The sequence below is a fragment of the Rahnella sp. RFA10(1/100) genome, from assembly GCF_004195115.1.
Lineage (GTDB): Bacteria > Pseudomonadota > Gammaproteobacteria > Enterobacterales > Enterobacteriaceae > Rahnella > Rahnella perminowiae.
Map to the genome: position 1 here is coordinate 1268031 of NZ_SEWR01000001.1, position 192274 is coordinate 1460304.

A 192274-nucleotide genomic window follows, 5' to 3' on the forward strand; every position below is an offset into this window, starting at 1 on the left:
GCCACGAATTCACCGGCATGGAGATCAAAATTGATGTCATTCAGGACACGCTGACCTGATTTGTAGGATTTCACGAGACCCTTGACGTCCAGAACCTTGTTCAGATGCTGTGGCCCGGTCTGAGGATATTCAGCCTGTGCCAGCTTAAGTTGAGCTTGAGCCATGATGCTGTCTCTCGGTTGCTTTCGTTATCTGGCGTTCATTAAGCGCGAGTTTTATGACACATCAATGACGATTTAATGGACAGCGCATGACAAAAATGCAACAGATTAAGTGAAATTACCTAACCCATATCCCGAATGACATTTAACTTAATAAGTATCATTTAAGCCTATGATTAGATGGCATCACATTAAAAAAGGAAGATGAAATGGATAATCTGTCACTCATCGCCACGCTGAAAGAGATTGCAGGCAGCCGCCACGTGTTGACCGGCGATAGCAATACCGAACGCTATCGTAAAGGGTTCCGCTCCGGTGGCGGCAAAGCGCTGGCGGTGGTTTTTCCGCAAACGCTGCTGCAACAGTGGCAACTGCTCAAGGCCTGTATCGCCGCCGATAAGATTGTCATTATGCAGGCCGCCAATACCGGCCTGACCGAAGGCTCGACGCCCAGCGGCGACGACTATGACCGCGACATTGTTATTTTCAGCACACTGAAACTGGACCAGATCCAGTTACTCGACGGTGGCCATCAGGTGATCGGTTTTCCCGGCAGCACGCTCTACAAACTGGAAAAGATCCTCAAACCCTACAACCGCGAACCGCACTCGGTGATTGGCTCGTCCTGCATTGGCGCGTCGGTGGTCGGCGGGATTTGTAATAATTCCGGCGGATCGCTGGTGAAACGCGGACCGGCATATACCGAAATGGCGTTGTATGCGCAGATCGATGTGCAGGGTGAATTGCAACTGATTAACCATCTGGGAATTAACCTTGGCGAAACGCCGGAAGAAATCCTCACACGTCTCGAAAGAGGCGATTACCGTGAAACCGATATCACGCATGATCAGCGCCTGGCCTCGGATCATGATTATGCTTCTCGTGTCCGCGAAGTGGATGCGGATACGCCATCGCGTTTCAACGCGGATGAACGACGTTTATTTGAAGCATCCGGTTGTGCGGGTAAACTGGCCGTTTTCGCCGTACGGCTGGATACCTTTCCGGCAGAAACACAACAGCAGGTTTTTTACATCGGCACCAATGACACTGCGGTGTTGACAGAATTACGTCGTCAGATCCTGCGTGATTTCGTTAATCTTCCGGTGGCCGGGGAATATATGCATCGGGATATTTTCGATATCACCGAAGTCTACGGTAAAGATACATTTATGATGATCGACAAGCTTGGCACCGACAAAATGCCGGACATGTTTACTGCCAAAGGGAAGTTCGATGCGCACGCCAGTAAGGTTCCATTCCTGCCCAAAAATTTCAGTGACCGTGTGATGCAATGCCTGAGCAAAGCTTTACCTAATCACCTTCCCCCCCGCATGAAACAGTACCGTGACCGGTTTGAACATCACTTACTGCTGAAAATGTCCGGCCCCGGCATTGACGAGGCCCGAACCTTTCTGACACGTTTCTTTACTGAGGGTCAGGGGGATTTCTTTATCTGTTCTGCCGACGAAGGCAAAAAAGCTTTCCTGCACCGCTTCGCCGCCGCTGGTGCCGCCGTGCGCTATCACGCAGTACATGAAAAAGAAGTGGAAGATATTCTGGCGCTGGACATCGCGCTGCGTCGTAACGACCGCGACTGGTTTGAAACACTGCCGGAAGATATCAACAGTCAGCTGGTGGCAAAATTGTATTACGGCCATTTCATGTGCCATGTGTTCCATCAGGATTACATCGTCAAAAAAGGCGCAAACAGCAAGGCGCTGAAACACAAAATGTTAGCGCTGCTCGACGCTAAAGGTGCGGAATATCCCGCTGAACATAACGTCGGCCATTTGTATATTGCGAAACCCCATCTGAAAGAATTCTACCGACAGGCCGACCCGACCAACAGTTTTAACCCGGGGATCGGGAAAACCAGTAAGCTAAAAAACTGGCAGGATTGATACTTTCATCTCTTCCCCTGCGAAGGGGTTAATACCTCCCTCCCCTTCGCAGGGGAGGGAGCAATGCAACCTCATCTCATCAATACTCAGAATAGTTGCGTTCCATAGCCCCACATGATCACCGTCAGAGCCAAAAGTAGTTCTAAAACCAGAACACCCATTGCCAGCGTTGAACTGGAGAACAGAAAACCTTCGCGCCGGTCGATATTGAGAAAGTTAGGGATGCCGAGATATAACAGATATCCGCTGTAACACAGGCCAATGAGTCCGACAAACAGACATAACCAGACCATCGGGTAAAGGGCTACGATCCCGCTGAGGAACATCGGGGTAGCAACATAGCCGGCGAAGACGATACAGCTGTTGAGTGTCGGCCGGCTATCATAACGACGCGCCATTCCATAGATAATCCGTCCCATAAGGGCAACGGCAGCAAGCATCAGAACATAGAAAACGACTGCGATATAAGACGCCGTGAACAGGGAAACCCGCAGCGTCTCGCCGTCACCGAAGTTCCAGCCCAGTTGTGTTGTTCCGATGAAAGAGCAGACTACCGGGATCAGCGCCATTAACAGAACATGGTGTGAATACACATGTGAAACGGTTTCCCGCTCACGCTGGATTTGTTGCAGTTCGGGACCTGGATTGGATATCAGCCCCCAGACATGATTAGCCATGAAACACCCCCTTGTACGCCGAAAGCCGCCAGCAGCGTGCTGTGATAAACCTTCGGCAATGCCGTTCAGACAAGGGCATAAGGAAGGTGGCGGCCTGTCTATATTATAGTCGTTATTGCCAGTTTTGCTGGCACGGCCAATACAGTGTAATGGGTGATTAACCGCATCAGATCGCCTTTAGTGGATATAGCGTGCCGCCGTAAACGTCACGCCAACCAGTACAAGCATCATGCCAATAATCCATCGGGTCTGTGTGATCATGAGTTCATAAAACATTGTCTGCATTGTACTCATTGAAGCTTCAATCTTCACAAAACGTTGATCTATTTTGTCAAAGCGCTCATCCACTCGTTCAAACTGTTTATCCACTCGCTCAAACTGTTTATCCACCTGTTCAAACTGTTTATCTATCCGCACCAGATGGTCGTCAATTCTCAGGAGGTGCCCGTCGATACGGGCGATGCTCTGTTCGGTTTTTCCGACACGCTCACCGATATCGGTCACGACATCGGTGAGCGTGACCATCTGGTATTCCAGTTTTCCGACACGGAGATTCGTTTCTGTAACCACTACGGTCAGCTGGCTGACCTGCTGTTCCACCTTCCCCACACGCAGATTCAGCCCGGCGATTTCCTCACCATTTTTGATTCCCTGTTTTTCAATATTGTTGATCTGGTTTTGCATGAGCTTTTCCATGAATGATTTTCCTTTGTATTCTTCCGGCCACACAGGGGCGCCAGGAAAATAGAGCGTCGGATTGACGGGCGATAGCGTCCGTGTGCTGAGCTGATACATCGTTGTTGTCCCTTACATGAGCGTTCCCTGTTTAGAAATCCTTAATCTGCGTGAAGTGTGCACTGGATAAATAACCACCTCAAATCAATTTCCTTCTCGATAAATACGTCATTACTTATGTATCTATATATGGCTGAGTTGCATTGCCTGGCTGAATAAATACCAATGAAAATAGCCAGTTATGCTTTCCGTTAACAGGCCAAACTTAAAGGGACAACAAGCGGGTGCGGATGACGAAAATCATCACCCGTCCAGAGGGAACCCGGCATTTCCTGCCCGCATTAACGGATGAATATTTACTGGCAAAAACATCTGCGGCGCGGCTAAAAAATCATTAACGTAGAGGCAGACACTCATCAGGAGAAGGGTATGCGCATTACCTGCTTACACACAGCGGACAGCAATATTGCGGTATTTGAAAATACAGCGCGGGCGCTGGGGTTGGATCAGCATCAGTTCCGGCATGTTTCGCGGCCCGATTTACTGGCCGCAGCCGAAAAGGCGGGCGGGCTGACGGCGGAAATTCTTCAGCAGACGGCGGATGTACTGCTGGCATTGAGTGAAAATACCGATCGCGTTTTACTGACCTGTTCAACGCTGGGGCCTGCTGCGACACTTGCCAGTAAAAGCACCATAGTGCCGGTTTTACGTGTCGATCAGGCGCTGGCGGAACAGGCCATGAAAACGGCAGGCAATGTGGTCGCACTGTGCGCGGTCGAAACGACCCTGGAGCCAACGCGGCAGTTATTCGCGCAGGTAGAAAGACATCCGCAGGCACGGCTTAAAACCCGTCTGGTGGCAGGCGCATGGGAAAAGTTTAAACAGGGCGATCTGGCCGGATATTTACAGGCCATCGCGGTGGCGGCAGATGCAGAATATAGGCAAGGCGCGGCCTGCGTGGTGCTGGCTCAGGCTTCAATGACCGGTGCAGCGCAACTGACCCAAACCGGCAAACCACTCACCAGCCCGGAATGTGGTTTACGCGCGGCGCTGATCTGAAAACGGCAGTCAGAAAGCAAAAATACCGCCAGACGCTATACTGATAAGGAATATCATTGGCTTAGCAGGATAGCCGATGACGACTGAAGATTATGTTAAGGAAAAAATATGAAAATTATTCTTTGGATCATCGCCATCATCTTTATCGTCGGCTTACTGACCCTGACAGGGGTGTTTAAACTGATTTTCTGATCATCACATTCCGTTCCTGCAAACCAAAAGTCCGGCACATGACCGGACTTTTTCAGTTTAATTAATAGCCTAAATAATTCGAGTCGCAGAAAGGCGGCAAGTCAGGGAGTCCCGATGAGCTGACATCAAGTCAGTAATTCGGGCGCCTGAGCGCAGCCAACGCATCTGCGGCTTGAAGTATGACGGGTATTTCAATCATCTGCCTCTTCGACCGAAGGCTGGGTTTTTTGCTGCTCTTTCTGCTTACGGTAGTTCCTGGCAATCTGCGGAACAGGCACTGCTTTGCCGGTTTCCATCCAGGTGCGCAGACGGTTAGCATCCGCAAAAGCCGTAAATTTACCGAAGGCATCCATCACGACCAGCGTCACGGGCTTGCCGTTAATGGTGGTACGCATCGCCAGACAATGCCCCGCTTCATCGGTATAACCGGTTTTGGTCAGCTGGATATTCCATGACGGATTCATGATCAGATGGTTAGTATTACGAAACGGCAATGCATACGCCGGATGGCTGAAAACAGCCGTTTTTTCAGCAGTGGTACTCAGCTGACCGATCAGCGGATAGCGCTGGGAAGCCAGCAGCAGTCGCGTTAAATCACGCGCCGTGGAAACATTGCGTGGTGACAAACCTGTCGGTTCAACGTAATGCGTATGGGTCATGCCCAGCGATTTCGCTTTCGCATTCATGGCATTAATGAATGCAGAATAACCCCCGGGATAATGCGCTGCGAGGCTGGCTGCAGCACGGTTTTCCGAGGACATCAGCGCCAGCTGAATCATCTGACGACGGGTAATTTCACTGTTCAGTTTCACGCGGGAGAACACACCGCGCATTTCCGGCGTATTGCTGATATCGATATTGATCACTTCATCAAGTGGCAGATTCGCATCCAGCGTAACCATCGCGGTCATCAGTTTGGTCAGGGAGGCAATCGGCCTCACCTCATCCGGATTTCGGGAATAAATCACTTCGTGGCTTTTCAGATCCACCACCATGGCACTGCCGGAAGCGATTTGAACAATCGGGGCGACGGCCGGTTCATGCTTTGCAGCAATGGCGGCCGGGGCAGACAACATGCCTGTATTTAAGGCTAATAAGCTCAGAACCAAAAGACGGATTTTCACATGCATTGCTCTGTATTTAGAAAGTTGTCATTAAGATATGTCGTAACAGCGGGCGGAATTATAAGTGAGGCGAATAGTCTTAGCACCCGCAATTTTCAATTCTATTTGTCACAAAGTCTGTCACCAGCACCCGCAGACTCTGTAATGGCGAGTAAGTGAACACTTGCGTAAGGTGGCACTGAAAAAAATAAAGGGACACTCAGAAAGCGTCCCTTCGGGATACACAGGGGGATATTATTGATTGTCGATCAGATAACTTATTTCCTGCCCGTATGAAAGTTCAAGCGTATTGCCATCCGGATCATCCAGAAAAGCCCAGTATCCCACCGGCGCGCCGGAATCTGTGGGCTCCTTACGTAAAACGCCTGCGGCACGGGCTTCTGCAAGTTTGGCGTCCATGGCTTCTTTCGTCGCGCAGGCGACGCCGAGATGGCCGAAAGGGCCAAGTCTGGTGTCGGTATTGTCCGGGTCTTCAGCCAGTACGATAGCAAAATGGCGGGTCATGTCGCTCAGCCATGCGACGGGTCTGGCGTTGCTGCCCTTTTCCCCGCGCCGGTGGATCACTTTCATGTCAGCAAACTGCTGGTAGAACGCGATGCTGGCATCCAGGTCTTTGACGGCAAAAGCGATGTGGGTCAGGCCAATGTCTTTATTTTCCATGATACTTCTCCCTTTATAAGCGTTGCCGCGTGGAGAAGTCATGGCAGGGATCACCGGTTAATGCGTCCGGCAATTTCCTTTGACGTCTTCAGCACGCGCACTTCAGTAAATAACTCTGTCGCCTCTTCGTACTCTTTACGTAAATAACTCAGCCACTGTTTGATGCGCGCAACGTGATACAAACCGGTATCGCCCTGCTTTTCCAGACGGGTGTATTTCTGTAACAGCGTCATGACGTCCGGCCACGGCATGCGCGGTTCGTTGTACTTCACCACACGACTGAGGTTAGGAATATTCAGCGCACCGCGTCCGAGCATCACCGCATCACACCCGGTGGTTTGCAGGCAGGCCTGAGCGCTTTCGTAATCCCAGATTTCACCGTTAGCGATCACAGGAATACTCAGACGCTGACGGATTTCGCCAATCGCAGCCCAGTTAATACGCTCCGGTTTGTAGCCGTCTTCCTTGGTACGTCCGTGCACCGTCAGTTCCGTTGCACCGGCCTGCTGCACGGCATCCGCAATTTCAATGCTGCGCTCCAGCGAATCCCAGCCGAGACGCACTTTCACAGTGACCGGCAGATGTGCGGGAACGGCTGCACGCATGGCTTTGGCACCCTGGTAAATCAGCTCAGGATCTTTGAGTAATGTCGCACCGCCGCCGCTGCCGTTAACCAGTTTGGACGGGCAACCGCAGTTGAGATCGACACCATAAGAGCCCAGTTCCACCGCACGGGCAGCGTTTTCGGCCAGCCATTGCGGATATTGGCCCAGTAACTGTACGCGCACTAATGTGCCCGAAGGCGTGCGGCTGGCGTGATGTAGTTCAGGGCACAGGCGATAGAAGGATTTGGCGGGAAGCAGCTGATCTACCACGCGCAAAAACTCGGTGATGCACAAATCGTAGTCGTTCACTTCAGTAAGAAGTTCACGGACCAGAGGATCAAGCACACCTTCCATCGGAGCCAGTAATACGCGCATCGCAGTTCACCCCTTAAAAATGACGCGCAAGATTACCGCAAGGCCCGCCGCCGGGCAATTACCCCTGAGATAAATCGCTGCTTAATGACGGTTTTGCCCCGCCCTGCAAGCGTCTGACCCTGACGGAGCGCCAGGCAATCCACACCGCCACAAGCGCAGGCACCGCAAACAGCAGGAACATCCAGAATGCCGCGCTGGCTGCACCATTATCCCCCTTATCAACACCTGCAAAGTTAGCCACCGTTCCGGCTAACGCCGCACCGAGCGCCGCCGCGAAAGATTGCACGACGGTTATCGACGCCCCGGCTTTTTCGCGATCATCTTCCGGTGCCTGTTGCAGTACGCGGGTCAGCAGATGCGGCCAGCCGAGGCCAATCCCAAAACCGGCCAGCGTCAGCCCGAGCACCACGCCACTGATATTCAACCACGGCAGCCCAAACGCGACCGGCACGGTGAACAGCAGTAAAAGCAGACCGGTAGCCAGAATCAATGGCCCGCAGATAATCGCGCCGTCCGCACGTCGTCCGGTCCAGCCGGAACTCGCCACTTCACTTAATGTCCAGCCTGCGGCTGCGGCGGCAGTAATGTATCCGGCTGCCAGCGGGGTCTGACCGTGTAAATGTTGCAACAGATACGGCACAAACAGTTCGCAGCCGAGGCCGATAATCAGCAATGTCATCACCAGATACAGACCATAGAGCGGTGAGGAACGACGTAAAGCGTTACGCGGCAGCAGCCTGACATCCGCCGTAAATTCGCGGTGGCGTAAGACGAGAATCATCACCACGGCAACCACAAAACCGAGCAGGTTAATCAGGCCGGAGGACGACAAACTGCCCGCCGACACCACTAACACGGCACCGGTCAGTAATGCCAGTTGCATCAATGGCAACGGCTCTTCCGGCTGCCTGTCGCGCTGGGATTTCGGTAAAATCCGCCATACCCACAGCCCGAACAGTGACGTGACCGGCAACAGCAAACCAAATGCCCAGCGCCAGGCGTGCAGTTCAGCAAAAATACCGCCTACTGCCGGGCCGACCAGCGTCGCAATGCCCCACATCGCCGAAATCAGTGCCATCGCACGCGGCCAGAGAGATTCTTTAAACAAAAGATTGATCATCGCGTAGGACAGTGCGAATAAGAATCCGCCACCGAGGCCCTGCAATGCCCGTCCAAGCAGTAATACCGGCATATTCGGCGCGGCCGTGCAAATAGCAGCACCGGCAATAAAAATACCTGTCGCCATCAGATAACTGCCCCGGGGTCCGGCGGTCCGCATCAGCCGCGCTGACAGCGCCGAACCCAGAATGGAACACACAACATACAATGTGGTATTCCATGCATACCACGCCAGCCCGCCGATATCCTGCACGACTGAAGGGAGGATCGTGATAACGATGTAACTGTTAGTCGCATAAAGGGCGACGCCTGCGCTCAGGGTGATGGCGCTGCCCCGGTTTTCTGCACTAAATAAATCCGCCCATCCGTTCTGACTTCCCGACATTTTCTCTGCATCCCTTTAGTTTGTGCTTTCCACGCATTGAAGCATGTGGTGGTTATGATATGATTAAACCAAGAAAATACTTGGAATATGTTTTACGTAATCTAGAACCCGTCGAGGCTATATGTCAAGCAATGGCTTGGAAAATAAAAATGACGTCCGGCAAAGCGTCGCAGAGCGATTACTGACGCTGCTGAAAACCCGCGGAGAACTTCAGGCCAGCGATGCCGGATATCTGCTCGGCACTACCGGCGAAGCCATGCGCCAACAGTTTGTGAAGCTGGCAAAGGAAGGACTGGTGGAAGCCAGAGCCGTTTCGCAAGGTGTCGGCCGCCCGGCACAGTTCTGGCAACTGACCGCCGCCGGCCATGCGCGATTCCCCGATGCCCACGCGGATCTTACCGTACAACTTTTGCAACTGATCCGCACTTCACTGGGCGATTCAGCATTGGATCAGCTGATCACGTCGCGCGAAAACCAGACGCTGGAAAATTACCGGCAGGCAATGAATGGCGCGAATTCTCTGGAAGAAAAGCTACAACGGCTGACGGCTATCCGCACGCGGGAAGGTTACATGGCGGACTGGAAAATGCAGGAGGACGGCAGTTATCTGTTTGTCGAAAATCACTGCCCGATTTGTGCTGCCGCAACCACCTGTCAGGGATTTTGCCGGGCGGAACGTGATGTCTTCAGCGATGTGCTGAACGCCAGCGTCGAGCGTACCGAACATATTTTGCAAGGTGCGCGGCGTTGTGCTTATGTCATCAGGTAGATTACAGACGAAAAAAAACCGCCGGTGAAGGCGGTTTGATTGCAGGGCAGCCGGAAACTTATTTGTTGCCGCTGCCTGCATTGCCGGTGCGACGCTGGCCTGCATGCGCAGGACGCGAACGTGCCGGACGGTTTTCAGCAGAACCACGGTTTTCTGAACCACGATTTTCAGAGGTGCCGCTGCGCTGGCCGTTGCCGCCCTGACGCGGAGCGCCTGAACGCGGTGCACCGGAACGTGGTGCGCCCGGACGCTGCCCCTGACGAGGCGCGCCACGACCGCCGCCACCGTTGCCCTGACGACCATTGATGATCGGCTCAGCTTTAATGCTCGGATCTGGCTCGTAGCCTTCCAGCGCAATGCGCGGAATTTCACGTTTCAGCAGGCGTTCGATATCACGCAGCAATTTGTGTTCGTCTACGCATACCAGAGAAATCGCCTCACCGGTGGCTTCCGCACGGCCGGTACGGCCAATACGGTGAACGTAATCTTCCGGTACGTTTGGCAGTTCATAGTTGACCACGTGCGGCAGCATATCAATATCCAGACCCCGCGCAGCGATGTCTGTTGCCACCAGAACACGAATAGAACCGGCTTTAAAATCAGCCAGTGCACGGGTACGTGCGCCCTGACTTTTATTACCATGAATAGCCGCAGCCGTGATGCCATCTTTATTGAGTTGCTCAGCCAAATGGTTTGCACCATGTTTGGTACGGTTGAATACCAGCACCTGTTTCCAGTCGCCTTCACCGATCATCTGAGACAGCAATTCTCTTTTACGTTTCTTATCAACAAAATGAACGCTTTGTTCAATTTGCGCAGAAGCGGTGTTGCGACGTGCAACTTCGACAGAAGCCGGGTTGGTCAGCAACTTGCTCGCCAGACCTTTAATCTCATCAGAGAAGGTAGCCGAGAACAGCAGGTTCTGGCGCCTGGCAGGCAGTTTCGCCAGCACGCGACGGATGTCGTGAATAAAGCCCATGTCCAGCATGCGGTCGGCTTCGTCCAGCACCAGAATTTCAACCTGAGATAAATCAACAGCACGCTGATGTTCCAGATCCAGCAAACGACCCGGCGTTGCAATCAGCACATCTACACCACCGCGCAGTTTCATCATCTGCGGGTTGATGCTCACCCCACCAAATACCACCAGCGAACGCAGGGTCAGGTATTTGCTGTAAGCCTGAACGTTTTCACCAATCTGCGCCGCAAGCTCACGGGTTGGGGTCAGGATCAGCGCACGAACCGGGCGACGTCCTTTGAATTGCGCGTTGGTATGGCTGAGCATATTGAGTAGCGGCAAAGTAAAACCAGCGGTTTTACCGGTACCGGTCTGCGCACTCGCCATCAGGTCACGACCTTCCAGCACGACAGGAATAGCCTGACGCTGGATAGGTGTAGGTTCGCGATAGCCCTGTTCTTCAACAGCACGCAAAATTTCGGCACTTAAGCCGAGGGAATCAAATGACATATAAGGAAAAGCTCCAGTCCACTCTAACCCGAACGGGGTTCGGTGCAGTTTCAAGAGTGGATGATCAGACGAGGCAAATGAGGCATTACCACGAGGATTCGGCACAAACTGCAGTGCGCCAGTTGCGTCGATACTAGCACAAAACGCCGCGCTGCGTGAAGTTATCTCCGTTGCGGCTGTAACTGACGGTTACAGCCGCAGACTCTGGTAACAAATTCAGGCCATATAATCTGCCGCGATAATCCGAAACTTTGATACAGGATAATCAATTATAAAGCTGATGAATGGGTTCCCACTTTTTGCGCTCCACTTCACAGATTTGATTGCTATGCTTCTTTTCTCTCACTCCTCTGTCCATAAGGCCACATCGCTGCAACATGGAAACCTGGAAAGTAAATTTAATCTCCGTCTGGCTGGGCTGTTTTTTCACCGGCATGGCGATGAGTCAGATCCTGCCTTTTTTACCGCTTTACATCGAACAGCTTGGCGTCACGTCTCATGAGTCCCTGAGCCTGTGGTCAGGGCTGGTATTCAGTGGCACGTTCCTGGTTTCCGCCGTCGTTGCGCCCTTGTGGGGCAGCCTGGCAGACCGCAAAGGTCGTAAACTGATGTTGCTGCGTGCCGCGCTGGGTATGGCAATTGTCATGATGTTGCAGGGGTTCGCCACCAACGTCTGGCAGCTTTTCATTTTGCGCACACTGATGGGGCTGACATCCGGGTATATTCCGAACGCAATGGCGCTGGTCGCCTCACAGGTGCCGCGTGATAAAAGTGGCTGGGCGCTGGGTACGCTGTCTACAGGCCAGGTATCCGGCGTGATTATCGGCCCGCTGCTCGGCGGTTTTATGGCCGACCATCTCGGCCTGCGCACGGTGTTTTTCGTCACCAGCGGCATGCTGTTTATCAGCTTCCTCATCACATTATTTTTAATTAAAGAACGCGTGGTGCCGGTTACCAAAGCCAACCGCCTGAGCGGTAAAGCAGTCTTCACCACGCTGCCTTATCCATGGCTGATTATCAGCCTGTTCGTCACTACCATGATGATCCAACTGGCGAACGGCTCCATCAGCCCGATTCTGACGCTGTTTATCCGCGAACTGTCATCGGATACCAGCAATATCGCCTTTATCAGTGGTGTGATCGCCGCTGTACCGGGCGTTTCCGCGCTGATGGCCGCACCGAAACTCGGCAAACTCGGCGACCGCATTGGCGCGCACCGCATTTTGATTGCTGCGCTGGTTTTTTGCTTCATTCTGTTCTGCCTGATGTCACTGATTAATACGCCTACTCAACTGGGGATCCTGCGTTTCATGCTCGGTTTCGGCGACGGTGCACTGATGCCCGCAGTGCAGGCATTGCTGGTGAAATACAGCAGTGATCAGGTTACCGGCCGGATATTCGGTTACAACCAGTCGTTTATGTATCTCGGGAATGTGGTGGGCCCCTTGATTGGCTCAAGTGCTTCTGCCCTGCTCGGCTTCCGGTGGGTGTTTATCGTGACGGCGATTCTGGTGTTGTTCAACACAGTGCAGGTGTGGTGGAGTTTCCGGCAGGTGCCGACGGGAAGGATCAGGGTTTGATTTGCCCCTCCCCTTCGCAGGGGAGGGAGTAAAAAGCCTCACCAGCAGGCATAAAAAAAGGGACACTTCTCAGTGTCCCTCTCAATCGTTTGAAATCAAAAACCTTAACGACGGTTGCCGAAAATCCGCAACAACATCAGGAACAGGTTGATGAAATCAAGGTACAGCGTCAGCGCGCCAACAATCGAGTATTTACGGAAGTTATCACGGTCATCCTCTGACAACTGCGCACCCATGTTTTTCAGCTTCTGCGTGTCATACGCGGTCAGGCCGACGAAAATCAGCACACCGGCGTACGAAATGATATTCGCAAGGCCGGAGCTTTTCAGCCACATGTTTACCAGTGAGGCCAGCACCAGACCAATCAGCGCCATGAATAACATGCTGCCGATACCGGTCAGGTCACGTTTGGTCACATAACCGTAGACACTCATCGCGCCAAACATACCGGCGGCCACGATAAACGTTCCGAAAATTGAATCACCGGTGTAGACCAGAAAAATGCTGGAAAGCGTCAGACCGGTCAGTGCGGAATATAGCATGAACAAACCGGTGGCCACGGTGCCGCTCAGACGGTTCACCATACCGGAAATCACAAAGACCAGCGCCAGCTGCGCGATAATTAAACCGAAGAAAGTAATCTGGCTTGAGAAAACAAAGCTCATGATTTTTTCAGAGCCGGAAGCATACCAGGCCACAAATGCCGTCAGCAGCAAACCACAGAACATCCAGCCATACACTTGCGCCATGTACGCCTGAATGCCGGTGTTCGCGCGTTCAACAATTGAACCGTTACTGCGTGGATATCGATCCATGATGATTACCCTTTTGCATGGAGGATGAAAAATGAGGCCAAAACAGCCTCCCGATTTTTAAAGCGTATCACAGATAGGAAGAAAAGCATGGAAGGTCTGCGTGCGGTTGAGATGCTATTTACCAGCGGGCCGCCGCCTGTTTATCGCTGTCACGGGCATCGACCCAGCGGTCCCCCTCTTGCGTGGCTTCTCGCTTCCAGAATGGCGCGCGGGTTTTCAGGTGATCCATAATGAATTCATTGGCTTCGAATGCCATGCCGCGATGTGCACTGGTCACACCGACAAACACAATTTCATCGCCCGGATACATCGGCCCGATGCGGTGATAAACCGACACGCGTTGCAGCGGCCAGCGGTTACGGGCTTCGGCAATAATCTCGGCCAGCGCTTTTTCGGTCATGCCCGGGTAATGCTCCAGCGTTAAGGCACTGACATGACTGCCCAGATTGTGGTTACGCACTTTGCCGGTAAACGTGACAACAGCACCGTCGGCGTCGGATTGCGCCAGCCAGTTGTATTCATCACCCACGCTGAACGGCGCAGCATCAACAACAATTTTCGTCTGATCCATCTCAGCCTCCGGTCACCGGCGGGAAGAACGCCACTTCATCACCCGCGCGCAACGGATGCGCCATCGTGGTTAGCGTCTGGTTAACCGCCACCAGTAATTTTCCTGATTCCAGCGCCAGTGCCCAGCGTTCTCCCCGTCCGGTAAGCGCAGCCCGTAACGCTTCCACCGTGGCAAAATCTGCAGGAAGTTGCAGGCTGGAGGTGCCGGTCAGTTCGCGCACCTGTGCGAAGAATAAAATATCAATCATAGTACCGCCTTAAAGTCGCCTGATTTACCGCCACTTTTTTCCAGCAGACGGATCGGGCCGATCACCATATCTTTCTGAACCGCTTTACACATGTCATAGATAGTCAGCGCCGCGACGGAAGCCGCCGTCAGCGCTTCCATTTCCACCCCGGTTTTCCCGCTCAGACGGCAGCGTGACTCGATACGCACGCGGTTATGCTCCGGTTGTGCTTCCAGAGTCACTTCTACTTTGGTCAGCAACAGCGGATGACACAACGGGATCAGATCCCAGGTCTTTTTCGCGGCCTGAATACCTGCGATACGCGCCGTGGCAAATACATCACCTTTGTGATGATTGCCGTTAATGATCATCGCCAGCGTGTCGGCAGCCATTTCAACAAAGGCTTCCGCACGGGCTTCACGAACAGTTTCCGCCTTGCCGGAGACATCCACCATGTGAGCATCGCCGGATGCATTAATATGAGTCAGTTCAGACATACTTATTTCTTCAAATGTGGAGTGAAATTACACGGCCCCTGACGGGCATCAAGCTGCGCTTCAATGATGTTATCCCAGGCGGTCTGGCAGGCGCGGGTTGAACCGGGCATGGCGAAAATCACCGTCTGGTTGGCAATGCCACCTATGGCGCGCGACTGAATGGTCGAGGTACCGATATCTTCAAACGACACCATGCGGAACAGCTCACCGAAGCCTTCGATTTCACGGTCAAACAAGGGCTTCAGTGCTTCCGGCGTATTGTTGCCTGCACTAAAACCCGTGCCTCCGTTGATCAGAATCGCCTGGATTTTTTCATCTGCAATCCATGCGGAAACCACGGCACGGATACTGTAAATGTTTTCTTTGACGATTTGCTGTGCGACGACATGGTGGCCGCCTTCGGTGACGGCTTCTTTCAGGTAATGCCCGGACGTGTCTTCCGCGTCAGTACGACGGTCAGACACCGTCATAATCGCCACAGATAACGGCAAAAACGCTTTACTGGCTTTGCTCATCAGTTTGCTCCTTAAACGATTACTACCGGATTCAGCCGCCGATAAACGACAGATTCTGGGTGATCCCGGTATTGCCTTCATGCAGGAAGTGGGTCTGTTTTTTACGACTGAGGCCCCCCTGAATGCGATCCATCAGATCGTCCTGCTGCATGTCGTCGGCTAATAAATCACGCAGCGGAATACCCTGCTCGCCGAAAAGACATAAATGCAGATTGCCGATGGCCGATACCCGCAGCCGGTTGCAACTGACGCAGAAATCTTTTTCGTACGGCATGATCAGACCAATTTCACCCAGATAATCCGGATGGCTAAATACCTGCGCGGGGCCGTCGCTGCGTGAGCGAAGCTGCAACTGCCAGCCCTGATGCACCAGCTGTTCGCGCAGCACTTCACCGGAGATATGGTGTTTGCGGAACAGGTCACCCCCGTCGCCGGTTTCCATCAGTTCGATAAAACGTAACTGGATCGGGCGGGTTTTAATCCACGCGAGGAAGGTATTCAGACTGGCATGATTCACATCGCGCATCAGCACGGTATTGACTTTTACTTTGCTAAAACCGGCGTCAAAAGCAGCATCAATGCCAGCCATAACCTCGCGGAATTTATCCTGCCCGGTGATGGCATGAAACTGGCGGGCATCGAGACTGTCAACGCTGACGTTGATATTGGTGAGACCCGCGTCGCGCCATTTCGCAATATCACGCGCCATACGGTAACCATTGGTGGTCACTGCCAGAGTTTTAATGGAGGGGTTTTCGCGCACTGCGGCAATGATTTCGCAGAAATCGCGGCGCAGCGAAGGTTCTCCACCGGTCAGACGCACTTTTTCTGTTCCCAGATTGGCGAACGCACGGCTGACCCGACGGATTTCATCGAGCGAGAGAAAACTTTTATTGCTGTGTCCGTGCGGCTTATAGCCATCCGGCAGACAATAGGTGCAACGGAAATTGCACACATCAGTGATCGACAGCCGCAAGTAATAAAACTTGCGGGCAAAAGCATCAGTAAGTTGAAGCACCTTAACACCTTTCCAAATACGGGAGATGCGGGCATTTCTGCCGTGCACCCTGGTGACATAGTGTCACGGCCAGGGCTCCATATTGTTTCTGCGGGAACGACGTCAGAAAAACAACTTAGGAACCAGGGCTAGGAGTTGATTCATCCGGTCCGTAGCGGAGCGATAATGAATACGGGGTAACGGAGCATATTCTAACGCCGCAAAGTCCCGTTCGCCAAGGTGGTTTTTCGTTATGTATTTTGATATATAACGATATTTCACAACAAAAGGCAGCATTTTCAATGCCAAAAGCATCGGGTTTTTAATGTTCTCAGAGTGGCGAGAAGGGGTAACATCTTGTTGCAATATTAGGTAAAATCCGCCGCTGGAAAACGAGGTAAACCCGCCGCTCCCCATTTGAAAGGAAAACCATGCGCAATCGAACATTAGCTGACCTCGACCGGGTGGTGGCGTTAGGCGGAGGGCACGGGCTGGGCCGGGTGATGTCTTCACTTTCGCTGCTAGGCCCGCGTCTGACTGGCATTGTCACCACCACCGATAACGGCGGTTCAACCGGCCGTATCCGCCGTTCCGTTGGCGGCATCGCCTGGGGCGATATGCGCAATTGCCTGAATCAGTTGATCACCGAACCGAGCCTGGCATCGGCGATGTTCGAATACCGTTTCAGCGGCCAGGGCGAACTGGATGGCCATAATCTTGGCAATCTGATGCTGCGTGCGCTGGATCACCTCACCGTACGCCCGCTTGAGGCGATCAATCTGGTGCGCAGCCTGCTGAAAGTTGACGCAGAATTGATCCCGATGTCCGAACAACCCGCCGATCTGGCCGCGATTGATGCCAATGGTGAACATGTCCACGGCGAAGTGAACGTCGATAAACTGGCACAAATACCGCGTGAATTGCTGCTGGAACCCCAGGTGCCCGCTACCCGGGAAGCGTTACAGGCAATCGCCGAAGCCAATCTGATCCTGATCGGGCCGGGCAGTTTCTTTACCAGCCTGATGCCATTATTACTGATGAATGATATGACAGCCGCGCTGCGCCGCAGCCGGGCGCATATCGTGTATATCGGAAATCTGGGGAAAGAACTGAGTGTCGCCGCCGCCTCGCTGACGCTGGATGACAAACTGGATATGATCGAGAAGCGTATCGGCCGCCGCGCCGATGCCGCCATTGTCGGGCCTAAAGTCAACATCGGCAGCAGCGCCGCTGAACATCTGATTATTCAAAGCCCGCTCGAAGCCAGTGATGTGCCCTATCGTCATGACCGCGACATGTTGCGGATGGCGATTGAAGAGACGCTGCAAAAAATGATCTGATTCCGGAAATCACAAACACGAAAGGCCGCTTTAGCGGCCTTTTTTGGGTTCAGAAAACGGAGTTTATGACCAGTCGGCCAGAATTTCCGCCGTCGTTTTTACCGTTACCGGATTGCCCGGCACGGATAATTCACGCCAGACTTCATTATGTTGCCCGATCAGTTGCTGCGCTGAAACATATGTACGATCGCCAGTGGTATGCGCATCCGACGCGACCGTCACGGCATAACCTTTGCTGGCAGCAACCTTGATGGTGGTATCTACACAATAGTCCGTCGCACAACCGCAGATAGTAAAACCGGTTACGTTCAGTTCTTCCTGCAGAACATGATCGAGGGAGGTGCGGTAGAAAGAATCGCAGGCGGTTTTAGTCACGGAAAGTGCGTCTTCCGGCAGATGTAGCTCCGGCAATACCTGCCAGTATTCACTCCCTTCCGTCATTTCGCCTTCAGCGTGTTGAATGAAGATGACGCGCCCTGCCCGGGCTATCAGTTGATTAATCTGTTCGACCCGTCCGCTGCGGTCATAACGCGGCGAAGCAAATACCCCGTTTTGCATATCTACCACAATAAGAACACGTTGCTCTGACACGAGTTTTCTCCTCACAAGAACACGTTGAATTACTTTTTCACCAGCGGATGATTATTCCAGGGGCTGTCGGCTGCAGGTGCGGCGGTACTGACTTTGGTTTTTTGCGGCACCTGTGCAGACGAGGGGGTGCGGCGCTTGCTGCGGGTCAAATCCGGGCGCAGATGGCCTTCGATAAAATCCAGATATAAGGTTTCCACTTCCTTACGCGCCCAGGGTGTGCGGCGCAGGAACTTCAGGCTGGATTTCACACTCGGGTCACTTTTGAAGCAATTGATATTGACCTGTGAGGCCAGCGCAGGCCAGCCAAAGTTATCCACCAGTGTTGTCAGCAGTTTTTCCAGCGTGACGCCGTGCAGCGGATCTTTCGCTGCGCCAGGGTTTTGTGGTGTATCCGTCATTGGCTCGCTCGTCATTTTAAGATGTCAGGGTGATGATTTACAGGCCGCGCAGTCTATCACTTTTATCCCCGACATACTTCACATTGCCTGTGGGTTGGCTGCGTTCAATCACCCGACTTATTTGGGGACCGCTTTACGAAATCGCAATAAACTGCTCGCGCAACGCATGCAGCTCGTCACGGGTGTTAGCCGCTTCTTCGAACTCCAGATTTTGCGCGTGCGCATACATTTTGCTTTCCAGCTCTTTAATGCGCTGCTCCAGCGCTTTTGGCGTAAGCGATTTGAAGGTCTGCGCCGCTTCGGCATCGCGTTTGTCTTTGTTCTTTTTGGTCTTCGGTTGACCGAGTTGCAGGATGTCGGAGATCTTCTTATTCAGCCCCATCGGCGTGATGCCGTTTTCGAGGTTATACGCTTCCTGTTTGGCGCGACGACGTTCGGTTTCTTCAATGGCACGGGCCATCGAGTGGGTAATTTTATCACCGTAGAGAATCGCTTTACCGTTGAGGTTACGCGCTGCACGGCCGATGGTCTGGATGAGTGAACGTTCAGAACGCAGGAAGCCTTCTTTATCCGCATCCAGAATGGCCACCAGCGACACTTCCGGCATATCCAGCCCTTCGCGCAGCAAGTTGATCCCCACCAGCACGTCAAATTCCCCCAGACGCAAATCGCGGATAATTTCCACACGCTCAACGGTATCGATGTCAGAGTGCAGGTAACGCACCTTCTCGCCGTGTTCTTCCAGATACTCCGTCAAATCCTCGGCCATACGTTTGGTCAGCGTGGTGACCAGCACACGCTCGTTAATCGCGACACGTTTACGGATCTCCGATAACAGGTCATCCACCTGTGTGGTCACCGGCCGTACTTCAATGATCGGATCCAGCAGACCGGTCGGACGCACCACCTGATCGACCACATCGTCACCGGACTTCTCCAGCTCGTATTTCCCCGGCGTGGCTGAGACATAAATACTTTGGGGTGCCAGCGCTTCGAATTCCTCAAAACGCATCGGGCGGTTATCCAGCGCGGAAGGCAGACGGAAACCATATTCCACCAGCGTTTCTTTACGAGAGCGGTCGCCTTTGTACATACCGCCGATTTGCGGAATGGTGACGTGCGATTCATCGACAATCAGCAGGCCGTCAGCCGGAAGATAATCAAACAACGTCGGTGGCGGCTCGCCCGGCCCGCGGCCGGACAGATAACGTGAGTAGTTTTCAATACCGGAGCAATAACCCAACTCATTCATCATTTCGAGATCAAACTGCGTACGCTGGCTGATACGTTGCTCTTCCAGCAGTTTGTTATTGGCAAGCAGCACCTTGCGGCGATCCGCCAGTTCGACCTTGATTTCTTCCATCGCCTGTACAATACGTTCGCGCGGCGTTACGTAGTGCGTTTTAGGGTAAATGGTAAAACGCGGCACTTCATGTTGCACCTGGCCGGTCAGCGGATCAAACAGCGAAAGACGTTCAACTTCCTGATCAAACAGCTCAATGCGCAACGCCAGATCATCCGATTCAGCCGGGAACACATCAATCACTTCGCCACGCACGCGGAAAGTACTGCGCTGGAAAGCCTGATCGTTGCGTGCATATTGCAGCTCTGCCAGACGACGCAGGATCGAACGCTGATCGATAATCATCCCTTTGGTCAGATGAAGCATCATTTTCAGGTACAAATCCGGATCGCCCAGACCGTATATCGCTGAAACAGAAGCCACCACAATGACATCACGTCGTTCGAGCAGAGCTTTGGTGGCAGAAAGGCGCATCTGCTCGATGTGTTCGTTCACCGAGGCGTCTTTTTCGATAAAAGTATCTGAACTTGGGACATACGCCTCTGGCTGATAATAGTCATAGTAAGAGACGAAATATTCGACGGCGTTTTCCGGGAAGAATTCTTTCATCTCACCGTATAACTGCGCGGCCAGCGTTTTGTTGGGGGCCAGTACCATCGTCGGACGGTTCAGATCCGCAATCACATTCGCCACGGTAAAGGTTTTGCCCGAACCGGTGACCCCGAGCAATGTCTGGTGCGCCAGCCCGTTCTCCAGCCCTTCTTCCAGACGGCGTATCGCCTCTGGCTGATCGCCGGACGGTTTAAATTCGGAATGCAGTTTGAACACTTTACTCATGACGGGCTACCTGACTGAAATGGGAACGCATAGGGCCGTGCGCGCTGTACGGGTGAACAGTTTGCGGAAAAATAGTATGAAAGACTTCGCGATTTTTGCCAGCCCTGATTTTACCTTCGCTATAATACTGTATATAAAACCAGCTTCCAACCGATAAAGGATGTTTGCGTTTAACCTGCTGGCGCTGCTGCACTTTTTTAGGATATGAAGGATGAGATCTCTCACCATCAGGTGACATTTTTTCCCAAAATTCTTTCCCCTTCCGCTTCCTGACCACAGGCTGACGAAGATTGACACAACTATGACGAACGAATTACGACTGTATTGCTTTTAGGTAACTCATTGATTAAAAAGATTATCACTAAAAAGCTGCGAATACGGGCAAACTGAGCGGAACCCGCATGCTGACTCGTCTGTAGCAACTTTTCTTACTCTCATACACAAGGTTATCCACAGGAATAGTGGATAAGTCTCAGCACGCCCCGCGCTGCGGGAGTTGGTAAAAAACAGGATTTTGCCTCCTGCCGGTCTGAGAGGTCTTTTTTAGTTATTTTTTATCTTTTTTATCTCCTTATTTATGCCTATTTTGCCTAGAGAGTCAGGCTGATGTTTCTTGCAAAAACCAAAAGTGCATCCCGACAGGATTTTTTGCTCATGTTTGTCCATGAGGTTGCACCAAAAGCAGTAAGGGCAGCACTGGCAAAGTGCAGTTCCCTTGATGCCGCACCCTGCGGGGGAAAACTCAAAACCTCAGAAACGCTAATGAATAATCCTAAATTGTAAGGGGCCTGGCTGGTAACACCCATGCAACGCCCCTTTTCCCTGCCGTTTTTACAAACTTGGCCTGAGAGTTGCAACGTCTGTGCATGAAAAGGTTAAGGCAGCCAGAACTGCTTTTTTCACCCCGGCGTAAAAAATGAAGATCTCCCTGTTTTCTGGGGTACAGAATCATTTTTAACGTAGGGAAACCTCTCTTAGCCCCATTTATGACTGGTTAAGGGATATTTATCTGTCATTGATGCTGTCAGATTGTCCGTCAACAAACGGGATTAAATTCTGTCAGGGGCATCAATAGCGGAACATAAATGTCAGAAATATGACAGTGGCCGTCAAAGTGAAGTTCAGCGGAAGGCTCCGTGCGGGAGGGAGATCTGATGTTAAGTGTAAAATCAGTTAATCAGTATTATGGGCAAAAACATATTCTGTGGGATATCAATCTCGAACTGTACCGCGGTCAATGTACCTGCCTGATCGGGCGAAATGGCGTAGGAAAAACCACGCTGGTGAACTGCATCATGGGGCATCTTCCGGTGAAAAGCGGTGCAATTTCCTGGCAATCACGTGATGAAGAACCGCAAAGTCTGCTGAATTTGCCGGTCGAAAGCCGTGCGCAAATGGGTATCGGTTACGTGCCACAAGGACGGCAGATTTTCTCCCAGATGAGCGTCGATGAAAACCTGCAAATTGCTATGATGGCCAGCCGGAATAAGACCCGTCGTGTGCCGGAAGAAGTGTATGACCTTTTTCCGACACTAAAGGAAATGGGAGCGCGCAAAGCCGGTGAACTTGATGAAAGCCAGCAGCAGCAACTGGCAATCAGCCGTGCACTGGTTCAGGAGCCTGAATTACTGATTCTGGATGAACCCACCGAGCATACCAGCGCATCAATGGCGGCGAATATGGGTAATATTATTCACCGCCTGAACCGTGATCTTGGTCTGACATTGTTGCTGGTCGGCCATAAATTGCCGTTCATCCGCAGCGTCGCGGACCGTTTCTGTCTGGTCGATGACGGACGAAACATCGCGCAAGGCACGCTGGCGCAGCTTGACGATACGTTAGTCAAAAATTATCTGACCGTCTGATGTCTCAGCGGGTGAGGCGGTCCAGATCCAGATATTGGCCTAAATTCACGTCCAAACCCTGAGTCAGGTACGGGATCTCGCCCAACAGGGGCGCAGGCAGCATACGCGTGAGTGTCTCTCTGTAAGCCTGATGATGCTTCCCCGTTTCCTGAATGTCATTGGCTATCCAGCCTGCCAGAGGCAAGCCGCTTTGTACAATGGCCTGCGCCGTCAGCACGGCATGGTTAATACAACCGAGCCGCATGCCTACCACTAACACTACCGGCAATTGTTCGGCCACCGCCCAGTCGGCAAACGTGTAATCTGCCGTCAGCGGCGTGTACCAGCCGCCCGCGCCTTCCACCACCACCCAGTCCGCCAGCGGTTCGAGATGACGCAACCCGTCTGATAACACCTGTGGATCAATCGGCCGGTTTTCCAGTTCGCTGACGATATGAGGTGACGTCGGTTCGATAAACGTGCACGGGTTCACTTCGTCATAACGCAGCCCGACAGTGCTGTAAGCCTGCAAGGCCAGCGCATCACTGTTGCGAGGCCCTTCCCCGGTCATTTCACTGCCTGATGCCACCGGTTTATAACCGGCGGTTGTGTGTCCGGCGCATGCAGCAGCCTGTAAAAAAGCAGTGGTCGCCACGGTTTTACCGACTTCAGTGTCGGTGCCGGTAATAAAGTATTTTTTCATCATTTATTTTAATAAAAGTCTGGTGTTGGTTGGCTCCCTCCCCAGCGAAGGGGAGGAGCCGATCAGCGAGGGATCAGTTCTTCGACCTGCAAAATGCCGTAGACCAGCCGGTAGTTGAGCGGCAGGATGCCGTCGCGGCGGGCATAGTGTTTGTCCAGTAATTGCAGACGTTCCCTGCCACCCAGGCCGCCGAGCCGGCCGTTCTTGATGTGCGTCGCGCCGATGCCTTTCAGCGAACGAAGCAGTGACATGACATCAGGAAATCGGGCAACGTGATCGCTGAACGTCACTTCATGACGATACGGCGCACAGGCTTCAGCGATTTTGTCCGGTGTCAGGAACTGGTTCACGTGACGCCGGCCATCGACCTTCATCCACGCCGCAGCCAGTTCATTGAGCGAACCTTCTGCCAGGGTAGAAAACAGTACCAGCCCGCCGTTGCGGGTGACCCGGTGCATTTCTTCCAGCGCGCGCGGCAGTGCGTTGCACCACTGCACGGCCAGATTGCTAAAGCAGATGTCGACAGAATTGTCGGCAAACGGCAGACGTTCGATGTCCCCAGGGATATATTCATCGGCTGAATCCAGTTCACGCGCACGGTTCAGCATGCCTTCGGAGAGATCCAGCGCAATGACATTTTTGCCCTGCGCGCGCCAGTACCGGCTGAAGTGGCCGGTGCCGCAACCGGCATCGACGACAATCTTGCCGGAATCTTTCAGATACGGCGCTGCCAGCGCCAGCAATTCCTCACCCACATCACGCTGCAACTGCGCGGCGTTTTCATAGCTGATGGCGGCGCGACTGAACGCATCGGCCACCGCTTGTTTGTTCACTAATTCAGTGACTGCACCCATAAAGGGACTCCAGCAAAAAATCGATATCTTCCGGCTCATGCGCCGCCGTCAGGGTAATGCGCAGCCGCGCACTGCCCGGTGGCACCGTCGGTGGACGGATGGCACTGACCCATAAACCGCGCCCGCGAAGCGCCGAAGCCAGATCCAGCGCGGGCTGATTTTCACCCACAATCACCGGCTGGATCGCCGTTTGCGAACCGGTGAGCTGATAGGGCAAACCGGCGGCACCCGCGCGAAAACGCGCAATATTGGCCGCCAGTTTATCACGCAAGCCGTCATCCTGCCGGACTCGTGCCAGTGACGCCTGTAACGCACACACCTGCGCTGCCGGCATCGATGTGCTGTAAATCAGATGGCGGGCGAACTGCAACAAATAATCGGCAGTAGCATCATCACACAGCACCGCCGCGCCGCTGCAGCCGAAAGCTTTTCCGAAGGTAACCACCAGCAGTTCCGGCCTGATGCCCTGCTGCCAGCAACTGCCCCGCCCTTGTTCACCGGTAACACCCACGCCGTGTGCGTCATCGACCATCAGCCAGCTGCCGTGTGCCTGGCATAAATGCTGCAGATCAGCCAGCGGTGCCATGTCGCCGTCCATGCTGAATACGCCTTCGGTCACCACCAGCGTTTCACCGGTTACCGGTTTTTCTAACAGGCGTTGCAGGGAATCCGGCTGATTGTGATGAAAACGGCGCAACAGCGAAGGCGCATGCGCTGCGGCTTCCAGCAAAGACGCATGGCTGAGTTTGTCAGCCAGCACGCGATCATCGCTTTGCATCAGCGCCGCGAGAACCGCCTGATTTGCCGCAAAACCGGAGATAAACAGCAACGCACGCGGATATCCCTGCCAGCCGGCCAGCTGTTGCTCAAACTCTGCATGCGCATCGCTGTAACCGGTGACGTGGCCGGAACCGCCGCTGCCGACACCATATCTCTGCGCGCCCTGCTGCCACGCGGCAATCACGTCTGCGTCCTGACTCAGGCCCAGGTAATCGTTACCTGAAAAGTTCAGATAACGCCGTTCGCCCTGCGTCAGGAAGCGTGCGCTGCCGCCCCGGTTTGGCTGCCGTACGCGAAATGCCGCTGCCTGTTTACGCGCGGCTACCGCTTCGTTAATCCGCGTTTGCCAGCTCATCGGTTATACGGCGGCGTTGTAAAACTGGTCGGTATCCGCATGAACCAGCTGTTCAGCCAGCACGGCCTGCTGCTGGTTATCGCCCATTTCTGTTTCGAATGCCTGCGGGTTAAGCCCCAGTTTGCCGAACAGAATTAAGTCTTTGTCTTCCGCCGGGTTGGGCGTGGTCAGCAGTTTACAGCCGTAGAAGATGGAGTTGGCACCGGCCATAAAGCACATTGCCTGGGTCTGCTCGCTCATCTGCTCACGACCGGCGGACAAACGCACATAAGACTGCGGCATCATGATGCGCGCCACCGCGATGGTGCGGATGAAATCAAACGGATCCACATCGTCGTTATCAGCCAGCGGCGTGCCTTTCACTTTCACCAGCATATTGATCGGCACGCTTTCCGGTGGCACCGGCAGGTTCGCCAGCTGCATCAGTAAACCGGCGCGATCTTTCACGGTTTCGCCCAAACCGACAATCCCGCCGGAGCACACTTTAATGCCCGCGCCGCGCACTTCCGCCAGTGTGTCCAGACGTTCCTGATAGCTGCGGGTGGTAATGATGCTGCCGTAAAATTCCGGCGAGGTATCAAGGTTATGGTTGTAGAAATCCAGCCCGGCGTGCGCCAGACGCTGTGCCTGCGTGGTGTTCAGCGTGCCGAGGGTCATGCAGGTTTCCATGCCCATCTCTTTCACACCCTGCACCATTTGTTCAAGGTAGGGCATGTCGCGGTCATGCGGGTTTTTCCACGCCGCGCCCATGCAGAACCGGGTCGAACCGGCGGCTTTCGCCTGACGGGCAGATTCGAGCACCTGCTCGACTTGCATCAGACGTTCAGACTCCAGCCCGGTTTTGTAACGGGAACTCTGCGGGCAATATTTACAGTCTTCCGGACAGGCACCGGTTTTGATCGACAGCAAGGTACTGACCTGAACCTGACGCGGATCGAAATGCTGACGGTGGATTTGCTGCGCCTCGAACATCAGCTCAAGGAATGGCTTATCGAACAGGGCCTGGGTTTTTTCCAGCGTCCAGTGGGTGCGGGTAGTCATTGATGACTTCTCCAAATAATAATCTGTTACCCCTTCATCCTTCAGGCTGCCTAGATGCAATCAGAATGATTTTGGGCTTGATGTTTTCATAATCCGTAAACCATTTTTAATTTGTTTTGGTTTACCGTCAACGTTAAAATTATTTTTTGGTTTACAACTTACCCTCAGCAGGACTCGTTTATGACACCCGCCGATATTGAATTCGACCAGCGCCACATCTGGCACCCGTATACGTCTATGACCAAACCGCTGCCCGCGTATCCGGTCGAATCCGCATCCGGCGTGATGTTACAACTGGCTGATGGCCGCCAGCTGGTGGACGGTATGTCGTCATGGTGGGCAGCGATCCACGGCTACAACCATCCGCAGCTCAATCAGGCGGCCATCGCACAAATCGGAAAAATGTCACATGTCATGTTTGGCGGGATGACTCACCCGCCGGCGATTGCGTTATCCCGTCGTCTGGTAGAGATGACGCCTGCGGGTCTTGAATGTGTATTTCTGGCAGATTCCGGTTCGGTGGCCGTTGAAGTGGCGCTGAAAATGGCGATGCAATACTGGCAGGCGCGCGGCGAAAAACGGCAGACCTTGCTGACCCTGCGCAATGGTTATCACGGCGACACCTTTGGCGCGATGTCGGTCTGTGATCCGCAAAATTCGATGCACAGTTTGTATCAGGGTTATCTGCCACAGCATCTTTTTGCCGATGCGCCGCAGAGCCGTTTTGACGGTGAATGGAATGAGGCGGATATCGCGCCGTTTGCCAACATGCTGGACGAGAATCACCACAAAATTGCGGCAGTCATTTTAGAACCGGTGGTTCAGGGCGCGGGCGGAATGCGGATTTATCACCCGCGGTATCTCAACCGCGTACGTAAGTTATGCGATGAATACGGCGTGTTGCTGATTGCTGATGAAATTGCCACCGGTTTTGGCCGCACCGGTAAGCTGTTTGCCTGCGATCACGCCGGGATTTCACCGGATATTCTCTGCCTCGGTAAAGCGCTGACCGGCGGCTATATGACACTCTCCGCCACGCTTACCACCCGCCATGTGGCGCAGGTGATCAGCGACGGCGAGGCCGGATGTTTCATGCATGGCCCGACCTTTATGGGCAATCCGCTGGCCTGCGCGGTCGCCAACGCCAGTCTGCATTTACTGGCGGAAAACCGCTGGCAGGCACAGGTACTGAACATTGAAAAGCAGCTGAATGCCGGGTTGCGGCCACTGGCAGAGCATCCGGCCGTTGCTGACGTACGGGTGCTCGGAGCAATAGGTGTGGTGGAAATGCGCCAGCCGGTAGACATGGCGCGGTTGCAGAAGCATTTCGTCGGGCAGGGAGTGTGGATACGTCCGTTCGGTAAACTGATTTATCTGATGCCACCGTACATCATTTCACCTGAAGAACTGAGCAAACTGACCGGTGCCATCGCCAGCGCCCTGACCACACTGTACTGATTAACCTGTACTGACTAACCGGTGCGAGGTGGACAACAGCGCGCTCAGTTTTTCCCGGCTGAGCCGCGCTTCTTCATTAAGAAAATCAATGGCAACTTTCAGCGCGGGTGTCGGGTTTTCCGGATACAACAGCGTATACGATGCCCCGCTTGCCACACACAGCGGGAACGGCGCAATCACCCTTCCCGCCTGCAAATCATCTTCAATTAATGTCAGATCACCTATCGCAACACCATAGCCCTGTAATGCCGAGTTGATCGCCAGATCCAGCGTATCAAAATGCTGCGATTTCGCCGAAGGCAGCCCCTGCACGCCTTCCTCACGCAGCCACAACAACCAGTCGCGACGATCCCGCGTCGGGTGAAGCAACGTTTTATCGGCCAGATCCGCCACTTCCGTTTTCCCTTCATGACGCGACAGGAAATCCGGGGTACACACCGGCGTCAGTACTTCGTCAAACAGATGATGCGCGCGGCGCTGTGATTCCGGCTGACGCCCGAACACCACGGCGGCATCAAAATGCTCGTTGCTGAAATCCACGCCGTGGGCAATGGAAGCCGTCAGCTCAATCTGCATATCGGGCCTGTCGTTTTGCAACTGAATCACCCGCGGCAGCAACCAGCGCATGGAACAGGTCGGGCATTTAATGCGTAACGTATCCGGGTGCGAACCGACACGTTTCAGGGCTTCGCCCATCAGCGCCAGCGCCTGTTGTACCGGCGGCAACAGCTGTGCCCCGCGCGGGGTCAGCGTCAGCCCGCGGGCCTGACGTAAAAACAACGGATAACCCAGCGTGGCCTCAAGCCCGGTAATCTGGCGGCTGACCGCGCCTTGTGTAATATGCAACAACGATGCCGCATGCGTCAGATTGAGCGTCTGCGCCACCACAGCAAAGGTTTTCAACACATTGAGCGAAGGTAAATTCAGATACGGCAATTCAGGAGAAAAACTCACAGTTACCTCGTTAGGCACATCGCATAGCCATGACTTCAGATCATGACGAGTATGACAAACTTTCCATTGTCGGCACAGGGGAACTGTTGCTTAATCATTCAACACCTTTTTTTACCTTGTCATGGCCACACGGCCTGTTTTTTGGGGAAATGCTATGAAAAGCGCCATGTCGCCCCGGTCAAAATTACCTGACGTCGGCACCACTATTTTTACCGTTATCGGCCAGCTCAGCGCCGAACATAACGCACTGAACCTGTCGCAGGGTGCACCGAATTTCTCATGCCAGCCCGCATTAATCGACAGCGTCGCTAAAGCCATGCGCGAAGGTCATAACCAGTACGCGCCTATGAGCGGCGTGGCGGCATTACGCCATGCGCTGTCCGCCAAAGCCGAAGCGCTTTACGGCTGCAAATATGATGCCGACAGCGAAGTGACGGTCATTGCCAGCGCCAGCGAAGGACTGTATTCCGCCATCAGCGCTCTGGTACATCCGGGCGATGAAGTGATTTATTTCGAACCGTCGTTTGACAGCTACGCACCGATCGTCCGTTTACAGGGGGCAAAGCCGGTGGCTATCGGCCTGTCGATGGACGATTTCAGCATCGACTGGGATCAGGTCGCAAACGCGATCAACAGCCGCACCCGGATGATCATCATTAACAGCCCGCACAACCCGACCGGTGCTATTTTTACGGATGTCGATATCGAACGCCTGACAGCGCTGACTAAAAATACCGATATCGTGATTTTGTCCGATGAAGTGTATGAGCATGTCGTGTTTGACGGCGAGCGCCACGAAAGCATGGCCTGTCATCCGCAACTGGCTGAACGCAGCGTGATTGTGTCGTCTTTTGGCAAAACCTATCACGTCACGGGCTGGCGGGTGGGGTATTGTCTGGCACCGGCAGAGCTGATGGATGAAATCCGCAAAGTCCATCAGTTTATGGTGTTCTCCGCCGACACACCGATGCAGGTGGCCTTTGCCGACGCGCTGGCTAACCCGCAAAGTTATCTGGAACTGGCCGGTTTTTATCAGCAAAAGCGCGACCTGCTGGCCGAAGCCCTCAGCGAATCCCGCTTTGAATTACTGCCAAGCCGTGGCAGTTTCTTTATGCTGGCGCGCTTTAGTCATTTCAGTCCGCTGACGGACGACGAATTTGTGCTGAGCCTGATACGTGATCATCAGATTGCGACCATTCCGCTGTCAGCGTTTTACAGCAATAACAAACCTACCGGGCTTATCCGCCTGAGTTTCGCCAAAGATAACGACACGTTGTACGAAGGCGCACGCCGCCTGTGTCGCGTCTGAGACCGGGTATTTATCTGAATAACGCAGGGGAATTGTGAATAATGAAAAAATTGAAAATCGCATTGCTGTTAGGTTGCGCCGTGGCGTCTTTCTCCGCACTGGCTGACGGTTCCACACTGAAGTTCGGCCTGGAAGCACAATATCCACCGTTTGAATCGAAAAGCGCAACCGGTGAATTACAGGGTTTTGATATTGATCTGGGCAACGCCGTTTGCGCAGCGGCCCGCGTAAAGTGCGACTGGTACGACACCTCGTTCGACGGCCTGATTGCAGCATTGCAGGCCCGTAAATTTGATGCGATTAACTCGGCGATGAACGTCACGGAAAAACGTCGTCAGGCGATTGATTTCACACAAGTCATTTACCGCGTACCGACAAAACTGATCGCCAAAAAAGATTCCGGCCTGCTGCCGACAACTGAGTCACTGAAAGGCAAGCATATCGGCGTATTGCAGGGTTCGATTCAGGAAAGTTATGCGCAGGCGCACTGGGCACCGAAAGGCGTGGATATCGTTTCTTATCAGGATCAGAACCAGGTGTATCTGGATCTGTCATCCGGCCGCCTTGATGGCACGTTAGTACTGGCGCCGGCCGGTCAGAGCGGTTTCCTGTCGCGTCCGGACGGTAAAGATTATGGCTTTGTCGGCGACGCCGTACGTGATGACAAGATCCTCGGCAGCGGCATCGCGTTCGGCCTGCGTAAAGGCGATACCGCGCTGAAAGATAAACTTGATGCAGCCATCGCTAAGGTGCAGGCAGACGGCGTGGTTAAAGCGCTTTCGAAGAAATACTTTGGTGATATTGATGTGAGCGTAAAATAAAGAAGCTTGTGCTAATGAGCTTTGCTCCTCCCCCTGCGAAAGGGGAAATCGGGTGGAGGTTTTAAGGGCTGACACCCGGCCAAAGCATACTTCAACATTTTGATTTTGATAGTAATACCCCACCCCAACCCTCCCCTTCGCAGGGGAGAATACTCAGAATTCCCAATGACTTCTTCGCCAAACGCACCGGCTTGTGGCAATGATTTCTGGTCTTGAGTTGGAAACACGCAGAAAGCTTTCTAAGCAGCCTGTACGGCAGTGAACTGTTGCGTTTTCAGGTTTACTCTTATTTCAGGGAAAAACCCCACGATTTATTCCAACATGGCATAAACCGCTTCGTCCGATGACTGTTTAGCGTCCTATACTTATTCCCAATTACGTTGACTTTGAATCCCCTTATAAGAAAAAAGGAAGGAACTGATATGCCTCAGTCACAATCTGAAAACCGCCGCATCGTGCTGGCTTCACGTCCTCACGGTAAACCTGTCGATGATAACTTTCGTCTGGAAAAAGCCCCGTTACCGCAAGCCAAAGACGGCCAGTTATTGCTGCGCACCGTCTGGTTGTCACTTGATCCGTACATGCGCGGACGCATGAGCGACGCGCCTTCCTACGCCGCACAGGTGCAAATCGGTGAGGTGATGACCGGTGGTGCAGTTTCCCGCGTGGTGGAATCGAAAAACCCGGATTTCAGACCCGGCGATTTAGTGGTCGGCAGAACCGGCTGGCAGGATTATTCCGTTGCCGATGGCCAGGACGTCAAGAAACTGGAAGGGGCAGCACTCAAACAACCGTCCCTCGCACTGGGTGTATTGGGCATGCCGGGTTTTACCGCTTTTATGGGCCTGCTGGATATCGGTGAACCCAAACCGGGCGAAACGCTGGTCGTGGCTGCCGCGACGGGGCCTGTCGGTTCGCTGGTCGGACAGATTGGTAAGATCAAAGGCTGCCGTGTAATCGGGATTGCCGGTGGCGAAGAAAAATGCCGCTATGCGGTTGAGCATTTCGGTTTCGATGAATGCCTGGATCACCGCGCGCCGGATCTGGATAAACGTCTGAAAGCGGCCTGCCCGGAAGGCATTGATGTGTATTTTGAAAATGTCGGTGGCGCGGTGTTTGATGCCGTGTTGCCGCTGCTCAATACCAAAGCACGTATCCCGCTGTGCGGGCTGGTTTCTCAATATAATGCAACCGGTCTGAAAGATGGTCAGGACCGCCTTTCCTTGCTGACCGGCACCATCCTGAAGAAACGCATGCGTATGCAAGGCTTTATTATTTTTGATGATTACGGCCATCGCTATCCGGAATTTGCAAAACAGATGAGTGAATGGTTTGAACAGGGGAAAGTCAAATTCCGTGAAGATATCGTGGAAGGATTAGAGAATGCTCCGCAGGCGTTCTTTGGTCTGCTTGAGGGTAAAAACTTTGGCAAACTGGTCGTCCGTGTCGGTCAGGACTGATTTATTCTTAACGTCAGCCGGCAACGTCCACAGGAGGTTACATGAAATTACTGATGGTATTGACATCACACGATAAACTCGGTGAAACCGGTAAGAAAACCGGTTTCTGGCTGGAAGAATTTACTGCGCCTTATTACGAATTTCTGGATGCCGGTGCCGAACTGACGCTGGCTTCGCCGAAAGGCGGACAGCCACCGCTCGATCCGAAAAGCGATGAGCCGGATGCGCAGACCGAAACCACCGAACGTTTCCGTAATGATAAAGATGCACAGAAGGTGCTGGCAAACACGCACAAACTTGCTGATGTTAACGCTGATGACTTCGATGCCATTTTTTATCCGGGCGGTCACGGCCCGTTGTGGGATCTGGCTGAAGACCCGCACTCCATCGCGCTGATCCAGGCATTCTGGGCTGCGGGCAAACCGGTCTCTGCGGTCTGCCACGCACCGGGGGTTTTGCGCAATGTACTGGTGGAGGACGGCACGCCGCTGCTGAAAGACAAGCGCGTGACGGGCTTTAGTAACAGCGAAGAAGACGCGGTCGGGCTGACCGATATCGTGCCTTTTTTGGTCGAGGACGAGCTGAAAAAACATGGCGGTGACTACAGTAAGGCGGCAGACTGGCGGCCTTATTCCATTACCGACGGAAACCTGATCACCGGGCAGAATCCGGCCTCTTCCAGAGCGGTCGCACAGGCATTGCTGAAATTGCTGGGCGGCGGCGGGGCCGGCAAGTAATCTGACCGTGACTATTTCATCATCTGAAGAGGGTTTTATGGCATTTACACTGACCAGTAATGATCTGCGCGATGGCGAAAAAATGCCGGAAACGCAGGTTTTTAACGGCATGGGCTACAACGGTGACAACCTGTCGCCGCATCTGACCTGGTCCGGCGCGCCTGAGGGCACCAAAAGTTTTGTTATCACCTGCTATGATCCGGATGCCCCGACGGGTTCCGGCTGGTGGCATTGGGGCGTCGCCAATATTCCGGCTGACGTGACCGAATTGCCACAAGGTGCAGGCTCCGGCAAAGGCGGTTTACCCGCAGGTGCGGTACAAACCCGCACTGACTTTGGTAAGGCCGGTTATGGCGGCGCAGCCCCTCCGCAGGGCGAACACCATCACTATCATTTCACCGTCTACGCCATCGATACAGAAACGCTGGAAGTCGATGAGAATGCCAGCGGCGCATATCTCGGCTTCAACGTGCACTTCCATACTCTCGGCAAAGCATCACTGACAGTGATATACAGCTGATTCCTGTGGTATAAAAGACGCAGAAAAGGTGGTCAGTTTTTACTGGCCACCGTTTTTTTATTGCGGCGTTTGCTGCAACATTGAAAAAAAGAATAATCTTCTTCATCAAGGAGTCAGTCACAGTGAAAATTTCCACCCTGTCGCGCGCGTGCGCTGTATTGTCTGCCAGTCTTATCCTGGCGGCATGTAGCAGCAGCCATCAAGGCTTATCCAGCCAGGTTGCTCCGGGCACCGCGTCACTGCCCGTGTTATCAGCGGACGAAGCGGCCAATTTTACCACGAAAAATTATCTCGCCTTTGGCGGCCCTTCTTTGCAGGTTCAGCAACAGGGCTGGTTCCCTAAACTGGCAAGCACTGACGGTGTGAAAACCAGTTTCGTGGTGGGCCCGCAGTTAGGCACAGATGGCGCGCAATACTCCAACGTTCAGATGGCGGTAAACGCGGCACTGGCTGTGCGTAACCACGGCGAACGTATCTTCATTAAAATTCTGCCAGGCACGTATAACGGTGCGGTTTACATCCCGGCTGGTGCACCGCCAGTGACCTTATTCGGTGCGGGCAATAGCGCTTCTGATGTTACCCTCGCACAGGGTCTCGAAGCGTCCGCCGCTCCGGCAACATACCGTTCAACCGTCAGCCCTAACGGCCAGTTCCTGCCGGGCGATCGCGCGTACTATATGTTCCGGAACTGTGCCACCCTGACCACTGAAACCATCGGCACTGGCTGTACCGCGACCGTCTGGTCACAAAGCAACGGTGTTCAGATACAGAACCTGACTATTGGTAACGCCCTGCTCGATACCGTGGATGCCGGTGATCATTCTGCCGTTGCGCTGCGTACCGATGGTGACAATGTGATTCTGGATAACGTGCGTCTGATTGGCCGCCAGAATACCTTTATGGTCAATACCGCCAACATCCACAACCAGACTGACAACAGCCGTTACAGCCGTGCTTATGTGCATAACAGCCTGATCGTCGGTGATGTGGATTACGTATTTGGCCGCGCTAATGCAGTATTCGATCACGTTGAGTTCCACACTGTCAGCAGCCGTGGCGTGAAACAGGCGTCCATCTTCGCGCCAAACACGCCAGCCGCCGCGCCTTACGGCTTCCTGGTGATCGATAGCAACCTGACCGGTGACCGTGGCTTCGAGCAGGCAGCGAAAGCCAAAATGGGCCGTGCATGGGATGCTGAGGGCGCAAGCAGCCAGCTGGTGATCCGTGACAGCAGCTTCGACAACAGCTATGACCAGATGAATCCGTGGGGCGCTTCCGTCTTCTCCGGGCATCCGTTTGTTGGCAATGTGCCGAAAGATGAAAAACAGCAGCGCAACGTGAATGACACTAACTTCAACCGCCTGTGGCAGTACAACAATGTACTGACTCAGCCTGCGAAGTAATTCAGTCTGATGCCATGAAAAAACCGCCGGGGTGGGCCTCCGGCGGTTTTTTTTCGTTCAGCCTTCTTCTGCCCGTCTTTTAGCGGGTTTCATTACCGAGGCGGAATACTGACACGGTGCGTTCCAGATTCACCGCCTGCTCATCGAGCGAAGCCGCTGCACTGGCTGACTGCTGAACCAGTGCCGAGTTTTGCTGAGTCACGGTATCCATCTCTGCCACGGCCAGCGCAATCTGACTGATGCCGCGACTTTGCTCGTCAGACGCCGACGCAATCTCATGAATGATTTGCGTCACATGACGCACCGAGCCGACGATTTCTTCCATGGTGTCACCGGCTTTCGCCACCAGCTGCGAACCGTTATTGACATTAATCACCGATTTATCGATCAGCCCTTCAATCTCTTTCGCCGCCTGCCCGCTGCGCTGCGCCAGACTGCGCACTTCGCTGGCGACCACCGCAAAACCACGGCCCTGTTCCCCTGCCCGCGCCGCTTCAACCGCAGCGTTAAGCGCCAGAATATTAGTCTGGAAAGCGATGCTGTTGATAACAGTGGTAATTTCCGAAATCTGCTTCGAACTGACAGTGATCTCTTTCATCACACCCACAACATCCGCCACCAGTTTACCGCCCCGCGCCGCCGTGCTGGCAGCATCGGAAGCCAGCTGACTGGCCTGCGCGGCATTGTCGGCGTTCTGTTTCACCGTTGAGGTCAGTTGTTCCATGCTGGCCGCTGTTTGCCCAAGCGCCGCAGCCTGCTCTTCGGTACGGGCTGACAGGTCGATGTTGCCTGCGGCAATTTCACCCGAGGCACGGGTCACCTGCGTTACGCCCTCACGGATATCACCGATGATGCCGTGCAGATTCTGGTTCATGGTTTCAATTGCGCGGCTCAGTTGCCCCACTTCGTCAAAGCTGTGGCTGGTGGTGTGCGTCGAAAGATCACCGGCAGCGATACGTTGTGCAATTTGCAGCGTGTGACGCAACGGGAGCGTCAGCTGCCGGGTCATGCGCCATGAAATCAGCACACCAGTGACTATGGCTGCCACAATGATCACCAGCATTTCGGAAATGGTGCGCGATACTTCCTGGTGAAGACTGTTCATCTCATGATCGAGCAGCGTGTTAGACGCGGAGGTCAGTGCCAGCCCGGCTTCAGCCAACCGGGCGGTGATGTGTTTTGGATCACTGCCTGCCGGAGGATTCAGCGTCTGCTGCCAGCTTTCACGGTAGCGTTGAATATTTGCCGGCATAGTCTCTACCAGGCGCTGATCTTCCGGCTCCCAGGCATACGCCGCCACTTCTCCCAGGCGGGTTTCCAGTTTATCCAGCGCCTGGCGGTTTTCTTCAACAAATTTAGGGTCTTTGCTGGCCATATAGGAAAGCCGGGTAAATTTGGCATCGCTCAGCAGATCGTTAACGGTTTTGAGCAAAGTCGCTTTTTCAGCGCGTTGATTGATGCTGGTCAGATGGTAGATACCGGACACGGCAATAAAGGAGCCCAGAAGCAATACCAGCGCAAATCCTGCACCGAGCTTGTTAGCGATTGTGGCATGGCGAACCCGGCCAGTGATCCCTGAAAGTACATTCATTTACTTCTCCCTGATAACCAAAAAGGACTGATTCTTAAGTGGCAGCGCCACCGCAGAATGAGTGAATAACGGGAGAGTTATCGACCAGCGCTGTTCAACATTTATAGAGACATTAAAATATTTCTAATCAATAGCACGTCTGGCACAGGCAATAAAAAAGCCCCTTATTACAGGAGCTTGATCATTATTTCACGGCGGTATTATTGGTCAGTTAAAAATATAACATTAACAAAACTAATAAGTAACCTATTGTGATTAATTAATTTCCAGAATGCTTACCCACATCGGGCCTTTGCCCACAGGGTAAGTTTTCAGGGTGGTCAGCTGACCGTTTTGTGGATCGATTTTCGCCACTTCAATCGCGTCCGATTTCTGTCCTGCGGTAATCACATACCGGCCAGTGTGATCGATATTGAAACCGCGAGGCTGTGTCTGGGTGGTGTGATGCCCGACCAGCTCAAGCACGCTGCCATCTTCTGACACCGTCAGCACAGAAATCAGGCTGGCAGTCCGGTCTGAGGCGTAGAGGAATTTTCCATCCGGCGTGATGTGCAAATCAGCAGCCCAGCAGGTGCCGGTGAAATCAGCGGGCATAATCCCCAGCGTCTGCACCTGACGGTATTCGCCGCTGGTGACGTCTTTCTGGTACACGTCCACGCTGCTGTTCAGTTCATTTACACAGTAGGCAAAATGATGATTCGGGTGGAATGCCATATGACGCGGGCCCGCACCCGCTGCAGTTTTCAGCTCCGGCGCGGCGTGCGGCGTCGCTTCGCCGTTGGCACTGAAGTCGAACTGGCGGATGCGATCTTCTTTCAGCGCAGGGATCATCAGTACCTGATTGGTCGGGTCGATATTGGCGGAGTGCGGAGCCTGGATATTTTCCAGCACCTGTACAGGCGCAAGCGCGAGCCCTTTTTCATCCAGCGGATGAATGCTGACATTATTAAAACTGTAGGACGCGGAGAACACAAAACGTCCCTGAAGGTCGATCCCCAGATGCGTCGGACTGCCCGGCAATGGGGCCATCGCAGCTTCTTCCAGTTTACCTTCATGGTCAATGCGGTAGGTCAGCACACCAAACTCAGGGCGCACGCCAACATACAGACGATGGCCGTCAGGATGAATCACCATCGGCTGAACCTGTCCCGGAACTTCCACCGTTTGTAGCAGGCTCAGTTCACCCTTGTCTGCCAGACGAAAAGCGTGGATTTGCTGGCTCTCAGGGCTGGCAACGTAGACGACTTGCTTCATCACATCTCCTTATTAAGAATCAAATAGTTGTAATACCCAAAATAGTTCGAGTTGCAGGAAGACAAGCGCAGCCAACGTATCTGCAACTTGAAATATGCCGGGTATTAAAGCGTAGCTCAGGTTACCACGATACGGCGACCCCTTTGGTGCCGGATACGCAGTTTAATTAGCAGGCTAAAAAAGGTAACATGGCGATAATTTCCCCGATTCCCCCTCACTTACGATGGACTGCTCATGACTTATCGCATTATTGCGCTCGACCTCGACGGGACGCTGCTGGACCGCCAAAAACGTATCCTTCCTGAATCCCTTGCCGCGCTGGCAGATGCCCGTGCACAAGGGGTCAAAGTCGTCGTCGTGACCGGACGCCATCATGTGGCCATCCATCCCTTTTATCAGGCATTGCAGCTCGATACACCTGCTATCTGCTGTAACGGCACGTATTTATATGATTATCAGGCACGTAAGGTTTTAACCTCCGATCCGCTGGATCCGGTCAAAGCCAAAAAAGTGATCGACTTGCTGGAATATCACGGCATCCACGGTCTGTTATATGTTGATGACGCCATGCTGTATCAGCAGCCGAGCGGCCACGTCAGCCGTTCCATTGCCTGGGGGCAAACCCTGCCGGAACATCAGCGTCCGAACATTATTCAGGTTAACAGCCTGCGCGAAGCCGCTGACAACGCACAGTCAGTCTGGAAATTTGCCACATCGCATCAGGATCTCGATACCCTGCACACCTTTGCCGCACAGGTAGAAAATGAGCTGGGTCTGGCCTGTGAATGGTCATGGCATGATCAGGTTGATGTTGCAAAAGGAGGCAACAGCAAAGGCCGCCGCTTGCAGGAATGGGTCGAATCTCAGGGCATGACCATGCAGGATGTGGTGGCGTTCGGTGATAACTACAACGACCTGAGCATGCTGGAAAATGTCGGTCTTGGCGTGGCGATGGGCAATGCAGATGATGCTATCAAAGAACGTGCGGCGCTGGTGATTGGTGACCACGAAACACCGGGAATCGCTGAGGTTATCCGCAACAAAGTGCTGAATTAACCGTTACCGGTGCACCTTCCTCTGCCACAGAGGAAGGTGTTTTTTGCAGGCTTATCCGTCAGTTTCCAACGTCTTATTCCTGACCGGCCGGACGGTACGGGGGATTAATCGTCTGTTTTCGTCATAATACCGGCTGGGCCAGATCACCGAAGGAGGTATATCCAGAGCCTGAGCGATGATCATTTCCCCTTTCGGCCACGGACGCGCCAGTGCATTGGCCAGTGTCGACGAGCCTAAACCGGCTTGCCTTGAGAGCGCCGCCAGTGAGGTTCTTTTCTTACGTAATGCGGCAATAATATCCGCCGGATGCCAGTCATTTTCCATTTTTCATCCTTCTTCCTTTGTTGTTAGTTCAGCTAACTGAATTGTGAATTACACTGACACATAACAATGTCCAGTAACTCTAAACAACAATAATGTTAAGTGATGCTAAACATAACGTCAATACGGTTTCTATGGTTATTGATAATGATCCCACATCGACTGAAATCCGCGCGGGCAAAAGCCAGGCTTACGCAGGAAAAATTGGGTGTTTTGGCCGGAATAGATGAGAGCACGGCGCGTTCGCGTGTATCGCAATATGAAAACGGCACGTACAGCCCGAACTTTGACACCATGTGTCATTTTGCCCGCGTGCTTAACGTGCCGGAATGTTACTTTTATATTCTCGATGACGCGTTTGCCGAAGAGGTTCTGGTGCTTTATGCCGCTTTTAATCCGTCAGAAAAGTAAGGCGCAGTACGCTTAACGATTAACTGACACGCTCTTGATCTGCGCATACAGCCATTGTCCTGCGCGGATCATCAGTTCGTCGCGCGCCCACGGCGTGATCCGCGCCCAGATGATATGATCGGCCATCGCCAGTTTGACCTCCACCTGATTTCCCAGATCCAGACATTCCAGCACTTTTGCCGGCAGAATGTTGCGGATACTGCTGTTGTTCGCCGTCGGTTGCAATACCAGAGAAACGTCCGTGGCATTCACGCGTATACGCAGCGCCGTGCCGGGTACTTCTTCGACTTTACTGATCCATAAACGCTGATCGCCAACCGCCAGCGCCGTCATTTCATAGCGCGGATGATGTTCAAGCACGCTGACATTCAGCACACTGCTTTGCTCTTCTTTGGGCAACCACGGACGCATCACATTGCTTGCCCACACCTCTTCCAACGTTCCCATGGCCAGCACCTTACCGCTGTCGAGTACCAGCACTTTTTCTGCCAGACGTAAAATCTCATCCAGACTGTGCGTCACATACAAAATCGGAATGCTGATTTCCTGCGCCAGACGCTCCAGGTAAGGCATCAGTTCGCGTTTACGCGGAATATCGAGCGCGGCCAGCGGCTCATCCATCAGCAAAATTTCCGGTGCTGTCAGCAGTGCCCGGCCGATTGCCACGCGCTGTTTCTCACCGCCGGACAGCGTAAGCGGGAAGCGATCCAGCAAAGGCGCGATGCCGAGCAAACGCACGATATTATCGAATTGTCCGCGCATCGACGGCGCCATGCCATATTGCAGATTACCTTTCACGCGGTAATGCGGAAACAGGCGCGCATCCTGAAAAACATAGCCGATGCGACGTTTTTCGGGCGGCAGGAAAATGTTGTTTTGCCGGTCGGATAAAACGCGACCGTTCAACGTTATGCGGCCACTGTCAGGCCGGGTGAGGCCACCGATGGCATTAATGAGCGAGGTTTTCCCCGCACCTGACAAGCCGAAAATGGCCGTTATTCCCTGCGCCGGTAAGGTCTGCGTCACCTGTAATTTCAGGCTACCCAGCGTCTGGCTGAAATCGAGTTCAAGCATGTCAGCCTCCCAGCCGGATACGGCTGCGTTTTGCCAGCCAGTCAGAAATCAGCAGTGCAGCCAGAGACAGCAGGATCGCCAACACACACAGCCGCGCGGCAGCCCCTTCCGCACCCGGTGTTTCAATCAGGGTATACATTGCCAGAGGAATGGTACGGGTCTCACCCGGAATATTCGAAACGAAGGTGATGGTTGCGCCAAATTCGCCCAGCGAACGTGCAAACGCCAGCACTATGCCGACAATGACACCTGGTGTGGAAAGCGGCAGTGTGAGGGTGAAAAACACCCGCCACGGTGACGCGCCGAGCGTGCGGGCAGCAAGTTCAAGTTTAGGGTCAACGGCCTCCAGCGACTGGCGGATCGCACGCACCATCAACGGAAATGCTACCACCGCTGAGGCCAGCACCGCACCGTGCCAGCTAAAACTGAAGCTGAAACCAAACCATTCGTACAGTCGCTGGCCAATAAAACCACGACGCCCCATCACCACCAGCAACAGATAACCAATCACCACCGGCGGTAATACCAGGGGCAAATGAATAATGCTGTCGAGCAGGGATTTACCGGGGAAACGGCCACGGGCCAGAATCCACGCCATCAGAATACCAAGCGGCAGACTGCAAACAACGGCCAGGCTCGATACTTTCAGACTGAGAAGTACCGCCTGCCACTCATATTCACTCAACATCATGTCGGTTTCTTAATCCTGAATTTATGTGTCGCAGAGATGAAATATCGGCAAAAATGTCGAAGGCTTTAATACCCATCAAAGTATAGAGAATCGCACACGGGGAAAGAAACAGAGAGGAAAAGATAAAGCCTGCGCAGTGCGGGAAGGCCTTATCTGTTTTCAGCAACAGCGATGAACTCAGGCGCGAGGCGTGAAACCGTATTTTTTGAAGATTTCAGCCGCTGCCGGCGTTTTCAGATAATCATAAAAACCGCTGACTGTCGCATTTTCGTGCCCCTTAACAATGGCCATCGGATACTCAACTGGCTTATGGCTCGATGCCGGGAAAACACCGACCACTTTGACTTTCTTACTGGCCACTGCGTCAGAACCATACACAATGCCCACCGGTGCCTCTTCACGTTCTACCAGCGCCATGGCCGCACGGACGTCGCTGGCGCGCGCCAGTTTAGGTTCCAGCGTGGTCCAGGCTCCCAGTTTTTGCAGCGCTTCTTTGGCATAAATCCCGGCCGGGACATGATCCGGGTCCCCCACCGCCAGGCGGCTGTCGCCCAACAGTTCGGTCCATTCAGTTTTCTCTGAGATGTCGACTTTGTTGATTTTGCTGCCGGCCGCCGAAATCAGCACCAGCTCGTTACCCAGCAACGTATAACGGGTGTTATCCACCATTTGCTGTTTGCTGATGGCATAATCCATCCACTGCTGATCGGCAGAAATAAACATATCTGCCGGAGCGCCTTGCTCTATCTGACGGGCCAGTGTGGAAGATGAGGCGAAAGATGAGACAACCTGCACGCCTTTTTCTTTCTGATACTGCGTTGCAATATCCTGCAATGCGTTGGTCAGTGATGCGGCGGCAAACACAGTGATTTTCTCTGCTGCCTGAGCCTGAACACCAAGTCCTGCTACCAGAACGGTCGCGGTGAATACTTTGCCCCATTGATATGTCATCGTTTTCCTTCGCCTTTGTGAAAAAATGTTTCGTTATGTAATCCTTAATATAACGCAGCAGGAAACGATGTCATGCATTTTTAGGAGCAAGGGGCGGATAACCTATGGTTTTTTGATCTGAACGATAAAAAGAAAACCCGGCGCGATGGCCGGGTTCCGGAAAAAAGCTCATTAATCAGTAATGAGGCTTCTCACGGGATTCTTTAGAGTGACCCACGTGGGAGATGATATTGAATACTTCGCCAAGCCCCCAGATCAGGCCCAGGATCACAGCGATGAAAACCGGTACCATGACGGCAGCGAAAATCAAACTTTCTAATAATTCTAACATGATAGCCTCACTTAACTGGCTGAATCGCCCTGAGGCGATGTTGGACTTCGTACATGAAGCCAAAAACGAAAAATCAAACTGTTGCGGATAATAACAGCACGGGACGGTAATTACTTTAGCATTTCGCCAACTTGCCTGCCTGCTGGTTTAGCGGCGACAATAAGCCCTCATTCTCACAAGGAAGCTGCGATGCAAGCCGAAATTCTCTTAACCCTTAAACTTCAGCAACGTTTGTTTGCCGATCCGCGCCGCATTGAATTACTGCGGCAGGTGCGCCAGACCGGTTCAATCAGTCAGGGGGCCAGGCTCGCGAACATCAGTTACAAAAGTGCCTGGGATGCCATCAATGAAATGAATCAGCTTGCCGATCAGACGCTGGTCGATCGCAGCACCGGCGGCAAAGGTGGGGGTGGCGCGGTGCTGACGGCATACGGCGAGCGTCTGATCCAGCTTTATGAATTACTGGCACAAATTCAGCAAAAAGCCTTCGACGTGCTGAAAGAAGATTCGCTCCCTCTCGACAGTTTGCTGGCGGCTATTTCACGTTTCTCCCTGCAAACCAGTGCGCGCAACCAGTTCTTCGGCAATGTCATTGAGCGCGGGTACAGCATCGTTCAGCAGCATATTGATGTCCTGCTGGCTGATGGCAAAACAAGGATCCGCGCAGCGGTCACTGAACAAAGCGCCGACCGTCTGGCGTTAACGCCCGGTAAAGAAGTCCTGGTGCTGATCAAAGCGCCGTGGATCACGCTGAGCATGCAGGCTGATCACCCGCATAACGCCTTGCAGGGCGATATCACCCACATCCAGCGCGGTGAAAACAGCAGCGAAGTGCTGATGAAGCTCCCGGGCAGTGAAATATTATGTGCGACAGTGCCAAATGCCGAAGCCGACAAACTGACCCTGAAAACCGGCCAGAGCGTTTTCGCACAATTTGATGACGACAAAGTAATCCTTGCCACCTTGTGCTAAAAAAATAAGTTAATCAGGATCTTGCAAAATCAGCGTTTTCATTTTGCAGATTTGTCAATTGACTTGCGAAGATGCAGCGCTTATCCCTTGTTTTATAATCATTTGAAAATGAGAGATTAAATATGTCGTCGTTGCATATCTCGCAAGGCGTTTTCCGCCTCAGCGATACCCGGACCCTCACACTTTCTGATCTCACTGTTCGTCAGTCAGACAGTTGGGCGTTTGTCGGCTCCAATGGCAGCGGAAAATCCGCACTGGCACGTGCGCTGGCAGGCGATTTAACCCTGCTGAAAGGCACCCGGAAAAACAGTTTCCCGCATATCGTTCGCCTTTCATTCGAGCAATTACAAAAGCTGGTCGCCGATGAATGGCAGCGTAACAACACTGATTTACTGAGTGAAGGTGAAGACGATACCGGCCGCACTACTGCTGAAATTATTCAGGATGAAGTGCGTGATCCGGCCCGCTGTGCGGCCCTTGCCGCACAGTTTGGTATTGAGAAATTGCTTGACCGTCGTTTCAAATATTTATCGACCGGCGAAACGCGCAAAACCCTGCTGTGTCAGGTGCTGATGCAAAAACCCGATTTGCTGGTGCTGGATGAGCCGTTCGACGGCCTCGACGTCAACGCCCGCGCCCAGCTGGCACAGTTGCTGGAAACCTTATCCGGCGAAGGCCAGACGATGGTGCTGGTGCTTAACCGCTTTGACGACATTCCTGCGTTTGTGAAAAATGTCGGCGTGCTGGCTGACTGCACGCTGGCCTCTGTAGGGCCGCGAGAACAGGTGATGGCTGATGCGCTGGTTGCCCAACTGGCACACAGTGAAAGCCTGAACGGTATGGCCGTGCCTGAAGCAGAAGATCCCACCGCACGTATCAGCCCGCCTGCCGGCAGTCCGTTAATCGTGCTGCGTGACGGCGTAGTGCAGTACAACGACCAGCCGATTTTGCACCATCTGAGCTGGCAGGTTGATCACGGCCAGCACTGGCAGATCACCGGCCAGAACGGTGCAGGAAAATCCACCTTACTGAGCCTTATCACCGGCGATCACGCACAGGGCTACAGCAATGACCTGACGCTGTTCGGCCGCCGTCGCGGCAGCGGTGAAACCATCTGGGACATCAAGCGTCATATTGGCTATGTCAGCAGCAGCCTGCATCTGGATTACCGCGTCAGCACCAGCGTGCGCAATGTTATTACTTCCGGCTTCTTCGATTCGATCGGTATTTATCAGGCGGTATCCGACCGGCAGAAATTACTCACCTCCCAATGGCTGGAATTGCTCGGGCTGGAAGGTGGTGCCGGTGATACCCCGTTCCACAGTTTATCCTGGGGACAACAGCGTCTGGCGCTGATTGCCCGCGCACTGGTCAAGCATCCGGCGCTGTTAATTCTTGATGAACCGTTACAGGGGCTGGATCCGATCAACCGCCAGCTGGTGCGCCGCTTTGTCGATATCCTGATCGGCGAAGGTGAAACTCAGTTGCTGTTTGTTTCGCATCATGCGGAAGATGCGCCGCAATGCATTACCCATCGTCTGAGCTTTATTCCTGACGGTGAAATCTACCGTTATCAGATTGACATACTGTAACGTTATCTCGCTTCCTCTTTGCGGGGATCATCAGTGCAGTCACTACGCCCGCCAGCGCCAGTGCCGCCAGCAATGAATACCCGTTTTCAATGCCCTGCCGGCCGGGATTATTTTTCAGCAACAGTGTGAGCAGTGCCAGCATCACCAGGGCGCTGCTTACCCGAACCCAACCTCCCAGACGGGATGCATAATGATATTCATCACCGGTGAGCTGATCCCTTTCTGTTGCGGCGGCCTGACGGGCCATGCCCGCGCCGAATCCGGTCAATAACATACCCGGCAGCAGCACCAGCCCGAAAGCAGGCATTATTGCCATCACCCCCAGCCCGCACGCCGCAATCATAAAACCCCACAGCAAGAGGCTGGCAGAGGTGACATTCCGCCCGAGTTTTTCGCCGAACGCTTTGCCCGACACCATCATCAGCAATAAGGTAGCAAAGCAGAGAATAATGCCCGGCCCGCCGAATCCGTAAATCTGATACATCGTCACCGCCAGCAGGAACCACGCAGCACAGGTGACTGCCGTAACGAAAATACCGGTCCAAAAACTTATTTGCAGGGGCAACGAGGCCCGCAAATGACGCGGCATCAGGGGTTGAGGGTGGTAACGCTCGCTGATGATAAACAACACAAAAAACAGTGCGGCGGCTCCCGCCAGCGCGTGGGACAGCGGTGTATCCAGCCCGTTAAAGCCGACATTCAGCAGCGTCAGCACCAGGTGCAGCACAAACAATATGCCCGATGCTGGTGACAACCACCGCGCAGGTGATTTTTTGGCGTTCATAACAGTTCCTTTATCAGCATTCCGCAGTACAAAAGATGAATCTTATTCATCTATATCATGTTGATAAAAGAGCTTACACCGCCTAATTTAGATGATTCAACGTCATAGATTTCAGCCATGGATGAAAATAACTCATCATGAAGAAGATCCGTTTACCGCCTCTCGGTTCGCTCAAAGCATTTGATGCGGTGGCGCAGCAGAAGAGTTTCAAACGCGCGGCAGAAGATATCGGCGTGACAGCCACTGCTATCAGCCATCAGATCCGTGTGCTTGAAGAGTCATTGGGCACGGCAGTGTTTGAGCGCAGCGCCCGTGAGGTCAGGCTTACCGCCGCGGGGCAAATCCTGCGCCACGCCACGCAGCAGGCATTTGCCGGATTACAGGCAGCCGTCGAAGAAATTCATCACGCCGCGTTGCCTGCGGCGCTGACACTGACCACGACATCCAATTTCCTGACACACTGGCTGGTACCGCGGCTGGCGGATTTAAAAGCCGCTGCACCCGAGATGGATTTACGCTTACATACCGGCATTGAGCTGGTGGATTTAACCCGTAATACCGTGGATGTGGCGATCCGTTACAGCGAATCCGCCGGTGAGAATCTTGATTCGAGGCTGCTTTATCACGACACTTTTGTGCTGGTTGCCAGTCCTGCGCTGGCGTTGAAAACGATGGAGGATCTGACGACAGTAACGTTGTTTCATGTGGAAAATCGTCATATTCCTCACCCCTCTCCCGACTGGGAGAACTGGCAAAAACACTTCGGTCCGGCGCAATTAAACACCGACAGTGGCCTGCGTTTTACGGATGAAACCCATGCTATTCAGGCGGCGATTGCCGGTCAGGGTGTGGCGATTGTCAGCAGTTTGCTGGCGCATGACTTCATTGAAAAAGGCATCCTGACCACCCCGTTCCCTCAATACCTGCCCGGCGCAAACTATTATCTGGTGACCACCAAAGAGAAAGCACTGCGCGAAGATATCGTGACACTCCGCCGCTGGTTAGTGGACAAAATGTCGGCATTTCCCCCGGCTGGAGTCTGAAAATGAGTCCGAAAAGCTGATTCACCCCCCGGATAAATTTTAGTGTAATCGATTACACAACCCATCCTTTCTGGCTTATCACCGGTTGCCGAAGGCTTTGCGTACCGCACGCCGCACCTGTTGAGTCACGTTGAAAGGTGGTAAACTGTTTGTGTAAGCGATTCCATTTTATTGGGGATGGATCACCTTTTTCAGCCTTGCAGCGTGATATCGTTGCATCCAGATAATCATCGGGGAGCTATTATGTACGTCTTAGTCACAGGTGGTAGCGGTTACATCGGCAGTCATACTTGCGTGCAATTGATTGATGCAGGCTATACACCCATCATTCTTGATAATCTTCACAACAGCAAAGTGAGTGTACTGGAACGTATCCATACCCTGACCGGCAAAACGCCGCTGTTCTACGAAGGTGATATTCGCGACCGCGCCCTTCTCGATAAAATTTTCAGTGAAAATCCTGTTCATTCCGTTATTCATTTCGCCGGCTGGAAAGCCGTGGGCGAATCCGTGGCAAAACCGCTGGCGTATTACGACAACAACGTCACCGGTACGTTGGTGCTGGTTGAAGCCATGCGTGCCGCCGGCGTAAAAAACCTGATATTCAGTTCTTCCGCCACCGTGTATGGCGATCAGCCAAAAACGCCGTATGTCGAAGATTTTCCGACCGGTAATCCTTCCAGTCCGTACGGCCGCAGCAAACTGATGGTCGAGCAAATTCTGGAAGATGTGCAGCGTGCTGAGCCTGAATGGAGCATCACGCTGCTGCGTTACTTCAACCCGGTCGGTGCTCATCCGTCTGGCCTGATGGGGGAAGATCCACAAGGTGTACCGAATAATCTGATGCCATTTATCGCGCAGGTGGCAGTAGGTCGTCGTGAGTCCGTCGCCATTTTCGGCAACGATTATCCGACACCGGACGGCACCGGCGTACGTGATTACATTCATGTTGTCGACCTGGCAGACGGACATCTGGCCGCGATGAAAACGCTGCACAACAAAGCGGGCGTACATGTTTATAACCTGGGCGCCGGCTTCGGTCACAGTGTGCTGGATGTGGTTAACGCCTTCAGCAAAGCCTGCGGCAAACCGGTGAATTACAAGTTTGCACCACGTCGTGATGGCGACTTACCGGCGTATTGGGCAGATCCGACCAAAGCAGCGAAAGAGCTGAACTGGAAAGTCACCCGCACGCTCGAAGACATGGCCAACGATACCTGGCTATGGCAGTCGAAAAACCCGCAAGGCTATCCGGATTAAGGAGGACTGAGGAAAGTTTATGACCACGTTTAACCCGATTGATCACCCGCATCGTCGCTACAATCCACTGACCGATCAGTGGATTTTAGTCAGCCCGCATCGTGCCAAGCGTCCGTGGCAGGGTCAGCAGGAAGCCGTTTCTCAGGAAACACTGCCTGCGCATGACCCGGACTGCTTTCTCTGTCCGGGCAATACCCGCGTGACAGGCGATGTGAATCCGAAATACACCGGCACGTTTGTGTTCACCAATGATTATGCCGCGCTGATGCCGGATACGCCTTTTGCGCCGGAAAGCGACGATCCGCTGATGCGCGTTCAGAGCGCACGCGGTACCAGCCGGGTGATCTGTTTCTCGCCGGATCACAGTAAAACTCTGCCGCAACTCTCAGTTGAAGCGTTGACGGAGATCGTCAGAACCTGGCAGGAACAAAGTGCGGATCTGGCAAAAACGTATCCGTGGGTGCAGGTTTTCGAAAACAAAGGCGCGGCAATGGGGTGCTCTAACCCGCATCCGCACGGCCAGATCTGGGCCAACAGCTTCCTGCCTAACGAAGCCGAACGTGAAGACCGCCTGCAACGTGCCTATCTGGAACAACAAGGTTCGCCGATGCTGGTCGATTACGTGCAGCGCGAACTGGCCGACGGCAGCCGTACGGTGGTTGAAACCGAACACTGGCTGGCAGTAGTGCCTTATTGGGCCGCATGGCCGTTCGAAACCTTGTTGCTGCCGAAAGTCCACGTCAAACGCATTACTGAGCTTAATGATGCACAACGCAGCGATCTGGCTCTGGCGCTGAAAAAGCTGACCAGCCGCTACGACAATTTGTTCCGGTGCTCTTTCCCGTATTCGATGGGCTGGCACGGTGCGCCATTTACCGAAGGCGACAACGAACACTGGCAACTGCACGCGCATTTCTATCCGCCGTTGCTGCGTTCAGCCACGGTGCGCAAATTTATGGTCGGCTACGAAATGCTGGCTGAAACCCAACGCGACCTGACAGCGGAACAAGCCGCAGAGCGTCTGCGGGCGGTGAGTGATGTTCATTATCGTGAGGCGGAGAAAAAGAATGAAACTGAAGACCAAAACCCTGGAAATCTTTGCCGATAAATTTGGCTACCCTGCGACCATTACCATCAAAGCGCCGGGGCGCGTGAATCTGATTGGCGAACATACCGATTACAACGATGGCTTCGTGCTGCCGTGCGCGATCGATTATGAAACAGTGATCGCCTGCGCGCAGCGCAATGACCGTACGATCCGTGTGATCGCTGCCGATTACGATAACGACGAAGACAGCTTCTCACTCGACGAACCGATTGTGCACACCGATACACACCCCTGGGCCAATTACGTGCGTGGCGTGATCAAGCATCTGATGTTGCGTAACAAAGATTTCTCCGGTGCGGATATGGTGATCAGCGGCAACGTGCCACAGGGCGCGGGCCTGAGCTCTTCAGCTTCGCTGGAAGTCGCGGTCGGCCAGGCACTGAAGTCATTATATGACTTGCCGCTGGACGGCGTAGCACTGGCACTGAACGGTCAGGAAGCGGAGAACCAGTTTGTCGGCTGTAACTGCGGCATTATGGATCAGCTGATTTCTGCACTCGGCAAGGAAAATCATTCCCTGCTGATTGACTGCCGTTCACTGGATACCCGTGCGGTGTCTATGCCGGAAAACGCGGCGGTGGTGATTATTAACTCCAACGTGAAACGCGGCCTGGTTGACAGTGAATACAACGCCCGTCGCGAGCAATGCGAAGTGGCGGCACGTTTCTTCGGTGTGAAAGCGCTGCGTGATGTTGACCCTGCCCTGTTCTTCTCCATTCAGGATGAGCTGGATCCGGTCGTGGCCCGCCGTGCGCGTCATGTGATTACCGAAAACGACCGTACACTGGCAGCGGCTGATGCACTGGCCAGCGGCGACCTGAAACGTATGGGCGAACTGATGGCGGAATCTCACGCCTCAATGCGCGATGACTTTGAAATCACCGTGCCGCAAATCGATAAGCTGGTGGAAATCGTCAAAGAAGTGATTGGCGATAAAGGTGGTGTGCGTATGACCGGCGGCGGTTTCGGCGGTTGTATTGTGGCGCTGGTTCCTGAGGACATGGTGGAAAAAGTCCGTCATGCCGTTGAACAGCAATATCATGCGCACAGCGGTCTGAAAGAGACCTTCTATGTTTGCACCGCTTCACAAGGAGCAGGCATATGCTAAAACCTGAAAACACACAGCTGGCGCCCGATGGCCAGCCGTTTGAACAGGTTACGCTACAGAATGCAGCGGGTGCCACCGCAACGTTCATGGACTGGGGCGCGACCTGGTTATCCTTCACCCTGCCGCTGACGGATGGCTCCACGCGTGAACTGCTGCTCGGTTGCCAGTCGCCGCAGGAATACATGAACCAGAGCGCGTATCTGGGCGCGACCGTCGGACGTTACGCTAACCGTATCGCCCGCTCGCAGTTTGAAATTGACGGCAAAGCGCATCTGGTAGTCGCCAATCAGGGTGTTCACCAGTTGCACGGCGGGCCGGAAGGCTTCCATGCGCGTCGCTGGATCATTCTGGAACAGACCGCGCAGAAGCTGACGTTTCAACTGTTTTCTGTCGACGGCGATCAGGGTTATCCGGGCAACATGACAGCGAAAGTGTATTACCAGCTGACCGACGATAACCGGCTGGAAATCCGTTACGAAGCGACGGTTGACAAACTGTGTCCGGTCAATCTGACCAATCATGCCTATTTCAACCTCGACGGTGAAGGGACTGATGCGCGTCAGCACAAGCTGCAGCTGTTTGCTGATCGCTTCCTGCCGGTCGACAGCGATGGCATTCCTTGTGCGGATCCGGTCCCGGTTGAAAACACCGGCATGAATTTTAATGCCGCCAAAACGCTGGCGAAAGATTTCCTCGCCGACCGTGACCAGCAACGCGTGAAAGGGTATGACCACGCTTATCTGCTTAACCGCACCTGCAATACCGGCAGCAATCCGGCGGCGCATTTGTGGTCTGCTGATGGCAAAGTCAAAATGACGATGTTTACGTCTGCGCCAGCAGTGCAGCTTTACAGCGGCAATTTCCTGGGCGGAACCCCTAACCGTAGCGGCGGCGAATACGCCAGCTACAGCGGTGTCGCGCTGGAAAGTGAGTTCCTGCCGGACAGCCCGAATCATGCCACCTGGCCGCAGCCGAGCTGTTGGGTTAAACCAGGTCAGATCTACAAATCTTCGACGACGTATCAGTTCTTTGCACTGTAATGTCTCACGACAGGGTCGCCCGGCCCTGTCTTCATTCCTTCCTGCTTCTGCGAATTTGTGACTCACGGCGCATCTGTATCAGCACATTTTAAGCTAAAGGCTCTTCCCCCATCTACGCTTAGAGAGTGTCCTGCCGAAAGGACGATTAATAAGGAGTTCGATATGCGTTTACCTGTTGTGTTATCCCTGCTGGCAACGCTGTGCGCGGCGGGTTCCGCTATTGCGGCTGATCCTGTTAAAGTTCCTTCCCCTGCTCAGACTGAGCAACGCCAAAAGATGACCGACTGTAATCAGCAGGCCACTACCCAGTCACTCAAAGGCGATGACCGCAAAAAATTCATGAGTCAGTGCCTCAAAGCGGAAACCAAACCGGCTATGGCAAAAATGACGCCTCAGCAGGAGAAAATGAAAACCTGTAACGCAGACGCCGCCAAAAAAGAACTTAAAGGCGATGCACGTAAGACTTTCATGAGTACCTGCCTGAAAAAAGCCAGCTGATCGCTGACTTTTTACACAAAACGCGCTGTCCGGGAGACCGTACGCGCGTTTTGTTTTACATCGCCGCAGCAAATTCGTTATGTTTAATACAAACGGCGTCCCGCAGAGACTTCCTGAGGAAGTTTCAGATTGCTGTCGGGGAGGCCAAGCCTCTATAATGATAACCGTTATCATTGAAAATTCAGTTAACTGAGGAGTTTAGCTATGGCTGTAACCAAGCTGGTGCTGGTAAGACACGGTGAAAGTGAGTGGAACAAAGAAAACCGTTTTACCGGTTGGCATGATGTTGAACTGTCCGATAAGGGTCGCACTGAAGCAAAAGCTGCAGGTCAGTTGCTTAAAGACGAAGGCTTCCAATTCGATTTTGCGTACACCTCTGTGCTGAAACGTGCCATCCACACGCTGTGGAGCGTTTTGGACGAACTGAACCAGCCATGGCTGCCGGTTGAGAAATCCTGGAAACTGAACGAACGCCATTACGGCGCATTGCAAGGTCTGGATAAAGCAGAAACTGCACAGAAATACGGTGACGAGCAAGTTAAACAATGGCGTCGTGGTTTTGCTGTCACGCCACCAGAACTGGATCGCGCTGATGAACGTTTCCCGGGCCACGATCCGCGTTACGCTAAACTGACTGAGGCGGAACTGCCAACCACAGAGAGCCTGGCGCTGACCATCGAACGCGTCATCCCTTACTGGACTGAGGTCATCAAACCACGTATCGCCAGCGGAGAGCGCGTCATCATCGCCGCACACGGTAACTCCCTGCGTGCACTGGTTAAATATCTCGATAACCTGAGCGAAGACGAAATTCTGGAACTGAACATCCCTACCGGTGTTCCGCTGGTTTACGAATTCGACGAAAACTACAAACCAATCAAACGTTACTATCTGGGTAATGCCGACGAGATCGCAGCGAAAGCCGCGGCCGTAGCAAACCAGGGTAAAGCGAAGTAATTTCGCGTTTTCTGCGTGAAGCACGATGATTGATAAGGCATGCGAAAGCGTGCCTTTTTTGTATCCCCGACCCGCAAGGAAAAATATTTATGCCAGTCAGACGTGCAACACCCGATGAAGCAGAAGCGCTGTGGAACATACGTAATCAGGCAATCCGTCACGGGTGTAAAAACGCTTATGATGCACAGATTGTGATGGCATGGACACCCGATGAGATGCCTGCCGGATACCGCAAAGCCATTATTGATAATCCTTTTTTTGTCGCACAGACACAGGGGCTGAGCACACCGGCGGCAACAGGATTCCTTGATCTGAAAAATGGCAGTGTTGAAGCAATTTTTACATTGCCAGAATTTGAAGGGAAAGGCCTCGCTACGCAAATTCTTGCTGCCATAAAAGCAGAAGCGAAATCACGCGGTTTCACAGCACTTACGCTGGCTTCTACGCCGAATGCGTTTGAATTTTATAAGAGGAACGGATTCAGTCTGGTAAAAGAGAGCCTCTACCGCTCTGAGATGGCGGATGCTGATTTGCGTTGTATGGAGATGCGCTGCGAATTGTAGGGGATATTCAGGCAATAAAAAGCCCCGCTAAAAGCAGGGCTCAGACAAGTATTCCAGCAGGTGACATTAACCGCGGCGAGCTTTGACCGCGCCCGCCAGGCTGCGCAGCAGCACTTCGGTGTCTTCCCAGCCTATACAGGCATCGGTCACGCTCTGACCATAAACCAGAGGCTCGCCGCTGTCGAGGCTCTGATTCCCTTCCACCAGATGGCTTTCTACCATCACGCCCATCACCGACTGCTCACCGCCGGCAATCTGACCACAGACGTCTTCACACACTTCCATTTGTTTTTTGAATTGCTTACTGCTGTTAGCGTGGCTGAAGTCGATCATGATATGCGCTGGCAGGCCGCCTTTTTTCAGGCCTTCTTTCACTTCCTGCACATCCTGGGCGCTGTAGTTTGGTTTTTTGCCGCCGCGCAGAATGATATGGCAGTCATTATTCCCGCTGGTATTAACAATAGCCGAATGACCCCATTTGGTGACAGACAGGAAACAGTGCGGTGCGCCAGCCGCATTGATGGCGTCGATCGCCACTTTAATGGTGCCATCTGTGCCGTTTTTGAAACCGACCGGGCAGGATAAACCGGAAGATAACTCGCGGTGAACCTGAGATTCAGTGGTACGTGCGCCGATAGCCCCCCAGCTCATCAAATCCGCCAGATATTGTGGCGTGATCATATCCAGGAATTCGCCAGCGGCCGGTAAACCCGTGTCGTTAATATCCAGTAACAGTTTGCGGGCAATGCGCAAACCCTCGTTAATCTGATAGCTGTTATTCATATGCGGGTCGTTAATCAGCCCTTTCCAGCCCACTGTAGTACGTGGTTTTTCGAAATAAACACGCATCACCACTTCCAGTTCGCCTTGCAATTCTTCACGCATTGTCAGCAGGCGGGTGGCGTATTCTTTCGCGGCTTTCGGATCATTGATCGAGCAAGGGCCAATGACGACCAGCAAACGGTCATCGTTTCCTTTCAGTATCTTATGGATCGCATTACGGGCCTGAGAAACTGTTTTGGCCGCTTTGTCAGTGGCAGGAAATTTTTCGAGCAGGGCAACCGGAGGTAAAAGTTCTTTGATTTCTTTAATGCGTAAATCGTCGTTTTGATAATTCATAACTGTTCCATTCGGGTGTTCATAAGAGACAAAGCGAAACGCTGACCGCGTTCAATCTAGCCGTATTGAATCCCGGTGTAAACCTGCTTTTACACTTACGATTAGTCTCATTTTGATTTAGGACATAATTTCTTTAGCTAGGCTTTTACCAGACACATGAAAAACGACTACGGACCTTTCTCGAAAAAATGGAGATGACATTATGAAAAAGCTCGCAATCATGTTACTGACCACAACCATGGCACTGACCACCGGTGCTGCTTACGCTGCCGGCGAGTCCTCGGCAAGCGACAACAATGGTCAGGCTAATCAGTCCGGCTCGCCGGGTTCGGTACAGAAAATTGCGCCAAAAAGCGTGAACAATGATCAGATTAACACGACCAATAAACCCGTGAATGAAACGACTACTCAAACGGATGGCACCACCCATCACATGAGTAAAGATAAAGAGCATAAGAAAACGATGTGCAAAGATGGACGTTGTCCGAATCAGACCCCGGATACACCTTCTTCAAAAGCAACCGGTAACTAATTCCGTCACGTTTGCTCACCTGCTCATACAGGAGGGACTTTGCTTCCTCCTGCTTCCCTGAATTCCCCTTCTTGCAACACCTTAGGTTTACGCTATTGTGATTGTCTCGGTTCATCATTTTTGTGAATATAACTATGCCTTCTTCCCTGTTGCCACAGGATAAAAATAGCCGCCGTTTGTTGCTGGCTTTCCTTGTTACTGTAATTTTTATGGTAGCCGAAGTGATTGGCGGGCTGGTCTCTGGCTCTCTGGCGCTTCTGGCCGATGCCGGGCACATGCTGACTGACGCAGCCGCGTTACTTGTTGCCTTGCTTGCCGTACGTTTTGCGAAACGCAAGCCTAACAGCCGTCATACTTTTGGCTATTTGCGCCTGACCACCATGGCGGCCTTCGTGAATGCCGCTGCGCTGCTGGTGATTGTCGTTCTGATTGTCTGGGAAGCCATCGCCCGGTTCTTTAATCCGCAGCCCGTAATGGGCACCACTATGCTGGTGATCGCCATTGCTGGTCTGTTCGCCAATATTCTGGCCTTCTGGCTGCTGCATCAGGGGCAGGAAAAGGCCAACATCAATGTGCGTGCCGCCGCGCTGCACGTTTTGGGTGACTTGCTGGGATCGATTGGAGCGGTCGCTGCGGCGCTCATCATCATGTATACCGGCTGGACGCCTGTGGATCCGCTTTTATCAGTGCTGGTTTCCTGCCTGGTGTTAAATAATGCCTGGCGGTTGCTGCGGGAAAGTTTTCATGAATTACTGGAAGGCACACCGGAAGAGATCGATATCGATAAACTGCGACGGGATTTGTCACTGAGTATCCCGGAAGTGCGCAACGTGCATCACGTTCACGTCTGGCAAATTGGTGAACAGCGGCTGATGACCGTGCATGTACACGTGGTTCCACCGCACGATCACGACGCACTGCTTTACCGCATTCAGCATCATTTGCTGGAGAAATGCCGCATCGGCCATGCCACGATACAAATGGAATATGGCCAGTGTGAAACTCCGGATTGTGAGATGAATGAAATGCCGTTAACCCGTGCCGGGCACGATCATCATGGCCATAGCCATGCACATCATCATCACTGATCCTCAGAGAAGAACCCGAGAATAAAACGCCTCTGTGATAGAGGCGTTTTTCCAGGAAGATGAAATCAGGCCGGTTGCAAAGGCCGTGAACCGTTTTGCTTTGCACTTTTGATCCACAGCCACGAACCGTTCAGCGCAATCAAGGTCAGAAGCACATATTCGAGTGCCATCGCATAAACGCCCTGATAAGCAAAAATCGCGACGCTGATGACATCAATGATGACCCACAGCAGCCAGTTTTCAACATACTTTCGGGTCATCAGCAACATTGCCACAATCGACAGCACCATCATTGATGAATCCCAGAACGGGAAGGCATCAGGTTGCAGTTCAGGCACCTGCACATTGAGCCCCAGCGCCTGCATCAGGTTTACCGCCAACAGCGTCAGGGCGGCAAAAACGCGGTCGATGTTAAAGGTCATCAGCAGAATGCCTGCGACACATACAACGCCCCATATCAGCGCTTTGCCACGTGGCAACCAGCGGATCTGCAATTGTGCTTCCTGGTCCGCTGTCTGGCGGCTCCAGGCATACCAGCCGTAGATATTGGCGGCAAAGAAGAAGATTTGCAGCAACAGGCTGGCGTAAAGCTGGATCTGGAAGAAGATGATCGCAAACAACGTGACGTTGATCAGACCGAAAGGATAGTTGATCAGCTTTTCTTTACTGGCGTACCAGATGCAGAGCAACCCAAAAATGGTGCCTACAGCTTCAATCCACGACAGGTCATATCCCCCCTTTCCAAGCGGAATATGAACCAGAATGTTACTGGTACTGAAAAAATCCATCATCTCATCCTTTCCTTTTATTGATGCTCATAAATCATTATCAGCCATGAAAATGCTTACAACGCTTTAGCCTGTGTTCTTAATCTCAGTTGGGCGGCAAAATCCAGCATGCGGTTGAGCGGGATCAGAGATTTTACACGCAGCGCCTCGTCTACCTCGATAGCATGTTCCGTGCCACCGTGTTCCAGCCCTTGGGCAATCGCTTTCAGACCGTTCATCGCCATCCACGGGCAATGCGCGCAGGTACGACAACTTGCACCCTCACCTGCCGTCGGCGCCTCAAACAATTCTTTGTCCGGGCACGCCTGTTGCATTTTGTAAAAAATACCGCGGTCCGTGGCGACGATAAGTTGCTGCTGGGGCAATGTTTTTGCCGCCAGAATGAGCTGACTGGTAGAACCGACCGCATCAGCCATATCAACGATCGCCTGAGGAGACTCAGGGTGCACCAGAACAGCGGCGTTCGGGTATAGACCTTTCATTCGGGTCAGGGCCTGCGTTTTAAACTCGTCATGGACGATACAGGCGCCCTGCCAGCACAATACATCTGCCCCCGTCTGCTTACGGACGTAATTTCCGAGGTGACGGTCCGGTGCCCAGATTATTTTTTCGCCCAGACTGTCAAGATGTTCAATCAGCTCAACCGCAATGCTTGAGGTAACAACCCAGTCTGCTCTGGCTTTTACTGCTGCTGAGGTATTAGCGTAGACCACTACTGTGCGGTCGGGGTGCTGGTCGCAGAAATCTGAGAAAGCCTGTTCAGGACAGCCCAGATCCAAAGAACATTCAGCATTGAGTGTTGGCATCAGCACAGTTTTTTCCGGGCTGAGGATTTTAGCCGTTTCTCCCATGAAGCGTACACCGGCGACGAGCAACGTAGAAGCTGGATGCTGGCTGCCAAAGCGCGCCATTTCCAGAGAGTCGGCGACAATGCCGCCGGTTTCTTCGGCAAGCGCCTGAATTTCAGGATCAGTGTAATAATGCGCCACCATCACCGCATCACGTTCCCTGAGCAGTTTTCTGATCTTCTCTTTGTAGAAGGTCTTTTCATCTGCGGTCAGCACGGCGGGTTTCGGTGGGAAAGGATAAACCGCCGCATTCAGATCCAATGTTTCGCTCATACTCGTCATCTCATTCAGTCAGACAATTTGCCCGGATAGCCAAAAGCCACCATGATCCCATCCCGGAATCATTAGTTTTGTATGCTAAACAAAATACCGCAAAAAATAGGGAAAGTCGTCCATATAATAGACGCAGGGCTTAAAATGTTTACTGCACTTAAAATCAGAGAGATTTTAAGTAAAGTCAGCAGAAAAAATTTATCTGCCAGGAGGAAGTTTTGAGGGTCAGATGCGAAAAAAGCGCCAAAAGGCGCTTTTCTCTGAATTCTGCAATGTAGATGACTTCACAAAAAGTGGTGGGCCGTGCTGGATTGACTCGGTTTCACCTCGCCCTGCGGGCAACGCTTACGCGTTGTCGTCTCGCTTCGCTCGGCTCGAACCAGTGGTTCTCATCCTGCACTGCTTTATTGCATTTTTCACTTTAACAGTGGTGGGCCGTGCTGGATTAACTCGGTTTCACCTCGCCCTGCGGGCAACGCTTACGCGTTGTCGTCTCGCTTCGCTCGGCTCGAACCAGTGGTTCTCATCCTGCACTGCTTTATTGCATTTTTCACTTTAGAAGTGGTGGGCCGTGCTGGATTCGAACCAGCGACCAATTGATTAAAAGTCAACTGCTCTACCAACTGAGCTAACGGCCCATCTAAATGCTTTTTACTACTTACTTCTGGCTTTCAAAATATTCAGTAGGTTCCACCTAAAAGTGGTGGGCCGTGCTGGATTCGAACCAGCGACCAATTGATTAAAAGTCAACTGCTCTACCAACTGAGCTAACGGCCCTTCCTGAATACTTCTTACAGCCAGTGTGTCTTGCAGTTGGTGTGCAAGGCACTACAGTTTGTTTAGATAACCTGGCCGTGCTGGATTGACTCGGTTTCACCTCGCCATACGGGCAACGCCTGCGCGTTGTCGTCCTGCACTGCTTTATTGCATTTTCCACTGAAAAGTGGTGGGCCGTGCTGGATTGACTCGGTTTCACCTCGCCCTGCGGGCAACGCTTACGCGTTGTCGTCTCGCTTCGCTCGGCTCGAACCAGTGGTTCTCATCCTGCACTGCTTTATTGCATTTTCCACTTTAACAGTGGTGGGCCGTGCTGGATTCGAACCAGCGACCAATTGATTAAAAGTCAACTGCTCTACCAACTGAGCTAACGGCCCATCTAAACCTGCTGCAAATTGCCTAAATCTCTGACAGCGTTAGCCGTTTGGAGTTGTCTGGGCAACGGCGGCATATATTACTTATTTAACTTTTCAGTGCAACTTTAATTTTCAGAAAGAGTGCTAACTGATGGTGTTTCACACACTCAAGCCCAGAAAATGCACGATATGTACATTTTCCGGGCCTGAACGAGTCACTACTTTGCAGATAAGCGTTTTTGAGCTTGTTTTGCCGCATCGGTATTTGGGTACTGTTTCACGACCTGTGCGAAGACGGCTTTGGCTTTATCAGCCTGACCTTTCTCCTGCATGATGACCCCAACCTTGAACATTGCGTCAGAACTTTTTGGAGACTTAGGATAGTTTTTGACCACAACTGCAAAATAATAAGCAGCATCGTCTTTTTTACCCTTGTTGTAATACAACTGACCGAGCCAGTAATTGGCGTTTGGCTGATAAGTTGAATCAGGATATTTTTTTACGAAACTCTGAAAAGCCGCAATGGCTTCATCATATTGTTTCTTTTCCAGCGCCAGTGAAACCGCAGCATTGTAATCGCTGTTCACGTCACCGGTACTTGCAGGAGCTTGTGCAGCACCCGCGTCAGGTGTTGTGGCAGAAGACCCTGCAGCGTCACCTGTGGCTGCAGCAGCACCCGTGCTGGCGGCCCCGGCAGAACCCTGGCTTAAGCTGTCGAGTTGATTAAAAATCTGCTTCTGGCGATCACCAAGCTGACTCAGCTGATATTGATTCTCCTGGATTTGACCACGAAGAGTATCCATATCACGTTGGGTATCAGAAAGTTGTTGCTGGAGTTGAGTTAATAGCTGGCTGTGAGCGTTAGAAATACGCTCCAGAGAGGTGACCCGATCTTCAATCGAGCCTGAGCCGACATTACTGATTGGCGCTTGGGCAGTAGCGGCCCATGGGACCGCTACGCCAACCAGTAACGACAGACTCAACAGGTGAGTTCTGAAGTTACTGCTCATACTATTCTCTTAGTATACCAGTACGGCACGACGGTTTTTAGCGTATGCCGCTTCGTCATGGCCCAGTACAGCTGGTTTTTCTTTACCGTAAGAAACGATAGAGATTTGGTCAGCAGAAACGCCTTTGCCTTGCAGGTACATTTTAACAGCAGTAGCACGACGTTCGCCCAGGGCGATGTTGTACTCTGGCGTACCACGTTCGTCAGCATGACCTTCTACAGTCACTTTGTAAGACGGGTTGCTACGCAGGAAAGCTGCGTGCGCGTCCAACATCTGAGCGAATTCAGAAGACACATCGTATTTGTCCAGGCCAAAGTAAACGATGTTGTTTTTCTGCAGTTCTTGCATCTGCAGACGAGCTTGCTCTTCTGAAGACATGTTAGCGTTTTCAGTGCCTGCGCCAGAGTTCAGACCCATACCATTAGATTGGTCGTTGTCTGCGTTCTTGTGAGAACTACAAGCAGCTACTGCCAGTACAGGCAACGCCAGCATCAGCCCTTTCAGCACTTTGTTCAGTTGCATCTATTCGATCCTTTTATAATTTTTTGCCATACATAGTATTCTATGCATTACAGATACGGCGACCAGGCAGGAAATTTGACCTGTCCATCAGTTGCCGGAAGACGCGCTTTGAAGCGCCCATCAGTCGATACCAACTGCAATACGGAACCCAGTCCCTGAGAGGAGCTGTAAATTACCATGGTGCCATTTGGTGCGAGGCTAGGCGTTTCATCCAGGAACGTGTCCGTCAATGTTTGAACGGCTCCCGTTGCCAGATCCAGTTTAGCGATGTGCTGTGTACCGCTGGCGCTGCTCACCATAACCAGGAACTTGCCATCTGTACTGACGTCAGAGTCCTGATTCTGCGAGCCTTCCCAGGTCAGACGCTGAGGCGCACCGCCATTAATGTTCACTTTATAAACCTGCGGACGACCGCCCTGATCCGACGTGAACGCCAGATTCTGGCTGTCCGGGAACCAGGTTGGTTCAGTATTGTTGCTACGTCCGTTTGTCACCTGGCTAATCTGACCAGAAGACAGATTCATTACATACAGATTCAGGCTGCCGTCTTTAGACAGCGCAAAGGCCAGTTTACTGCCATCAGGCGAGAAAGCAGGTGCGCCGTTGTGACGAGGGAAAGAAGCAATCTGTTTGATTGCACCGTTTGCCAGCGTCTGTACCACCAATGCTGAACGACCGCTTTCAAATGTCACGTAAGCCAGTTTGCTGCCGTCAGGAGACCAGGCAGGAGACATCAGTGGCTCTGGTGAACGGTGAACCACGAACTGGTTATAACCGTCGTAATCGGCTACACGCAGCTCATACGGGAATTTACCGCCGTTGGTCTGCACGATGTAAGCAATACGGGTACGGAATGCACCTTTAATGCCGGTCAGCTTTTCAAATACTTCGTCGCTGGCGGTATGCGCGGAATAACGCAGCCATTGTTTGGTCACTTTGTACTGGTTTTGTGCCAGCACGGTACCCGGTGCGCCAGAGGTATCCACCAGTTGGTAAGACACCACATAGCTGCCATCGGCGGCAGGCTGAACCTGACCGATAACAACAGCATCAATACCCAGCGCGGTCCAGGCAGCAGGTGTAACTTCTGCGGCGGAGGTTGGCTGCTGAGGCATACGTGATGCATCAATAGGATTAAATTTGCCGCTGTTACGTAAGTCAGCAGCAACAATACCACCCACATCTTCAGGTGGTGTACCCGGGCCAGCCCATTTGAATGGCACAACGCCAATCGGACGAGCTGTATCTACCCCTTGGGTAATTTCAATGCGAACTTCTGCATGAACCACAGATGCCCACATCATCAAAAGGCCGAACGCTACTCGAAATGCCTGCTTCATTGTATCTCCCTTATCTGGACGTATCTGCCCGCGATAATTTAGCAGAATTTTAACAAACCAACGCACACAAAACTAGAATTACACCCTGCAATCTATCGTAAAAATCTGAAAAGGAATTATTTTCTTCTTTCTACGGTTTAAAATCTATCGGAGCATTTTTAAACACTTCATAGACTGCTTCAGAAGGCGGTTTCGGGAACTTCGCCTGTCGTGCTGCGGCAAGCGCAGCCTGACACAGTGCAGGATCCCCACCTTCAGCCGACACACTGATCAGCGAGCCATCCGGATTCATTTTAACGCGCAACGAACAGGTTTTGCCTGCATAAGATGATGCGTCATAGAATCTGCTCTCGATGGCAGCTTTAATCTGGCTACCATAGTTCGCAATATCCGCCCCGGATGCGCCCGCCTTTTTCTGAGTTCCCTTCCCTGCAGGAGCAGAAGCACCGCCCCCGGTTGCCCCTTTCGGCGCATTTTTAGAGTCGGCCAGGCCATCAAATAAGTTATTCGCATCAGCGGCTTCTTTGGCAGCGGCGGCAGCGGCAGCTTTTTTATCGGCTGCAGCTTTCTTGGCAGCCGCGGCAGCTTCCGCTTTTTTCTCTGCGGCAGCAGCAGCTTTTGCATCGGCGGCGGCTTTGGCATCAGCCTCAGCTTGTGCTTTAGCATCGGCAGCGGCCTGAGCCTTCGCTTCAGCAGCAGCCTGTTTTTTGGCTTCTGCTGCCGCTTCTTTCTTAGCATCCGCTTCGGCTTGTTTCTTCGCAGCGGCAGCCGCGGCGGCGGCTTCAGCCTCTGCTTGTTTTTTAGCATCTGCAGCCGCTTTTTTCTGCGCGTCAGCTTGTGCTTTAGCCGCTTCTTTCGCGGCATCTGCTTTCGCCTGAGCGGCCGCTTTTGCCGCTTCAGCCTTCGCCTGTGCTGCGGCAGCTTCAGCCTGTTTTTGCTGTTCTTTCGCCTGCTCGGCAGCTTGTTCAGCCTGCTTTTGCTGCTGGGCCTGTTCCTGAGCCTGCTGCTTCGCACTTTCCTGCGCTTGCAGACGCTCTTTCTCAAGTTCTTTCAGGCGTTGCTGTTCTGCGGCCTGTTTCTGTTGCAGCTCTTCAGCCTGTTGTTCTGATTTTTTCTGACGCGCGGCGGCAGCGCGTTGGGAATCAGCCTGTTGCTGTTGCTGACGATTGTACTGATCGACCACGGCACTGGGATCAACCATTACGGCAGAGATATCGCTCCCCCCACCGCCGCCACTCATGCTGGTATCTTCGTCCAGCGATCCCCAAATCAACAGGGCTATAATGATGATATGCAGAACGACCGAAACAATAACGGCGCGTTTGAGCTTATCGTTTTGTTCAGTTGCAGTTGCCTTTACCAAAATAGATTTCCCAAGACAGGATTACTAAAAACCCGGGTTCCTGTATTGCCTGTCATACTTTTAACAAGCCAGAGAATGCCGGGTTTCAAATAAGTGTTACAAATTACCTATCCTCAGATAGGTTGTGTCATCAATCCGACAGATTTCACGCCAGCCTGATGCAGCATATTCAGCGCCTTGATGATTTCATCATAAGGCACGTCTTTTGCACCGCCGATCAGGAATACCGTCTTCGGATTGGCCTGAATACGGCTGGTCGCTTCTGCGATAACCTGTTGTTCAGGCAATTGTTCCATACGCTGATGATCCACCACAATGGTGTACTGACCCACGCCGGAGACTTCAACAATCACGGGCGGATTATCATCGCTGGACACCGTTTTAGAATCCGTTGCGTCAGGCAAATCGACTTCCACACTCTGGGTAATGATGGGTGCTGTTGCCATAAAAATCAGCAACAGAACCAGCAATACGTCCAGCAACGGAACGATGTTGATCTCCGACTTACCTTCGCGGCGGTTACGACGACCTCGTGAACGAGCCATACTCTCCCCCTTTAGTTACTGCTGGTTTCGCGAGAGAAAGCCTGACGGTGCAGGATAGCCGTGAATTCTTCCATGAAGTTATCGTAGTTTTGCTCAAGCTTGTTCACACGCTGGTTCAGGCGGTTGTACGCCATAACAGCAGGGATAGCGGCAAACAGACCAATCGCAGTGGCGATCAGTGCTTCTGCGATACCCGGGGCGACCATTTGCAAGGTTGCCTGTTTCACAGAACCTAAACCGATAAAGGCGTGCATGATCCCCCAGACGGTACCGAACAGACCGATATACGGGCTGATAGAACCCACGGTGCCCAGGAACGGAATATGTGTTTCCAGTGATTCGAGTTCACGGTTAAAAGAAATACGCATCGCACGTGAAGAACCTTCAATCACGGCTTCCGGCGCATGGCTGTTGGCACGATGAAGACGCGCGAACTCTTTAAAACCGGAATGGAAGATTTGCTCTGCCCCGCTCAGGGTTTCGCGGCGGCCCTGGCTTTCCTGATACAGACGGGAAAGCTCAATACCGGACCAGAATTTATCTTCGAACGCTTCTGCTTCGCGGGTGGCGGCATTCAGCACCTTGGTGCGTTGAATGATGATCGCCCAGGACGCGATAGAGAAGCACACCAGGACAAGCATAATCAGCTTAACCAGGATGCTGGCCTTCAAAAATAAATCAAGAATGTTCATGTCAGTCACTGCTTAAACTCCGCGACAATAGACTTAGGAAGCGCTCGGGGCTTCATTTGGTGTGGATCAATGCATGCGATCAACACTTCTGCAGAACTCAGAAGGTTTCCATGCGAATCAAGAATTCGTTGTGCAAAAGTAAGAGAAGCTCCGCGAATGGACGTAATCTCACTCTGGACATCCAGCAGGTCATCTAGGCGAGCTGGTGCAAAGTATTCGACCGTCATGCGGCGGACAGCAAAAGCGACGTGTTCACCCAGCAACTGCTGCTGGTGAAAATTGCGTTGGCGCAACATCTCTGTGCGAGCCCTTTCATAAAAGGCGACGTATCGGGCATGGTAGACCACACCTCCCGCGTCTGTGTCCTCAAAGTAGACACGAACCGGCCATCGGAACAACGAATTACTCACTGTACATCCCGTAATGCAATTTGACGGCACTACTATACGCAAGAGAATTGGGGTTGGGAATGGGTAGGATTGATGGAATGAAAATAATTATGGGCCAGAGCGGCCCATAAGAAAATTACTGTAAATTTGTCTTTTTTTTACGCAAAAAATCAGCTGAAAAAGTAATAAAGTCCTGCAGCTAACGCAATCATCGCCAGCAATGGCGAGAAGAAAGCTTTCCAGATTGATTTATGCGGGCGAAAACCCAGGCCATGGATAACACCACTGCAAACGGCCCATATCAAAATGACCCCGTGCCAGACTTCCAGCTGACTGGTTGACGAGGCAAACATACCGGGTTTCCAAAAAACGCAGCCGGCCAGCACCAGTGACATCACAAGCGAAAGGGCCCTTAACGGGCCCTTATCTGTGACAGCGTAAAGTTTATCCGCGATCACACTCATTATTACTTCTCTTCTTTAGCCGCTTTATTGGCTTCGCTGTGTTCAAACGCCAGCGCGGTAATGATACCGAATGAGCAAGCCAGTAAGGTGCCGAGGATCCAGGCAAAATACCACATGGTGTTCTCCTTAATACAACGAATGCTTGTTGTTCTCGATGTAATGTTTATCGAGGCGCCCGAACATCTTGTAATACGCCCATGAGGTGTAAATCAGGATGATTGGCACAAAGATGCACGCGACAACGGTCATCACTCTGAGCGTCAACAGTGTGGATGTGGCATCCCACATGGTCAGGCTGGCATTCGGCTCAGTAATTGACGGCATCACGAACGGGAACATAGTGATACCCGCAGTCAGGATTACACAGGCGATAGTCAGTGAGTTACTGATGAATGCCAGCGCCGCTTTATTCATGCGTGAGAACAAAATGGTCAGCAACGGCAAAATCACACCCAATGCAGGAATCGCCCACAAACCGGGTGTCTTGTTGAAGTTAGCCAGCCATGCACCCGCTTCATGAGACACGGTTTTGCGCAGCGGGTTAGACGGACCTGCGTGATCCATAACGGATGTCACGGTGAAACCATCAATCCCTTTCACTAACCAGATGCCTGCCAGCAGGAAGCACACCATCATCACCAGCGCAGAAATCTGCGACGCGGCACGGGTACGCAGGTGCAGTTCACCCACAGTACGCATTTGCAGATAGGTGGCCCCCTGAGTGATCAGCATGGTCAGGCTGACCAGACCGGCCAGAATGCCGTACGGGTTCAGCAAGCCCAGCAGATTACCGGTGTAGAACAGACGCAGGTCGCCGTCGATATGGAATGGTACGCCTAACAGAAGGTTACCGAAGGCTACACCAAAGACCAGAGCCGGCACGAAGCTGCCGATGAAAATGCCCCAGTCCCACATGCCACGCCAGCGTGCGCTTTCCAGTTTTGAACGATAGTCAAAGCCCAGCGGACGGAAGAACAAGGCGCACAGCACAAGTACCATCGCCGCATAAAAGCCGGAGAATGCGGCTGCATACACCATAGGCCAGGCCGCGAACAGTGCGCCACCGGCGGTGATCAGCCAGACCTGATTACCGTCCCAGTGCGGGGCAATGGCATTGATCATCACACGGCGGTCCGTATCGGTTTTACCGATAATGCGCACCAGGATACCAACGCCCATGTCAAATCCATCGGTCACTGCGAAGCCGATAAACAGCACGCCAATCAGCACCCACCAGATGAACCGTAAAACTTCATAATCAAACATAAGTGGACTCCCTATTACCGAGCTTGCTCAAGTGGCGCTGAAGGTTGTTCATAATGATAACGGCCGGTTTTCAGGCTGCTTGGCCCGAGGCGCGCATATTTGAACATCAGGAACATTTCAGCGACCAGGAACAGGGTGTAGAGACCACAGATGAGGATCATCGAGGTCAGTACATCACCCACAGTCAGTGAAGAGTGTGCGATCGCAGTGGGTAACACTTCACCAATCGCCCAAGGCTGGCGGCCATATTCAGCCACGAACCAGCCCGCCTCGACAGCAATCCACGGCAACGGCAGGCCGATGAATACCGCGCGGTGTAACCAGCGTTTCTGGCCAATTTTGCCACGTAAGACGGTGTAGAAGGACAGCGCAATCAGTACGAACATCAGGATGCCGCAGGCAACCATGATACGGAATGCAAAATACAGTGGCAGAACGCGCGGGATAGAATCTTTGGTCGCTTTCTGAATCTGTGCGTCAGTCGCCGCCGCCGGGTTGTCGGTATAGCGTTTGAGCAACATACCGTAGCCCAGATCCTGCTTGGTGCTTTCGAAATCGCTGCGCACTTTCGGGTCAGTGTTGCCCGAACGCAGTTCTTCCAGCAGGGTGTAGGCTTTCATACCGTTACGGATACGCACTTCGTGTTGCGCCATCAGGTCTTTCAGACCGGTGACCGGCGTATCAACAGAACGTGTGGCAATCAGGCCGAGCAGGTAAGGGATCTGAACAGAATATTCATTTTCCATTTTGTCCTGATTCGGCATGCCGAACAGCGTGAAACTTGCCGGTGCAGGTTGGGTATCCCACTCTGCTTCGATAGCAGCCAGTTTCGTTTTTTGTACGTCACCCATTTCATAACCGGATTCATCACCCAGTACGATAACGGAAAGCACGGCAGCCAGACCGAAGCTTGCTGCGATAGCAAATGAACGCTTCGCGAAACCGACATCGCGACCTTTCAACAGGTAGTAAGAGCTGATAGCCAGAATGAACATCGCGCCAGTCACATAACCAGACGCTACGGTGTGAACAAATTTAACCTGCGCAACCGGGTTCAGCACCAGTTCGGAGAAGCTGACCATTTCCATACGCATGGTTTCGTAGTTGAAAGTCGATGCAATCGGGTTTTGCATCCAGCCATTCGCCACCAGGATCCACAAAGCTGACAAGTTTGAGCCAAGGGCAACAAACCAGGTCACAGTCATATGCTGAACTTTAGTAAGACGGTCCCATCCGAAGAAGAACAGGCCCACTAAAGTGGATTCCAGGAAAAATGCCATTAAACCTTCAATCGCCAGCGGCGCACCGAAGATATCACCCACGTAATGTGAGAAATATGACCAGTTAGTCCCGAACTGGAATTCCATGGTTAAACCGGTGGCAACGCCCAGTGCAAAGTTAATTGCAAAGAGTTTGCCCCAGAATTTGGTCATATCTTTATAGATTTGTTTGCCGGAAAGGACATAAACCGTTTCCATAATTGCCAACAAAAACGCCATACCTAGCGTTAATGGGACAAATAGGAAATGATACATGGCTGTTAAAGCAAACTGTAAACGCGACAGTTCAACGATATCAAACATCTTGACCCCTTGCTCCTCGGAGGAAGACCACAAATTGTGATCTTTGACGAACCGTGTGCCGGAACGCCTCATGACTACCAATATTTAAATGTGTGTAGAAAAAATGTCAGTACCCGGTTGAGTAAAGCCATCGACCAGACATTCTGAGTCCGGAAAAAGCACGAGCAGCGGGCCTGGAACAGGCTGATGAACGGGCAAAATCACGGGGAAAAATAATCATACAAAAAACGGATGTTACAGGACCATTATGTTACGCCAGTAATCCCACACATTAAATAGGTTTTTTAGTGACCTTAAGCGGATTTCCGTGTACAGGTCAATTTAAGAACAAAACAGTGGAAAACCCTGTAATTGATCTGCCGCAATTTAAGCCTATCTCCTTGTTTATTTCTATAAGCTGTCCATCAATTTCTAAAAAAATATTTCAAAATGTTAACTTTTGGTTTCAATGAGATTTAATGATGGCCTCAATGTTAATTAATTGTGCTTTTATGGTTGTTGAAAATATCTAATTTGCTACCTTCTAAAATCCAATTATTAACCTTTTATTACCCATGAACGTATCGTGCTGTGTTAATGAATATAGCTTAATTCGGCGAATGTTAATTATTTAGCTTAAAATAAAAAAGGCCACCCGAAGGCGGCCAACATGTCGAATCTTTTTTTATAAAAATTGACTTAACCCGTACCGGCGGTTTACCAATACGGGTGGGTAATACTTATTGCGGAAGCAGTGATTTCACGGCTTCGCCGATATCGGCCAGGCTGCGAACGGTTTTAACACCTGCGGCTTCCAGCGCTGCAAATTTCTCATCAGCAGTGCCTTTACCACCGGCAATGATGGCGCCAGCATGGCCCATACGTTTGCCCTTAGGCGCAGTAACCCCTGCGATGTAACCCACAACCGGTTTAGTCACGTGCGCTTTGATGTACGCTGCGGCTTCTTCTTCGGCGTTACCGCCGATTTCGCCGATCATGACGATCACTTCAGTCTGCGGATCTTCCTGGAACAACTTCAGGATATCGATGAAGTTAGAGCCAGGGATCGGGTCACCGCCGATACCGACACAGGTAGACTGGCCGTAACCGTAATCCGTGGTCTGTTTAACGGCTTCATACGTCAGCGTGCCTGAGCGGGAAACAATACCCACTTTACCTGGCAGATGAATGTGGCCCGGCATGATGCCGATTTTGCATTCACCCGGCGTGATCACCCCCGGACAGTTTGGCCCGATCATCACCGCATCGCTCTGATCCAGTTTCACTTTAACCACCAACATATCCAGGGTCGGAATGCCTTCAGTGATACAGATAATCAGTTTAATGCCAGCATCCAGCGCTTCCAGAATGGAGTCTTTGCAGAACGGCGCCGGAACATAAATCACAGATGCCGTTGCGCCGGTGGTTTCTACCGCTTCACGCACGGTGTTGAACACAGGCAGACCCAGATGTTCGGTGCCACCTTTGCCCGGTGTTACACCGCCAACCATTTTTGTACCGTATGCGATGGCTTGTTCGGAGTGGAAAGTCCCCTGGCTACCGGTGAAACCCTGGCAGATAACTTTGGTGTTCTTGTTGATTAAAATCGACATTATTTCCCCTCCACTGCCGCGACAACTTGTTGAGCCGCATTCGTCAGGCTGGTCGCTGCAATGATGTTCAAACCGCTGTCTGCCAGTTTTTTGGCACCCAGCTCGGCATTGTTACCTTCAAGACGCACCACAACCGGCACGCTGACGCCCACTTCTTCCACCGCACCGATGATACCGTCGGCGATCAGGTCGCAACGTACGATACCGCCGAAGATGTTTACGAAGACGGCTTTGACTTTTTCATCGGACAGGATGATTTTGAAGGCTTCGGTCACGCGTTCTTTGGTTGCGCCACCGCCGACATCGAGGAAGTTAGCCGGTTCGCCGCCGTGCAGTTTCACGATATCCATGGTGCCCATTGCCAGACCGGCCCCGTTCACCATACAACCGATATTGCCGTCGAGCGCAACGTAGTTCAGTTCCCACTGCGCAGCCTGAGACTCACGGGCATCTTCCTGACTGTAATCGCGCATTTCACGCAATTCCGGCTGACGGAACAAGGCGTTGCCGTCGGCACCCAGTTTGCCATCGAGGCAGATCAGGTCACCTGCGGTAGTCACCACCAGCGGGTTGATTTCGATCAGCGCCAGATCGCGCTCAAGGAAAATGTTCGCCAGCCCCATGAAGATCTTGGTGAACTGCTGAACCTGCTTACCGCTCAGACCCAGTTTGAAAGCCAGCTCGCGGCCCTGATACGGCTGCGGACCTGCCAGCGGATCAAGCGCCACTTTGTGGATCAGGTGCGGGGTTTCTTCCGCCACTTTCTCGATTTCCACGCCGCCTTCGGTAGACGCCATGAACACCACGCGACGGGAGCTGCGATCCACTACCGCGCCAAGATACAGTTCTTTATCAATATCAGTGGCGGATTCAACCAGGATCTGGTTAACCGGCTGACCGCTGGCGTCTGTCTGGTAAGTCACCAGACGTTTGCCCAGCCAGTGCTCAGCAAAAGCACGGATTTCTTCTTTGCTTTTAACGACTTTCACGCCGCCCGCTTTACCGCGGCCGCCGGCATGAACCTGACATTTCACCACCCACGGACCGGCACCGATTTTCGATGCAGCCTCTTCCGCTTCACGCGGGGTGGAACAGGCGAAGCCCGTTGGTGCTGGCAGGCCGTAGCGCAGGAACAGCTGTTTCGCCTGATACTCGTGTAAATTCATGATGTTCTATCCATTCTTATTCGGTAAGTAGGAAGGCTTATCAGGGCACAGCGAACTGTGCCGCAGATTTTTCGATCTCTCATCTTTCGCTGTGCCGGGACTAGACGTCCAGCAGCAGACGAGCCGGATCTTCCAGCATCTCTTTAATGGTCACCAGGAAACCGACAGACTCGCGGCCATCCACCAGACGGTGATCATATGACAGTGCCAGATACATCATTGGCAAAATCACCACCTGACCATTCACTGCCATCGGGCGATCTTTAATGGCATGCATGCCCAGAATGGCGCTCTGCGGCGGGTTGATGATCGGCGTGGACATCAGAGAACCAAAGACACCGCCGTTGGTCACGGTAAAGTTACCGCCGGTCAGTTCTTCCACTTTCAGCTTGCCGTCACGGCCTTTGATGGCCAGTTCTTTGATTTGCTTCTCGATATCTGCCATGCCCAGCGTATCGACATCACGCAGAACCGGTGTGACCAGACCACGTGGCGTGGATACCGCAATGCTGACATCAAAATAGTTGTGGTAAACCACATCATCGCCATCAATAGAAGCATTCACTTCCGGATAGCGTTTCAGCGCTTCAACCACAGCTTTCAGATAGAAAGACATGAAGCCCAGACGTACACCGTGACGTTTTTCAAAACCATCACCGTACTGCTTACGCAGATCCATGATGGGCTTCATATTGATTTCGTTGAAGGTGGTCAGCATCGCCGTGCTGTTTTTGGCTTCAAGCAGACGCTCAGCAACACGTTTACGCAGACGGGTCATCGGTACCCGTTTTTCGCTACGTGAACCCAGAGCCGGTGCGGCGCTGGCGGCGGCCGGTGCCGCTGCAGGTGCTGCGGCTGGCTTCGCATCCTTGGCCTTCGCCAGGTGCTGTTCAATATCTTCACGGGTCAGACGACCACCGACACCGCTGCCTTTGATGGCGCTGGCATCCAGAGAATGTTCAGCAATCAGACGACGGATAGCCGGGCTGAGTGCGTCGTTGTTCTCTTCTTCCAGTGCTGCTGTGTGGCGTGCCGCAGGAGTCGCTTCTTTATCGGAGCTTTTCTCAGTGCTTGGCTTGCCGCTGCTGTTACCCGGACGAATACGCGCCAGGATCTGACGGGAAATGACCGTCGCACCTTCGTCTTCGATAATGCTGTCCAGAATACCGGCTTCACTTGCCGGCACTTCCAGAACCACTTTATCGGTTTCAATTTCTACCAGTACATCGTCACGCTCAACACTGTCGCCCGGCTTTTTGTGCCAGGTGGCAACCGTCGCATCCGCAACGGATTCAGGAAGGTCAGGGACCAGAATATCTACGCTACTCATTATCAATCCTTCTTATGTTCCATATAGTTAACTGACGCCAACGCGGTTATTTAACGTTCAGCGCATCGTTAACCAGATCTTGCTGTTGCTTCTGGTGAACGGACATGTAGCCCACTGCCGGAGAGGCAGAGGCCGGGCGTCCTGCGTAACGTAAAGAAGCCCCGAAAGGAATCACTTCACGGAAATTGTGCTGGCTGCAATACCACGCGCCCTGGTTCAATGGCTCTTCCTGGCACCAGACGAAATCATGAACGTGTGAGAATTTCTCAAGCACTTCCTGAATTGCCTTGTGCGGGAACGGGTAAAGCTGCTCGATGCGGACGATCGCCACATCGGTTTGCTCGTTTTTGCGACGTTGTTCCAGCAGGTCGTAATAAACCTTACCGGAGCACATCACCACGCGCTTGACCTGTTTTGGATCCAGTTCGTCGACTTCGCCAATCGCAGGCAGGAAGCTGCCGTTAGCCAACTCATCAAGCGTAGAAACCGCAAGAGGATGGCGCAACAGTGACTTCGGTGACATCACGATCAGCGGACGGCGCATACCGCGCAGTGCCTGACGACGGATCATGTGGTAAACCTGCGCCGGGGTAGACGGGATACAGACCTGCATATTTTGCTCAGCGCAAAGTTGCAGATAACGTTCCAGGCGCGCGGAGGAGTGCTCCGGTCCCTGCCCTTCGTAGCCGTGTGGCAACAACATCACCAGACCACACATGCGGCCCCATTTCTGCTCGCCGGAACTGATGAACTGGTCAATAACCACCTGCGCACCGTTGGCGAAATCACCGAACTGCGCTTCCCAGATAGTCAGGGTGCGCGGTTCAGCCGTGGCATAACCGTATTCAAATGCCAGCACCGCTTCTTCGGAAAGCACGGAATCCCAGACGTTGAACTCGCCCTGGCTGTTATGAATATTAGCCAGCGGCACGTACACGGAACCGTTTTTCTGGTTATGGACCACAGCATGGCGGTGGAAGAAGGTGCCGCGACCGGTATCTTCACCGGAAAGACGAATCGGAATACCTTCATCGACCAGCGTCGCGTAGGCCAGGTTTTCTGCACCACCCCAGTCGAATTTCTTATTGCCCTCTGCCATCTCGTTACGGTCAGCATAAATCTTGGCCACGCGTGACTGCATTTCAATCGCATCCGGCACATGACTGACACGACGCGCCAGTTCCTGCAGACGTTTCAGCTCAACCTTGTTCGGGTAAGCTTCATCCCACTCATGGTTCAGATACGGTGACCAGGTGAAAGTGTGCATGTCATTCTGACGCCACTCTTCCACTACGCATTCACCAGCATCCAGCGCATCACGATACAGGTTGACCATTTCCGTGGCATCTTCGAGGCTGGCCACGTTTTGCTCAGTCAGGACATCAGCGTAGATTTTGCGTGGCGTCGGGTGTTTCTTAATCTTGTTGTACATCAGCGGCTGGGTTGCGCTAGGTTCGTCGGCCTCGTTATGGCCGTGGCGACGGTAGCAAACCAGGTCGATCATGACGTCACGTTTAAAGGTGTTACGGAAATCCAATGCCAGGCGGGTTACGAAAGCCACCGCTTCAGGGTCATCGGCATTGACGTGGAAAATCGGTGCCTGCACCATTTTCGCAATATCGGTACAGTAATCGGTAGAACGCGCATCTTTCGGATTCGAGGTGGTGAAACCCACCTGGTTATTGATGACGATACGTACGGTGCCGCCCACTTCATAACCACGTGCCAGCGACATGTTCAGGGTTTCCTGAACCACACCCTGACCGGTAATCGCCGCATCACCGTGAATGGTGATTGGCAGAACCATGTTGCTGCGCGCTTCGTCCAGACGATCACGACGGGCACGAACAGAACCGATAACCACCGGGCTGACGATTTCGAGGTGCGACGGGTTAAACGCCAGCGCCAGATGCACCATACCGCCTTCGGTTTCCACATCAGACGAATAGCCCATGTGGTATTTCACATCACCGGTACCCAGATGTTCTTTATGCTTGCCGGAGAATTCGTCGAACAAATCCTGCGGCTTTTTGCCCAGCACGTTGATCAGTACGTTCAGACGGCCACGGTGCGCCATACCCAGCACCACTTCACGGGTTCCGTTTTTGCCAGCATGACGGATCATGTCTTTAAGCATCGGCACCAGTGCATCGCCACCTTCGAGTGAAAAGCGTTTTGCACCCGGGAATTTCGCGCCCAGATAACGCTCCAGACCTTCTGCTGCGGTCAGCTCTTTCAGGAACGTTTTCTTTTCATCATTGGTGAAGCTCGCACGACCGGCCACGGATTCGATACGCTGTTGGATCCAGCGTTTCTCTTCGGTGTTGGTGATGTGCATATATTCTGCACCAATGGAACCGCAATAGGTTTGCTTCAGGGCTTTATACAGCTCGCCGAGCTGCATGGTTTCCTTGCCAATGGCAAAAGAACCGACGTTGAAGGTTTCCTGGAAATCAGCTTCAGTCAGATGGTGGAACGCCGGATCCAGATCGGGCACGTCGTCCAGTTTCCACAGACCAAGGGGATCAAGGTTCGCGTTCTGATGACCACGGAAGCGGAAGGCGTTGATTAACTGCAGCACCTTGACTTGCTTGGCATCCGTTTGCGGATCGCTGATGGAGGAGTTGTAACGTGACGCGTCTTTCGCCAGGCGGCGGAAGTAGTCCCGTGTTTGAGAATGGAGTTGCTCTGGTTTCACACCCACTGTTGGTAGCTGTTTAAAAATCGAACGCCAGCTATCGTCAACGGAACCAGGATCGGTTAAGTAGTCTTCATAGAGTTGTTCTATGTAAGACTGGTTCGCACCCGCCAGATAGGAGGAATCCAGCCAGGCCTTCATTGCGCCGTTCTGCATCGTGATCCCTTAAGCTTTGAAGCTTTAGTTTTCGCCGTGGTTAATAATATTGACCGTGATACACCGCGGTAAAACGGTTTTCCTTACTAAAACAGTTCGTTGGTTGAGCATTTGGCTCTTCAAGGAACCTTCAGAAATCCGCCATGCGCGTGACTGATTTTTGAAGTTGCCCTGCTTCTTAGTGCTGCCTTTTCAGATGTTTTCTAACACCCAGATTTTGACCCGGCTATCTTACTCCTGTAAGGCGCAACTTTGTTGCACTTGTTGCTATTTTGTTATTAAAAATTTACTTATTTGCTATCAACGCCTCAGTTGCAACATTTGTAACTAAAGAAAGCGCAACGCACCTGGGGATAAATAACAGCGGGAACCTGAGTTCCCGCTGTGGCGTGGCATATCTTCTCAGGCACCGCGTTGTAGCAGCATCGATTTGATATGACCGATAGCCTTGGTCGGATTCAGCCCCTTCGGACATACACTCACACAGTTCATGATGCTGTGGCAGCGGAATACGCTGAAAGCATCGTTCAGATCGTCGAGGCGCGATTGTGTCTCGGTATCGCGGCTGTCGATCAGGAAACGGTAAGCGGCCAGAAGGCCCGCCGGGCCGACAAACTTGTCCGGATTCCACCAGAAAGACGGACAGGACGTCGAACAGCAGGCGCAGAGAATACACTCGTATAATCCGTCCAGCTTTTCACGATCATCCGGCATCTGTAAATGTTCACGCGCCGGAGGATTTTTCCCATCATTCAACAAGTAAGGCTTAATCTTCTCATACTGCTTATAGAATTGCCCCATGTCTACTACAAGGTCACGGACAACCGGTAACCCTGGTAACGGACGGATAACAATTTTCTTGTTGCCGTTACGCAGCGTCGAGACGGGTGTGATACACGCCAGACCGTTTTTACCGTTCATGTTGACGCCATCTGACCCGCAAACCCCTTCACGGCATGAGCGGCGGAAAGCCAGCGTCGGATCCTGCTCTTTCAGCAAAATCAGCGCGTCGAGCAACATCATGTCGCGCCCTTCTTTGGCTTCCAGCACATAATCTTTCATGTACGGCACGTCATCGACGTCCGGGTTATAGCGATAAATCGAAAATTCAATTTTCATAATCTGTCTCCGCTCTGCCCTAGTATGTACGCGCTTTCGGCGGGAACGCTGCGCGAAGCTTAGGCTGCATGTTCACCTCACGGCGGGTCATGCTTTCTGTTTCCGGCTGATACAGCGTGTGGCACAACCAGTTCGCATCATCACGCTCAGGGAAGTCGAAACGGCTGTGTGCACCACGGCTTTCGGTGCGGTAGTTTGCAGAGACGGCAGTGGAGAACGCGGTTTCCATCAGATTATCCAGTTCCAGGCACTCAACGCGCTGGGTATTGAATTCTGAGGACGTATCATCCAGACGGGCAGATTTCAGACGCTCGCGGATCACTTTCAGTTCTTCCAGCCCTTTCGCCATCGCATCACCTTCACGGAAGACCGAGAAGTTGTTCTGCATGCACGCTTGCAGATCTTTACGGATAGCCACCGGATCTTCACCTGAACGGGTGTTATTCCAGCGGTTCAGACGTTCCAAAGAGACATCAATGTCATCCTGAGAGGCATCACGGCTGTCACCCTGCTCTGCAATAGATTCCTGCAAATGCATGCCCGCTGCACGGCCAAACACCACCAGGTCCAGCAGCGAGTTGCCGCCAAGGCGGTTAGCGCCATGTACCGATACGCAGGCAATCTCGCCCACGGCGAACAGACCCGGGATCACTTCGTCCTGACCCTGTGCGTTAACACGCAATGCCTGACCGGTCACCTTGGTCGGAATACCGCCCATCATGTAATGGCAGGTCGGGATAACCGGGATCGGTTCTTTCACCGGATCGACGTGTGCGAAGGTACGCGACAGTTCGAGGATGCCAGGCAGGCGGGATTCCAGAACGTCTTTACCCAGATGGTCGAGTTTCAGTTTGGCGTGCGGGCCCCACGGACCTTCACAGCCGCGGCCTTCGCGGATTTCGATCATGATGGAACGCGCCACCACGTCACGACCCGCCAGGTCTTTGGCATTCGGCGCATAACGTTCCATGAAACGCTCGCCGTCTTTATTAAGCAGATAACCGCCTTCACCACGACAGCCTTCTGTTACCAGAACGCCTGCGCCGGCGATACCGGTCGGGTGGAACTGCCACATTTCCATATCCTGCACCGGAACACCTGCACGCAGCGCCATGCCGACACCGTCGCCGGTATTAATGTGGGCGTTGGTGGTGGACTGGTAAATACGGCCTGCACCACCGGTCGCCAGCACGGTCGCTTTGGCTTTGAAGTACACCACTTCACCGGTTTCAATACAGATTGCGGTACAGCCGACGATCGCGCCGTCCTGGTTTTTCACTAAATCCAGCGAATACCATTCTGAGAAAATTGTGGTGCCATTTTTCAGGTTTTGCTGATACAGCGTATGCAACAAGGCGTGACCGGTACGGTCGGCTGCGGCGGCGGTACGTGCCGCCTGTTCGCCGCCGAAGTTCTTCGACTGCCCGCCAAACGGACGCTGATAAATACGGCCATCGTCCAGACGGGAGAAAGGCAGCCCCATGTGTTCGAGTTCCAGAATCGCTTCCGGCCCGGTTTTACACATATATTCAATGGCGTCCTGGTCACCGATATAGTCGGAACCTTTTACGGTGTCATACATATGCCATTCCCAGTCATCCTCATGGGTGTTACCCAGCGCAACGGTAATACCGCCCTGCGCTGACACCGTATGGGAGCGGGTCGGGAAGACTTTTGAAATCAGGGCACAAGACAGCCCCATTTGCGAAATTTGTAACGCGGCACGCATACCGGCGCCACCCGCACCGATAACGACAGCATCAAACTCTCTGACTGGCAGATTCATTTACTACGCTCCCCAAACAACAATTGTTCCGTAAAGTAGGTAAACCACTAACACCACGACAATAGCCAGTTGCAGCACCAGTCGGACAGCCAGCGATTTCACATAGTCCGTTAACACCTGCCACATGCCGATCCACGCGTGTATCAGAATTGAGAGCAGCGCCAGCAGTGTGAATACTTTGGTGATGGAGGAAGAGAAGAAGCCATGCCAGACATCAAATGTCAGTTCCTGAGCCAGAACCACAAAGCCCAGAATATAGAGGATGTACAAGGTGAGGATAATTGCGGAAGCACGCAGTAACAGCCAGTCGTGCACACCATTACGCCCTAACGCAGAAACGTTGCTTACCATACGAGGACTCCAGCCAGAATTGACAGCACGACGGTCAGACCGATTGCCACCTGGGCAGAACGGGTACCGGCAGCCAAACTCTCTTCGATATAGCCAAAATCCATCAGCAAATGGCGGACGCCACCGCAAACGTGATAGGCCAGCGCAGTGAGTATTCCCCAAAAGATGAATTTTACGAACAAGCTATTCATGATGGCGGCAGCATGTGCAAACCCTTCAGGAGAAGAGAGAGACAGGCCTAACAGCCAGAGGAGGATACCGACGGCGACGAAGGTAATTACGCCAGAGACTCGGTGTAAGATGGACGCTATCGCAGTAACAGGAAATCGGATCGTTTGCAGATCCAGATTGACAGGTCTTTGTTTTTTCACGGTTTTGCCCACACAGCTCTTATTATTTTCCCTCCGGTCCGGAGCAGTATGTCAGACAGCACCCTTTCCTTTGTTCTTGTCGCTGTGGGTGCGTTGGCTGCGCGCTCACCCTAATCACTAACCTGTGTCAGCTCATAAGGATTCGCTTGCTTGCCGCCTTCCCACAACACCAATAACTTTGGAAAGCTGAGCTAAAAGCTCATCATTTTTCGCGCTCAAAGGACGACATCCAGTGTGCTTAAAAGGCGCGATAAAAGTATTTTCGTAGCCGTAACGTGAAGGGCGAAGAAAATGATGCTGGGTGCTCCTACTTCGGATTGTCCGGAGACCTTGTAGGAGTATAGGTTGATCACATTCTTATTACAATTGCCCTACAAATGCTTTATTCACATTTCTGCGAAACAGTGAGTTATCTCTCACTTTTCATAAAAGACACAAAATAAATTATCTGGTTTGACATTTGATCAACATTTCTATTACAAAAGAACTATTCCAATAGGACTGTGATTCTGAGCACATACCGGCTTCGCCTTCACGCACCAAAATAGTGAAAGTTTCTGAAGAATCAGCGGATCACACAATCGCAAGTCGGGGTCTTCCCTGATGGCTCAAGTTATGCAAAAGTGGTGATTGTGTAAATCCTCATACTCTTCACCGGTACTGAGTGACAGAACAGTAATGATTTACCGAATCGTTAACAACGATGAAACGCCGCTTGTTTGTCACAGAGCAGTCTGAGACTGCACTTCGACTCAGCTCTACGTTCCCTTCCCATTCGATCGCAGAGCTAAGGCTGACAATAATAATGACCTTACAAGGCGTCGCTTCCAGGCATTTCTGTTGTTACTGATTTTTAAAAATAAGGCGCTAAGGAGACTGTAAATGGCTGATAAGAAAGCGACACTTACCCTACAAGGTCACGACCCGATTGAACTTAATGTGCTGTCCGGCACACTGGGCCAGGATGAAGTGGATATCCGCACCCTCGGTTCCAAAGGTCTTTTCACTTATGACCCCGGCTTCACCTCTACTGCATCCTGCGAGTCCAAAATCACCTATATCGATGGTGACGAAGGCGTTCTGCTGCACCGTGGTTTCCCGATTGACCAGCTGGCACAAGAGTCCACTTTCCTTGAAGTGAGCTACCTGCTGCTGAACGGCGAAGTGCCGACTCAGAAACAGTATGATGAATTCAAAACCAATGTTACCCGTCACACGATGGTGCATGAGCAAATCACCCGTCTGTTCCACGGCTTCCGTCGTGACTCTCACCCGATGGCTGTTCTGTGTGGTGTCACCGGCGCACTGGCAGCGTTTTATCACGACTCGATCGATGTAGAAAACGAACGTCACCGTGAAATCGCTGCTTACCGTCTGCTGTCCAAAATGCCGACCGTTGCCGCCATGTGTTACAAATATTCTATCGGCCAGCCGTTTGTGTATCCGCGCAACGACCTGTCTTATGCCGGTAACTTCCTGCACATGATGTTCTCCACCCCGTGTGAAGAATACAAAGTGAACCCGATTCTGGAACGCGCCATGGATCGTATCCTGATCCTGCACGCTGACCACGAGCAAAATGCTTCGACCTCCACCGTGCGTACCGCCGGTTCTTCTGGCGCTAACCCGTTTGCCTGTATTGCTGCGGGTATCGCATCCCTGTGGGGACCGGCCCACGGCGGCGCGAATGAAGCTGCACTGAAAATGCTGGAAGAAATCAGCAGCGTTGATCACATTCCTGAATTCGTGAAACGCGCGAAAGATAAAAATGATTCCTTCCGCCTGATGGGCTTTGGTCACCGTGTTTATAAAAACTATGACCCGCGCGCGACCGTGATGCGTGAAACCTGTCATGAAGTTCTGAAAGAGCTGGATCTGAAAGACAACCTGCTGGAAGTGGCGATGGAGCTTGAGCATATCGCGCTGAACGACCCTTACTTCATCGAGAAGAAACTGTACCCGAACGTCGATTTCTACTCCGGCATCATCCTGAAAGCGATGGGGATTCCGTCTTCCATGTTCACCGTGATCTTCGCGATGGCACGTACTGTCGGCTGGATTGCTCACTGGAGCGAAATGCATCAGGAAGGCGTCAAAATCGCCCGTCCGCGCCAGCTTTATACCGGCTATGACAAACGCGATTTCCATTCTCAGCTGAAAAAGTAATCTTCCTCAATATATAATAATCCCCCCTCAATATATAAAGCCGATGAATAACTCATCGGCTTTTTTACGTCATCCTTAATCACTCTCTCCTTTGGAGGGGGATCGTACCTGGGGAGCTTTGCCCATACAGTTCCCATGCTAAATACTGCCCCGGTTTGTCACCAGCAAATCAAAGGGCATAAATTGTAAAAGAAGAAGCAGAGCAACAGTTTCAGCGGGGCTGGAAGGTTAAAGCTTTGGCCTTCTTTTAGAGGGCGGTGTCAAAGCCACCGGTTAATCAGGTGACTTATTTATTTACTTATTTACTTATTTACCCCCAGATAACTTAATTATATATTAAGCCTAAATAAATATTTCTAATTATTAACACTAATATTTGACGCTCCTGAGTTGTTGCTATACCATTCGGAAAAATCTATCGGGCAATAATAACCATAATCCACACCCTCAATATGTATTGCCATTCGATATTTAACTCGTTGAATTAATAAAACATGTTAGACAAGCGCGCTATTTCTAAATAAAGGATATTTTCACATGGACGAATATATGAACGGATCGCGTTCTTTTAAAAGAACATTATTATCGAGTGCCATTTTCAGCCTTTTATTACCGTCATCTGTTGCATTTGCAACAACAACATATTCCACTGGCATAACGCCTGCTGACGCCTTGAGTTTCGCTACAACGGGCGCGGAAGATCATGCTTACACCATCACCGGAGCCGGTACAGAAGTCATTGTTGATGGGGAAATCACGGCTCCTGGGATACCGACACCCATTCCCGTTCAATCCGTAGTCTCCACTACTGGCAGCGAAGCTTATGCATTTAATATTATTGATGAAAGTAAGTTAATACTTAATTACGCTGACGTCAGCACAACAGATTCCAGTAAAACATTTAACATCACAACCGGCGCCTCTGCCGAAATTAATAATGCCGACATCAGTTCCGGTAAAGATGACAGCAGTGTTATTTATGCCTCCGATAAAGGTTCAATATTAACAGGTGATAATATACGTCTCACCAGCGATGCTGCTCAGGCACGGGGGATTAATATCCAGTCGGGCGCATCGGCGAGCCTGAGTAATATAAACATAAAATTAACTAACGCGAAACATGCGCTCACCGTGTCTGACTCCTCACTCGTCATTGAAAACCTCACGGTTGAGCAAACCTCTGCTGGTTCCCAAAATGTGATTTATGCATCAGGCTCCAGCGATGACATAAGAGCTACTGTTGACATCATAAACGGTAACGTTCGAATGACCGGTAATGATGACATCATGGTGAATACCAACACATATAGCGATGTGACGTTGACCGGCGGGACCTACGCGACGACTGGCAGTAATAACACTGGTTTTTTTGCCGCAAGTCAGAGCGCAAAGCTAACGGCCAATGATCTTTCACTCACGACCAATGGCATGCATTCCTATGCGGTCGATGCTCGCGGCGAAGCAGAATTAAATAATGTCAGCATCACTACGCTCGGAGATAAGTCGTATGCCCTGTATGTCGCCGCCAATGAAGCGACAAATGCAGGATTATCCCCGGCCACACTGACCGCCAAAAATGTGGTGATTAACACAGAAGGTAGCAGTTCAGCCGCTGCCGTCGCTGACCACGCGGGGATAATGAATCTTGATACCGCTGAGATAACAACTACCGGGGCACAGAGTAATCAGCTGGTTGCCATGAAAGACTCTACCCTGGATGCAAATAAGGTTAAGGGAATTTCGACCGGCAACAGTGCTTCCGCTGTCCGTTCCTATGCCAACAGCCAGATTACCATCAGTAACAGCGTGTTATCGGCTACGGGTGCATTAGCAAATGGCATTTATACACAGGGTTTTGATGCAGATCATCAGGCCATTGTGACACTGGATAACAGCCTTGTCAGCAGCGCTACCCGCGAGGGCATACTTGCAGAAGGGGCCAATACTCAGATTAATGTGAATAACAACTCAACCGTGCAAAGCGGAAACGGTGTTTTGTTGAGAGCACGAAGTTTCATAGATACTAATACGGGCGTTACCGCGCAAAGCCAGGTGAATCTATCTGCCAGTAACTCTCACCTGGAAGGCGAAATCATTGCCGATACCGGCAGTGTTGTGGATGTAAATCTTAACAGCGGCTCTAACTGGCAAGGCACAACCGCCAGCGCCAACAATGTCAATATTGATGCAAGCAGCATATGGACCGTGACCGGTGACTCCGAAATTTCGCAAATGAATTCCCACGGTACTACGTCCTTCACTCACAACGGTGATGATTATTCTGAACTTACAGTGAACGGCGATATGACCGGTGACGGAGTTTATCGCATTAATACTTACCTTGATGACAGCAATTCACTAACCGACCAGATCCACGTCACAGGCGATATTACAGGAAAAAATATCCTTTATGTCACGAACACCGGCGGTGGCGGGAATAACACACCAGACAATGGGATTGAAGTAATTACCGTGCACGGAACTAACACACAAGGAACAGATGCCTTTGCACTGGGGAATTCTGTGTCAGCCGGTGCGTTCAACTATGGCCTGCGTAAAGGTGATATCAACACCGGAGAAGGGGAAAATTGGTACCTGAGTAACTGCGCTAGTTATGATTGTTCAACGCCAATCCCAGACCCTGATCCTATTCCAGATCCGACGCCAGATGATAACCCTAATGATAATCCGGATGTGGCCCCAACCCCGACACCATCCGATGACATCCTGCCATGGCGCGAGGAAGTCCCCGGGTATATTGCGGCACCAGTACTGAATATGCAGTACGGTTTTGATGTCATTGGGACTTATCACCAGCGTACCGGCGGTGATGTACTGCATAAAGACGGCGCATGGGGCCGGATTGTCGGTACTCATACCGAGAATGACGCAGGCCGCTATAGCTATGACACCGATACCTCGTACGCGCAGTTGGGTATGGATCTGATGTGGGACAAAGACCAAGAAAACACCGAACGCAGCGCCGGTATTCTCGTGACACTCGGACGCCAAAATACTGATGCAGAAGACAGCCTGCGCAGCAACAACTCAATGCTTTCCGTGCAAACCGGCAGTCTTGACAGCGACATCTACAGCCTGGGCGGTTACTACACACTGAAAGCGCAGGATGGCGGATACATTGATACAGTAGGCATGGGCAGTTGGTATAAAAACAGTTACGACAGCACGCATGATGCCGATCAGGACGGTTATGGCATCGCATTATCAATAGAAGCTGGCAAGCCCTTTGTCTTGCATGAAAATCTGAAAATTGAACCACAGGCGCAGGTTATTTATCAGTATCTGAACCTTGAAGATTTCAGTGATGGCGTCAGCAACGTCTCTGGCGTATCAACCAGCAATGCACAAGCACGAGGCGGTGTGCGGTTGTTGCTGGATAATCCGACCTGGACGCCTTATCTGACGCTGGATGTCGTCACCACTATCGGCGATGAACCGGATGTACAAATCGCGGATAAGCGACTTAAAGCGGAATTCAGTGACAGCTGGTGGCAGACAGGTGCAGGTGTTGCGGGCAAACTCAATGAAAACACCACGATTTACACCGATGTTCGCTACCAGAAAGGTTTTGATTCTGACCTGAAAGGCTACAGCGGCAATCTGGGTATTAAAGTGAATTTCTGACCCTGATACCCATCCTAAGGGCACTCCGGTGCCCTTTTCTTTTTTATCTGTCAGACCTGACACACCGGACACCAGAAGAACGGTCGCGATGACACGCTGGTTTTCATAATCGGATCGCCGCAACGTTCGCAGGGTAAGCCTGTCCGGCCAAACACCTTGAAACGAAACAGCGCACCGTGATGCACATTTTCATCCATCGTGCCGCGCGTGGCATACGATAAACGCGCAACAGATAAACAGGCATCGGCCAGCGCCTGCAGTTCCGTTTCGTTCAGCTCTTTGGGTTTATGATCCGGCAGCAGTTTCGCCAGCCAGAGAATTTCCGCCCGCAGATAATTGCCCAATCCCGCCAGAAAGGCCTGATCCAGCAACATTCCGCCTAACTGACGGTTGCAAAATTTAGGGGACAATAACCGCTCACGTACCTGCTCGACAGTCAGACGCTCATCCAGCACATCCGGGCCGATACGTTGCAGGAACGGATGATTTTCGATCTCCGCCGTATCGTAAATACTGATTTCGGATGCACTGTACAGCAGGATCGCCGCCTCCGTGGTTTCCAGCATGACCCGCAGCGAGCGTTTGGTTTCCCTGGCGACTTCGCCGGCCTTCACTACCCGCCAGACCCCGTAAAGCTGATTGTGACTATAAAGAGTCAGACCGTTGGAAAAGTGCGTCAGCAGTGCTTTTCCGCGTGTTTCAATTGACGTGATTTTCGTGCCCCTGAGCGCTGACTGGTAGGGTTTGAGTGCCGGAAACGCAAACCAGACATCGGTCAGGGGCTTATTCACTACCGCAGCAGCCAGCACATCAGCTGCGCGGCGGATTTCAGGACCTTCAGGCATCAGTGAGTTGCACCCCCGGCAATTTTCAAATCCTGCTCCGTATGCAGCGCAATGGCGATAGTCAGCTCAAGGGCGTTCAGAACAGTATGTACTGACATACTTGGCGTACCCGGATGATGTGCGGCCTGTTCCGGCAGATAAGGAATATGGATAAAACCGCCCTTCACCACTTTGCAGGCAGGCTGCGCCAGACGATGTAACAGGCCGTACATCACATGATTGCAGACGTAAGTACCGGCGGTTTGCGACACCGATGCCGGGATCCCTGACTCGCGCAATCCGTTGACAATCGTCTTGATCGGCAGGGTAGAAAAATACGCTGCCGGGCCCGCGCTGACGATGGTTTCATCCACCGGCTGGTTACCCTCGTTATCGGCAATACGCGCATCATCGACATTGATCGCTACGCGTTCGATACTGAAATCACTCCGGCCACCGGCCTGCCCGACGCAGATCACCATTTCAGGCAGCACTTCATCAATGGCCGCATTGAGTGCATCAATGGCTTTGCCGAACACGCACGGCAACTGACGCACCACAATCTGCGCACCCGACAATTCCAGGTCGCCCAGTTGCCTGACCACTTCCCATGACGGATTAACGCGCTCGCCGCCAAAGGGCTCGAAACCGGTGACTAAAACTTTACGCATAGATGCTCCTCAGATTCTGCCAAAATCAGCCTGCGCTGATCTGAATATCCTGTTCAACAAACGCATTCCTCAGCCGCCGGGCAAACGTCAGTGCATGTTCACCATCACCATGCAGACAAACAGTGTCAGCTTTAACCGGCACCCAGACGCCTTCACGGCTGAGCACTTTCTGTTGCTGTACCATCGACAGCGTCTGGTCCAGCGCCAGTTCATCGCTTTCGATCATTGCATCCGGCTGACTGCGTGGCACCAGCGTACCGTTGCTCTGATAACGCCGGTCAGCGAATACTTCCTGACGGGTTTGCAATCCCAGGCGTTCACCGGCATGAATTAATTCGCTACCCGCCAGCCCGACCAGACGCAATGCCGGATCTACCGCATGCACCGCCCGGGCGATAACATCCGCGAGTACGGGGTCGGTTGCTGCCTGGTTGTACAACATGCCGTGCGGCTTCACATGCACCATATGTCCGCCTTCGGCACGGGTGATGGCAGCCAGTGCACCCAACTGATACACCACCTGGGCATACAGGGTTTCGGCAGGCACGTTCATGGCAGTGCGGCCAAAATTTTCGCGATCCGCAAAACCCGGGTGCGCACCAATTGCCACACCGTATTTCAGCGCATGGCGTACGGATTGCCGCATGGTCTGCGCATCTCCGGCATGAAATCCGCAGGCAATATTGGCCGAACTGACGAGTTGTAACAGTGCCTCATCATGTGCACAGCCTTCGCCTAGATCGGCATTAAGATCAACGATCATGCAGCCCCCGTTTAATCTGTTCGATAAAGAGCGATTGCTCACGCAAGGCTTTCTGCGCCTCTTCCGGTGTGCATTTGACGAAATGCACCGGTTCGCCCAGCCGGATTTGCGCCAGATTATACAAATCCGCCTCAATGACACAGGCAATACGCGGATAGCCGCCGGTGGTCTGCGCATCAGCCATTAGCACAATCGGCTGCCCCCCGTGCGGCACCTGAACTACACCCGGCAATAAGCCGTGCGACAGAATTTCACGGTCAGTTTCGCGTTTCAGTGTGTGACCGTGCAGCCGGTATCCCATACGGTTACTTTGCGGGCTCAGCTGCCAGGCGGCGCGCCAGAACTCCCCGCGCGACGTCTCGCTGAACTCCTGATACTCCGGCCCCGGCAATGCACGAATACGGTTACCAAACAGTAGCTGTTTAATGCCACAGGATTTTTTCGGCTGCCCAAACGAATCGCCGGTGGGCAACCTGTCACCGTCTTGCAATGCCCGCCCGTGAAAGCCACCAAATTTGGCTTTCAGATCGGTACTGCGCGATCCCATGACTTCAGGCACATCAATGCCGCCGGAAATCGCCAGATAGCTGCGCATACCACGGGTGGGCATTTTCAGGGTCAGTATCTGGCCCGGCTTCACTTTGTAACACCAGCCGGTCCATACCTCTTTCCCATCAAGCTGTGCATGACAACCGGCCCCGGTCAGCGCTATCCAGCCTTCACGGTAAAATTCAGCACTGAACTGGCCGAGTGTGATTTCCAGCGCCGCCGCATTTTCGTCATTGCCGGCCAGCAGATTGGCAGACCGCAGTGCCGGGGCATCCAGCGCACCTGACTGACTCACGCCCTGCTGGCGGTAACCGTTGCGACCCAAGTCCTGCACCGTGGTCAACATCCCGGCGCGTAAAACCTTCAGCATACGCCCTCCTTCTGTGGCACGAAGCGTACGCTGTCACCCGGCAGCAGTAATGTCGGTGATGCACGCAGGGGATCAAACATCGCGACTGGCGTCTGACCGATCAGTTGCCAGCCGCCCGGCGTCGAGAGAGGATAAATGCCGGTCTGACTGCCACCAATGCCAACCGAGCCCGCAGGCACCGACAGACGCGGTTCGCCGTGACGTGGCGTGGCAAGTTTCGATGGCATGCCGCCCAGATAAGGAAAACCGGGCTGGAAGCCGAGAAAATAAACGGTGTAGTCAACACCCGCATGGCATTCAACCACCTGACCCGGCGTCATACCGGTATGGCGTGCCACGTTGTCTAAATCCGGCCCCTGCAGACCGCCGTAAATCACAGGAATTTCAACCAGCCGCGATTCCGGCTCGATGGCTTCGCTTTCTTCCCACCAGTTTTGCAGTCGCTCAATTGCATCCAGCGCCGAACTTTGCGCCTCGGTGAGTAATACCGTCAGATTATTCATACCGGGAATGACTTCACGCACGCCCGGATACACGGCGCGATCCTGTAAACGTTGCGTCAGTCCCCAGATCCGCTGCTGGCTTGCCAGCGACACCGGGGGGTCAAGTTCCAGCACTACCGCGCGTTCGCCCAGCAGGTAACATCGTGCTCGTTGCACTCAGATACTCCTTAAAGAAGGGTTGTGGATCATCGGGTTATTCATCGAATCAATAGCGTGAGATTTGTTATCAGTTATGCGTGAAACAGAGTACTGATGTCAACTCATCTCCCCGTTGTGCGGGACACTGAGGTTTCGCCCGCCGCCTTCACCTGCTACTCTCAGAAACGTTGCTGTTTTTTAGCGTTTGGATAACGCCTTCGTTACACAATAGGGATGGCCTGTGAGAAAACCATTAGCACTCTTTTTTCCGCTTTATACCACGACATTACTGATGTTATTGGGCTCCGGCCTGCTGACGACTTACATTTCCCTGCGTCTTTCCGCCATTCATGTCAGTGGTGCGATGATCGGGGCGATCATCGCGGCTAACTACATCGGACTGGTGATCGGCGGCAAGGTTGGCCATATCCTGATCGCCCGCGTAGGTCATATTCGTGCCTACGTTTCCTGCTCCGGTATCATCACCGCCGCCGTGCTGGGGCATGGCCTGACTGACATCATCCCGGTCTGGGTAGTACTGCGTCTGATCATCGGCTTATGCATGATGGTGCAATATATGGTGCTGGAAAGCTGGCTCAACGATCAGGCTGAAGCCAACCAGCGCGGTGTGGTATTCGGCTTTTATATGGTGGCGTCTTATCTCGGGATGGCGCTCGGTCAGGTCGTACTGATGCTCAACAGCGATTTAGGCGTGAGTACGCTTATCGTTATTGCCCTGTGTTTCGCCCTGTGCCTTGTGCCGATTGCGCTGACCACGCGCACTAACGTCGGCCATATGTCTCCGGCACCGATGGAGCTTAAATTCTTTATCGGCACGATCCCCAAGGTGCTGGCGATTACACTGGTTATCGGCATGGTCGTCGGCTCGTTTTACGGGATGGCACCGATTTACACCAGTCAGCAAGCGCTGACCACTCAACAAACCGGTCTGTTTATGGCGCTGGCGATTTTCGCCGGTCTGCTGGCACAGTTCCCGCTCAGCTGGCTTTCCGACCGCTATAACCGCAACATGCTGATGCGCATAAATGCCATCCTGCTGGCCATTACCGCCGTGCCGCTGGCGTTGTTCAGCCACATTTCATTCCCGCTGTTGCTCGCCATTGGTTTTGTCGTCAGCCTGATGCAGTTCACGCTGTACCCGCTGATTGTCGCACTTGCCAATGACATGATCGAACCGGAGCGTCGTGTCTCGCTTTCAGCCTGTCTGCTGATGGCTTTTGGCGTCGGTGCCTGTATCGGCCCGCTGGCGGTCGGTGCGCTGATCCAGCCATTGGGCGGCAACATTCTTTACGCCTTTTTCGCGCTGTGTGGTGTAGGTATTGTGGCGCTGAGCCGCACTTCCAGAAAAGAAGAGGCCATGCAAATGGCCACCGATGCGCCGGTTCCGCACATCGCCATACCTGACAGTCTGAGCAGTTCCCCGCTCTCGCCTGCCCTGAACCCGGCGTTTGACGAACAGATGATTCAGGAAACCATGCCCGCGCCGGAAAATGTGGTGGAACCCGTGGTTGACGAAAGCGAAGCCACAGAGGAAGAAGAGGAAAGCAAGTACCCACCCCAGGGCGCAGACCCTGAAGTGGATACCGGATTACAGCGGGCATTTACCCTGCTGGAAGACAGCGTTTCTGAAGAGACTAGCGAAAAGAAAAATTAGGCAGGGTTATCGATGTCGATAAACATGACATCAAGATTATGCTCAGCAGCTAACCATTCGCCCAGGGCTTTCACGCCATAACGTTCGGTGGCGTGATGGCCTGCGGCGTAGAAATGCAGCCCCATTTCACGGGCAATGTGAATGGTCTGCTCGGACACTTCGCCGCTGATAAAGGCATCGACGCCATATTCTGCCGCTTTCTGAATGTAACCCTGACCACCACCGGAGCACCATGCGACACGGCGGATTTCGGCCGGTGCATTCTGTGAACTGTGCAACACGTTGCGATCCAGCGTGACTTCAATGCGCTGGCGGAACTCTTCACCGGTCAGCGGTTTTTCCAGTTCTCCCCAGGGCAACAGCACCGCAATTTCGCCCTGTACGTTAATACCGAACAATTTCGCCAGCTGCGCGTTATTCCCCAGTTCCGGATGACCATCCAGCGGCAGATGGTAGGCGTACATATTGGTATCCGTTGCCAGCAATGTTTTAAGACGGTTACGTTTCATGCCACGGATTTCAGCCGGTTCGTCTTTCCAGAAATAACCGTGATGCACCAGAACCGCATCGGCTTCGACAGCAATCGCAGCATCCAGCAGATCCTGCGACGCCGTTACGCCGGTCACCACACGCTGCACTTCACGCCGTCCTTCGACCTGCAATCCGTTCGGTGCGTAATCTTTGTAGTTGCTGATATCCAGTTTCTGATTAATCAGCTTTTCAAGCTGGAGGTTGTTCATGACGTTTCTCGTTATTAATGGATGGTCTATTTGATCTCTAATTTATCACCCTGCGCCATCCGCACAAACTTCACGCCCAGATTATTCCCTTTTTCCAGCTGCGCCATGATCTCTTTTTCAGGATCAGCACCGGCTTTCAGGCTCGGTTTAACGTGACTGATAATCACCGTGATGCCGTTCAGCGCCCCTTCGCCTCCGGCATATTCCTGCCACCGCCCAAGCTCTTTGAGCAACCAGTCCGGCGTCAGATGTCCGAACAGTTTGCTGTCAGGCACACCATCCGGATAAGACGTTTCGATGATGATGCCTTTCAGCCGTTTAGCTTTCACCTCATCGCCCAGCACGCGCCACACGGTATCGAGATTTTTTGATTTTTCGACTTCATCCGGGCCGGTATCGCCGAAGAAGGCAAACGACGCTTTATTACGGCTCACCAGAATCATGGCCGAGGGTGTGCCGCCGTGGCTGAGCGGGTAAATATTGCCGTCCAGGCCGGTCAGGCCAAGGGAGAACCGTTGCGCCGGGCGCTGCTGGTTCAGGCGATAGGTGCCGATGCGTAAACCACTGCCGGAGTCGGTGAAGTTAGGCCAGACGCGGCCGTTGAAGTAATGCTGACGCAGCGTGCCAATGGTATCCGCTGTGCCGTAAATCGGTTTTTTGCTGTCTTCCGGGGAACTGATGATCAACCCCGCCAGGTGGTCGAGATGGCCGTGACTGATAAAGTATCCGCCAATCAGGTTGCGGAAAACCGCGCCCTGCGGGGTCAGCGGTGCAGCATTTTCAGCCGTCACCTGTGGAAAACTGCCTTTCTCCAGCGCCTTGCGAATGCCGGGCAAAACAGAGCCGGCATCCAGACCGAGATAGAGTTTTTGATCATCACTGCGGATCAGGTACGAGGTGAGATTGCCTTCTTCGACGCCGCCATTCACACCCAGCGCCACGACATCAAACCCCGCACTCGCCTGACCCGTCCAGCATGCCAGCATCAGCGCCAGCAGGTATTTTTTCATCACATCGCTCCTTGTCGTGGTGAGAGAGTAAAGTCAGTCTGACCGGTTTTTTGCCGCCTCAAAGGCTGCAAGCGTGTCTTTTCTCGCCCGCGCGTGATCAATAACCGGCAGTGGATAGTCTAACACGCGCCGGTATTTTTCCGCCCAGCGATGCGGTTGATGAATGTCTCTTTCCGGCACATCCGACAGTTCCGGCACCCAGGCTTTGATAAAGCGTCCGGCTTTGTCAAAACGTTCGCCCTGAGTTGTCGGATTGAAAATACGGAAATACGGCGCAGCATCTGTGCCGGTAGAAGCGCCCCATTGCCAGCCGCCGTTGTTAGCCGCCAGATCGCCATCCAGCAGTTGCGACATGAAATAGCGCTCGCCTTCGCGCCAGTTGATCAGTAAATCCTTCACCAGAAAACTGGCGACAATCATGCGCAGACGGTTATGCATCCAGCCCGTCGTATTCAGTTGCCGCATGGCCGCATCCACAATGGGATAACCGGTTTTTCCTTCTTTCCACGCCTGTAAATCATCCGGGGCGTGACGCCACCGCACGTTATCCGTCCATTCAAGGAAGGGCTGATGTTTGCAAAGTTTCGGCCAGGCGACGATCAGATGACGATAAAACTCGCGCCACACCAGTTCATTCAGCCAGCCAAATGCGCCGCTGTCGGTTTTCTCCAGCACCTGCGGACATTCCGTTCGCAGACGGTTCAGGCACTGGCGCGGCGACAGCACACCAATCGCCAGATACGGCGACAACGAACTGGTGCCACCGGCGGCCGGCAGATCGCGCTGACTGAGATAATCCTGCACCTGCTCCCGGCAAAAACGGCGCAACTGGTTGCGCGCTGCTTCTTCGCCGACAGCAAAATCATCGCCGATATCTTCCAGCGGATAATCGAACGGCATCAGCGGATGGATGACCACTTTTCCGGTATGCTCACGGATTTGCGGCGCAGGCAGCGAACGGCTGTCAGATTCAGTGAGACGGGATAAAAACGCCCGACGAAACGGCGTGTAAACCTTATACATCTCCCCGTTTCCGGTGGTCACGGAGCCGGGTGGCAACAGCAGGCTGTCATCGAAGGCCTGGCACACTACCGACCCGCAGACCGCCTTCTCCAGCGCGACATCCCGCTGGCGCTCATTGATTTCATACTGTTTATTATAAAACAGCGATTCCACCTTTTCGGCTTTGCAGAAATCTTTCAGCCACGCCACGCTGTCGGCAAAATCGTCACACTGGTGGTAATGCAGGGGAATACCACGTTCAGCCAGCGCATGTTGTAACACCTGAAGGTGCTGATAAATAAACATTGCCTGTCGCGGCGCCATTTCATGTCGTTTCCACTGCTCCGGTGTGGCTATAAATACGGCAATAATACGCGCCTGCGGATCTTCACAGGCGGCATGCAACGCGCGATTGTCGGTTACCCGCAAATCATTACGAAACCAGACTAAATGCGTGGTCATAATTTTCCTTTTAATGTCCGTATCGAAGCTTTAAGGCTTCCGGATAAGGCTCGAAATAACGCTGGTCAGCCAGGTAGGCATCCGGGTATTCAGACATATAATGTTTCAGCAAGGTAATCGGCGCCAGCAACGGCTGCATTCCCTGACGGTAACGATCAATAAGCCCGGCAAGTTCTTGTCGTTGTGCCGGACTCAGCTGTTTACGGAAATATCCCTGTACGTGCATCAGCACATTGGTGTGATTACGGCGCGTAGCTTTGTGGCTCATCAGATTCATCAGCCGTAACCGGTATTCGGTGAAATAGTTCTCAAGGGAATCCCATTCAGCCATCGCAGCCACAAAGCGCCCCAGCTCACGATATTCGGGCTGAGAATGGGCCAGTAAAATGAGTTTATAACGACAGTGGAAGGCCATCAGTTTGCCGCGTGTCAGGCCACCTTCGCGAAGCTGATTCAGTTCAAACAGCGCAAAAACGCGCTCAACAAAATTCTCCCGCAGTACGGGATCGTTTAACCGGCCGTCTTCTTCCACCGGCAGCCACGGATGCTGTTTCATCAGCTCGGCGGTATACAGCCCGACGCCGCATTTTTTGGCATCTTTACCGTTGGCGCTGTATACCCGGACCCGCTCCATCCCGCAGCTCGGGGATTTCGCGCAGACGATATAACCGCACAAGCCGGTCAGCGGTGCCACACGTTTTTCGGCGTAATGCTGCATTTTTTCGGTGACGTCAACGGTCTCGTCGTTACTGAAACGCATCACGATACTGTCGTCCATTTTAACCAGACGCAACGCCGGGCGGGGCGTTGGCAGGCCGATCGCCATTTCCGGGCAGATAGGTTCGAAGCGCACATAAGGCGCCAGTTGCTCTACGGCAAACGCCAGACGTTTATGCCCGCCATCAAAGCGGACATTTTCACCCAGCAGGCATGCACTGATACCAATCGGAATTGTTTTCGTCATTGTCGGCACCTTGCATTGAAAGAAGAAAAGAGAGGCGGCGTTGATTCATCACCCTTACGTATAATCTTAGCACAACTTATACATAAAAATAATCTTGTACAGGTTTATCGGCGGGCAATAAAAAAACCCCGCTGGAGGAACGGGGTTTCTTTTGGCACCTCCCCTTCGCAGGGGAGGGAGCTAAATTAATAAAAGTCTTGTGTCGCCATCTCGGCATGACTCAGCCACACCGGCTTATCGCTGGTTTTCATCCAGACGCGGTGTAAATAGCTGTAAAAACGGGCGCGGTCAGCGCGGAACAGCATGACCGGCAGGGCCAGAACTCCGGCGGCAATAACAAAAGCGCGGCGGGCCAGTATGCGGGTCATCGTGTATGGCGTGTAATCATTCATCGCGTTGCTCCTGTGAAATGTGGAAAGTTTTTGAACACTGTAAGTTGCGAAAAATATACCGCAATTGATGAAATTTTACTACTCATCTGACCACTTTTATGTGTAAATTTTCGCCAATTTTACTCTGTCTCCGTAATTTAGTTACAGAATGGTTAAATAAATACGCAACTCAAGTTTCTTTTAGGTTTCATTTTTGCGCATTTTTATACTTTTTTTACACTGTTCAACTCTTTCTTTTCAGGATCTTTTCCCGCCTTTCCTTATTCTCGCCACAACATAAAAACACACCTGTGGAGGTGGATTGTGACTGTTGGCGTAATCTGCGGCGCATTACTGGTTCTTCTGCTGCTCGGCTATCTGGTTTATGCCCTGCTGAATGCGGAGGATTTTTAAATGGCCGCAACCGGATTCTTACTGATTGCCAGTTTTATGCTGGTGCTTTTGCTGCTGGCAAAACCACTGGGTAACTTTATTGCTCAACTGATTGAAGGACAGCCCGGCGCATTTATTCAGCGCATAGAAAACGGTGTTTTACGCACGTCTGGCAGCAGTAATGCTGAAATGAACTGGTGGCAGTACGCACTGGCGATCATGGTATTTAACATCCTGGGCATTGTTGTGCTGATGACGATGCTGATGGCACAGGGTGTATTGCCGATGAACCCACAGCATTTTGGCGGGCTGTCATGGGATCTGGCCTTTAACACCGCAGTGAGTTTCGTGACCAACACCAACTGGCAGGCTTACAGCGGCGAAAGCACACTGAGCTATCTCAGCCAGATGGTCGGGCTGACGGTGCAAAACTTCCTCTCCGCAGCGACCGGTATCGCCGTGGCATTTGCGCTGATCCGTGCTTTTGCACGCCCTTCAGCACAGACCATTGGTAATGCGTGGACGGATTTATGGCGCATCACGCTGTATCTGTTGCTGCCGGTGGCTTTCCTGCTGGCACTGTTTTTCGTCAGTCAGGGGGTACTGCAAAACTTCGAAGCGTATCAGCACATCACCACGCTGGAAGGCCTGCAACAGACCTTACCGATGGGCCCGGTGGCTTCTCAGGAAGCGATCAAAATGCTCGGCACCAACGGCGGCGGCTTCTTCGGTGCCAACTCAGCCCATCCGTTTGAGAACCCGACCGCACTGACCAATATGGTGCAGATGCTGGCGATTTTCATTATCCCTTGTGCATTGTGCTTCGCTTTTGGCCGCGTGGTTGGCGACAACCGTCAGGGCCACGCACTGGTCTGGGCGATGTCGGTGATCTTTGTGGTGTCGGTAGTGGTGGTGATGTACGCCGAACTCAAAGGCAATCCGCATTTCACTGCGCTGGGTGCAGGCAGCAATTTTAATATGGAAGGAAAGGAAAGCCGCTTCGGCATTCTGGCCTCCGCGCTGTACGCCGTCGTCACCACGGCGGCCTCGTGCGGTGCGGTTAACGCCATGCACGATTCCTTTACCGCACTCGGTGGCATGGTACCGATGTGGCTGATGCAGATTGGTGAAGTGGTATTCGGCGGCGTGGGTTCCGGTCTGTACGGCATGCTGCTGTTTGTGCTGCTGACGGTGTTTATTGCGGGACTGATGATTGGCCGTACACCGGAATATCTCGGTAAGAAGATCGACGTTTACGACATGAAGATGACCGCACTGGCGATCCTGGTGACACCCACGCTGGTGCTGCTCGGCACCGCACTGGCGCTGGTCACCGACGCCGGCCGCGCCGGGATTTTAAACCCCGGCGCGCATGGTTTCAGCGAAGTGCTGTATGCGGTGTCTTCCGCCGCCAATAACAACGGTAGTGCGTTTGCCGGGCTGAGCGTCAATACACCGTTCTACAACCTGTTGCTGGCTTTCTGCATGTTCTTTGGCCGCTTCGGCGTCATCATTCCGGTGCTGGCGATTGCCGGTTCGCTGGTGATGAAAAAACGCCAGCAGGCCGGCAATGGCACCCTGCCAACGTCTGGCCCGCTGTTTATCGGTCTGCTGGTCGGCACCGTGTTGTTAGTCGGTGCACTGACCTTTATTCCGGCGCTGGCGCTGGGACCGGTGGCAGAACATTTGCAAGTCTGGTCAGCACAGTAATGCTGCGTAACTCGTTGAACTGATGAATATAGAGACTAAAAAGATGAGTCGTAAACAACGTGCGTTATTTGAACCCCGTCTGATCCGTACTGCCCTGCTGGATTCGGTGAAAAAGCTCGATCCCCGCGTTCAGTGGCGTAATCCGGTGATGTTCGTGGTGTATCTGGGCAGCATTCTGACCACGCTTATCTGGCTGGCGATTCTGATGCACCGCACCGACGGCAGTGCGGCTTTTACCGGCAGCGTATCCCTGTGGTTGTGGTTCACCGTGCTGTTTGCCAACTTCGCCGAAGCATTGGCTGAAGGCCGCAGCAAGGCACAGGCGCAGAGTCTGAAAGGCGTGCAGAAAACCAGCTGGGCGAAAAAAATCTACGAACCGCGCCCTGAATCACCGGTAATTAAGGTTGCCGCCGATACCCTGCGCAAAGGCGATTATGTGTTGATCGAAGCAGGCGATACCGTGCCGTGCGACGGGGAAGTGCTGATCGGCGGTGCGTCAGTGGATGAGAGTGCCATTACCGGCGAATCTGCGCCGGTGATCCGCGAATCCGGCGGGGACTTCTCCTCAGTGACCGGCGGGACGCGCGTTTTGTCAGACTGGCTGGTGGTCGAATGTTCGGCTAACCCCGGCGATACTTTCCTTGACCGGATGATTGCAATGGTCGAAGGGGCGAAACGCCGCAAGACGCCAAACGAAGTGGCGCTGACCATTTTGCTGGTGGCACTGACGCTGGTGTTCGTGCTGGCTACCGCGACACTCTATCCGTTCTCGCTGTTTAGCGTCAGCGCAAGCCATGCAGGTATCCCGGTCACCGTGACCGTGCTGGTCGCGCTGCTGGTGTGTCTGATCCCGACCACTATCGGGGGATTGCTGTCGGCTATCGGCGTGGCGGGCATGAGCCGCATGCTGGAAGCTAACGTTATCGCGACCAGCGGCCGTGCGGTGGAAGCCGCCGGTGACGTAGATGTGTTGCTGCTGGATAAAACCGGCACCATCACGCTCGGTAACCGTCAGGCATCGCAGTTTCTGCCCGCGCCGCAGGTAACGGAACAGGAACTGGCCGATGCCGCGCAGTTATCCTCTCTGGCCGATGAAACGCCGGAAGGTCGCAGTATCGTGGTGCTGGCGAAGCAACGCTTTAACCTGCGCGAACGCGATATTCATTCACTGAATGCGACCTTCGTGCCCTTCTCCGCGCAAACCCGCATGAGCGGCGTCAACGTGGGTGAACGCAGCATCCGTAAAGGCGCGGTGGATGCGATCCGTCGTCATGTGCAATCTAACGGCGGTACCTTCCCGAAAGCCGTCGATGGTCTGGTGGAGAATGTGGCGCGTAAAGGCGGCACGCCGCTGGTGGTCGTCGAAGGCGCAAAAGTGCTGGGCGTGGTTGAGCTGAAAGATATCGTTAAAGGCGGCATCAAGGAGCGCTTTGCCGAGCTGCGCAAAATGGGCATCAAAACGGTGATGATCACCGGGGATAACCGCCTGACTGCTGCGGCCATCGCCGCCGAAGCGGGTGTGGATGATTTTCTGGCAGAAGCGACGCCGGAAGCCAAACTCGCATTGATCCGTCAGTATCAGTCAGAAGGCCGTTTGGTGGCGATGACCGGCGACGGCACCAACGATGCGCCCGCGCTGGCGCAGGCCGATGTCGCAGTGGCGATGAACTCAGGGACGCAGGCAGCGAAAGAAGCCGGGAACATGGTCGATCTCGATTCCAACCCGACCAAGCTGATTGAAGTGGTGCATATCGGTAAACAGATGCTGATGACGCGCGGCTCACTGACTACCTTTAGTATCGCCAACGACGTGGCGAAATATTTCGCCATTATCCCGGCAGCGTTTGCAGCCACTTATCCGCAACTGAACGCGCTGAACGTCATGCACCTGACATCGCCGTCTTCAGCCATTATGTCGGCGGTTATTTTCAACGCGCTGGTGATTGTGTTCCTGATACCGCTGGCGCTGAAAGGTGTGAGCTATAAAGCCATGAGTGCCGCCGCGCTGCTGCGCCGTAACCTGTGGATTTATGGTGCAGGGGGTCTGCTGGTGCCGTTCGCCGGTATCAAGCTGATCGACGTGATCCTGACCGTTTTACATCTGAGCTGATTTTTGAGGAAGACCATTATGTCCGTAAGAAGAATGAACTATGTACGCCCGGCTCTGGTGATGACGGTTCTGCTGACGCTGATAACCGGCGTGGCGTATCCGCTGCTGACCACCGGCGTTTCAGAGCTGGTATTCCGCCAGCAGGCAACGGGTTCGCTGATAAAAGACGGCGGCAATAAAGTGATTGGCTCAGAACTCATCGGGCAAAATTTTACCCGCAATGATTACTTTTGGGGCCGCCCGTCAGTTACCTCTGATTCACCGTATAACCCGATGGCGTCGGGAGGGAGCAATCTGGCTGCCAGTAACCCGGCGCTGGATCAGGCAGTGAAAGACCGCGTGGCGATGCTGCGAAAAGCCAATCCGCAAAGTCCGGCGGCCGTGCCGGTGGATCTGGTCACTGCCAGCGCCAGCGGGCTGGATCCGCAGATTTCGGTGGAAGCGGCACAGTGGCAGGCTCCGCGCATTGCCACCGCGCGCGGGCTGCCACTGGCGCAAGTGAATAAATTGATTGATGATAATACCTCCTCACCACTGATTGGTTACCTCGGCCCGGACGTCGTGAACGTGCTCGGACTGAACTTAGCGCTGGATGAACTGAAAGCAAACTAACTTATCAACCAACCTGACAGGATGATATGACAGACGAAAGACCCGATCCCGACAGCCTGCTGGCGCTCGCCAATGAGAAGCCACGCGGACAACTGAAAGTCTTTTTCGGCGCCTGTGCAGGCGTCGGGAAAACTTTTGCCATGTTGCAGGAAGCGCAGCGCCTGCGCGCCACCGGCCTCGACGTGCTGGTTGGCGTAGTGGAAACTCACGGACGGCAGGAAACGCAGGCGCTGCTGCCGGGGCTTTCTCTGTTACCGCCGAAACGTATTCATCATCGCGGACGTCAGGTTCAGGAGTTTGACCTTGATGCCGCCCTGGCCCGCCGCCCTGCCCTGATCCTGATGGACGAACTGGCGCACAGTAACGCCGCCGGATCGCGCCATCCGAAACGCTGGCAGGATGTCGAAGAGTTGCTTGATGCCGGTATCGATGTGTTTACCACCGTGAACGTTCAGCATCTGGAAAGCCTGAACGATGTGGTCAGCGGCGTCACCGGTATCATTATTCGTGAAACGGTTCCCGACCGTTTGTTTGATGATGCCAGCGAAGTGGTGCTGGTAGATTTACCGCCTGACTCCCTGCGTCAGCGTCTCAAAGAAGGTAAAGTTTATATCCCCGGTCAGGCCGAACGCGCCATCGAACACTTTTTCCGTAAAGGCAATCTGATTGCCCTGCGGGAGCTTTCCCTGCGTCGTACTGCTGACCGGGTTGACGACCAGATGCGCGAATACCGCGATGATCAGGGTGTCAGTCGTGTCTGGCATACCCGTGATGCACTGTTGCTGTGTATCGGTCACAGCGGGGGTAATGAGAAATTAATCCGCGTCGCCTCGCGCCTCGCAGCGCGCCTCGGCTGTGTCTGGCACGCCGTATATGTTGAAACCCCGCGCCTGCACCGTTTACCTGAAGGCCAGCGCCGCGCCATTCTGCATTCCCTGAAACTGGCGCAGGAACTGGGGGCAGAAACTGCCACGCTCTCCGATCCGCAGGAAGAACAGGCGATTTTGCGTTACGCCCGTGAACATCGTCTGGGCAAAATTATGACCGGCCGGCGGCGGGAAAAGCGCTGGAAATTTAGCGCCAGCTTTGCTGACAAGCTGGCGGAAATCGCCCCCGATCTTGATTTAATCGTCGTCGGCCTGGAAGACGCGCCGGTAACACCTCTGCGTAAAGAGCAGGACTTACGCACTTTCGCCGATCGCTTCAGCCGCCAGTTATGGGGCTGCGCTCTTGCCGTGGCGCTGTGCGCGGTGATCACCATGATGTCGCAATGGCTGGTGCCGACTTTCGATCAGGCCAATCTGGTGATGGTGTATCTGCTCGGCGTGGTGATTGTTGCCCTGTTTTATGGCCGCTGGCCGTCGGTGCTGGCGGCGGTAATCAATGTCGTCAGCTTTGATCTGTTTTTCGTACAACCGCGCGGCTCGCTGGCGGTGACTGACGCGCAATACCTGGTGACCTTCGGCGTAATGCTGATTGTCGGCATTCTGATCGGGAATCTGACCGCAGGCGTCCGTTATCAGGCACGTATCGCGCGTCACCGTGAAAAACGTGCGCAGCATTTGTATGAAATGTCCAAAGGACTCAGTCAGTCGCTGACGCCGGAAGCCATCGCGCAGACCAGCCGCCACTTTATTTCTTCCAGTCTGAACGCCAAAACCGCCATTTTGCTGCCACAGGAGAACGGCGAACTGACGCAGCCGGCCGGCGAAATGACTTCGATTGTGGTAGATGATGCTATCGCCCGCTGGAGTTTCGACAAGAAACTGCCAGCCGGTGCGGGCACGGATACCCTGCCCGGCGTGCCCTACCAGCTTCTGCCGCTGGTTGCATCCGGTGAATCGCGTGGCCTGCTGGCGGTCGAACCGCCGAATATCCGTCAACTGTTAGTACCGGAACAACAGCGTCTGTTACAGACCTTTACCGTGCTGATCGCCAATGCACTGGAACGTCTGCATCTGGCCGCCAGCGCAGAAACGGCGCGGCTGGAAACCGAACGCGAACAACTGCGTAACTCATTGCTTTCTGCGCTTTCACACGATTTACGTACACCGCTGACGGTGCTTTTCGGCCAGGCGGAAATCCTCACGCTGGATCTTGCCGCAGAAGGCTCAAAGCATGCACCGCAGGCCAGCCAGATCCGTCAGCAGGTGCTAAGCACTACCCGGCTGGTCAACAACCTGCTGGATATGGCGCGTATTCAGTCCGGTGGATTTAATCTGCGTAAAGAATGGCAGTCGGTGGAAGAAATCACCGGCAGCGCATTGCGGATGCTCGAACCGGTGCTGGCGCACGACAATATTAAAATCGATTTACCCCAGGAAATGGTCCTGGTTAACTGCGACGCCAGCCTGATCGAACGGGTGCTGATCAATCTGCTCGAAAACGCCCATAAATATGCCGGAACCGGTGCGACAATTGGCATTAAAGCCACGCCGCTGGAGGAGTGGCTGGAGATGGAAGTCTGGGATAACGGTCCCGGTATTCCGGCTGGCGCTGAGCACACTATTTTTGAAAAATTCGCCCGCGGTAATAAAGAATCCGCTATTCCGGGCGTGGGGTTGGGATTAGCGATTTGTCGTGCCATTATTGAGGTGCACGACGGACGGATCTGGGCGGAAAATGGCCCGAACGGCGGTGCGCGTTTTCGTTTCAGGCTGCCGCTCGAGGCGTTGCCGGAGATGGAAGGTGACATGGAAAAAGACATCGACGAGGTATCGTGAGCGCATCCCCGGTAAATATTTTAATTGTTGAAGACGAAAAAGAGATCCGCCGCTTTGTGCGTACAGCACTGGAGGCGGAAGGCTTGCGGGTGTTTGAGAGTGAAACGCTGCAACGCGGGCTGATTGAAGCCGGAACCCGTAAACCGGATCTGATTATTCTCGATCTCGGTTTACCGGACGGTGACGGCCTGACGTATATTCGCGATTTGCGTCACTGGAGCGCTATCCCGATTATCGTCTTGTCGGCGCGCACCCGCGAGGAAGACAAGATAGCGGCGCTGGATGCCGGTGCCGATGATTTTCTTACCAAGCCGTTTGGCGTAGGTGAACTGCTGGCGCGGGTTCGTGTGGCCCTGCGCCGCCATACCGGCAGCGCACAGGAAAGTCCGCTGGTGACATTTGCAGATGTGACGGTGGATTTGATCAACCGGCGCGTACAGCGTAACGGTGAAGATTGTCATCTGACGCCGATTGAGTTTCGCCTGCTGGCCGAACTGTTGGCCAACAGCGGTAAAGTCATCACTCAGCGTCAGTTACTGAGCCACGTCTGGGGCCCGAATTATGTTGAACACAGCCATTATCTGCGCATCTACATGGGACATTTGCGGCAGAAACTGGAGGCCGATGCCACCCGGCCACGTCATTTACTGACCGAAACCGGCGTGGGCTATCGCTTTATGCCTTAGGCCGGTCGGTCTCCGGTTTGGCCTCACCAAATTCGGCTTCCAGACTTTCAGCGGCTTGCTGCAAAATCGCACTCACACGCACCACCTGTTCCGACGTTAAATCCGCCCGCATCATGTTAGAACGCAGCGCGTGACGCAGGCGGTGCATCGATTCCTGAATGCCTTCTGCCAGGTTGTTTTCACGCGGACGCTGCGCCCCCGCCAGACGGGCAAAAATCATATCAACCGTCGCCTGATGCTGTGCCAGTTCCGCTCTACCGGCTTCCGTTATCTGGTAGCTTTTCCGGCCGTTGCCCGTGGCGACAGGCTCAAGGAAGTCCTGCTCTTCCAGCAGTGTCAGCGTCGGGTAAATCACGCCCGGGCTTGGCACGTAAAGACCGGAAGAGGCTTCTTCAATCGCTTTGATCAGTTCGTAACCGTGGCTCGGTTTCTTCGCCACCAGCGCCAGCAGTACGCGGCGTAAATCGCCATGTTCAAACAGACGGTGTGCACCGCGTTCACCACGGCGGCCTTCACCACGCCCGCGATGTTCACGCCCTTCTTCACCACGATGGCGACCGTCACGACGTAACATGTGACGCTCGCTGTGATCGCTGTATTCTGATTCATGACGGCAATGGCCGCGATGCCCTTCTTCACGACTACCGTGGCCGCGATGGCGACCCTCAAACATTTTACTAAACATAGTGCATGTCCTATTTAGATATATCGAATCATTTCGATATATCTAAACTAGATCGGTTTTCAGAAACTGGCAAGACCGGGAAGCGAATTTAGATATATCTTTTTATGTCTGAACTTCCGGCAAAAAACGGGCAAAAAAAAAGCGCTGAATAATCAGCGCCTTTGATGAGATAAAGAAAACGGCTTATTTCGCGTCGGCAAGCACTTTACTGACGATTTCTACCGCTTCTTTCTCGATTTGCTCACGATGTTCAGCACCGAGGAAGCTTTCACAATAGATCTTGTAAGCTTCTTCCGTACCGGACGGACGCGCCGCAAACCAGCCATTTTTGGTCATCACTTTCAGACCACCGATAGACGCGCCGTTACCCGGTGCGTTGGTCAGACGGGCAGTGATCGGGTCACCGGCCAGTGTGTCAGCTTTCACCTGTTCAGGAGAGAGTTTAGACAGTGCGGCTTTCTGCGCGTGCGTCGCAGGTGCCTGAATACGGTTGTAGCTTGGTGCACCAAAGCGCGCAGCCAGTTCGTTGTAATGTTCCTGCGGGTTCTTGCCGGTAACAGCAGTAATTTCTGCGGCCAGCAGGCACATGATGATCCCATCTTTGTCGGTCGACCAGGGTGTGCCGTCGAAACGCAGGAAAGAAGCCCCGGCACTTTCTTCGCCACCAAATCCGAAGCTGCCGTCAAACAGACCATCAACAAACCATTTGAACCCAACCGGCACTTCCACCAGTTTACGGCCCAAATCTTCTACCACGCGGTCGATCATCGCACTCGATACCAGCGTTTTACCGACGGCAACCTCTTTGCCCCATTGCGGACGATGCTGGAACAGATACTGAATCGCCACCGCCAGATAATGGTTCGGGTTCATCAGACCGGCAGGCGTCACAATACCGTGGCGGTCATAATCCGGATCATTGGCAAAGGCCAGATCGAATTTATCACGCAGCGCCAGCAGACCGGCCATTGCAGATTCAGACGAGCAGTCCATACGGATCACGCCGTCATGGTCGAGATGCATAAAACGGAAAGTCTGATCGACTTCATCGTTAACCAGCGTCAGATCCAGTTGGTAATGTTCCGCGATACGCTTCCAGTATTCGATACCGGAACCGCCAAGCGGATCGACACCCAGTTTCAGACCCGCTTTCTGAATCGCAGCCATATCAACGATATCGGTCAGCCCTTCGATAAACGACTGAACCAGATCTTTCGCTTGCAGATGGCCACTTTTCCACGCCAGATCCAGAGACTGACGTTTCACGCCTGCCAGTTTTGAGGCCAGCAATGCGTTAGCACGTTTCTCAATCACGGAAGTCAGATTAGTATCTGCCGGCCCCCCGTTGGTCGGGTTATATTTGATGCCGCCATCTTCCGGTGGGTTGTGTGAAGGCGTGATGACGATGCCATCCGCCAGCGCGCTGCCGTGACGGTTATGCGTCAGAATGGCGTGCGACACCGCAGGGGTCGGCGTGAACCCGTTATCTTCCTGAACAATGACATCCACGCCATTGGCGGTCAGCACTTCCAGCACAGAGATAAACGCCGGTTCGGACAACGCATGGGTGTCTTTACCCACGTAGCACGGGCCGGTGGTACCCTGCTCTTTACGCACTTCGGCAATCGCCTGAGCAATTGCCAGGATGTGCGCTTCATTAAAGCTGTGACGCAACGCACTACCGCGATGGCCGGACGTACCAAATTTCACAGCATGTGCTGTGTTTGCCGGATCCGGTTGCAGAACGTAATACTGTGACGTTAACTGCGCCACATTGATCAAATCGCTTTGCTGAGCAGGTTGCCCTGCACGGGGGTGATTAGCCACTGGCGCTTCTCCCTTACGCTGAAATTAGAGGGTGCCGCATACTTTATCAGTCAGTTCCGCCGGGAACTGCATGAGCTGCATGATGTGTTCGATCATGCTGCGTTTGCGACCTGTGTTGGTATTCGTAATAACCCAATACGGCGTTCCGGGAACGTGTTTAGGTTTGGTATGTATGCCGTTTTGCAGCAAGGTTTGCTGGTCACCGGCAAAATAAGTCCGCGTGCGCCCGGTCAGAGAGTCGGTCGCTGTCGCAAATTCTTTAGGGTTCAGGGTATACAAGGTCGAGAGGATCAGCATAAAACGATTAACCGCTTTAGTCTGTTCTGCGTATTCGTCGGACAACAGCAGTTCACGGACGGCGCGGACTTTATCACGCGACGTCGGTGCCGCTGCGACAGCAGGTTTTTCCTGCGCAACAGTTCCGGCAATAACAGAAGTCGTCGCTGGCGCGTCAGGAGCGGTCTGACCGGCAGTAAACTTCAACATACGGCGTAAAATATCAGACGCACTTTCACCGATTGCCTGCGTGTGGCTGGCAATGTAGCGGTAGAGTTCTTCGTCAACCTCAATAGTTTTCATCTTTATCCAGTACTGTTCTTCTACTTAATTCATTCAAAAGGATTATACAAATTTCTACGCAGTAACAAACAGGGGAATTGCGCTGCAAAGTAAAATCCAGACAACTTCCCGATTTTGCTGCATGCAGGCTCCGGCCCGTTCTGTTCCTGGTAGTCAAATCCCGCTCAGGCATCTGGCAGACACTTTCTGTTTTAAAAAATTATCCGCAAGTCATGATAACCTAATGAGATTGTTTATCTGTATGAACTTCTCTATGAAATTACATTATCGCCTGCAGGGATCTGAAGTGACTGGCAGCACTGCACTGCCGGTTTTGCTTATCCACGGATTGTTCGGCACCCTGGATAATCTGGGTATTCTGGCCCGTGACCTGAGACAACAGCATAACGTGTTACAGGTGGATTTGCGTAATCATGGCCAGTCCGGACGTTCTGATGAAATGTCTTACGCCGCCATGGCACAAGATTTAGAAGAAACGCTGGATGCTGTTGGTTTCCAAAAAATCATCGTTATCGGCCATTCGATGGGCGGCAAAGCCGCGATGGCGCTGACGGCACGGATCCCCGATCGTATCGAAAAGTTGATCGCCATTGATGTCGCCCCCGTGGATTATCACGTCCGTCGTCATGATGAGATTTTCGCGGCCATTAACGCTGTGACCGACGCAAGACTCCGTGACCGCACGTCTGCCAGCGACTGTATGCGCCAGTATATAAAGGAAGACGGCGTGATCCAGTTTTTGCTTAAGTCCTTCCGCCAGGGCGAATGGTGCTTCAACGTGCCCGTGCTGCTCAGTGAATACGAAACCATTACCGGCTGGGAAGATGTGCCAGCATGGGATCATCCGGCGCTGTTTATCCGCGGGAGCTTATCGCCGTATGTGCAGGATGAATACCGCGACGCGATTGCCCGCCAGTTTCCACAGGCCAAAGCACATGTGGTGGCGGGAGCCGGTCACTGGGTGCATGCGGAAAGACCCGATGCGGTACTGCGCGCTGTGCACCGTTTCATCGATGTGGCCTGAGGTTTAACATCCTGGGGATAAATTGTGCAAAAAGTCTGCACAACTTAAGAAGTTATCATGAAATCAGGGCAATCAGGCGTTGTGAACCCCTGGGGCGCCAGTGTATGATTGCGCGCTATAATTTTGCCGCCCCGTTTTACTCACAGTGAGTCGCGGGGGGTGAATTGGGTCAGGGTTTCTTAGCCCGAAATGTGTGAAACGCTCGTCAGGAACGGCTTGCCGTTTCCCGATGTAAAAACTTCCCTGGTTGTACCTCTACCTATGGCAAAAGAACAACTGGATCGCACGACGATTGATCTGTTCGCAGATGACCGTCGTCCGGGGCGTCCAAAAACAAATCCGCTATCCCGTGATGAACAGCTCAGGATCAATAAGCGCAACCAGTTACGCCGCGATAAAGCGAGCGGCCTGCGTCGTGTGGAGCTGAAAATGAATGCCGATGCTGTTGACATGCTCAATAAGCTGGCAGAAGAACGCAATATCAGTCGTAGCGAATTGATTGAAGAGATGCTGCTGTCGCATCTTAACGGTCATGAAGGTTGATTGAAAAGCGGGTAACCCGATAAGGCTACCCGTTTGTTTTTCTTAATTATTCCACGCTAATTTACGTCTTCCCACTCAGAACGTTTCCCAGTTTTCAGCACTTTTCGCCGAAAGCCTGCCGGTATCAGGACGCAACAAGGGTGCTGAAATCGACTTCGCCGGACGTGAACCCACATTCGTGACGCTGTCTTTCAGTTTGAACGTTGCGACGGCGTTGTTGAGCAACGAAGCCTGTTCTTCCAGCGATACTGCGGCCTGTGACGCCTGTTCTACCAGTGCGGCGTTCTGTTGTGTAACGCTGTCCATTTCTGTGACCGCTACCGCTACCTGACTGATTCCTTTACTTTGTTCGTCAGACGCAGACGCAATTTCCGCCATGATGTCGGTGACATGCGTAATTGAGCGCACCACTTCATTCATTGTCTGACCGGCGTTTTCAACCAGTTTCGAGCCGCTGTCGACGCGGGAAACCGATTCGCTGATGAGCTGTTCGATTTCTTTTGCAGCCTGCGCACTGCGTTGTGCCAGGCTGCGCACCTCGCTGGCAACCACTGCAAAACCACGCCCCTGCTCGCCTGCACGTGCTGCTTCTACTGCGGCATTCAGCGCCAGAATGTTGGTCTGGAAAGCGATGCTGTTAATCACGGAAGTGATTTCAGCAATTTTCTTCGAACTGCCGGAGATATCTTTCATGGTGCTGACCACATCCGCCACGATGTTGCCACCTTTCTGCGCAGTGGTAGAAGCTTCCATAACCAGCTGGCTGGCATGATGAGCGTTATCAGCATTGTGCTTAACCGTCGCAGTCAGTTCTTCCATGCTGGCAGCGGTTTCTTCCAGTGCAGATGCCTGCTCTTCCGTACGGGAAGATAAATCATTGTTTCCGGCTGAAATTTCTGACGCGCCCTGATAGATGTGATTGGTGCAGTTGCGGATGGTCTGAACGGTATTCACCAGGCTAGACTGCATCAGGTTCAGTAACGGAATCAGCTTACCGGCGCAGTTTTTACCGAACTCATCCAGATAAAGCGTCAGATCGCCGCTGGCGATCACCGCGAAGTGATCACGGATTTTATCCAAGGGTTTCACCAGCGCCATGACCAGATAACGGTCAGTCAGTAATAAGATCACCAGCCCGATACCAAAGGCCGTCAGCAGAATCACTTTGCTGAATGAGGTCAGATGGGCAGACTGCCGTTGCGATGCATCAAAATCTACCGCGATCTGACCGCCGACTTTGTCCATCGAGACACCAAAACTGCGGCTCAGTGCAGGTACGGTAGTGTTGGCTAACTGGTTATATAACTCCGTGTTCTTACTGAAGGCTGCGTCGAACATTGGCGTGACGCCCTGGGTAATCAGATTTTCCCAATTGGTGATCAGTTCCTGCACGGCAACATCTTCCAGCCCCGGATGCGGCGCCGTTTTAAAATTAGCCAGTGCCTGGGTCAGCCCGGTGAGGGATTGTTTGGCGGTATCAAAAATTTCCGGACCTTTTGACGGATCGGCCTGAAGCTGTGCGACGGCACGCGTAAGGCGAGTTACGGTACGGAAATACTGATCATTTCCTTTATTGATCAGCGCCATATTATTGACCAGCTCGGTACTGTTTTTGGTATTTTGGGTCAGTGTGTCAAGGGAGGTAACGGTGTATAGGGAAACACCCGCCCACATGACACAAAAAATGCCAAGAATTGTTAACAAAGCGGCCCTGATGGTAATATTTTTTAAAAACTGCACGATATGCCTCTCTCGAAACATGACTGTTTCTGGCCTGAGGATTGAGGGGGATGCGGAGAATCAAGACAGGTAACCAGCAGGCAAGTGCCCCAGGACATGTTTGAACACCTCTCCGGGCATCGATTTCTTTATTATGTTGAGATTGCTCTCGCATCATCTATCGGCGGAATATTCTCGAAATTTAGTATTGTGACGACTTATTTCTTCAATTTGCGTTTGACCTTATTCAGCCTGAGGTTAACGCACCCTGCGTGAAAGCACACAAAGGCGATAACACTTAAAAATATTGCCCGATAAACTTATTTCCCAGCTAAGAAGGCGAGCAGAAGCATATTCTCCGCCGCACGAGTTTGCTATCATCTGCATTATTATTGCCTGCGTTGCAGAGCACTTCATTGAGAACAAGAGGTTAGGTAATCTTATGGCCGTTGTAGGTATCTTCTTTGGATCCGATACAGGTAACACCGAAAACATCGCAAAAATGATCCAGAAACAGTTGGGTAAAGATGTTGCAGAGGTGCATGACATTGCGAAGAGCAGCAAAGAGGATCTGGAAAAATTCGATATTTTGCTTATCGGTATTCCAACCTGGTATTACGGTGAAGCGCAGTGTGACTGGGACGACTTTTTCCCAACGCTGGAAGAGATAGATTTCGAAGGTAAGCTGGTTGCACTGTTTGGCTGTGGTGACCAGGAAGACTATGCCGAATATTTTTGCGATGCACTGGGCACCGTGCGCGATATCATTGAGCCACGCGGCGCAGTGATTGTCGGACACTGGCCTACCGAAGGGTATCACTTTGAAGCCTCTAAAGGCCTGGCTGATGATAAGCATTTCATAGGACTGGCAATTGACGAAGATCGCCAGCCGGAACTGACCAGTGAACGTGTTGATGCCTGGGTGAAACAGATCACAGAAGAACTCAGCCTTTCTGAAATTATTGGCTAAAAACCCTGTTGGCCCTGAGGATTTATTCTACAATTGAAGGGCCAAACTATTACTGAAATTAACAATTTAACTGCTACAAAATTGTAACTTTCGGTCGTATCAAGGTACACTGAGTTCCTCTGTTTTTTCTATCGATCAAGTCGTTGCATTACCAATGTGACCGGCAAATTGTGATCTTTATTAACAGGCTATCGTTGACGACAATTGGCACACTTGCGTAAACGAAGAGACTAAACGAATAATTTGTGCCGCCGATGCCACAGGCTGCATGCCTCAACTTGATTAGCACATAGTAACAGGACTGAATCCGCATGACTGACAACAACACCGCACTGAAGAAAGCTGGCTTAAAAGTCACGCTTCCGCGCCTCAAAATCCTGGAAGTGCTGCAAGCGCCGGAAGGTCATCACGTTAGTGCGGAAGATCTTTACAAGCAATTAATTGATATGGGTGAAGAAATTGGCCTGGCAACGGTTTACCGCGTTCTGAACCAGTTCGACGACGCCGGTATCGTTACCCGTCATAATTTCGAAGGCGGCAAGTCCGTATTCGAACTGACTCAGCAGCATCACCACGATCACCTCATCTGCCTGGATTGCGGACGTGTAATCGAATTTCGTGATGAGTATATTGAAGGCCGTCAGCGTGAGATTGCTAAGAAACACGGCATCAAACTGACCAACCATAGTCTGTATCTCTATGGTCATTGTGAAGCAGGTGATTGCCGCGAAGATGAGTCTTTGCACAACGATAAACCTGCGCACTAATATGGCATGTGGCAACCCCGTTGCCGACAGGCTGTGAATTCATTAACCGCTGAAAAGCGGTTTTTTTATGTCTGGATTTCAGCAACCCTAAAAAAACCCCGGCACGCCGGGGTTTGATTTCTGCGATTCGTTTTACGGTTTCGGAGCGTTATTGGCCCGGATTTCCTGCCATATCTTTCCGCAATCTGCGGCATACGCCTGACCATTACCGGTTTTGCGTGCCGTAAGACACTGCTGGTAATCCACCACGCGAACCGTTTCCTGTTCCGCAAATTTTTGGTGGGCTTTTTCCTGTTTCAGTACATTCAGCACCGCCTGACAGGATGCCAGTTTATCCGGATTGCCTTCCGCCGTATTAATACAGGCGCTGTAAGCCTCACGCGTTTTGGATATTTCAGCCTGATCGGCTGTCGGCGCACAACCCGCCAGCAGAACAGCGGATACCACGGTCATCAATAATTTATTCATCGACATAGCGACCTCAGAAAATAGTGAATGGAGCGATAACAATGAATTTCACGTCTTTTTCATCCTGGAAAATATTGCCGTATCCGCCGCCCCAGCTTGGAATATCCGAATGATTGTCATACTGGGTGTAATGCAGTTTGAACAATGTCCCTTTCGCACGGCCTTCCTGAATGGTGTACAGCGCATCCAGACTCCAGGCGCTTTCTTTCAGGCGCTGACTCTGGTCGTAAGCCGCGTTAGTGCTCGGCCTGGCATCCCATGCATAAACATAGGAGCCACCGACGGCTAAGCCCGGTAAATCCCATTTTGCCAGGTCATACAACACGCCTGCATATACTGCTTTTTCACCGTTAGCGTTGAAGTCCGAACGGTTGTCCCACCACACATCAAGACGGCCGTTTGAAGAGGAATACGTCGGCGTCATACGTTGCAGGAAGTAACCCTGGTTCCCTTCCGCTTTCACCATCGTCCCTTCCAGACGCCAGTTGAACTGACCCGTGGTATAGCCGAAAGTTAACGCCTGCAACCAGGCCAGACCATCATACAAACTGTTTGGATCATTTTTGTCGCTGATACGATCTTCTGCCCCATAGAACTGATAGCTGGTAGTCAGCGGATTGCCCAGCAAATCTATTTTGTACGAGGCTTTGCCAAAGTACTGATCGACATAACTTTCAGCCTGACCAAACGCGCCTTCCAGCACGAAGTCATTTTTAAAGTCATATTTCGCACCGAGTGAGTGAATATAAGAAACGCCGGTTTTCTTATCATTCTGGCGGAAATCATCCATTTCCAGATGCCAGGGCGATTTATATTCGTCGGCCCACATATAGGAGAAACTCAGTTCACCCGGATCACCGAAATCATGTTTATACCCGGCTTCCGCACCGCGATAAGTCCCCGGCATGAAGCTCCAGTGCGGTGCGATCAACGTCTGCCCTGTGGGCTGAATATAGCCCGCATGTCCCCAGAATCCGCCATATTTAAATTTACCGGCCGCTTTGTAGAGACTGACCCCGCCTTTATCACCTGAGTAATCCTCGTCATAAGCGTGGTTTTTAGAAGAGAATGCAATTTCGTTTGGATGAGTGCTGTCACTGGCTTCGGCTAATTCAATGGCGGTGAAGGCCGCAACGTCGATACCGAACATGTCCCAGGCATAACCAGAGGAAAAATCGAGATTCAGGTTAGCAGTGGAGTGTGAAAGGTTAGTCGCGTATTTGTTGTAGTCGGAATTATTGACGGTGACTTTTGAGCCATCCGGACGGGTTTCTTCTTTGGTTTTGTTCAAATCTTTGCGGTCACGTTCACGCTGCCAGTAATACACGCCACCGGTCAGTGTGGAATCATCGATAAAACCGGCCGCGCTGGCCTCGTGTGAAAACATCATTCCGCCACTCAGTAAAGTGCCGGCGAGAGAATACATGGCAGGTTTCAGGTAAGCCGATCCCCTGCCCCTGTTAAGGTGCTTGTGCATAGAGATTCCTCATTTTGACTAAAAATTTCGTGCAAAACCCAAACGGGTATCAAAATCGGCCGTCAGAGACGTAACCGGTTAAATCAACATTAAGAGTATTTTTCGCGACGCGAATTATCAATGGGTAATTAATCATTGATCATCGAAGTATGACAAAGTGCACATAAAGATGAAAAAATGTAACTACATGTCTTAAGGCAGGATCAGACCGACAGATTATTTAAATAGAGAGAATAAACAAGTCACTAAGTTTTACTGAGGAAAAGTTAAAACGTTTCAGCCACAGAAAGTACTGAAAATGAGCGTTTAAAAATCATACATCGGGAACACATTAATTCGCGACGAAAACCAATTTTTTGCAGCAGCAAAATAAAACCCGGACATAAAAAAACGCAGCCTGAGCTGCGTTTTTAAACCCTTATCGCGATGACTTTTATGCGACCGGTTTACTTTCCCATGTATCACGCAGGCCCACGGTACGGTTAAATACCAGATGTTCCGCGCCGGAGTAGCGACTGTCAGCGCAGAAATAACCTTCACGCTCGAACTGCAGGCTGATTTCAGCCTGAGCAGACACCAGCGACGGTTCAACAAAACCGTGCGCAATCACCAGAGACTCCGGGTTGATTGTGGTCAGGAAATCTTCTGCCTGCCCCGGGTTGGCAACATTGAACAGACGGTCATACAAGCGGAACTCAGCCGGTTTACCTTCTGAAGCCGAAACCCAGTGGATCACACCTTTCACCTTGCGGCCATCGGCAGGATCTTTACTGAGGGTGTCGATATCGTAAGAGCATAAAATCGTGGTGATATTCCCTTCTGCGTCTTTCTCGATACGTTCTGCTTTGATCACATAGGCATTACGCAGACGCACTTCTTTGCCCAACACCAGACGCTTGTACTGTTTATTGGCTTCTTCACGGAAATCGGCCTGATCGATGTAAATCTCACGGGTAAACGGTACTTCGCGGCTGCCCATTTCCGGTTTGTTCGGATGGTTCGGCATCTTCACCCACTGCACAGCATCACCCGTAAAGTTTTCAATGATCACTTTAACCGGATTGATCACTGCCATAGCGCGCGGTGCATTCTCGTTCAGATCGTCACGGATACAGGATTCCAGCGCCATCATTTCAACGTTGTTATCCTGCTTGGTCACACCGATACGACGGCAGAATTCACGGATTGAAGCAGCGGTGTAACCCCGGCGACGCAGGCCCGACACCGTCGGCATACGCGGATCGTCCCAGCCTTCAACAATCTTCTCCGTTACCAACAGGTTCAGCTTACGCTTGGACATGATGGAATATTCTAGATTCAGACGGGAGAATTCGTACTGACGCGGGTGGCAGGGAATAGAAATATTATCCAGAACCCAGTCGTAGAGACGACGGTTATCCTGGAATTCCAGCGTACACAGCGAATGGGTGATCCCTTCCAGCGCATCGGAAATGCAGTGGGTAAAATCGTACATCGGATAGATGCACCATTTTTTACCGGTCTGGTGGTGTTCTGCGAACTTAATACGGTACAGAACCGGATCACGCATGACAAAGAATGGCGAGGCCATGTCGATTTTAGCACGCAGACAGGCAGCGCCTTCAGCGAACTCACCGTTACGCATTTTTTCAAACAGCGCAATATTCTCTTCTACGCTACGATCGCGATACGGGCTGTTTTTACCCGGCGACGTCAGTGAACCGCGGTATTCACGGATCTGCTCAGGAGACAGTTCATCCACATACGCCAGACCTTTGTTGATCAGTTCCAGCGCGTAAGCATGCAGTTGATCAAAATAGTCCGAGGAGTAATGAATATCGCCGCTCCAGTCGAAACCTAACCACTGAACGTCGTGTTTGATCGACTCAACGAATTCGATATCTTCTTTTGCCGGATTGGTATCGTCAAAACGCAGATTGCACTGCCCCTGATAGTCTTGTGCAATGCCGAAATTCAGGCAGATAGATTTCGCATGACCGATATGCAGATAACCATTAGGCTCAGGCGGGAAACGGGTGCGAACGGTATTATGTTTCCCGGTCGCCAGATCTTCATCAATAATCTGACGGATAAAATTTGTTGGGCGGGCTTCAGCCTCACTCATTGTGCAATTCCTCTACGCAACATTGACTCTACGGATAACCGCTTATGTTCCAACAAGCCACGTCGGGAAACAACCGTTAGTTGCATAAAATCGTGGTTATCTCTGCTGCGTCTGTTCTCAGGCAATAAAAAAGCGGGAAGAGATCGCTCTCTTCCCGCTGTCACTCCGTCAACCTGTTACGCCATCTGGCGAATTATTTGCTCTGGATGTCGAACAGCTTGGTCTGTCCCGCGACCACGAAACCACTGGCCAGTGAGACCACACCGGTATAATCATCAATATTACTGACGACGACCGGGCTTATCATTGAACGGGCATTGGCGTTCAGATAATCCAGATCCAGTTCGAGCACAGGCTGACCGGCGGTGACTGTTGCGCCTTCCTCGACCAGTCGGGTAAAGCCCTGTCCGTTCAGCGCCACAGTATCAATCCCCATATGCACCACGATCTCAGCACCGGAAGTGGTTTCCAGGCAGAAAGCATGATTGGTATTGAAGATTTTCACCACGGTGCCCGCGGCTGGCGATACCACAATTTTATCGGTAGGACGAATAGCGACACCATCACCTACGGCTTTGCTGGCAAAGGCTTCATCAGGCACCTGATCCAGCGCGACGATATCACCCGTTACCGGAGATACTAAAGTTTCCACTACCGTTTTCACGCTGTTTGGCACGGCCTGAGGTGCAGTTTTGACAGCAGCAACCGGCTCAGCCGTTGCAACACCTGCGGCGACTGGCCCGCGAGCCATCACTTTTTTCATTGCATCAGCCAGAGATTCAGCTTTTGCACCCACAATAACCTGAATGCTTTGTTTATTCAGACGAACAATTCCTGACGCACCCAGACGTTTACAGGCAGCATCATCAACGGTGCCCGCATCTTTTACATTCAGACGCAGACGGGTAATACAGGCGTCAATACCTTTGAAGTTGTCAGAACCGCCCAGCGCACCGATGTAACTCAGCGCCAGCTGGTTCAGACCTTCTTCTGTATTGCTGTTCGCTTCCGGCTCACCGATATGCTCAACGTCGTCTTCACGACCCGGCGTTTTCAGGTTGAACATGCGGATAATTACGCTAAACAGAACAAAGTAGATGACGAAGAACACGACGCCCATCACCAGCAACATCCAGACGTTCTTGCTGGCTGCTGGCAGGTTGTACATCAACGCATAGTCGATGGCACCTGCGGAGAAGGAGAAGCCGGCGTGGATACCCAACGCTGTCGCAATGTACAGGCTGACCCCGGTAAGGATAGCGTGGACTAAATACAGTAGCGGAGCCAGGAACATGAACAGGAATTCTAATGGCTCGGTCACACCGGTCAGGAATGCGGTCACCGCGACTGAAACCAGCATACCGCCAACCAACGAACGACGCTCTTTCGGTGCAGCGAAGTACATGGCACATGCTGCGCCTGGCAGACCGAACATCATGATTGGGAAGAAGCCGGACATGAACATCCCTGCAGTGCCGTCACCCGCGTAGAAGCGGTTGATGTCACCGTGGAATACAGTACCCGCAGCGTTAGTGAAGTCACCAATCTGGAACCATGCGATGGTGTTCAGAACCTGATGCAGACCGGTTGGGATCAGCAAACGGTTTACGAAACCAAAGATACCTGCACCGAATGCACCAGCACCTACGATCCACTCCCCACCCGCACGGATTGCATCCTGCACCGGAGGCCAGACGTAACCGAAGATAGCGGCCAGAATCAGACAGAAGAAGCCGGTTGCGATAGGAACGAAGCGTTTCCCACCGAAGAAACTCAGGAAGTCAGGCAGTTTGATATCAGACCAGCGGTTGTAAACCATACCGCCCACCAGACCGGTGATAATACCGGCCAGCACGCCCATGTTTACCGCAGGGTTGATGGTGATCATCGCTTTAGTCAGGATGAAGTAACCAATACCACCTGCTAATGCTGCTGCCCCGGCATTGTCTTTAGACCAGCTGGATGCCACACCAATAGCAAAAATTAATGCGAGGTTATCGAAAATCCCGCCACCGGCTTGCGCGATGAAAGGCATATTAAGAAGATCAGGCTGACCGAAACGCAGCAATAAAGCAGCGACTGGCAGTACGGCTATCGGCAGCTGTAGCGCTCTGCCTAAACGCTGAAAGAATCCAAGAATATTCACATTTCCCCCTATCCGCCGTCAGGCGAATCACCTAAGTAGTTTAATTAGTATGGTTACTACCTTTACATTTACCGTTCCGATTTAACCAACTGCACTTATAACTAACAGCAATGCGAGTGTAAAAAGATTATTTCGTATCGCAAATTAAAACCTCTCTTTTTGTGAGAATCGTCACCAAAAAGAGGTGATAACATGCCATTTTACTGGTCAAGACACCAAACTTATTTTATCATTAAAAAAATCCAGACGGCATTGTGCCACTCATAAACCGTTGCGGTGGTTTACGCTTAACAAAACCGCCTTTGAACCGACGAACTTAGTTTTTGCTTTGACTACCTATATCCGAGTCATTGACGTTGCAGACAGAGAGCAGTCAATACCCCCTGCTACGCCAAGGACAAAGGATATCAACAGTATATTCAATATTCTGAAACTCGAGGTATCTGATGAGACTTATTCCGTTAAACACCCCCACTGAAGTTGGCAAATGGGCTGCACGTCATATCGTTGAACGCATCAACGCGTTTAAACCCACCGCAGACCGTCCTTTTGTATTAGGCTTACCAACCGGGGGTACCCCGCTCGAAGCTTACAAGCATTTAATCGCTATGCATAAAGCAGGCCAGGTTAGCTTTAAGCATGTAGTGACTTTCAACATGGACGAATATGTCGGTCTGCCGCAGGAACACCCTGAGAGCTACCATACGTTTATGTACAAAAACTTCTTTGACCACGTTGATATTCCACGCGAAAACATCAATCTTCTGAATGGTAACGCACCCGACGTCAACGAAGAATGCCGCCAGTACGAAGCGAAAATTAAGTCTTACGGCAAAATTAACCTGTTTATGGGTGGCGTGGGCAACGACGGGCATATCGCATTCAACGAACCGGCTTCTTCTCTGGCTTCCCGTACCCGTATCAAAACCCTGACGCATGAAACCCGTATCGCGAACTCACGTTTCTTCGACAATGATGTCTCTCAGGTGCCAAAATACGCCCTGACCGTGGGTGTTGGCACACTGCTGGATGCGGAAGAAGTGATGATTCTGGTCACTGGTCATGCGAAAGCGCAGGCACTGGAAGCAGCTGTTGAAGGTAATATCAACCACATGTGGACCATCAGTTGCCTGCAATTGCACGCAAAAGCCGTTATGGTGTGTGATGAACCTTCCACCATGGAACTGAAAGTCAAAACTGTTAAATATTTCCGCGAGTTAGAAGCGGAAAATATGAAAAACCTTTAATTAATTGAGTCCCCGAAAGCATTGGAGTTGCAGCAAGACGGCAACTGAACGAATCTCCGGGAGCTTACTCACGTAAGTGACCGGAGTGAGTGAAGGCAGCCAACGCCGCTGCGGCTCAAAGGATTTAGGGGAATGGGGGCATGATGTACGCATTGATTGAGGGCCGGGTCTATACCGGTCATGACGTTCTGGATAACCACGCGGTAGTGATTGCCGATGGCAAAATCGAACGTGTCTGCCCGGTGAGTGAATTACCGGCGAATGTGGAAACCCGCAGTCTGGATGGTGCCATTCTTGCCCCCGGATTTATCGATCTGCAACTTAATGGTTGTGGCGGTGTGCAGTTCAACGATTCACTGGAAGCGATTTCAGTAGAAACGTTAGAAATCATGCAGAAAGCCAATGAAAAATCCGGATGTACCAGTTTCTTGCCGACGCTCATTACCTGTAGCGATGACTACATGAAACACGGCATTAGCGTCATGCGCACCTATCTGGAAAAGTATCCAAATCAGGCATTGGGCCTGCATCTGGAAGGACCGTACCTCAGCCCGCTGAAAAAAGGCACGCATAATCCGGCCTTTATCCGGCTGCCAGACAGCGCAATGATTGATTTCCTGTGCGCCAATGCGGATGTAATTACCCAACTGACGCTCGCACCTGAACAGGTTGATGCAAAATATATCCGCCAGCTGCATGAAGCAGGAATCGTCATTTCCGCAGGTCATTCAAATTCAACCTATGCTGAAGCACGTGCCGGTTTTGCCGCAGGTATCAGCTTTGCTACGCACCTTTATAATGCAATGCCTGCTATCACAGGTCGTCAGCCTGGTCTTATTGGTGCAATTTTTGATACGCCGGAAGTGTATACCGGCGTGATCGCTGACGGTCTGCATGTCGACTGGGCGAATATCCGCAACGCGAAAAAACTCAAAGGTGAGAAGCTGGTGCTGGTCACCGACGCAACTGCCCCTGCTGGCGCGAATATTGATGAGTTCATTTTTGCCGGTAAAACAATATACTACCGTGACGGACTCTGTGTGGACGAAAACGGAACACTGAGCGGCTCGGCCCTGACAATGATTGAAGCGGTGCAAAACAGCGTCGAACATGTCGGGATTGCTCTGGATGAAACGCTGCGTATGGCAACGCTTTATCCGGCACGCGCTATTGGTGTTGCCGATCAACTGGGCAGCATCGAAGCAGGTAAAGTCGCTAATCTCACCGCGTTCACTCATGATTTTAAAATCACAAAAACTATCGTTAATGGTGACGAAGTTTAATTGAGCGGATAAAAGCATTGATGACAACTGGCGGACAGCAGGCACAAATCGGCAACGTTGATCTGGTGAAGCAGTTAAACGGCGCGGCGGTTTACCGCCTGATTGACCAACAAGGTCCCATTTCGCGCATTCAGATTGCTGACATGAGTCAGTTAGCGCCCGCCAGTGTCACCAAAATCACCCGACAATTACTTGAGCGCGGGCTGATTAAAGAAGTTGACCAGCAGGCTTCCACCGGGGGCCGGCGCGCGATTTCTATCATCACCGAAACCCGCCCTTTCCATACCGTCGCAGTGCGTCTTGGTCGTCATGATGCGACGATTACACTCTATGATCTCAGCGCCAAATCTCTGGCCGAACAACATTACGCCCTGCCCGAACGGACTCAGGAAACCCTCGAAAATGCCCTGTTCGAGGCGATTGCGCAATTCATCGAATTTAATCAGCGCAAAATTCGCGAACTGATTGCCATTTCCGTCATCCTTCCGGGGCTGGTCGATCCGAATAAAGGCATCGTGCGCTACATGCCACATATCAGCGTGGGCGCGTGGAAATTAGTCGATGCGCTGGAGGCCCGGTTTAAAGTTACCAGCTTTGTTGGCCACGATATCCGCAGTCTGGCACTTGCCGAGCATTACTTTGGTGCTACCCGCGACTGCCAGGACTCTATTTTGGTTCGTTTACATCGCGGTACCGGTGCCGGAATCATCGTTAACGGCCAGATTTTTCTCGGCAGTAACGGCAACGTCGGTGAAATTGGCCATATACAGATCGACCCGCTGGGCGAACGTTGTCATTGCGGTAATTTCGGCTGTCTGGAAACCGTTGCGGCTAACGCGGCCATCGAAAATCGGGTACGTCATTTACTGACACAAGGTTATGCCAGCAAACTCAGCCTGAACGATTGCTCAATTTCGGCGATCTGCAAAGCCGCCAACCGCCACGATCCGCTGGCAACCGAAGTCATCGAACACGTTGGCCGCCAGTTGGGTAAAGGTGTCTCGATCGCGATAAACCTGTTTAATCCGCAAAAAGTGGTGATAGCCGGCGAAATTACCGAAGCCGATAAAGTGCTGCTTCCGGCGATTCAGAACTGTATAAATGCGCAGGTTCTGAAAGATTTCCGGCGTAATTTACCTGTTGTGACGTCCGCCCTGAATCATCAGTCAGCGATTGGTGCGTTTGCCCTGGTTAAACGGGCAATGTTAAATGGCGTTCTGTTACAGCGCCTGATGGAAAATTAAGACGTGCTATAGTATCTGGCTGCCAGAAATGGGACTGAAAATGTGGGTTTGGAAATCATGACGATAAAGAACGTAATTTGTGACATTGATGGCGTGCTGTTGCACGACAATACCGCAGTACCCGGTGCCGACCGTTTTCTGGCGCGGATTCAGGAACAGGGGATGCCTTTGGTCATTCTCACTAACTACCCTTCCCAGACAGCACAAGATCTGGCAAACCGTTTCAGCGCTGCCGGTCTTGACGTGCCTGAAAGTGCTTTTTTCACTTCCGCCATGGCCACCGCTGATTTTCTCAAACGTCAGGAAGGCAAAAAAGCCTATGTCGTCGGCGAAGGTGCCCTGATTCATGAATTATATAAAGCCGGTTTTACCATTACCGATATCAATCCTGATTTCGTGATTGTCGGTGAGACCCGTTCTTATAACTGGGACATGATCCATAAAGCCGCCTATTTTGTGGCAAACGGCGCGCGCTTTATCGCAACAAATCCTGATAATCACGGGCACGGTTTTGTACCGGCCTGCGGTGCGTTGTGTGCACCTATCGAAAAAATCACCGGACGCCAGCCGTTTTATGTCGGCAAACCGAGTCCGTGGATTATCCGTTCGGCACTCAATAAAATGCAGGCGCATTCCGAAGATACCGTCATCGTGGGTGATAATCTGCGGACTGACATTCTGGCGGGCTTCCAGGCAGGTCTGGAAACCGTTCTGGTGCTGACCGGCGTTTCCACACTCAATGATATAGAGGGCATGCCTTTCCGCCCGACCTGGATTTACCCTTCCGTGGCCGACATTGACGTGATTTAAGCCTTTCCGTTAACTGCCTGAAAACGAGTCTGAATTTTTATTCAGGCTCTTTTTTTTGACCTTTTCGCCTGATTTTTATCCACTTTTCTCTTTTTTTGAATCCTCCTCAATTTTTGACGATTAAATTAATAATCCGCTAATTAAACACCCTAAAAATTGATAATCCATCAAAGATAACCCGTCATCAACCAACTATTTATCAGAAGAGCGTTAAACCGCTTGCACAACATGGGGGTTTTGACGCATTTTCATAGTCAGCAACACAACAACGCCGGGTTAAAACTGAAAGAACGGCAACGTTGATCCTCATTCGTAATCATAAAAATGACAGCCAGAGAAACGTCGTTAGGGAGAAAGTAATATGTGTTCAATTTTCGGTGTGCTCGATATCAAAACTGACTCTGTCGAGCTGCGCAAAAAAGCGCTGGAACTGTCGCGCCTGATGCGTCACCGCGGACCCGACTGGTCCGGTGTGTTTGCCAGCGATAAAGCCATTCTGTCGCATGAGCGTCTGTCTATTGTCGACGTCAACAACGGCGCACAACCTTTGTACAACGCGGCACACACGCATGTTCTGGCTGTTAATGGCGAAATCTACAACCACCAGGCTTTGCGCGCTGAACTGGGCGATAAGTATGAATTCCAGACTGCGTCTGACTGTGAAGTTATTCTGGCGTTGTATCAGGAAAAAGGCCCTGCCTTCCTCGATGAATTGCAAGGCATGTTCGCCTTCATCCTTTATGACACCGAAAAAGACGCGTATCTGATTGGCCGTGACCACTTAGGCATCATCCCGCTGTATATGGGTTATGACGAACACGGCAACATGTATGTGGCTTCAGAGATGAAAGCGCTGGTGCCGGTATGCCGCACCATCAAAGAATTCCCGGCAGGCAGTTATTTGTGGAGCCAGGACGGTGAAATTCGCGAATACTACCAGCGCGACTGGTTTGACTTCGACAATGTCAAAGACAACGTGACCGACGCCACAGCGCTGAAAGATGCGCTGGAAGAATCGGTGAAAAGTCATCTGATGTCTGATGTGCCTTACGGCGTCCTGCTATCCGGTGGCCTGGATTCCTCCGTAATTTCTGCCATTACCAAGAAATTTGCCGGCCGCCGTATCGAAGATAAAGATCAGAGCGAAGCCTGGTGGCCGCAGTTGCACTCCTTTGCCGTCGGCCTGCAAGGTTCCCCGGACCTGCGTGCAGCTCAGGAAGTGGCAAACCATTTGGGTACCGTGCACCACGAAATTCATTTCACCGTGCAGGAAGGTCTGGATGCGATCCGCGACGTGATTTATCACATCGAAACTTACGATGTCACGACGATCCGCGCGTCAACACCAATGTATCTGATGTCGCGTAAAATCAAAGCGATGGGTATCAAGATGGTGTTGTCCGGCGAAGGGGCGGACGAAGTCCTCGGTGGTTATCTGTATTTCCACAAAGCGCCGAATGCCAAAGAATTCCACGAAGAAACTGTACGTAAATTACTGGCTCTGCACATGTATGACTGTGCGCGTGCCAACAAAGCGATGTCAGCCTGGGGTGTGGAAGCCCGCGTACCGTTCCTGGATAAAAAATTCCTCGACGTCGCAATGCGTATCAACCCAAAAGACAAAATGTGCGGTAATGGCAAGATGGAAAAGCATATCCTGCGTGAATGTTTCGAGTCTTATCTGCCACACAGCGTTGCATGGCGTCAGAAAGAACAATTCTCTGATGGTGTAGGTTACAGCTGGATCGATACTTTAAAAGAAGTGGCCTCTCAGCAGATCACCGATCAACAGCTCGAAACTGCACATTTCCGTTTCCCGTACAACACACCAACATCAAAAGAAGGCTACCTGTATCGTACGATTTTTGAAGAACTGTTCCCGGTACCAAGTGCGGCAGAATGTGTGCCTGGCGGTCCGTCAGTAGCCTGTTCTTCAGCGAAAGCGATCGAGTGGGATGAAGCATTCAAAAACATGGACGATCCGTCAGGCCGTGCTGTTGGCGTGCATCAGTCCGCCTACAAATAACCGATTTACCGGTAAATCTCCTTATAGCAAACGGGCCTCTCAGGGCCCGTTTTTTTATGAGGAAAGCCAGTAAAAATAATGTCTTTTGCCCAATTAATCACCAGAGTGGTTATAAGCCAGACAAATGGACGCCCTCCGGCCTTTTTCTCCAAAAAAGGTGTTGACGCAAAACGGTCATATACGCATAATGCGCCCCGCAACGCCGATGAAGGTAGCGCGAAAAAAGATGGCTACGTAGCTCAGTTGGTTAGAGCACATCACTCATAATGATGGGGTCACAGGTTCGAATCCCGTCGTAGCCACCATCTTTTTGCGGGAGTGGCGAAATTGGTAGACGCACTAGATTTAGGTTCTAGCGCCGCAAGGTGTGCGAGTTCAAGTCTCGCCTCCCGCACCATTTCCAGACATCGGTAGCACAGTTGGGGTATCGCCAAGCGGTAAGGCACTGGTTTTTGATACCAGCATTCCCAGGTTCGAATCCTGGTACCCCAGCCATTTTCTTACCTTTCACATTGTTATATTGATGTGGTTGTGAGGAAAATCCAGTTTGAAGAAGTTGTACTGTTGGGGTATCGCCAAGCGGTAAGGCACTGGTTTTTGATACCAGCATACCCTGGTTCGAATCCAGGTACCCCAGCCATACTTCTTTCTGTATAATTGGTAAGCACTTGAAATTTATTATTAAGTTAGTTAAATTAGTGCTTGAAGTTTTGAAGTAAGTCAGTAAAATTTGGCTACGTAGCTCAGCTGGTTAGAGCACATCACTCATAATGATGGGGTCACAGGTTCAAATCCCGTCGTAGCCACCATTTTACTTGCAGTACACTGCTTAAAAGGTAGTGAGAAACAAAATTGGGGTGTCGCCAAGCGGTAAGGCTCTGGTTTCTGATACCAGCATACCCAGGTTCGAATCCTGGCACCCCAGCCACATTAGAAAGGCCTGCTTTTTAGCAGGCCTTTTGCTTTTCTACACTTCTACTATCCTGCAAAAAAGGCCGGCAAAGATGCTCATCGCCAGCCTTTAGGTTGTTAAATCCCTAAAGCATATTTCAGCGCTTTGATTTTCAGCACACCTGCACGTTGAGCAGTCATCAGCGCCAGATTACGCAATGCTTTCACCGGCGGCAGATCATTGCTGAAGGCGGTGTAGAATAAATCCATCCCGCTTTGCATCAGCAGATTATCCAGACGACGCTGGCGCTGATAGCGCCGCAACACTTTTTCGCTGCTCCAGGCTTCATTATGGTCACGTGCCTTCTCCAGCACCGATAATAACGCTTCCACGTCGCGGTACCCCAGGTTCACGCCCTGCCCGGCCAGCGGATTAATGGTATGTGCCGCGTCACCCACCAGCGCCAGCCCCGGTAAGACATAACGCTGAGCGTGGCGTCGAACCAGCGGAAACGCACCTGCAGATATTGCTTTCACCGTGCCCAGACGTGCCGGGAAGGCCTGCATCACTTCTGTCGTGAGCTGCTGCATATTCAGCGTTTTCAGGTAACGGATACGCTGCGGGCTGTCATACCAGACCAGCGAGGCCTGATTGCCGGACAATGGCAGAAACGCCCGCGGGCCGGAAGGGAAAAATTGCTGCCACGTCACGTCCTGATCCGGCGTGGCAGTTTCGACATTAATCAGCATGCAGTGCTGACGGTATTCCCACCCGTCCACCCCAATTCCCGCCAGCTGGCGCACCAGGGAGTTCGCACCGTCGGCGGCAATAACCAGTTTCGTGCGCAGCAAATCCCCGGTAGTCAGTTGCAGTGACCAGGTTTTATCACCGTGCTGCAAAAGATGGCGTAACTTTGCCGGACAAAAACAGGTCAGATTGTTATGGGCATCGAACTGTTGCCACAGCGCGAGCTGAAGTACCCGATTTTCGACCATGAAGCCCAGTTCCGGTAATCCGAGGGATTGCGCATCGAATTTCACTTCAGAGCCGTCCGCTTCCCAGGTTTCCAGACGGCGGTACGGTACTGAGCGCATTTTTTCAACCGCATCCCACGCTCCCAGTTTCTGTAAAAAGCGTACTGATGCGCAACCAATCGCGGAGATGCGCAAATCAGCGCGCGCTGACGGGTCAAATCCGGCAGGCGCTTCGTTCTCTATCAGTGCGACCTGCAATCCCTGCTGCGCCATCCCCAGTGCGGCTGCAGCACCAACCATGCCGCCACCGACAATCACTGCATCAAATGTCTTATCAGAATTATTCATTGTGTTCCGGCTTTCTGTTCGGTTCATTATGCGAAGTGTACCGGATTTTTGTGTCAGCATCAGGGCCTAAGCTGTTTTCCTGCACTGGTCAGCACCGGAGTGAGGGTTTACAATAGCCCCCCTGAATAGGCTATGCACTGCGGCACTGCCGATCTAACGTTCCCCCGTATTGAGTACTGACACGCTGATGACTAAAAAACTGCACATAAAAACCTGGGGCTGCCAGATGAATGAATATGATTCATCCAAAATGGCTGACCTTCTCGACAGCACCCATGGTTACCAGCTGACGGATAACGCTGATGAAGCAGATATCCTGCTGCTGAACACCTGCTCAATAAGGGAAAAAGCGCAGGAGAAAGTGTTCAGCCTGCTCGGACACTGGAAATTACTGAAAAAGAAAAACCCGGATATCATCATCGGCGTCGGGGGTTGCGTTGCGTCGCAGGAAGGAGAAATGCTGCGTAAACGTGCGCCTTGCGTCGACATCGTCTTCGGCCCGCAAACTCTGCACCGTTTGCCGGAAATGGTGAACCATGTACGCGGCACCAAAAGCCCGGTCGTGGATATCAGCTTTCCTGAAATTGAAAAATTTGACCGCCTGCCGGAACCCCGCGCAGACGGCCCGACAGCCTTTGTTTCCATCATGGAAGGCTGTAATAAATATTGCAGCTTCTGTGTGGTGCCTTACACCCGTGGCGAAGAAGTTAGCCGCCCGTGCGATGATGTCCTGTTTGAAGTCGCGCAACTGGCCGCGCAAGGCGTGCGTGAGGTTAATCTGCTGGGTCAGAACGTTAACGCCTATCGTGGTGAGGCCTTTGATGGCGGCGTCTGTACCTTCGCGGAATTGCTGCGTCTGGTGGCGGCCATTGACGGCATTGACCGTATCCGTTTCACGACCAGCCATCCGGTCGAATTTACTGATGATATCATCGAGGTATATAAAGACACGCCAGAAGTCGTGAGCTTCCTGCACCTGCCGATCCAGAGCGGTTCCGATCGTATACTGACGATGATGAAACGCCCTCATACGGTGCTGGAATACAAATCGACGATCCGTAAATTACGCGCCGCACGCCCCGATATTCATTTCAGTTCAGATTTCATCATCGGTTTTCCTGGCGAAACGAACGAAGATTTTGAACGTACGATGGATCTGATTGCGCAGGTCAATTACGACGTCAGTTTCAGCTTTATCTATTCTCCGCGTCCTGGTACACCGGCAGCCGACATGATTGATGATGTGAGCATGGACGAGAAGAAACAACGTCTGGCGCTGTTACAGGACCGAATTACCCAGCAGGTTATGCGTTTCAGCCGCGCCACGCTGGGCACCGTTCAGCGCATTCTGGTGGAAGGGACATCCCGCAAGAACATTATGGAACTGACGGGCCGGACCGAATGTAACCGCGTGGTCAATTTCGAAGGTACGCCGGATATGATTGGTAAGTTCGTTGATGTCGAAATTGTCGATGTTTATGCCAATTCGCTGCGCGGTGTGGTTGTCCGCACGGAAGAACAGATGGCGCTTCGCCTGCATGAATCTCCGCAATCTGTTATCGAACGCACCCGTAAAGAAAATGAATTGGGCGTTGGAGTGTATCAACCCTAAACCATCAGAAAGAGGCATTACCTTAAAACAACAGGGCGCTCCGGCGTCCTGTTTCTTTTGAGATTTTCGGTAATAACTTCATCACAAGGGTTTAATTTTCCAGCAAAGGCCGCATATCCGGATGAAGGTACCTGCAACGGCTGCCACCGTGCAGCATATTTTGCCAAGGGCATGTATTATTAACTCAGGTATGGTTGACGGCTGAAAGTAGTTATCAGCCGGGTGTTTAATAAAACGTACCCGAAATAATTCGAGTTGCAGTAAGGCGGCAAATTCGGGTGAGTGAATACAGCCAACGCATCTGCGGCTTGAAATATGAAGGGTAAACTGGTCCGAAGCGACCCAAAGGATTCGTTTGAACGTTGTAACACAAGAGATTTTACTGGAGCCCGAAGACAACCAGCGTTTGCTGAGCCTGTGCGGGCCGTTTGATGACAATATCAAACAACTGGAACGCCGGTTGGGCGTTGAAATCAACCGTCGTGATAACACGTTTAAATTGGTCGGAAAGAGCCTGCCTGTTGCGGCAGCCGCCGACATCCTGCGTGATTTATACGTAGACACTGCGCCGCTGCGCGGTGAAATCCAGGATATTGATCCTGAAAAAATTCATCTGGCGATCAAAGAAAGCCGTGTGCTGGAACAAACGGCAGAAAGCGTACCTGATTTCGGCAAGGCCGTGATCATCAAGACCAAGCGTGGCATGGTAAAGCCGCGCACGCCTAATCAGGCGCAATATATTGCCAACATTCTCGACCACGATATTACCTTCGGGATTGGCCCTGCGGGGACCGGTAAAACCTATCTGGCCGTGGCTGCTGCAGTGGATGCACTGGAGCGTCAGGAAGTACGTCGTATCCTGCTGACCCGTCCTGCCGTTGAAGCGGGTGAAAAACTGGGCTTTCTGCCCGGCGATCTCAGTCAGAAAGTCGATCCCTATCTGCGCCCGCTGTATGACGCATTATTTGAAATGCTCGGCTTTGAGAAAGTTGAAAAACTGATTGAGCGCAACGTTATTGAAGTCGCCCCGCTGGCTTACATGCGTGGCCGTACATTGAACGACGCCTTTATTATCCTTGATGAAAGCCAGAACACTTCGATTGAACAGATGAAGATGTTCCTGACCCGTATTGGTTTTAACTCCAAAGCGGTAATCACCGGTGACGTTACGCAAATCGACTTACCGCGTCATCAGAAGTCAGGCCTTCGTCATGCGATTGAAGTCCTCTCGTCAGTCGGGGAACTCAGTTTTAACTTCTTCCACAGTGAAGACGTGGTACGTCATCCGGTAGTTGCGCGCATTGTTGTCGCCTACGAAGCCTGGGAAGAAGAAGATCAAAAACGCCGCGATGCGATTGCCGCAGACCGTAAACAAGAACATCAGCACAATGCAACACAACAGGTCAGTCAATGAATACGGTAATTCTCGATTTACAAATTGCCTGTGAAGATGCAGCAGGTTTACCGTCAGAAAATGACTTCCAGACCTGGCTTGAGGCGGTGCTTCCGCAATTTCAGGAAGAATCGGAAGTGACAATTCGGCTGGTCGATATCCCTGAAAGTCATGAACTTAATATGACTTATCGGGGGATGGATAAACCGACCAACGTGCTATCCTTTCCGTTCGAAGCACCTCCGGGTATGGAGATGCCACTCCTTGGCGACCTGATTATTTGTCGTCAGGTGGTTGAGAAAGAAGCCAAAGAGCAGGACAAAGAACTTCTGGCCCATTGGGCGCATATGGTCATTCACGGTAGTTTGCATTTGCTGGGTTATGACCATATCGTTGACGAAGAAGCCGAAGAAATGGAATCGATTGAAACTGAGATCATGCAGGGTCTGGGTTATCCTGACCCCTACATTTCAGAGAAAGAAGATAATTAAGATCCACCGTAAACTCGCCTGACGTCTGCCTGATAACGTTTTATCCGCAGGCGCCTGGCCTAATTTTCACTAACTACGAGTAAAAAAAACCAAACGCCATGAGCGATGACCATTCACAAAATAGTGACAGCCCCAGTCCCAAGAAGGGCTTCTTTTCCCTTATCCTTAGCCAGCTGTTTCACGGTGAACCTAAAAACCGTGGTGACCTGGTTGAGCTGATCCGTGATTCAGAACAAAATGATCTGATCGACCCCGATACCCGTGACATGCTGGAAGGCGTGATGGATATCGCCGAGCAGCGCGTCCGGGACATCATGATCCCACGTTCACAAATGATCACGCTAAAACGCAATCAGCCGCTGGAAGAGTGCCTCGATGTCATTATCGAATCTGCACACTCTCGCTTCCCGGTGATCAGCGAAGATAAGGATCACATTGAAGGCATCCTGATGGCCAAAGACCTGCTGCCGTTTATGCGCACAGAGTCTGAGCCATTCAGCATCGATAAAGTGCTGAGAACCGCAGTCGTTGTTCCTGAAAGCAAACGCGTAGATCGCATGCTGAAAGAATTTCGCTCACAGCGTTACCATATGGCAATTGTCGTTGATGAATTCGGCGGTGTTTCCGGTCTGGTGACCATCGAAGATATTCTCGAACTGATCGTCGGTGAAATCGATGATGAATACGACGAAGCAGAAGATCTGGATATCCGCCAGCTCAGCCGTCATACCTATACCGTCCGCGCTCTGGCACCAATTGAAGATTTTAATGAAGTGTTCCAGACCCATTACAGTGACGACGAAGTCGATACGATTGGGGGGCTGGTCATGCAGTCATTCGGCCATTTACCGGCGCGTGGTGAAAGCATTGAAATCGACGGTTACCTGTTCAAGGTTGCGATGGCCGATAGCCGTCGTATCATTCAGGTTCACGTAAAAATACCGGACGACGCGCCGCAACCGATACTGGAAGAATAATCACTCCATGGCAATTGCCTCTTTATATCAACGCCAGCGGGTTCGCGCCCTGCTGGCGCTCTTTTTCGGTGCCTGTGGCACGGTGTCATTTTCCCCTTATGACTTCTGGCCTGCGGCAATTATTTCACTCTGTGGACTGCTGGCCTTAACGCTGGATCGCCGCCCGGCGCAGGCAGCGCTGCTCGGCTTCTTCTGGGGAATGGGGCTGTTTGGCAGCGGCGTCAACTGGGTGTATGTCAGCATTGCCACCTTTGGCGGCATGCCTGAAACCATTAACCTTTTCCTGGTCGTTTTGCTGGCGGCCTATTTGTCGCTGTACACAATGCTGTTTGCGGGCTTGTTCAGCAAACTGTGGCCAAAAACCACCTGGTGGAAACTGGCACTTGGTGCACCGGCATTGTGGCAAATAACCGAATTTCTGCGCGGCTGGGTGCTGACAGGCTTCCCATGGCTACAGTTCGGCTACAGCCAGATCGACGGGCCTCTGAAAGGTCTCGCGCCGATCACCGGTGTCGACGGTATCACCCTTTTACTGACCTCCCTGAGCGGATTGCTTGTCTACGCTGTTTATCAGCGTCGTGTCACGCCGGCGATTATTGCTGCCGCGATGCTGCTCCTGCCGTGGCCGCTGCGCTATATCCATTGGTATCAGGAACAGCCGGATAAAACAGTTGATGTTGCCCTGGTCCAGGGCAATATTCCACAATCCATGAAATGGGATCCGAAAGCGCTGGAAAGTGCGTTACAGACCTATCTGGATCTCAGCCGTCCGTACGTAGGCAAATCCAGCATGATCATCTGGCCGGAATCGGCAATTTCTGACATTGAATCCGATCAGCAGGGTTTCCTGAGCATGGTGGATAATCTCTATCGCGCGCAAAACACCCAGCTCATTACCGGCATTATTGATGCCCGTCGCAACGAAGAGGGTATGAAGGTGTATAACAGCGCCATTGTGCTCGGTGGCGAACAGCAATATCACTATCCTGACGAAAACCGCTTCAACAAACATCATCTGGTGCCTTTTGGTGAGTTTGTGCCGCTGGAGGCTATTCTTCGTCCCCTGGCCCCGTTCTTCGATTTACCGATGTCCGGGCTGACCAGCGGTGATTACGTGCAGAAACCGTTGTTTGTCAGCGGCCTCAATCTGACGACTGCAATTTGTTACGAAGTGGTCTTTGGCGAGCAGGTGCGCGACAACCTGCGGCCGGACACCAACTTCCTGCTGACGATTTCAAACGATGCCTGGTTCGGTCATTCGATTGGCCCGTGGCAACACTTCCAGATGGCGCGTATGCGTTCACTGGAACTGGGCCGCCCGTTGCTGCGCAGCACCAATAACGGCATTACCGCCGTCGTGAATGCACAGGGGGATGTGACCCACGAAATTCCTCAGTTTACCCGCCAGGTGCTGAACGTGAAGGTCACGCCGACCACGGGCATGACGCCTTATGCCTGTGCTGGCTGGTGGCCGGTGTGGTTTGCTACGACAGTCATGGCGGCGGTTGCGCTGTGGCTCTGTCGCCGTAAATCCTAAGTAAAAGCACTGCGTTTTAAAACAGGCACCCGGGGTGCCTGTTCTTTTTTGTAGCACCGCTTTCTTCCCCCTGATTCTCCCCCCTTTTACCTGCTGCCGATTGTTTCGACTGCGGTATTAAGCGCTGCCTTTTTGTCCACTTGTGAAGTTAAATCAGGTCATCTGGCATGACTCTTGCTACATCTGATTGAAAGATATCTGATTAGTTACTTTTTATGACGGAATGCATCATTTCGGTACAAACACGCTCTTCCTCATGCACTTTCTCAGTGCATAGCCGTTTGATTGCTTTGATTTGGTGCGTGTCTCGTCTCAAAAAAGAAACAATGTGGTTTCATAATATTCACATTCAGCTATTTTCTAGCTTCATATGACGAGGCATTAGTACTTTCTGATCCCTGAGTTTGGATCCCTAATGACAGCAAGGAGTTGGACATGCAATTGCGCAAATTGGCGTTATCAGTACTGTTGGCAAGCGTTACCGTAAGCAGCTTTGCTCACGCAGAAGAACTGACCGGCACCCTGAAAAAAATTAAAGACAATGGCGTTATCGTGGTGGGTCACCGTGAATCCTCAGTGCCATTCTCTTACTACAACAACGAACAAAAAGTTGTGGGTTATTCACAGGACTATTCTGACGCTATCGTTGACGCGGTGAAGAAAAAACTGAACCTGCCAAATCTGCAAGTCAAAATGATGCCAATCACTTCACAGAACCGTATCCCGCTGCTGCAAAACGGCACCTACGATTTTGAGTGTGGTTCAACAACCAATAACCTGGAACGTCAGCAACAAGCGGCCTTCTCTGACACCATCTTTGTGATTGGTACGCGTCTGCTGGTGAAAAAAGGTTCAGAGATTAAAGATTTCACTGACCTGAAAGGCAAAACTGTTGTTGTCACTTCCGGTACGACTTCTGAAGTTCTGCTCAACAAACTCAACGAAGAGAAGAAACTGGATCTGCGCATCATCAGTGCAAAAGACCACGGTGATTCCTTCCGTACGCTGGAAACGGGCCGTGCAGTAGCGTTCATGATGGATGATGCCCTGCTGGCGGGTGAACGTGCGAAAGCCAAGAAACCCGATAACTGGGAAATCGTCGGTACGCCGCAATCTAAAGAAGCTTATGGTTGCATGATGCGTAAAGATGATGCTGAGTTTAAAAAATTAGTTGATGACACCATCGTGCAGGCGCAAACCTCCGGTGAGGCAGTCAAGTGGTTTGAAACCTGGTTCAAAAAACCTATTCCTCCGAAAAACCTGAACATGAACTTTGAGCTGTCCGATGACATGAAAGCTCTGTTCAAAGCGCCAAACGATAAGGCGCTGTAAGTCATACCAAATGGACGGGTATAACCAAGAGAAGAGTGAAAAGTGACTAAAATACAAGGTTGGACCACCAACCTGTGATGATACAGATGCGGGGTGGTCGTTCCCCACCCCGCATTCTTTCCCATTCACTTTAGGCGAATTGCGTCATCACTCAGATGGGTAAGCCTTTACCCGCTTTACGGAGTTTTTATGTCAATAGATTGGAACTGGGGCATTTTTCTGCAGCAAGCCCCCTTCGGTAACACCACTTATCTGGGCTGGATTTGGAATGGATTTCAGGTCACTGTCGCACTGTCAATTTGCGCATGGATAATCGCTTTCTTCGTCGGATCTCTGTTCGGTATTTTGCGTACCGTTCCAAACCGCATCCTCTCAGGTATAGGGACTTGTTACGTCGAATTATTCCGTAACGTGCCATTAATCGTGCAATTCTTTATCTGGTATCTGGTGGTCCCTGAACTGCTGCCTGAAAATATCGGCATGTGGTTTAAATCTGAACTGGCACCTGACGTGCAGTTCTTTACCTCCTCAGTCATTTGCCTTGGGCTGTTTACCGCCGCCCGCGTATGCGAACAGGTGCGTGCAGCGATTCAATCTCTGCCAAGCGGACAACGCAATGCCGGACTGGCGATGGGCCTTACGCTGCCGCAAACTTACCGCTATGTGCTGTTACCCAATGCTTACCGCGTGATCGTCCCGCCAATGACCTCAGAGATGGTCAACCTGGTGAAAAACTCCGCTATTGCCTCGACCATTGGCCTGGTTGATATGGCCGCGCAAGCCGGTAAGCTGCTGGATTACTCCGCACATGCATATGAATCATTCACAGCAATCACTGTTGCTTATGTCCTTATCAATGCCGTCATCATGCTGCTGATGCATTTCGTAGAACGTAAAGTCCGCCTGCCGGGCAACATGGGAGGGAAATAAGCATGCATGAATTCGACTGGAGTTCTATTGGTCCCGGCCTGCCCTATTTATGGCAAGGCATGATCATCACGCTGAAGATCACCTCACTGGCCATTGTGGTGGGTATTTTGTGGGGCACCCTGTTGGCGGTCATGCGTCTGTCGACGTTCAAACCTATCAGCTGGTTTGCCTCGGCATACGTCAATCTGTTCCGTGCCGTTCCGCTGGTCATGGTCTTGCTTTGGTTTTACCTGATCGTGCCGGGTTTCTTGCAAAAGGTGCTCGGTCTCTCGCCTAAAACCGATATCCGCCTGATTTCTGCGATGGTGGCATTTGCGCTATTTGAAGCGGCCTATTATTCAGAAATTATCCGTGCCGGGATTATCAGTATCGCCCGTGGTCAGTCCTCCGCCGCACTGGCGCTGGGCATGACACAATGGCAATCCATGAAGCTGGTTATCCTGCCGCAGGCTTTCCGCGCGATGGTGCCATTACTGCTGACGCAGGCTATCGTTTTATTCCAGGATACCTCTTTGGTTTATGTTCTGGGCCTCGCAGACTTCTTCCGCAGTGCCTCTAACATTGGCGATCGTGACGGTACGCTGGTCGAGATGGTGCTGTTTGCAGGATTTATTTATTTTGTTATCAGCCTTTGTGCTTCCTTGCTGGTGCGTTATTTGAAGAAAAGGACCGTTTCATGATTTCACTGAAGAATGTTTCTAAATGGTACGGGCACTTTCAGGTGCTTACCGATTGCAGCACCGAAGTTAAAAAAGGTGAAGTTGTGGTGGTTTGCGGGCCTTCCGGCTCAGGAAAATCAACGCTGATAAAAACCGTGAACGGCCTCGAGCCCGTTCAGAAAGGCGAGATCCTGGTCAACGGTACGCCGGTCAATGACAAGAAGACCAATCTGGCACAACTGCGTGCAAAAGTAGGGATGGTTTTCCAGCATTTCGAACTGTTTCCGCACCTTTCTATCATTGATAATCTGACCCTGGCGCAAGTTAAAGTGTTAAAACGTGACAAAGCGGCAGCGAAAGATAAAGGGCTGAAATTGCTGGACCGTGTCGGTTTATCGGCGCACGCCAATAAATTTCCCGGCCAGCTTTCCGGGGGCCAGCAGCAGCGTGTAGCGATTGCCCGTGCGTTATGTATGGATCCGATCGCGATGTTGTTTGACGAACCGACGTCCGCCCTTGATCCGGAAATGATCAATGAAGTCCTCGACGTCATGGTGGAGCTGGCAAACGAAGGCATGACAATGATGGTGGTAACGCACGAAATGGGCTTCGCCCGTAAAGTGGCCAACCGCGTGATTTTCATGGATGAAGGCAAGATTGTAGAAGATCGCAACAAAGACGATTTCTTTAATAATCCTGAATCAGACCGCGCACGGGATTTCCTGGCGAAGATCCTGCACTGACCCGCACTGAGTCAAAAATAACACCTGCCCGCATTATCAGGGGCAGGTGTTTGTCCGTTAAGGCTCAAACGGGCGACGCGTAAACTCCGTGTTACCACATTTCGGGCATTTACTCAGAATTTCCGGCGTATACACCGCTAAGTGGAAATGACAATTTTCACAGACCAGGTTGCCCAGTCCGACGACTTCTCCGCTGTGATAGATCCCATGGTGGCTGACATCTTTAAAAACCTCTTTCCATTCCAGCTGGGTCTTATCAGTCATATCTGCCAGCTCTTTCCACAAGCTTTCTTTAATGACCCGCATGAACACGCTGTCCGTGCCATCATCTTCTTCAGCCACGGCTTGCTGGTTTTCTTCATAGCTGCGGGCAAATTCATGCAAATCGCGACGCACCGCTGATGTCAGTTGTTCAATCTGGATTTCCGTCAGCTTGCCCTCTTCCTGCAGCCTGACGCGGGCATCCTGCACCAGCGCGCTGATATCGCGTTCTCCCTGTTTTAACCGTTCGGTCAGTGATGCCACCAACTGACGGTAAGATTGCGTAATATTGCTCATATTTCCTCTCCTTGAACTGTCATAACCATTTTCACGGCGGGAGCGCACTGCCTTTATTTTAGTCGTAAATGCCTGATCCGTGGTGCAGATTATCCCGCGCTGACTCGCAGATTATGAATAATGCGCCAGAAGCGGACAGAAATTCCCTTTAGCCTTCGCTGGGTGTTGTTGCTCCAACCGCTTATCAGCTATGCTATGCGGATCTTTTGATTAAAACTTTTTGAGCTACAGGCGTAGCTGTTTTCACTCACAGGACCACCGGCCGCCATGCAAGAGCAATACCGTCCAGAAGACATCGAGTCACACGTTCAGCTTCACTGGCAAGAGAAGCAAACCTTTAAAGTTACCGAACAGCCTGGTAAGGAGAAATATTACTGCCTCTCCATGTTGCCTTATCCGTCAGGCCGTCTCCACATGGGGCATGTGCGCAACTACACCATCGGTGACGTGATTTCCCGTTATCAGCGCATGCTCGGTAAAAACGTCCTGCAGCCTATCGGCTGGGATGCGTTTGGCCTGCCAGCGGAAGGGGCAGCGGTTAAGAACAACACCGCACCTGCTCCGTGGACGTATGAAAACATCGAATACATGAAGAACCAGCTTAAATTGCTGGGCTTCGGCTATGACTGGGATCGTGAAGTTGCGACCTGTAAACCTGATTATTATCGCTGGGAACAATGGTTCTTCACCAAGCTTTACGAAAAGGGCCTGGTTTATAAGAAGACCTCCGCAGTGAACTGGTGCCCGCATGATCTGACCGTTCTGGCGAACGAGCAGGTTATCGACGGCTGCTGCTGGCGTTGCGATACCAAAGTAGAACGTAAAGAAATTCCTCAGTGGTTCATCAAAATCACGGCTTACGCCGATCAGTTGCTCAATGATCTGGACACGCTGGAAAGCTGGCCGGAGCAGGTGAAAACCATGCAACGCAACTGGATTGGCCGTTCGGAAGGCGTGGAAATCACGTTTGACGTGGCTGACAGCGATGAAAAAGTAACGGTTTACACCACCCGCCCTGATACGTTTATGGGCGCGACCTATGTTGCCGTCGCTGCCGGTCATCCGCTGGCCCAGTTGGGTGCACAGAAAAACCCTGCCCTGAACGATTTTATCGACGAATGCCGTAACACCAAAGTTGCCGAAGCAGAAATGGCGACGATGGAAAAGAAAGGCATGGCAACCGGTCTGTTTGCCATTCACCCGCTGTCCGGTGAAAAGCTGCCAATCTGGGTCGCTAACTTCGTTCTCATGGAATATGGCACTGGCGCGGTGATGGCCGTTCCTGGCCATGACCAGCGTGACTGGGAATTCGCCACCAAATATAACCTGCAGATTAAACCGGTTATTCTGAACGTTGATGGCAGCCACCCTGATATCACCGCAGAAGCGATGACAGAGAAAGGGACGCTGTTCAATTCAGGCGAATTTGATGGTCTGAATCACGAAGACGGTTTCAACGCCATTGCCGACAAACTGGTTGCTCAGGGCGTGGGTCAGCGCAAAGTAAACTACCGTCTGCGCGACTGGGGAGTTTCCCGTCAGCGCTACTGGGGCGCGCCAATCCCGATGATCACGCTGGAAGACGGTACTGTTATTCCTACACCAGAAGATCAACTGCCGGTTGTGTTGCCGGAAGATGTCGTCATGGACGGTATCACCAGCCCGATTAAAGCGGATCCTGAGTGGGCAAAAACGACGGTGAACGGCATGCCGGGCCTGCGAGAAACAGATACCTTTGACACCTTTATGGAGTCTTCCTGGTATTACGCGCGTTACACCTGCCCGCAATACGACGAAGGGATGCTGGATCCTGCGGCCGCCAACTACTGGCTGCCAGTGGATCAGTATGTCGGTGGCATCGAACACGCCATTATGCACCTGATGTATTTCCGCTTCTTCCATAAACTGATGCGTGACGCAGGTTTGGTGGATTCTGATGAACCGGCCAAACGTCTGTTATGTCAGGGTATGGTTCTGGCTGATGCCTTCTACCACACCGGCAGTAACGGCGAACGTATCTGGGTCTCTCCTGCCGATACTACAGTTGAACGTGACGAAAAAGGTCGCATCACCAAAGCGACCGATTCACAAGGCCGTGAGCTGGTTTACGCCGGCATGAGCAAGATGTCCAAGTCTAAAAACAACGGCATCGACCCGCAGGTGATGGTTGATAAATACGGTGCAGATACCGTGCGTCTGTTTATGATGTTCGCCTCTCCGGCAGAAATGACGCTGGAATGGCAGGAATCCGGTGTCGAAGGGGCAAACCGCTTCCTGAAACGTGTCTGGAAACTGGCCTTCGAACATACAGAAAAAGGCCCGGTTGCCGCCCTGGATATTGCTTCCCTGAATGAAGCACAGAAAGATCTGCGTCGTGATTTGCATAAAACCATCGCTAAAGTGACCGATGATATTGGCCGGCGTCAGACCTTTAACACCGCTATTGCGGCGGTGATGGAACTGATGAACAAGCTGGGTCGTGCACCGCAGGATACCGAACAAGATCGGGCACTGCTGCAGGAGTCCTTGCTGGCGGTTGTCCGTATGCTTTATCCCTTCACCCCGCATGTCTGCTTCAGCCTCTGGCAGTCGCTGAAAGGCGAAGGTGACGTGGATACCGCACCATGGCCACAAGCTGATGAGCAGGCAATGGTTGAAGACTCCAGGCTGGTCGTGGTGCAGGTGAACGGTAAAGTGCGTGCTAAAATCACCGTAGCCGCTGATGCTACCGAGCAACAAGTGCGCGATCGTGCGGCAGAAGAACATTTGGTCGCAAAATATCTGGATGGGGTTACCGTTCGCAAAGTAATCTACGTCCCGGGCAAACTGCTTAACCTGGTTGTAGGTTGAGTCAAGGAGGATCTGTGCGACATCCCATAATGACACTGCTGCTCACCGCAGCAGTGCTGGTTACAGCAGGTTGTGGATTCCATTTGCGTGGAAAAACCAATGTGCCTGACGAACTGAAAACAATCGTTTTGGACAGCGGAGATCCGTATGGGCCGTTGGCCCGTAATATCAGGACTCAGTTGCGTCTGAGCAATGTGACCATTGTTGATGATCCGACCAAAGAACAGCGTAAGAATATCCCGTCGCTGCGCATTGGTGCTGAGTCAGTGGGTCAGACTACCGCATCGATCTTCCAGGACGGTAAAACCGCTGAATATCAGATGGAAATGACGATTAATGCAACGGTACTGATGCCTGGTAAGGATTTGTATCCTCTCCATGTCAAAGTGTTCCGCTCCTTCTTTGACAACCCGTTAACGGCGCTGGCGAAAGATAACGAGCAGGACATCATTACAGAGGAAATGCGCCAGCAGGCCGCACAGCAACTGATCCGTAAGTTGCTGACCGTCCATGCTTCAGAATTGCACAAAGCAGACGATGTCGGCGGACGTCAGGTAGAAGTCATTTCTACCGGTTCATCAGCGGCCACGTCGTCTGATGCTTCTGCGGCATCTTCTACGGCACCGGCCACACCTTCCGCACAATGATCCGAGTTTATCCGGAACAACTTGCTGCGCAGCTCCGTGAGGGGCTGCGTGCTTGTTATGTGTTATGTGGAAATGACCCTTTGCTTTTGCAGGAAAGCCAGGACAGCATCCGTCAGGCGGCCCAGCAGGCGGGTTTTGAAGAACACTACACTTACCTTCTTGATGCCCATACCGAATGGGAGTCCATTTTTAGCATCTGTCAGGCACTGAGCCTGTTTGCCAGCCGCCAGACCCTGATGCTTATTCTGCCCGAAAATGGCCCGACGGCGCCGATAGCAGAACAATTACTCAAACTGACTACCCTGCTCCACGACGATATCCTTCTGCTGTTTCGCGGTACAAAACTGACCAAGGCACAGGAAAACGGCGCCTGGTTTAAAGCGTTAAGTGACAAAGGTGTTTTCGTCAGTTGTCAGACGCCTGAGCAGGCACAACTTCCCCGCTGGGTAACCCGTCGCGCCAAAGAACTTTCGCTTGAACTTGATGAACCGGCTAATCAGCTTTTGTGCTATTGCTACGAAGGAAATTTGCTGGCACTTGCGCAGTCGCTGGAGCGCCTTTCCCTGCTCTATCCGGATGGCAAACTCACGTTACCACGCGTCGAAGAGGCCGTTAACGATGCAGCACATTTCACGCCCTATCATTGGCTGGATGCATTGCTGGCCGGGAAAAGTAAGCGTGCCTGGCATATCTTGCGCCAGTTGCAACACGAAGACAGCGAGCCGGTTATTTTACTGCGAACCGTGCAGCGCGAACTGCTGATGTTACTCAATCTGAAACGTAAAATGGACACCATCCCGATCAGGACCCTGTTTGATCAGCAAAAAGTCTGGCAAAACCGTCGGCCGCTGGTCACCCAGGCACTGCAGCGTCTGTCTCTTGCCCAGCTGGCTCAGGCTGTGCGCTTACTGACCCAGATAGAAATCACGCTGAAACAGGATTATGGTCAGTCAGTCTGGGCCGAGCTTGAAAGCCTGTCTATGCTACTCTGTGGGAAACCCTTACCTACCGGCTTTAATGAGTTGGGTTCGTATTGAAGCAGGACATCAGTATGCCGCACCGCACTGCACATTCTTTTACAACCACTGAAAAGCTTCTGGCTTTTTTCGGCGGCACATTTGACCCGATCCATTATGGACATCTGAAACCCGTTTCGGCACTGGCAGCGCAGGCCGGGTTTGATCAGGTGATCCTGCTGCCCAATAACGTCCCCCCGCACCGGCCGCAACCCGAGGCAACCCCGCAGCAACGCCTGCAAATGGCGAAGCTGGCGGTGGCGGATAATGCGCTGTTTTCAGTCGATCCCCGTGAGCTGGCTGTGGATACGCCCTCGTACACGATTGAGACACTTGCAACGTTACGTAAAGAACATGGCGATAAATGCCCGCTGGCGTTTATCATTGGTCAGGATTCGTTACTGATGCTTCATAAGTGGCACCGGTGGGAATCGTTACTGGATTTCTGTCATATCGTGGTCATGGCACGCCCGGGTTATCAGGAACAACTTGATACACCAGAACTGCAGAAATGGTATGACACCCATCGGGTGAATAATGCCGATGCACTTAAGCAAAAACCGGCCGGATTCATTTATCAGGCCAATACTCCATTGCTGGATATTTCAGCGACTGAAATCCGTGAGCGCCGCCATGCGGGTCTTGAGTGCTCAGATTTATTGCCTTCCGCCGTTGAGCGCTACATAGAATCACAGGGCTTATACCGCGAGTAGCTAACGCGTGCTATACTGCGCCGCTTAATTTCGGCTCTCGATAACGCTGCGTGATCAACCAGTACAATGTATTGATTGTTAAACGTTTTAAGCTGTTTTCCAGATAACCGCTATGTTTATCCTTCATGAGATTTTTCATTGCTTCGGTGTTACACCGGCGAACATCTCGTGAGGTCAATTGTTTCAAACATCCCCAGGGGGAACCTTTGCAAGGTAAAGCGCTCCAAGATTTTGTTGTCGATAAAGTCGATGACCTGAAAGCACAAGACATCATCGCCATTGATGTTAAAGGTAAATCCAGTATTACTGACTGCATGATTATCTGCACCGGCACGTCAAGCCGCCATGTCATGTCCATCGCAGGGCATCTGGTTGAAGAAATTAAAGCCGCCGGTCTTGATGCCATGGGTGTGAAAGGTATCAATGAAGCTGACTGGGTAGTTGTCGATCTGGGTGAAGTGATTGTGCATGTTATGCAGGAAGAAAGCCGTCAGCTGTATGAGCTTGAGAAACTCTGGGGCTGATGCGTGAAGCTGCAACTTGTCGCCGTCGGCACTAAAATGCCTGACTGGGTGCAAACCGGTTTTAACGATTATCTGCACCGTTTTCCTAAAGACATGCCGTTTGAACTGACTGAGGTTCCGGCCGGGAAGCGTGGGAAGAACGCAGACATCAAGCGCATTCTTGAAAAAGAAGGTGAACAGATGCTGGCCGCCGTCGGTAAAGGGAATCGTATCGTGACGCTGGATATTCCAGGCACACCATGGGAAACCCCGCAACTGGCGCAACAACTGGAACGCTGGAAGCAGGACGGACGCAATGTCAGCCTGTTAATCGGCGGCCCGGAAGGGCTGGCGCCTGCCTGTAAAGCTGCAGCGGAACAGAGCTGGTCGCTCTCTCCGTTGACCCTCCCTCACCCGCTGGTTCGGGTTCTGGTTGCGGAAAGCCTTTACCGGGCCTGGAGTATTACCACTAATCATCCATACCACCGCGAATAACGGGTGGTGAATGTCAGCAACATGAATTAAGTAGTGGGATGAAAATAGATCGTAACCCTTTTCGCGACTATACGGCTGAATCAGCCCTCTTTGTGCGCCGTGCACTGGTGGCGTTTATCGGCATTCTGCTACTTAGCGGCGTTTTAGCTTTTAATCTTTATAATCTGCAAATTGTCCGTTTCCAGGATTACCAAACCCGCTCTAACGATAACCGTATCAAACTGGTGCCCATCGCGCCCAGCCGCGGGATTATCTATGACCGCAACGGCACGCCACTGGCGCTGAACCGCACAATTTATCAGCTCGAACTGGTGCCGGAAAAAGTGGACGATTTGCAGGCCACGCTTGAAGGCCTCAAACCGATAGTTGACCTCACGCAGGAAGATATCGATAACTTCAAAAAAGAGCGTCAGCGTTCGCGACGCTTTACGTCTATTGCGGTGAAAACGGCACTGACTGAAGTCCAGGTTGCACGTTTCTCGGTAAACCAGTTCCACTTCCCTGGCGTTGAGGTCAAGGGCTATCAGCGGCGCTATTATCCTTACGGCTCCGCGCTGACGCACGTTATCGGCTATGTATCGAAAATCAATGACCGTGACGTTGAGCGCCTCGATAAAGACGGCATTCTGGCCAACTATGCTGCCACGCACGACATCGGTAAGCTCGGTATTGAGCGCTATTATGAAGATACACTTCACGGTAAAACCGGCTATGAAGAAGTTGAAGTGAACAACCGTGGCCGTGTTATCCGCCAGCTTCACGAAGAACCGCCGCAGGCGGGCAAAGATATTTACCTGACAATCGACTTACCGTTACAGCAATACATTGAAGTGCTTCTGACCGGCAGCCGCGCCGCAGTCGTGGTGACTGATCCCCGTGATGGCGCTATCCGCGCACTGGTCTCTAACCCGAGTTATGACCCGAACCTGTTTGTGGATGGCATCTCCAGCAAAGATTACAACACACTGCTTAACGACCCGAATAAGCCTTTGATCAACCGGACGACTCAGGGCGTTTATCCGCCAGCGTCTACTGTGAAACCGTATATTTCAGTTTCTGCGCTGACAACCGGCGTTATCAATAAAAATACGTCCCTGTTTGATCCGGGCTGGTGGCAATTGCCGGGCTCAGACAAGCGTTACCGCGACTGGAAACACTGGGGACATGGTCGCCTGAATGTGACTAAAGCCCTTGAAGAATCGGCTGACACCTTCTTCTATCAGGTTGCTTATGATATGGGGATTGACCGCCTTTCCGAGTGGATGGGGAAATTTGGTTACGGCCAGTACAGCGGTATCGATTTATCAGAAGAACGTAGCGGGAATATGCCAAACCGCGACTGGAAGTTTAAACGCTTCAAAAAACCCTGGTATCAGGGCGATACCATACCGGTCGGCATTGGTCAGGGCTACTGGACTGCCACGCCTGTCCAAATCATGAAAGCCATGACCACACTGATTAATGACGGCAATGTCAAAACGCCGCATTTGCTGCTGAGTACTAAAGTTGACGGCCAGCAGGTGCCATACAAACAGCAGGAAACCACTCAGATTGGCGATATCCATTCCGGCTATTGGGAAATCGCTAAAGACGGTATGTATGGCGTTGCAAACCGGCCGAACGGGACTGCCCGCAAGTATTTTGCTGACGCGCCTTATAAAGCCGCTGCAAAATCCGGGACAGCACAAGTTTACGGTTTGAAAGCCAATGAAATCTATAATGCGCATAAAATCGCTGAGCATCTGCGTGACCACAAGCTGATGACCTCTTTTGCACCGTATGACAAACCGACCGTGGCGGTTGCCGTGGTTCTGGAGAACGGGGGCGCGGGGCCGGCTGTAGGAACAATTTCACGCCAGATACTCGACCATATTTTACTGGGCGACAACACGACACAATTACCGGCCGACGCGCCAGCGCCGCCGGGAACCGAAGGTGATTAACCGTCAATGACTGAGAACCAACAAAAAAGATCATTGTGGTCGAAAATGCATATCGACCTGACGATGCTGTTGATCGTGCTCGCGCTGCTGACCTACAGTGCGTTCGTGATGTGGAGCGCCAGCGGTCAGGATATGGGCATGATGGAGCGTAAAATTGGCCAGATCCTCATGGGTCTGGTGATTATGCTGGTCATGGCGCAAATCCCGCCGCGCGTTTATGAAAGCTGGGCACCTTATCTTTACATCTTCTGCGTCTTTTTGTTGGTGCTGGTTGATGCTTTCGGCAGTATCAGTAAAGGTGCGCAGCGCTGGCTGGATCTGGGGATCATAAAATTCCAGCCATCAGAACTGGCGAAAATTGCCGTGCCTTTGATGGTGGCGCGCTTTATCAACCGCGACGTATGCCCGCCTTCACTCAAAAATACCGCAATTGCTCTGGCATTAATCTTTATCCCTACCCTGCTGGTCGCAGCACAGCCCGATCTGGGCACCTCAATTTTGATTGCCGCATCCGGATTATTCGTACTGTTCCTTTCGGGCATGAGCTGGAAACTGATTGCCGTCGCCGCCCTTCTGGTTGCCGCGTTTATCCCGATTCTGTGGTTCTTCCTGATGCACGACTATCAGCGCGACCGCGTCATGATGCTGCTTGATCCTGAAAGCGATCCGCTGGGCGCGGGCTATCATATTATTCAGTCTAAAATTGCCATCGGCTCTGGCGGTCTTTCCGGCAAAGGTTGGTTACACGGTACGCAGTCTCAGCTTGAATTCCTGCCCGAGCGACATACCGACTTTATCTTTGCTGTACTCGCCGAAGAACTTGGGCTGATTGGCGTTCTGGTGCTGCTCGGGCTGTATTTATGTCTCATTATGCGTGGTCTGGTGATTGCCGCCCATGCACAGACCACTTTTGGCCGTGTAATGTCCGGCGGACTGATGCTGATTCTGTTCGTTTATGTGTTTGTTAACATTGGTATGGTCAGTGGTATTGTCCCGGTAGTTGGGGTACCTTTGCCTCTGGTCAGCTATGGCGGGTCGGCACTCATCGTGCTAATGGCAGGGTTTGGTATCGTTATGTCGATACATACTCATCGAAAAATGTTGTCGAAAAATTTATAGAGGTGAGCAATGCGTAAGCAGTGGCTTGGAGCTGTCATTATCGGTTTGCTGTTAAGTGGTTGCGCCACTGACGAAACACAGCAACAACAACCGGCACCGCAGCAAGCCTACAATGGCCCGGTGGTAGAAATCGGCGGGGCAGATCCGCGTTACGAACCTTATAATCCGGGCACCCTGCAGGATTATACCGTTAACGGTAAAACCTATAAGATCATTAAAGACCCGTCTAACTTCTCGCAGGTCGGGCAAGCCGCCTGGTACGGGCAGGAGAACGGGGGCAATACCACGGCGATCGGGGAAGAATTCGACCCGACAGCCATGACCGCAGCGCACCCGACACTGCCGATCCCAAGCTATGTGCGCGTCACCAACATGGCGACCGGCCGAATGCTGGTGGTGCGTGTTAACGACCGCGGCCCTTACGTTCCCGGCAAAATCATTGACTTATCTCAGGCTGCGGCAGACCGTTTGAATCTGACCAACAGCACGAAAGTCCGTATTGATTTCATCAACGTTGCACCAGATGGCACACTCTCCGGCCCGGGTACGATTGGGACGACCGTCGCCAAACAATCTTATGCCCTGCCATCACGTCCGAATTTAGGGGCCAGCAGTATGGGCACGCCTACGCTGAGCGCTCAGCCGGTCGATACGTCAGATGTGCGTCCAATCAGTAACAGCACGCTCAGCAACCCAAATGCCGCACCGCTGACCAATGACGAAGACAACGCAGGCAATACCGTTGCTGCCACCGGCACCACCACCACGTCCGGCAACAGCGGCGGCGGTTTTCTGAGTGCACCGACACCATTACGTCAGGGTGTTTTAGAAGGCAGCGCACCGGTTGCCGCACCGGTGGCTGTCGCTACTGCCGCGCCGGTGGTTGCTGCTTCTGCGGCACCCGCGCATACCACGGCAATTCCTGCCTCAGGCTTTATGGTGCAGGTTGGCGCACTGAGTAACCCGCAAAATGCGCAGTTATGGCAAAAAAGCCTCAGTCAGCGTTTCTCGGTACCAGGCAAGGTGCAGGCTAATGGCAGCACCTATCGTGTGCAACTCGGGCCTTTCAGTACCCGCCAGCAGGCCGAAAAATTGAAACAGCGCCTGGCCAGCGAAGCTCAGCAGCAATCTTTTGTCACCGCCGGTATGTAATTCTCCAGTGCGGGGCTTCGGCCCCGTTCTTATACGTCCCCTTTCGTATAAGTAAAAGTCAGTAAGCGTCGGTAATCGAAGATGTCTGACTTATGACTCTTCTGCTATAGTGGCGCACGTTTATCACTTACTCCCACGGATGTTGTTGTCCCGATCATGAAACTTGTAAATACTTCACGTTTAGTCAAAAGCCTCGCATTGGGCACCGTAATCACTTTGAGTGCAGCGTCCGCCTATGCCGACGATGTCAATTTAAAAACAATGATCCCTGGCGTTCCGCAGATTGATGCTGAAGCCTATATCCTGATCGACTACAACTCCGGCAAAGTTCTGGCAGAAATGAATGCCGATGCGCGCCGCGATCCTGCCAGCCTGACAAAAATGATGACCAGTTATGTTATCGGTCAGTCCATCAAAGCCGGCAAAATCTCTCCGACCGACATCGTTACCGTCGGTCCGGACGCCTGGGCCACTGGCAATCCGGTCTTCAAAGGCTCTTCCCTGATGTTCCTCAAACCGGGTGATCGGGTACCGGTTTCTGAGCTCAACCGCGGGATCATTCTGCAGTCAGGTAATGATGCGTGTGTCGCCATGGCCGACCATGTCGCCGGGAGTCAGGATGCTTTCGTTGCCATCATGAACAACTATGTGAGCTCACTGGGACTGAAAAATACCCACTTCGGTACTGTTCATGGTCTTGATGCCGCGGGTCAGTACAGCTCAGCCCGCGATATGGCGCTGATTGGTCAGGCGCTGATCCGTGATGTGCCGGAAGAGTACGCCACGTACAAAGAGAAAGAATTCACCTTCAACAATATCCGCCAGATGAACCGTAACGGTTTGTTGTGGGATAACAGCCTGAATGTTGACGGCATTAAAACCGGTCATACCGATTCAGCAGGTTATAACCTGGTGGCTTCTGCGACAGAAGGCCAGATGCGTCTGATCTCCGCCGTGATGGGGGGGCACACGTATAAAGGCCGTGAAGTAGAAAGTAAAAAGCTCCTGACCTGGGGCTTCCGTTTCTTCGAAACCGTTTCTCCGCTGAAAGCCGGTAAAGAGTTTGCGTCAGAACCTGTCTGGTTTGGCGATACTGATCGCGTCGCGCTGGGTGTTGAAAAAGATGCTTACCTGACGATCCCGCGCGGTCGCATGAAAGATCTGAAAGCCAGCTATGTGCTGAACACCCCGGAACTGCATGCACCCTTGCAGAAAAATCAGGTGGTTGGGTCAATCAACTTCCAGCTTGATGGAAAAACCATTGATGAACGCCCTCTTGTCGTCATGAATGAAGTAAAAGAAGGCGGCTTCTTCGGCCGCATCGTGGATTACATCAAACTGATGTTCCACCACTGGTTTGGCTAAGTTGTCCGCTTGAAAAAATTTGCAACAACCCCCATATAACCGGTATAGATTATAACTCCCGCTACGGCGGGAGTTATACTTTGAGAGATAAAACTTAATACGCTGTACAACACGCTGGAGTGCACATGAAAACCAAACTGAACGAACTGCTCGAATTCCCTTGTCCCTTTACCTACAAAGTAATGGGCCTGGCACAACCCGAGCTGGTAGACCAGGTTGTGGAAGTCGTGCAACGCCATGCGCCTGGCGATTACAATCCTCAGGTAAAACCGAGCAGTAAAGGGAATTACCACTCCGTTTCAATTACGATAACTGCGACTCACATCGATCAGGTCGAAACCCTGTACGATGAGCTGGGCAATATCGAAATTGTCCGCATGGTGCTGTAAGCCCTTTCTGACCGATCCGCGCGGGAGCCACACTGTCGCGCGTTTTTCCCCCTCTTGATTGACGATAACTGCCGTGCAACCACAAAATCCGCAAGAACGTATCGTACTGCGCCAGCTTGGCCTTCAGCCCTATGAGCCGGTTTCTCTGGCCATGCACCATTTTACGGAACACCGCAACGCCGACTCGCTTGATGAGATCTGGCTGGTTCAGCATCCCCGTGTATTTACGCAGGGGCAGGCTGGCAAAGCCGAACATGTCCTGATGCCCGGTGATATTCCGGTTATCCAGAGCGACCGTGGCGGCCAGGTGACGTATCACGGTCCCGGTCAGCAGGTGATGTACGTGATGGTGGATTTGAAACGCAAAAAACTGGGTGTTCGTCAGCTGGTGACGGCGATTGAACAAACGGTAGTCGATACGCTGGCGCATTTCTCCATTGAAGCTTACCCGCGCGCGGATGCACCGGGTGTATATGTCGGGGGTAAAAAGATTTGTTCGCTGGGATTACGGATCCGCAAAGGATGTTCGTTACACGGTCTGGCATTAAATATTGATATGGATCTCGAGCCTTTCCGTCGCATCAACCCCTGTGGTTACGCCGGCCTTGAAATGACGCAGGCGAGCCTCGAGAAGCCGGGGCTGACGGTCGATCAGGTGATGCCTGTTCTGGTGAAATGTTTTAACCATCGTCTTGATTACCTGCAGGTTGATTACCTGCCCTGGCAGGTTGAACATTATGCCTCTTCAGCGCAGTGATTATTGGCCGTTGCTCCCCCGGCATTAATCTTTTCCCGCATACCTCGCGTTTCCGGGATTTATCAGGCGCGCGGGAAAATATTTACACACTATTAACACCGTCTCAGCCCTCGTAATGAATCGTTAAAATAATCAGTCTTTTCAAAAGACTAAATGCGATAAAAAGTGATTTCATCGAGGCCACTTCTTCTTTAAAGTTAAAAAATTGCACTATTTAGCACTTCCGGCCATGACGAAGGGCTGAACGAAGAGATGCTTCAATGATATAATTTCCGCATTATTTCTACTTTTTTTGATGAATCAGCCAGTTCATTGAATGTCCTGAAAAAACTCGGGTAACGAGTGACAAACCTGGAAGCTGCAAGATTATGAGTAAACCGATTCAGATGGAACGCGGTGTCAAATACCGCGATGCAGATAAGATGGCGTTAATTCCGGTGAAAACCGTGGTCAGTGACCGGCAGGAAATGTTACGTAAGCCGGCATGGATGAAAATCAAACTGCCAGCCGACTCAACGAAAATTCAGGGCATTAAATCAGCACTGCGCAAAAATGGCCTGCATTCTGTTTGTGAAGAAGCGGCCTGCCCTAACCTTTCCGAGTGCTTCAACCACGGTACCGCAACATTCATGATCCTCGGTGCCATTTGTACCCGTCGCTGCCCGTTCTGTGATGTGGCACATGGTCGCCCGACAGCTCCGGATACTAACGAACCGGAAAAACTGGCGCAGACCATTTCTGATATGGGTCTGCGTTATGTAGTCATCACCTCCGTTGACCGTGATGATCTGCGCGACGGCGGGGCTCAGCACTTTGCAGATTGTATTACGGCTATCCGCGCGAAAAACCCAACCATCAAAATCGAAACTCTGGTGCCGGATTTCCGTGGCCGTATGGATCGTGCGCTGGAAATCCTTAATGCAAGCCCGCCTGATGTGTTTAACCACAATCTGGAAAATGTGCCGCGTGTTTACCGTCAGGTTCGTCCGGGCGCAAACTACGAGTGGTCACTGACGCTGCTGCAACGTTTTAAAGAAGCACATCCTGAAATACCCACTAAATCAGGACTGATGGTCGGCCTGGGCGAAACGAACGAAGAAATCATCGAAGTGATGCGCGACCTGCGTCGTCATGGCGTGACGATGCTGACACTCGGCCAGTATTTACAGCCAAGCCGTCATCATCTGCCGGTGCAGCGTTATGTCAGCCCTGAAGAGTTTGATCAGATGAAAGAAGCGGCGATGGAAATGGGCTTCACCCATGCGGCATGCGGTCCGTTCGTGCGTTCTTCTTACCACGCCGATCTGCAAGCGAAAGGATTAGAAGTTAAGTAACATCTCGTAACTTCTTTGTCTGACAAAAACAAAAAGGTTGTTCGCAAGAACAACCTTTTTCGTTTGGCTAAAGGGCCGGGAACTGTCGCTCTGAAGACTCAGTCTTTATGCTCAACACGTTCAGCAGGCTTCTCTTCTGCGGTTTTTTCAGCAGAAGCGGGAGCAGGATCATCATTCATGGCTTTCTTGAAGCCACGCAGTGCCGCGCCCAGGTCGCCGCCCAGAGAACGGAGTTTGCTGGTACCGAACAACAAAACGATCAGCACGCCGACCACCAACAATTTAGTAATACTTAGACCTTCCATACATACCTTCTTAACACTGAGTGCTGGAAAACAGCAATAGCTATATGCCGTTATTAACGGCCATTCGCGACGTTAATACAACCCGAAAATGTAACAGAACGGATCCAGAACTGTGCGCATAGTGACCAGAGTGAGCTATTATGAGCGTGAACAGTACGCTCATAAAGTATTTCTGTTTTTATTTACCGGGCAACCCTCTCCCCCGGCATGTTTGTTTTCGACCCGATGATCCCTCCGGCTTACCACCTGCAATGAAAATCCATGCGGAAAACGCTTCATACCATCCGGCTTAGCGGTATTCATCATTGCGGACTGCATTGCGTAAAACGGACGAAACCGGGTGGAAATTGCAGAATAACGGTCTGCACTCCCGGCTTCAGCCCGTCTTACCGGTCAGATAAAGCGGCTCAGGAACGCCTGTGTCCGCTGATGTTTCGGACTGACCAGGACATCTTCCGCGGCCCCCTGCTCAACGACAACCCCGCGATCCATAAACACTACGCGGTCTGCTGCCTCTTTCGCAAAGCCAATCTCATGCGTCACCACTATCATCGTCAGCCCCTGCATGGCCAGATCCCGCATAGTGGCCAGAACTTCGCCGACCAGTTCAGGGTCGAGCGCTGACGTCGGTTCATCGAACAGCATCAGTTTAGGTTTCACCGCCAGCGCACGGGCTATAGCCACACGCTGTTGCTGACCGCCGGAAAGATGGCGCGGATAAGCATTGGCTTTATCGCTCAGGCCGACTTTTTGCAGCAACTCATGCGCATATTTCTCCGCTTCATGGCGGCTTTCTTTATGCACACCCACCGGTGCTTCAATGATATTTTGCAACACAGTCATGTGCGGATAAAGATTGAATTGCTGGAATACCATGCCGATATCCCGGCGCTGCCGCGCAATTGCCCGTTCAGGCAATTTATGCAGACGGTCCCCGCGCAGTTCATAACCTATTTGCTCACCGCCTACCATAATGGAACCGCGATCGATATCTTCCAGATGATTTATACAGCGCAGAAAGGTGGATTTACCCGAGCCCGACGGCCCGAGGATCACCACCACTTCGCCGGGTTTCACATCAAGATCGATTCCCTTCAGCACTTCGTTATCACCATAACTTTTATGCACGTTACGGGCGATCACCAGTGATGCTTGTCCGGACGACTGTGTGTCAGCGTGTAATTGACTCATAAATCCTCCTTCCGGACCATGTCCGGTGTACTGATGATCGGCGCGGTTTTTTCTTCCGCATTGCTTTGACGACGTTTGACGTTAGGCAATGTCCGGCGTGTGCCGCGGGAATAATAGCGTTCAATTGCAGACTGCCCAAGATTGAGCAATGACGTGATAAACAGATACCAAATCACTGCCACCATCAGCATAGGTACCACTTCAAAGGTACGGTTGTAGACAGTTTGCACGGAATACAGCAAATCCCCCATGGCAATAACGCTGACCAGCGATGTCGCTTTAATCATACTGATGAGCTGGTTACCGGTCGGCGGAATAATCGACCGCATGGCCTGAGGAATAATGATCCGGCGCAGCGCACGGCCACGACTCATGCCAAATGCCTGTGCGGTTTCCGCCTGACCGTTATCGACTGACAGCAAACCTGCCCGAATGATTTCTGCCATATAAGCCGCCTCATTCAGCGCCAGACCGGCAATGGCAGCTGTCAGCGGGGTGATCAGATCATTCGTATTCCAGCTCAGATATTGCGGACCAAACGGGATCCCCAACACCACACGCGGGAACAATGTCGACATGTTGTACCAGAACAATAACTGCACCAGCAGCGGCGTACCGCGGAAGAACCAGATATACAGCCCCGCTAATTTCCTGAGCAATATGCTGTCAGACAGACGGGCAATGGCCAGCATCAGGCCGATGAACACTCCGAGCAGCATCGACACCACAGTAAGGCCGAGCGTGACGCCCAGGCCTTTGATCACCGAACCTTCCGTGAACCATTGCGCCACCACGTGCCATTCGAAGTTCTGGTTGTGCGAAACCGCCCAGATCACGTCAGCGGCAATCAGCAGCACCACTATCCAGGCCACCCAGCGGCCGTAATGACGCGGGGCGTGGGAAAACTCAACGTTGCGTCGCGGATCCTGCGTATAGTCGTCCCTGACTGCCGGTGTTGAACTATACGTTTTATCAGTCATTTAGGCTGCGCCTTTGCCAGGTTAATACCCGGTGCCGGGATCATATTGCCTTCCAGGCCCCATTTTTTTATGATGATGGCATACGTGCCGTTGTCGAACAGTTTCTGATAACCGGCGAGGATCGCGTCACGAACCGGTGAATCTTTGGCAACGACCGTCCCCTGGAAGATATCGCCAAAGCCATTTGATTTGCCGGTACCGGTCAGTTCAAGCTGGCCGTTGGCTTTTTCAACAAAATAGGTCAGCGGTGCCTGAGAAGAGAAGAATGCGTCGGAACGGTTAGAACGAACCGCCAGAATCGACGTTGGTTGATCGGCAAATGACTGTACTGTCACCGCCGGTTTACCGTCTTTAACGCACGCGTCAGACTGCTTACGGATCACCTGTTCAGCAGAACCGCCCGCCATCACGGCAATGCGTTTACCGCAGGTATCATCGAGGGAACTGATGTTTTCCGGGTTACCTTTGCGCACACCGAAAACAACGTATTCTTTGACGAAATCAATGAAATCATTTTTTGCCTGACGATCAGGATAATCGCCAATCGGGCCGATACCCATCTGGTAGCGCCCTGCGGCCATGCCACTGAGGATGCCGGATAAACCGCTCACGGAAGCATGCTCTATTTTTACACCCATCACTTGTGCCAGCGCGTGCGCCAGATCCGCACTTGCACCATCCAGGCCATTGGCACCGGTCACAATCTCATACGGAGGGAATGAGCCATTGTTCACAGAGGTCATCACGCCTGACTTCTGAATATCCGCAGGTAATTTTGCATGGATCGCCGGATCCATCGTCTGAGCCGGGATTGTCACATTTTCAGCAGCAAAGGCATTTATCGAAGATACGGAAAGTAATGCAGCAGTCAGTACAGCAGCCTGACGGAGTTGTTTTGCCATCATTCTTTTATTTCCTCTGTGTTAAAAGTCGGTCTGTGAGTTTATGAATGTTGTGTATTTTAGAGTGGTTACCTTCCGTGGCAGCTTTCCGGGTGTTTCTATTTATGGTGACTGATATAAGAAATAAACGCGTTCCCTGGTGAAGGCGCGGTACTGCATGAAATCTGAGGCAGCCGTTGAGGACCGGCCACACAGCGTTAGTCGTTACGCAGTTGCGGTAAACCAAAACGGCGGTTTGCCAGCACTGGTAATACTTTTCGGGCATGAGCCAGACGATCTTTATCCAGTTCAGCAAATACCAGTGCCGGGGCTTCGGCGGCGCGGGCAATCGCCACACCCAGCGGATCGACGACCATGCTGTTGCCAACATTGCGCTCGCCGCATTCACCCACCGCCACCATATAGGTGGTATTTTCCAGTGCGCGTGCCGTGACCAGTATTTCCCAATGCATTTCTTTCAGCGGGCCTTTCACCCATGCGGCGGGCAGCACCAGTACGTCGGCTCCATCAAGCACCAGGCGACGTGCCAGCTCCGGAAAACGCACGTCATAGCAGGTCATCAGGCCGACCGTAAACCCGGCGACATTCACCAGCGGCGGCACTTCGTCGCCTGCGGTGACGTTTTTAGATTCCTGAGAAGAGAACGCATCATAAAGATGCAGCTTTCTGTATTCAGAAATAATTTCGCCATTCCGGAGGGAAATCAGCACATTATAAGCACGGCCATCCGGTGCGGGCGTATGGACACTCATCATGGTGGTCATCTGATTACCCCTGCTGGCCGCCAGCATCTGGCTGACAAACGGACCATCAAGAGGTTGTGCCGCTTTTAAAACCAAATCCGGATCGGTAATATCACGCGCCAGAATACCCTCCGGCAGCACCAGCAAATCCACCCCCGCTTCCACAGATTTCGCCATCAGCGAAAGGCAGGTTTCGACATTCGCTTCCCATTCACGGGAAACGGCAAACTGACCTAATGCAACTTTCATTTTTGACTCCCCTGTCGCTCATGGGTCAAAGCGATCGGTTAAGTGTTACTGAGCAAAGTTCGGGAACAAATCTCGCGGCGTCAGGCGTTTAGCACTCAGCCCCTGTGCATATAATTCCTGCGCAAAATCATCAATCATCTTTTCATTGGCAGCGTAACCGTTTGCATTCCAGTCCGCAGGTAAATCGGCCACGGTGCGGCGTAAATCATCCAGCAGCCATGGCGTGGTATCGGCGTATTTTGCGCGCTTATCCATCCAGATTTCATAAGAACGGTCAATGATGTCGCTCAGTGCCTGCGGCAACCACGGATGCTCTTCGGCCAGCGCAGGTTTGACCGCCAGCAGGTGGATACCGGGGATATACCCGACGCGGTTGAAATAGGCCAGTTCAGCGGCACGGAAATCCGGCTGGAACTGACGGAAACCGGAATCAGGCTTGAAAAAGCCCTCAGGCATAAACGGTGTAAATACCGCATCCAGCCAGCCTTCCTGTAATAACGCCATCAGAGGACGCTCTTGCGGAACGGCTTCAATGCGTCCTTCGCGGCCAAAACCGGCCAGACGGTCGACAATCGGGTGCGCTTCGGTCAGACGGCCGACATACCAGTTCGCATCTTCAATGCCCACACCTTCCCGTGCCAGCAATGTACGGGTCCAGGTATTGCCGGAATCCTGCCAGCCGGTCAGGCCAATACGTTTACCGGCCAGTTGCGAAAGTTCGGTCAACGGGCTGTCTTCGCGGGTGATGATGCAGCGCTGGCGGAATCCACGCATCAGGAAATGCGGTATCGCCAGCAAATCAGATTCGCCCCGCGCACGCCCTTGTGCATAACGACTGAAAGACACTTCACCCGCATCGTATTTGTCGCTGCTGCCCAGGTTATCAACCAGCGTCCCCACGCGGTCTATCTCAAGATTAAACCCTTCCGGTTTAAGATCGCCTAATGCCAGCGGCGTAAAATAATCCCAGTCACGAACTGCCAGCCTGATGGTAATCGTCACATCTTTCCCCTTAAGTGTCAGCATGGTTGATATGCAGAAAAACAACGGTGCGTTTACAAACCTTCCCGGAAACACACCAAATTTTTTACGAAGGCCCTTATCTTTGCGGCAATGTGATTATTTTATCGCCTCCGTTGGCTAAGTTTGATACTAATGGCATAAATTAATATGTACAATAGAATCTTTGTTACTGAACAAAAGGCATAAAAATGGCAGAAAACGCTCTCGAAAAAACGCTGGATGCAGAATGGTTAGCGACACAATTACAGGATCGTTCCATGCGGGGTATTGCGCTTGAAACCGCGGCGATGATCCGTTCCGGTGTGATCGAGATTGGTTCGCATCTTCCCGCCGTGCGTGAACTCGCGCAGGCGCTGGGAGTCAGTCCGGCCACGGTTTCTGCCGCCTGGGGTCAGTTACGACGTCAGAAAGTGATCGCCGGACGCGGACGCAACGGCGTCTGGGTGTGTGGCGATATGCTGTCACCCAGACCGGCACGCTTTGAAAAAATCGGTAATTTCGGTGAGCATATTATTGCGGATCTGGCCCTGTCGTCGCCGGATCCGGCACTGTTACCTGACCTGCACGAAGCCATGCAGCACGGTGTGGGTGCCGGCAATCTGAACAGCTATCAGCGTGAGGCTATTGCGCCGTCGCTGCTTAAAGCCGCGCGGCAGGACTGGCCCTATGACGCCCCCGCTTTTATGGCGGCGGATGGCGGATTTGATGGGATGAATCTGACGCTGCAAACCCTGCTGATGCAGGGGTCGGTTGTCGCGATTGAAGATCCGACCGCCACACGACTGCTGGATATGCTGGATAATCTGGGCGCACAGGTAATTGCGGTGAAGTGCGACGAATTCGGGCCCAAACCGGAGTCACTCAGCCAGGCACTGCTGAAAAATCCTTCCGCTTTTATTTTTCAGCCACGCACCCATTCACATTGCGGCCACGCAATTAACGCAGAACGTTATGCTGCGCTGGCCGATATCCTCAGCCAAAGTAACACGCTGATTATTGAAGATGACGGTATCGGCCAGTTGTCGCGTTATGCGCCGCTGAGTATGGGCAGCAAGCTACCGGACCGCACGGTGCATGTCCGTTCTTATTCCAAAGCCTACGGGCCGGATTTACGGCTGGCGGTTATCTCGGGCTCACATGATTTAATCAGGCAAATCAAATCATTCCGCAATTTTGGTGCCGGCTGGTCGAGCCGTATTTTGCAGGAAGCGCTGGCATGGCTGATTAACGATCCGAAAACGCAGCAAGGAATTACGCATGCTAAAACAGTGTATGCGGAACGTCGCAAAGCCATGTCCGATGCATTGCGCATGCGCGGCGTGAATATCCCCGACCGAGACGGGCTGGCGCTGTGGATCCCGGTGCCATCAGAACAGTTTGCGCTGGTGACCCTTGCCGCGCGCGGTATTGCAGTTCTGCCCGGTGAGCGCAGCCGCATCGGGCCGGGGCAATTTATCCGTATCAGCACCAGTCAGGTGAAACCTGAGCAGGTTGATTTGATCGCCGACGCTATCGTGCTGGCGCTGGATGCCTGATTGCTCAGAGTTTTTTGAGCAAATACTTCGGTGATTCCTCGTACTGTGCCCGCGCATAAAAAGTGTGGGCCCGTACGCGGCGGGTATGGCTGTGAACCTCCATCCGGTCACAGCCCCGCTCTGTTGCCAGACGTTCGGCTTCATCCAGCAATTTCTGGCCGATACCGCCGCCACGTGCATGATCGCTGACACACAAATAGCTGATACGGCAAAATTCTCCGGCCAGCGCAATTTGCGGGATGAAATGTAACGAAATAAAGCCGACCGCTTTGCCTTCTTTCTCGACCACTAACAGACGACTGTCCGGGTTGACGGCCATTTTTGCTACACGCTCTGCTATCGCTTCAGACGTATTGGGATAATCCAAATCCCCCAGTAATTGCGCCAGAACCGGCGCATCCTGCACGGTACCTTCTCTGATCAACATGGTATTTTCTCTTTAAAAAACTGTTACGGAAACACGGCTACACAAGCGTCATAACACGATGTAAACTGAGCGCCTTCACGACTCTGTACCAGGGAGATGACATTCCTCCCAAACCGCCTTTACCGGCTGATGATGTCTGCGCAATCTCGCGAGAGGTTCGTAGCGCTGTGCCCGGACCTTTCTGAATTTCATTTATTTTTTAAGGTATTACTATGTTTAGCACCTTACTTGCAGTCTTTATTGGCGGTGGTACAGGCAGCGTTGTGCGTTGGTATGTCAGTCTCAAAATGAACGGCATGAGTCCGGTACTGCCCGCCGGCACCCTGACCGTGAATCTGGTCGGTGCCTTTATCATTGGCCTGGGCATCGCAATTTTCACCCGCCTGACCCATATCGACCCTGTCTGGAAGCTGCTGATCACCACCGGTTTCTGTGGCGGCCTGACAACCTTCTCCACCTTCTCGCTGGAAGTGGTCTACATGCTTCAGGAGGGCCGCTTCGGTGCCGCGCTGCTGAACATGGCGCTGAACATGGCCGGTTCACTGGCCATGACATTACTGGCGTTTATGCTGGTCAGCTGGTTCAGCGCGCACTAATCCTATCTTCCGGCGATGCCTTTTTTATGACAAGAGGCATCGCTGTGATAAATCTGTGATGGCGGTCCATCTCCTCACGCGCGTATCTTAATGTTTCCTTCATCTTATCTGCAGATAATAGTGTCAGTTCAACCTGGTTTACCTTTGAGGCATGACATGTTTTCTGTTCCAAAAACATCTTCTGAATTCCTGACTGTAGCCCTCTGTGTGCTGACTGTGGTGGCATTTTTGCAGGCATACTTTGCTTAACAGCCCCGCGTAGCCCGCAGCTTTATCTCTTTCCGTAAACGGCGCTTTCTTCCTGATGGCGCCGTTTTCATGTCTATATTGTGCTTAATAGCGCAGAAATAAAAACCGCTTTTTACCCCATTCATAATACAAATATTTACCTGCCTCTCTCTATTCCCTATACTTGAGAATGATCGTTCACAATCCACATCAGCCAAATGACCGGATATCTCATGCATCCCCCACCACAATGCACTAAAGATGCGCGCATCAGCGCACGACGCGACCAGATCATTGCCGCTGCACGTCTGTGCTTTCGCAAGCATGGTTTCCACGCCGCAGGTATGGCTGAAATAGCGAAAACGTCGCAGCTCAGTGTGGGACAGATTTACCGCTATTTCGCCAATAAAGACGCGATAATAGAAGAAATCGTCCGGCGAATTGTGATGAAGAAAATCCGGCTGATGACCGGCAACGCGCACAATCTGCAACAGGTGGCCCACAACCTGGCGCACCGGCGGATCGGCAATTTAAGCGCGCCGTATAAAGAAGATCAGTGCGCCGGACAAAAAGAGCAGGCCGAAATTGACCATGCCCTGATGCTGGAAGTCGCTGCAGAAGCGACCCGCAATCCGATTGTGGAAAAAATCTGGCGTGATTCCGAAAAGCAGCTGTTTAAGGAAGCAAAATCTTTTCTCACTGCCACTTTCCCTCAATTTTCTGATGCTGAAATGACAGCAAAAGTCGAATCCTTAGCCGTGATTTGTGAAGGCACTGCTTTTCGTCGTATGACGACTGTTCACGCCGACGCTGAGCTTCTGGAAGCCTTATACCATCGCTACTTCCAGAGCCTCTTCGAAACGGATTTTACCACCAGCAAACGGGAATAAACTTTTACCATGAGCGCTCACCTGCACGAAAAACGCCTCGGTTATGCCCTTGTTCTCGGCTCGCTCGCCGCACTCGGGCCGTTATGTACAGATTTATATTTACCGGCATTGCCGGAAATGGCGGGCGATCTGAATACGTCCACCGCCAGCGCACAGTTAAGCCTGACCGCAGGTTTACTTGGCCTCGGTTTCGGTCAGTTACTGTTCGGCCCGCTGAGTGACCGTTATGGTCGTATGCGCCCGCTGTTGTGGTCCCTGGCTTTATTGCTGGCTGCATCGGTCTGGTGTGCGGTGGCGCAGGATATCAATCAGCTGATTGTCGCCCGTCTGTTACAGGGGATCGCCGGAGCCGGTGGCGCGGTATTATCACGCGCAGTGGCAAGGGATTTGTATAACGGGCATGAACTGACACGGTTTTTTGCATTGCTGATGCTGGTGAACGGACTGGCACCGATCATCGCCCCGGTACTGGGCGGCGCATTGCTGAGCTGGGTTAACTGGCGGGGAATATTCGGTGTACTGGCGTTTATTGCCATCTTACTGTTCAGCTTCTCATCACTAAAACTGCATGAAACCTTATTGCCCGAACGCCGTGCCCGGGGCGGTATTTTCAGCCTGTTAGGCTCGGTATTCGGCCTGCTGAAACATCGTCCGTTTATGGGTTTATGCCTGACGCAGGGCTTTATTATGGCCGGAATGTTCGCGTATATCGGCGCATCACCTTTTGTCTTGCAACAGATTTACCATCTCAGCCCGCAGATGTTCAGCCTGTGCTTTGCGATTAACGGCATCGGTCTGGTGATTTCCGCTCAGGTCTCTACCCGCCTGAGCCGTCGCTTCGGCGAAATGGCGCTGGTCAAAGCCGGTTTGTGCATCGCCGCAGTGGCTTCTGTGGCGCTGGTGATTTCCGCCAGCCTGAATGCACCACTCGTGTTGTTGCTGGTGCCCCTTTTCTTCTCTGTGATGGTGATCGGGATTATCAGCCCGAATGCCGGATCGCTGGCGATGCAAAGTCAGGGGAAAAATGCAGGCAGCGCGTCTGCCCTGCTGGGGGTGTGTATGTTTGCACTCGGGGCGATTGCCGTACCGGTAACAGGTTTTGGCAGCCAGCCCGCATTATCGATGGGGCTGACCATTCTCGGCTGCTACGCGATTGCCATCGTGATGTTCGTCATGCTGGTGCGGAAACCGGCGTAAGGTATTGACGCATGACGGACAAAAAAAAACCCGCTTCGGCGGGTTTTTTTAATAAATCGGCTAAAGTCAGATAGCGATAACGTTAGCAGCCGACGGGCCTTTGGCACCATTGGTGATTTCGAACTCTACGCGTTGGCCTTCAGCAAGGGTTTTGAAACCGTTGCTGGAAATAGCAGAGAAATGAACGAAAACATCTTTGCTGCCATCTTCAGGGGTAATGAAACCAAAACCTTTAGATTCATTGAACCACTTAACGCTACCTTTAATCTTAGACATCAAACTTACCTTTACGTGAATGTTGGACACAAAACGTGTGTCAAATACAGTACAGCAACAGATTTCACTTTTGTCCAGAATTCTGATGGCAATAAGCGATAAACCTCTCACTCTTCGCTTTCTGTTACTTTTTTCTGCTGCCAAAAGGGCCGTTAATAGCCGTCTGACATCAAGCGGTTAGAAAAATGAGTCATCATCATTGTTGAAATCGTCAGTGTCGAAATCATCATTTCCGAAACCGGGATCCGCATTATCATTACGCAACGACGCATCTTCCCATGAAAGCTGATTGCTGTCGAAACTCTGACTGTTATCGAGGAAGCTGCTGTCAGCCGGATTGAGATCCTGAACCGGCGGTTCTTCGATGATATTGACGATTTCCTGCGGCTGGCTGTGATGGAACATGCCGGTCAGCATATCTGCCAGCACCACCCCGCCCGCGACGCCCGCCGCCGTGCGCAATGCACTGCCCAGAAAACCCGGTTGCTGCGGTGCGGCCGGTGCCTGCTGTTGCGGCTGTGAGGCATATTGCGGTTGCTGAGGCGGGTTTCCCCACGCCTGCGTACCAGGAATGGGCTGACTGCCCTGCGACGTCTGGCGTTGCGGTTCAGGCTGAGACGAGCCACCGCCAAACAAGCCGGCCAGAAAACCGGTGCTTTGCGGTTTAGCGGTCTGTGCCTGTTGTTGCAACTGCTGTACCTGCTGTTGCAGTTCCTGTACCTGCGCATTCAGTTTAGTCAGCGCCGCTTCCTGAATAATCATCGCCTGCGCCATGTAATACGGGGCAGACGGCTGCTGCCGGATATGAGCCTGAATCACACGTTCAGCCTCCGCATCACGCGGTGCCGTACTGGACTCAGCCTGTTGTAAGCGACTAAAAAGCCCGTCAATTAAACGCTGTTCTTCAGATTGCATAAATTCACCTTGTTGATGTGTCGCACTGCGTCAGAAACGACGCCAGTCGGCGTTATACAGATACAGTAATACAGTTATATTTTTGTATGAATTAACGGAGTGTCAACAAATGTGACGGAGCTAAAGTTAGTGAGGAAAACGCGCTGAGGGGTTGCAAATCCGCCTGTGAGGCCACAGGCGGGGAAAATATCTGTACTTACTTTTTCGGGGTCCAGCCGAAGATGAAATCCTGATCCGGCAGATTAGTATAGTTACGCACGATGTCGTGGTAAGTCTTCGCCGGGTCCAGATCTTTAAACTGTTGCGGATAAATAAACTTCGCCAGGTATTCCATGCCGACAATATTATACGGATGGTTGTAGAACTGGTGATAAACACCATAAACACGGCCCGCATTCACTGCAGGGATTTGCGCCACGCCGGTGCGTGAAAGCAGCACTTTAGCCTCTTTCTCCACATCCGCTTCATCTGCGCCGTAGCCGAACGGCAGAATGTGCGTCACGGAACCGCTTTTCGGACGCGCCGAACCGGTCATGATGTAAACGTCCGGCTTCATGCTGATCACCTGTTCCAGAGAAACAGTGCCTGATGCGCCGGGCAGCAGTTTGGAGCCGATGTTACTGGCACCTACCGCCTGGATAAGTTTTCCCCATCCTGCATTACCGTGGGTGAAACAGCAGGAGTCGTCACGACCGGCAATCGGCTCGATAAAGACATGCGGCCTGGTTTGAATCGCCGAGACGGCTTTCTGAATAGCCTGGAAATGTTGATTATAGAATGTGGTATAAGCGCGGGCATTGTCTTCCTGATTCATCACTTTGCCAAGCAGCTCAATACTTGGCGCGGTATTTTTTGCCGGATCCAATTCATAATCGACAAACAGCACAGGGATATGCAGCGCGGCAAGTTTATCCAGTACGCCCGCCTGAGCCAGTGAATCTTTCGCCCGCAATTGCGCAATCATCAGATCCGGTTTTTTAGCGATTACTGTTTCCAGATCCACCTGCCCTTTATCATTGAATCCCATATCGAGAATTTTCGCCGATTCAGGCCATTTGCTTTTCAGCATATCCCAGGTGCCACTGTCGCTTTTCTTCAGCAGATTATTCCAGGCTACTACATGCTGAAAAGGATTGGCTTTATCTAACACGGCCAGGGCCAGAAGATCGCGTCCGTCCTGCAAAATAATCCGCTGAGGTGCTTTATCAATGATGACTTTCTGGCCGGCCATATCCGTGACCGTCAGCGGATAGGTGGTAGCAAAACTGGCGAAGGAAGTCGCCATCAGACCGGTAACAGCCAGCACACGTGCAGTGTTCTTTAACATACGATCACCTGAAAATGAGAATGAATAAAAAATGATTTTGATAATTGTTATCAATTCAGGCCGAAATAATAAACAAGGAAAGGTGGAAGGAGCAACGTTTTTAAAGCCGATATGAAGGGATAAAACATGTCGAAATATTAACGGGATACCGCAAGGCATCCCGTTTTACATCAGACTCTCACAGGTTATATCAACCGGCGGCTTTGTCACGGCCGATAAAGTGCAGCAGGAATTCGCTCACCATCGCCCGTTTAAACGCGGATTGTTTTTTGTCAGCCGCCGCACTGTGGCCGCCGTCCGTATTCTCGTAAAAATAGACATCCGGAATACCCAGCGCCTGCATTTTCGCTGCCATTTTACGTGCATGGTCAGGCCCGACACGGTCATCACTGGTCGCTGTTGAGAACAATACCGGCGGATATTTTTTTGTCGGATCGATATTATGATACGGCGAAAATTCGCGGATAAATGCCCACTCTTCTGGTTTCTGCGGGTCGCCGTATTCAGCAATCCACGACGCGCCTGCCGAGATTTGCGTGTACCGGTACATATCCAGCAGCGCCACTTCACACACGATGGCCCCGAATAATTCCGGGTAGCGCGTCAGCATATTGCCAACCAGCAAGCCGCCGTTGCTGCCGCCTTGCGCCGCCAGGTGGGCCGGTGAGGTGATTTTGCTGGCAATCAGTGCCTTCGCCACAGACGCGAAATCTTCATAAGCGCGCAGACGTTTTTCTTTCAGCGCCGCTTTATGCCATTCCGGTCCGTACTCACCACCGCCACGTATATTCGCCACCACAAACACGCCGCCGCGATCGAGCCACGCCACGCCACTGACGCCAAGATAATACGGCTCAAGTGAGACCTCGAAACCGCCGTAGCCATACAGCAGCGTCGGATTTCTGCCGTCATACGCCACGTCTTTGGACGAGATGACAAAATACGGCACACGGGTACCGTCGTCGGACACCGCGAAATGCTGGCTGACCTGATAACGGGTGGCATCGAAATGCGAAGGATCTTGTTTCAGCAGTTCGGCTGCAACGTCCGTACCGTTATCGAGATTTCCGAGTGACAAACTCGCCGGTTGCAGGAAACCACTGACACTCATGAAATATTCATTGGTCTCATCATCCACGCCCCACGCATTGATTTTGCTCAGTTCCGGCACTTTACCGAACGGTTCACGCTGCCACCTGCCATCTTTCGGCGTCAGCACTTCAAGCCGGTTGACGACATCCCGCGTGATGCTGAGAATAATATGATCACGGGTGTAGGAATAGCCGTTGAGCTGGTCACGGGTTGACGTAACACCACTGAGAGCAACATGCGGACCCGGTACAAACAGCGGTTTCAGCGTACGTTCGCCCGCCATAAAGGCGTCAAAATTCATGGTCAGCAGCGAACCGGATGGCCAGCTTTCACCGTTCACCTGCCATTCACTGGAAGGCTGGATCAGGATCCACTCCCGCCAGGTACTGAATTTGGCATCCGCCGGTACGTCGATTTTGACTAAGTTTTTAAGGTCATCCAGCAGGAAGACTTCGCGGTGATAGAAGTCAGTGACACGCACCACATAATTGCGCTCAAATCCTTTCAGGGCATCGCGATACCCCACCGCCATCATGTCTGTCTTTTCGGCACTGAATACGGTGACCGCTTCACTAAGCGGTGTTCCGCGCTGCCAGATTTTAACGATACGCGGATATCCGGAACCGGTCATGGAACCTTCACCAAAATCGGTGGCAACAAATAAATGATCGCGGTCAATCCAGCTGATGCGGCTTTTAGCGACCGGTAAATAAAAACCGTCCGTCACAAAATCCTGAGTGAGTAAATCAAACTCACGCACTTCAGAGGCGTCCCCCCCGTCCGGAGACAGCACTAAAAGTGCACGGTCAAAATCCGGTTTCAAATTCCAGAAACCGTGAAACACCCACTCTTTCCCTTCAGTTTTACCCAGTGCATCAATATCCAGCACGGTTTCCCATTGCGGTTCGGCTTTACGGAATTCATCCAACGTGGTCTTGCGTAAGATGCCCTTCGGGTTCTTCGCATCCTGCCAGAAGTTGTACCAGTCGTTGCCACATTTCCAGACACCGGGGATTTGGTCCGGTGAGTTCAGGCCTGCCAGCACTTTCTCCCGCAGCGGGTCGAAATCTTTGCCCTGCGTAAAGGCGGCCAGTGTGATGGTATTTTGCTCACGCGCCCATTCCAGCGCTTTCTCGTTGCGTAAACCTTCGAGCCAGATGAAATCATCTTGTGGGGGAAAGATTGAACCGGTTGTCATAATATTCAGCCCTGAAAATTATAAAGAGTTCAGAAATACCTGTTTTCTGATAGTGATTTCAAGTCTTTTACGTTTCTGTCAGGTTCGGAATAACCTTCCGAAAATCGCGTTTATTTTCTTAAATAATCCATTCTGCGATCTGCAGGAGTTTCTGCAATCCTTTTTTGTGAGTCACTTCAAGCATTGAAATAACAGGAACGCCTATAAAGAAATCATTACCTTGTGATGACAAAAAATGACAGGGAACTGATGTAGAAAAGGGAAACGAAAAATCAGGCAGTAACAGAAAAGGAGTGCGCGTATGGAATGGAAAATCATAGAAATCCTGAATATCCCACAGAGCGGGTTGAAATATATCTGCATTCAGGCTTTTAAAAACCTGAAGCTGATTTTGTCCGTTGATAATGACTTTAAGCTGCAAACCGGCGACACGTTAGAAATTACGCCGGAGGGCTATTCACTGAACCGTCATCAGGCACAGAGCCTGAAAATTCACCGAATGATGCCGTATTGTCAGCAGCGCTGGCAATCGCTCTCCATTCAGTAAATGGGCTTAAAAGCACGTCTTCACGAGAAAAGCCGGTATTCAACTGACCGGTTTTTTCTTTTGCTCACGATGCAAATCCGACAGGCCGTCATGATCACCAAATTGCTGCTCCGGTACGTCCCGCCAGCGGTCTTTGCGCGTCGCTTCATATTCCTGATTCAGCGGATAATAAATGCGATTTTCCGGCTTGTTGGCCTCGCCGACGACCAGCAGGCGCACTTCCTCATCGCTGTTGTTAATGAAGGTGTGGCAGATACCGGTACCGTGCGGAAATGCCACAGCATCGCCCGGTTTCAGCGGGTGCAGATAACCATTAATCCACGCATCAGGATGCCCTTCCAGCACATACACAAATTCATCTTCAGCACTTTCCGCGTGGGCGTAACAGGTACGACGTCCCGGTAACAAACGTTCGTGATGAATGCCAATTTTCGTCAGGCCAAGCGCTCTGCCAAGGGGGGCACCCAGCGACATCAGTTCATCATCACCGGGATAATTGCCGTCGTCAGGACCTTCAAGTTCGGTCCAGTGTCGGATAAAATCAGGTCTTTCCTTGTGCATAAAATCTCCGGATAAAGTTGCCGATAGTCATTTTTAGTACAACGAAGGTGACGTCTGCTGCATGGAGTACGAGTTTTGCGTCTGTACAGTCTGTTTCGGCAAGCAGGTAAATCTTATATGAACCTTCTCACCGTCATTACTCTCCCCCATTGTCTGGAATTTGCCGGTACAGAAATCGAAAATCTTTTTATAAGTGTCCGCACGGCGCTGACGTTCAAGGATTGAAAAGACGGACGTTGTGTAACTTGCCTCACCCTGGGTGAAGGAAGGGTCAAAATTGGCCGGGCGATAGGGAGCATCGCCAACCGGTTTATCGATAGATGAACAGCCTGCCAGTAAACCCGCAGCGACTGCCGCGGCAACCCACATCATGGTGATCTTTTTCATTACTCATCCCGGAAAACGTTAACGTTATAAGTGTAGCTGAGCAGAGACATCCGTCCGGCTCACGCTGCCAATACTGTTTTTGCCATTGTGTTTCACATTCACCAATGCCCGTTCGGCAGCCTCCAGCCACTGGTTATAATCATCATAATTTCGGGATGTCGCCACGCCGATACTCAGCGAGCACTGGAAACCTGAATCCTGCGATAAGCGTATTTCTGAGGTTTTGAGTAATAACCGGTAACCCACGGCATACGCTTCTTCTTCGGAAATACCCGGCAGGATTACTACAAATTCGTCACCCCCCAGAATAGCCGGGAAATCATTTTGCCCGGTTTCCTGACGTAAAATCGCTGATACCGAGCGCAAAACATAATCCCCCGCTTCACGCCCGAACAAATCATTCACCATTTTCAAATCATCGACGCCCAGCACCATCAGGCAGGATAAATCATGTTTTGCGCGTTCAAACTCCAGCATCAGCCGCCGGTCGAGTAGCCTCCGGTTAGGCAAACCGAGAAAAGGATCCATCAGGGCGGCTTTTTCCAGCTCGTGTTGTTTATCCCGCAGCTTTCTGGAAATAGAATAATTGGCGGCACTGAAAGCAATAATATAAATCGTGGAAAGCGGCAACGTCAGCCACAACGTCCGGTTGGTAACGGTGGAGTAAAACGTCATTCCCGATAATGGCCAGCAGATAATAAAACCAGCACAATAAAACAACGCGGCGCGGCGCAGCAATTGCCAGCCACCGGCGGAAAAGCGGTCAGCGATGAGAATAGCCGTAATAATGGCCGACGGCAGCGGGCAAACCCCCATCAGCGCCACCCAGGCGCCTCCCGCGATGGCATCGAATGCCAGGTTTCGGAATTCCGCCTGATTAGGATGATTTGAACGCTGTGCAATCAGCATGGCAATATGCGGCCAGACAAAGGCATTCAGCGCCAGCAGGCTGATGGGTATCCAGGATGCATTGCGTTCAAGAAGCACCGAAAATACAGGAAAAAAGCAAAGAAAAGTGCCAAGTATCCGCATTAAGTACATTCGCCGCAAGAAGCGCTCTGAGCGCTCGCGAACGAGACTTTCACCTGGAGAATAATATGGCATACGGGAAACGGCTCTTGAGTTGATTTTTATTTATATTAGTCGAGTTACTGATCTCAGAGCTACTGAAAGCGGTGTTTTTAATGGGCCGAACAGCGTGGGTTTTTAGCGTTAAATAAGACAGGACAATGGTTAACCGAAAAGTTTAGGTTAAAAAGCCGGAAAAACAGAAATAGCTGTCGTGATTTTAAGCATTTACCTTATGCTGCAAAAAAGCGGCTTTTACCCTCCCCTTTGAGCAAAGTGATATAAATTTCACAACAGCAGAAAATTACTTACTGTACTGAGCTTCCGTCACTTTCTCCATCCACTCAACCGGACTGCCATTGAGGGATTCAGCAATCGCGATGTGAGTCATCGCATTCTCCGGAGTAGCTCCGTGCCAGTGCTTCACCCCTTCCGGGATCCATACAATATCACCCACATTCATTTCGCGGATTTCGCCGCCGTCTTCCTGCACCCAGCCGCGGCCGTGTGTGATGATCAACGTCTGACCCAACGGATGCGTATGCCATGCGGTACGTGCGCCCGGTTCAAAGGTCACGGTTGCGCCACCGACACGGGCGGATTCGGTGCCGCTGAACGGCGCGTCGATACGTACTGTGCCGGTAAAATAATTTTCCGGCCCTGTTTGTGAAGGTACAGAACCGCTTTTGGTAATTTTCATTTTATCTGTCATCTCATTCTCCGCTTCGGTAACCACTGCTGGAAAGTTCGTCATGGGATAAACCATAACGCCGTTCGTTTCTTGCGACCAGAGGGCAAGTTTGCCTTGCTGCTTGATGCGCTGCGATATAAAAATTAGTCGCACCGATCACTATTTAATCAAAACACACGCAAAGAGTGTTGATACTTATTTCATGAAGATAATTAATTGATTTTATTTAAGTTGTGTCTCATTCTGTCCGCACTTTAAGAAATATTGTACTTTTTGCATTTGCAGCCCGCCTGGAGCGGGCTTTTTTATGGCTGAAAGACTGTCAGATATAAATTACGTCAGGTTGCGTACCACCCGGCAGGGATTTCCACAGGCGACAACCCCCGCAGGCACCGGTCGAGTGATGACACTTCCGGCGCCAATTGTGCAGCCATCGCCGAGGGTCACACCGGGTAATATCACGCATCCGCCGCCAACCCAGACATCGTTACCCAGGCTCACCGGCCGGGCGCTGCCAATATGTTCACGACGTAAATCGATATCCAGCGGATGCTGTGCGGTATAAATTTGCACATCAGGGCCGATAAAAACGTTATTCCCTATTGTGACCGGCGCGCAATCGAGTAATACAAAATTAAAATTGATGAATACATTATTCCCGATTCGGGTATTTATGCCGTAGTCAATGCGCATGCCTTTTTCAAAATGGACATTGCTGCCTACTTCCCCAAAAATTTCCCTGATCAGGGCATCTTTCTCCGCCGTCTGACGGGCGCCCAGCGCATTAAATGCGTCCACTTTATCTCGGGTCTGATAACGAATTTCGCGTAATTCGTCGTCATTAATATGGTAATCCAGCCCACCCGTCATTTTATGTAAATCGCGCATCAACTGCTCCTTGATAAAGTTCACATCCACTATGAAGGATCGGGGTCTTTACTGCCCGATATCGCGCAGTTTTTTCCCGGCCATAAGATTTCTTTCAATTTGCTCCAGCGTGACGTTTTTCGTTTCCGGTATCAGGATGAAAGTGATCACCACAAACACCACGTTCAGCGCGGTGTATAGCCAGAATGTCCCTGCCGCACCGATATTATCCATAAATGTCAGGAAAGTAGCGCCGATAATCATGTTCGAAATCCAGTTGGTGGTCGTCGAACAAGTGATACCAAAATCACGGCTTTTCAGCGGCTGAATTTCAGAACACAGGATCCACACCACCGGCGCAGCACTCATGGCGTAACCGGCAATGCACATCATGGTCATACCGACCGACAGCCAGGAAAGTGCTGTACCGGCCGTACCCAGATTGAACTGCTGAAGGCAATATCCCAGCACCAGCGTGCCGAGCGCAATCACGCTAAACCCAATTTTCAGTGCCGGTTTGCGTCCGGCCTTATCGACCATGCCGATGGCAATAAACGTCGCAAGCACGAACGTCAGCCCGACAATAATGGTGGCGATCATCTGCTGGCGTGTACTGGTAAATCCCGCCAGGTTAAAAATCTTCGGCGCGTAATACATGATGATATTCATGCCGGTAAACTGCTGCATTGCCTGCAACAACATGCCTAAACCGACGGCGCGGCGCACGTTGCCGTTGGCTTTAAACAATTCCCATCCGCCCTGTTTCAGTTTAAGGCTTTCACGGATTTCATTCAGTTCCTGACGGGCTTTTTCCGAGGTGTCGCGCAGCATTCTCAGCACACGCTCGGCTTCAATATGCTGCCCTTTGGCAGCCAGCCAGCGCGGACTGTTCGGTAAAAAACACACGGCGATCATCAGAACAAATGCCGGGATAGCCAGCACGCCCAGCATCGCGCGCCAGTCACCGCTGCTGCTGAAGGCGGTGTCAGAAAGGAAGGCCAGCAAAATGCCAAGTGTCACCATCAGCTGATACATGGCAATCATCTTACCGCGAATAGTTTCTGACGCCATTTCAGACAGATACAACGGTGCGGTGTAGGAGGCAATGCCGACAGCAAAGCCGAGGATCAGGCGCGACACCATCAGGATTTCGACGCTCGAAGCGAAAGCCGAGCCCAGAGAACCGAGGATAAACAGCAGTGCCGCCGCCATCAGGCTGTATTTACGTCCCAGCCGGAAAGAAAGCCAGCCATTGGCCAGTGCACCGAACGCCGCACCAAGCATCATGATGCTGACAACCCATTCCTGCTGACGACTGCTCAGCACAAAATGATCAGTAATAAAGGGAAGCGCACCAGAAATCACGCCAATATCGAGACCGAATAACAGCCCCGCCATCGCCGCCGCAAAAGACACAAACAGGTTCATTACTTTGGTATTTTTGAGCGGACTTTCAGTCAGTTTTGCTACATCAGATGACGACATTTTTTTCTCCGGAAAGAGGGAATACAGCAACGGACATCAGAAAAAAATCATTCAGTCATTACGATAAGCACAAGTGCCCTGTGGGGTGAGAGCAGGAAAGGCACATATATACACAATCGTGCTGCGCCGGACTTTTTGTGATCGGGATCACCGGAGAGAAGATGACGGGGAAATATTACGGCAGAATAAAAGACAGGCAGAGCAGAACCTTACGAGATGTCTTCCAAATCTGAATACAACTCCCTGTAAATGCATCCAGCCTGTTTATTTGTTCCGGCAGCAGGAATAAAGTTTCCCCGCTGCGGCACGATCCGCAGCCGGAATTAGCGTTCCGATACTTACACGACGAAATTATGTGATAATTTCGTATGCTTTGATTCACCCCAAATAATGGTGGCTCAGGCAGGGGCTTCGCAAGAAGCATCGGATTCGTGTAAGCCGGTACGCTAACCCTGTCTGAGCTGCCACCCGAGTCTAGCGTCTCAGGTGGTCGTCTTTATGGTATCAGCGCGCTGGCATCCGACTCTGCCGAAGGGTTGTGTCACGGCTTATTGTGCCTGAGTGAAGGGCTGGAGAATGGCGAGATAGTACCGCCGGAAGGCATCCCGCAGGTCAGCGCCTATCTGAAGGCGACCGCACATTTATTACCCGTATTGTTTGAGCTGAGTGAACGGGCGAATGGCGGGTTAGGGAAAGCGGGAAAAGTAACTGCCGCGATTAACTGACCGGTCTCAGACATGAAAAGGCCCGCCGAACTCCACTGGCGGGCTTGAGAGCACACTGCTCCCCACATCGTTTAATCATGAAAATTTTTTACTTTTCAGTTTGCACTGAATGGGTTCAGGCGTCAGGATCTTCCCTGATTCTTCCATCAGCAGTAAGAAAGGTTCAATGATAATGACGACTCAGACACCTAAAACGCCGGTTGCGGCTGGGACAATCTTTAGCGCCGCCGGCCTGCAATTTCTGAATAAGCTCGCGCAAAACAATACCCGCGACTGGTTTAAAGCCAATCAGGATGAATACGAGAACACGCTCAGAACCCCCGCGCTGCGCTTTATCGAGCAAATGCAGCCTGAGATTATTGCCATTTCTCCGAGACTGACTGCCGTCGCGAAAAAAGTGGGCGGCAGCCTGATGCGCCCGCAGCGCGACAGCCGGTTCAGCAAAGATAAAACGCCATACAAAACCAATGTTGGCATTCAGTTTCGTCACTTTCAGGGCAAAGATGTTCACGCTCCGGGACTCTATCTGCACATCGCCGAAGACGGTTGTTTTATTGCAGCGGGGATCTGGCATCCGGAATCAAAAGCGTTAAACGCGATTCGCGCGTGCATTGATGAAAACCCCAATGCTTATCAAAAAGCGCTCAAAACATTGCATGATAACGGGTTTGTAATGGATGGCGACAGTCTCAGTCGTCCGCCAAGAGGCTTCGATAAAAATCACCCATTGTTAGCTGAATTAAAACGCAAAGATTTTATCGCAATTAAAAACATCGCTTTTGAGGATCTGTGTAAGCCTGATGTTATCGATTTTTGCGCTGAACAGTTCAGACATTGCGCGCCGTTGATGTCCTACCTGTGTTTTGCTCTTGAACTGGATTTTTAGTCCCCGCCCTTTTACAGGGACTGAAGTTCAGGCATATAAAAGATGTTGACTGAAATACCTGTATTAAAAGGAAAGTCAAAGATCTTATCTCTCCTCCGTGTTAAATCGGAGGACACACTTTACCGGTGCGCTGATAGTTAGCGAATCCCCTTGCGTAAGACAGTTGCCACCCAGTAAAAGTCGTGATCACATGAAGCCAGATATGACTCCTGATACCCAAACAGCCAAAATTTCATTTTAAGCCGTCATAACAGCAATCAGCCAGAGGTCTCGTAGTGGAATGCGCAGGCGTTAAGGACCTCGATTTCGGATCACTCAGGCCACTCATTGTTCCCATGCTTGAGTGACCGGTAGCAAAGAAATTTATATCAATGCCCCTTCTAAGAGTTTTCTCAAAGAAATCTCTAATACCCTTGATAGCTATTGTGTTAAGTTACAGTATATTTCAATGACAATTTGAGTTTATTTTCATAAATAAGGCTTAACAATGAAAAAATTGGCTAAATATTTATTATCACCTTTCCTTAAAAGATTTGATAACATTCATTATGGTATTAATGAAAATAAATCAGGCATTGATAATTTATTAATGTCAGTCAAAAACATGCAAGACATTTTTGTTACTGAGAAAGAAAAAGAGCAATTAGCACTTTCTCATATTACAGATGAATTAGTAATACTAAAAGAACAAATAGAAACTTTAAAATTAACGAATAAATCTTTAGATACTATTTCCTCTGGAGTTTTAGAACTGCTAGAATCGCCGGTTAAAGGAGAGGATGCAGAGCGAATCTTTAGCTTACTGAATATTATATCAAAGAAAAATTCATATAATAAAATCAAACCACATGTTTTATTTTTAATTCATAATATGAATACATGGTATTCTGTCGCTAATTTATTTCTTGAATTATCTCAAGATCCCGATTTAAAAGTAACCATTGCAAGCATACCGAGATCCTTCCCTGGTGTAGAGGGTTATTCTGGCGAAGAGATTACCAGTGCTGCCTTATCAAAAATCGGCATTAATCATATGAGAATTACTAGTTATTCTGACAAGGAAATTTCTACAATCCTCACAACACTATCTCCTGATGTTATATTTAGACAATCGCCATGGGATCATGATATTCCACCAGGATTCAGTGCTAACAGAATAAATTTCGCAAAATTATGTTATGTTCCTTATTATGCAGTAAATATAGTAAAAAATATTTCATCAGGAACAGATTTTGACTTCCAGTCAAATCAGGATCTGCACAATAATAGTTGGCGGATTTACTGCGACACACAATATGCCTATGAAAAACTGTGCAAAAACTCTCTTTTACGCGGCGTGAACGCAAGATACTTCGGACACCCGAAGCTTGATTACATACATACTAAAATGAAAGAAACTGGCGATTCTGAAAAAAAATCCGGAATTACAAATATATTATGGGCACCGCATCATAGTGTAGATCAAGGGTGGCTATCATTTGGTACGTTCGATAAAAATTATCTGGATTTTTTGCGTTACGCTGAAGAAAATAACGATGTTCACATCAAATTAAGACCGCATCCGGCCCTTTTTGATTTTATGCGGGCAAAATCTGACGAAATAAAGAGCAATGTTGATTATTTTCTTTCTAAATGGACATCGCTGAATAATACCAGCATGGACTACGATTATGATTATGTTGCTTCCTTTGATTGGTCCGATATCCTTGTGACCGATGGTATATCCTTTATTGTAGAATATCCTTTATTCCATAAACCATCCATTTTTATTGAAAATGATAACCACGCTGAGTTCAACGAATTAGGAATTCTTGCTGCAAAATGCAATCACATAGCGAATGATTTCGCTAGTGTTCTATTTTTCCTCGACAAATTTAATGATGGAAGTCTTGAAGATAAAAATAATGAAATCGCTGAATTGGAAAGCATTGTACTACCCAACAAAGGCATGGTTCATCAGATAATAGCAAACGATATTAAATCAAACATTTAAAGATACAGGCGCCCTTATTGGGCGCTTATGTTAATAACGAAATATAGGATAAGCCGGTTTTTTTGTTATATCGTATGTTTCATTATTGAATTCTGTAGCCACATATAAAATTTTTGCAGCACAGGCAGGGATTATACCCTTTGCAGTTACGATAGTATCAATAGTGGTTGCTAAGGCATTTGCATCATTGGCCGCGACAGGCAATTCTTCATGGATGGCATTATGGTTTACTAATGATTGCATTACCCTACCCTGCAAAATGATTGTTTATTGCCAGTAAGCATTATCTTAACACTTCCCAATTCAACATCAACTACTGACTGAATTTTATGACAGAGCAACAGGCTACCGCTGTAGATTTTTCCGGCATCGGCTTTCAACCCGGTTTGCCTGTCCCCGACCATGATACTTACTGCGGCACGGGAGTTGTAGTACTCAACAATTATGTATGCGGAGAATACCAAGGCGGAGGGTATTACTGATTTCATGGCCTTCGCAATACGCAGGCAAGCTGCCGGGCTCAGGCCGGCGTGTCACTTTCGGCATTGCAGAAAATGGAAGATGGCTCATCTATCGTAATAGTACGCAGGCACGTATACCTAAATCAACAGGCCAAACGCGCATGCAAAAATTGACGACGTTATGGCAATTCATGTGACTACTCTGGCACTTTTGGATGGTGATGGTGATGAGGCCCCTTTGAAGATTCTGAATGAATAAATGGTTGTAACATTCAGCACTTTTGATCAAGGCGTACCAGTCAACAGATGGGTAAAGCTTTAAGAAAAGATGGAGTGTTAGCCGGGTAGCCGGCGCGATAATTCACTAATCTTAAATACCTTATACCGCAATCTGCTGATACGAACTAAGACTGTATCCTTCCAGCTGCCGGGCTTTTCTATGCTTGCCGCAAGTAATTTTCAGTAATTATTGCGATCGTTTGAGATAAGACTTATCCTAAAGAACCATAAAGACTTATTAATCATTTAAAAGATGCCATTAAGCAATGGAATTTACATATGCCTATAAATCTTAACAATATAAAATTTATATTATTATCCTATTTCATAGTAATAATTTCTTTTTACTCAAGTGTCTTAACATCCACTTATGCTTTTTTGGATGATTTTGGCACTATTGAAAACGCATTAGCAGGTTTAGATGCACCCTATGTATTTGATATATCCTCAGGCAGGCCTCTTTTTGCCCTTTTCAGAATAATAGATGGAGTGATAACTAGTGGCATTGAAGACCTTTGGATGCAGAGATCGTTTTCAGTGATATCTCTTTTTGCTCTTGCTGTATTTATAAACAGATTTATAACTAAAATACATCTTTTTAACAGGGACGAATATAATTTCACATTTCCCTTGATGATTGCCTTGCTTCCTTCTTTTCAGGTGTATTCGTCTTGGGCAACATGTTATCCTTTTACTCTTGCTGTATTGTTTAGTGGTTTATCTTACTCTTGTTTGACTTCTTCTTTTTTTAACAAAAAACTGGTCAGATGGTTAATATCATGGATGTTTATATGTTGCTCATTTGCAATATATCAACCTGCCGGCATGGCATTTATGGCTTTTGCTTTGTTAGATCAGTGCCTCTCACCAAAATCCGTTAATTACCGCGTTCTTTTTAATTCTTTTGTGATGATGTGCTCTGGCATGCTTTCAAGCCTCATCATGATTAAAGTTGTCCCTCTGCTAGCTTTTGGACAAACATTATCTCGCTCTACGATGACAGATAACCCAACGGGTAAAATCCGATGGTTTTTTGGTGAAGCTATACCAAACTCCTTGGCTAACTACAGTATATCTGCCAGCGAACCCATGCTTATAATTGGTCTTGTCTTCTTTTGTATGGGCCTGGCCTATATCTACAGTAATAAAGATGGAATTAAAAAAGTTCTCTTCACGCTTGTTTTTATTGCTGGGTCGTACTTCCCTAACTTATACGTATCTGAAAGTTGGGCTGCACAAAGATCCATTGTTGCAATGTCTATCTGTATAGTTGCGGTCTCATTATTTGGTTTAATGAAATTTTCTGACTTTTTATTCACACACTTCAGAATCAAAGGAGCTGGAGTATTATCAGTTCTGTTGATTGCATCTGCCGGAGTGACCGCGACAGGAAATATAAATAACTATATGATATCTAACCAGATATCAGAGATAGAATCCGTAGCTTCTGAAATTAGTAACAAAGTAGATAAATCTTTTAGCGGAGCCGTTATGGTAGATATCTCTAAGCGTAACTGGGGTGCCTTTTCCCGTATTGTGAGATATGACGAGTTCGGAGAGAACTCTGTCTATGCACCATGGGCTGCAAGAGGCATACTTTTAACTATTAAGAAAAGCAAGGGATTCTCATACTCTGTACCCAAAAACCCTGTGATTTCCAATAGCAACAATTGTTCTGAAAACTGTATTACCATTCAACCAAATGAAGCAATGCTGAAATCAACTTTAAATTACTAGATATATGACGGATATTTTAGCTTCTGTTATTCTTAGCCTGGTTCAACAGACCAGGCTGTATGTCTTTTTCAGTAGCTTTATTTATTCCTTCAACAGTATCAATGTAATCAAGCCATAGATTCAGGATTTTTTGATCATTTCATTTCCTACCTATGAGTATTTTATTTACCAAACCATATTCTTGTGCTTAGCTGAATCTATCAGACATTTCTTAGTGCTGATGCAAGCTGGCTGATTCAGGCCGGTGTCCCGCGATCAGTTCTTCAGGAAATGGGCGGCTGGGAGTCGCTCGAGATGGTACGGCGATCGCGCTTCTGGCGACAAATCATTTAACGGAGCACGCGAAGCAGATAGACGTTATTTTTGGGGTTCCAGTCCCAAATCTGTCCCACTCGCAAATTTGGGAGGGAACGGCTGACAGTTAACTGCTTGATTTGAATGGGACGCCTTACAGGGCTCGAACCTGTGACCTAAGGCTTAGAAGAACGTCGGCGTATCAATAAGTCACTGTTTTAACTGGCTTATCCTGCATTCACAAGTGACACACAGGAAAGTAATGACATATCAGTGACACTCTTGCGGCACTATAGGTGCGTCACTAATTTGTCACTCACTCGTCAGCATAAAATTATCCAGGCTGTCATCGAATTTCATAATCCCCTCTTCATTGCTCTTTATTGATATCAGATACTGCATGCCACGATGTAGCGAAACCGGTTCTTCCACAACAAAGCTGAACCAGTCGGCGTAAACTTGTCCAAGCCAATACCCACCACCATACTCCTCGCGTCGCTGAAAGAAGATATATCTGCCAGGCGGTATCCAGTCTCTCACCTCTTCCCTATACACGATGTCGAAATTAGAATCCTTACCCATAACCCACCTCACAAATACTGTTCATGCATACAGCATTATCACGATAATTTTAAATTATGAAGCGGGAAAAGCCGGAGAAATCTCAGGTGCCTGATCAGCAACGAAAGAATGATTGATGAAGGTTTCTTGTAAGGGGCCTTATTGCTACAATCTTGAGACAAAATTCAAAGGTATAATTTCATGCAAAGACTTAAAAGATCCGGTGGCGTTCGAGGTTTGCTAGCTATTTTTGTTGCATTAGCTTGTGTCTGGCGAGCAGGTTGTATCAAAATGTATAATAAGGAGAAGTGATAAATAATGGGAAAGCTACATAACCTTCACTATTTGAGAGGGGTCGCTGCTCTACTCGTTGTATTTCTTCACTATAACTTTGTACTTCCAGAATACGCACAAAAATATGTAACAACCGATGGCATTGGTGTAGACACGTTTTTTATAATAAGTGGTTTTATTATAACTTATGCGACACAGAAAAAAGAGAGTGTAACAGAATTTGCAGTTAAGCGACTATTCAGGATATACCCACTTTTTATAGTGGTGTGGTTTATTGCTTCTCTGACAATATATAGTAACGCCTCATGGAAGGATTTAATAAAATCACTTCTGTTGTTTCACAATGATTATAATTACAGAAATGCACCAGCATACGGTTTCAATTTAATGGGTACCCCATGGACATTAACTTATGAAATTTATTTTTATACTATTTTTTGTGTCTCCATGGCAATCTCGCAAAAGTACCGCGTTGCTGTATGCTCTGCAATTATCTTAATTATTGTCGCTGGGATGCAATTAATATTCAATCATGAATTTTCATTTTCATCTCAAATGTCTGCAAAATTGTACATAAGCGAGTGGTGGATGGTTCCAACAAAAATATTGAGTACTACAGTCCTTTTTGAGTTTATAGCTGGGATGCTGATCGCTAAGGCTTTCATGCAATTCAATCATAAACCTGGCAAGTCTACTACCTGCTATATATTACTAACTTGTCTATTTGTAATCATTTCGGTTGTTATTATTTTCGGATTTGGACCCGTTGGTTTATTTGGAAGTTTCTGGGTTGCACTTCCATTGCTCATCGCTACTGTATGCATTGATAAGTATGGGCCTACATTTAAATCATCTTTCTTAAACAATGCGGGTAATATCTCATATTCACTTTACATCATTCACTTCCTTTTGATGACGTTTTTCAGGCAATATTTTTTTGAAAAACACCAACTAACCGACACGCAGAGATTTATATGCTTTAGCTTAATGATAGCACTTTGTTATATAGCTGCAAACATTGCACATACTTTAATTGAAAAACCTGCAATTAAATTATCACGTAAAATTTGCATGCGATTCAAAGCACCACCTCTTAATTTCAGTTAATTACATTTCAACCTATTAGAGTTACTCCAATGTGACTCTAATAGAGGTGGTAAAGCCTTCGCCATAATAAAATAACCCATCTAATTCATTATAATACATGCCGGTTTGGCAAAATATTCCATCTAATATTTCTATCAAATAATAACCTTCAATTTGAAATGTTTCATCGGCAACAATAGTGTTTACGACTAATATTGTTTCATTTGCTATGAGAGCATAACTCTTAATCATTATGCGTACTCCTCAAGTGTGATGCAGCCGTTAGCCCCTTTATCCGCACCGTATGAAGACTGGCCAGACGAACTACCGGCTCCACCGCCACCCGGGAAACCGCCAACATCACCGTTAGATGAGTACAAAGAGAAGCTGATTTCAGCGGCCACGCGCAGCCAATACCTTTCATTCATTCGCGGATTATTTCGGATCGCCGCTGATGAATGGAAGTGGCTAAGCAAAGCACCTGTCATCAAGACGAGAAAGCCAATCTCCCGCCGCATAAAATGGCTGACACGCGAAGAGGCATTAACGCTCATCGAATGCATGCCGGACGGCTTCAAACCGATTGTGATCTTCGCGCTGGCCACAGGAGTGCGCAGGTCTAAGATCTTGGATTTGGAATGGTCGCAGATTAGTATGCAGCGACGGGTAGCGTGGATACATCCGGAGAACGCCAAAGCGGGCAAGGCTATTGGCGTCGCACTGAATGATACCGCATGCAAAGTTCTGAAAGAGCAGATTGGTCGTCACCACAAGTTCGTATTTGTTCATAACTCAGCTAGCACCGCGCTGATGGAACAAAGACTGCTGAGGTGAGAAAGATGCGCGTTGATGATAACACGGCCTGGAGGACTGGTTTAAAGCGGGCTGGTATTACAGATTTCCGTTTCCACGACCTGAGACACATTTAGGCAAGTTGGTTGGTCCAGGCTAGGTTGCCACTTTCTGCACTGCAGGAAATGGGAGGTTGAGAATCTATCGAGATGGTACGCAGGTATGCACACCTGTCGCCAAATCACCTGACCGAGCACGCATGCAAAAATCGATGACGTTATGGCAATTCATGTGACTACTCTGGCGCTTTTGGATGGTGATGGTGAAGTGAAGAAGGCGTAACTAATTGATTTGAAATGGTCCCCTACAGGATTCGAATATAGCCATTACAACCCTTGTTATTACAGTATTTTTGCCTGTTCGAAAAACGCCGGAGCCCCCAATTAGGCCCCCAATCATATTTCGCTGAAAAAATAAGCAACTTCGAGGCTAGTGATTGTAACTGTGAATCACCACGCTGCCAACCTCTCTGAATATCGTCTTATTATTCAACAAATGTAGATGTGCTTTGATTTGCTTCTTGGCCTGGTCAGTTCAGACGTAGGAAAGTCTATTCATTCGCGGCACCGACTTTGTTGGTGCGATTCCATGTCTATGTAGTCCAGTCAGCATTAAGGGATATTTCAGCTAGCCCTTCATCCTTCAGTTCCTCCCGCCCCCTCCGTGATACAGGCGACGCCTGTGGTAAAACAATGGGATAATCGCTTAAGTTTTACGCCTGAGTGCCGATATTATTCTTAATAGCTTTCGACAGAATAATTAATGTCAGAGTTTTTTCATACGTGACACAACCTGTCAACTAGCGCATGTAAGCTTACCAACAGATGAACAACACGGAAGTGAAAAATGAGCAAAAAAAATCTCTTATTGGCTACGCGTCTTGCGGATATTTTATTACGTTTTAACCGTGGTGAAACTTTAACGCTTAGCGGTCTGGCTGAAGAATACGGGGTGCATCAACGCACCATTCGTCGTGATATAGAAGAGCGACTCTCCATCACAGGGATAGAGAAAAACGCTGCCCTCAATGGCTATAGTCTGCGTCCTGAGTATCTGGGAAAGTTTGATGCCTCAAGCATTGATACTTTTGCCTGCGTAGCGGGAGTAAAAGGATTATTTCCAGTATTGGACAGGAAAATGCTTCAGTCCATGTTTTACCCGACTTCGACGCAGAATATCCTTGTGATGGGCCATCACTACATCAAAAGTGAGCAGCAAACTGACAATTTCACACGTTTACAGCAGGCAATTGATGAACGTCGTCGTGTGTCATTTAGCTATTACAAACGCGCCGAACAGCGAAGTTACAGCGTAGAGCCCTATCAGTTGATTAACCACAACGGGGTCTGGTATCTCGCCGCGCAGCATGAAGAAAAAATTAAGAAGTTCACGCTCGGTAAAATATCTGCCTTAAATTGTACTTTCGATCTCTTTGAGCGCTCTCAGGCGCTAACGGAAACGTTGAAAAATGAAGAGAGTGTATGGAGTACTGAACAAAAATTTGAAGTGGTAATAAAAGTATCCCCTGAAGTGGCTGAATACTTTCAGCGCCGGGATTTGGTAGTTGGACAGATCATAGAAAAAGAACTGACTGATGGTGGGTTAATTATATCTACAAATGTATCGCATAAAAATGAAGTGTTGCCTGTGGTGCAATACTGGTTACCCCACTTGAGAATTATTTCACCTGAAAATTTACAGCAGGAAATGGAAAAAGTAATCAGAAATTATCTGGGAATATAAGGTAAGGGCATGGCAGAAAACAAACCAAGCAAAAAAAAGTCCGCCAGGAAACTATTTACCAGGCCGGAACATTGTAATGTAATTATTGCGGCTACAATGAGTGCAGGGAAAACTTCGCTTATTAACGCGCTACTTGGCAATGAAATTCTTTTTTCGGCTAATGAAGCAGCAACGGCGACGCTAACACGTATTACTCATAACCGCAGTTTACGTCAGCGCATCGAAGGAGTGAGCTACAACCAACAGGGCGAATGCCATGAACGTAGTAACAATGTGCAAAGTGCGACGCTCAGGCAGTGGAACAGTCATCAGGCAGTGAAATATATCGAGCTGGATTGCCGTATTGACAGCTTGCGCAAAACAGTGAAGCCGCTGGTTATTTACGACACCCCAGGGCCGAACAACAGCCAGGATGCCAGTCATAAACACCTATTGGACGCAGCGCTGACATTACCGGGGAAAAAACTGCTGGTATATGTGCTCAATGCAACCCAACTGGCAACTCTTGACGATAAGCAACTGCTGCTAGACATAAAAAATAGCCCGGCGTTAGCATCAGGCAACCAGATTATTTTTATCCTCAATAAAGTGGATCAGCTTGATGACGAGCGCGGCGAGACCATAGAGCTTTTTCTTGAAAAAGCTCGAGAATATCTGGAGCAAACAGGGTACCGGCAACCGGTCATTATACCGGCGATGATGCAAACATCCTTAATTGCCAAAAAAGTACTCAATCGCAAAAGTATTACGCGTAATCAAAAGCATCGTTTGCAGGCCGAACTCGAGCGTTTTCGAGAAAACAAATTTAGTCTGAATGAAGCATCGCATATTTCTGTGGCGATTAAGCGCAAAGTTCGCGCCGAATTGAAAAGGACACTGCCTGAAAATAAGCAGTCAGACATGTTTGATAAAACTGAGTTGATTCAATTTATTGCCTACAGCGGTATTCGCACCCTGGAAATTTTTCTTTCACAGCATAATTAATCCTTTGGAAATCTATGAACAGCATATATCTGGAACATAACCCCTTTACCGTGGAATCTACGTTTTTGGTCAACGGAACCGAGCCTGCGCCAGGATGTAAACTCTCCAGTTATAAAGAAGCGCGGTTACAGCTTTGGGTGGAATCATTGTTTAGCGAGATACAGGCGTTGCTTAACGGAGAAACACAGCTTGAGGTTGAGTTTAAAGGCGTTGAATCGGACTTTATGGATGTACAGGATGCCGCCACAAAAGCACGTGAGAGCGGCATGGAAATTAGCCTGCGCTGGCAACCAGTGCGTGCGACGGAAGACCGTCTGGACGAGATTAATGCGCTGATGGAAGAGGCGAAGCTCAACCCGCAGTTCAATGACTACATCGTCAACAACGAACAGGTGCGTAACGATTTTCGCGAAGCCTTCAACAATGACTTTAACGTATATGTTGTCGCAACCATGTCTTCGGGCAAATCAACGTTAATCAATGCCATGCTTGGCCAGGATCTGCTGCCCGCGGCAAACGAAGCTACCACCGCAACCATCGCGCAAATCATTGATGATAAAACCACTGGGGCAAATTTTACGGCGCGCCGCTTCTCAAGCGCAGGTGAGGAAGAGTCGCTGCCAGAAATCAACGTTGATACGCTCAAAGAGTGGAACCAGTTACCGGATACGCAGGAAATTGAACTGCGTGGCAATATCGTGGCGATGCAACCGCGCGATCATGTTCGTCTTGTACTGACCGACACGCCAGGACCAAATAACAGCCAGGATGCAGATCATGAGCTTAAAACCATGGGTTTCATTAAGGATTCAAGACGTAACCCATTGATTCTTTATGTGCTCAACGGTACGCAACTGGGCACTAACGACGATAAAAACCTGCTGGGTCTGGTCGCTGAAACCATGCAAAAAGGCGGTAAACAAAGTAAAGATCGTTTCATTTTCGTCGTGAATAAGATGGATGCTTTTGACCCTGAAAATGGCGAAAATGTTGGTGCAGCGCTGCAGCGGGTGAAGACCTATCTTGAAAGTAACGGTATCCGGAACCCGCAGGTGTACCCGGTATCAGCACACTTAACTCGTCTGTTACGCAAACACCCGGATTCCTTAACCCGCAAAGAACGCGGAGATGTGAATACCCTGACGGATCTGTTCCTCGAAGAGCCGACGATGAACTTCCCGGAATACATGCCGCTTACCTCACGCGTGCGCCGGAGTCTTGAAGAGCGTGGCTTTACCAATGTGCTAAAGCGCAGCGGTTTGCCCGCCGTAGAAGTGATGATTGATGAATACATCGATAAATATAACGTGCCAACTCGTCTGAATCGCGCTTATGCCGCGCTGCATCGTGCCATTGGTCTGGGGATGAAAGAAACCCAGCTTGCCGAGCAGCTCAAGAAAGATGAAAAAGAGCTGGTGCTGATTAATGATGAAATTACTTTGCTGCAGGAAAGGCATAAAAAGGGGCTGAATACCGAAGCTTATAAAGAGCAGCTTCGCCGTGAAGGGAAAGGGCTGCCGGCGTTCATTGCTGAAAGATTCACTCAGGAAGATATGAAATTCCGCCGCCTGTTAAAGGAACTGTCCAATGAAATTAGCGCTCAGGGAGAGGTGGATGTAAACCGTGCAAAAATTGAATTAGAAAATGCCGAGCGGAAACTGACGTTTGCCAGTAACGATCTGATCGGTAATTTTGAAATTGCCTTCTCGGACGGTCAACAGCATATTAAAGATGAATTACAAAAAGAGTATCTGAAATTTATCGCCGAGATATTTGGTGAAGCCCGCACCCTGGCTTTGCCTTTGCTGCAGGGCCTCAAAGAGAGCATGCAGGATATGTCGCTTAACCTTAGCCTCAACGATCGCGATGTTAAAACCAAAGAGGAACGCTATAACGGCCGCGAGGTCAGCGACTCCAACTGGTATAACCCATTCTCCTGGGGGCGTAAGCGTACCGAATACGATTACCGCACCGTCGAATATGTCGATATGAATGAAACCTGGAAAGAGAAACGAACCATCATCGAAAGCGAGTTTAATGACTTCCGGGCCAGCGCGCTGAAAAAATTTGAGTCGGATAAAGATAAGCTGGTGAAAAACTATCTGGCCTTTATTGAACGCGAATTTAACGAGAAGTTCGAAGCTTTAATCGGCGCGATGCAAGAGCAGCTAAATAATAAAGAGGTTCGCGAGCAGACTATCGCTGAGGCGAGAGAGCAGCAGCGCTGGATTATCGATTTTAAAGCGAAGCTTGATAATACGCTGGCCATTTAATAAGGAAGTCATGATGGACGATAAATCTAAAACACGGCAAAGCCTGCGCCAGAATTTACTTGAGCAGTTAACCCGTAACGAACTGGAAGGCGATGAAATACGCCAGATTGTTGCCTCCAGCGCCGCTATTGCTGATTTCTTTGATGACTACCTGGTCAACGAGATCTTCGCGGCCATTGAGCCGGATGAGCTTGACTGGAACGCCGGGTATTTCGACCGCCAACGCAAGCTGGCGCAGAACAACTTCGCCGAGAAGCGCATCAGTCATCTTATTGATGTTCGTGAGTATCTGATTCGTAATGATATTGCTGGATTTGCAAAAGCGCCGGTAACCGGGCGCACAGAGGGAACGAACACAATGAATATGCAAGGCTATTTACCCGGCGCTAATCTGGCAAGAATGGTTGAACAAGGCGTTACCAGCATGGTGCGTTCGGCCTTAATCAATGAGCTTGAAAACAACCGCCTTGAAGATAATGAAATCAACAAGGCCGTCGCCTGGACACAGGAGCGGGTCGCCGATTTATTTGTCGACTATGAAGAAAACTCTCTGGCAGGGAAAATGAATAACAACCCCAGCCAGTGGGATGCCGATTACTACGACCTGCAAACTTCTTATCTGAATAGCAACTTTGCCAAAGTCCGTTTCGAACACTTGATTACGGTACGAAACTCGCTGCGCCTGCACGGAGTTAAGGGTTTTGAGCACATCATTATCAAGCCAAAAACCCAGCCACAGCCTAAGTCACAGACAGCTCCACGCCCGCACTCTGATGCTTCCTCCCACCCACAGCCTGGCTTTCTGCGTATCGCGTTGATGGCTGGCGGGGCACTGGCAGTACTGGCGGCGCTGGTGATTTCTCTACTCTAAGGATGGATTTATGACGCAATTAACGATGACGCCAGCGCGCCTGAAAGAACTAGAGCAGCGCACGGATGTAACTTTGCAATCAGCAAGAACGCTCATCAATCGCAGCTATCTGGCGGAGATGAAAAATTACCCGTTGCAGTCTATATCCACTCAGACAGGGCTACCAACCAATCGTGCCGGGGATGTTCGTATTTTCCGCATCGAACGCATCGTGCAGGAAAACAAACAGTCGGTGCTTGAAAGCACCACGGCTGCTTACACCGCATTGGGTGCAGCCGGTTACGCCGTCTTTCTGTTCCTGAAATCCGATGGACGTGAAACCAATTTGTACATTGGCACACGCGGTACGCCGGGAAAAATGCTGGGGCATAACTCAGGTGAACTGCTGAAAGAAACCTTCAAAGGGCACTTTTCCGGCAGCAGCCTGGTACCGCTTGCAGCGGGTGAAACCGACGAACTGCTTGATGGGGCGCTGGCGCAACAGGATGAACCTTCGGCGACAATCACCGCTGTCACGGGCGTGCCATCCTTGTCTACCGATAATCATGAGCATTTCATGCAAGGGCTGGAGCATTTTATCGATGCAGCGGAAAGCCGTGTTTATCAGGCACTCATCCTTGCAGAACCTGTCTCGCCACAAAATCTGGAAGTGATCCGCACCGGTTATGAGCAAGTAGCGACACAGCTCTCTTGCCTGGCAAAAAGGCAGTATTCGTTTGGGGTACAGGATAGCGAAAGCGTTGGTCTGAGCATCAGTGAAGGGTTGAGCCAGTCGTTGGGTGAAAGCCTGGGAATGACTGAAACCAAAGGAACTTCCGATACCACCAGTAAATCGACCACGGAAAGCTGGGGAGAGTCGCAAACCGTAAGCACGTCCGACGCTTTCACGCGCACCTATGATGAATATCAACAGGCACGCGCTCAGGGCGATAGAATGGGGGTAGTCGGCGGTATCGGCACCCTGCTGAAAAATACAGTGTTACCAAGAAATATTTCTGCCAGCCAGAATAGTGGCGGGTCAGAGAGTCTTTCCGATAGTCATACTACTAACCTGTCACAAGCCAACAGTTCAACGACGAGCAAAACCGATACGACCAGCCATACCGACAGCCAATCGCTGAATAAAACCCAGGGTAACAGTCAACAAATTTCCTTTGAAATCAGCGATAAAACTATTGAAAAGATGCTGGAAAAAGTTGACCACCACCTGGAGCGCGTCAATGAAGCACGAACCTACGGCGGCTGGCAAACCGCTGCCTACTTTATCGGTGACAGTGCGGCCTCTTCGGAATCATTAGCCAGTATTTTCCTGGGCCTGATGCGCGGCAGTCGTTCCAGTACTGAAGATTTTGCACTCACGACCTGGCAGTCACAAAACAAAAAAATGGTGCTCGACTGGCTGGCAACGCTTACACACCCGCGCCTGACTCCAGTTTTTTCTGAAGGCATCAATATTGATTACCTGACGCCTGCAACGCTTGTTTCAGGCAAAGAAATGGCGATTCAGCTTAGCCTGCCGCGCCGCTCTACCTCCACCGTGGCGGTACTTCAGACGCAGGCTTTCGGGCGTAAAGTTCAACGCCTTGATAGCAACGGCATTAGAACGCATGCTGAACGCGAAATTTGCCTGGGCTCTATACGCCATCTTTGGAACGATCTACCACAAACTATCAACTTAGATGTCAACCAGTTAGCGAGCCACCTATTTGTGACGGGTTCAACCGGCGCGGGGAAAAGTAACGCTATTTACGAGGTGCTTTCCCAACTGGGCCATCATAAGGTTCCGTTTATGGTGATTGAACCGGCGAAAGGCGAATACAAGCATATGTTTGGTCACCGCAGCGATGTGCGGGTTCTGGGCAGCAATGCGAAGTACAGCGAATTGTTGTGCATAAACCCATTCCGCTTCCCGGATGAAACCCATGTCCTTGAGCATATTGACCGGCTGGTGGAAATATTCACCATGTGCTGGCCAATGTATGCCGCTATGCCAGCAATTCTGAAAGAAGCAATTCTGCAAAGCTATAGTGAATGCGGCTGGAATATGGTGAGTTCCGTCAACCGTTTCACCCCAGCGCTGTTCCCGACATTCAACGATCTGCTAACGCAACTGAAAGCGGTGATTGATGATTCCGCCTACTCTCAGGAACTAAAAAGCAATTACACCGGTTCGTTGGTGACACGCGTAAAATCGCTGACTAACGGATTGAATGGACTGATTTTCTGTGGTGAAGAAATTGATAACGCGGAGTTGTTCGACAGCAATGTGATTATCGATCTTAGCCGCATTGGCTCTCAAGAGACGAAATCCCTGATTATGGGGATTCTGGTTATCCGCCTGAGTGAACACCGCGCTGCATTTTCAGGTATGAACCAGCCGTTGAAACATGTCACGGTGCTGGAAGAAGCTCACAACATTCTTAGACGCAACGCCTCTGGCGGTGGCGGCGAAGGGAATGACATTACGGGAAAATCGGTGGAGATGCTCTCTAATGCTATTGCCGAAATGCGTACCTGGGGTGAAGGGTTTATTATTGCTGATCAATCCCCTTATGCCGTTGATATTTCTGCGATTCGTAATACCAACACTAAAATTATCATGCGCCTGCCAGAGGAGGCTGACCGGCGTATCGCGGGAAAATCCGCAGGTCTGAACGACGAGCAGCTTGATGAGCTGGCGCGGCTACCGCAAGGGGTGGCGCTAGTTTACCAAAACGACTGGCTGGAGCCGGTGCTATGCCGGATTAATAAATTTGCCGGTAAAGAAGAGATATTCCATTACGAAGCCACAGCCGTTGTTACCGACAATCACCAGCTCTTTAACCAGCAACTGATTGCCTGGCTGATGGCTCCGCGCCTGTGCCAGCCTCAGGAGATCCCCCTGGAGTCGCTGGAAGCTGGGCTGGAAGGTAGTTTGCTGGCAACCGGGCAAAAAATTGCGCTGAAAACACTATTTGATGAGTTCCGCGCAACCGGAGGAATCAGTCTGCAAAAAGAACAGCATTTTACTCGCATGGCAAAACTGGTAGTTAACCTTCTCAACTGCACCACCTCCATTGAACGATGCGTCCGCGCCGCTCCGGACTTCAATCAGTTGGAACAGTCGTTCCGCCAGCTTATTGCTAAGCAAACCGGTGAACTGCCCGCAGGACTTGAGCGGGCGGTGCAGCAGTGTTTTATGCGCGAACTGGCTGGCAGAAATGATGAATACCTGAAGGTCTATGCCGCATGGCGTAAACACGTCACCGCGGAGGCTGTAGCATGATTGAAATGGCTGTATTAAAAGAGCTGGCGATGGAAGCGCTGGGTGATCTGATGGAAAGTGTGAAAGACCTGAAGATCGAGGACATTAATGTTGAAGATCTCGACAGGCCCGTTGATCTGGATTTACCGCGCAACGAACTGACGCCGCTTTCTGACGAAACTAAAGAGGTTCTCAGCGAGGAAGGTTACAGCGACGAAGTTATCGATAGTATTGCCAGCGAAGAAGAGGCGGCGATTTATCAGGATGCAGGGCTGGAATGTCAGACCGTTAACGGCAATGATGCGTTAATTAATACTGAAATCGATTTGGACCAAACAGATTCCCTGGGTGACACCAATCTTGAACGTATGGAAAAGGGCAAAGCGCCGCTGGATGCCAATGGTAAACCTATAGAATTACATCATGTCGGGCAGAAGGCAGATTCCCCGCTGGCAGAATTAACGCACGCGCAGCATATGGAAGGTGGAAATAATACTATCTTGCATGACACTACAAAAGAATCTGAAATCGACCGTGGGGCATTCGGCAAAGAGCGCGAAGCGCACTGGAAAGCACGAGCGGAAGAGATTAAGCTACTTCAGGAAAAGGAGGCAGCATGAAAAAGTTAGAGCAGCAGGTTGCAACGCACGACGCCGATATTCGCCCTGCAACAGAAAATGAAATTAACGCTGCGGAACAGGCGCTGCGTATGCATTTTTCAGAGGAATATAAAACCTACTTGTCTGAGTTTGGTTTGGTCGCCTCTGGTGCTACGGAAATTTACGGTCTTGGCGTCCCTGCCACTTCACATCTGAATATTCTAAGCGCGATAGAACCGCTACGTGAAGGCAAGGATTATCCACAGCAGGCCGTACCACTTTATGATATCGGCGATGGTTACTATTCTCTCTACGACAATCGTCAGTGCAAAATCCTCACCTGGTCGATGATAACCGGGGTGGTGGAAATAAGTGATGAGACGCTTGAAGCCTTCCTGCTACGTGTCATTTTTGATATTAAATAATAAATGCTTAGTATTCCGCTTAATTAGTCCATAAAATAAACCCGTCAGCTAGGAATAGCTAGCGGGTAATGCTGTAAATAAAAAGAGACAAATTTCGGGAGCGTATATCATAGTGCCCCTAACTGGAACCCTATAACTGAATCGTCACAGTGACAGCATTAAGCACAGAAAAATAATTTGGGTTTGTCGTGATTCGCGCTGGATGGTATCCGGCAACATTCCTTATCCTTTCAGGCTGGCAAAAGCCACAAAGATATTCTCTGGACCATCCATCTCGCAACCAGCAACGGGCGCTTTTATCTGTCGGATTGCAAGGATTACACCTATAAGGTGAATGCGCATTCCATCACCCACCGGCGCGATTATTATGATGTCAGGGCACAAAGCTACATTGAAGTCATTGCGGAGATTATCCGGCTTGCCAGGCTGGAGGAAAACAAAGACATCAGCCTGTTTTTGTTCCGGCATGCTTTGGTCGAAGCTCGGCATTTTTTGGGACTTTACCGGAAAAGGGTTCAGAATACCTCTGGCATGAAAGCTAATTTCATATCTCAGATATCGCTGCACTGTTTATTCAAAGGAATAAGTAACATTAGTGATGCATTGTTTTTTATCAAGTTGATGAGAAAAATCTGGCTTTAGTGAAGGCGCGATCATTCAATTAATTAGCAAGCATCTAATCATTCAGACTTTTCGCTAAAGAAAAATCCGAGTGATTTGCGAGAATAGTCCTAATAAATCTCCACACCCTCCCTCATTAATAATTTCGTTACATTTTTCCGTGACCTAGTTTGCTTTAGTGCATCACTGACTTATGCTACTTTCTCATTTCGGGAACGGAAGATTTAAGACAATGGTGTGCTGTAAGTATTCTGTTGATGCAGAAAACTTAAACTCATTGATATATTCACACCATCAATGCTTTATTATTGAATTATGACCATCAATTATCATCGCCTTCCACTGCTGCACTATGGATTGATAAGCAGGAAGAGCTTTAAGTAGTCATTGCTGTTTACATAACGTGATTGCCCGTTATTTGGTTTCAGTTTTGGTATTCACGCCCATGAGCGTTAAAAGGACTTAAACGATGAGCATTCAGGAATACATTCTTGCTGGCAGTAAATTACCGGTCCACAACCATTACCAGTTAAGACTTAAACGGCTGGAATCCCGGCAGCCCGGCGTTGATATTTCGGTGCTCAGGTTCAGCGGCAGCGAGGCCATCAGCGATATCCTGCGCTATGAAATTGCGTTCACCAGTGCGGTGAAAGACATTCCCGC

General features: G+C 51.3%; 180 protein-coding genes, 9 tRNA genes, 3 other RNA genes, 2 pseudogenes and 2 riboswitches (1 of these 196 running past the window's edge). Of the genes and pseudogenes, 93 read left to right on the forward strand and 101 right to left on the reverse strand.

Annotated features, from left to right (window positions below):
* Positions 1 to 164, reverse strand: partial view of a phosphonate ABC transporter ATP-binding protein gene (gene phnC / locus ETV65_RS05775; protein WP_129951939.1) — the start only. Its footprint begins 673 nt before the window's first position; 164 of the gene's 837 nt are visible here — the first part of the coding sequence; the start codon lies at positions 162 to 164; its stop codon lies off the left edge, out of view.
* A gap of 206 nt (positions 165 to 370) precedes the next feature.
* On the opposite strand from phnC, the gene dld reads away from it, so the two are divergent.
* Complete coding sequence (gene dld, locus ETV65_RS05780) at positions 371 to 2062, forward strand: D-lactate dehydrogenase (RefSeq protein WP_129951940.1); 1692 nt, start codon at positions 371 to 373, stop codon at positions 2060 to 2062.
* An 86-nt stretch (positions 2063 to 2148) separates the two neighbouring features.
* Here the strand turns inward: dld and ETV65_RS05785 are convergent, their stop codons facing one another.
* On the reverse strand, positions 2149 to 2739 hold the full coding sequence (locus ETV65_RS05785; RefSeq protein WP_129951942.1) for a Yip1 family protein: 591 nt from the start codon (positions 2737 to 2739) through the stop codon (positions 2149 to 2151).
* Positions 2740 to 2916: 177 nt separating this feature from the next.
* The gene (locus tag ETV65_RS05790; RefSeq protein ID WP_129951944.1) at positions 2917 to 3534 is read right to left on the reverse strand and encodes a hypothetical protein; all 618 of its coding nucleotides are present in this window, start codon (positions 3532 to 3534) and stop codon (positions 2917 to 2919) included.
* A 369-nt stretch (positions 3535 to 3903) separates the two neighbouring features.
* Here ETV65_RS05790 and ETV65_RS05795 point away from each other — a divergent pair, with 369 nt between their 5' ends.
* Positions 3904 to 4533: an aspartate/glutamate racemase family protein gene (locus tag ETV65_RS05795; RefSeq protein ID WP_129951946.1), complete on the forward strand. Its 630-nt coding sequence runs from the start codon at positions 3904 to 3906 to the stop codon at positions 4531 to 4533.
* A 383-nt stretch (positions 4534 to 4916) separates the two neighbouring features.
* On the opposite strand, the gene pbpG is transcribed toward ETV65_RS05795, so the two are convergent.
* The 4 genes from pbpG to ETV65_RS05815 all read right to left on the reverse strand — a co-directional run bounded on the left by pbpG (position 4917) and on the right by ETV65_RS05815 (position 8993).
* Entirely contained in the window at positions 4917 to 5855 is a 939-nt protein-coding gene (gene pbpG, locus ETV65_RS05800; RefSeq protein WP_165383699.1) for a D-alanyl-D-alanine endopeptidase, read from the reverse strand.
* Positions 5856 to 6083: 228 nt separating this feature from the next.
* Positions 6084 to 6509, reverse strand: a complete 426-nt coding sequence (locus ETV65_RS05805) for a VOC family protein (protein WP_129951949.1) — start codon at positions 6507 to 6509, stop codon at positions 6084 to 6086.
* A 50-nt stretch (positions 6510 to 6559) separates the two neighbouring features.
* A complete protein-coding gene (gene dusC / locus ETV65_RS05810; RefSeq protein ID WP_129951951.1) occupies positions 6560 to 7489 on the reverse strand; it encodes a tRNA dihydrouridine(16) synthase DusC in 930 nt (309 codons plus the stop codon).
* 58 nt (positions 7490 to 7547) lie between these two features.
* The gene (locus ETV65_RS05815; RefSeq protein ID WP_129951953.1) at positions 7548 to 8993 is read right to left on the reverse strand and encodes an MFS transporter; all 1446 of its coding nucleotides are present in this window, start codon (positions 8991 to 8993) and stop codon (positions 7548 to 7550) included.
* Between the two features lie 121 nt (positions 8994 to 9114).
* Here ETV65_RS05815 and ETV65_RS05820 point away from each other — a divergent pair, with 121 nt between their 5' ends.
* Complete coding sequence (locus ETV65_RS05820; RefSeq protein WP_129951955.1) at positions 9115 to 9762, forward strand: metalloregulator ArsR/SmtB family transcription factor; 648 nt, start codon at positions 9115 to 9117, stop codon at positions 9760 to 9762.
* A gap of 58 nt (positions 9763 to 9820) precedes the next feature.
* On the opposite strand, the gene rhlE is transcribed toward ETV65_RS05820, so the two are convergent.
* Positions 9821 to 11230 carry an ATP-dependent RNA helicase RhlE gene (gene rhlE / locus ETV65_RS05825; RefSeq protein ID WP_129951957.1) on the reverse strand — a complete coding sequence of 470 codons (1410 nt, stop codon included), beginning with the start codon at positions 11228 to 11230 and terminating at the stop codon, positions 9821 to 9823.
* A 377-nt stretch (positions 11231 to 11607) separates the two neighbouring features.
* Here rhlE and mdtG point away from each other — a divergent pair, with 377 nt between their 5' ends.
* Positions 11608 to 12810 carry a multidrug efflux MFS transporter MdtG gene (gene mdtG, locus ETV65_RS05830; protein WP_129951958.1) on the forward strand — a complete coding sequence of 401 codons (1203 nt, stop codon included), beginning with the start codon at positions 11608 to 11610 and terminating at the stop codon, positions 12808 to 12810.
* A gap of 104 nt (positions 12811 to 12914) precedes the next feature.
* On the opposite strand, the gene ETV65_RS05835 is transcribed toward mdtG, so the two are convergent.
* From ETV65_RS05835 to ETV65_RS24900, 7 genes are all read right to left on the reverse strand, one after another.
* Positions 12915 to 13625 carry a Bax inhibitor-1/YccA family protein gene (locus tag ETV65_RS05835; RefSeq protein ID WP_129951959.1) on the reverse strand — a complete coding sequence of 237 codons (711 nt, stop codon included), beginning with the start codon at positions 13623 to 13625 and terminating at the stop codon, positions 12915 to 12917.
* A 118-nt stretch (positions 13626 to 13743) separates the two neighbouring features.
* Positions 13744 to 14196 (reverse strand): molybdopterin synthase catalytic subunit MoaE, encoded by a 453-nt coding sequence (moaE, locus tag ETV65_RS05840; protein WP_129951960.1) that lies wholly within the window; start codon positions 14194 to 14196, stop codon positions 13744 to 13746.
* Between the two features lies 1 nt (position 14197).
* Complete coding sequence (gene moaD, locus ETV65_RS05845) at positions 14198 to 14443, reverse strand: molybdopterin synthase sulfur carrier subunit (RefSeq protein WP_129951961.1); 246 nt, start codon at positions 14441 to 14443, stop codon at positions 14198 to 14200.
* The gene (gene moaC, locus ETV65_RS05850) at positions 14440 to 14919 is read right to left on the reverse strand and encodes a cyclic pyranopterin monophosphate synthase MoaC (RefSeq protein WP_129951962.1); all 480 of its coding nucleotides are present in this window, start codon (positions 14917 to 14919) and stop codon (positions 14440 to 14442) included. Before moaC ends, moaD begins: the two co-directional genes overlap by 4 nt.
* Positions 14920 to 14921: 2 nt before the next feature.
* A complete protein-coding gene (moaB, locus tag ETV65_RS05855; protein ID WP_129951963.1) occupies positions 14922 to 15434 on the reverse strand; it encodes a molybdenum cofactor biosynthesis protein B in 513 nt (170 codons plus the stop codon).
* Between the two features lie 31 nt (positions 15435 to 15465).
* Positions 15466 to 16452, reverse strand: a complete 987-nt coding sequence (gene moaA, locus ETV65_RS05860; protein ID WP_129951964.1) for a GTP 3',8-cyclase MoaA — start codon at positions 16450 to 16452, stop codon at positions 15466 to 15468.
* Positions 16442 to 16599: riboswitch (molybdenum cofactor riboswitch) on the reverse strand. Its footprint overlaps the gene before it by 11 nt.
* A complete protein-coding gene (locus ETV65_RS24900) occupies positions 16555 to 16878 on the reverse strand; it encodes a hypothetical protein (protein ID WP_165383700.1) in 324 nt (107 codons plus the stop codon). Its footprint overlaps the riboswitch before it by 45 nt.
* On the opposite strand from ETV65_RS24900, the gene yvcK reads away from it, so the two are divergent.
* Positions 16863 to 17771 (forward strand): uridine diphosphate-N-acetylglucosamine-binding protein YvcK, encoded by a 909-nt coding sequence (gene yvcK, locus ETV65_RS05865; RefSeq protein ID WP_129951965.1) that lies wholly within the window; start codon positions 16863 to 16865, stop codon positions 17769 to 17771. The two genes, ETV65_RS24900 and yvcK, sit on opposite strands and share 16 nt — an antisense overlap.
* 63 nt (positions 17772 to 17834) lie before the next feature.
* Here yvcK and ETV65_RS05870 read toward each other — a convergent pair whose 3' ends face one another.
* From ETV65_RS05870 to ETV65_RS05885, 4 genes are all read right to left on the reverse strand, one after another.
* Positions 17835 to 18362 (reverse strand): isochorismatase family protein, encoded by a 528-nt coding sequence (locus tag ETV65_RS05870; RefSeq protein WP_129951966.1) that lies wholly within the window; start codon positions 18360 to 18362, stop codon positions 17835 to 17837.
* 29 nt (positions 18363 to 18391) lie between these two features.
* Positions 18392 to 18760 carry a VF530 family protein gene (locus tag ETV65_RS05875; RefSeq protein WP_129952147.1) on the reverse strand — a complete coding sequence of 123 codons (369 nt, stop codon included), beginning with the start codon at positions 18758 to 18760 and terminating at the stop codon, positions 18392 to 18394.
* Between the two features lie 133 nt (positions 18761 to 18893).
* Complete coding sequence (gene uvrB, locus ETV65_RS05880; protein WP_129951967.1) at positions 18894 to 20900, reverse strand: excinuclease ABC subunit UvrB; 2007 nt, start codon at positions 20898 to 20900, stop codon at positions 18894 to 18896.
* A gap of 590 nt (positions 20901 to 21490) precedes the next feature.
* Positions 21491 to 21706, reverse strand: a complete 216-nt coding sequence (locus ETV65_RS05885) for a hypothetical protein (RefSeq protein WP_129951968.1) — start codon at positions 21704 to 21706, stop codon at positions 21491 to 21493.
* A gap of 348 nt (positions 21707 to 22054) precedes the next feature.
* On the opposite strand from ETV65_RS05885, the gene ETV65_RS05890 reads away from it, so the two are divergent.
* Positions 22055 to 22765, forward strand: a complete 711-nt coding sequence (locus ETV65_RS05890; RefSeq protein ID WP_129951969.1) for an ATP-binding cassette domain-containing protein — start codon at positions 22055 to 22057, stop codon at positions 22763 to 22765.
* Positions 22766 to 22769: 4 nt separating this feature from the next.
* On the opposite strand, the gene bioD is transcribed toward ETV65_RS05890, so the two are convergent.
* Genes bioD through bioB form a run of 4 tightly spaced genes read right to left on the reverse strand, consistent with a single transcriptional unit; the run spans position 22770 to position 26477 of the window.
* Positions 22770 to 23450, reverse strand: coding sequence for a dethiobiotin synthase (gene bioD, locus ETV65_RS05895; protein ID WP_129951970.1), 681 nt, complete (start codon positions 23448 to 23450; stop codon positions 22770 to 22772).
* 59 nt (positions 23451 to 23509) lie between these two features.
* Entirely contained in the window at positions 23510 to 24301 is a 792-nt protein-coding gene (bioC, locus tag ETV65_RS05900) for a malonyl-ACP O-methyltransferase BioC (RefSeq protein ID WP_129951971.1), read from the reverse strand.
* On the reverse strand, positions 24285 to 25436 hold the full coding sequence (gene bioF / locus ETV65_RS05905) for an 8-amino-7-oxononanoate synthase (RefSeq protein ID WP_129951972.1): 1152 nt from the start codon (positions 25434 to 25436) through the stop codon (positions 24285 to 24287). The genes bioC and bioF overlap by 17 nt, the downstream gene beginning before the upstream one ends.
* A 3-nt stretch (positions 25437 to 25439) precedes the next feature.
* Positions 25440 to 26477, reverse strand: a complete 1038-nt coding sequence (bioB, locus tag ETV65_RS05910) for a biotin synthase BioB (protein WP_129951973.1) — start codon at positions 26475 to 26477, stop codon at positions 25440 to 25442.
* A gap of 180 nt (positions 26478 to 26657) precedes the next feature.
* Between bioB and bioA the strand changes: the two genes are divergently transcribed.
* Complete coding sequence (gene bioA, locus ETV65_RS05915) at positions 26658 to 27935, forward strand: adenosylmethionine--8-amino-7-oxononanoate transaminase (protein WP_129951974.1); 1278 nt, start codon at positions 26658 to 26660, stop codon at positions 27933 to 27935.
* Here the strand turns inward: bioA and ETV65_RS05920 are convergent, their stop codons facing one another.
* Entirely contained in the window at positions 27936 to 28889 is a 954-nt protein-coding gene (locus ETV65_RS05920; RefSeq protein ID WP_129951975.1) for a LysR substrate-binding domain-containing protein, read from the reverse strand.
* A gap of 154 nt (positions 28890 to 29043) precedes the next feature.
* Here ETV65_RS05920 and ETV65_RS05925 point away from each other — a divergent pair, with 154 nt between their 5' ends.
* The 6 genes from ETV65_RS05925 (at position 29044) to ETV65_RS05950 (ending at position 35139) form a co-directional block, all read left to right on the forward strand.
* Positions 29044 to 30198, forward strand: a complete 1155-nt coding sequence (locus tag ETV65_RS05925) for a methionine aminotransferase (protein WP_129951976.1) — start codon at positions 29044 to 29046, stop codon at positions 30196 to 30198.
* A 41-nt stretch (positions 30199 to 30239) separates the two neighbouring features.
* A complete protein-coding gene (locus tag ETV65_RS05930) occupies positions 30240 to 31019 on the forward strand; it encodes an ABC transporter substrate-binding protein (RefSeq protein WP_129951977.1) in 780 nt (259 codons plus the stop codon).
* 422 nt (positions 31020 to 31441) lie between these two features.
* Positions 31442 to 32479, forward strand: a complete 1038-nt coding sequence (locus ETV65_RS05935; protein ID WP_129951978.1) for an NADP-dependent oxidoreductase — start codon at positions 31442 to 31444, stop codon at positions 32477 to 32479.
* Positions 32480 to 32520: 41 nt separating this feature from the next.
* Complete coding sequence (locus ETV65_RS05940) at positions 32521 to 33216, forward strand: type 1 glutamine amidotransferase domain-containing protein (RefSeq protein WP_129951979.1); 696 nt, start codon at positions 32521 to 32523, stop codon at positions 33214 to 33216.
* A 37-nt stretch (positions 33217 to 33253) separates the two neighbouring features.
* Entirely contained in the window at positions 33254 to 33736 is a 483-nt protein-coding gene (locus ETV65_RS05945; RefSeq protein WP_129951980.1) for a kinase inhibitor, read from the forward strand.
* 122 nt (positions 33737 to 33858) lie between these two features.
* Positions 33859 to 35139, forward strand: a complete 1281-nt coding sequence (locus ETV65_RS05950; protein ID WP_129951981.1) for a putative acyl-CoA thioester hydrolase — start codon at positions 33859 to 33861, stop codon at positions 35137 to 35139.
* Positions 35140 to 35218: 79 nt separating this feature from the next.
* Here the strand turns inward: ETV65_RS05950 and ETV65_RS05955 are convergent, their stop codons facing one another.
* Together ETV65_RS05955 and pgl are read right to left on the reverse strand one after the other, a co-directional pair.
* The gene (locus tag ETV65_RS05955; RefSeq protein ID WP_129951982.1) at positions 35219 to 36730 is read right to left on the reverse strand and encodes a methyl-accepting chemotaxis protein; all 1512 of its coding nucleotides are present in this window, start codon (positions 36728 to 36730) and stop codon (positions 35219 to 35221) included.
* 255 nt (positions 36731 to 36985) lie between these two features.
* Positions 36986 to 37984 (reverse strand): 6-phosphogluconolactonase, encoded by a 999-nt coding sequence (gene pgl / locus ETV65_RS05960; RefSeq protein ID WP_129951983.1) that lies wholly within the window; start codon positions 37982 to 37984, stop codon positions 36986 to 36988.
* A gap of 234 nt (positions 37985 to 38218) precedes the next feature.
* Between pgl and ETV65_RS05965 the strand changes: the two genes are divergently transcribed.
* On the forward strand, positions 38219 to 39040 hold the full coding sequence (locus ETV65_RS05965) for a pyridoxal phosphatase (protein WP_129951984.1): 822 nt from the start codon (positions 38219 to 38221) through the stop codon (positions 39038 to 39040).
* 51 nt (positions 39041 to 39091) lie between these two features.
* Here ETV65_RS05965 and ETV65_RS05970 read toward each other — a convergent pair whose 3' ends face one another.
* Positions 39092 to 39364, reverse strand: coding sequence for a helix-turn-helix transcriptional regulator (locus tag ETV65_RS05970; protein ID WP_129951985.1), 273 nt, complete (start codon positions 39362 to 39364; stop codon positions 39092 to 39094).
* 144 nt (positions 39365 to 39508) lie between these two features.
* Between ETV65_RS05970 and ETV65_RS05975 the strand changes: the two genes are divergently transcribed.
* The gene (locus ETV65_RS05975; protein ID WP_129951986.1) at positions 39509 to 39772 is read left to right on the forward strand and encodes a helix-turn-helix transcriptional regulator; all 264 of its coding nucleotides are present in this window, start codon (positions 39509 to 39511) and stop codon (positions 39770 to 39772) included.
* Between the two features lie 12 nt (positions 39773 to 39784).
* On the opposite strand, the gene modC is transcribed toward ETV65_RS05975, so the two are convergent.
* The 4 genes from modC to ETV65_RS05995 form a co-directional block, all read right to left on the reverse strand.
* Positions 39785 to 40846 carry a molybdenum ABC transporter ATP-binding protein ModC gene (gene modC, locus ETV65_RS05980; protein WP_129951987.1) on the reverse strand — a complete coding sequence of 354 codons (1062 nt, stop codon included), beginning with the start codon at positions 40844 to 40846 and terminating at the stop codon, positions 39785 to 39787.
* A 1-nt stretch (position 40847) separates the two neighbouring features.
* Positions 40848 to 41537 (reverse strand): molybdate ABC transporter permease subunit, encoded by a 690-nt coding sequence (modB, locus tag ETV65_RS05985; RefSeq protein WP_129951988.1) that lies wholly within the window; start codon positions 41535 to 41537, stop codon positions 40848 to 40850.
* Positions 41538 to 41714: 177 nt separating this feature from the next.
* A complete protein-coding gene (gene modA / locus ETV65_RS05990; RefSeq protein ID WP_129951989.1) occupies positions 41715 to 42488 on the reverse strand; it encodes a molybdate ABC transporter substrate-binding protein in 774 nt (257 codons plus the stop codon).
* A 175-nt stretch (positions 42489 to 42663) separates the two neighbouring features.
* A complete protein-coding gene (locus ETV65_RS05995) occupies positions 42664 to 42819 on the reverse strand; it encodes an AcrZ family multidrug efflux pump-associated protein (RefSeq protein ID WP_129951990.1) in 156 nt (51 codons plus the stop codon).
* A gap of 189 nt (positions 42820 to 43008) precedes the next feature.
* Here ETV65_RS05995 and modE point away from each other — a divergent pair, with 189 nt between their 5' ends.
* Both modE and modF read left to right on the forward strand, forming a co-directional pair.
* Complete coding sequence (gene modE, locus ETV65_RS06000) at positions 43009 to 43791, forward strand: molybdenum-dependent transcriptional regulator (RefSeq protein WP_129951991.1); 783 nt, start codon at positions 43009 to 43011, stop codon at positions 43789 to 43791.
* 122 nt (positions 43792 to 43913) lie between these two features.
* Positions 43914 to 45383 (forward strand): molybdate ABC transporter ATP-binding protein ModF, encoded by a 1470-nt coding sequence (gene modF, locus ETV65_RS06005; protein ID WP_129951992.1) that lies wholly within the window; start codon positions 43914 to 43916, stop codon positions 45381 to 45383.
* On the opposite strand, the gene ETV65_RS06010 is transcribed toward modF, so the two are convergent.
* Positions 45337 to 46167, reverse strand: coding sequence for a hypothetical protein (locus tag ETV65_RS06010; RefSeq protein ID WP_129951993.1), 831 nt, complete (start codon positions 46165 to 46167; stop codon positions 45337 to 45339). The genes modF and ETV65_RS06010 overlap by 47 nt on opposite strands.
* 137 nt (positions 46168 to 46304) lie before the next feature.
* On the opposite strand from ETV65_RS06010, the gene ETV65_RS06015 reads away from it, so the two are divergent.
* The 8 genes from ETV65_RS06015 to ETV65_RS06050 all read left to right on the forward strand — a co-directional run bounded on the left by ETV65_RS06015 (position 46305) and on the right by ETV65_RS06050 (position 53744).
* Complete coding sequence (locus ETV65_RS06015) at positions 46305 to 47210, forward strand: LysR substrate-binding domain-containing protein (RefSeq protein WP_129951994.1); 906 nt, start codon at positions 46305 to 46307, stop codon at positions 47208 to 47210.
* A 243-nt stretch (positions 47211 to 47453) separates the two neighbouring features.
* The gene (galE, locus tag ETV65_RS06020) at positions 47454 to 48470 is read left to right on the forward strand and encodes a UDP-glucose 4-epimerase GalE (protein ID WP_129951995.1); all 1017 of its coding nucleotides are present in this window, start codon (positions 47454 to 47456) and stop codon (positions 48468 to 48470) included.
* A gap of 19 nt (positions 48471 to 48489) precedes the next feature.
* The gene (galT, locus tag ETV65_RS06025) at positions 48490 to 49578 is read left to right on the forward strand and encodes a galactose-1-phosphate uridylyltransferase (RefSeq protein WP_129951996.1); all 1089 of its coding nucleotides are present in this window, start codon (positions 48490 to 48492) and stop codon (positions 49576 to 49578) included.
* A complete protein-coding gene (gene galK, locus ETV65_RS06030) occupies positions 49538 to 50686 on the forward strand; it encodes a galactokinase (protein WP_129951997.1) in 1149 nt (382 codons plus the stop codon). Before galT ends, galK begins: the two co-directional genes overlap by 41 nt.
* Positions 50680 to 51726: a galactose-1-epimerase gene (galM, locus tag ETV65_RS06035; protein WP_129951998.1), complete on the forward strand. Its 1047-nt coding sequence runs from the start codon at positions 50680 to 50682 to the stop codon at positions 51724 to 51726. The genes galK and galM overlap by 7 nt, the downstream gene beginning before the upstream one ends.
* A gap of 162 nt (positions 51727 to 51888) precedes the next feature.
* A complete protein-coding gene (locus ETV65_RS06040; protein WP_129951999.1) occupies positions 51889 to 52224 on the forward strand; it encodes a PsiF family protein in 336 nt (111 codons plus the stop codon).
* Between the two features lie 204 nt (positions 52225 to 52428).
* On the forward strand, positions 52429 to 53181 hold the full coding sequence (gpmA, locus tag ETV65_RS06045) for a 2,3-diphosphoglycerate-dependent phosphoglycerate mutase (protein ID WP_129952000.1): 753 nt from the start codon (positions 52429 to 52431) through the stop codon (positions 53179 to 53181).
* A gap of 89 nt (positions 53182 to 53270) precedes the next feature.
* Positions 53271 to 53744 (forward strand): GNAT family N-acetyltransferase, encoded by a 474-nt coding sequence (locus ETV65_RS06050; RefSeq protein ID WP_129952001.1) that lies wholly within the window; start codon positions 53271 to 53273, stop codon positions 53742 to 53744.
* A gap of 66 nt (positions 53745 to 53810) precedes the next feature.
* Here the strand turns inward: ETV65_RS06050 and aroG are convergent, their stop codons facing one another.
* On the reverse strand, positions 53811 to 54863 hold the full coding sequence (gene aroG / locus ETV65_RS06055; protein WP_129952002.1) for a 3-deoxy-7-phosphoheptulonate synthase AroG: 1053 nt from the start codon (positions 54861 to 54863) through the stop codon (positions 53811 to 53813).
* A gap of 202 nt (positions 54864 to 55065) precedes the next feature.
* On the opposite strand from aroG, the gene ETV65_RS06060 reads away from it, so the two are divergent.
* Both ETV65_RS06060 and zitB read left to right on the forward strand, forming a co-directional pair.
* Complete coding sequence (locus ETV65_RS06060) at positions 55066 to 55395, forward strand: protein YbgS (RefSeq protein ID WP_129952003.1); 330 nt, start codon at positions 55066 to 55068, stop codon at positions 55393 to 55395.
* Positions 55396 to 55529: 134 nt separating this feature from the next.
* Positions 55530 to 56483 (forward strand): CDF family zinc transporter ZitB, encoded by a 954-nt coding sequence (zitB, locus tag ETV65_RS06065; protein WP_129952004.1) that lies wholly within the window; start codon positions 55530 to 55532, stop codon positions 56481 to 56483.
* Positions 56484 to 56548: 65 nt separating this feature from the next.
* Here the strand turns inward: zitB and pnuC are convergent, their stop codons facing one another.
* The 27 genes from pnuC to sdhC form a co-directional block, all read right to left on the reverse strand.
* Positions 56549 to 57271, reverse strand: a complete 723-nt coding sequence (gene pnuC / locus ETV65_RS06070) for a nicotinamide riboside transporter PnuC (RefSeq protein WP_129952148.1) — start codon at positions 57269 to 57271, stop codon at positions 56549 to 56551.
* 56 nt (positions 57272 to 57327) lie between these two features.
* Positions 57328 to 58392 (reverse strand): quinolinate synthase NadA, encoded by a 1065-nt coding sequence (gene nadA / locus ETV65_RS06075; protein ID WP_129952005.1) that lies wholly within the window; start codon positions 58390 to 58392, stop codon positions 57328 to 57330.
* Between the two features lie 294 nt (positions 58393 to 58686).
* Positions 58687 to 58806, reverse strand: a non-coding RNA gene (locus tag ETV65_RS06080) — RtT sRNA.
* 14 nt (positions 58807 to 58820) lie between these two features.
* A non-coding RNA gene (locus ETV65_RS06085) (RtT sRNA) lies at positions 58821 to 58940 on the reverse strand.
* Positions 58941 to 58954: 14 nt separating this feature from the next.
* Positions 58955 to 59030 (reverse strand) — tRNA-Lys (locus tag ETV65_RS06090).
* Positions 59031 to 59093: 63 nt separating this feature from the next.
* Positions 59094 to 59169 (reverse strand) — tRNA-Lys (locus ETV65_RS06095).
* A gap of 167 nt (positions 59170 to 59336) precedes the next feature.
* Positions 59337 to 59456: non-coding RNA, RtT sRNA (locus tag ETV65_RS06100), on the reverse strand.
* A gap of 14 nt (positions 59457 to 59470) precedes the next feature.
* Positions 59471 to 59546, reverse strand: a tRNA-Lys gene (locus tag ETV65_RS06105).
* 197 nt (positions 59547 to 59743) lie between these two features.
* Entirely contained in the window at positions 59744 to 60535 is a 792-nt protein-coding gene (cpoB, locus tag ETV65_RS06110; protein ID WP_129952006.1) for a cell division protein CpoB, read from the reverse strand.
* 9 nt (positions 60536 to 60544) lie between these two features.
* Entirely contained in the window at positions 60545 to 61057 is a 513-nt protein-coding gene (gene pal, locus ETV65_RS06115) for a peptidoglycan-associated lipoprotein Pal (protein WP_013576426.1), read from the reverse strand.
* Between the two features lie 47 nt (positions 61058 to 61104).
* Positions 61105 to 62397: a Tol-Pal system beta propeller repeat protein TolB gene (tolB, locus tag ETV65_RS06120; protein WP_013576427.1), complete on the reverse strand. Its 1293-nt coding sequence runs from the start codon at positions 62395 to 62397 to the stop codon at positions 61105 to 61107.
* A gap of 130 nt (positions 62398 to 62527) precedes the next feature.
* A complete protein-coding gene (gene tolA, locus ETV65_RS06125) occupies positions 62528 to 63760 on the reverse strand; it encodes a cell envelope integrity protein TolA (RefSeq protein WP_129952007.1) in 1233 nt (410 codons plus the stop codon).
* A gap of 113 nt (positions 63761 to 63873) precedes the next feature.
* Complete coding sequence (gene tolR / locus ETV65_RS06130; protein WP_013576429.1) at positions 63874 to 64305, reverse strand: colicin uptake protein TolR; 432 nt, start codon at positions 64303 to 64305, stop codon at positions 63874 to 63876.
* An 11-nt stretch (positions 64306 to 64316) separates the two neighbouring features.
* Complete coding sequence (gene tolQ, locus ETV65_RS06135; RefSeq protein WP_013576430.1) at positions 64317 to 65006, reverse strand: Tol-Pal system protein TolQ; 690 nt, start codon at positions 65004 to 65006, stop codon at positions 64317 to 64319.
* On the reverse strand, positions 65003 to 65407 hold the full coding sequence (gene ybgC / locus ETV65_RS06140; RefSeq protein ID WP_015698108.1) for a tol-pal system-associated acyl-CoA thioesterase: 405 nt from the start codon (positions 65405 to 65407) through the stop codon (positions 65003 to 65005). Before ybgC ends, tolQ begins: the two co-directional genes overlap by 4 nt.
* Positions 65408 to 65556: 149 nt before the next feature.
* Positions 65557 to 65850 (reverse strand): cyd operon protein YbgE, encoded by a 294-nt coding sequence (ybgE, locus tag ETV65_RS06145; protein WP_129952008.1) that lies wholly within the window; start codon positions 65848 to 65850, stop codon positions 65557 to 65559.
* Between the two features lie 2 nt (positions 65851 to 65852).
* Complete coding sequence (gene cydX, locus ETV65_RS06150) at positions 65853 to 65966, reverse strand: cytochrome bd-I oxidase subunit CydX (protein WP_013576433.1); 114 nt, start codon at positions 65964 to 65966, stop codon at positions 65853 to 65855.
* 10 nt (positions 65967 to 65976) lie between these two features.
* Entirely contained in the window at positions 65977 to 67116 is a 1140-nt protein-coding gene (gene cydB, locus ETV65_RS06155; RefSeq protein ID WP_129952009.1) for a cytochrome d ubiquinol oxidase subunit II, read from the reverse strand.
* 14 nt (positions 67117 to 67130) lie between these two features.
* Positions 67131 to 68699, reverse strand: a complete 1569-nt coding sequence (cydA, locus tag ETV65_RS06160) for a cytochrome ubiquinol oxidase subunit I (protein ID WP_129952010.1) — start codon at positions 68697 to 68699, stop codon at positions 67131 to 67133.
* 719 nt (positions 68700 to 69418) lie between these two features.
* Entirely contained in the window at positions 69419 to 70291 is an 873-nt protein-coding gene (sucD, locus tag ETV65_RS06165) for a succinate--CoA ligase subunit alpha (protein WP_013576436.1), read from the reverse strand.
* Complete coding sequence (gene sucC, locus ETV65_RS06170) at positions 70291 to 71457, reverse strand: ADP-forming succinate--CoA ligase subunit beta (protein ID WP_129952011.1); 1167 nt, start codon at positions 71455 to 71457, stop codon at positions 70291 to 70293. Before sucC ends, sucD begins: the two co-directional genes overlap by 1 nt.
* 100 nt (positions 71458 to 71557) lie before the next feature.
* Positions 71558 to 72787, reverse strand: coding sequence for a 2-oxoglutarate dehydrogenase complex dihydrolipoyllysine-residue succinyltransferase (odhB, locus tag ETV65_RS06175; protein WP_129952012.1), 1230 nt, complete (start codon positions 72785 to 72787; stop codon positions 71558 to 71560).
* A 46-nt stretch (positions 72788 to 72833) separates the two neighbouring features.
* Positions 72834 to 75641, reverse strand: coding sequence for a 2-oxoglutarate dehydrogenase E1 component (sucA, locus tag ETV65_RS06180; RefSeq protein WP_129952013.1), 2808 nt, complete (start codon positions 75639 to 75641; stop codon positions 72834 to 72836).
* 402 nt (positions 75642 to 76043) lie between these two features.
* Positions 76044 to 76760, reverse strand: coding sequence for a succinate dehydrogenase iron-sulfur subunit (locus tag ETV65_RS06185; RefSeq protein ID WP_129952014.1), 717 nt, complete (start codon positions 76758 to 76760; stop codon positions 76044 to 76046).
* 19 nt (positions 76761 to 76779) lie between these two features.
* Positions 76780 to 78546, reverse strand: a complete 1767-nt coding sequence (gene sdhA, locus ETV65_RS06190) for a succinate dehydrogenase flavoprotein subunit (protein ID WP_129952015.1) — start codon at positions 78544 to 78546, stop codon at positions 76780 to 76782.
* A gap of 3 nt (positions 78547 to 78549) precedes the next feature.
* Positions 78550 to 78897: a succinate dehydrogenase membrane anchor subunit gene (gene sdhD, locus ETV65_RS06195; protein ID WP_129952016.1), complete on the reverse strand. Its 348-nt coding sequence runs from the start codon at positions 78895 to 78897 to the stop codon at positions 78550 to 78552.
* Positions 78891 to 79280 carry a succinate dehydrogenase cytochrome b556 subunit gene (gene sdhC, locus ETV65_RS06200; RefSeq protein WP_129952017.1) on the reverse strand — a complete coding sequence of 130 codons (390 nt, stop codon included), beginning with the start codon at positions 79278 to 79280 and terminating at the stop codon, positions 78891 to 78893. The genes sdhD and sdhC overlap by 7 nt, the downstream gene beginning before the upstream one ends.
* An 870-nt stretch (positions 79281 to 80150) precedes the next feature.
* On the opposite strand from sdhC, the gene ETV65_RS06205 reads away from it, so the two are divergent.
* Positions 80151 to 81434, forward strand: a complete 1284-nt coding sequence (locus ETV65_RS06205) for a citrate synthase (RefSeq protein WP_129952018.1) — start codon at positions 80151 to 80153, stop codon at positions 81432 to 81434.
* 537 nt (positions 81435 to 81971) lie between these two features.
* Positions 81972 to 85079: an autotransporter outer membrane beta-barrel domain-containing protein gene (locus ETV65_RS06210; protein ID WP_129952019.1), complete on the forward strand. Its 3108-nt coding sequence runs from the start codon at positions 81972 to 81974 to the stop codon at positions 85077 to 85079.
* A gap of 50 nt (positions 85080 to 85129) precedes the next feature.
* On the opposite strand, the gene nei is transcribed toward ETV65_RS06210, so the two are convergent.
* The 5 genes from nei to pxpB are packed head-to-tail and all read right to left on the reverse strand — an operon-like array spanning position 85130 to position 88915.
* The gene (nei, locus tag ETV65_RS06215; protein ID WP_129952020.1) at positions 85130 to 85924 is read right to left on the reverse strand and encodes an endonuclease VIII; all 795 of its coding nucleotides are present in this window, start codon (positions 85922 to 85924) and stop codon (positions 85130 to 85132) included.
* Positions 85924 to 86574, reverse strand: a complete 651-nt coding sequence (gene pcp / locus ETV65_RS06220) for a pyroglutamyl-peptidase I (protein ID WP_129952021.1) — start codon at positions 86572 to 86574, stop codon at positions 85924 to 85926. Before pcp ends, nei begins: the two co-directional genes overlap by 1 nt.
* A 25-nt stretch (positions 86575 to 86599) precedes the next feature.
* Entirely contained in the window at positions 86600 to 87337 is a 738-nt protein-coding gene (pxpA, locus tag ETV65_RS06225; protein WP_129952022.1) for a 5-oxoprolinase subunit PxpA, read from the reverse strand.
* The gene (pxpC, locus tag ETV65_RS06230; protein ID WP_129952023.1) at positions 87327 to 88256 is read right to left on the reverse strand and encodes a 5-oxoprolinase subunit PxpC; all 930 of its coding nucleotides are present in this window, start codon (positions 88254 to 88256) and stop codon (positions 87327 to 87329) included. Before pxpC ends, pxpA begins: the two co-directional genes overlap by 11 nt.
* The gene (gene pxpB, locus ETV65_RS06235; protein ID WP_129952024.1) at positions 88250 to 88915 is read right to left on the reverse strand and encodes a 5-oxoprolinase subunit PxpB; all 666 of its coding nucleotides are present in this window, start codon (positions 88913 to 88915) and stop codon (positions 88250 to 88252) included. Before pxpB ends, pxpC begins: the two co-directional genes overlap by 7 nt.
* Positions 88916 to 89138: 223 nt before the next feature.
* Between pxpB and ETV65_RS06240 the strand changes: the two genes are divergently transcribed.
* Positions 89139 to 90572, forward strand: coding sequence for an MFS transporter (locus ETV65_RS06240; protein ID WP_129952025.1), 1434 nt, complete (start codon positions 89139 to 89141; stop codon positions 90570 to 90572).
* Here ETV65_RS06240 and ETV65_RS06245 read toward each other — a convergent pair.
* From ETV65_RS06245 to ETV65_RS06265, 5 genes are all read right to left on the reverse strand, one after another.
* Positions 90569 to 91312: a type 2 GTP cyclohydrolase I gene (locus tag ETV65_RS06245; protein WP_129952026.1), complete on the reverse strand. Its 744-nt coding sequence runs from the start codon at positions 91310 to 91312 to the stop codon at positions 90569 to 90571. The two genes, ETV65_RS06240 and ETV65_RS06245, sit on opposite strands and share 4 nt — an antisense overlap.
* A 26-nt stretch (positions 91313 to 91338) precedes the next feature.
* Positions 91339 to 92322 (reverse strand): MBL fold metallo-hydrolase, encoded by a 984-nt coding sequence (locus ETV65_RS06250; protein ID WP_129952027.1) that lies wholly within the window; start codon positions 92320 to 92322, stop codon positions 91339 to 91341.
* Positions 92323 to 92355: 33 nt separating this feature from the next.
* Entirely contained in the window at positions 92356 to 93786 is a 1431-nt protein-coding gene (gene phrB, locus ETV65_RS06255) for a deoxyribodipyrimidine photo-lyase (protein ID WP_129952028.1), read from the reverse strand.
* Positions 93787 to 93796: 10 nt separating this feature from the next.
* Positions 93797 to 94750: a 2-thiouracil desulfurase family protein gene (locus ETV65_RS06260; RefSeq protein ID WP_129952029.1), complete on the reverse strand. Its 954-nt coding sequence runs from the start codon at positions 94748 to 94750 to the stop codon at positions 93797 to 93799.
* Positions 94751 to 94935: 185 nt separating this feature from the next.
* A complete protein-coding gene (locus ETV65_RS06265; protein WP_013576456.1) occupies positions 94936 to 95142 on the reverse strand; it encodes a YbfA family protein in 207 nt (68 codons plus the stop codon).
* Positions 95143 to 95445: 303 nt separating this feature from the next.
* Between ETV65_RS06265 and ETV65_RS06270 the strand changes: the two genes are divergently transcribed.
* From ETV65_RS06270 to kdpE, 6 genes are read left to right on the forward strand one after another with little or no spacing between them, the layout of a single operon-like run.
* Complete coding sequence (locus tag ETV65_RS06270) at positions 95446 to 95535, forward strand: K(+)-transporting ATPase subunit F (RefSeq protein ID WP_101075733.1); 90 nt, start codon at positions 95446 to 95448, stop codon at positions 95533 to 95535.
* Positions 95536 to 97224, forward strand: a complete 1689-nt coding sequence (kdpA, locus tag ETV65_RS06275) for a potassium-transporting ATPase subunit KdpA (protein ID WP_129952030.1) — start codon at positions 95536 to 95538, stop codon at positions 97222 to 97224.
* A 43-nt stretch (positions 97225 to 97267) separates the two neighbouring features.
* Positions 97268 to 99334: a potassium-transporting ATPase subunit KdpB gene (gene kdpB / locus ETV65_RS06280; protein WP_129952031.1), complete on the forward strand. Its 2067-nt coding sequence runs from the start codon at positions 97268 to 97270 to the stop codon at positions 99332 to 99334.
* Between the two features lie 18 nt (positions 99335 to 99352).
* Entirely contained in the window at positions 99353 to 99946 is a 594-nt protein-coding gene (gene kdpC, locus ETV65_RS06285; protein ID WP_129952032.1) for a potassium-transporting ATPase subunit KdpC, read from the forward strand.
* Positions 99947 to 99972: 26 nt separating this feature from the next.
* On the forward strand, positions 99973 to 102669 hold the full coding sequence (gene kdpD / locus ETV65_RS06290) for a two-component system sensor histidine kinase KdpD (protein WP_129952033.1): 2697 nt from the start codon (positions 99973 to 99975) through the stop codon (positions 102667 to 102669).
* A complete protein-coding gene (gene kdpE / locus ETV65_RS06295; protein ID WP_129952034.1) occupies positions 102666 to 103355 on the forward strand; it encodes a two-component system response regulator KdpE in 690 nt (229 codons plus the stop codon). The genes kdpD and kdpE overlap by 4 nt, the downstream gene beginning before the upstream one ends.
* Here kdpE and ETV65_RS06300 read toward each other — a convergent pair.
* The 3 genes from ETV65_RS06300 to seqA form a co-directional block, all read right to left on the reverse strand.
* Positions 103345 to 103929 carry a PadR family transcriptional regulator gene (locus tag ETV65_RS06300; protein ID WP_240782816.1) on the reverse strand — a complete coding sequence of 195 codons (585 nt, stop codon included), beginning with the start codon at positions 103927 to 103929 and terminating at the stop codon, positions 103345 to 103347. The two genes, kdpE and ETV65_RS06300, sit on opposite strands and share 11 nt — an antisense overlap.
* 294 nt (positions 103930 to 104223) lie before the next feature.
* Positions 104224 to 105867, reverse strand: a complete 1644-nt coding sequence (gene pgm / locus ETV65_RS06305; protein WP_129952036.1) for a phosphoglucomutase (alpha-D-glucose-1,6-bisphosphate-dependent) — start codon at positions 105865 to 105867, stop codon at positions 104224 to 104226.
* 24 nt (positions 105868 to 105891) lie between these two features.
* Complete coding sequence (gene seqA, locus ETV65_RS06310; RefSeq protein ID WP_129952037.1) at positions 105892 to 106446, reverse strand: replication initiation negative regulator SeqA; 555 nt, start codon at positions 106444 to 106446, stop codon at positions 105892 to 105894.
* Positions 106447 to 106687: 241 nt separating this feature from the next.
* On the opposite strand from seqA, the gene ybfF reads away from it, so the two are divergent.
* Positions 106688 to 107470, forward strand: coding sequence for an esterase (gene ybfF, locus ETV65_RS06315; RefSeq protein ID WP_129952149.1), 783 nt, complete (start codon positions 106688 to 106690; stop codon positions 107468 to 107470).
* Positions 107471 to 107731: 261 nt separating this feature from the next.
* Positions 107732 to 108013, forward strand: coding sequence for a LexA regulated protein (gene ybfE, locus ETV65_RS06320; protein ID WP_015690259.1), 282 nt, complete (start codon positions 107732 to 107734; stop codon positions 108011 to 108013).
* A 75-nt stretch (positions 108014 to 108088) separates the two neighbouring features.
* Here ybfE and ETV65_RS06325 read toward each other — a convergent pair whose 3' ends face one another.
* Complete coding sequence (locus ETV65_RS06325) at positions 108089 to 109753, reverse strand: methyl-accepting chemotaxis protein (RefSeq protein WP_129952038.1); 1665 nt, start codon at positions 109751 to 109753, stop codon at positions 108089 to 108091.
* Positions 109754 to 110174: 421 nt separating this feature from the next.
* Between ETV65_RS06325 and fldA the strand changes: the two genes are divergently transcribed.
* On the forward strand, positions 110175 to 110702 hold the full coding sequence (fldA, locus tag ETV65_RS06330) for a flavodoxin FldA (RefSeq protein ID WP_013576468.1): 528 nt from the start codon (positions 110175 to 110177) through the stop codon (positions 110700 to 110702).
* A 311-nt stretch (positions 110703 to 111013) separates the two neighbouring features.
* Positions 111014 to 111469 carry a ferric iron uptake transcriptional regulator gene (gene fur / locus ETV65_RS06335; protein WP_015698140.1) on the forward strand — a complete coding sequence of 152 codons (456 nt, stop codon included), beginning with the start codon at positions 111014 to 111016 and terminating at the stop codon, positions 111467 to 111469.
* A 132-nt stretch (positions 111470 to 111601) separates the two neighbouring features.
* Here the strand turns inward: fur and chiQ are convergent, their stop codons facing one another.
* The 4 genes from chiQ to nagE form a co-directional block, all read right to left on the reverse strand.
* Positions 111602 to 111937 carry a ChiQ/YbfN family lipoprotein gene (chiQ, locus tag ETV65_RS06340; protein ID WP_165383701.1) on the reverse strand — a complete coding sequence of 112 codons (336 nt, stop codon included), beginning with the start codon at positions 111935 to 111937 and terminating at the stop codon, positions 111602 to 111604.
* A gap of 13 nt (positions 111938 to 111950) precedes the next feature.
* Complete coding sequence (locus ETV65_RS06345) at positions 111951 to 113363, reverse strand: OprD family outer membrane porin (RefSeq protein WP_238483020.1); 1413 nt, start codon at positions 113361 to 113363, stop codon at positions 111951 to 111953.
* A gap of 484 nt (positions 113364 to 113847) precedes the next feature.
* A complete protein-coding gene (gene glnS, locus ETV65_RS06350; RefSeq protein ID WP_129952041.1) occupies positions 113848 to 115518 on the reverse strand; it encodes a glutamine--tRNA ligase in 1671 nt (556 codons plus the stop codon).
* Between the two features lie 193 nt (positions 115519 to 115711).
* Complete coding sequence (gene nagE, locus ETV65_RS06355; protein WP_129952042.1) at positions 115712 to 117664, reverse strand: PTS N-acetyl glucosamine transporter subunit IIABC; 1953 nt, start codon at positions 117662 to 117664, stop codon at positions 115712 to 115714.
* Positions 117665 to 118110: 446 nt separating this feature from the next.
* Between nagE and nagB the strand changes: the two genes are divergently transcribed.
* The 11 genes from nagB (at position 118111) to ETV65_RS06410 (ending at position 125202) form a co-directional block, all read left to right on the forward strand.
* The gene (nagB, locus tag ETV65_RS06360; protein WP_129952043.1) at positions 118111 to 118911 is read left to right on the forward strand and encodes a glucosamine-6-phosphate deaminase; all 801 of its coding nucleotides are present in this window, start codon (positions 118111 to 118113) and stop codon (positions 118909 to 118911) included.
* A gap of 143 nt (positions 118912 to 119054) precedes the next feature.
* A complete protein-coding gene (gene nagA, locus ETV65_RS06365) occupies positions 119055 to 120194 on the forward strand; it encodes an N-acetylglucosamine-6-phosphate deacetylase (protein WP_129952150.1) in 1140 nt (379 codons plus the stop codon).
* A 20-nt stretch (positions 120195 to 120214) separates the two neighbouring features.
* Positions 120215 to 121438, forward strand: a complete 1224-nt coding sequence (locus ETV65_RS06370) for an ROK family protein (protein WP_129952044.1) — start codon at positions 120215 to 120217, stop codon at positions 121436 to 121438.
* Between the two features lie 57 nt (positions 121439 to 121495).
* A complete protein-coding gene (locus ETV65_RS06375; protein WP_037040039.1) occupies positions 121496 to 122248 on the forward strand; it encodes an HAD-IIA family hydrolase in 753 nt (250 codons plus the stop codon).
* A gap of 361 nt (positions 122249 to 122609) precedes the next feature.
* Positions 122610 to 124274 (forward strand): asparagine synthase B, encoded by a 1665-nt coding sequence (gene asnB / locus ETV65_RS06380; protein ID WP_129952045.1) that lies wholly within the window; start codon positions 122610 to 122612, stop codon positions 124272 to 124274.
* A 228-nt stretch (positions 124275 to 124502) separates the two neighbouring features.
* Positions 124503 to 124579 (forward strand) — tRNA-Met (locus ETV65_RS06385).
* A gap of 7 nt (positions 124580 to 124586) precedes the next feature.
* Positions 124587 to 124671: transfer RNA gene (locus ETV65_RS06390), tRNA-Leu, on the forward strand.
* A gap of 23 nt (positions 124672 to 124694) precedes the next feature.
* Positions 124695 to 124769, forward strand: a tRNA-Gln gene (locus ETV65_RS06395).
* A 70-nt stretch (positions 124770 to 124839) separates the two neighbouring features.
* Positions 124840 to 124914, forward strand: a tRNA-Gln gene (locus ETV65_RS06400).
* Positions 124915 to 125006: 92 nt separating this feature from the next.
* Positions 125007 to 125083: transfer RNA gene (locus ETV65_RS06405), tRNA-Met, on the forward strand.
* Positions 125084 to 125127: 44 nt separating this feature from the next.
* Positions 125128 to 125202, forward strand: a tRNA-Gln gene (locus tag ETV65_RS06410).
* Positions 125203 to 125303: 101 nt separating this feature from the next.
* Here the strand turns inward: ETV65_RS06410 and ubiF are convergent.
* Entirely contained in the window at positions 125304 to 126488 is a 1185-nt protein-coding gene (gene ubiF / locus ETV65_RS06415; RefSeq protein ID WP_129952046.1) for a 3-demethoxyubiquinol 3-hydroxylase, read from the reverse strand.
* 187 nt (positions 126489 to 126675) lie between these two features.
* Between ubiF and miaB the strand changes: the two genes are divergently transcribed.
* The 9 genes from miaB (at position 126676) to ETV65_RS06460 (ending at position 136162) form a co-directional block, all read left to right on the forward strand.
* A complete protein-coding gene (gene miaB, locus ETV65_RS06420; protein ID WP_129952047.1) occupies positions 126676 to 128100 on the forward strand; it encodes a tRNA (N6-isopentenyl adenosine(37)-C2)-methylthiotransferase MiaB in 1425 nt (474 codons plus the stop codon).
* A 355-nt stretch (positions 128101 to 128455) separates the two neighbouring features.
* A complete protein-coding gene (locus ETV65_RS06425; protein ID WP_129952048.1) occupies positions 128456 to 129514 on the forward strand; it encodes a PhoH family protein in 1059 nt (352 codons plus the stop codon).
* A complete protein-coding gene (gene ybeY, locus ETV65_RS06430) occupies positions 129511 to 129984 on the forward strand; it encodes an rRNA maturation RNase YbeY (protein WP_013576482.1) in 474 nt (157 codons plus the stop codon). The genes ETV65_RS06425 and ybeY overlap by 4 nt, the downstream gene beginning before the upstream one ends.
* A 98-nt stretch (positions 129985 to 130082) precedes the next feature.
* Positions 130083 to 130961, forward strand: a complete 879-nt coding sequence (gene corC, locus ETV65_RS06435; protein ID WP_015698153.1) for a CNNM family magnesium/cobalt transport protein CorC — start codon at positions 130083 to 130085, stop codon at positions 130959 to 130961.
* A 7-nt stretch (positions 130962 to 130968) separates the two neighbouring features.
* Positions 130969 to 132498, forward strand: a complete 1530-nt coding sequence (gene lnt / locus ETV65_RS06440) for an apolipoprotein N-acyltransferase (protein WP_129952049.1) — start codon at positions 130969 to 130971, stop codon at positions 132496 to 132498.
* Between the two features lie 435 nt (positions 132499 to 132933).
* Positions 132934 to 133830: an amino acid ABC transporter substrate-binding protein gene (locus ETV65_RS06445; protein ID WP_129952050.1), complete on the forward strand. Its 897-nt coding sequence runs from the start codon at positions 132934 to 132936 to the stop codon at positions 133828 to 133830.
* Between the two features lie 189 nt (positions 133831 to 134019).
* Positions 134020 to 134760, forward strand: a complete 741-nt coding sequence (locus tag ETV65_RS06450) for an amino acid ABC transporter permease (RefSeq protein ID WP_095921162.1) — start codon at positions 134020 to 134022, stop codon at positions 134758 to 134760.
* A 2-nt stretch (positions 134761 to 134762) separates the two neighbouring features.
* Positions 134763 to 135440 (forward strand): glutamate/aspartate ABC transporter permease GltK, encoded by a 678-nt coding sequence (gene gltK / locus ETV65_RS06455; protein ID WP_129952051.1) that lies wholly within the window; start codon positions 134763 to 134765, stop codon positions 135438 to 135440.
* Entirely contained in the window at positions 135437 to 136162 is a 726-nt protein-coding gene (locus ETV65_RS06460) for an amino acid ABC transporter ATP-binding protein (protein ID WP_013576488.1), read from the forward strand. The genes gltK and ETV65_RS06460 overlap by 4 nt, the downstream gene beginning before the upstream one ends.
* A 57-nt stretch (positions 136163 to 136219) precedes the next feature.
* On the opposite strand, the gene ETV65_RS06465 is transcribed toward ETV65_RS06460, so the two are convergent.
* Entirely contained in the window at positions 136220 to 136720 is a 501-nt protein-coding gene (locus tag ETV65_RS06465) for a zinc ribbon-containing protein (RefSeq protein WP_015698158.1), read from the reverse strand.
* Between the two features lie 267 nt (positions 136721 to 136987).
* Here ETV65_RS06465 and leuS point away from each other — a divergent pair, with 267 nt between their 5' ends.
* From leuS to lipA, 13 genes are all read left to right on the forward strand, one after another.
* A complete protein-coding gene (gene leuS, locus ETV65_RS06470; RefSeq protein ID WP_129952052.1) occupies positions 136988 to 139570 on the forward strand; it encodes a leucine--tRNA ligase in 2583 nt (860 codons plus the stop codon).
* Between the two features lie 14 nt (positions 139571 to 139584).
* Complete coding sequence (gene lptE, locus ETV65_RS06475) at positions 139585 to 140217, forward strand: LPS assembly lipoprotein LptE (protein WP_129952053.1); 633 nt, start codon at positions 139585 to 139587, stop codon at positions 140215 to 140217.
* The gene (gene holA / locus ETV65_RS06480; RefSeq protein WP_129952054.1) at positions 140214 to 141254 is read left to right on the forward strand and encodes a DNA polymerase III subunit delta; all 1041 of its coding nucleotides are present in this window, start codon (positions 140214 to 140216) and stop codon (positions 141252 to 141254) included. The genes lptE and holA overlap by 4 nt, the downstream gene beginning before the upstream one ends.
* A 14-nt stretch (positions 141255 to 141268) precedes the next feature.
* Positions 141269 to 141946 (forward strand): nicotinate-nucleotide adenylyltransferase, encoded by a 678-nt coding sequence (gene nadD, locus ETV65_RS06485; RefSeq protein ID WP_129952055.1) that lies wholly within the window; start codon positions 141269 to 141271, stop codon positions 141944 to 141946.
* A 206-nt stretch (positions 141947 to 142152) separates the two neighbouring features.
* Entirely contained in the window at positions 142153 to 142470 is a 318-nt protein-coding gene (gene rsfS, locus ETV65_RS06490; RefSeq protein ID WP_129952056.1) for a ribosome silencing factor, read from the forward strand.
* 3 nt (positions 142471 to 142473) lie between these two features.
* Positions 142474 to 142944 carry a 23S rRNA (pseudouridine(1915)-N(3))-methyltransferase RlmH gene (gene rlmH, locus ETV65_RS06495; protein WP_013576495.1) on the forward strand — a complete coding sequence of 157 codons (471 nt, stop codon included), beginning with the start codon at positions 142474 to 142476 and terminating at the stop codon, positions 142942 to 142944.
* A gap of 38 nt (positions 142945 to 142982) precedes the next feature.
* Entirely contained in the window at positions 142983 to 144887 is a 1905-nt protein-coding gene (mrdA, locus tag ETV65_RS06500; protein WP_129952057.1) for a peptidoglycan DD-transpeptidase MrdA, read from the forward strand.
* Positions 144888 to 144893: 6 nt separating this feature from the next.
* Positions 144894 to 146006, forward strand: coding sequence for a peptidoglycan glycosyltransferase MrdB (mrdB, locus tag ETV65_RS06505; protein ID WP_129952058.1), 1113 nt, complete (start codon positions 144894 to 144896; stop codon positions 146004 to 146006).
* Positions 146007 to 146015: 9 nt separating this feature from the next.
* Positions 146016 to 147158 (forward strand): endolytic peptidoglycan transglycosylase RlpA, encoded by a 1143-nt coding sequence (gene rlpA / locus ETV65_RS06510; protein WP_129952059.1) that lies wholly within the window; start codon positions 146016 to 146018, stop codon positions 147156 to 147158.
* A gap of 156 nt (positions 147159 to 147314) precedes the next feature.
* A complete protein-coding gene (gene dacA / locus ETV65_RS06515) occupies positions 147315 to 148523 on the forward strand; it encodes a D-alanyl-D-alanine carboxypeptidase DacA (RefSeq protein WP_129952060.1) in 1209 nt (402 codons plus the stop codon).
* 125 nt (positions 148524 to 148648) lie between these two features.
* Complete coding sequence (ybeD, locus tag ETV65_RS06520; protein ID WP_013576500.1) at positions 148649 to 148912, forward strand: DUF493 family protein YbeD; 264 nt, start codon at positions 148649 to 148651, stop codon at positions 148910 to 148912.
* Between the two features lie 73 nt (positions 148913 to 148985).
* A complete protein-coding gene (gene lipB / locus ETV65_RS06525) occupies positions 148986 to 149669 on the forward strand; it encodes a lipoyl(octanoyl) transferase LipB (protein ID WP_129952061.1) in 684 nt (227 codons plus the stop codon).
* 368 nt (positions 149670 to 150037) lie between these two features.
* Positions 150038 to 151003 carry a lipoyl synthase gene (gene lipA, locus ETV65_RS06530; RefSeq protein WP_013576503.1) on the forward strand — a complete coding sequence of 322 codons (966 nt, stop codon included), beginning with the start codon at positions 150038 to 150040 and terminating at the stop codon, positions 151001 to 151003.
* A gap of 98 nt (positions 151004 to 151101) precedes the next feature.
* Here the strand turns inward: lipA and tatE are convergent, their stop codons facing one another.
* The 6 genes from tatE to ETV65_RS06560 all read right to left on the reverse strand — a co-directional run bounded on the left by tatE (position 151102) and on the right by ETV65_RS06560 (position 156375).
* Positions 151102 to 151308: a twin-arginine translocase subunit TatE gene (tatE, locus tag ETV65_RS06535; RefSeq protein ID WP_129952062.1), complete on the reverse strand. Its 207-nt coding sequence runs from the start codon at positions 151306 to 151308 to the stop codon at positions 151102 to 151104.
* Between the two features lie 393 nt (positions 151309 to 151701).
* The gene (locus tag ETV65_RS06540; RefSeq protein WP_129952063.1) at positions 151702 to 152499 is read right to left on the reverse strand and encodes an amino acid ABC transporter ATP-binding protein; all 798 of its coding nucleotides are present in this window, start codon (positions 152497 to 152499) and stop codon (positions 151702 to 151704) included.
* Entirely contained in the window at positions 152496 to 153479 is a 984-nt protein-coding gene (locus tag ETV65_RS06545; RefSeq protein ID WP_129952064.1) for an amino acid ABC transporter permease, read from the reverse strand. Before ETV65_RS06545 ends, ETV65_RS06540 begins: the two co-directional genes overlap by 4 nt.
* Positions 153476 to 154384 (reverse strand): ABC transporter substrate-binding protein, encoded by a 909-nt coding sequence (locus ETV65_RS06550; RefSeq protein WP_129952065.1) that lies wholly within the window; start codon positions 154382 to 154384, stop codon positions 153476 to 153478. Before ETV65_RS06550 ends, ETV65_RS06545 begins: the two co-directional genes overlap by 4 nt.
* A 194-nt stretch (positions 154385 to 154578) precedes the next feature.
* Positions 154579 to 155373, reverse strand: coding sequence for a deaminated glutathione amidase (locus ETV65_RS06555; protein WP_129952066.1), 795 nt, complete (start codon positions 155371 to 155373; stop codon positions 154579 to 154581).
* Between the two features lie 45 nt (positions 155374 to 155418).
* Entirely contained in the window at positions 155419 to 156375 is a 957-nt protein-coding gene (locus tag ETV65_RS06560) for a nitrate ABC transporter substrate-binding protein (RefSeq protein ID WP_129952067.1), read from the reverse strand.
* 209 nt (positions 156376 to 156584) lie between these two features.
* Here ETV65_RS06560 and ETV65_RS06565 point away from each other — a divergent pair, with 209 nt between their 5' ends.
* On the forward strand, positions 156585 to 157931 hold the full coding sequence (locus tag ETV65_RS06565) for an aminotransferase class I/II-fold pyridoxal phosphate-dependent enzyme (protein WP_129952068.1): 1347 nt from the start codon (positions 156585 to 156587) through the stop codon (positions 157929 to 157931).
* Positions 157932 to 157935: 4 nt separating this feature from the next.
* On the opposite strand, the gene ETV65_RS06570 is transcribed toward ETV65_RS06565, so the two are convergent.
* A complete protein-coding gene (locus ETV65_RS06570) occupies positions 157936 to 158358 on the reverse strand; it encodes a GNAT family N-acetyltransferase (RefSeq protein ID WP_129952069.1) in 423 nt (140 codons plus the stop codon).
* Between the two features lie 83 nt (positions 158359 to 158441).
* Positions 158442 to 158504, forward strand: a riboswitch (Fluoride riboswitch).
* A 66-nt stretch (positions 158505 to 158570) separates the two neighbouring features.
* On the opposite strand from ETV65_RS06570, the gene crcB reads away from it, so the two are divergent.
* The 3 genes from crcB to ETV65_RS06585 all read left to right on the forward strand — a co-directional run bounded on the left by crcB (position 158571) and on the right by ETV65_RS06585 (position 161269).
* Positions 158571 to 158954: a fluoride efflux transporter CrcB gene (gene crcB, locus ETV65_RS06575; RefSeq protein ID WP_129952070.1), complete on the forward strand. Its 384-nt coding sequence runs from the start codon at positions 158571 to 158573 to the stop codon at positions 158952 to 158954.
* A 461-nt stretch (positions 158955 to 159415) separates the two neighbouring features.
* Positions 159416 to 160072 (forward strand): TetR family transcriptional regulator, encoded by a 657-nt coding sequence (locus tag ETV65_RS06580; protein WP_205951551.1) that lies wholly within the window; start codon positions 159416 to 159418, stop codon positions 160070 to 160072.
* Between the two features lie 9 nt (positions 160073 to 160081).
* Positions 160082 to 161269: a multidrug effflux MFS transporter gene (locus ETV65_RS06585; protein ID WP_129952072.1), complete on the forward strand. Its 1188-nt coding sequence runs from the start codon at positions 160082 to 160084 to the stop codon at positions 161267 to 161269.
* A 66-nt stretch (positions 161270 to 161335) separates the two neighbouring features.
* On the opposite strand, the gene cspE is transcribed toward ETV65_RS06585, so the two are convergent.
* The 4 genes from cspE to ETV65_RS06605 form a co-directional block, all read right to left on the reverse strand.
* Entirely contained in the window at positions 161336 to 161545 is a 210-nt protein-coding gene (cspE, locus tag ETV65_RS06590; protein WP_009636912.1) for a transcription antiterminator/RNA stability regulator CspE, read from the reverse strand.
* A gap of 177 nt (positions 161546 to 161722) precedes the next feature.
* Positions 161723 to 162460: a DUF2076 domain-containing protein gene (locus tag ETV65_RS06595; RefSeq protein ID WP_129952073.1), complete on the reverse strand. Its 738-nt coding sequence runs from the start codon at positions 162458 to 162460 to the stop codon at positions 161723 to 161725.
* A 196-nt stretch (positions 162461 to 162656) separates the two neighbouring features.
* Positions 162657 to 163787, reverse strand: coding sequence for an ABC transporter substrate-binding protein (locus tag ETV65_RS06600; RefSeq protein ID WP_129952074.1), 1131 nt, complete (start codon positions 163785 to 163787; stop codon positions 162657 to 162659).
* A 190-nt stretch (positions 163788 to 163977) separates the two neighbouring features.
* Positions 163978 to 166077, reverse strand: a complete 2100-nt coding sequence (locus tag ETV65_RS06605) for a prolyl oligopeptidase family serine peptidase (RefSeq protein ID WP_129952075.1) — start codon at positions 166075 to 166077, stop codon at positions 163978 to 163980.
* A 301-nt stretch (positions 166078 to 166378) separates the two neighbouring features.
* On the opposite strand from ETV65_RS06605, the gene ETV65_RS06610 reads away from it, so the two are divergent.
* Complete coding sequence (locus ETV65_RS06610) at positions 166379 to 166624, forward strand: hypothetical protein (protein WP_129952076.1); 246 nt, start codon at positions 166379 to 166381, stop codon at positions 166622 to 166624.
* Between the two features lie 39 nt (positions 166625 to 166663).
* On the opposite strand, the gene ETV65_RS06615 is transcribed toward ETV65_RS06610, so the two are convergent.
* From ETV65_RS06615 to ETV65_RS06640, 6 genes are all read right to left on the reverse strand, one after another.
* A complete protein-coding gene (locus tag ETV65_RS06615) occupies positions 166664 to 167185 on the reverse strand; it encodes a cupin domain-containing protein (protein WP_129952077.1) in 522 nt (173 codons plus the stop codon).
* 33 nt (positions 167186 to 167218) lie between these two features.
* Entirely contained in the window at positions 167219 to 167572 is a 354-nt protein-coding gene (locus tag ETV65_RS06620; RefSeq protein ID WP_129952078.1) for a hypothetical protein, read from the reverse strand.
* Positions 167573 to 167596: 24 nt separating this feature from the next.
* Positions 167597 to 168676 carry a diguanylate cyclase gene (locus ETV65_RS06625; protein ID WP_129952079.1) on the reverse strand — a complete coding sequence of 360 codons (1080 nt, stop codon included), beginning with the start codon at positions 168674 to 168676 and terminating at the stop codon, positions 167597 to 167599.
* A gap of 268 nt (positions 168677 to 168944) precedes the next feature.
* Positions 168945 to 169340 (reverse strand): cupin domain-containing protein, encoded by a 396-nt coding sequence (locus ETV65_RS06630; RefSeq protein ID WP_129952151.1) that lies wholly within the window; start codon positions 169338 to 169340, stop codon positions 168945 to 168947.
* A gap of 324 nt (positions 169341 to 169664) precedes the next feature.
* On the reverse strand, positions 169665 to 170219 hold the full coding sequence (locus ETV65_RS06635) for a sugar O-acetyltransferase (RefSeq protein ID WP_129952080.1): 555 nt from the start codon (positions 170217 to 170219) through the stop codon (positions 169665 to 169667).
* A gap of 48 nt (positions 170220 to 170267) precedes the next feature.
* Positions 170268 to 171710, reverse strand: coding sequence for a sugar porter family MFS transporter (locus ETV65_RS06640; protein WP_276320332.1), 1443 nt, complete (start codon positions 171708 to 171710; stop codon positions 170268 to 170270).
* A 509-nt stretch (positions 171711 to 172219) separates the two neighbouring features.
* Here ETV65_RS06640 and ETV65_RS06645 point away from each other — a divergent pair.
* The 3 genes from ETV65_RS06645 (at position 172220) to ETV65_RS06655 (ending at position 175287) form a co-directional block, all read left to right on the forward strand.
* On the forward strand, positions 172220 to 172408 hold the full coding sequence (locus ETV65_RS06645) for a hypothetical protein (RefSeq protein WP_238483579.1): 189 nt from the start codon (positions 172220 to 172222) through the stop codon (positions 172406 to 172408).
* 172 nt (positions 172409 to 172580) lie between these two features.
* Positions 172581 to 173294 carry a DUF2461 domain-containing protein gene (locus ETV65_RS06650; RefSeq protein ID WP_129952083.1) on the forward strand — a complete coding sequence of 238 codons (714 nt, stop codon included), beginning with the start codon at positions 172581 to 172583 and terminating at the stop codon, positions 173292 to 173294.
* Between the two features lie 487 nt (positions 173295 to 173781).
* Positions 173782 to 175287 carry a hypothetical protein gene (locus tag ETV65_RS06655; RefSeq protein ID WP_129952084.1) on the forward strand — a complete coding sequence of 502 codons (1506 nt, stop codon included), beginning with the start codon at positions 173782 to 173784 and terminating at the stop codon, positions 175285 to 175287.
* A 30-nt stretch (positions 175288 to 175317) separates the two neighbouring features.
* Here ETV65_RS06655 and ETV65_RS06660 read toward each other — a convergent pair whose 3' ends face one another.
* The gene (locus ETV65_RS06660) at positions 175318 to 175530 is read right to left on the reverse strand and encodes a hypothetical protein (protein ID WP_129952085.1); all 213 of its coding nucleotides are present in this window, start codon (positions 175528 to 175530) and stop codon (positions 175318 to 175320) included.
* Between the two features lie 776 nt (positions 175531 to 176306).
* Here ETV65_RS06660 and ETV65_RS06665 point away from each other — a divergent pair.
* Positions 176307 to 177764, forward strand: a complete 1458-nt coding sequence (locus tag ETV65_RS06665; RefSeq protein WP_129952086.1) for a hypothetical protein — start codon at positions 176307 to 176309, stop codon at positions 177762 to 177764.
* 222 nt (positions 177765 to 177986) lie between these two features.
* Positions 177987 to 178189, forward strand: a pseudogene (locus ETV65_RS06670) (integrase); the annotation flags it as partial.
* Between the two features lie 181 nt (positions 178190 to 178370).
* Here ETV65_RS06670 and ETV65_RS06675 read toward each other — a convergent pair.
* Positions 178371 to 178640: a hypothetical protein gene (locus ETV65_RS06675; protein ID WP_129952087.1), complete on the reverse strand. Its 270-nt coding sequence runs from the start codon at positions 178638 to 178640 to the stop codon at positions 178371 to 178373.
* A gap of 297 nt (positions 178641 to 178937) precedes the next feature.
* Here ETV65_RS06675 and ETV65_RS06680 point away from each other — a divergent pair, with 297 nt between their 5' ends.
* A complete protein-coding gene (locus ETV65_RS06680) occupies positions 178938 to 180020 on the forward strand; it encodes an acyltransferase (protein WP_129952088.1) in 1083 nt (360 codons plus the stop codon).
* Positions 180021 to 180041: 21 nt separating this feature from the next.
* On the opposite strand, the gene ETV65_RS06685 is transcribed toward ETV65_RS06680, so the two are convergent.
* Entirely contained in the window at positions 180042 to 180251 is a 210-nt protein-coding gene (locus tag ETV65_RS06685; protein ID WP_129952089.1) for a hypothetical protein, read from the reverse strand.
* Between the two features lie 111 nt (positions 180252 to 180362).
* On the opposite strand from ETV65_RS06685, the pseudogene ETV65_RS06690 reads away from it, so the two are divergent.
* The 8 genes and pseudogenes from ETV65_RS06690 to ETV65_RS06725 all read left to right on the forward strand — a co-directional run.
* Positions 180363 to 181051: pseudogene (locus ETV65_RS06690) on the forward strand (site-specific integrase); the annotation flags it as partial.
* 646 nt (positions 181052 to 181697) lie between these two features.
* The gene (locus tag ETV65_RS06695; RefSeq protein ID WP_129952090.1) at positions 181698 to 182594 is read left to right on the forward strand and encodes a WYL domain-containing protein; all 897 of its coding nucleotides are present in this window, start codon (positions 181698 to 181700) and stop codon (positions 182592 to 182594) included.
* Between the two features lie 9 nt (positions 182595 to 182603).
* Positions 182604 to 183578 (forward strand): dynamin family protein, encoded by a 975-nt coding sequence (locus ETV65_RS06700; protein WP_129952091.1) that lies wholly within the window; start codon positions 182604 to 182606, stop codon positions 183576 to 183578.
* A 14-nt stretch (positions 183579 to 183592) separates the two neighbouring features.
* Positions 183593 to 185851: a dynamin family protein gene (locus tag ETV65_RS06705; protein ID WP_129952092.1), complete on the forward strand. Its 2259-nt coding sequence runs from the start codon at positions 183593 to 183595 to the stop codon at positions 185849 to 185851.
* A 10-nt stretch (positions 185852 to 185861) separates the two neighbouring features.
* Complete coding sequence (locus tag ETV65_RS06710) at positions 185862 to 186722, forward strand: hypothetical protein (protein ID WP_240782812.1); 861 nt, start codon at positions 185862 to 185864, stop codon at positions 186720 to 186722.
* A gap of 10 nt (positions 186723 to 186732) precedes the next feature.
* Positions 186733 to 189987, forward strand: a complete 3255-nt coding sequence (locus tag ETV65_RS06715) for an ATP-binding protein (RefSeq protein ID WP_129952093.1) — start codon at positions 186733 to 186735, stop codon at positions 189985 to 189987.
* Entirely contained in the window at positions 189984 to 190586 is a 603-nt protein-coding gene (locus tag ETV65_RS06720) for an HNH/ENDO VII family nuclease (protein ID WP_129952094.1), read from the forward strand. Before ETV65_RS06715 ends, ETV65_RS06720 begins: the two co-directional genes overlap by 4 nt.
* Complete coding sequence (locus ETV65_RS06725) at positions 190583 to 190990, forward strand: SMI1/KNR4 family protein (protein WP_129952095.1); 408 nt, start codon at positions 190583 to 190585, stop codon at positions 190988 to 190990. The genes ETV65_RS06720 and ETV65_RS06725 overlap by 4 nt, the downstream gene beginning before the upstream one ends.
* A 222-nt stretch (positions 190991 to 191212) precedes the next feature.
* Here the strand turns inward: ETV65_RS06725 and ETV65_RS06730 are convergent, their stop codons facing one another.
* Entirely contained in the window at positions 191213 to 191479 is a 267-nt protein-coding gene (locus ETV65_RS06730) for a hypothetical protein (RefSeq protein ID WP_129952096.1), read from the reverse strand.
* A 601-nt stretch (positions 191480 to 192080) separates the two neighbouring features.
* On the opposite strand from ETV65_RS06730, the gene ETV65_RS06735 reads away from it, so the two are divergent.
* Positions 192081 to 192274: hypothetical protein (locus ETV65_RS06735; RefSeq protein WP_129952097.1), on the forward strand; the 194-nt coding region annotated here is incomplete at its 3' end.

Bases quoted from the DNA above. Each gene is read 5' to 3' on its own strand.
- rlpA (WP_129952059.1), top strand. From the start codon at position 146,016: ATGCGTAAGCAGTGGCTTGGAGCTGTCATTATCGGTTTGCTGTTAAGT.
- ETV65_RS06615 (WP_129952077.1), bottom strand. From the start codon at position 167,185: ATGCACAAGGAAAGACCTGATTTTATCCGACACTGGACCGAACTTGAA.
- bioF (WP_129951972.1), bottom strand. From the start codon at position 25,436: ATGAGCTGGCAAACGCGGATTAACGAAGCGGTAGCCGCGCGTAAACAG.
- cpoB (WP_129952006.1), bottom strand. From the start codon at position 60,535: ATGAGCAGTAACTTCAGAACTCACCTGTTGAGTCTGTCGTTACTGGTT.
- pxpC (WP_129952023.1), bottom strand. From the start codon at position 88,256: ATGCTGAAGGTTTTACGCGCCGGGATGTTGACCACGGTGCAGGACTTG.
- nadA (WP_129952005.1), bottom strand. From the start codon at position 58,392: ATGAGCGAAACATTGGATCTGAATGCGGCGGTTTATCCTTTCCCACCG.
- modB (WP_129951988.1), bottom strand. From the start codon at position 41,537: ATGATGTTGAGTGAATATGAGTGGCAGGCGGTACTTCTCAGTCTGAAA.
- cspE (WP_009636912.1), bottom strand. From the start codon at position 161,545: ATGTCTAAGATTAAAGGTAGCGTTAAGTGGTTCAATGAATCTAAAGGT.
- aroG (WP_129952002.1), bottom strand. From the start codon at position 54,863: ATGAATTATCAAAACGACGATTTACGCATTAAAGAAATCAAAGAACTT.
- bioA (WP_129951974.1), top strand. From the start codon at position 26,658: ATGACACCCGCCGATATTGAATTCGACCAGCGCCACATCTGGCACCCG.
- ETV65_RS06210 (WP_129952019.1), top strand. From the start codon at position 81,972: ATGGACGAATATATGAACGGATCGCGTTCTTTTAAAAGAACATTATTA.
- ETV65_RS06010 (WP_129951993.1), bottom strand. From the start codon at position 46,167: ATGAACGCCAAAAAATCACCTGCGCGGTGGTTGTCACCAGCATCGGGC.
- galK (WP_129951997.1), top strand. From the start codon at position 49,538: ATGAAACTGAAGACCAAAACCCTGGAAATCTTTGCCGATAAATTTGGC.
- ETV65_RS06375 (WP_037040039.1), top strand. From the start codon at position 121,496: ATGACGATAAAGAACGTAATTTGTGACATTGATGGCGTGCTGTTGCAC.
- sdhD (WP_129952016.1), bottom strand. From the start codon at position 78,897: ATGGTAAGCAACGTTTCTGCGTTAGGGCGTAATGGTGTGCACGACTGG.
- ETV65_RS05955 (WP_129951982.1), bottom strand. From the start codon at position 36,730: ATGAATGTACTTTCAGGGATCACTGGCCGGGTTCGCCATGCCACAATC.
- ETV65_RS06720 (WP_129952094.1), top strand. From the start codon at position 189,984: ATGATTGAAATGGCTGTATTAAAAGAGCTGGCGATGGAAGCGCTGGGT.
- bioB (WP_129951973.1), bottom strand. From the start codon at position 26,477: ATGACTACCCGCACCCACTGGACGCTGGAAAAAACCCAGGCCCTGTTC.
- ETV65_RS05890 (WP_129951969.1), top strand. From the start codon at position 22,055: ATGTTAAGTGTAAAATCAGTTAATCAGTATTATGGGCAAAAACATATT.
- modC (WP_129951987.1), bottom strand. From the start codon at position 40,846: ATGCTTGAACTCGATTTCAGCCAGACGCTGGGTAGCCTGAAATTACAG.
- modE (WP_129951991.1), top strand. From the start codon at position 43,009: ATGCAAGCCGAAATTCTCTTAACCCTTAAACTTCAGCAACGTTTGTTT.
- ETV65_RS06185 (WP_129952014.1), bottom strand. From the start codon at position 76,760: ATGAAAATTGAATTTTCGATTTATCGCTATAACCCGGACGTCGATGAC.
- ETV65_RS06580 (WP_205951551.1), top strand. From the start codon at position 159,416: ATGCATCCCCCACCACAATGCACTAAAGATGCGCGCATCAGCGCACGA.
- pbpG (WP_165383699.1), bottom strand. From the start codon at position 5,855: ATGCATGTGAAAATCCGTCTTTTGGTTCTGAGCTTATTAGCCTTAAAT.
- pal (WP_013576426.1), bottom strand. From the start codon at position 61,057: ATGCAACTGAACAAAGTGCTGAAAGGGCTGATGCTGGCGTTGCCTGTA.
- ETV65_RS06205 (WP_129952018.1), top strand. From the start codon at position 80,151: ATGGCTGATAAGAAAGCGACACTTACCCTACAAGGTCACGACCCGATT.
- ETV65_RS06695 (WP_129952090.1), top strand. From the start codon at position 181,698: ATGAGCAAAAAAAATCTCTTATTGGCTACGCGTCTTGCGGATATTTTA.
- mrdB (WP_129952058.1), top strand. From the start codon at position 144,894: ATGACTGAGAACCAACAAAAAAGATCATTGTGGTCGAAAATGCATATC.
- ETV65_RS06450 (WP_095921162.1), top strand. From the start codon at position 134,020: ATGTCAATAGATTGGAACTGGGGCATTTTTCTGCAGCAAGCCCCCTTC.
- ETV65_RS06015 (WP_129951994.1), top strand. From the start codon at position 46,305: ATGAAGAAGATCCGTTTACCGCCTCTCGGTTCGCTCAAAGCATTTGAT.
- ETV65_RS06605 (WP_129952075.1), bottom strand. From the start codon at position 166,077: ATGACAACCGGTTCAATCTTTCCCCCACAAGATGATTTCATCTGGCTC.
- ETV65_RS06665 (WP_129952086.1), top strand. From the start codon at position 176,307: ATGCCTATAAATCTTAACAATATAAAATTTATATTATTATCCTATTTC.
- ETV65_RS06465 (WP_015698158.1), bottom strand. From the start codon at position 136,720: ATGAGCAATATTACGCAATCTTACCGTCAGTTGGTGGCATCACTGACC.
- ETV65_RS06725 (WP_129952095.1), top strand. From the start codon at position 190,583: ATGAAAAAGTTAGAGCAGCAGGTTGCAACGCACGACGCCGATATTCGC.
- ybfF (WP_129952149.1), top strand. From the start codon at position 106,688: ATGAACTTCTCTATGAAATTACATTATCGCCTGCAGGGATCTGAAGTG.
- kdpB (WP_129952031.1), top strand. From the start codon at position 97,268: ATGAGTCGTAAACAACGTGCGTTATTTGAACCCCGTCTGATCCGTACT.
- asnB (WP_129952045.1), top strand. From the start codon at position 122,610: ATGTGTTCAATTTTCGGTGTGCTCGATATCAAAACTGACTCTGTCGAG.
- ETV65_RS05965 (WP_129951984.1), top strand. From the start codon at position 38,219: ATGACTTATCGCATTATTGCGCTCGACCTCGACGGGACGCTGCTGGAC.
- galM (WP_129951998.1), top strand. From the start codon at position 50,680: ATGCTAAAACCTGAAAACACACAGCTGGCGCCCGATGGCCAGCCGTTT.
- kdpA (WP_129952030.1), top strand. From the start codon at position 95,536: ATGGCCGCAACCGGATTCTTACTGATTGCCAGTTTTATGCTGGTGCTT.
- rhlE (WP_129951957.1), bottom strand. From the start codon at position 11,230: ATGTCATTTGATTCCCTCGGCTTAAGTGCCGAAATTTTGCGTGCTGTT.
- sucA (WP_129952013.1), bottom strand. From the start codon at position 75,641: ATGCAGAACGGCGCAATGAAGGCCTGGCTGGATTCCTCCTATCTGGCG.
- ETV65_RS06460 (WP_013576488.1), top strand. From the start codon at position 135,437: ATGATTTCACTGAAGAATGTTTCTAAATGGTACGGGCACTTTCAGGTG.
- ETV65_RS06730 (WP_129952096.1), bottom strand. From the start codon at position 191,479: ATGCCGAGCTTCGACCAAAGCATGCCGGAACAAAAACAGGCTGATGTC.
- ETV65_RS05885 (WP_129951968.1), bottom strand. From the start codon at position 21,706: ATGGGTGTTACCAGCCAGGCCCCTTACAATTTAGGATTATTCATTAGC.
- kdpC (WP_129952032.1), top strand. From the start codon at position 99,353: ATGTCCGTAAGAAGAATGAACTATGTACGCCCGGCTCTGGTGATGACG.
- nadD (WP_129952055.1), top strand. From the start codon at position 141,269: ATGCCGCACCGCACTGCACATTCTTTTACAACCACTGAAAAGCTTCTG.
- ETV65_RS05795 (WP_129951946.1), top strand. From the start codon at position 3,904: ATGCGCATTACCTGCTTACACACAGCGGACAGCAATATTGCGGTATTT.
- lnt (WP_129952049.1), top strand. From the start codon at position 130,969: ATGGCAATTGCCTCTTTATATCAACGCCAGCGGGTTCGCGCCCTGCTG.
- moaE (WP_129951960.1), bottom strand. From the start codon at position 14,196: ATGGATCAGACGAAAATTGTTGTTGATGCTGCGCCGTTCAGCGTGGGT.
- moaB (WP_129951963.1), bottom strand. From the start codon at position 15,434: ATGAGCAAAGCCAGTAAAGCGTTTTTGCCGTTATCTGTGGCGATTATG.
- ETV65_RS05945 (WP_129951980.1), top strand. From the start codon at position 33,254: ATGGCATTTACACTGACCAGTAATGATCTGCGCGATGGCGAAAAAATG.
- dusC (WP_129951951.1), bottom strand. From the start codon at position 7,489: ATGCGCGTATTACTGGCTCCGATGGAAGGTGTGCTTGATCCTCTGGTC.
- ybeY (WP_013576482.1), top strand. From the start codon at position 129,511: ATGAATACGGTAATTCTCGATTTACAAATTGCCTGTGAAGATGCAGCA.
- gltK (WP_129952051.1), top strand. From the start codon at position 134,763: ATGCATGAATTCGACTGGAGTTCTATTGGTCCCGGCCTGCCCTATTTA.
- ETV65_RS06650 (WP_129952083.1), top strand. From the start codon at position 172,581: ATGACGACTCAGACACCTAAAACGCCGGTTGCGGCTGGGACAATCTTT.
- ETV65_RS06655 (WP_129952084.1), top strand. From the start codon at position 173,782: ATGAAAAAATTGGCTAAATATTTATTATCACCTTTCCTTAAAAGATTT.
- ETV65_RS06705 (WP_129952092.1), top strand. From the start codon at position 183,593: ATGAACAGCATATATCTGGAACATAACCCCTTTACCGTGGAATCTACG.
- odhB (WP_129952012.1), bottom strand. From the start codon at position 72,787: ATGAGTAGCGTAGATATTCTGGTCCCTGACCTTCCTGAATCCGTTGCG.
- ETV65_RS06265 (WP_013576456.1), bottom strand. From the start codon at position 95,142: ATGAATGATTACACGCCATACACGATGACCCGCATACTGGCCCGCCGC.
- dacA (WP_129952060.1), top strand. From the start codon at position 147,315: ATGAAACTTGTAAATACTTCACGTTTAGTCAAAAGCCTCGCATTGGGC.
- nagB (WP_129952043.1), top strand. From the start codon at position 118,111: ATGAGACTTATTCCGTTAAACACCCCCACTGAAGTTGGCAAATGGGCT.
- ETV65_RS06675 (WP_129952087.1), bottom strand. From the start codon at position 178,640: ATGGGTAAGGATTCTAATTTCGACATCGTGTATAGGGAAGAGGTGAGA.
- ETV65_RS06300 (WP_240782816.1), bottom strand. From the start codon at position 103,929: ATGTTACGTCGTGACGGTCGCCATCGTGGTGAAGAAGGGCGTGAACAT.
- nagA (WP_129952150.1), top strand. From the start codon at position 119,055: ATGTACGCATTGATTGAGGGCCGGGTCTATACCGGTCATGACGTTCTG.
- galT (WP_129951996.1), top strand. From the start codon at position 48,490: ATGACCACGTTTAACCCGATTGATCACCCGCATCGTCGCTACAATCCA.
- ETV65_RS06570 (WP_129952069.1), bottom strand. From the start codon at position 158,358: ATGTTGATCAGAGAAGGTACCGTGCAGGATGCGCCGGTTCTGGCGCAA.
- mrdA (WP_129952057.1), top strand. From the start codon at position 142,983: ATGAAAATAGATCGTAACCCTTTTCGCGACTATACGGCTGAATCAGCC.
- corC (WP_015698153.1), top strand. From the start codon at position 130,083: ATGAGCGATGACCATTCACAAAATAGTGACAGCCCCAGTCCCAAGAAG.
- cydA (WP_129952010.1), bottom strand. From the start codon at position 68,699: ATGTTTGATATCGTTGAACTGTCGCGTTTACAGTTTGCTTTAACAGCC.
- gpmA (WP_129952000.1), top strand. From the start codon at position 52,429: ATGGCTGTAACCAAGCTGGTGCTGGTAAGACACGGTGAAAGTGAGTGG.
- ETV65_RS24900 (WP_165383700.1), bottom strand. From the start codon at position 16,878: ATGTTCGATTGCGCATGGTTTTCCTTTCAAATGGGGAGCGGCGGGTTT.
- pgl (WP_129951983.1), bottom strand. From the start codon at position 37,984: ATGAAGCAAGTCGTCTACGTTGCCAGCCCTGAGAGCCAGCAAATCCAC.
- ETV65_RS05805 (WP_129951949.1), bottom strand. From the start codon at position 6,509: ATGGAAAATAAAGACATTGGCCTGACCCACATCGCTTTTGCCGTCAAA.
- cydX (WP_013576433.1), bottom strand. From the start codon at position 65,966: ATGTGGTATTTTGCCTGGATCCTCGGCACCTTACTGGCTTGCTCATTC.
- ETV65_RS06660 (WP_129952085.1), bottom strand. From the start codon at position 175,530: ATGCAATCATTAGTAAACCATAATGCCATCCATGAAGAATTGCCTGTC.
- ETV65_RS06445 (WP_129952050.1), top strand. From the start codon at position 132,934: ATGCAATTGCGCAAATTGGCGTTATCAGTACTGTTGGCAAGCGTTACC.
- ETV65_RS06250 (WP_129952027.1), bottom strand. From the start codon at position 92,322: ATGAAAAAATACCTGCTGGCGCTGATGCTGGCATGCTGGACGGGTCAG.
- ETV65_RS05785 (WP_129951942.1), bottom strand. From the start codon at position 2,739: ATGGCTAATCATGTCTGGGGGCTGATATCCAATCCAGGTCCCGAACTG.
- ybgE (WP_129952008.1), bottom strand. From the start codon at position 65,850: ATGAGTGTGATCGCGGATAAACTTTACGCTGTCACAGATAAGGGCCCG.
- ETV65_RS06620 (WP_129952078.1), bottom strand. From the start codon at position 167,572: ATGAAAAAGATCACCATGATGTGGGTTGCCGCGGCAGTCGCTGCGGGT.
- pnuC (WP_129952148.1), bottom strand. From the start codon at position 57,271: ATGGATTTTTTCAGTACCAGTAACATTCTGGTTCATATTCCGCTTGGA.
- bioC (WP_129951971.1), bottom strand. From the start codon at position 24,301: ATGGGTGCAGTCACTGAATTAGTGAACAAACAAGCGGTGGCCGATGCG.
- ETV65_RS05815 (WP_129951953.1), bottom strand. From the start codon at position 8,993: ATGTCGGGAAGTCAGAACGGATGGGCGGATTTATTTAGTGCAGAAAAC.
- sucD (WP_013576436.1), bottom strand. From the start codon at position 70,291: ATGTCGATTTTAATCAACAAGAACACCAAAGTTATCTGCCAGGGTTTC.
- holA (WP_129952054.1), top strand. From the start codon at position 140,214: ATGATCCGAGTTTATCCGGAACAACTTGCTGCGCAGCTCCGTGAGGGG.
- tatE (WP_129952062.1), bottom strand. From the start codon at position 151,308: ATGGAAGGTCTAAGTATTACTAAATTGTTGGTGGTCGGCGTGCTGATC.
- ETV65_RS05820 (WP_129951955.1), top strand. From the start codon at position 9,115: ATGTCAAGCAATGGCTTGGAAAATAAAAATGACGTCCGGCAAAGCGTC.
- ETV65_RS06585 (WP_129952072.1), top strand. From the start codon at position 160,082: ATGAGCGCTCACCTGCACGAAAAACGCCTCGGTTATGCCCTTGTTCTC.
- yvcK (WP_129951965.1), top strand. From the start codon at position 16,863: ATGCGCAATCGAACATTAGCTGACCTCGACCGGGTGGTGGCGTTAGGC.
- ETV65_RS06550 (WP_129952065.1), bottom strand. From the start codon at position 154,384: ATGATGGCAAAACAACTCCGTCAGGCTGCTGTACTGACTGCTGCATTA.
- ETV65_RS06635 (WP_129952080.1), bottom strand. From the start codon at position 170,219: ATGCGCGATTTACATAAAATGACGGGTGGGCTGGATTACCATATTAAT.
- ETV65_RS06565 (WP_129952068.1), top strand. From the start codon at position 156,585: ATGGCAGAAAACGCTCTCGAAAAAACGCTGGATGCAGAATGGTTAGCG.
- pxpA (WP_129952022.1), bottom strand. From the start codon at position 87,337: ATGATCGTTGATCTTAATGCCGATCTAGGCGAAGGCTGTGCACATGAT.
- ETV65_RS06555 (WP_129952066.1), bottom strand. From the start codon at position 155,373: ATGAAAGTTGCATTAGGTCAGTTTGCCGTTTCCCGTGAATGGGAAGCG.
- leuS (WP_129952052.1), top strand. From the start codon at position 136,988: ATGCAAGAGCAATACCGTCCAGAAGACATCGAGTCACACGTTCAGCTT.
- ETV65_RS06370 (WP_129952044.1), top strand. From the start codon at position 120,215: ATGACAACTGGCGGACAGCAGGCACAAATCGGCAACGTTGATCTGGTG.
- seqA (WP_129952037.1), bottom strand. From the start codon at position 106,446: ATGAAAACTATTGAGGTTGACGAAGAACTCTACCGCTACATTGCCAGC.
- galE (WP_129951995.1), top strand. From the start codon at position 47,454: ATGTACGTCTTAGTCACAGGTGGTAGCGGTTACATCGGCAGTCATACT.
- modF (WP_129951992.1), top strand. From the start codon at position 43,914: ATGTCGTCGTTGCATATCTCGCAAGGCGTTTTCCGCCTCAGCGATACC.
- ETV65_RS06600 (WP_129952074.1), bottom strand. From the start codon at position 163,787: ATGTTAAAGAACACTGCACGTGTGCTGGCTGTTACCGGTCTGATGGCG.
- ETV65_RS05995 (WP_129951990.1), bottom strand. From the start codon at position 42,819: ATGTTAGAATTATTAGAAAGTTTGATTTTCGCTGCCGTCATGGTACCG.
- uvrB (WP_129951967.1), bottom strand. From the start codon at position 20,900: ATGAGTAAAGTGTTCAAACTGCATTCCGAATTTAAACCGTCCGGCGAT.
- ETV65_RS05970 (WP_129951985.1), bottom strand. From the start codon at position 39,364: ATGGAAAATGACTGGCATCCGGCGGATATTATTGCCGCATTACGTAAG.
- sdhA (WP_129952015.1), bottom strand. From the start codon at position 78,546: ATGAATCTGCCAGTCAGAGAGTTTGATGCTGTCGTTATCGGTGCGGGT.
- crcB (WP_129952070.1), top strand. From the start codon at position 158,571: ATGTTTAGCACCTTACTTGCAGTCTTTATTGGCGGTGGTACAGGCAGC.
- ybeD (WP_013576500.1), top strand. From the start codon at position 148,649: ATGAAAACCAAACTGAACGAACTGCTCGAATTCCCTTGTCCCTTTACC.
- ETV65_RS05925 (WP_129951976.1), top strand. From the start codon at position 29,044: ATGAAAAGCGCCATGTCGCCCCGGTCAAAATTACCTGACGTCGGCACC.
- phrB (WP_129952028.1), bottom strand. From the start codon at position 93,786: ATGACCACGCATTTAGTCTGGTTTCGTAATGATTTGCGGGTAACCGAC.
- moaC (WP_129951962.1), bottom strand. From the start codon at position 14,919: ATGTCTGAACTGACTCATATTAATGCATCCGGCGATGCTCACATGGTG.
- ETV65_RS06260 (WP_129952029.1), bottom strand. From the start codon at position 94,750: ATGACGAAAACAATTCCGATTGGTATCAGTGCATGCCTGCTGGGTGAA.
- ETV65_RS06625 (WP_129952079.1), bottom strand. From the start codon at position 168,676: ATGCCATATTATTCTCCAGGTGAAAGTCTCGTTCGCGAGCGCTCAGAG.
- ETV65_RS06715 (WP_129952093.1), top strand. From the start codon at position 186,733: ATGACGCAATTAACGATGACGCCAGCGCGCCTGAAAGAACTAGAGCAG.
- chiQ (WP_165383701.1), bottom strand. From the start codon at position 111,937: ATGAATAAATTATTGATGACCGTGGTATCCGCTGTTCTGCTGGCGGGT.
- mdtG (WP_129951958.1), top strand. From the start codon at position 11,608: ATGGAAACCTGGAAAGTAAATTTAATCTCCGTCTGGCTGGGCTGTTTT.
- ETV65_RS05835 (WP_129951959.1), bottom strand. From the start codon at position 13,625: ATGGATCGATATCCACGCAGTAACGGTTCAATTGTTGAACGCGCGAAC.
- ubiF (WP_129952046.1), bottom strand. From the start codon at position 126,488: ATGAATAATTCTGATAAGACATTTGATGCAGTGATTGTCGGTGGCGGC.
- ETV65_RS06685 (WP_129952089.1), bottom strand. From the start codon at position 180,251: ATGATTAAGAGTTATGCTCTCATAGCAAATGAAACAATATTAGTCGTA.
- pcp (WP_129952021.1), bottom strand. From the start codon at position 86,574: ATGCGTAAAGTTTTAGTCACCGGTTTCGAGCCCTTTGGCGGCGAGCGC.
- modA (WP_129951989.1), bottom strand. From the start codon at position 42,488: ATGACATATCAATGGGGCAAAGTATTCACCGCGACCGTTCTGGTAGCA.
- fur (WP_015698140.1), top strand. From the start codon at position 111,014: ATGACTGACAACAACACCGCACTGAAGAAAGCTGGCTTAAAAGTCACG.
- tolR (WP_013576429.1), bottom strand. From the start codon at position 64,305: ATGGCTCGTTCACGAGGTCGTCGTAACCGCCGCGAAGGTAAGTCGGAG.
- ETV65_RS06540 (WP_129952063.1), bottom strand. From the start codon at position 152,499: ATGAGTCAATTACACGCTGACACACAGTCGTCCGGACAAGCATCACTG.
- ETV65_RS06595 (WP_129952073.1), bottom strand. From the start codon at position 162,460: ATGCAATCTGAAGAACAGCGTTTAATTGACGGGCTTTTTAGTCGCTTA.
- ETV65_RS06060 (WP_129952003.1), top strand. From the start codon at position 55,066: ATGAAAAAGCTCGCAATCATGTTACTGACCACAACCATGGCACTGACC.
- bioD (WP_129951970.1), bottom strand. From the start codon at position 23,450: ATGATGAAAAAATACTTTATTACCGGCACCGACACTGAAGTCGGTAAA.
- ETV65_RS05940 (WP_129951979.1), top strand. From the start codon at position 32,521: ATGAAATTACTGATGGTATTGACATCACACGATAAACTCGGTGAAACC.
- ETV65_RS05875 (WP_129952147.1), bottom strand. From the start codon at position 18,760: ATGACGGATACACCACAAAACCCTGGCGCAGCGAAAGATCCGCTGCAC.
- ETV65_RS06050 (WP_129952001.1), top strand. From the start codon at position 53,271: ATGCCAGTCAGACGTGCAACACCCGATGAAGCAGAAGCGCTGTGGAAC.
- ETV65_RS05930 (WP_129951977.1), top strand. From the start codon at position 30,240: ATGAAAAAATTGAAAATCGCATTGCTGTTAGGTTGCGCCGTGGCGTCT.
- kdpD (WP_129952033.1), top strand. From the start codon at position 99,973: ATGACAGACGAAAGACCCGATCCCGACAGCCTGCTGGCGCTCGCCAAT.
- tolB (WP_013576427.1), bottom strand. From the start codon at position 62,397: ATGAAGCAGGCATTTCGAGTAGCGTTCGGCCTTTTGATGATGTGGGCA.
- ETV65_RS06245 (WP_129952026.1), bottom strand. From the start codon at position 91,312: ATGAACAACCTCCAGCTTGAAAAGCTGATTAATCAGAAACTGGATATC.
- ETV65_RS05790 (WP_129951944.1), bottom strand. From the start codon at position 3,534: ATGTATCAGCTCAGCACACGGACGCTATCGCCCGTCAATCCGACGCTC.
- ETV65_RS05935 (WP_129951978.1), top strand. From the start codon at position 31,442: ATGCCTCAGTCACAATCTGAAAACCGCCGCATCGTGCTGGCTTCACGT.
- ETV65_RS06345 (WP_238483020.1), bottom strand. From the start codon at position 113,363: ATGTATTCTCTCGCCGGCACTTTACTGAGTGGCGGAATGATGTTTTCA.
- ETV65_RS06710 (WP_240782812.1), top strand. From the start codon at position 185,862: ATGATGGACGATAAATCTAAAACACGGCAAAGCCTGCGCCAGAATTTA.
- ETV65_RS06040 (WP_129951999.1), top strand. From the start codon at position 51,889: ATGCGTTTACCTGTTGTGTTATCCCTGCTGGCAACGCTGTGCGCGGCG.
- ybfE (WP_015690259.1), top strand. From the start codon at position 107,732: ATGGCAAAAGAACAACTGGATCGCACGACGATTGATCTGTTCGCAGAT.
- moaD (WP_129951961.1), bottom strand. From the start codon at position 14,443: ATGATTGATATTTTATTCTTCGCACAGGTGCGCGAACTGACCGGCACC.
- nei (WP_129952020.1), bottom strand. From the start codon at position 85,924: ATGCCTGAAGGTCCTGAAATCCGCCGCGCAGCTGATGTGCTGGCTGCT.
- miaB (WP_129952047.1), top strand. From the start codon at position 126,676: ATGACTAAAAAACTGCACATAAAAACCTGGGGCTGCCAGATGAATGAA.
- lipA (WP_013576503.1), top strand. From the start codon at position 150,038: ATGAGTAAACCGATTCAGATGGAACGCGGTGTCAAATACCGCGATGCA.
- zitB (WP_129952004.1), top strand. From the start codon at position 55,530: ATGCCTTCTTCCCTGTTGCCACAGGATAAAAATAGCCGCCGTTTGTTG.
- ETV65_RS05975 (WP_129951986.1), top strand. From the start codon at position 39,509: ATGATCCCACATCGACTGAAATCCGCGCGGGCAAAAGCCAGGCTTACG.
- dld (WP_129951940.1), top strand. From the start codon at position 371: ATGGATAATCTGTCACTCATCGCCACGCTGAAAGAGATTGCAGGCAGC.
- ETV65_RS06545 (WP_129952064.1), bottom strand. From the start codon at position 153,479: ATGACTGATAAAACGTATAGTTCAACACCGGCAGTCAGGGACGACTAT.
- ETV65_RS06630 (WP_129952151.1), bottom strand. From the start codon at position 169,340: ATGAAAATTACCAAAAGCGGTTCTGTACCTTCACAAACAGGGCCGGAA.
- glnS (WP_129952041.1), bottom strand. From the start codon at position 115,518: ATGAGTGAGGCTGAAGCCCGCCCAACAAATTTTATCCGTCAGATTATT.
- ETV65_RS06700 (WP_129952091.1), top strand. From the start codon at position 182,604: ATGGCAGAAAACAAACCAAGCAAAAAAAAGTCCGCCAGGAAACTATTT.
- ETV65_RS06680 (WP_129952088.1), top strand. From the start codon at position 178,938: ATGGGAAAGCTACATAACCTTCACTATTTGAGAGGGGTCGCTGCTCTA.
- sucC (WP_129952011.1), bottom strand. From the start codon at position 71,457: ATGAATTTACACGAGTATCAGGCGAAACAGCTGTTCCTGCGCTACGGC.
- fldA (WP_013576468.1), top strand. From the start codon at position 110,175: ATGGCCGTTGTAGGTATCTTCTTTGGATCCGATACAGGTAACACCGAA.
- cydB (WP_129952009.1), bottom strand. From the start codon at position 67,116: ATGTTTGATTATGAAGTTTTACGGTTCATCTGGTGGGTGCTGATTGGC.
- ETV65_RS06610 (WP_129952076.1), top strand. From the start codon at position 166,379: ATGGAATGGAAAATCATAGAAATCCTGAATATCCCACAGAGCGGGTTG.